Genomic DNA, 230,686 nt, shown 5'->3' on the forward strand with positions numbered 1-230,686 from the left:
ATAGTTTCAAGACTTGTTGCGAGTAAATTACCCGGTAATGTAAAATTTCAAACGGTTTTCATAACGTTTTCTTCTATATATTATCGGTTTTTCTTGGATTTTCTTGAGCTTTCCCATTCATTTTCTATTGGGGTCTGGTATTTACTTCCAAAATCCAGATCTTGCCTGAATAATCCAGTCCATAATCAAATCCAAGCTGACCTACACCAGGGAACTGACTTTCCATAATGTACGTACATGTCAGTGTAAGTGAACGCATCTCCCGGCGTTTGTGCCGACCGGATATATGTGGCAGGGATAAACCAAGAGCTCGCCTTCCTGATAACATGGTGCCACCCTTGCTCAGATTCGTCACACAGAGCCCGGGACGAGCGAGTCGTCCTACTAAAGAACGGAATACCCAGCCTCGTTCGGTTTTGACTACTTTGACTCTGTAATCAACAGGTCTCCCTTGAATCGTTGCCAGATGAATGCCTTGCTGGATCAAGTACCTGCGTCTAGCCTTTACACGCACCAGAGAGCGATACATCTGACTGAAACTGGCGAAAGAACGGGTCGTTTTCATATGGGTGTATCGATAAGCCCCACCGCTCGCCGATACCCGGATGACACCGTAACCTCCACCACCGACAATAGGTTTGACATACACCATTCCATAACGACTGAGCATTTGCAGCAGATTACCCGGGTTGAATGCCTTGGTCTGTGGGATATGGACAGCAGCTATCGGGTATTTCATCAGAGCCGCTGTCTTCCGCCATTTGCTTGCAAGTTGTCTCGACATGGGTTGATCTCCTTCCTTGAAACCATAGTCCTTCCTTATACATACTCAACAGAAGCCTTGCTTTCTTGGATGTCTGTCCACGGCAAAGGCCCCTTTTCCATGTAACCTGTCCCAGGGGTGATGGCGGAAACGGGAACAAGCGCCCGGTTTGCTTTTCAAACAAGTCAATCTGTCGTATGCTACTAAGGAATGGCTTGGAAGGGCTTAAATATGAGGATCTAAGGAGCGTTAAGAACAAATGGAAGCATTTTTCAAATCACTTTATGGCGTAGCCTATTTTGCAATGTCGATCGTTCTGGTAGCTGTTACGGTACTTCTCTTTGTCACAGGTATTCGACTGTTTATGCAAAAGCGTAATCGCGGCTTTGCCGTGAGTTGTCTTATATTTGCCTGTTTCATCGTCTTTATCATTGTTGTTATGTTAACTACGCCCTTCTCTGCCACACCGCCGGGTTCACCGGAAGCCATGGCTGCCCTTCTTCACTTTGGGTAGTTGAACTCTGTAGAAGGAGATGCTTATGACACGTACTAATGAAACCTTAGGAATTATTGATATCGGCTCGAACTCCATTCGTCTAGTTATATATGAACTGGATCAGGACGCAGCCTATCGCATCATTCATGAAGACAAATATGCCGCTCGTCTGAGCAGCGTTGTTGAGTCCGATGGAACCATTCTGCGCCATTCTCTGGATAAAGCCATTACCATCTTGCGTCAATTCAAAGCGACCTGTGAAGCGTATCAGACCAAACTGATTCGCGCAGCAGCTACCGCTGCCATTCGTAATGCAAGCAATGTTCTGGAGATTATTGAATGGCTGGAGACAGAGACGGGACTTACCATTGAATGTGTATCGGGAGATCGGGAGGCCTATTATGGGTTCCTTGGTGTCACTCAATCCATTGATCTGGCAGACGGTTACGTCGTGGATATTGGAGGTGGCAGCACAGAGATCACGGTCTTTCGGGATCGGAAAAGGTTACATAGCATCTCCCTCCCCATTGGTGCAGTGAATTCACATGCCCGTTACGGGGGCGAAGATCAGTGGACCGAGGTTAATGCACATGCATTATGCAACGAAGTCATTGAGGCTCTCCGTGGACAGGATTGGATTCGTGAGCATCCTGGTCTGCCACTCATCGGACTTGGCGGCACAATGCGTACACTCGCCAAAGTGGAACAAAAGCGTACCCAGTATTCTTTGCCTGTCAGCCATCATTATGAGATCAGTGAGGAAGCGATGGAGAACATCGCTCGCTCCTTGCCACATCTCACCTCAGCACAACGCAAAAAGGTACCTGGGCTCGCCAAAGATCGCGCAGACATCATTGTGCCTGGCGTACTGATCCTGCGAACAATCTTCCAGTTAATACAGGGAGATCGTTATGTGGTTAGTGGCGCGGGTCTACGAGACGGGTTATTGCGAGATTACATGGCTGGAGGTCAGCCGGTCGTTCCAGACGCGCTGAAGGACAGTATCCGCAACTTTATCCATTTTGGTCCGCCTATTCCAGAGAAACGTCTGCAACGGATTCATCAGGATATGGTCACCCTGTATACGGCATTACAAGGTACCCCTCCTGATCAAGCAGATGCCCGAATCCTGTATGCATCCTCCATGCTGCACATGGCAGGTAAGCAAATTAACTATTTCCGTTATACACAGCATTCGGCCTATTGGATTATGAATGCAAGCATCTATGGACTTTCTCATCGGGAGACCATTCTAAGTGCCAGTGCAGCTGATTATCATCCCAAAAAAAGAACGCCCCAGCTGCTGAATAAGCACCGGGACATTCTGAAAAACTCGGATGAGCGGCATGCTCATCGAATTGGCTCTCTGCTGCGCGTAGTCGAAGCCATTAATCGATCTGAGAGCATCGCTGCGATCAAAGCAACAAAAGAAAACGACTCGCTGCAGGTGCAATTCACCTGTACAGCTGAGCCGTTACTGGAACTTGATGGCCTGGAAGAGGCCGTCAAGGATCTGAAGGAAGCCTGGGGAGTTACGTTAACGCACTCCATTCAGCAGGCTTCCAAGGGATAATACCCATGGCCTCCGTCTGACTTCTCAGCGGGGGCTTTTCATTTTTTACAAATACATAATTGCCACCAGGCATAAGTTCTCTGGCTTTGACATTATCCATAAGCGACAGATTAAGAATATCCACCAGCATCTTTTTCAACTCTGGATCGAATACGGGACACATCAGTTCAATTCTTCGATTCAGGTTACGTGTCATCCAGTCTGCACTGGAGATGAATACATCGGGATTGCCGCTGTTTTCAAAATAAAACAACCGGGAATGCTCCAGGAAGCGATCCACAATGCTAATGACCCGAATGTTCTCACTGAGTCCCTCCACCCCTGGACGCAGACAACATACACCACGCACAATCAGATCGATCTGAACGCCGGCTTGAGAAGCCTCGTACAATTCATCAATCATTTCCTGATGGGATAAGGAGTTGATCTTGGCAATGATTCTGGAAGGTTTGCCTTTCAGCGCATGCTCTGTTTCTCTTCGAATCAGTGCAAACAGCTCATCCTTCATCCCATCTGGAGCTACGCGGAACGCCTGCAATGCCTTCGGACCGGAGTATCCGGTAATCTCATTGAACAATTCGGATGCATCTTCCCCAATAATCGGATTAGAGGTGAACAGTCCCACGTCCGTATACACTTTGGCTGTACTCTCATTATAGTTACCGGTTCCTACATGAACATAACGTCTTAAACCCTGCTGTTCCCTGCGTACGACAAGAATGATTTTGGCATGGGTCTTGAGTCCAACTAGTCCATAAACCACGTGACAACCGGCCTTCTCCAGCTTCCGAGCCCAAGCAATATTGCGCTCTTCATCAAACCGGGCTTTCAGTTCCACCACCACCGTGACCTGCTTACCACTTTCAGCGGCAAGTGCAAGTGCCGGAATAAGACGTGAGTCGCCATTGACCCGATATAATGTCATCTTGATGGCCAGAACTCTTGGATCTTCCGAAGCCTCCAATATAAAATCAGTGACTGGTTCAAACGATTCGTACGGATGATGCACCAGTACATCGCGTTTGCGCAACAGCTCAAAATGACTTTCTCTAGGCAGAAACTCAAGGGGGTAGACTGGCTTCACCGGACTGTATTTCAGATGTGAGAAACTTTCCAGACTATCCACGAATCCCGCCAGAAAACTCAGATCAAGTGGTCCATCAATTTCATATACCGGGTCCTGAATATCAAATTCATCCTGCAATTCTAATAAAGCATCCGGACGAAAATCCTTGCAGACTTCCAGTCGTACAGGAGCCCCGCGGCGTCTGCGGCGCAATTCTTTTTCAATAGCCTCAAGCAGATCTTCCGCTTCTTCTTCATTAATGAACAGATCCGCATTACGGGTGACTCGGAATTCCTGTGCAGCAAGTGAGATATATCCGCTGAAGAGCGTATGGATATGATGTTTGATAAGATCTTCAATCAGTATGAATGTTTTCTTTTTGCTATTCGCCCGAATGGGAGCCTGAACTACCCGCGGCAGATTGGAAGGTACCTGAACAATAGCCATAAACGGCTCGCCCTCTTGCTCCCCTTCCTTCTGTAACATCACGGACAGATAGACAGACTTGTTGTGTACCAGCGGGAACGGACGACTCTGGTCAATCGCCATCGGTGTGAGTACCGGAAAAATAATTTCATGAAAGTACTGGTCCATTGCGCGCTGCTGTGTCACATTAAGATCTGTATATTCCTGAATGTTCACGCCTTTCTTGGCGAGTATACGAATGAGTTCACGATACGTTTTATACTGTTCGGCGACCATGGTCCCGGTTCGTTTGATCAATCTGCGGTACAATCCCGAAGGCGTGTATCCTGTAAAATCTTTTTGCGTGAATCCGGCCTTGATCTTCTCTTTTGTCTCCGCCACCCTTACACTGACGAACTCGTCCAGATTACTAGCGACAATGCCGAGAAATCTCATGCGTTCCAGCAGAGGCGTTGTTGGATCCTGGGCCTCCTGAAGTACGCGCCGATTAAATTCAACCCAACTCAAATCACGATTAACGTAGTTACCTGTTTTGACGTCTCTATGCATGTATGGCCTCCGAATGTGTTGCATATCTATTCTTGGTTAGAAGTTCTCATATAATTGTACTATTCGTAATCAACATCAAGCGTCAGCGCAGTGTAAACGCTACGTAAAATTTATGTAAATGATACCTCATGGCCGCAACTTTTTCCATCCCTTTACAAAGGTCAATAGACAGAGTAAAGTGAAGTACAGTGTGATTTGGTCCGGTTGCTTGTTCTCATTCCAAATATAGTTGATTAAAGGAGTATATAATGAAATCCAACAAACCTAGAACATTACAAAAAAATATAGAGTTTTTCACGGCTGCACTATCCCAATGTATGGTAAGCGCGTGGCAGGAAGACCCGGCTGGTGTCTATTGCGAGGTCGGTTGTGGCATTGTGGAGCGGATCAGTGAAGACAGTGTGCGCATCCGAAACAATGACGGAACAAAGAGCCATTATGCACGAGATATCACGATGTTCCAAACTGAAAAATAATTTTGCTTAAATACGTAAAAAAGACTAGCTTTCCGAAACAAGGTGTTGTATACTCTTGCCACAAGGAAAGGAGGTGCGTCAACATTTCTAATGTCATGTTGAACGTGTCCCTTACCCGATCCACTAGCTCAAATTAAAAGAGTCTGGTGGAGGCGCGGGATACGGATCAATGTTTCAAAAAGCGCCACGGGTAGAAAAGCCGTCTTCGGACGGCTTTTTGTTTTCTCTTTTTCTGTAGAGAGGTTGAGAAAACACCCAAAATATTGGAAATGGACCCTTTAGTAGAGCAAACCAGGATGGCTATAATTAGGATGCAACTCAACCTAAATCCGAGGAGGCATCTTGTAATGTTCAAAAATGTAAGGGGTTTCAAGACATCCATCATGTTGGCTTTTGTTTTGTTATTCACCTCCATCATGTTGCCCGCAGGTCAGCATGCCAGCGCAGCACCAAGTTTCGCCAAAGGAGCCGACATCAGTTGGGTTCCCGGAATGGAAGCCCAGGGTTACAAATGGAAAGATAAAAACGGCGTACAGCGCGACATCATTGATATTTTGAAAAAAGACTATCAAATCAATTCCGTTCGCATTCGGGTATTCGTTAATCCTTCGAATGATTATGGGAACGGTTACATGAATAAGGATCGCGCGGCTGCACTCGCACAACGTGCCAAGAATGCTGGCATGAGTGTAATGCTTACCCTGCACTATAGCGATTCATGGGCAGACCCTGGTCAACAAACCAAACCAGCTGCCTGGAAAAACTACACGTTTCAACAGCTCATGGATGCGGTGTGGAACCACACACGTGATGTCATGACGGCGATGCAAAGCAAAGGCGTTACCCCGGACTGGGTACAGATCGGGAATGAAACAAGCAATGGTATGTTATGGGAAGATGGCAAAGCATCCACCAACATGAAAAACTATGCGTGGCTGGTGAACACAGGCCATAACGCAGTGAAGTCCCTGAGCAGCGGCACCAAAACCATTGTGCATCTGGCAGGTGGAGATGATAACGCCCTCTATGTATGGAATATTGGTGGTCTGATTAATAACGGAGCTAACTTTGACATGATTGCCATGTCCCTCTATCCTTCAGCTTCCGGCTGGAACACTGCTGTGACAAATACGGTAAACAACGCCAAGGATATGATTAACCGTTATGGTAAAGAGATCATCATCTCCGAAATTGGCATGGACAATAACCAGGCTGCAGCTGGTAAAAGTTTTGTTGCTGCGATGAAAAACCAAATCCGTAATCTGCCCAATGGCAAAGGTAAAGGTGTATTCTACTGGGAGCCTCAGGCTACACCAGGATACAACGGCGGCTACGGCAAAGGCGCATGGCAGTCCAATATGATGCCGACTGTTGTCATGGAAGGATTTATTGACTAGGTACGGTGGGTAGAAGTGAATTGGTGGGCAGCGTGGTGGGCGTTCCAGTGGCGGATCGTTCTTATGATCGCTGTTATCCCCAGATTTTTATGAATTCCCCTGATAAGGGGAAAATCCGGGGATAAAGGCGAACGCTCCGCTTCTTCAGAATCGATTCCGCCCCCTCCACTACCTTGCTGCTCCTGATCGGGCACTCCTAAAGCGTGTCGCAATCAATCGAGGAGGGGGGCATCACTCGGGCTGGAGACTGATGTTCTTTTGGCTTACATATGAATATAATAAGTTTATTGAGATAACACATAGGATCAACTTCTAATTGGAGAGGAGGCATATGGATGAGCTTTTTAAAAGGGTTCGGTCAGTTAGCTGGGGAAGTTACCGGAAAAGTGTTGGGCGGCAGTGTGAGGGTTGTTGGTGAAATCGCGGGTAGCCCCTTTATCAAAGAAATCGGGAACGGCGTAGAAAAAGCTACGATTAATACAGGCAAAACCGTTGGACAACTGGCTAGCGGGACATATGATCTTGCCAGTGGTGCAATTCGAAAAGATGATACCGCCATAGACGCGGGGCTTGCCGATATTGGAGGTGCCGTAACCAATACTGCAAAAGGTGTAGCGATATCAGCCAAGTATGTATATAACAGCGGTAAAGATGTTGTTGTGGGCATGAAAGAGGAAGATAAGGACCGAGTGAAGCTTGGTGCCAAGAATCTTTTAGCTGCTGCTGCGGTAACAACACTTGCTGTCGGCGTCATTGATGCAGTTGATGGGGCTGAAGGTGTAGATACGTAGGATTTAGATTAGATCACTAATAACACAACAACTGAACAAATACAGCCTAGCAGGGCAACCAAAATATGAAGACAACTAAATGAGATTTTTTCAAGTAAAATCCGTTGTCTCTTTTGAATTAAACACGAGTAGATAAACACTGTAACCACAACGGGCAGATATAAATGAAGATCCGGACCATCCGTGCTTGGTAATAGTTTATTAATATATCTACCTATCGTTTCGTTGACCATCATGAACCCATATATAATACCGATTATCGCTGAAACTGCAAACTGAAATAGTATCTGAACTACAGCATTCTTTACAAAGAATGGATCATGTTTGCGGTAACGGTCATTAACGATCATATATCTGTCGCCTCCTCGTTTTTCGATTACTCTTTTTGGTTACTATTTTTAGTTACTATTTTTGATTACTACTCCTGTATTTTACCATAACGTTGATCAGCCTTCCTTTTTAGTTTTTATCGACCTATCGCTCCCCAACAAACAAAAAATTGCCCTCTCCACCTCATTGGCAGAAAGGGCATTTATAACGATTCAGATACCTCTGTTCAGCTTACCTTAGCGAGTCTCGTAGCACGTATCGATGCGGCAGCGTATACGATAAGCGCTGTCCAGATGAGTGCGAAACCAACAAGCAGAACTGGCGAGACCGTTTCCTTGAACACAAACACACTCAGGATCAGCATGATTGTCGGCCCAATATACTGTACGAAGCCTAGTGTGGACAACGACATCCGAGCAGCCGCCCTTGCAAAGAACAGCAGCGGCAGCGCCGTCACCACACCGGAAAGCAGCAGTTCGAAGAACATCGGCGCAGGTAACGTCCATGCCGTTGCTTTTCCTACTATGGCTAAGTAGATCCAGTAGCCCAGTGCGACGGGTAGAACTACAGCTGTCTCCGAAAATAAACCCACAGAAGCGTCTTGCTTAATCTTTTTCTTAGCCAGACCGTACAAGCCAAATGACACGGCCAGCGAGATCGCTACCCATGGGAAACGTCCGTAGTCGATGGCGATGATAAGCACCGCGACACCAGCGATGGCAATCGCGAGCCACTGTCCACGGTTTGGCTTTTCATGAAGAAAGACAACCGCCAGTAACACGTTCAGCAACGGGTTCAAATAATAGCCCAGACTTGTCTCAACGACATGACCGTTGTTAACCGCCCAAATGAAGATAAGCCAGTTAATAGCAATTAGCAGCCCACTCGCGGTAAGGGACAGCAGGGTCGAACGACTGGCCAGAATGCGCTTCATGTCACTCCAACGACGTTGGACGGCAACGAAAATCCCCATAAAGACAAATGACCAGACAACCCGGTGCGATAAAATCTCACCTGCTGGTACATTTTCAAACAACTTCCAATACAGCGGGAGAACTCCCCACATGATATACGCAATGATCGCGTTGATTAATCCACTATTCATAACTGTATCCCCTCTTATTGCTCTGATATCTCAACGGATTATACGCCTCGATCCTCGTTTAAGTAAAGGGGGTAATAGGTCATACAGGAATCCATGCCTAGTTCAAATGACTTTTTCTTTGAGCAAAATTCCCCGTTTAGCGCTACCAAATTATACTTTGCGTTTTTTCTTTCTTACTCTCATGAAGAAGATAAAGATCGCCGCAAATACGACTACACCTACGATAAACAAATCAATATCTTGCTCAAACATAAACCACATTTTGTGTTCTACGTTTACTTGTTGTTTTGGTGGAAAGCCTTCCCCGAATAGTTCAGTTGCTTGATTAATATTGTTCATTTCGATGGTTGAACTGCACGGACTACTACTTAATTCACCATCCACTTCGCTAAAGTATATTAAGTATTTGTTACCTTCCTTGAAATCAAATCCCCATGTGAAGTTAGTTGCAATAATTAGTTGAGAGTCAACTTCAGTATTCCAACTCCTCTCAACTTCCACTAAAATATATCTAATTTTCTCTTTGGTCCCCGTAAATCCCTCTTGCTTCAAGTCGACCTTTACTTGCTTTACTTCACCATAAACAGCTCCATCATATATTTCTAACTGTTCTTGGGGACCTCCCGATTCGGCACATGACAAGGCTTTAACATCTTGTACATCAGAAATAAAAAACACGGTAGAGATAAAAAAAATCAACATGATTATACGAAGCTTCAGTTTATCCACCTTCTTCTCATAACATTAATTCGTACATCTTTATTGACCTCTTTAACAGGAAAAATGTTGCATTTCCCCTGGCCGTTAGGTGAATGAACAACGAAGCAACCAATCGGACACAGTTGGTTGCTCCATTTGTCTTTATTAAGTTACCATTCAAGACTAATCTAAAAGAAATAAAACTAAGATATTTTTCTTACAGCAAACCATAGCTCAACAAAATTCAGTCCATCTTTACCACCAGTAATTTCAAATTCCATTCCGTCGACCTGTTCATATCCTGTAGTAGGAAGCCATTCAGAAAAGAATCGTCTATGTATGGTAGCATCACATTTGATCCTATTTTGGTTACTTTCACTTTCCTCCAACATGAAACACGCCAATTACGGTTTCACCATCTTTGTCATACAGTGGAATATCCCATCCGTCTGGTGATCTGCTGTTCTGTATCGCAATAGCTTCTTCAGGTGTTTTTGGTTGCTCGCCATCCATGTCTTTTTTCAGCAGATATCCTTCTGTACCATCCACACCAGTAGCCAAGATTAAATCAGGTTCCGTTTCTGGAGAAGTCGCATATGCGGCAGAACCATATGTCTGTCCATTCTTATTTTTCGGATAAAGAGAAGTAATGTGAAATTGATTCATCGTATTTTTAACGTTTGTATATTGGGATAACCCTGAACCACTCGATACACTAATCATTAAAACCACAAATATCAATAGTATGACTCCTTTAGAATACATCTTCACAACTGTTCACTCCCTTATACTTTTGAACTCGCAGAAATTCCAATGAAGAGAAGATGGTTTTCACCCAATCACATTTCCTTCCCATCTTTAGAATAATATAACATAGATTCAAAGGAGTAGTTGGAAGTTGAACGATACTCATCTAACCTGTCTAACGTTATTGCAGAGCATCCCTCTTCGATAACATAAAAAAAACGGACACTGATCTGTTGAGATCGGCGTCCGTTTGTATGTTCCATATTATAATCTAAAAGTGTTACTTCACTTCGCCAACAACGGTAAAGCGCTCGTTTTTGTGTTGTGGATTTTCGATCTCATCAACCAAAGCAATCGCATAGTCTGCATAGCTGATGTAGCTGTTGCCTTCGCTATTCACGAGAATAACGTCGTTGCCTGCTTGATATTGGCCGGTGCGTACGCCTTCTGGATTAAAGAATCCAGCCGGGCTCAAGAATGTCCATTGAATACCTGAAGATGCTTGCAGATCCTGCAAGTTTTGGCCTTGGTTCGTTGCAGTTGCTTTATAAGCATCAGGGAATCCTGGGGATTCAAAGACACGCAATGTTTTGGACTCGTCTGTGAACAAGCTTCCTGCTCCACCCACAACGATCAGACGAGTGTTTGGTGCATCCTTCAGGATGTTGATCAACGCTTGTCCTACTTCCACATGAAGGTTTTCTTTACCCGCTGGTGCACCAAATGCATTTACAACCACATCGAATGCTTTAACATCTTCTGCTGTAAGATCGAATACATCTTTCTCCAGCGTATTCAGGCTTTTATCTTCCAATTTGGATGCATTACGAACGATTGCCGTTACTTTATGCCCTCTGTCTGCTGCTTCTTTCAAAATTACACTTCCTGCTTTGCCTGTTGCACCAATGATTGCAATGTTCATCATGATCTCTCCTTTAAATTATCGATATTGTTTATGTTTGAACTTTATATTGTAACTATAGTTGTTACAACTAGGTTTGTCAACTCTTCTCGCTCAGACAGTATTCTTATTAAAGGATACCCACAAACTGAACTCAATCTTCTAATTTATAAAGATATGAATAAAATCACTTCGATATTTTTCCTGTTTTATCCATTTACAGACTATGAAAAAGAGCGTAGTTATAGAGTTTTCCACATACAACTATAAAAATGACATTTTAATCTGGAATAGATAACCTTAGATTATATGAAAAAAATGACACATATTTTACAATATTTTTCCATCATATATATGTTACATTATATATGTGGGATGGGATATAAAAGAAAAAAAAGTAAATATAAGGAGGTTTAATTGATTTTATAATTTAAGTTTACTCTTTTGCATTTGTTTGTAATCAGAGATAACTCTATTTCATCTCACTCGGTGATTTTACTCATTTTAGCGAATTATAATCTATTCAAAAAAAAGGAGAGTTTAGCCATGTTAAAAAAATTCATCGCAACATCCGTAGTTGCATCGATGTTAATCCCTGTTTCTGGAGTCTTTGCTTCTGAAGATGTTAGTAATACAGTAATCCAACCTACACAGGCAACATCTATCACTCAAGAATTACCTAATTCAGATGTATCCATACTGGCTCTATCTTCATACTATAGAGTGAATGACTATTCTAATTTTAGAAAAACACCTTCACCAACTGGAGTAAATATTGGTTCGCATGTTTACGGAGATGTAGTTTATGGCGGAACGGAAAGTGTTGTTGCAGAAGGGATGACATACCTCTATGTCTATAGTTACAAATATCAAGCCTGGGGATGGATTCAGAATTATTATCTCGACAAAATCGTGCAGCCATAATTCAAATGAAGTTAATTAGCTAAAGAATATTTTGGAGAACAACATATTAACTAATGTAAAGTACTGATTGCAACTTACAACTTCAATCAGTACTTTTTTTGTTTCAGCGATACTTACATATTGTTATAGAAAACAGGACTGAAATTAGAAAAACCTTGAGTGGTTGTTTTAATCTATATCATTCGAATTTCTATGTACATTAGAAAAATAGTGGTGATTTCCGCCTGAGAGTGGAACCCTTCCTTTTTTCGGACCATAAAAGAAAGACCTCCACAACGTAATTAGTACGAGACTAATACGTCATAGAGGTCGTGATTCACAACCCTGAAATGGCATTTCAAGGATTGATAACGTTCATCTTCCCGGGTTGTTAACCTACCGAAATATCTGCGCAATTCACAATCTGCACTGGTAAGGCTACCGTTACATGCTTGCGTCCGTTATCCGTTACCGAATGCGCTCAAACCCGCGCCAGTTTAACAATCTTTATCAGGTACGCCCGCGTCTTCCTTCGTACGGAAAGAAGATCCACAACCACAAGTGGCTACCGCGTTCGGATTATGGATAGTGAAACCACCCGTCATACCGGACTCTTCAAAATCAATTTCAAGTCCATCCAGGTATTTCAGGTTTTCCTTCTCGACTACAACCTTCATGCTCTGAATATCCATATACAAGTCCTCATCGGACTCTTTATCGTCAAAGCCCATGGCGTACGAAAATCCGGTGCAACCGCCCGGTGCTACGCCAAGACGCAGGAACATACCAGGTGTCTCTTGCTGTGCAAGCATCTCTTTCAATCTGTCAGCAGCCGTTTCGCTGATGTTAATCATGCCAGGTCACTCTCCTTTTTCATATAAAATCATGTTCAAAAGGGCGCTTTTCAGTACCAAGAAGATGGGATGAAGATAGAAATGGAGTAGCGGAGCGTAGGCAAAACTACGTAGCAACGGACATTTCGGCTGAATCCCATATTCGACGCTGAGATGCCTCTAGGCATCCTTCGTAATCAAAAGCGTACTTTTTGAACAACCTTTCATTAACTCTTCTTTAAATTATACTCCACCCCGTCAAGGGTCTCAAGTCATGTTTGCCTCTTTCCGCGTTCCCCCTCTACTCCTTTTTCTTCCCAGTGTATTGAACCCCCGCGACACGAGGTTTATAATGAATAGGTGGTCGCACTGAAATGTCGATATTTTGTCATGACTTATTCAGGTGACGATCATATATAGAGTTGTAATTTTTTTCACATTTCGAGACTGTCCGCAGTCCCCAATGCATATAGAGTCACAGGACTCACTTTAATGAAAAAATTAGCTTTACGTACGCAGCACACGCTGCACCGGGTAAATAAGAGTTAGTCCATATAAGAAGGCGGCAGTTGACCGCATCTTTGCTATGTAGTTCTGTATACAGATCCTACACACAACTCAAATCCGGTTAAGAACAGGAGGAAACAGTATGTCTACATTGGTAACACCGTTCACAGACAAAAGAATGGCTGAAATCGTTGAGAAAGTGCAGAACGGCGTAAGGCTGAACGTAGAAGACGGCGTATATCTGTATGAAACAGATGATCTGCTGACTTTGGGCCAGCTGGCCAATGAGGCCAACTTGCGGAAAAATGGTAAGAAAGTATATTTCATCGAAAACATGAGTCTTTATTTTACGAACGTATGCGAAGCCCACTGCGCTTTTTGTAATTTCCGTAAAGACCAGGGTGAAGAAGGCTCCTATACATTATCTGGTCAGGAAATGATCGATTATGTAGAACAGCATATTCATCCGGGCGTGCGTGAGTTCCATATTGTAGGCGGACATAATAACCATGTTCCTTTTCAGTATTATGTCGATTCCCTGCGTGCTTTAAACGAGAAATATCCGGATGTTACACTGAAAGCTTACACGGCAGCCGAGATTGATTTCTTCACCCGCATCAGCGGACTCAGTATTAAGGAAGTTCTGCAAGAGCTGCAAAAAGCAGGTCTGAAAACATTGACTGGTGGCGGCGCTGAGATTCTGTCGGATGAATATCGCAAAAAAATGCGTGTAGACAAAGCGAACGTGGATCGTTATCTTGAGGTGCACCGTACTGCTCATAACCTGGGCATGCGTACACATACTACGATGTTGTATGGATCGATTGAATCCTATGAGGACCGGGTCAACCATATGGTGCAGATCCGTGAATTGCAAGACGAGACCAACGGATTCATGGTCTTTATCCCGCTTTCCATGCAGCCAAAAAGTAAAAACGCGAGCATTATGCGTCGTAACTCGGCTTATGAGGATCTCAAAACGATTGCGATCAGCCGTCTGATGCTGGATAACATCGATCATATCAAAGCATACTTCATTAATATCGGTCCACAGCTAGCTCAAGTTGCCCTTGGATTCGGTGCTTCGGATGCACACGGCACAATCGTTCGCGAACGGATTAGTCATGCGGCAGGTGCACTCACTCCTGAAGGCCTTACACGTAAAGAGCTCATATGGCTCATTAAGGGTGCAGGACGTATTCCGGTAGAACGTGATACGTTCTACAATGAAATTCAAGTGTACGAATAGGATATAACTCCATCACAACCAATATTGTACCAGCACCACTCCAGAACGCAGCTTTCATTATAGGGAGACGTTTGAATTCGAGTGGTGCGAACTGCTGAATAATATCTTCAATTTTTAACGTCTACTTTTTAATTATTCAAAACCAAACAAAAGGAGCAGCTATGTTATTGCATAGCTGCTCCACAGTTTACAGCCCCATTTCAGTGGGACTGATGCAGAAAGGAAGCCGAGTCATGAAAAATTTCGTCATTCTTGGAGGCGGTTATGGCGGCCTCACCATCATCAAGGAACTTCTGGAGGGTAAAATTCCATCCGATACACAAATTATTTTGGTGGACCGCAGCCCCTTTCAGGGATTAAAGACCGAATATTACGCACTCGCAGCAGGAACCGTATCTGATTATGACCTGCGTATCCAATTTCCAGTGAGCGATAAAGTCACTTACCGTTATGGAGAAGTTACTTCGATTGACCTGGAACAGCGTCAGATTGAATTTGAAGGCCAAGACCCGCTCGTGTATGACAAACTTGTCATTGGACTTGGTTGTACGGACCGTTTCCACAATACACCAGGTGCCGAAGACTATAGCTGTACCATTCAGAGCTTTAGCAAAACACGCGAGACCTACCTTCGCCTTAATGAAGTCAAAGCCTATGGTAATGTGCATATCGTAGGCGGTGGATTAAGTGGGGTCGAGATGGCAGCCGAACTTCGTGAGAGCAGACCGGATCTAAACATCAGCATTTTGGATCGTGGTGAACGTGTATTATCCGCTTTCCCGCAACGTCTATCCGTGTATGTGCATGAATGGTTCAACGAACATCAGGTAGAGACACGCGGGCATATCGCCATTTCACGTGTTGAACCTAATGCTATCTATAACCGGGATGAACAGATTCTAACGGATGCTGTCGTGTGGACTGCAGGCATTCAGCCCGTAAAAGTGGTACAGGATCTGGACGTGACCAAAGACCCTCAAGGACGTGTCGTCCTGAATGAATACTACCAAATCCCGGAATATACCGATGTGTATGTCGTTGGTGACTGTGCCAGTGTACCTTATGCACCTAGCGGTCAAGCTGCGGAAGTACAGGGTGAGCAGATCGCCCATATTCAGCATGCCCTCTGGAAAGGCGAAAAGCCCAATCCACATCCACTCAAGCTTCGTGGCACACTGGGTGCACTCGGCAAGAAGTCTGGGTTTGGGCTGATGGGCAAAACGTCCATGATGGGACGTGTACCTCGTATTTTGAAAAGTGGTGTGCTCTGGATGTCCAAGCGCCATCTCGGTTAGTCGAGATCGAGCTCGTCCCAGACATCGGCTTCGGCAATTTTGGCCAGAATGGCGTTATATAGATCTTCCACTTTGTCCGTGATGACAACTTCACCATTCACCAGTGCAAATGGAGTCATGGAACATTGGCCGCAGTTGGTGAGGCAGCCGTATTCAATCACGTCATAGTCTGGATTTTCTTCCAGTTGATCCATGACTTCATCTGTGCCAAAATGCATATTATTGGCACAAAATTCAATAATCGGTCTCATTTAGGTTCACCTGCTTTGTTTGACCATTTTAATTTGTGGCCATTTGTAATATAATATAGGAAGGAAAGGAGTTGAACAATATGAGCGAAAACGCACAAAGCACCATGTATGATGAGGTATCTGATGTGCTTGATAAACTTCGTCCGTTCCTGCAGCGCGATGGCGGTGACGTGGAACTGGTCGACGTGGAGGACGGCATCATTAAGCTGAAACTGGTCGGTGCCTGCGGCAGTTGCCCAAGCTCCACCATTACCTTAAAAGCCGGGATTGAACGTGCCCTTCTCGAAGAAGTAGAGGGTGTACAAGAAGTCGTACAAGTATTCTAATCAATCCTTCACGAAATAAACCTCAAGAGCCTTTCGCTTCGCATGAAGCGGAGGGCTCTTTTTTTGTGTGCATATGCAGAGAGTCCATTTCATCTGTCCCTTTGACGGGTTTCCACGTACAATCCTTCAATTCACCTTTTAAGTATCATCGCGCTGTATGGTTGGACGAATCGGATCAAGTCCTCCAGATACATCCATAATGTTGCCTGTTATAAAATCGGAATGATCCAGGCACAGATACGTAATCACTCGTGCAATATCTTCACCGCTGCCTGGTCGCCCTCTTGGCGTTTCGACATCGGTGATGCCTGCCATTTCATCAATCGTTTTCTCTTTGTTCGCACCACGAATGTCACCTGGACATACCATGTTAACCGTAATTCCATACGGGGCTTCTTCAACCGCGAGTGTCTTTGTAAAAGATACCAGACCCACCTTGGCAGCCGCATATACGGCGCGATGAGGCCAAGATCTTGCTTCTCCAGCATGACTGAAGCCAAAATGGATAATGCGTCCCCATTGCTTGCGTCTCATCTCTGGCAATACACGCTGATCCAGTACCATCGGTCCCAACAGATTTCCCTGCACAAGCATCTGGACCTCAGCTTCAGAATAATCCGCAAATAATCGTCGTTCACGGACAAATGGACCCGCGTTATTCACCAAAATATCAATGCTGCCCAGGTTGCCTTCCACCTGCTCAACCAATGAAGAGATATCTTCCACCTTGGATATATCAGCCTGGATGGCAATGCACCGCACACCCTTGGCTATAATCTGAGCCTTTAAAGCCTCAGCTTCTGTTCTACTGTGTACATAGTTAAGGGCAATATGACACCCTTGATCTGCCAGACTGAGGGCCGTCATTTTACCAAGACCTTTGGCACTTCCCGTTATGAGGGCAATCTTTCCCTTCACGTTCATCCCCCTCTTCAAAGAGCAGTCACTATCCAGTATAAAAGATTTATCGTCCTCCTACAACTCACTTATCCACAAGGGATTATCCACCTTTAATTCCAAATATATCTTGATCGAAATCAAACACCTATGGTACTGTCGAGGATATAACCCGAAAGGACCTCTACATGAATGAATAACAAAAGATGGATATCATTTCTTACACTTTTAATGTTGAGTTTGTTCACAGTCTCTAGTGCCTTACAGGTATCAGCCGCATATGAGACTGAACAAGCACCTGATGAGTATGATTGGATTACTGGACCAGCATCTGTCTCTCTGGACGGTAAGGCCACCCTGGAAGTCCCTGAGAGCCATTCCTATCTGGATAAGGCCAATACCCAACGCTCGATACTTAACAGCGATGGGAAGCCTAATGGGAATGAAATCGGAAGCCTAACCAGCAATAGTGAATTCGGCTCGTGGTATGTTGTGTTTGAGTACGTGAAAACAGGTCATATCCATGATGACGATCAGAATTTGAGTGCCGAAGAACTATTAAGCAGTTATATCCGAGGCACAGAAGAAGATAACAGAGAACTTGATCCTGAATATAGAACGTACATAACGGGGTGGGAAATCGAACCGGCATATGACAGTACCAAACATCAGTTGGTTTACTCCCTTGGTTTCAAGAACGCTGATCAGCAAGCCATGGTCAATTACAATGTAAAGCTCCTGACGCGTGAAGGGTACATTACAGCCATTCTGGTTACAGATACGGCTAACTTTCAACAGAGCCGCCAGGCATTCGAGGAAACTGTCCTTAATCAAATTAGTATCAATGCAGGATATACCTACGAGGAGTACAATGCTTCGACTGACAAAACATCCACCATAGGGCTCAACAGTCTTCTGATGGGCGGGATCGGGTACACGGCTTCCCAGAAATTCAGTGCTCTTCTTTTGCTCAAAAAAGGATGGGCTTTGATCCTGGTTGTCCTTCTTGGGCTAATCGGTTGGATCAGATACAAGATCAAAAGCTCACACGCAGAAGAAGAAACACTCTCTCCCTCCGAGAGGACGTACCTGCAAGAAGCAGATGAGCAGCAGTATGCTGATCAGAATGAATTATCCTATTACCGCCAATCTGGACATCACTCTAGCGCTGATAAACCGGAAAAACTCTGACTTAAGTTGATCCCCACGTCAGCACCCACTTAGGAAACATAAAATAAGCCGTATATCTCTTCTGGAGAGATATACGGCTTATTGTTAATAGCTTCACATCATATCATACATATTGTGAATTATTCAGTTGCAGGTTCAACTGCACCTTTATAACGTTCTTTGATGAATGTTTTCACTTCTTCGGAGTGCAAAGCAGCAGCCAGTTTTTGGATTGCATCTGCATCCTTGTTGTCCTCACGGGAAACGAGGATGTTTGCGTATGGGTTACCTTGCAGATCTTCGATCAGCAAAGCATCATTAGCCGGATTCAGGTTCGCTTCAAGCGCATAGTTAGCGTTGATGAATACCAGATCCGCTTCATCCAATTGACGAGGCATCATGGCTGCATCCAGCTCGATGATATCCAGGTTCTTCGGATTGGCTGTGATATCTTGAATCGTAGATGAAATATTTGTGTTGTCTTTCAGCGTAATAATACCTTCCTTCGCGAGCAGCAACAGTGCACGTCCACCATTGGATGGGTCATTTGGAATTGCTACTTTTGCGCCGTCAGCCAATTCATCCAAAGACTTAATCTTCTTGGAGTATCCACCAAAAGGTTCAACATGAACAGGTGTTACAGAAACGAGGTTGAATCCACGTTCTTTATTCTCTGTGTCCAGGTAAGGCTGATGCTGGAAGAAGTTTGCATCCAATTTTTTGTCAGCAAGTTGCTGGTTAGGTTGTACATAGTCATTAAATGTAACGACTTGCAAACGAATACCTTGTGCTTCCAGTTCAGGCTTGATGCTTTCCAGAATCTCTGCATGTGGTGTAGGTGAAGCTCCAACTTTCAATTCAACCGTGCGTGGTGCACCTGCTGAATTGTCTGCGCCGCTATCCGAGTCCTTGTTGTTTCCGCAAGCTGCGAGAACCGCAATCAACATAAGACTAAGTAAAGCAAAAGACCATTTTTTCATGTGTAAAACCCCTTCTCTAATCATTTTTCATGTGGCATCCGCATAAATGCATATCCATCATGTTATCTATGTGTTATTTCCTGGTGAAAAATGTAACCAAGCGATCTCCAGCCATCTGGAGAATTTGCACTAGAATGATCATCGACACTACGGATATAATCATGATTTCATTTTGATAACGATAATACCCATAGTTGATTGCCAGCGTTCCCAGTCCTCCACCACCAACCATGCCCGCCATCGCCGTGTAAGAGACAAGCGTAACAATGGTAATGGTAATCCCAGCAACCAAACCAGGTAATGCTTCAGGCAGTAATACCCGTCTTACAATCTGTCCGGTCGATGCACCCATCGACTGTGCCGCTTCAATGACACCCCGATCAACTTCTCGCAACGTCGTCTCCACCAATCGAGCAAAGTAAGGAGCTGCTGAAATAACTAATGGTGGTATAACCCCTAACACACCTGTAGCAGTACCGACGAGTGAACGAGTGAATGGAATAAGAGCAACAATTAATATGATAAATGGGACTGAGCGCAAAATATTCACAATCAAGGACAATATAATGTACACCGTCCGTGATTTGATCGAAGCAGATCGGGCTGTCATGAACAGCAGAACTCCGAGCGGCAAACCAAAGATAACGGTAAATAAGCCTGATACACCCAAAATTTGCAGTGTCTCAATGGAGGCTTTACCAACCTCTTCCCAGCGAACTGTTGAAAAATCCATCTAACGAAGCACCTCCACATCAAGTCCCTCAGCGGTTAGTTCTGATATCGTCCGATCAATCGCATTTGAATCACCCTCGAACCGAACGGTCAGCTGTCCATAAGGAACCTGTTTAATCGTAGAGATCGTTCCTTGCAGGATGGCAAAATCCACTCCCGTTTTACGTACCGTTCTGGACAAAATCGCTTCATATGTTTTGTTACCCAGAAAAGATATCTTCACAAGTTTGGAAGCAACACCTGCCTGCAATTCAACGCCTGCATTCGCCAGAGCGGTCTCTTCCAGAGCAAGTCCAGCTTCATGGTCACGCATCATGAAGTCCCGCGTAATCGCATGTTGCGGCTTCAGGAACACATCTGTTACAGGTCCCTGTTCCACAATGCCACCTTGATGAATGACAGCCACCTTGTCACAGATGTTCTGAATGACATGCATCTCATGTGTAATCAGTACAATCGTGAGGTTGTACTTTTCATTAATGTCGAGTAATAACTTCAGGATTGAATTTGTCGTCTGCGGATCAAGTGCTGAAGTAGCCTCATCACAGAGAAGTACATTCGGATCACTTGCAAGTGCTCTCGCAATCCCTACACGTTGTTTCTGGCCACCTGATAATTGAGCCGGATATTTGCTGCTATGGTGCTCCAGACCAACCAGTGCCAGCATTTCCTTCACTTTGCGATCAATGGCTTCCTTGGGTGTATTCACAAGCTTTAATGGAAAAGCTACATTGTCATATACCGTTGCCGAGGATAACAGATTAAAGTGTTGAAAAATCATCCCGATTTTGCGTCTCTGTTGCTGCAATTCGGTTTTGCTCAGTTCAGTCAGGTTGATTCCGTCAACCCATACTTCACCCTCCGTAGGCCGTTCCAGCAAATTAATACAGCGAATCAATGTGCTTTTGCCCGCTCCGGAATGGCCAATCACTCCGTAGATTTCGCCCTTTTGGATGCTTAAATTCAGCTCGGACAACGCTGTTGTAGATTTTGCCCCTTTGCCGTACGTTTTCGTTAAACCTTTTAATTCAATCAATCGCACTTGCCCCTTTCCAACCACCTACATGTATCTTTACCCGATCTAAAGGAAAACTCCCCTTAAAGTACAAAAAAAGAGCCCTTTGCAGATACAAAGAGGGCTCTTTACGTGAAAGAATATACCTTCTCATCTGCCAAAATCGTGTCTCGCACCATTTTGTAGGAATTAGCACCTAACATCTATAACGAATGATACATGTATCATGTCGTTACAAATCGGTTGCCGGGCTTCATCGGGCCTGTCCCTCCGCCGCTCTCGATAAGAAATATGTTGTTGTAGGATTTTATAAGTTCATGTAGTTTATGCTTTATAATGTGAACGTAACTTTTGAAATATCAGTTCAATCTTTGTCACTGTAACATTCTAATTGAAACTCAGTATATTCCAAGTATTCCGATTTGTCAAAGGGAATTATTTCTTTTCCATATTTTGTTGATATAACTATAAGAGGCTGTTAACGTTTCACAGACCATATCCACGCCCTGACGCATTTCCTGCACATGCTGATTCAGATCCTCCAATTTCACTTTACCTTGCAGGGTCTGATGTAACTGCCACAGGTCATCGTGCATTTCTGAGTTCATGTAGTGAATTTCCATATTACGTCGTTTGCGCAGCTTGCTCATCGGTTCACGATAAGAGTCCTTGATCTGTATTAATTGCAACGCAAGATCATGATGCTCCCTCGCATAATCGAACTGCCTTAATACCGTAAAATAAGAAAAATGCGCTTTGGTATTGGAAGTATTCAGCTGGAATATTTCATTTAATACCGTGCCCACTTTATCCAGAATGGCAAAGCAGCGGATAAAGCCATCTTTGTAGAAATACACATATCGGGCATACTCGGCTTTTTCAGTCGGCGTCATATCGTCCGTTGAACCTGCAACGACCTTTTTGCGAAAATGAGCAGCAGCGAAACAGCTTTGCTCCAGTTCATCCAGTGAGGAGATGAGTCCCTGCGTCCACACATACAGCTTCCGATAGTCATGCGTGGGATCATGGTCCACATGCATTTGTCGCTGAAATAACTCAAGCGTAAGTGCCATTGCATCCATCGCTGCCTTCAATTTACCTTCGTTTATACGTGGTTTTTCCCCCAACAACGTTCGCAGCATATCTAACCTCCTCTTTTCCAAATCAACAAGAATTCATCACCGTAAACGTAACACATCATCCATTCCGTGTAATTGCTGCTTGCCATAGGTTGCCCTGATCTCCCTGACATCAAACAAAGTCCACCTGTCCAATGATGTACATCACTGGATGGTGAACTTTCATGTTTAGCCCACAAGAATGGAGAGCTATATCTTAGAATCGATTAACCGGGCGATGCAGCTTGTACACCAGGAAACTCATATACGTTAATACTCCGAACAATAGGGCGATATCCAGCATATGAGCAAGAGCTACGAACATGTATACTTCCGGACGGTTCATTGTCACCATCATGAAAATACCAATGACTACTTGCATTAGAATAAGAACAACGGATATCACACCAAGAGTACGCATTTCCTTATTGTCCGGATGATTACGGTAAGCGAAGTGACCCAGGATTGCGATAACAATCACGAGCGACGCAGCTGCTGCACGGTGAGCAAAAGCAACCGCTACCCCACCTGAAAGCTCAGGAATAATCTGCCCGTTACAGAGCGGAAATCCGGAACATCCGCCGGCAGAATCCGTGTGGCTCACAAATGCACCCGTGTATACCACGAGATATGTGTAAATGGTGGAGAACCAGACCAGATTCCTGAATTTTTTAGTGACCCGAGGGTATTTATTCAGGCGCTCCAATCCACCATCTTTGGCCTCCTGCCTTATGCCCAGCGCCATCATTAGGGAACTGGCAAAAGCAATCAGTGCAAAGCCGAAATGCAGTGCCATGACTGCTGAAGATTGGGAGAAGACGACGGCAAAAGCCCCCATGATTCCCTGGACGATAACAAATACCAGAGTTAAGAAAGAGAACAATTGCAGGTCACGGCGTGACTTGCCAAACCGCAGAAAAGCCACAAACGAGGCAATGGACAACAGTCCAGCCAGTGCACTTACAGCGCGATGGGAATATTCAATGAGTGAAGCCACAGTATGTGCGGGAACGAGTTTTCCGTTACATAAAGGCCATTCCGTTCCGCAGCCAAGGCCCGATTCCGTTTTGGTTACAATGCCTCCACCAAAAGTGGCCAGAAACATGACAAGACAGGTTAATACGGTTAACCATTTAAACAAAGTTAAGTGTTTCAATTTTTTCTCACCCGCTGTTGGTTTAAGATGGCGAAGAATATTCTCCGCTTGTTTCGGTACTTTGACACTTATTTCACAACTAAATTCATTATACCGGATAAAATGTTCATTGACGTCGCGCTTTGTGACAAAATGTTAACGTCTGGTGAAATAATGACCCACAGGTCATTGAGGATATGTACAGAAACTTTTCTTACATAGAACATGTCGAACACACAAACGCCATTTCCCTATTTCAAGAGAAATGGCGTTCTTTGTATTATACCCTTTTACATGAACCTGTCATACTTTTACATAAGTTCAATGAAACATTTTCACAATAACGGAGAGGACAGAAATAACCAGAAGAAGCGAAGCGTTCGCCTTTATCCCCATATTTCCCCCTTTATAAAAGGGATCAAAGAAATCTGGGGATAACAGCGATCGGAAGGTTATTCTGGCATCGTAGTGCCTGTGTGAATATTCATCATTTGAACTTATATAACATTATTTATGGATCGTGTTGTACACCTCAACTGCGCGATCCAGGAACTGCTCAATCTCTTCTCTCGACTTGCGCAGCTTGTTCACATACCGTACCAGTTCGCGGCCATCTGTATACGCCACAAAGCTTGGGATGCCAAGAATATTCTGTTCTTCACTAACGGTTCCAACCTGATCCACGTCGACTTCAATCAAAGTCAGCTCACGTGCATATTTCTCTTCAACCTCAGGCATAAACGGATCAATGTATTTGCAGTCACCACACCAGTCTGCCTTGAATACGGCAATCGTCAAACGTGGGGATTGGATGGCTACATCAAAAGCCGGTTTGGAAGTAATCTGTTCCATTCGGTTCATCTCCCTTTCTGTACCTTGTCTTACCCTAAGTGAAGCAAATTGGCGAGTGGAAGTCAAATAATCAGCGCATACTTAGAATAACCACATGGTCTGTGAAATTAAACCCAGAACATAACGAAAGGATGTCACATCATGACTTCCACCAGAACCGATTCTTCCAGCGAACAACATCACGGGTCCCTCCTGCAGATGGTTCGTTCCATTCCGGGTGCTGCCCGGGAAATATGGCGTGGCAAACAGGCTGCATGGCAAGCTTCAGCACAGCTGCGTCACCCCTTGCGTGACATCGAGTGGGATACCGATACGGCAGCTGCCTTACAGTCTGAGGTGGAGCGCTTTTTGCCTGCCAGCAGCAAATCTTTTGCACGCACGGACCAGGTTCAAAGCGCACTCGTCTGTGAAGAAGATTGCATCATTCTGGAAGAGATTAAGACACTGACCCAGGAGCACAATCGGAGTAATATCACCCGCACGGCAGCCTATCTGGAATGTTATGAGCAATATCCCGAACTGCATTGGGCACTGCTGGCCCATATGGTCTCTCGCAACGGCGGATATCACATGACAGATCTTCAGAGTGACTTGATGCATAATCTACAAAATCAGAGCGATCGCGAGCGTATGTATCGGCTGCTGGAGCGATGCAATGCACTCATTTTTCAGGATGCATATCCCCAGCTTCTGCTGTATATGAACAGCCGTCGCATCGGACGAAGCTGTTTCCATCTCTTGTCGCACTTTCACGTATCGGCGTTTATGACGCCGTTTTGGGAACGCTTTTGGCTGGAACGATGCAGTTCACTGCTAAGTGTGGCATTAATTATTAATGAGCAGAACTATATCGAGAGCCGGGTGGTGCAGCATCCTTATTTTCAAAAAGAAGTACTTTCCAAACCCGCATTCCATCTGCATAATTTGGCAGGTCTGAATCATATAGTCTTCCCTCTTGGACGGGGAGCAGGACTCGCAGGACGCGTCATTGAACATTTTGGCAAGCTGGATGAGCGAATCATGTTTGGCAAAGGGCTATATGCCTTGTTGTTTGGCGTGGAGCAAGTACACACCCAAGTGTTGGAGTTCGCACGTTTGGTTCCCCATCGTGGCTCGCGCGCTGAATATTGGCCTGGCCTGTTTACCAATCGTGAAGACGAGGCAGGTGAACATACATTATACGCTCAGGCATTACTGGATGAGGAATGGCTACCCGAAGGGCAACGATTATATAGTCCGGAACTGCTCGCCGTATGGGGAGACACGCCTTACGAACCGATCACCAGACAGGACTGGCTTCAGACTCGGGATTGTCTCGGTTATCTGACGGCACCACGTCGGCCATGGCTATTCGAGATGAGTCACGAACATCGGTATGGCATGCTGAAAACAGCACTGGCTCATGATGCTAAAGCCATCACACACTAATCTAAAGATCATATAGAGCAGGCAAAGACGGATGATGTGAACCCCGATGTACCGCTAATCCTCGCTTACTGGACTAATGTAAAGTTCAGTCGCTCAGCTCTCCTTATCTATACAAAAAGCCCTGTCCGCTTAACAGCAGACAGAGCTTGTATCCTATTTTCACAAAATAGTAATGCTTGAATGGTGCTCCTTGCATTTTTAAGCTCTTTGCCCAGCTCCACGTTGAAGACGCATAAGTGGACGAAGAATTTTTTGCAGAATACGAGGGTAACTGCCCAGCTCGTCCTTGCGCAGTACACGCAGCACAACCATGAGAACCAGATACACCACAACAACAAGCACACCAACCACAAGGCAGGTAAGCAAGAAGGATACGCGTGCTGGCAGGAAGAGTCCAAAGATCATATTGCCAATCCAGTTTGCTGCAAATCCTACACCTGCTGCAAGCAACACTGTAATGATAAACCCTTTCCAACGCTCTCCCATGATGGAGAAATCAACGATTTTGCGAAGGACCCGCAGATTCAGGTATGTGATAACCAGGAAACAAAGGGCCGTTGCAATGATGATGCCGTAAATGCCAAAGATTGGCGCCAGAATAAGACTTGCGATCAGTTTGATCACAACACCTGCTGCGACACTGATCATCGTAATCCGCGGTTTCCCTACCCCTAGTAAAATGGAGTTGGTGGTCATCATCGTAATCTGGAAAATGGTACCGAATGTCAGCAAGGCAATGATCGGTGTTCCATCCAGATTGGTAAACAGCAATCCGTTGACCGAATATGCTGCCGCACAAAGTGCAATGACAATCGGCATACCAGTCAGAATCGAAATGCGCAAGGCAAGTGTAACCTGACTTTTCAGATGAGCTTCATCCTTGCGGGCAAATGCTGCCGATATGACAGGCACCAATGATTGACTCAAAGCGATAGCCAGAATCGGAGGAATACCCGCAATACTTTGGGCTTTCGCACCCAGGATCGCAAGTACACCAGTCGCTTCTTCGAGTCCGATCTGGCCACTAAGCAGTGGTACCACAAGGGATGAGTCGATGAAGTTAATGGCTGGAACCGCAAGTGAAGACAGCACAATTGGAATAGACAGCTTGAAGATATCACTGTAGATACCTCGCATTGGTAACTGCTCTGCACGCTCGTAATTCAATTGGGCAGCACGGTCGCTACGACGCAGCTTCAAGGTGAAGTACAGCATGACACCGAAGGCACCCACACTTCCCAATACCCCACCAAATGAGGCTCCCGCAGCAATCGTCTGGTCATCATAATTCCATTGCAGCATGACATAAGCCACGATAATGGCTGTACCTACACGGGCGAACTGTTCAACAATCTGTGAAATACCCCCCGCTGTCATGTTGCCGCGTCCCTGGAAATATCCACGCATCATCGCAATGGCCGGGAACAGCAGCAAGGCTGGAGCCAAGGCGCGAATGGCGCTGACCGACTCCGGTACTTTGGAGACATACGTAGCATAATAAGGTGCCGCGAACCACAATAAAGCAGACATGACTACCCCGGCAACAGCTGCAAAGATCAGGGCTGCACGGTAGATCTGTTGAGCTTCACCCGCGCGTCCGAGCGCATAACGTTCCGATACCATTTTACTCAGAGTACTCGGTATGCCCGCCGTTGCTACAGTTAACAGCATTAAATATACCGTATTGGAGATCGTAAACGATGCGTTACCGACATCTCCAAGGATATGCTCAAGCGGCACCCGTTGAACCAATCCGAGTACTCTTGCGATCAGTGCAGCGGCCGCCAGAATGAGCGTACCCCTAATGAATGTTTCTTTCTTAGACAAACGAATTCCCCTTCTTTCCTCCACACCGGACGTGCATCCCGTTGAAGCTAATCCTGAACGTTTAGGCGAATCTTACCACCCAAATAATAAAGAGAACAATCATGACGATTTGCAAAATAATTTTCATCACAGTACTCGTAAATAGCCCCACGACGGAACCAAATCCAACTTTCGACGCTTTGGAAGGTGAAGAACCTCCGATCAGTTCACCGATAAAAGCACCGATAAATGGTCCTAGTACCAGTCCAAATGCCGGAATGACAAATGGACCAATGATAACACCAATGGTACTCAGCGTGGTCGATAACTTGGAGCCACCAAACTTCTTCACACCCCATGCGCTGACGACATAATCAGCCACAAACAACACAACAACAATCAGAATCTGAATGATCCAGAACCACACACCAAACGGATCAAAGCTGAAGAACCAGCCGTAGACCAGAAACGCAAAGAAAATCGCTACAGCACCAGGCAATATGGGATATACCGTTCCAGCCATCCCCACTGCAAACAGCAGCACAATTAAAATCCAGGCAATGGTTGCGAGCAAAGGTTACTCCCCCTTCAAAATATGTTCACGGATCACTTCAACAATGCCGTCTTCATTGTTACTCGCTACGATCAGATCAGCCGCTTCCTTGACCTGCTCCTGCGCATTGCCCATCGCTACACCCAGACCTACGGCCTCAATGACAGCCAGATCATTCAGACTGTCTCCGACAGCAACAACTTCGGACATCTCGATACCCAGCAGTTTGCAAACCTCAGCTACACCACTGGCTTTGGATATTCCAGCAGGGTTGATCTCGATATTAACAGGTGAAGAATTCGTCATCTGCAGACCACCCATTTGTTGCAGTTCCATCATGATCTGGTGACGAGCTTCATCCACTTCGGTATTAAAGCCGAATTTTAGCCATTCCAGACCTTCAATATTGTCCGTCCAGCGATCACGATTGAACAGCTCTTCCACGGAGTATGCCCAGTACCAGCTGTTATATTTCTCACCAATCTCCTGCATTTTACGAATCAATGCCGGATCCATCAGATGACGCATATGCAGATCATGCGGTGCTTTCCAGACTTCACTACCGTTAACGGTTACCATCGGTGTCTCCAGCCCAAGCTGGACCGCATAAGGCATCGCATGGAATACAGCTCTTCCCGTAGAAAGGCACACATGTACACCCCGACGAATGGCAATCTGAATCCACTTGGCGGTCTCCTGTGTAATTTCATGATTATCGTTAAGTAATGTTCCATCCATATCCAATGCAAGCAATTTGTATTTCAATTCACTCATACAGTAGTTCCTCCTAGGTTGTCTCTCTATTTCTCCCTAATTTTAAACTCACAACAAGATCGCCCGGCATCCGCAAAATCGGACGCTCCGGACGTCACAGCTAACGACATTTTACCACAGATCGTCGACCTGCAACAAAATAACCCGCTCAGGATTACACTTCGAAGTTATTACATTTTATGTAATATATAATTTCCTAAATAAAAAACGATCCATCTCCTACAGATGAACCGCTTTTAGCTTAACCTTAGTCAATCTGCCTGTTTTCCCTGCCTAACCCGTAGCCAAGATTAAATCCAATTATCCCCTGTCCGCTCCTCTGTCTTGCTTGGATACTGCAAACAAGGATTGGGACATCAGATTCATGGTTTGTTTATATACGGTATGGGCTGCCTTTACATCACCAAGGAACCCGCCCATATACAGGTGGATTACACCGTGCAGCGATGCCCATATAGTACTAACAAGAGTTTCGGTCTCTTCCTGGTCCGAAATCTGTCCTTGCTTCTGGGCAGTGCTAATTAGAATCAGCAAGCGGTGTATGGCAGTCATCGTTCCCTGCATACTCTCTGCATCCGGCTTGAACTCTGCAAAAGCCCCTCCGAACATCAGCTTATAGTAGCTACTATAATCCTGCGCAAACTGCCAGAAGGCTTCCCCCAAATCCAGTAAATGCTGCAAGAAGTCAGAGGACGGCGGCACTTCTTCCAAACGCTTGGCGAGCAATTTGCAGCCCTCCAGATACAACTGCTGGGCCAGGCCCTCTTTATTGACAAACAAACTGTAAATGATCTTGGTGGAGCAGCCCATCTTTTGCGATACTCTGCGTACAGTAACAGCCTCCGGACCTTCTTCCTGCAAAATGGTTGCAGCCGCATCAACCACAAGCTTACGGAGATTTTCCGTATTTTGCAGGCGAGCTTGCTGATATGTTTTTAATGCCCGCCTCTTGGATGGTGAGGGCTTGTCTTCGTTACTTATAAGGATCACCTTCAATTAGTTATCACGTTTCCGACTTCTAACAGGCATTCTAACCATTAGCAGAAAAGTTGTCAATGAAGTCATCATGATAAAAAAAAGAATTTGACACAATCGTTTTCTTTTGGTTACTATGATTCTTATAGGAAACAATGTTACTGAAAATGGTCTTGAGTTCATTTTATATTTTTTTGGAGTTTCGGTAACGTTGTTCCCCAAAAGAAACAGTGTATTAAGGAGGATTAATATGTCAACAGAACAAAAACAACGCAAACGATCCACTGGTCAACAAATTCGTAAATGGAGCCTGACTCTGCTAGGGGTAATTGTGCTGGGAATCGTTGTATTCCTGCTAATGCCCGCCCCGGTAGAACCCGCTGTTTGGTCTGCACCTGCTGCTCCTTCTTTTGAGAAGGAGGGTCCCTGGAAAGAGAACAACAAACTTAGCTCCGCTGAATTGGTTACCGGCCGCGCGAAGTTCCCGGAATTTATCACTTTTGACAAAGAAGGGCGACTGTATACGGGTGACTCCGACGGCAAAATCTACAGAGTAACCTTTGACGCCGAAGACAAGGCACAGCCAGCAGAGGTATTCGCTGATACCCATGGAACACCTAACGGCCTGAAATTTGATGCTGCCGGAAATTTGATTGTGGCGGATATTCAGAAAGGGCTCCTGTCCATTGACCCGAACGGAAACATCGAAGTACTAACCACTGAAGTAGATGGGGGGCCGATCTACCTGGCGAACGAACTGGACATCGCGCAAGACGGATCTATTTATTTCTCCGATACCTCTAACTATGGCAAAGTCATGTTCAAAGAAATTGCCGAGAATAAACCGCATGGACGATTGTTGAAATATGATCCACTGACCAAACAGACGAACGTTCTGCTTAAGGATTTATATTTTGCCAATGGGGTGGTACTGTCTGCCGAAGAAGACTTCGTGCTAGTCGCAGAATCGTATCATTACCAGTTGACCAGGTACTGGTTGAAGGGTCCCAAACAAGGCACCTCTGATATTTTTGCGGAGAATCTGGCTGGGTTTCCGGACAATATCACCCGTGACGCAGAGGGACACTTCTGGGTAGGGGTATTCACAACCCGTCTGTCTTTTGCCGATTACATGCATAGTCACCCTTGGTTAGCAGCGACGATGTCCAAAGTTCCACAGTCCTTGTTAAATGGAGCCAGTGCCCCGGTGAAACACGGACTTGTTGCAGAATATGGACCAGAAGGAGAGCTTATTCGTAGTTGGCATGATCCAGAAGGAACATTGTATGGCATCACCACGGCCGTAAACCAAGGGAAATATGTGTATCTCGGAACCGCACCGGGAGGAAGCCAAGGGGTTCATCGGGTGCCTTTGAAACCGTAAGGATTGTTATATTCATCTACCTCATTGCCACCTTTAGGCATCCCAATAGCAGCTCACTCCAGCAGGAGGGGCTGCTATTGAATTTTTCTTCGTTCACAGTCCAATCATAAAAAACCGCCTGCAAAGCAGGCGGCTAACAATCTCTATGAATTAACGTGCCGCGAATTTGCGACGAACGTAACGGAATACGATGCCATGTTTCGGTGACAGAAGCAGTGCAAGAACAAACAGAATTCCAGCAACAGCTACCATGCAGCCCGCAATGGAAGCATCCAGGGCGTATGCCATGATGTAACCTCCAACCGAAGATGCTGCTCCGATCAGGACGGCATACAGTATCATTTTGCCCAGACGATCTGTGAGCAGGTAAGCCGTCGCCGCTGGTACGATCAGCATGCCCACCACGAGAATCGAACCAACACTTTCAAATGAAGCTACGGACGTCATCGAAACAAGTCCCATGAGCAGATAGTGGAACAGCACTACTGGAATGCCGCAGGCCGCAGCCAGCGCCGGATCGAAGGCACACAGCTTGAACTGTTTGTAGAACAGCCCAATAACGACGAGGATGACTAGCAAAGTGATACCCAGCATCCAGACTGCCCTCGGACCGACATCGGTACCTCCAAGGGTTAGCGTATCCCACTGTACATAAGCGATCTCTCCGAACAAGACACAGTCCAGATCCAAATCAATATGCTGGGCGTTCAGACTAATCAGAATGACTCCTACTGCGAAGAGTGCTGTGAACACAATTCCGATCGAGGCATCAGACGACAGTCCACCTGCCTGCAAACTCTGTATGAAGAACACCGTCAGTAATCCAAACACTGTTGCACCAAGTAGCATCCATAACGAATCTCTGGAACCGCTCCACAGGAAAGCAATCGCAATACCGGGGAGAACCGCATGGCTGATCGCATCACCGACCAGAGCCATTCGCCGCAGAATCAGAAAACAACCCAGAATGGCGCAAGCAGAAGATACCAAAACGGCCGTCAAGATAATCCAAAACGTTGCCATTACATTTCCCCCCGTTCCTGCTGATTTCGCTGTGCGGCGAGAGTCTGGAGTGTAGCTCGCTCTTCACGCATATATGCGGACTTTGCCTGAATACTACGCAACCGTCGGGCTAACAATCCACGACGTGGGGCGAGCAAGGCTGATCCGGCAAACAGCACCGTAGCCGCAAGAACCGTTACAGGTCCTGTCGGCAGATTGGGCACGAGCGTGCTGAAGATGGTACCCGTCGCTCCGCTCAATGCACCAAATATGCCTGCCAATAATACCATGAGTGCAAGGGAGTCGGTCCAGCAGCGTGCCGCTGCAGCCGGAGTCACCAGCAGGGCCGCGACAAGCACCACACCCACCGCCTGAATCCCGGCAACCACCGCGATCACCGTCAAGAGCAGAATGAGCTGCTCCAGCATGGCAACTGGCAGACCCATGCCTCGTGCAAAACCCTGGTCAAAACTCACCAGCTTAAATTCCTTGAACCAGGCAAGACAGGCAATCAGTAACACGAGACATACCCCCCCCATGACATAGACATCCGTCATGACCATGGATGCCGCCTGTCCAAACAAATATTTATCGAGTCCGCTTTGGCTTCCACTCGCCCCATGCTGAATGCGCGTAAGCATGACTACGCCAACCCCGAAAAATACGGTCAGCACGATCCCCATCGCCGCATCCTGCTTGATCCGGGAGTAACGTGTAATCCACGAAATTCCAAATGTAGCCACAATGCCAGCCACCAGAGCACCGAACAGAAATAAGCCTACGGACTTCGTTTCCGTTAACATAAACGCAATACAGATTCCGGGCAGAGCAGCATGAGCAAGGGTGTCCCCCATCAGGCTCTGTTTACGAAGAAAGGTGAAGGAGCCAATAATTCCGCTACTGAATCCTAACAACAGACAGCCAAGCAATATCCAACGTGTATTGGGGTCAGATAAGATGGCAATGATCCAGTTCCACATGCACTACACCTGGCCTTTCTCCGTCCGGCTTCCGATCATCGCAATCCGGCCTCCGTACGTCTCTTGCAGTGTATCCGGTACAAATACTTCGCTTGTCGGTCCGCCAGCCACGAGTCGTCCATTGAGCAGCAGCACATGGTCGAAGTATTCCTCGACTGTCGCCAGATCATGGTGAACGACCAGTACCGTCTTTCCTTCTTTCTTCAGCTGTTCCAGAAGTAAAATGATAGCTTTCTCCGTTGTAGCATCCACACCTGCAAACGGCTCATCCATGAAATAAAGATCTGCGTCCTGCACCAGTGCCCGTGCCAGAAAGACACGCTGCTGCTGTCCACCGGACAGCTGACTGATCTGGCGGTACATGTAGTCGCCCATGCCTACTTGCTCCAGGCAGTGTGCCGCCAAGTCCCGCTCCTTTTTCCCCGGACGACGGAACCAGCCCAGATGACCATACCGTCCCATCATCACCACATCGAGCGCATGTGTAGGGAAATCCCAGTCCACCGATTCCCGTTGGGGCACATAACCGATGCGGCGACGTTGCTCCCTGTACGATTGTCCGAAGATCCGTACCTCACCATGCATCTTCGGTACCAGTCCCAGAACCGCTTTGATCAGTGTTGATTTCCCTGCACCATTTGGTCCGAGAATTCCGATGAGCTGTCCTTCCGGAATATCGAAGGATACGCTGCTAAGCACCGGCTTTTTGTGATACGCAACGGCCAGATCCCTCACACTGAGAGGAGCCGATGTTGGCTGCGTTCCCTGCAAGTGACTATTGTTCAGTTTCTTAGGAGTTTGTTCCAATAAAGTTGTATCTTCCATAATCCTGTAACTCCTCTCTTCATGTGATTCATTATTTCAGGGCTTCTACAATCGTCTCAACATTGTGGCGAATCATACCGATGTATGTGCCTTCTTCCGTTCCCTCAGCCCCCATGGCATCCGAGAACAGTTCTCCACCAATGCTGACCGTATGGCCTTTTTGAGCTGCTCCGGCAATGATGGCTTCCATCGCTTTTGCAGGTACACTCGATTCAACAAATACTGCTTTGATATGGTTATCCACGAGATAATCCCGCAGTTCGCTAACATCTTTTGCACCATATTCGGCTGCTGTACTGATGCCCTGAAGCCCCATCACTTTCATGCCATAAGCCTGACCGAAATATCCAAATGCATCATGCGCCGTAACCAATACCCGGCTTGCTTCCGGAATCTCCAGAATCTTCTCACGCACCTCGGCATCCAGTGCTTCGAGCTTCGCCAGATACGCCTCTGCCTGAGCCTTGTACTCTTCCGCATGGCCCGGGTCCGCCTCCACGAGCGTATCGCGTACGGCTTCTGCCGCATGCATCCAGTGGCTGACGTTAAACCAGACGTGTGGATCATATTCGGTGCCGCCTGTATCTTTGCCTGAGTGTAACTCCTCGACTGGAATAGTCTCTGTAACAGCAGTAACCAGCTTGCTTGAGGACATTTTCTCCAAAATGTCTGTCATTTTGCCTTCAAGATGCAGTCCATTATAGAAAATGACTTTTGCTTGTTCCAGCTTGCGAATATCACCTTGGGATGCCTTGTACAAGTGGGGATCAACTCCCGGGCCCATTAGCCCGGTAACATCAACATATACCCCGCCTACCTCACGTGCTACATCAGCGATCATTCCCGTTGTAGCGGTTACTTGTAACTTGCCACCACTGCTCGTCTCTGCATCACTGGAACATGCCGTAAGTACAATAACCAGAACCAGAGCCGCTAGCGTAATGACCCCCCTCTGAATACTCCTCATTTTCACCATTAACAATTCAATCGTCCCCTTTCCCTCTCCTAAAATACTTGTCTACATCTAATTTTGTTGTACAAGGTATTAAATTTTAATCAAGACTAATAATGTTTCCCTTGTGCAAATTTTATCCGAAGCCAAAAAAAAAGGCAAGGGATTATTTCCCCTGCCTGTCCAAATATATTTAATTCACTTCATAAACCTTTCGGTCACGATGTTAAAAGAGCTAACTTCCGCGAGGTTCTTTTGCATTACTCTTTGTCTTTTCCTTCGTCTTTCTTACCTTTCGGCGTTCCATCGAGACCATACACTTCATCATATGCATCGAAAATTTTCCGTGCAATCGGTGAAGCACTGACTGACCCGAATCCACCTTCCGGTACAACAACAGCTACAGCAAGCTTCGGATTATCTCGTGGTGCAAAGGCAATAAATACACCATTCTCTTTTTTGTTCGGTCCGGTCCCCTGCTCTGATGTTCCTGTTTTCCGTGCATAATCGTATGGGAAACCGTCAAATGAACTTACTTTGGTAACCATACCTTTGTGCACTTCATTCCAGTGCGCATCGGCAAAATCAACTTCATTGAGCACCTTAGGTTTGATCTCTTTCACCACATTACCGTCCGCGTCACGAATTTCCTTCACCAGATGTGGTTCCATCCGTTTACCCTTATTCGCAAGCATCGTGGTATATTGGGCGAGTTGCATCGTGGTGTACTTGGCTTGTTGTCCAAAGGAGGCAAATGCCAAACGTGTTAGAGCTGATTCATGATCCTTTTTATATTCCAGTGTACCCAGGTATTCACTTGGTAAATCTACTCCCGTAGACACACCCAAGCCAAATTCCTGCATGTGTTTGTGCCAGACATCGATGCCTTTCTCTGAGCCATAATTACGTAACAAACGTTTACCCACCATATCAATCATGAAGGCATTGGAGGATTTCTCAATCGCTCTTCTCGCCGTAATAGAACCATTATACGCAGAATGCGAGTTCTTCACTTGTCGCCCGTCTTTCCCCAAAACCGCATATCCCTGATCATGATAGGTCTCTCCTGCTGTAAATAATCCCTCTTTTAATCCAATAAGCACACTTAGCGGCTTGATTACTGATCCAAGGAGTACAACGGATTCCGCCCGACTAGGCTTGGCATCATTCGGTGGGAACGATTCAGTGGTTCCGTTCCGGAATACATATTTGATTTTGTCATAATCCCAATCGTTCGGATCATAATCTGGCATACTTGCCATAGCTACCACATTCCCCGTATCCACTTCCATGGCTACTGCGTATCCGGTAATTGCCTTGGGAAGTCTGCGCAATTCGTCCGTTATCGCCTCTTGTGCAGCCATCTGAATTTCCTTGTTAATGGTGGAAACCAGACTGTAGCCTTTCTCCGGTGGTGTTTGTAACATCGTCCCATCTGGCAGATTACGTGCGTCAATATCAATGGACTGATATCCGCTTCGTCCACGGAGTTCTTCCTGATATTGAAGCTCCAGCCCATCGAAGCCAACCTTCTCTTCTTCATGGTACACAAGACCAGGATCACGCTGGGTACTTGCCCCCTCGCGGATTGCCTTATATTTGGCAATGGAATCTGGTGCCCGTTTGAACTCTCTTGTGTAACCGACAACCTGAACCGCTACGCCATCCGGGTCATATTTTCTTATGTTTTCTTCCAGCACCATAACACCTGGATATTCTGCTTTTTTCTCCATAAAAAAGGCAATTTCTTTAGTCGATAGATCCGACTTCACCAATCTTGGCACATACCCGAACGTTTTCTGGTAATCCAGATCCAATCGTTTGATGATCTCTTCCGCGTCCGGCTGCTCTTTGTCCCCTGGATTAAACTGCTTAAACACAGCCGCCAAATCATGAGCCAGCTCCTCTGCTTCCTGTCTACGTTCATCATTCCGATAATCCTCGTACAACAACACATACAGGGACTGTACAGGTTCGGAATAAGCCAGCGCGACTTCCCCTGTCGCATCATAGATGGGACCACGAACAGGTGCGAGTGGAATGTCTTTGGTATTACGACTCGTTTCCATATACGTCAGTTCAGGACCCTCCACAAATTGCACAAAGGCCAACCTGAAAATAAGGATACTGAATATGACAAATGCCGCGAAAAAAAACAGATTCAGCCTTGCGGTGGAAGGCTTGTTGACGGGTGTATCTTCCTCAGTCATGGGTTTCTTCCTCAATCGGTTAAACATGTTTTAAGCCTCTCCCGTTCCTCTATAAAAATAAAATATTTAATCCGTCTTGTGAACGTGTTCAATCCATATTTAATCCTTTCTCATACAAGTCTACCAAAGGTTAGCTGTCACGTCTTTCAATATTTGGTTACATTTTCGTAAACAGAACCGTTACACTACCCAATCTACGGATTTCAATGTAAACACTGACATATCAACGTTATCCCGTTCTCCGGATCGCGTTTACCCTTCCCTTATATAAACGTGGTACAGCTCATATGGTTACATATTAATGCAACTAATTAGTTCACTCTTACGATCCATTCTCCGCGTAAAAACAAAAAAGAGGACCCACGAAGGGTCCCCTCTGTAACCAATGCCTCACATCACTGTGTGCCTGATTCCGAATCTGATTCTTTATTTTTGTCCTTTTTCGGTACACCGTCGAGACCGAATTCCTCGTCATAGGCATCGAAGATCGCACGTGCAACCGGAGCCGCACTGCTTGATCCAAAGCCCCCTTCGGGGATAACTACAGCGACAGCAAGCTTTGGATTATTACGTGGGGCATAGGCGATAAACACCCCGTTATCCACCAGTTTACCGCCGACGAGTTGCGTCGATGTTCCTGTTTTTCTGGCGAAATCATAAGGGAAGCCGCTAAATGCCGAAACTTCGGTAGCCATGCCTCGTTGCACTTCGTTCCAGTAGGCGTCGTTAAACTCCACCGTGCTCAGTACCTTCGGTTTTACTTTCTTGACCACGTTGCCTTCCGAATCCCGGAACTCGTTAACCAGTTGTGGTTCCATCCGTTTTCCTTTGTTCGCAAGCATTGTGGTGTACTGTGCTAACTGCATAGTTGTATATTTTCCTTGCTGACCAAAGGAGGCATATACCAACTTGGTCAAGGAACTCTCGGAGCTTTCCATGTATTCTTTGAGACCAGGCCGCTCATTAGGCAAATCTACCTCTGTAGATACACCAAGACCGAATTGCTCCATATATTTATCCCATACGTCAACACCCTCTGCACCATACTTCGAATACAGTTTCTTCCCGATCTCGTCGATCATAAACACGTTTGAGGAATGACGAATCGCATCACGAGGATACATTGCACCATACACATGCCCTGATGAGTTCTGCACTCTGCGATTGTCTCCACCAAAGGTCGTTGAACCTCTATCCGAATATACGGTATTTGTAGTGAAGAAACCTTCTTTCAAACCGATCAATACACTAAGTGGTTTGATCGTTGAACCGAGCAACACAACAGATTCCGCCCGTTTACCAGAGTCATCCGGCGGGAAGCCCCGAATCGTACCATTCTGATAAATATATTTTATTTTTTCATAATCTTCTGTACTTACACCGCCTGTTTTCCACACATTGGTGTCGTAATCAGGCATACTGGCAGCTGCTACAATTTTTCCCGAATCCACTTCCATCGCCACGGCATATCCCGTCTTCGCATTTGGATGCAATTTACCGGATACCGGATTCCGATGGAGCCAGCTCAGCTGGTCTGTAATAGCCTGTTCTGTTTTCACCTGAACGTTCTTGTTAATGCTGGAAATCAGGTCGTAACCTTTCTGCGGCGGGGTAGAACCTGCTACACCTTCAGGCAAATTACGCAAATCAACATCAACGGATGTATATCCGCTTTTGCCGCGGAGTGCATCCTGATATTGCAACTCCAGTCCATCAAAACCTACAAATTCATTCTCCGTATACACCAGGCCCGGATCCGTTTGCGTTTTATTGGCCTCATCCACCTCTTTGTATTTGTTCAAGGACTTCGAACTTCTGAACTTCTTGAGATAACCGATGGTCTGAACCGCTACCGTATCCGGATCGTAGAATCGCACACTCTCCTCGACGATCTGAATACCTTTGAACTCGTCCTTGTGCTGTAGGAAATAAGCAACTTCTTCCTCGGACAGATCACTCTTGATCAGACGCGGCATAAAACCGTTCGCTTTGCGGGAGTTCAAGTCCATCTCTTCAATAATTTTCTCCACCGTAAGTGACTCTGAATCCTTCAGCTTGTACTGTTCAAACACATCATGCAACCGGGTTGCAATATCCTGTACTTCTCCTATGTTAGGACTCGGTTTCCCATCAACATCCCCATAGTTTTTATAAAGCGTCAGGTAGAGAGACTGAATGGGCTTGGAGTAAGCCAACTTCACCTCACCTGTAGAATCATAGATCGTGCCTCTCACAGGAGGAAGTGGTACATCTTTGGTAATGTTACTTGCTTCTTCCTGACTGAGTTCAGGCCCTTCCACAAATTGCAAAAAGGCCAAGCGTACAATAATAACGCTAAAAATAACAAAGGAAGCGAAGAAAAATACGTTCATTCGGTAACTAAAGCGCCGTTTGTCTGTAAGTTCATCCTTCTCATTGGAATGCTTTTTCATCCATCCTACCTCTTTCATGACTTGATGCATACCGCTCAAACTGGTTCTTCGCGGCATGATAACCTGGCAACGTCGTCATATTCCGGACCCATGTCCGTTGTAATGTTAAGCTGACTGATCCTTTAGATGGGTGTCGGCAAAATTCGGAGGATTAAACCAGTCTCCACTGATTGCCCATGTCGGGTCAAGCGGAACCCAGCTCTCGGAATCACTCAAATACACCTCATTCCACGCATGCGGACCATACCCTCCCTGGCCGTTATAACCAAGTCCTGTAACCACTTTGACTTCAAGTCCTTGTGAACGGGCCATCACGGCATAAAGACGGGCATAATCAATACATACGCCTTTGCGTGTGTCAAATGTATTCTGTGGATTCTGTTCATGCCATATGCCCTTTTGCTCATAGTCATCCACTTTACCATAGTCATACTGAATACGTGAACCTACCCAGTCGTATAGCGCTTTTGCTTTGGCTTCATCTGTCGATTGGCCTTTGACAATCTCACTCGCTGCAGATTCAATATCCGTCGGAATATTGTGGTCGATGACTTCATATTTACGTTGCAGGATGCCGCCCAGTTCCTTCTGCACAGCCTGCGTAAAGACGGGTAGCTTGTCCTTGATGAACGTGCCAGACAACGGTTCGATAACCGATTTGGCCCCTTGCATATAGATCGGGGATGCTTCCACATATCGGCTGAACATGCTTCCAGGGTAAAGACTGACAATCATGAACAAAACCGCAATGACAATCATTCCGCGGACGGAGCCTATGATCGTGCCAATGACTGCACCCGTCAACCGACTAAACATACCTTTAGGCGCACTTTCCTCAGCTGACCCCTGCCTGCTGCTAAAAATAAATGATGAGAGAAACCCGAGAATCAGTCGGATGAGTCCATAGCTAAGTACAAATAATACAGCGAACCGCATTAGCGGAAAATCTGCAATCGCCGTAACCAACGTATAATACATCTGTTCCCACCGGTTCAACTCACGGTTAGGCATGGCTGAAGCATACTCAGACAGCCACTGCTGTACATATGGCGCAAGCCACAACGTTAAACCGATCGACAACAGAATACCAATGACCGCCATAATGCCATCCATCAGGAACCCAAAGAGTCTGCCTGCTGAACGCGAAGCCCCTCTGGACCAACCCTGCAATAATGAAGCAGCTACAATCAGCAGCAGCATAATCGTGATGCCATTCAATTCCTTCAGGCTGTCCAGCCAATTCTGCAGCACGTACCGATTCCCCCTTTACTACGATGCTGGTGCTGTTTTGTTGTTCTCCTGTGCCTGTTCGACAAACGTACGTATCGTTTCATTGTCGAGTTTCCATTCGCCAAGTGAAATTCCGCGGAAGGTCACATCGACTTTATCCGATTGAGTTCTGCCTTTAATCTCCACATTGGGACTTGTGATGGTGAACGCTCCATCCTGTCCTTTGACGTATTTCGCTTTGGAAGCCTCCTTAAGCATCATGCTGGTTGCTTCCTTCTTCAATGTATCCATCGTGCTGGATTGTACGTCTGTTACTGTCTGTTTGATCTGATCAATGGAGATGCCGCTGTATATCAGTAGAGCCGCAATAATGATGATGGCAATCGCCCATTTCAATACGGTTTTGACCACATTCAGAACAAAGAACAATATGATCAATGCAACCACGATCACCAGCCAGTTCTGCATCACAAACTCTTTGATTACTTCTATGTTCATGACTACACCTTCCGTATTAGAATTCATTCGTAACACTCCCGAATATTATACATGATTTCCGAAGCTGCTGTCAGCTAAGCCCTCTCCCTTAAAAATAAACGGTCTAAGTTCGTCCCGCCGGGCGTACAAGTAGTACCATGAGGTTCTTCCGGGAGAACGGGGAACACGTTCAAGACCTGTAGTTTGAACATGCATCGCTTAACAAGGAGGGGCTTATGTGAAAACGGCCATCTGGCTATACCTGTTTTTGTTCCTTGCCGTATTTGATTTGCACGCCCAGTATCCCATTCTGACTCCTTTTGCCATCTCGCTGGGAGCCGCCCCTACCTTCATTGGCTGGATGATGGGCATCTATTCCTTAACACATCTTCCTGGCAATCTGATTGCTGGAACACAAATCGATAAACATGGCAGTCGCCGCTACATTGTATTCAGTCTGCTCGGTGCAGGGTTCATCCTGCTCCTGCAAGCCTATGTCCAGACACCATGGCAACTGCTGGCGCTGCGTTCCATCAGCGGGTTTGTACTGGCCTTCCTGTCTCCTGCATGTCTCGCCCTGCTTGCACAGTTATCCAGCGATCCGGTGAAACAGGGGAAGTATATGTCGGGTCACGGGGTAGTGCATACCCTCGCGTCTGTCGTATCACCAGCAGCCGGTGCGATCATTGTAGGTTCCATGGGATTCTCAGCTACATTTTCAGGCTTGGGCTATCTGCTTATTCTCACTGGTGTTATTGCTTTCATGACGATGCCTCGTGGCATCATCAAGCAGCATGAGAGAGTAACGGAACCTGCTAAACCTGCTGTTTCACCAGCAGATGCCACAAGTGCATTCCTGCCGGTGTCTTGGCGATACTTTGCCTTGCCTCTGGTGATTGCCTGTGCCCAAGGGATTCTCTTCTTCGAATTACCCCTGCGGGGCGGAGGACAATCGTCCATCATGTCTACCGGACTGCTGTTCTCTATTATCAGTATTGGGGCACTCTTCACCCTCAGCATGTTATTTCTAAACCGGTATTCCCCCAAGCTGCGTCTGGTTGCGGGCGTGCTGTTAATGTCCTTGTGTTTTTTTGTGATGGCAGCCATTCCGCAAATTCCGTTGTCCACCGTATTGTTTGTACTCGGGATGTCCAAAGGCATCATCTTTCCAGCTATGGCTACCCTATTTATCCGTCTGAGCGGAGGAAGCAAGTTGGGCCGCATTTTCTCGCTGCAATCCATTGCCACCTCCATCGGCTCTTTCATCGGTCCCATCACAGCTGGACAACTTCGTATCGGGTTATCACCCTATTTCATCGCCTTTGTTTTATTAATGATTGGTATGCTGCTGCTTCCATACTATACATCCAGACGCGAAGCTTCCCTCGCCGATCCCAAAAGTATATTAAATTAGGCCTGTTTCAAGCTCTGCTTTCCTACCGTTATAACAGCAATTAGGCCTGTATTTTCATTAGCTTTGCATCATTCCCCCATTTACAGCTAAACTATATAAAATGGACTGACGTTTTACACGTTGATAAAAGCTAACTGGGAAATCTATCTTTTACAATCACCGAAGGTTTTATCTTATTGAAGATCATTAAAGTTGAACAATTAGCCAAAAGTAGTGAAGGGGACGTAATCGATTTTGAAGAAGCGGTAGCGTTCGCCTTTGTCTCCAAATATTAACTTTATAAAAGCAAATCAGAAATATATGGAGACAACAGCGATCGGAAGAACGATCCGTAACCGGAACGGCCACTGCAAGCTATTACTGACCTAATGATGCACATGAGATAAGATTTCAGAGAATTGTCTTGATGGGTTGTTCTCTCCAGTTAGCAATCGTGTAAAGAAAGGAGTCCATTTTATATAATCAGTCGATTTTCGCTGCAACATTTCCCGGGGAATGTCGACATAAGCTCTCGAACAAGAGGTGAATATCATGCCTATTCATGTCATTGTGGAAGGTAAGAATGACCGAAGCAAACTGAAACGTCTGGTTGGACCCGAGATCAACATTCTATGTACGTTTGGAACACTTAATTCACTCAAGCTGGAGACCCTGCGCAAGCAAGTCGGTTACGATGAAGTCTTTTTATTTATGGATAATGACAGTTCCGGCAAAAAAATTAGAGGTGTACTTCGGGATGCTTTCCCGGATGCAGTACAGATGTATACACGACGAGGATATGCGGGTGTGGAAGGAACACCTGATGAGTATATCATTGCCCAGCTGGAGAAAGCAGGGTTAGAGACATACATCCAATACCCTGAACATCCTTCCTTTTAAAATGAAATACCAAAAGGCTGCCTTGGGTTGATATCCAAGGCAGCCTTTACAATATGAGTATCAGATGATTATTCCTTAATCAGATTGCGAATATCCTCAGCAATGACAGCTGGCACAACGTCCTCTGTATTAAATGCGTTATATACCTTGCGCAGCTGGTTATTCTCATCCACCAACCCGATCATGTTCATATGGGCAAAATCGTCCTTATTCTCCCCTTCGATCAAGATCTGGAATGAGTCCCTGGCGAACTGTTTTGTTTTGTCCATATCCCCTCGCAAGAAGTACCATCCGGAATAATCCGCGTGAAAACGGTCTGCAAACGTCTTAATCTTCTCTCTTGTATCGACTTTGGGGTCGAATGAAATGGATACAAATGAGACATCTTTACCAAAGGTGTCGTCCTCTTTCAACAGATCCTGCACCTGAGATAACGTAAAGGTCGTAATCGGGCAGACATCCGGACAACTGGTGAAATAAAAGTAGAACAAGCGGACTTTCCCTTGCGTATCCTCCAGTGATACTGTACTGCCATCTACATTTTCCATAGAAAAGGATTGGATTTCACGAATCTCGGGTAATTTTTCCTTACTGGCAAATACAGTGCCCCACATCAGATACACAGCCATTATCAGTGCGAGCCCGAGCAGCATCCATGTCCATTTGTACTTTTTCAGCATCTTCCTCGTCCCTTCTGTATCTTCTCTTATGAATACGCATACATATGTGAACCCAAAATCACCTTTGTTTCGCTTCATCCATCTACTGTGACATATGTATTCAAAGAAACCTACTTTTTATGAGATTCTATATTATTGTAACGGTTAAAAGGAACAATGCCCATAAATATTTATGTAACATATCCGACCGCGTATTCTCTGATGCAACTTCTCTCAGTATCCGATATAAAGTTTATCATAGGAAACACCAAAATAGTTTGACAAACTACGTACATTTATTGGGTATAATACAGTTTATTGTCATAAATTTGAAATTAGGGATGTTTTGCATCCTGACAGACGGATATTATACACTATATATGGGTATCACCTAGATAGAGAAGTAATATGCCTTAGAACGATACACCACACAAAGGAGACGTTTATGGATACCTCTACACATTTTGTCATGGGGATTGGTCTAGCCGGTCTGGCTTATGTCGATCCTGTCGTCGCAGCGAGTCCCATGCTTGCAGCTGCGGTAATGATTGGCACGATCGCCGGTTCCCAGGCCCCTGACATTGATACTGCTTTACGTCTCAAAAGCAATTCGCTTTACATCCGGAATCATCGGGGCTTGTCACACTCTCTGCCATTTCTCCTGTTATGGGTTTTGCTCATCACCGGCGTCATTGCACTGATATTCCCTGATGTCCCTATTGGACACGTTGCCACCTGGACCGCTGTGGCCGTAGGCTTTCACGTATTCACCGATCTGTTCAACACCTATGGAACCCAAGCCGCCCGGCCTTTTACGGAACGCTGGATCGCCTGGAACATCATTCATATTTTTGATCCGTTTCTATTCACTACACATGTCATAGCTATCCTGTTATGGGCCTTTGATCTGATCGCCCCTGCACCACTCTTCGTTACGTTGTATAGTTTGACCGCTTTATATTATATATGGCGAACGATTGCTCGTGCACAAGCAGTCAGAAAAGTCAGACGTCTCGACAACAGCCCAGAGCAGGCAAGATACATCGTCATTCCAACGATATCCTGGAACCGCTGGCATGTGGTTAAACGAGTTGAGGACGGCAGTTATGTGATCGGTAAAATGGATGGTTCTAATCTGGTATGGAGTCTGCACGCCTCTTCTTCTACTCATGCGGCCGTTGCTGCTTCACGCAAATCACCGGAAGTCAGTGCCTTCCTCTATTTCACCTCCTATGCAGTGGCAGAGGTTGAAGAACTGCCTGCTGGGTACAAGGTCCGCTGGGCAGATGTACGTTATCGACACCGGAAACAATATCCATTTGTCGCTGTGATTGTGATGGATCGGAATTTTGAAACGATTGATACGTATGTAGGCTGGTTAAGCGATGAGAAGATGGATAAAAAACTTTTATCTGCACGCCCTTGACGAAGTGAGCATGGCAAGGCACAATCAAACTTAGGAACTGATACGCGAGAAAGCCCGGTGCGTTTCCGCCCCGGGCTTTCTGTTTATCCTGTTTGTTGCTGTTGGTTAAAATAAATTATTTGCCAGACCCAGCCAGAGACTGCTCAGCGATTTGTACCAGACGTTTGGTGATATATCCACCCAAAGATCCTGTTTCACGGGAAGTGTAGTTACCGTAGTAACCGTCTTGTGGGATAGTTACACCCAGTTCCTGTGCAGCCTCCATTTTCAATTGTTGCAGTGCTGCAGTCGCTTGAGGTACCACCAAGTTGTTTGAAGAACGAGATCCTTGAGCCATAATTTATAATCTCCTTTCAATCTGTGTCTGTAATGTATTGCAAGCTTGCAAGATTATTATGGCTCGTAGGCTTCAGGTTATACGGAATTTCACTAAATTTGTAGATGGAGGTTTTTCCCAATGAGTAAAGGCTTGTCCCTATGGTTCGCATTCTCTTCGATTATCTTGTTAACGGTTTCAGCAATTATGATCTCCTACTCCGGTTGGTTTGCTGCACTACTGTTTGTCCTGTCCATCGCCAACATTGGCTGGGGATTTGTGATTCGTGCCAAAAAAGAACGTCAGGAAGTTCAATCGGCTGTTTCAGAGCCCACTTCTTAAGCGGGTCATATAGTTCAATAAAGTTCAATAATGAACGCACAAATAAAGAGGAGTCCTTCAATAGGGCTCCTCTTTATTCATGTTAACTATTCATTGCGTGAAATATGAAGGTCTTGTTCAGGACTACTGTTTACGTCTTGGAACAAATCCCATACGTTCTTTCACTGCATCCAACGTTTGAGCAGCAACTTCTTCTGCACGACGGGCTGACGTATCCAGAACATCCGACAATTCGCCAGATTCACGAATCTCATTATATCGTTGTTGTAGCGGTTCAATTACAGATACAACCACTTCAGCCAGTTCCTTTTTGAACGGACCGTACATCTTGCCTTCATAACGCTCAGCCACTTCTTTAAGCGTCATACCTGCACATTCAGCATAGATACTCATCAGATTGCTGACCTCCGGTTTGTTTGCCGGATCATATACGACTTCACGCCCGGAATCCGTTGTGGCACGACTGATTTTTTTGCGAATCACATCCGGCGGATCCAGTAGGGCAATATAGCTGCCAGCGTTAGGGTTACTTTTGCTCATCTTTGAAGAGGCATCATCAAGTGACATGACCCGAGCACCCACCTGCGGAATATACGGATCTGGAATGGTGAAGTACTCTCCATAACGGTGATTAAAACGGCCTGCCAGATCACGTGTCAGTTCCAGATGCTGCTTCTGGTCCTCACCTACTGGCACAAGGTCAGCATTGTATAACAAAATATCAGCCGCCATTAATGATGGATACACGAACAGTCCCGCACCAACGGAATCTTTACCGGATGATTTATCCTTAAACTGAGTCATCCGTTCAAGCTCACCCATGGAGGTCAGCGTTGTCATCAACCAGCCCAATTCTGCGTGCTGCGGTACATGGGATTGCAAAAATACGTTAGATTTCGACGGATCAATACCTGCTGCAATAAACAGTGCAGCTACTGCTTCCGACTGTTCACGCAATGCTGCTGGCTCTTGAGCCACGGTGATGGCATGAAGATCAACTACCATGAAATGACATTGATAGTCATGCTGAAGTTTTACAAAATTTTTGATTGCACCAATATAGTTGCCCAATGTGAGCTTACCGCTTGGCTGAATACCTGAAAGTACTGTTTTCATTACCCATAACGCCTCCCTGATTATATATATAAACTCCTGCTATTCTCTGCGAACGCAAAAAGGCCCCACATCCGCAAGGGACGTGAGACCGTGGTGCCACCCTTATTCGCATTTCTTCGATTGCTCCTGACTCTGAATCAAGTCAAGCCGATGAAATGCCTTCATTGTTCCGTAACGTGGATTATACGGCAGACTCTAGTGGGGCAAGCCCATCTCTGGCTTAACCTGTTCAAACCTACACTCAAGGGTCCATTCGGTAAAGAGCTCACACCGGTTCACATCAACCACCGGCTTTCTGAAGAGGATTCTCTTGGCCTACTTATCCCTGTCATCGATTTCAAGTCATTCAATTCTAATAAATGCTTTCAGAGTTCCATCTTAATGCGCACAGGCGCGAATGTCAAAATGAGTTGAACTTTTTTACCCGAGACATCAAAATCTGTTATGATGGAATTGCTTATCCTGTTGCCTGCTTCACACGAAATAGCGCAGGAAATAGCTGGCATGTACACAACGACACGCCTGCAGCAGTAGCTTCATCACGACTGCTTGCAGACAGATTTCAAGTGGGAAAAGGAGCATCGATATGAAACAAGTGACCAAAGGCCAATGGAATGGTTACGACACGTATATCCTACATAGCCGTGAATTGGAAATCACCCTGCTGCCGCGTCTTGGAAATAATATTATTTCTATTCGCGATTTAGTGCAGGACAGAGATGTCGTCCGCCGTCCGGATGAAGACGATCTTGCCTTTTATCTGCAGAAGCCGTACCATTTTGGCGTTCCTCTTCTGATTCCACCAGGGCGCATTCATCGTGGACAATTCGAATATGAAGGTGTTCGTTACCAGTTCGATCAGAACACGGCGAATGACAACCATATTCACGGTCTCCACCGTACCCAATCCTGGTGTGTCAGTGACATTGAGGAAGATGAAGACGGCTGTGCAATTACGACTGAATTACTGACCGAAAATGAAGAGCATTGGATGGCTCAATTCCCGATTCCCCTGAAACTTGAGATGACGTTCAGTCTGCAAAACGCTGTGTTTAGCCAGCGTCTGCGAGTCACCAATCTGAGCTCAACACCTGCTCCATTCGGGATGGGATATCATACATGGTTTTTGTTAGACGGCAAACCTGCCGACTGGACACTGCAACTGCCTGTTTCCGGAATATACGGACAGAATGAAGAACAACTACCGACAGGTGAACTGGAATCCCTGGGTGAATGGTCTGCTCTGAACGAAGGCATCAATTTGCAGGGACGTAACTGGGATACCCTGTTGAAAGCTACCGAAGGTGAACCGGCTACGGCTTACTTACGCAGGCAAGATGGATATACATTGAAATATTCAGCAGATGAAGCATTTTTCAAACATTGGGTTCTCTTTACCAAAGGTGAATCCGATCAGTTCTTGTGCATTGAACCGTACACTTGGCTCCCGGATGCACCTAATTTGGCTTTATCGGATGAACAAACCGGGTTGATTCGTTTGGAACCGGAACAGCCTGTTGAGTTATTTACACGTATTGAGGTTATACCTCCTACAGACTAAGCGAGCTGATCATCTTTTACGCATATCACCCTATATTTTGATATCCAAATACAACTTGTCGACCCGCATTGGGTCGGCTTTTTTATGTGCCCTGCGCTCTGTAGTTATCCATATTTTCCCTTACGCCATATCATGTATATTTCCTTATTCTCTAACCATACTAACATCACCAAGCCATAAGGAGGTGACACATATGTACGGAAGTCAAAACCAAGGTAGCGGTAGCCGCTCCAACAACCTGGTCGTTCCCCAAGCAAATGCTGCATTGCAACAATTGAAAATGGAAGCAGCACAAGAGCTGGGTGTAACGATTCCACAAGATGGTTACTACGGTAACTATACTTCCCGTGAGACAGGTTCTCTGGGTGGATACATCACTAAACGTCTGGTACAAATCGCTGAGCAGCAATTATCGGGTCGTTCGTAAGCTCGTAATTAATGCTTAAGTAGCGTTAAAAAACAAAAGCGGCCTTCTTCGGAAGTGCCGCTTTCTCTTGTGTAACTAATTATGAGGTCGACTCCATATCTGAATCCTTGTATGTATTGGTTCTAGGGTAACGAATCATCAAGCTTGCCATATTGTAATTAGACTCCATCGTTGCATCTACCAAAATCATACCTTGTCTTACTGTGAAATCGTACGATATTTCGCCATGTGTCCAATTGCGTTTGAATTTCAACGTCTCCAATGCCATTGCCCGGAAAGAATTTCTCTGGGTTTCGTTTAGCCCCCCTTCCTCCACATCCATCTGCCCATCTCGTCCAGCTATCGGATTATGTCGAATACCGAATTTCCCAATTACGTTATTTCGTATTTGCACAAAAACTCCCCCTGAATCTAACCCTGATAACTCATGATCAAGTTCTTTGAATACCAGATCCAACTGTCTCGCTAATGAAAGCTCATTAATTTTCATATTAACACTCTCCTTATATGCTTATAGTCCTATACATCAAGGACTTACGACTCATTATATGACATCATATGTGCTCATTCAACAAAGAACGGCAAAGTTGGGTATTTCTAACTATGATTTGCACAATTAATTGCCATTTCACTTCCTTAAACTGAGCTTTTTCACTTAATTACGACAAAATCTTCGAGAATCGAAAATGAGGATTCTGTACAAAAAAAGGCTGGAATCCAGTGTCTGTTAACACGGGATTTCAGCCTTTTTATATATGTTCAACCTATTTTTGGGTTGCTGTCATCTGTAGAAACTGCTCAATATCGGCAATAACCAAGTCCGCAGCATTTTGCCAGAATTCCGGTTGTGTCAGGTCGGTACCCAGATGTTTCTGAGCAAGTTCTTCGACCGTCATACGCCCTGTATCCCGCAACAAATCATCATATTTATCTGCAAATGCTGTACCTTCCTGCTGCGCTCTTGCATAGATTCCCGCACTGAACATATAACCGAACGTGTATGGGAAATTATAGAACGGTACACCAGTTAGATAGAAGTGCAGTTTGGATGCCCAGAAATGAGGGTGATCTGATGCAAGTGCACCGCAGAACGCTTCCTGCTGCGCCTCCACCATTAATTTGGATAATTCATCCGCGCTGACCAAGCCTTTTTTGCGTTGTTCATAGAAACGATTCTCAAACAGGAACCGGGCATGGATGTTCATAAAGAAAGCCACACTTCGCTGTATCTTGTCTTCCAGCAAAGCCAGCTTCTCTTGCTCATCTGTTGCCGCCTGCACCAGGGCATCTGCTACAATCAGTTCAGCAAACGTGGAAGCTGTCTCAGCCACATTCATCGCATAACGTTGATTCAATGCAGGCAACTCTTCCATAATGTGTTGATGATATCCATGACCAAGTTCATGCGCAAGGGTCGACACATTAGACGGTGTCCCAGAGAAGGTCATAAAAATTCGAGTTGCTTTGCTAAGTGGCAAAGACGTACAGAATCCACCTGGACGCTTGCCAGGACGGTCTTCTGCTTCGATCCAGCGTTTCTCAAAAGCCATCTCTGCAAACGAGGAAAGTTTAGGACTGAACTTGGCAAACTGCTCAACAATATTGATGGCTGCCTCATCGTAAGTGATTTTGCCACTCGATTTACCTACAGGTGCATCTACGTCGCTCCAGCTGAGCTTGTCTACCCCCAGCAGTTCTGCCTTGCGCTCCAGATATTGAACAAGCGCAGGTTTGGCACCGTTAATCACATCCCACATCGTATCCAGTGTCTGACGTGACATCCGGTTGATGGCCAGAGGTTCTTTGAGGATATCATCCCAGCCACGTTTCTCATATAACTTCAGACGGAATCCCGCGAGGTGATTCAGCGTGTCAGCGCAGAAATCTTCGACATCGGTCCAAGCCTGCTCCCAGTTTGCGAATACCGTCTCGCGTACATTCCGATCACTATCGCTCAGCTTGTTGGCAGCCTGTCCTGCGGAGAGCATCACCGTTTCCCCATCTTGCTCAAATGGAATGTTCACCTTGCTGACAATCGTGTTGTAGAATTTGCCCCAACCATGGTAACCATCTACACCCAGATCCAGAGCAAGACCTTCCAGTTCAGGCGACAGCTTCTCACGAGCCAGCGTGCGACTCTCGTTCAGTACAAATGCCAGCGGCTTAATATCTTCCCGAGCAATCCAGGCATCCCACACCGAATCCGATGTCTGACTGAGTGTATTATCGAACTTCGATTTGCTGCCGTTCAGCATCGCTGCAATAGAACTGATAGCGCCCTGAAGCTGGGTTGCCTTTTTGTCCTTCTGGTTTTGCGATGAGAGGCAGGATACAAACGCAGAACCTTCCGATATGCGGATATAACAGCTTTGCAGCAGTTCCAAAATCGGATCAAATGCAGCCGTCTCTTCTAATGAAGTCGGTGCAGGTGTTTCGTTCAACAGATGTTGCAGTTTACGTACATCCTCTTCCAGTTCAATCAGATACGCAGCGAATGTCTCGGAGGAAGAACCTCCACTAAAAATGGACTCCAGATCCCATACGGGGTGTAATGGCGTTTTCATTTAATAAGGCACCTCTCTCTATAAATTGGATGGTTAGGATTGAATTAAAAACTGGTTTTCTGTGTGCCATATCTCTATACTAGAGAAATACTTATAGTAACTTTCAGGAGGTAAACGTATGAAACCTTTACAAGTATCGGCTGATACAGCCGTCAAATTAGCAGAATCCCTGGGCGTACCTTTGGAGCACCTGATGCACATGCCCCAACATATCCTGATGCAGAAGATTGCGGAACTCGCCAAACAAGAAACCTCCAAACCTTCCGCACCAGAAGGCGAACAAGAATGATTCCGTTTGAGAACAGCTGGCCTTACGATATTGTGATGGGAGACATCTATGTACAGCAATGTCCCTACTGTCATGCAAGCAACGTGCTGCTCCCCCTCAAACCAAAAGAGCTTGTGCTCATTCGCGAAGGCAAAAAGAAATTACTGGTATTTCCCTGCTGTAATACAAGCATGACCGTGATCGACAACGACAGTGACTATTTGTTATCCAGCCGTCCTGTCCGTAACTAATGTAAGATCAACTTAGAGGGGGCTGCGCTTCGCAGCCTCTTTGTCTGTTTCCAGCATCTCTTCAGGGAGTTCCAACTTACTTGAAATCATCTGCTCACGCAGCACGGCCCACTGTTCCCTTGAAGCACGAATCATGGCCGCATCTGTGATCCGCTTGTCATGAATGACCTTGCTGAACCATTGCACTGCTTCATTAAACCGTCCTACCCTGCGGTTCAATTCCCCGAGCAAATACAACAGTTTGGCTTCATTGCCACCCGTTCCTTCACGTTCGAACACCTTCACATAGGCTTCCAGGCTAAATTCAAGAAAACGATGTTCCTGTGCATGGTCCTCCATATAACGATACAACCAAGCTATATGATGCAACAGACCAGCGACGACACGATCTTTCTCCTGGATAACCTGTGCGCACAGCAAGGCAAGCTTGTACGTTGCCAACGCCTGTTCCAGTGTTCGTGCTCCGCTATAATCACGTTTAACCCAGCGGTTACCGATCTGTTCCTTAAAAGCCTTGCGCTGAGCATCATTTAAATGCTCCGTTGCGTTCTCCGTCGTGGCAAACCCGCACTGAGGACAGATGCGAACCACATAAAAATCTGGATTCTCCAGCTTGTAGTAAGCACAAAAATCCGAATCCGTCCGGTATGGCCTTTTCAAACTCGGTCTTACCCGTGAGGTTTCATACTCGGTTTCGCAATAATGGCAGGTGACTTTCACCTTATACAGCGGCTCTAATTCCAATCTTTTCCATCCCTCTCCCGTACGCTCGTAATCATATTCGGAACTATGGTGTATTCACAAAATGATGTGCAGGCCCGGATAAACGCTGCAGGATAAACGAATGCAAGGGCTCCTCCACACCAATCTGTGTTAAGGCTTGATCCATACATGCAAGCCAAGCCTCAGCCCGTTCAACCGTCACTTCAAAATGCATATGACGGGCACGCATCATCGGATGTCCAAACGCCTCGGAAAACAGCCCTGGGCCCCCAAAAAACTGAGACAAAAACATATACTGCTTGTCGATGACCGGCTGAATATCTTCCGGGAAAAGCGGAGCCAGCTGCTCATTCTGCTGAACGATCGGATAAAAGGCCTCGACCAGTGCGCGAACACCTTTCTCACCGCCAAGATTGTCATAAATACTCAAACTGGGATTCATTCGTCTGATTCCCCTTTCTGATGTCGAATTTTGCCATATATTACACGTTCCGTGAACATTGTGAAAACAGTAACAATATCCAGGCCACAAAAGCCTTTATCTCCATTCTATCAAAAAAAACCAAAAAGTCCTATATAACATGAAATCATCAGGACATGTAACCTGCCATCTGTATATAGGACCCTTTTCAAAAATAGCACAAAAAAACGCCAACCGCTTGGGTTGGCGCACTAGATATTTCATTAATAACTCCGCCAGTCCTCTTCCTCAGAGCGTACAAGCGAGGCACGTATCACATATACAAAAGCACAGACCAGGATTCCGGTGACAAGACTCATGATCATCACTCCATCCGAATTGAATTCCACCTTGGAGACAATTAGGTGACGTTCAGGCGTTTTTCTCATTTTAGCACACATCACTCAAAAACACAGCCACTTTTGCAAGCGCTTTCTACGTATAATTTTGTACTGTTTGTCCACTTTTTTTCATATATTGATGGCAATAACATCACAGACTTCCGCACATCGACCATTCCAAAAATAAAGGAGAAGAATTCATGGCTGCTTCACAACGACTCACCCATGTCCTGGTCACACTCGCTCTCCTGATCCTTTGTGTGTTAATGGTCTTGTATCCAGCGGAAACCTGGCATGCGGGTGTACGCGGACTGTCCATCTGGTGGGACGTATTGTTTCCCTCCCTTTTTCCTTTTTTGGTGCTGTCCGAGCTGCTGCTCGGCTTTGGCATTGTTCATTTTCTAGGTACCTTGCTGAATCCACTGATGCGTCCATTGTTTCGTGTTCCCGGAAGCGGTGGTTTTGTATTTGCCGTGAGCTGTGCATCCGGTTATCCTACAGGGGCGAAACTGACCGCTCAGTTATGGGAACAAAAGCTGGTTACCCGGGAAGAAGGAGAACGGCTCGTTGCCTTCACTACATCATCCGATCCGATCTTCATGATTGGAGCGGTATCGGTTGGGTTCTTCCATAATGTCGCCATTGCTCCAGTATTGGTTGCGAGCCATTACGCTGCAGCTTTTCTGGTGGGTATGCTCATGCGTTTTTACGGGGGTACAGCAAAAGGCTCACAGCCAGACATCTCTTCTGGATCTCCATCGGAGGAGATACCTAGAAACAGACTGGTCCGGGCCATCTATGCGATGCATGAAGCAAGAAAGGCTGACGGACGGGCATTCGGTGAACTGCTGCGCCAGGCAGTCTCCTCATCCCTTCGCCTTATTATTATCGTAGGAGGGCTGGTTGTATTCTTCTCGGTCATGATGGAGCTGCTTGTACAGACCGGTTGGCTTGGCGGATTATACGGGATAACCGAGCAATTGTTACGACATAGCGGACTGCCTCCATCCCTATCTCCTAGCTTGGTCGGTGGGCTGTTTGAAGTAACGCTGGGGAACAAAGAGGCTGGGAGTGCCGGGGCATCCATCCCACTCGTCTATAAAGTAGCAGCTGCAGCCTTTGTTCTCTCCTGGGGCGGATTATCCGTCCATGCACAGATCATGAGTGTTCTTAGCAACACACCCATGAGATACGGTCCATTTCTATTTGCCAGAGCAATTCATGCCCTAATCGCACCTGTGCTGGTCCTGCTGTTGTGGACACCCATGATGGGGCGTTCCTCTTCACCCGTTCTTATGGAGCCCGGTTTCATCCCATCGTTATCAACGTATACACCGGACTGGGGACTGATTTTCTTATCCGGAATGATTGTTTTTGTAAGCCTCATCGTGTTGTTGTTATTCCTTGCGATATTAAGTTCCATTCTCAAGCCTAGACGACATGCCAAAAAATAAGTCAACGATTCATCTATATTTAACGGAATATGCGCCCAAACGTTGTGTTCTTCCGCGGAATTGATTATCATCGGTAGTATAATGACCACAAAGGAGCTTTCATCTTGAGATACTATGTTCAAGACCGCGGAGACCAGTTATCGATTGATCTCAGTCAGCAGTTTCATGCGCTGGCGAAGGAAGAAGGGTTCAAGCTGGATGCAGAATCGCCGGAGATTGTTATCTCCATCGGGGGCGATGGTACGATGCTACAGGCATTTCACAATTTCATCGACCGTATTCCGGATATTGCTTTTGTTGGGGTTCATACAGGCCATCTCGGCTTTTACGCCGATTGGAAGAAGGAAGAATTACGGGAATTAGTCAGGCTGATGAGTGGCAAGGGAGATCCGGAGCGTCTCAAACCACGCATTGTACAATACCCGCTATTGGAGCTTGAGATCCGGAAAAAGTCAGGGAATTCCTCTTACATCGCCCTTAATGAATTTACGTTAAAAGGTGTAGACGGTACCGTCGTGGCCCAGGTCGATATTAACGATGTGACATTTGAGATGTTCCGTGGGGATGGCATCTGTGTATCCACACCATCAGGCAGTACGGCATACAACAAGGCCCTTGGGGGTGCCATGGTTCATCCAACCATCGAGGCCATTCAGATTGCGGAGATTGCATCGATTAATAACCGGGTCTATCGGACACTTGGTTCACCGGTTATTTTGCCCAAGCATCATCATTGTGATATTTTCTCCCGCAAGGATCAGCGGTTACTGATGACCATTGATCATGTGAATGTGATGGTGGAGGATCTGATCTCCGTCCGTTGTCAGGTATCCAGTCACAAGGTCAGTTTCGCACGTTTCCGCCCTTATCCATTCTGGAACCGGGTTCGCACGGCATTTCTTGACTAAAATAAACACACCAAAAAAGCGGTCCTTCTCAGGAACCGCTTTTTGCTTTGGCTTGAGGTTGATCTTTGCTCTTCTGAAGCACAAAGTACGCACAGCCAAAGTTACAATATTCATTGATATAATCCACCATACTGGCGATTGTGGAATCCTTTGTCGCTTTTGGATGGTTATCACGGTAAAACCCTTTTAACCTCAACTGGCTATAACCCCAGTCCCCGATAATATAATCATAACGCTCCAGCACTTCACTGTAACGATCACGGAAAACCTCTGGATTCCAGCCTTCTTTGTGGTTCTGGACGATTTCATAATTTTTGCCGCCGATCTGTACAATGACCGGTTCTTTGGGCTTTTCTTCAACTGACTCAACAACCGATTCCTGAGCCGGCTCCTGGATCTGTTCCTGAAGTTGGTCCTGAATCTGTTCTGTGTTTTTTTCTTCTTCCAATCCGGTATCCTCCATCACGCGTGTGTTGCCGCCTGTTCAGCATGTTTGGTAGCCGATTTCACCTGTTCATGCGCATGGTAGGAGCTGCGTACCATAGGGCCAGATTCGACGTGGCTGAATCCACGTTTTAATCCTTCCTGTTTTAATGCAGCAAACTCCTCTGGCGGATAATACTTTTCAACATACAGATGTTTCTCCGATGGCTGCAAATATTGACCAATCGTCATAATATCACAGTTCACCGCACGAAGATCATCCATTGTTGATAAAATTTCATTATATTCCTCACCTACACCAAGCATAATACTTGATTTCGTAGGGATGTTAGGTTGCATTTCTTTGGCACGAGCAAGCAATTCCAGTGAACGTTTATATTTTGCCTTGGCACGCACTTTGTCTGACAACCGCTCAACCGTCTCAATATTGTGATTCAGAATGTCCGGTTTGGCATCCATTACAATCTGCAAAGATTCCCGATCGCCCAGAAAATCTGGAATGAGTACTTCAACGCTGCACAATGGCAACCGTCGCCGTACGGCCTTCACCGTCTCTGCAAAAATCGTAGCTCCACCATCTTTCAGATCGTCACGGGCTACACTTGTAATTACGCAGTGTTGCAGATTCATCTGCTCTGCTGCTTCCGCCACACGTTCTGGTTCCTGCAAATCAAGCTCCGTTGGCAAGCCTGTATTCACCGCGCAAAAACGGCATGCCCTTGTGCAAATATCGCCCAAAATCATAAAAGTGGCCGTTCGATTGGCCCAGCATTCATAAATATTCGGACACCGCGCTTCCTCACATACCGTATGCAGCGTTTTGGAACGCATCATCGTTTTCATTTCCTGATAGTTATCGCCGGTTGTCAATTTGATCCGAATCCAATCCGGCTTCGGTTCTTTAACACGTTTAGCCAATGCATAAACCTTCTTTCTACTGAAGTTAGGCTGTTGCTCGGAACATATTATACCATGAAAGCGCTGGAAAAACCCCCATTTGTCACATCTTGTGCATTCATGCCCGATATGGACAATTTGTATAATTCGATTCCCCCCAAGAGCTTACATGGATAAAATGAGAACTTTTGAAGAACGCTAACCTTTAGCTTGGTTCATCGGGTACCTTGTATCATTCTAATGGAAAGGGGCTGCTTCCCAGTGCAACAACGCTTGACCTTCAGGCACACATACCGCTTTTGGATCAAAACATTACTTGCAGGTACTCTGCTTCTCCCATTCTTGCCTGTTGAAGTTTACAGTGAACCCGCCGAGGCCGCTCCCAAACCACAGGCTGCCGAGTTAAAACCCGCAGAAATTTTTGCTGCACGTCGCCATTTATATGAAACCATTGGTCAGATGACACAGATTCCCTGGTACAGGCTTGCCGCAATTGATCAGTATGAACGAACGATTACTCGTGCACACCCAAAGGATCGCAAGCATCCAGAACGGCTTACAGGTATCTTCATGACCCCTCCGGCCTGGAGAGGATGGTTAAATCCCGATGAGACGGATCAACATCCGGAATCCATTCTTTTTTTCAAAGGATATGGACGTGATGGTTCAGGAGACGGTAAAGCAGATGCCAACAATGATCAGGATGTGCTGTACAGCATGGCTTCTGTTATTCAAGGTTACGGAAACAAGCAAGAGGACTTCAACATTGCCTTGTGGGAATATTATCACAACTCCCGTGCTGTGCAACGGATACAGCAATTCGCGAAGTTATATGAGCATTTTGACAATCTGGATCTATTCGGACATGCCTTTCCGGTCCCGCTCGGAACCAACTACTCCTATCGCAGTACCTGGGGAACGAAAAGAAGCTGGGGCGGTTATCGCATTCATGAGGGAACAGATATTTTCGCTCCGCATGGCCTGCCTGTGCGCAGTACCTGTTACGGAGTCGTGGAGATCAAAGGCTGGAACCCGTTTGGCGGCTGGCGCATCGGAATTCGGGATTTGAACAACCATTATCATTACTACGCCCACCTATCGGGTTTTGACAAAAGTGCACGCATCGGTGAAGTGGTTATCCCCGGTCAGGTCGTAGGTTGGGTTGGCAGTTCGGGTTACGGGAAACCTGGGACACAGGGCAAATTCCCTCCTCATCTGCACTATGGGATCTACCGGGACAGCGGACTGCACGAATGGTCGTTCGATCCTTATCCACAGCTGAAACATTGGGAACAGGATGAACGCAAACAAAAGAGCAAGAAAAGTAAGTGAAACGAGGATATGCTCCGTACGTGGAAGCATTCTGGAGTACAACTCATGTCTTGACCCAAACCTGTAAATTGGCGGGATTAAGTCGATTCTCTTCTGCTCAGAGTACGATAAGCATTCGAAAAAGGGACCTCTTTAATAGAGGCCCCTTTCTTTGTTTTACAATTCAAATTGTGTGTATCATGGGTGCGCGTCCTTATTGAGCTGCAATCCCCCATTCACATCAGGCAGATCATCCGGTTCAATTTCAAGTTCATTCCCTTGCAAAGGGTCTGACGGCGTCTGTTGCTGGTTCTGGCTAGGCGGATTCGTAGTTACTCCATTACCGCTTGATACACCCGTATGACCTGATGGCAGCGCAATAGCTGGGGCGTTACTGCCGTTAGTGCCCACTGGCTTGCCCTGATTATCGTAATAATACATTGGCACATCCCCGACAACCAGAAGGTAGGAAATCGGAATTTCCGTATCAACCGTTTCGGGCTCCATGTCGAATGGCACCACGACCGCGACCTCAGCAATAATGTGAATGTACACTTCCACCAAGATCATGTTAATCCCCGCATTTTGCTGACGGGTGTTCAGGTCCACTTTGACAGCGCCTTGGGGCTCAATACGAACCGGTATACTCGGGCCAAATGAAGCCAACACCGGACTGCCCAGCGCCTGCCCCAGCGGGATTTTTTCTTTTAACATGTGTACATTCTGCAGCGTGGATTGCACAATATTCATCGTACTTGCAGTAATTTGCATATGCTCATTGTAGTTCAGCATGAAACCGGACACTTTCCCGGCGGTATCCGTCTTCCAGTCAATCAGTCCTTCGTTGGTTTTGCCATCTGCAACCTGTGCTGTAATCGCCTTGTTGATCGCTTCAGTCGCAATCTGCTTCACTCTGATCTTGGCCAAGTGCATGATGGGGGGCTTCATCTTTTTATCCACATAAGCAAAGCCCTGCATCAAACAAAACGCGGTGACCAATAGAATGATCAACCACATTTTGCGTTTGCCGCTTGGCGGCTTACGGCGTCTCCGGCTTCGCCATTTTCTTCTCATCATCGAAGTGTCCCTCCCCTACGGGATGAGCTATAGGCTATATGTTAACCTTATGCACCGTTGTCCCGAAAAAGAAGGACAGTACGTGGACACTGGATAGAAAGTAACAACAACATGAAAGGGACAAGTACTCCTCATTGTTTAAACTAACCTCAAATCGGAAACTACATAAACAGAGACTAAAAAAGCCTTTCGCCTGCAGTTTACTCTGCAAGGCAAAAGGCTTTACGTTTAGACCACCCAAAGATTCAGGCCATGTCTATCCTTTTATTTCGGAACAGATTCCCAGTCTTTCAGGAAACGTTCAATCCCGCTGTCCGTCAGTGGGTGTTTCCAAAGTGTCGGCAGAAGCGAACCCGGAATGGTGGCAATATGCGCACCGGAAAGGGCTGCCTCCTCTACATGTTTGATATTGCGAATGCTTGCTGCGATAATCTCGGAAGGCAGATCATACATGTCCAGAATCAGACGCAGATCACGAATCAATTTCATACCATCCACCGCAATATCATCCAGACGACCAACGAATGGACTGATGTAGGTTGCACCGGCTTTCGCCGCCATCAGACCCTGTGCTGCGGAGAAAATCAGCGTTACATTGGTTTTAATCCCTTTTTGCGTCAACTCATGACAAGCGTACAGCCCATCTTCGGTCATCGGCAATTTAATGACTACATTCGGTGCCCATTCTGCAATTTCATAAGCTTCCTTCAACATATCCTCGGCTTTGAGACCGATGACTTCAGCACTGACCGGCCCTTTAACAACGTTACAGATCTCCTGAATGACTTCTTTAAATACGCGACCTTCTTTGGCAATCAAAGACGGGTTAGTCGTGACTCCATCCACCAGACCCAGACGTTCGATCCGTTTGATTTCTTCCACATTCCCTGTATCCAAGAAAAATTTCATGATATGTTCCCTCCACTTGATGAATTCGTAAACACGATATAAGTCATTACCCGATGTTCATCATATGTTAACAGTTATATATAAAATTAATTTTTCTCTACTGCGTGACCGCCAAATTCATTACGCAATGCTGCTACCACTTTACCTGTGAATGTATCTGTTTCCAGTGAACGATAACGCATCAGCAAGGACAACGCGATAACCGGTGTAGCGGTTTGAAGGTCAAATGCCGTTTCTACCGTCCAACGTCCTTCACCGGAAGAGTGCATTACGCCTTTAATTTCATCGAGGTTTGCATCTTTGGAGAAGGCACGTTCTGTCAGCTCCATCAACCAAGAGCGAATAACGGAACCGTTGTTCCATACGCGAGCCACTTGTTCGAAGTCGAAATCAAATCCACTTTTCTCCAATACGTCAAAACCTTCACCGATGGATGCCATCATACCGTACTCGATACCATTGTGAACCATTTTGAGGAAGTGACCGCTGCCCGCTTTACCCGCATACAGGTAGCCGTTCTCTACGGAAGTATCTTTAAATGCCGGTTCAACGATTGCCCAAGCTTCCGGGTCTCCACCGATCATATAACATGCTCCATTACGCGCGCCTTCCATACCGCCAGATGTACCTGCATCCATGTAGTGAATGCCTTTAGTTTTCATCTCTTCGTAGCGACGGATGGATTCTTTGTAGTGGGAGTTACCCGCTTCAATAATGATGTCCCCTTTGGACAACAATGGGCTAACTTCAGCCAGCACAGCGTCTACTACGTTGTGGGGAACCATGATCCACAATACACGTGGGGATTCGAGCGAAGCCACCATCTCTGCGTAAGAAGATACGCCTTCAGCGCCATATTCTTTCATTTCATTTACTGCATCAGCGTTCAGGTCAAAAGCAACCACTTCGTGTTTGTGATCAATCAAGTTTCTACCCAGGTTCAATCCCATTTTTCCTAATCCGACAAGTCCAAGTTTCATTTCAAAATCCTCCTGTTATGAACAATGTTTAAATTTCATTTGCGTTCAAAATTTAAAATAAGTGCTTAACGTTTGGTGAAGTAACCGTTCCGGTCACGAATCGTTCTTTTGATCGCTGTTATCCCCAGATTTTTTGAATCTCCTATATAGGAGAAAATCCGGGGATACAGGCGAACGCTTTGCTTCTACAGAATCGATTTCGTCCCCCTACACTACATTCTCAGCGTTCAAGCCAACCCATTTTCAAAACTGAACCGCTAATCTATATTCAAAAATTTTCACGGCCTTCTGGCAAACATAACCAGAAGGACTTATGCAAAATTGGAACGGTATGATTCGTAATTAATACTGTTTTTATATCAGAATTGAATTGCAACATACGACCCAACTCGCTCTGGAGTACAGGCTCTAGACGAATAGGAGCATTTCGTTTTCTATATCCCGCTGAGCGGAAGGTGGTCTTTTGAAAAGGCAAAATGTTCATTGGTGAGCACAATGGAATGTACTGTTTTTTTACTATTGTGTTCTCTTATGCTCACTCTTTCGTTTCACTTACCACCAACGGTAACCGTCTGCTGCCGTCAGGCGATCTGCTGACTCAGGTCCATGCGAACCTGCACTGTACGTATCCAGTGGCACGCTGCCCGCTTCGAATGCTTCCTGAATCGGTTGTACCCATTGCCATGCCAGCTCCACTTCGTTCCAGTGTGCAAAGAAGGTGGAATCTCCACGCATCGCATCAAAGATCAGATTCTCGTAAGCTTCAGGGATGTTACGTTTACCTGAGTTGAATGTCATATGCATTGGTTCCACTTCACCATGGTTCAATGGATTCTTCGCATTTAATTGAAGCGAGATGCTTTCTCCAGGACCAATTTCAATCGTCAGCAGGTTCGGTTCCGTTGTATTTTCGGATTCATGACCTGTCTTCAGTGGTGCCTTGAATTCAACAACGATTCTGGTGGATTTCTCAGCCAGGCGTTTACCTGTACGGATATAAAATGGAACTTCGCTCCAGAATGGATCATCGATCCAAAGTCTCGCGGCAACATACGTCTCATTCTGAGATCCGGCTGGAATGCCAGGCTCGTCCAGATATCCAACAACCGAGGAACCTTGCAGCTCACCTGCTGCATATTGCGCACGAACAACTTCAGAAGCGATATTTTCTTTTGTCAACGGACGAAGTGCTTCAGCAATTTTTTGCTTTTTAAATTGAATTTCTTCCGGCGTGCAACGTTTTGGTAAATGCAAACCAATCATCATCAGCAACTGAAGCATATGGTTTTGGAACATGTCACGAAGAGCACCACTTTGGTCGTAATACGCGGCACGTTCTTCAACACCCACCGTCTCACTTGCCGTAATCTGTACATTGGCAATATAACGGTTAGACCACAACGCTTGAATCACCGGATTTGCATAGGTGAGCGTCTCAATATTTTGAACCATCGGTTTACCGAGGAAATGGTCAATGCGATAGATTTCTTCTTCCGCGAAGGTATTGCTCAGTTTTTCGTTCAAATCACGAGCTGATTGCAGGTCGTGTCCGAATGGTTTTTCGATAATCAGTTTCTTCCAGCCTTTGGTGTTACCCAGGCCACTTTCTTGAATGTTCAATGCGATTGGCTCAAAGAATTCCGGTGCCACCGACATGTAGAACATGCGGTTTTCGGGAATGTTAAGCTCTTGTTCACGCTGTTGAACCAGTTCCAACAATTTGGTGTAATCTTCAAGCTTCGTATTATTTAAAGAACAATAACGGAAAGCGCCAATGAAATCACGAACCTGAGATGCTTCTTCCGGCGTCTGACGTGAGAATTCATGCAGTGACTTTTCAACATTCGCCTGGAAGTCCGTATCCGACAATTCACGTCGTCCCAATCCGATAACGGAGAAAGATTTCGGCATTTTCTGATCCATGTACAAGTTATATAATGCAGGGTAAATCTTGCGTTTGGCTAAATCGCCTGTTGCCCCGAACAGGACAAATGTCATTGCATCCATTGGAGTGCCTCCTGTGATCTGTGCAGTATAGTATATGATGTTGCAAAATGTTCAAATCCAAGCATGACAATAGACGGAATAAGTGGGTGTATTCCCCGCCTTGCCTCCGTTTATATAACACGCCTGAATTCAACCATGGAACATTCCTTCTCTCCACAACCTGTGTTTAGGTTATAAATTGTAACCATTTGAATTAACGTTACCCATATTACACCTGTCGTCACAATTCGTCAATAATCGTGTCGAACCTGTGAACTCCAGTGTTTATAGGGTTTTTATTTGATGATAACGCTTTATGTGGTAAGATTAAGAACAATTGGCATGTGACATTTTACACATATGGCCTGTGGACAAGTAGGTTACAATAAGTATACTAATGATATTACAAGCAATACTAAACCAAAGGAGTACAATCATGAGCGATGATGAGAATGCCAAGCAAATATGTACAAAAGTGGAACAATCTTATCAGATCATTGGCCGAAAATGGGTAGCCCTCATTATCCATGCGTTGATGGAGGAACCCAAACGCTTCAGTGAGATTCACGCTTATATCCCTGACTTGAGCAAACGTGTGTTAAATGAACGAATGAAGGAATTGGAGGAAGAGGGACTTGTGGTTCGCCATGTGGTCACGGAACGTCCAGTTCGAACTGAATATATGTTGTCACGAAAAGGCACGGAACTGGGGAGAGCGCTAAGCGCCGTGGAACGTTGGGCTGATAAGTGGTTGTAGCATCCCTTAATTTAAAGGCGAAATAGGGATTACCAACGGGAAATGCAAAACACACGTATAAACGTCATATTATTCATGTCTTTAATATTGTCTCTAATAGATGATTAACTCACTCCGAAATAGAATATTTTGGGACGGGGTGTTATTCTTAATCATTTAAAAGTAAAAGATGCCAAAATCACTAGACGTGAGTTGGCATCTTTTTCTGCGATTTTTATTCGAATATCACGAATCCAACTTGCTACCCAGCGTAATACTCGAATCCTCGAAGTTGTCCACCGTCGTCTTTTTTTCATAAAAGTGTACGGCATGTTTCATAATTCCTTCTCTTGTGTAAAATGCGTCTTCCGCTCCTAGTGGGAAAACAACCTTTTCCCCCGTGCTTGCAGATTTGTAAATACCCACAATCAATTCAAGCGTATTTCGGCCACTTTTCCCATCCACTAGAAGGGGTGATCCTGTTTCAATAGCGTTTAACACATTCTCAACTTGCCCAGCGTGACCGACATGAGTAACATCCGGTAATTCGTCAGCGAGTTTCTGAATCTGGTGTTCCAACTCTCGATTCGGTTCCGGAAATCCGTTATTCCTCGCGGTAGAAGCAACCACTTTCCAAGGTGCAGATACCCGGGCTTCCTTGCCCTGAAAAATTAACTGTTGCTCCTCTCCGTGATGTACGACGGAACTGGTAATTATGCCAAGCGCCCCTTCCTGGAAGCGAAGCATGGCCATGGATATATCCTCGACTTCGGCATTATCATGTGCCGTATTTGCCATCATCGCCTGTAATTCCACTGGAGGTCCCATCATCCACAGCATGGCATCAATATGATGCACCGCATGATTAAGCGTACAGCCTCCGCCTTCTTTTTCCCATGTCCCGCGCCACCACAGATCATAATAATTGTGGCCCCTCCACCAGAACGAATCAACCTGCACATGTACAATCGGTCCCATCCGTTTACTGTCCAGCACACCTTTTAGCTTCATCATTGGTGTCGTAAACCTATTCTGTGCTACTACAGATAGCAACTTGCCACTTTCTTGCGCTGCTCTCAACATCAGATCCGCTTCCTCCAGGGAAGATGCCATCGGTTTTTCGACCAACACATGTGCACCTGCTTGCATGAAATCACACGCAATGGGAGCATGCGTGTACGGTGGTGTACAGACTGATACCAGATCAATGTTTTGGGCAAGTAACTCTGTGTAATCCGTGACTGCTTGTGCACCTTCCAGACCATATTCATTAATTCGCTTCTGTGCTTTTTCCACGTAGATATCGACGACAGCAACAATCTGACATCGCTCAGGGAACGCCAAATATGCTGAGATATGTGCTCCACTAATTGCACCTGCTCCGATAATTGCCACTGTTAACATCGTTGCATACCTCCCTTATTCCCTTCACAATACACAATAATAAAGCACTTTTATGCGTTCATCTTGTGCTAAAATAAAACTATCTTGCGCATGTTGAGGGAGGAGTTCATGATGTCTTTCATTCCAGAAAAATATTTTAATTTGGCATATCGTCGCACTTCCAACACATCGTTTCGCGAGGTGTTCCATGCTCATTCACAAATGGAAATTACGTACATACATAAGGGATACGGTCAGTTGATAACAGAAGGCCAGGTGTTCTCCCTTGAACCCGGTATGCTCATGATTTTTCGACCTTTTCAATTGCACCACGTCCAGATTCAAGTATCCCGACAACAGCCTTTCATTCGAAATGTACTCATGGTTGAACTTGATCTGTTGAAGGCACACTGGTCGCATTTTATCGCGACTCACCGTTTCATACAGGATCTGTTGAGAGAGCAATCTCCCATTCAGCCCATCCGACTTGCTACCACTTCCCCACTCATTCAACGAATGGAACAATTCGATAAGACTTATCCAGATCTGCTACCTCATGAAGCTGAGGAGGATACGTGTCTCTTTGTGCTCGATACACTTACGCAACTTCGCTACTTATGGAAAGATGTTACAAATCGTCCTTCACATACGGGCGCAACATTCAATTCAGGTATTCTTCACCCTCATGCCGAAGCCATCATGCAATGGATTGAGCAGCATTATTCACAGCCTTTCCGTTTGGAGCATATCGCAGATACACTTCACCTATCTCCCTATCATCTGTCTCATTTGTTCAAAAAAGCGACCGGCACCACGATTGTCGCTTATGCTCAAGCTACCCGCATTCGTCATGCGTGCGTGCTGCTCACCCGTTCCTCGCTTACGGTTCCCGAAATCGGTCACCGTGTCGGTATGACGAGTCCCTCCTACTTTTGCAAGGTATTCCGTACTGCCACAGGCACAACACCGCATCAATATCGGCTGAATGTGCAGGGGAGGAAATAATGGTTCACAACATAAAGAAAGAAGCGAAAGAATCTCTTCTCCGCTTCTGCTCCTCTTTCACAGTTCACTCAACTCAACGCACATTGAGCTCCAACCGTTTCAAATAGGGAATTAGGCGTCTCTCTAGCTGCCTTAAATCATCCTTCTGCTCCGCTGACAAGCGTTCCTCATGGATACTTCCATCCTTGTCCATCACCATAACTTGGTATTTTTTCATTTGTTCATAGACAGACTTGAACTCACGATATTGTTCCTTGGTAAATGTCTTTTCTGCCTGTTCCAATTGTTCCGTCCAGAATTGTTGGTCGTCCATCCGTTTTTTGGAGGACCCTACACTCACAGCTTCCAGCTTCTCAAAAAACGGTTCCAACTCAGCTACAAGAATGTTATATCGTTCCTGCTCCACTGTACTCCACTGCTCTGGATGCATACTGCCCTGAGAATCGGCATACTTCACGGCCATTTGCCCCATTTGCTTCAGCAGGTCCATATATTGAACAAATTCTTCTTCGCTGAAATGGGCCTTGGCCGTCTGCAGCTTTGTTTCCAACCTCAGGTAATCCTCAGCTGTTCCCCCCATAGCAGCGATATTCTCCTGTGAACCATATATTCCGTCTGCGAGATAGGTGTACCCTGCATAGGCTCCGGTGGGAACAATGAGTACAACAGCCAATAGCCCAGTGACCAGCCATTTTTTTCGATTTCTTCTGATGTGTGAATCATTTCGAATACCATCCATCATTTTATGTTTAATTCTAGCAGGAACGGACCAGTCTTTGGTCTCTTCCTGGTAGGCTTTTCGCAACTGTTCATCGAGTTTCATGCAGATCCTCCACCTTTCCCCGCAATCTTGGATTCATCTTCTCTTTCTGTCTCAACTTCGCCAGCGCCGCATGTATACGCGATTTTACGGTTCCAAGCGGAATCTCCAATATGTCAGCAATCTCCTCTTGCGTATATTCATTCAAATAATGAAGTGTGACCACCTGCTGCAGCTTGTACGGCAAACGGCGCACCTGTTCCAGCAGAGGACGATTGGCCAGTTTGTTGATCAAATCAGTGGAAAAATCATATTCCATACCAACGTCAGATTTTTCGATCCGCTTGTTAAACCGAAACTGCATCAACCTTTTGCGCCGATAACTCTGAACCTGTCGCATCGTCACCCCCATCAACCAGGGACGAAAAGCACGCTCCGCATCATATCGCTCTAATGACCGATACGCCTGAATGTAAATCTCCTGTACCACGTCCTCCGCGTCAGACTCGTCCTTGATGAGAAAACGCACAGTTCGATATATCCCCGTCACTGTTTTCTCATATAATTCTCCATATGCTTCTTCACGCCCAGTACGTATTAACGTTACAAGTTCTATGTACTCATCCTGCTCACTCATTAGCCATCCCCTTCCTCCTTACACTATATATTGGCACGCCAGCATCATATCGTTCGATTTATTTATTGAATGAGTAGGTATAGCTGAATCTGATACAAAAAAGACCTCTGGTGTTTATCATGATATAATATACCTAATTTTGATATAACTGGAGGTTTTGAACCTGAGTTATAAGATTACCTTTGCTCTTTTGCTATTATCTATTTCGATCATCGGATTAGTAATCGCCAGAACCCACCTTGAGGCCTACGCCACGGTATATAGACTTATTGGAGTTTTGGTTATCATATCGACTTACTTCTTTTTCTTTCGAAAGCGGATATAGGGAGTAACTTAACAGGGGTGGTCACTACTGTAATGAAACTTTTCAGCAAATTGTACTCAGAATATTTACTGATTCCACGACCTCTACGTTTGTTGTTTTTATGGGGATGGATTGTTTTGTTTTTGGTTGCTGGTACCAAATTCAGATGGTTCTACTTCCTACAATAAACTGATTTCATAGAAGTCTGATCCCCTTGGGCATAAAAAAAGAGCTGAGTCGTCATTATGACGTCTCGGCTCTTCTTTGATGCTCATCCTCATCCTTGCAGATAAAGATATAGGTAATCAACTCGAGCTCGCTTATACGTTCCTTTTTGAGACAAACTTTATTTGATACTCAGAAATTCGTCCCACTTGATCACCGTTCCTGAATAGTTCCATCTATTCAAGTCTTGCCATTAAGTTGGCAAGGCTTTTTTTTCTTAAACGTAAGTTGTTTGGCTTTGCTTATGTATTCTTTAGATTTTCTTCAGAATTTTGCTCATTAATTCCTTAGTTTTTTTCATTAAGATTGCTATATCAACAAGAGAGGAGGCAAAACAATGATCAGTAATACGATCTTAGAGCTACTTCATCAGTATGGTTATCTGATTTTTTATTTTGCCTTCTCATTAGGACCTTTCGGTATTCCAATTCCAAATGATAAATCACAAATCTCAACATCATAAACACTTCGTTAAAGCTGAAATGATTCTGAATAAGAGTGGCAATTGGGCAATGTGCATCGGTTTGTTCATTCCAATCGTGCGCTATGTTCTCCCTTTGGTGATGGGACTCAATGGCGTACAGTATAGAAAATTTGCTCTTATCTCCTATTCCAGTGCTTTGTTATGGACCATAACGTATTTTACAGCGGGAATCTACTTCGGCGGTCCCATCCTATCTACGCTTCAATTATTCCATTTCTAACTGGGTCTGATAACATACCATCACATTATGGAGGAACCCCTATGAATTCCAATGAACCTGTACTATTTTTGAAAAGTTTTCTGCAAAGCCCTAAACATGTCGGCAGTATCATACCAAGTTCCCGGTTTCTCGCCAGCAAAATGGTGAAGCAAGCCTCTTGGTTAGAGGCAAAAGCAGTCGCCGAGCTTGGATCGGGTACAGGTCCGATCACTCGCTATATTCATCAACAAGTACAGAATTCCACCAAAGTCCTATTGTTTGAGATGAACGAAACGATGAGGAATACTCTTCAGACGGCATACCCGGAGTTCTCCTGTTATCCAGACGCCGCTCGATTGGTAGAATCCATGAATCAAGAGGGCGTTCAGCAACTGGATTACATTTTTAGCGGATTGCCGTTTTTCAACTTTGAGCCTGAATTAAGAAATACGTTGGTAGACCAGATCCATAAGGCACTCAAACCTGGAGGGTTATTCATCGCCTTTCAATATTCACTCCAAATGAAAAAAACATTATCCGAACACTTTATCATCGAAAAAATAGAATTCGTGCCTTTGAACATACCTTCTGCGTTCGTTTATGTCTGTCGCAAAAAGGAAACAATTTAAACATTCCGGACTATCGTTTACACTGATGTTATTCTAATTTTTAAGGAGTGTTGAATCATGAGTACCGTTCTCGTTGTTGATGATGAACCCGATATCCGGGATGTCATTCATGTCTATTTACGTAACGAAGGATATCAGGTCATTGAAGCAACCAATGGTGAGGAAGCGCTAAATATTATCAAAACAACATCGGTCCAACTCGTTATTCTGGATGTCATGATGCCCATTATGGACGGAATCAAAGCCTGCTTCAAAATAAGAGAAGTATCAGCCACTCCGATTATAATGCTATCCGCCAAGGAAGAAGACATTGATAAAATCACGGGCCTGACTACCGGGGCTGATGATTACATGGTCAAACCGTTTAATCCGCTAGAGTTACTTGCTCGCGTTAAGGCTCAGCTGCGACGTCAAACACTGATTGGCAAAGCAGAATTCAATTCACTTATTCTGATCAAGGACCTTGTCATTGATACAAGTAAACATTCCGTGAAGCTCAAAGAAAATGACATTTCGCTTACGCCTCTGGAGTTTTCTATTCTGGTGTTGCTTGCCAGCCAACCTGGACAAGTATTTAGCTCCGAGAAGATATACGAAACTGTATGGAAAGAACCTTTCGGGTATTCGGATAATACGGTGATGGTTCATATTCGTAACCTGCGTGAGAAATTGGAAATGAATCCACGGGAACCTCAGTATATTAAAACGGTATGGGGAGTGGGCTATAAAATTGATTAAACGATTACCACATTTTAAAAAAAAGATACAGATTAACATCCTATATCAAATGTTGATCAGTTTATTGATTTCGTTTGTTGGCTCTGTGGGTGTAAATAATATGTTGATCATAGCTGCCGCAAAAATTAGTGAAAGATTTAATTGGCCTTCGCTTCTCTACATTTTCCCTTATGTTTTAACACCAATCTTCATCGTAATTTTCACGTTAATTTTTTTGTTTTCCACACGAAAAATTGTGAGAGATCTCATTACATTAGAGCAAGGGCTTCAATTCATTTCGGAGGGCAATCTGGACTACCGTGTACCCGTCAATCGACAAGATGAACTTGGACGAGTCGCTTCCAACATCAATCACATGACTGAGCAGTTGCGGCTACAGATGATCAAGGAGCGCGAGTTGGAAAAATCCAAGATGGACATGATTACGGGCATCTCACATGACCTGCGCACACCACTTACCAGCATAATCGGGTATATCGAGCTTCTTAGAACAGAATCTTTTCAAGACAAAGCAGAGTATGACCGCTTCATACAGAACACCTATAACAAAGCAACGCATTTAAAGAAGCTGCTCGATGATTTATTTGAATACACACGCTTAACCTCAGTAGATACCCAACTGGATATGAAAAAGGTTGACCTACATCAACTCTTGGATCAGTTACTGTTTGAATTTGAACCATTGGCTCAGGAAAATAGTATTCATATTGTAAAAGAGATTGGCGATGCTCCAATCATGGCCATCGTAGATAGTGATAAGATTGCTCGCGCCATCGATAATCTTCTCATGAATGCCCTAAAGTATTCCTTCAAACCGGGTACGATCCACATTCGAATGAGTATGCGTCATGAACACATTACCATTGAAGTCGAAAATAAAGGTATGCCACTCACAATAGAGCAAAAAGATAAACTGTTTGATCGTTTTTATAAGGTAGATTATTCAAGAAGCAGTGAAGGCATTCAAACGGGGTCTGGTCTGGGTCTTTCGATTGCAAGAAACATTGCAGAGTTACATCAGGGTACCTTGAAACTTCAGCATACGCATAACATATTTACGTTCCAGATAAGCCTGCCTTCCAACAACATCCAGTAAACCATCAGCGAATTCAGTCATGGAGGATACAGCAATGAAAACATCCGAACCACTTCTTTTCCTGCAAGGATTTCTGAAGAACCCCAAACGAGTAGGTAGTCTCCTGCCCAGTTCCAAATTTCTAGCCCGAAAAATAGTCCAGTCTGTACGATGGGATGAAATTCGAACCATTGCTGAGCTGGGGCCTGGAACAGGTGCCATCACACGTCTTATGAGAGCTGAATTACCCCAATCTGCTACCGTTTTTTTATTTGAAAGAGACCCGAAAATGAGGAATATTCTGAAGAAAACATATCCTGAATTCATGTACCATTCGAATGCATCCTATTTAGTGAAAAAGATGCATCAAGAACATATCCATCAATTGGATAATATCATTTGTGGACTGCCATTTTTTAATTTCTCCAGAGAAATGAGACGTAACATCCTTTCACAGATCCATACAGCGCTCCGACCTGAAGGCACGTTAGTGTTATACCAGTACTCCCTTCATATGAAGAAACGATTAGCTGAACTATTCGAGATTGAGAAAATTCAATTTGTGCCCTTCAGTTTCCCTCCTGTTTTTGTGTATGTTTGTCGTAAAAGGGACGATGAAGGACAACGTGAAACGATCGAATTGGGTAAGATCTGATTTATCCTCTATAAATGTTTAATGTCCTGTCTTGTCCTGTGAGGATCTAATCATGCGAGTCATCATCTTACGCGGTAACAAGCGCGGCATAAATGCAATGAAGCGGTTACGAGTCCCTGGCATAATTAATGTCTTGCCACGCAAGAAGCCTTGATATCCTTCTTCCGCTACCTGTCCTGCTTCCATGATCGGGCCCTGCAACATCTTCGAGACACCCATACCCGAACGATCCACAAATCCGGTAGATGTCAGCCCTGGGCACAGTGCTGTCACCGTAACACCAGTTCCGCTTACTTCATTCTCCAAAGCCTCAGTGAACGATAGCACATACGCTTTCGTCGCATAATATACCGACATCATCGGTCCAGGGAAAAAACCTACCAATGAAGCCACATTCATCACTCCGCCTTGCCTACGTTGGATCATATCCGGCAAGAATAGCTTGGTCATGACGGTTAAAGCCTTGATATTCACGTCAATCATATTAACTTCTTGTTCCATATCCGTTTCCATAAACGTCCCGAACAGACCGAAGCCTGCATTGTTGACAAGATAGTCAACAACAATGCCCTTTTCCTTCAGCTCATGATAAATCTCCTGTGGTACCCCAGGTGCCGCTACATCTTTGGCAATAACCGTCGCCTGAATGCCATACTTTTTCCGATACTCCTGAGCTAGATCCTGTATTTTACCCTCACTTCGTGCTACCAGCACAATATGATGTCCACCTTTGGCAAACCGATCTGCTAACTCTTTACCGATCCCACCTGATACCCCTGTGATTAGAACTGTCTTTCTCATGTTGTTGCCTGCCTCTCTTTTCTATAAAATGTGTTTCATCTGGAACATCAATATTTGAACGAACGTTCTATAATAGTGAAAAAAATAGACTACCTCCGTATGAGATCCATGGATAGCGTCGCTATACGAAGAAGTTTTTCTTTGGTTATCGAAGTTTTGGCCATCACCCTTAACCCAATGCTTACATTATGCAGATATTCCGCCAATACTTCGCCGTTGTACTCCGTTGTGAATTCACCTTCTTGCTGTCCCCACACAATAATGTCCTTGATTAGTTTCTCCGTATTTGCAAACATCTCCGTTGATCGGTTGTTCATCTCGTCGTCGCGTGCCGCCAATTCGACCGTCGAATTAACAATGAAGCAGCCTGATGCTGGATGCTCATCTCCATGAATTAAAGAAAGAAATATAAACTGAAGTGCTTCCGTTGCCGTTTTAGAACGCTTTACGCCTGTTGCAAGAGCGGAGCTGATTTTGTGATCATACAGATCTACTGACTTTAGGAACAAGGTGTGTTTGTCGCCAAATGTGTCATACAAGCTTTTACGATGAATTCCCATATGATTGACCAGATCTGTCATAGACGTCTTCTCATAGCCTTGTTCCCAAAAAAGTCTCATCGCTTTATCCAGTACAACAGACTCTTCGAACTCTTTGCTTCTCGCCATTGGCTTCCCTCCTGTTCAGAAAACGAACATTAAATAACATGAGTATGATCTTAACGAGCCTTTAAAAGGTAACAATGACTTTGCCCTGCGAGTGACCCGTTGATACTTTGATCAATGCCTTTTCAATGTCATCAAACGTATACGTAGAATCGATCGAAGGTTTAATGTCTTCTTTTTCTACAAGAGCTGTGATTTCTTGCAACTGAATCCCACTGGAATGCACAAATAAAAAACGGTATTCAGCTTGAGTCTTACGTGCCATGGAATCCAGGCGTGCACCTACGAGACCAAACAATGCTCTTTTCCACAACGGGAATTGACTGTCCACTGCAAAACGATAATTGGGTCCTGCCTTCAAAGAGACTAATTTCCCCTGTGGTTTCAAAATACTCAGTTCAGCTTTGATCTCATCCGCACCCAAGGTGTCGATCACATAATCGATATCGGACAGAATGTCAGCATACTGCTCAGTCTTATAATCAATGAATTGATCTGCTCCAATGGATAGAGTACGTGCTCTGCCCCTCTCACTGCCACTTGTGATAACCGTTAATCCCATGGACTTGGCAATCGGGATAGCCATTGCACCGAATCCACCCGTTCCACCAGGAATAAACAACTTTTTATTCGGTTCAGCTCGGAGTACATCATGCAATGCTTGATACGCGGTCAAGGCTGTAAGAGGTATCGCAGCAGCTTCGATAAAAGATAGATTTTCAGGCATCATGGATAAGGCATCCTCATGTACAGCTGCATATTCAGCAAAAGCACCAATTTTATTCAGAGGCAACCTGGTATAAACCTTATCACCTACTTTAAAATTCAAAACATCATCACCAACGGCTTCAATGACACCCGATAATTCATTCCCTAAAGTTAAAGGTAACGTATAGTCGGCAATCATCCGAACACTGCCATTCATATTCAAGATATCCAGCGGATTTACACCCGCAGCTTTCACTTTGACAAGGACCTCACGGCTATGAATCTGAGGTATCTCAATATTATTGATTCCCACTTGGATTTTTTTGGAATATTTCTGTATTTGAGCTGCTCTCATCATTTTTCCTCTTCCTTTACTTATAGACTATAAAAGTTGAACTAAAGATTATTTACACTGACACTACGATGACAGAACAACCTTCCAATCGCTGTTATCGTGTAAATGAGTAGTTCAACTTATGTTAGGAACATGGCGCGCAGTATTCAGTTGTACGCCATGCTCCATACTTGTGCTAGTGTAGCCCCTCTTGCGACTTTAATTCTTCCAACGTAGGATAATCCGTGTAGCCCTTACTTCCCAAACCAAAGAATGTTGTCGGATCTGCTTCATTCAGTGGCGCACCTTGTTGAAGTCGTTCTACCAAATCTGGATTAGCTAAGGACCATACACCAACCGGTACCAGATCAGCGAGACCACGATCTAGATCTACACTAAGATCATCCAACGTTCTTCCAGCCCGATTGACCAACAATGGATTTTGCCAGATCGAACGAATGTCTTGAAGTAGGTTCTCATCTCCAAGATGCATAACATGAAGGTAAGCCAAATCCAATTGAGCCAATTCTTTTACAAGATAGCGATAGAGTTCAGGGCCTTGTTCGCCATCTTGAATTCCACCCAGCGGTGTCCCTGGTGAGATACGGAAGCCTGTTCGTTCTGACCCTATTTCCTCCACGATGGCTTTGGTTACTTCCATCGCAAAGCGAGCACGTTTTTCTATAGATCCGCCATACTCATCTGTGCGTGTATTCGAATTCTCTCCCAAAAATTGATTGATCAAGTAACCATTGGCTCCATGAATTTCAACGCCATCTGCCCCTGCTTCGATCGCTGCGGCTGCTGCTTTTCGGAAATCGGCGATGGTCGTTTGAATATCCTCCCGACTCAATTCCCGGGGTACAGGGATATCCTGCATTCCTTTAGCTGTGAACATTTCTACACCCGGTGCGATTGCTGACGGAGCAACCGGTTGACGATGATGCGGGGTATTGTCCGGATGGGACATGCGACCCGCATGCATTAATTGGATATATACATATCCGCCAGCTTCATGCACCGCATCGGTTACCTTTTTCCATCCTTCAATATGCTTATCGGTGTAAATGCCAGGTGACCACAAGTAACCCTGTCCATCATCTGAAGGCTGTGTTCCTTCTGTAATCAGAAGTCCCATCGTTGCACGCTGAGCATAATAAAGTGCCGCTAACTCTCCAGGTGTACCATCTTCTTGTGCTCTACTGCGTGTCATAGGTGCCATCGCTAGTCGATGAGACAATTCCATGTTACCAATCTTCGTTTTACTCCATATCTTTTCCATTTGGATGTACTCCTCTTCTTATTTGAGATTTTGTAGATGTATCCTCTAGATTCTGCTGTATTAATTCAATTCTGAAATGACCGGGTAGATTGCGCCTGTCAGCTGAAAATCATAGTTCTGGTCTACAATGCCTACAACCACTTCGTGGTGATCATACAGATCGATCATGAAGCCTGCCATTTCTTTAGCTGTGTGATATTTGGACATATTCGCTTTGTAATCAAATCCTTCAGCATCAATTGATTTTTGTACAAACTCTGTTTCCGTGATCGCTGGTGCAAGCACCTTCGCTTTTAGTTTTGCACCCTTCAGTTCCAGTTCTTTGGCAAGACCTTCTGTAAAGGCGCTAACGTAGTATTTCGATGCAGAATAAGCAACACTACCTACAGCAATGGCATATCCGAGTGCGGAGGAGACGTTAATCAACTGAGTACCTTCGACATTTGCATAATCTCGCACATACAATGTAGAGAGAATGGTCAAAGATTCGATGTTAACACGTAGCATGGTCTCCACTTTATCCAAATTCTGTTCAGCAATGAACGAACCTTCTCCCAGCCCCGCATTATTGATCCAAGTCTCAATTTCATATTCCTTCAAATCGTTATATAGCGTGTACGCCTCTGCGGTAACAGACAGGTCGCTTGTGTGTACGATAACATTCACTTTAGGATCGATACCCTGGATAGTCGATTTAAGCTCTTCAAGCTTATCCAATCTTCTAGCTACCAAAATCAAATTTTTGCCCCGTGCTGCAAATGCCAATGCTGTTTCATATCCAATTCCTGAACTTGCTCCCGTAATCACTGTGTATTTCATCATATTCTCTCCCTCATATTCTTTAGATTAGTGTAAATTCACTTTTGAGAACGATCGTTCTTTATTGTGCAAAAAAAAGCAGTTAGAACTAACTTGCTGTTAGCATATCATTTCTAGAACGAACAGTAAAGAATTATTTTATATGTAGAACATATGCTTGGAACATACTTAAATGAGAATAAAATCACGCTATATAAACCATTTATATCATAAATCAAGAATTCCTATATCGTTTCACTCCTTCAAATTAAGTAGAATTAACTTTTCTTTCGTTGAATAATCTAATGTCAGGCTTGCTGGCCACAAGTATAACCATCAACCTTTCCTAGTTACGCTAATCTGAATTCGACATGATCCATGCCAGAAATTCTCCAAACGAATCGGATACCTTTTCAACCTCTTCAAATTCAGGCTCACATCCACGGACAATAGCTCCTCTGTCGGTTGTTAAGTCAATGGCATAGAAGGCATATCCATCCTTCACAGACATTACGATCGGCAAGTGATGATCCCACCAGGCCGTTATCTCTGACTGCCAAATAGCATCCCCCTCTGCTGCCTCCAAACTAAGCATTTCAAATTCATTCCATTGGAATGCGGTCTCCGTGCTATTGTTGAACTCAGCCTCACAAATAAACCAGGTTTGTTCATCCGGTGCAACGCATTTTTCAACTACATTTAGAAATTCTAAATATTCATCTGGAAGTCCTTTATATCTTGAAGTAACGTTGCTGTTTAAATGTGACTGCGAACCGGATTTACTCATTATGTCCCAGCCCTTTTCCCCGGCCCAAGTCATAAATTCCCTAAAGTGAGTGTTTCCTTTTCCATTATTCATTTCCAATTTATACACCTGCCCATCAGCTTAAGAAATAGAAACTATATCACCTATTCGGGATTTGAATGGAAAATCCCTGCTATGGTGCTTCAAAGACAAAGACAAAGACAAAAAGACTGGGGAAATGGTTGGGAAAAGCGGCAACCAGCTTCCAGCCTTTGGTGGTTGGGGGACAGTTAATTTGAAATTGGATGTGAGTTATATCATCAATTGAGACTAAAATCACGTGAAATAACGTGTTTCTATATCATAATTTTATATTTTTTATATCTTATTATAAGATAAACATATCTCTTCTATACTATAAAATGAGATTATTCCACTGACTGAATAATATTCATATCATATCCTTGATTTTATCACGTGCACGGCTATACAAAATTACATCTGGAGAAGTTACGTGCTATTTTAGATTCAATTCTCCTTAACACTGAATCCACTTCGCCATTCTTTGATCCAATGATTAAATTTACAACATAAAAAGAGCTGCTTTTAAAAGCAGCCTTAGTTTACTCAAAGAAAATTGTAAAAAAGCTATGAGGAAGAATCAAATAATTTGATTAGATTTCCATTTTTTTCGTCTATATCATTCAAAATTGGTTTTTCTAAGTCAACAAAGTGATAGTTATTTTGTCCAAGAATGTATTACTGCTTAATTATGTAGAGTTATCTCCACACAACAATCTCCTCTATACTTTGTCTTGTTTTTTGACGGTGTGGTTCTTCAGAACGATAGCCAAAAGCAACCAGACACGCTACGCCAAATTCTTGTTTGTTCATAATTCCTTCATCATGGAATATGGAAGCCACTTTCTCACGATCAATACCTTCTACTGGACAGGAATCGATTCCGATTTGAGCTGCTGCTGTCATCATATTCCCCATTGCAATATAGCTTTGCTTGCATGCCCATTCATAAATAAGTTGTTCGTTATTTCCAAGCTCTATTTCAGTAAACATTCTGTACATGTTGGAAACAAATTTAACAACTTCTTCGGGCATCTTCTGAACTTCTTTCATTAACTTAGTTACATATTCGGAATCAAATTTCAACTCGCTTTCTCTTCTAGCCAAAATAAATAGCAAGTGGCTTGATGTAGGTAGCTGTCTTTGAGCACCTCCAGCAACCGGTTTTAACTTCTCACGCAATTCTTGTTCTTGAACCACAACAAATCTCCACGGCTCTAGACCGAATGAACTGGGCGACAATCTACCCGTCTCCAGAATGAAGTGAAAGTTTTCATCCGAAATCTTTTGATTAGTATCAAAAACTTTGCAGGCATGTCTAAATTGGTACGCGCTTAAAATCTCATTTTTCTTATCTTCAATAATGCTCACTATATAAACCTCCCCAAACTGTGTTATATTTGTTGATGAATCAACGTTGATATATCAACAAATATATAACAAGATAGGATCAGTTGCAAGAGAAATAAATTTATGTGTAATACATAAAAAATACACCCCATAGAATCATGGATTAACCCGAGAAGGTTCCAAGAACTATTCCAAGAGTGTATCTTGATCTTGATCTTGATCTAGATCCAATCATCATGATTTAAGAATAATAATACTATCTTTACACCACTGGATTAAACTGGTGAAATGATTCTTTCCATATTGATTTGTAATCATCCAATATTTGTAGTTATTATCCTTATGCTCCATATTAAGAAGCCATTTTTCTAGTTCTTCAAATACTTTTAAATTTTCTTCAAGTTTACGTTGATATGCCTCTATATGCATGATGATCTTCTCAGATGAACCATTACTACCAAAAAAAACTCGTAATAATAACTCGTTTTTTTTGAGATCCACCACATAATCTTTTGGCTGGGATAGCCATTGAGACAATGTCTCTCTTCCCTGATCCGTTATTCTGTAAAGTTTTTTATCAGGTTTTCCGTCTTGACGAATAACTTCCAAATTAATATCAGAATTGTCCAATAGTTCTGCCAAACTGGGATATATCTGCCCATAATTCTCATTCCAAAAATAACTCGTGCTTTGATCCATATGCTGTTTAATATCGTAACCGGTATGTGGTCCAAGGGCGAGTATGCCTAACACAGCAAACTTGGTGTTGGCTCTCCCCGATCGATTTGCCATTTCAGTTCCTCCTAAATCCAGTTGCTGCACTTATTCTTAATCAAATTGTATTATATCGTATTCCAGGTGATTTAGCATTATTGAGTTATATATTATTATAATATATATTAATTTAATAACTTTAATTGACAAGGTTTTTAAAAGTGTTTATAGTTGATTTGCCGGCAAATGTAAACAAGTCTGACTTATTTATATTCTGTAACACATTGAAGGAGTGTATTTTTATGACTATTATTAATGTTAATTTCCCTACTGGACGGATTTCCGAGAAACAACGTGTTCTTCTGGCTGAAGCTCTAACTGATGCCGTATTAGTCCCAGAAGTTGGACAATTTTGTCCCCCTGCAAGAGAAGGCTTTCAAGTCCATTTCACAGAGCGTGCAAAAGATTACATGGCTATTGGAGGTAAGCTTTTGTCGGATCAGCCTGAGCGTGATGTCATTACGATCAATGTGTTGGTAATGGATGGAGACTGGTCAAACGAGGTGCGTAAAGAAGTAATTGAAAATATTCTACGTAGTCTCACCACCATTCTTGAGGTTCCGGAACCTTCTCCTAGCTGGTGGGTAAGTTTTCAAGTCATTGAAGATGGAAGCTGGGGTTCTAGTGGCGGTGTTCTTTCTATTTTAGATCTACTTAAATCAGGTGTGTTTACTGACGAGAAGATAAAAGCGATCAAAAAAAACATTTTAAAGTAGTAATTTTTGATGAATCATCTTTTAAATATGATGCGGTTATTGGGAAGGGTCAAATATTGAACCACTATATATAATAAAAACACAGCCCATCTTATCATCAAGATGGCAGTGTTTTTATTAATAAATATGAAAATTACTTTTCCTTCATTTGTTCAACATTCTTATTTAATTGAACTAATATTTTTCTTAGCAAAGTAAGCTCAGTATCACTAATATCAGTTAACAGTTCCTGTGCAAAATGTTCTTTTTCCTTTTGTGAAGTTTCAATTAATTCTCTTCCGTAATCAGTTAATTGAACTAAAATAATTCGGTTATCCTCATCTTTTTTTCTTCTAGACACAATTTTATGGTCTTCAAGCTGTTTGAGATGTCTAGCAACAGCAGCCTTATCAAGTGTCACTTTTTTTTGTAAGTCACCTTGACTGATTTCGATTTCTTTATATATCAATGCGAGTATTTCAAAGCGAGATTGGCTGATGCTGATATAGGTATCAAATGTAGTATTTATGGCGTTATTCACACGATACATCTCGTATAATAACGTGGACTCCTGTGACCAATCTTTACTCAAAACCATCACATCTTTCTTAATCATATTTATTGCTAACGGCTTGCAATGTATTGTCAATATACAACTTAAATTCTCATTTTACAAGCAATTCGGCTCGTAGACACAACGTTTTTGTAAGTGAGAGGTTTCTCGATATTCTATTAGTTATAGTTCTTCCCATCGTATCATCCATACCTAAAAGCCCTCTCTCCAGTGGAGAAGGGCTTTTAAGTTTGGAATTAGATTAATATAGATAAGTAAACTCAGTATACTGATAAAGTACCGTCGTAATTAATAACCTGTCCATTGTGATTCTCTTCATCCAGAACAAAGTTAACGATTAATTCCGCAGCTTGAACAGGTGTTTTCACATAATCCCCTGTCATACGCCCATTCAAATCTGTTGAAACCGCCCCTGGCATCACTGTAAAAATCTCTACAGGTATATTCTCCTTCTCAAAACTCATTCCCCAAGACTTTGTCATGACATTCAAAGGAGCCTTGGATGTTGTATAGGCAAATGCATTGAAGTAAGGCAACGGCTCAATTGGTATACTGATATTTTGAATCGTGCCTTTATTGGCAATCAATAGGGGAAGCAAGCCTTTTGAAAGTGCAAAAGGACCAATAAAGTTAACCTGATGGGTTGCTTGCAGATCCTCTACCGAAAATTCCCATCCCACTTTATGCATATCTCCTGGAATACCAGCATTGTTTACCAAGAGTGACAACTCGGGATGATTCTCAGTAATCGTTTTCACAGCATTACCAACACTGTGTAAGTCAGCAACGTCTAACAATATCAAATGTGCATCCCCAAGTGCTTGGAGCGAAGCTACTGCCGTTTCTCCTCGCTCCTGATCGCGTGCCCCAACTAAAACACGATACCCCGATTCTAACAACAGTTTTGCAATCTCATATCCAATACCTTTATTCGCACCAGTTACTAATGCTGTCTTTGTCATTTGTTATTCTCCTTTTATTACGAGCAATCTTAAATTCACTGCTCCGTAACTTTTGATTTTATTGTTGATGTATCAACGTTGATATATCAACAGTTTATGACAAATCATTTATTATCGCAAGCTTTTTATAAAGGAATTCTAAGGAATAAATTAGCCATCAGGTAAAATCCTTTTTAGATTGACTGAGATGCTAAACTGTCATTAAACAAAGTTGCCCATTATTTTGATAAATTTAAAGGTTTAATAAAGATTAGATTTATGACTAATTCGTAATCGGTACAAGTTCTTGTCCTTGGCTCGGGAAACTAACTTGTAAAGATAAAAAAAAGCCGCTAAACGAGTTGTAGCAATTGCTACGTTTCTTTTCATCAGCAGCTTTGAGAGCACTTCAATGGGTTCATCCCAATCATGGATCGCCAATGTAAAGACCCCCAGTGATAGGGAGTATTAGGTTACCCCGGATTTCAATATAAGCTTGTACCGTTTCTTCAGGAAACATATGCCATGGCCACCAGCCTTTGTTGTCATATAGTCCGGCTTAAATATCCAATTGAATCGCGTCTAACAATAATAATTTGCCATCCAGTTGGATTAATGAGGTAGAGTGTCCGAACCATGTAACTGATGCATTATTGACGCTTCTTGAGAAAAAAGATTTTGTTATCCTTTGAACCTTAAGCGGTTCTTTAGGTCGCGCATTAGGATTTCCTTTCACGTATTCACGAAGTACTGGCAGTAACACCTTCAGTCTGTAGTCAACTGATTTACAACGCCACGCGGCTGGCAAGTGATCGACTGAAAGCCGCCAAACAAGCCATTTTAGTAGCCGCCTAAATTTTAAAAAAAACAGGAAAAACCGGATGGAAAGCAGTCTATACTTCTTTAGACGGGCGATTTATAAAAATGATTCATTTAATAATAATCTTGAACATTAAAAGAATCCAAGGGACGCTCCGATAAAATCTATATAGAGGAGTGATTTAATGAATAGACATTCTGTAGCTGATCAAAAATTAAAACATCAAATCTATAAAATCTGTTTCGAGGAATTAACTCTACGGAATAAACTTTTTAATATGCGCGCCCGTAGATTTGAGGTAGTATTTGTATTATCTTGTTCGTTACTCATGGCACAACTTCTACTTTGTATTGTTTTATTGTTAGTATGGGATTACTCACCTGGTTACTTTTACGGAATCTTCTTAGTATGCCTAGGCACGATTACTCTTTTATCTCACTTAGCCACAATTCAATCTTCACGAAAATACATCCGAACAGAATATAAGGAACTAGCATACCTCGTTGGAAAATCAAAACTTACATATGATAAAGAAATTCTTTTTGCATTACGGTGTGATGAAGTTTATTACTTTTTGAGAAACAATAGGTTTAACCACACTAACATCGATAGTCTGATCCAATATTTCTCATCTTATTTGCTATTTTCCTCCCAACTGCTGTTTGGGTATGGAGAAAAAATATTGAAATGATATTTCTATCCAGATCTAATAACTATAATGAACTTACGATTATTCTACGCACTGTTAAGTCATTTCCAAAGTTTTAGTATCATTTCTAATGGCCTCTAGTTTTCTTCAATTATATGGAAATAGTAAGATCATGTTCAACTTATGAATTCAATTGAAAAGAGTTCAATTGAAAATAAAAGACTGGAGAAATGGTTGGGGAAAAAGCGGCAACCAAGCTCCAGTCTTTGGTGGTTTGGGACAGTTAATTTTTGTTAGGGACGGTAAAAATACAATTAGACAGGAATTATTTATTTGTTAAATATCCGCTGTCTCATCGCCTCAAACAGTAAAATCGTCGCCGCCATTGCCGCATTAAGTGACTCAGCCTGTCCCTGCATCGGAATCGTAATCGCATCATCTACCAAACGCGCCGTAGCGTCTGAAATACCTTTACCTTCGTTACCAATGACAAGCCATACCGACTGCGTAAAATCATAACTATAACATGAATGCTCTGCCTGCAAAGAAGTACTAACCAGCTTCACGCCCGCAGCCTTCGCTTCGGGAAGCAAGGATTCCAACTGGCCCTCCACAATGGGCAGATGGAACAGCGAGCCCATCGTCGAACGAATCGTCTTCGGATTATATACATCAGCACAGCCCGCGCCAAGTACGACCCCAGCGGCTCCAGCTGCATCCGCACTACGGATGATTGTCCCTACATTACCTGGGTCCTGTACCCCATCAAGCACCACAACAAGCCCTCGCGCTCCTGCGATCAGGCTTTCCAGTGGCTCACTGCCTTTACGCACAATCGCGAATACAGGCTGTGGAGTCATTGTATCCGTACATTTGGCGATAACCGCAGGAGATACACTGACCCACTCCACACGCTGAAGCGGGTTTTCAAGCCCGGCAAGCTCATTCGGTACGCCTTGCTCTCCATCGTACACAATACACTCAAGATCTGCTCCGGCACGTAATGCTTCCTGTACCAGATGAATGCCCTCAATGATATATTTATGTTGACGGGTACGATGCTTTTTCTCCAGCAACTGTGCCCATTCTTTTACACGTGTATTTTGCGGTGATACAATATCCATCTTTCCATCCTTCCCATCTGCATCCATCACTTCGGATACGCAAGCTCCATTTTCGTCAAATGATCCTTGTGACCCACAATGATCAGCACATCTCCAGCCTCGATCCGGTCCTCCGCGTACGGGGAGATGTTCATCGAATTCCCACTGCGAATCGCCATCACGTTACAACCGAAACGTGCACGGATATTTAATTCCATCAGGTTCTTACCGATCATTTGCTCGGAGGCTCTCATCTCCAAAATGCTGTAATCCTCAGATAACTCGATGTAATCCAGTATATTAGGCGAGGTCAGATGATGGGCTACGCGCAGTCCCATATCCCGCTCAGGATAGATGACTTTATCTGCACCAATCTTCTGCAATACCTTACCATGAAGCTCATTTTGAGCTTTTACGATCAGCACTGGTACTCCCATATCTTTTAATATCAGGGTTGTCAGAATGCTCGCCTGAATATCTTCACCAATCGCCACAACGACAACGTCGAAATTTCGTATGCCCAGCGCACGCAGCGCTTCTTCATCTGTTGAATCTGCCGATACCGCATGGGTCACCACATTGGACATTTCCTGAGTCCGCTGCTCGTCCGCATCAATTGCCAGCACATCGAATCCCATGCCACTCAGTGCATTGGCAACACTTGATCCGAACCGTCCCATCCCAATTACGGCATACTGTTTCTTGGCCATTAGGGTCTTAACCTCCCGCTGCACTTCAGCATGACGCATCATTACGGATACCCATGCTAACGTAAATAATCCTTCGTAGTATACCACAAAGCCCGATAAACTTGAATGCGCTCGCGCTTCCCAGGGAACAGTATTAGAGCAGCCGAATATACGAGGAGGGAATTGCGATGCCCATTACATTAAGCCTGCGTGAAGCGATTGTTCATAAAGTTCATGACAAGAGTGATGATCAGCTCCGGGAGATGATTGAAGGTTCAGTAGATGGACCGGAAGCTGCATTACCTGGACTTGGCGCCATTTTCGAGATGATCTGGAAGAACACAGAACCTGCCAAGCAGGAAGAACTCATTCAAATCGCGCAGGAGCATCTGCACACCATTCCCGTTCAACCGCTTCGTTAATCGAAGCATTGGAGGGTAAGGTAACCATCATTACGTTTGTTCTGTCTGCAAAAGAAAGCTTTCCCTTATTCGGCTGGATCATACCCGCCTCCAGGTAAGGTGTATAGCAATAGATCCCTCCGCCAATCGGCGGAGGGATCTTATTTTTAACAAGCTCTATCTCATCACATGAGCTTGTCACGTTTAACTAACCTTTTAACAATCCCACGAAATACTTTTGTCTTTACTTAAGGCGCAGTCTCCAGGAATTCAGCTGTAGGATTTTTATCCATAGCCGTTCTCATTGCGTACTCATTTTCGAAGAGCACCACATAATTCCCTTTTTTATCTTTTACAAGTGCAGAGTTAATCCGGAATTTGCTTGGGTCCAGATTCTCGTCCACAATCCAGCGAGCGAACTGATAAGGCATGCGCTGCAATTGCACGTCTACCCCGTACTCGCCTTTCATCCGGTATTCAAATACCTCGAATTGAAGTTGACCAATTACGCCGAGGATTGTCTCGTCGAAACTTGCCGTCTGGAACACCTGAATGGTTCCTTCCTCCGTCAACTGATCAATTCCTTTTTGGTACTGTTTATGTTTTAACGCATTTTTCACAGTAACTTTGGCGAAAATCTCTGGTGAGAACGTTGGCAACTCCTCAAAGACCACCTCGCTGCCTTGACTCAGTGAATCACCAATCCGGAAGATACCCGGATCGAACAAACCGATAATATCGCCAGCATACGCTTCTTCCACAATATCCCTGTCTTGTGCCAGGAATTGCTGTGGCTGTGACAGCTTGATCTCTTTGCCCACACGAGTATGCTTCACACTCATTCCACGTTGGAACTTGCCTGATACAATTCGCAGGAACGCAATACGATCCCGGTGTGCCGGGTTCATATTCGCTTGAATCTTGAACACATAACCGCTGAATTTCTCATTCGTTGGCTGAATCTCTCCTGCCGTACTGCGACGTGGTTCAGGCTTCGGTGCCAGTTCAAGGAAATTCTCCAAGAAGGTCTGTACGCCGAAATTGTTGATCGCACTACCGAAGAAAATAGGGGTCAGTTCGCCGCGTTGAACTTTCTCCATGTCGAATTGGTCGCCCGCGATATCCAGCAACTCCAGATCCTGACACAATTGATCATGCAGGTATTCTCCTGCCATCTCACGGATAATTGGATCTTTGTAGCCGTCTACCTTTTGTACTTTAATCGTCGAGTGATCGTCCCCTTGGAACAATTCCACCTGATTTTTCATCCGGTCATAGACACCGCACAGCTCGCGACCTGTACCAATAGGCCAGTTCATCGGAACCGAACGAATACCCAGTACATTTTCAAGTTCTTCCATCAGGTCAAATGGGCTTTTACCCTCACGGTCGAGTTTGTTGATAAACGTAAAGATTGGAATGCCACGCTTCGCACACACCTGGAACAACTTGATTGTTTGGGCCTCGACACCTTTTGCCACGTCAATCAACATCACCGCGCTATCGGCAGCCGTCAGTGTACGATACGTATCTTCACTGAAATCCTGGTGACCCGGTGTATCCAGAATGTTAACGCGATGATCCAGATAATCAAATTGCATTACGGAAGAAGTAACCGAGATCCCCCGTTGTTTCTCAATTTCCATCCAGTCACTTGTTGCGTGTTTGCTGGCTTTCCGAGCCTTTACCGTTCCCGCAAGGCGAATCGCGCCCCCGAACAGCAACAGTTTCTCGGTCAATGTAGTTTTACCCGCATCCGGGTGAGAGATAATGGCAAACGTCCGGCGTTTGTCCACTTCCTGTTGAAGAATTTCATTTGCAGCTTTGCTCATAGGTTTAATCCCTTTCGTCCGTTCATTCACGTTAATCCGGCATGGCCGGTCCATCATTCAATCTTTATGCAATCCGGCGAGGCCGGTTGATTGTACACGAGTTTTTACGTACTAGGTATTTACTCACTAGATTAATTTTACACATTTACAATGGAGTTCATCCTCCTCAAATCTGTGCTTTCATGCATACCGTGAACTGCTTCTTAACCCAACTCTCCTATTGTACCATAATCTGTACTGAAAATAACCGATTACTACCGCAGATTCTTCTCTTTTCACTTGCAAAAAAAAGCACCCTTCAGCCATTTTCCATGGCATCCAGGCACTCCTCATTCATTTTTATTTTTCGGGTTTAGAAAATCAATGCATCCAGCGCGTATTGTCCGCCACCCGTCAGGGCCAGCGCTACACCAATCACCAGAATCGCGAGATTATATTCGAATCCGTTCTGTGTGGACCAGTAACCGTTCGCACCATGGACTTTCACAATCGCAATGACCATCGTCAATGCAATCAGAATGCCACCTACTGGTGTAAGCAGACCCAGAGCCAACAGCAATCCGCCACCGAATTCCGCAAGTCCAGCCAGTAACGCCACCAATGCACCAGGCTTCATGCCCATCGACTCAAACCAGCCGCCTGTACCCTTGATCCCGTAACCTCCGAACCAACCAAACAGCTTTTGAGCCCCATGCGCCATGAACGACAATCCAATCACCAAACGAATCAACAACAACCCTACATCCAACATCATTTTCTTTTTCCTCCATTCGATATATACAAAATAGTATTCTTAGATTAAAGATATTATGCATATTTTTTTCATGATTCTCTTTGTCGCAAACCCCTTCAACTGGTTTACATTTTATCTCATGAATGATAACTTATCCGAAACGTTTGCCCGAATGAAGTTTGTCATTTGCGTAACTCTTTAACTCATGTGTTGAGTATAAGTTACATACTTACTTTTTGTCAACAACTTAATTTAAATTACTTGTTTCCTTATGATGGATACCTACCTTTCCCCCGCTAAAAAGCCTGGGTACACCGCAAAATTTGCGATTTCCCCAGGCTCAGTCATCTTGTGTATATTGTTAATGCCCTTACCCTAACCATTCACTTGCCAGATCACGCTGTCCTCGTCCTGACCATTCACCGGCCACCAGTGGAATCCGTCCTGCTCCAGTAGCTTATCTGTCGCTTCTGGCCCCCATGTTCCAGCAGGGTACGTATGAAGCTCTCCCTGATTCTGTCCCCAGGCTGCTGCAATCCGATCCACAAAGGACCAGGCTGTTGCCACTTCATCCCAACGGGTAAAGTACGTAGAATCCCCCTCTGCAGCATCGTGCAGCAGACGTTCATATGCTTCAGGCGAGTTAATTCCAATCATGCAGCTCTGACAGAAATCCATTGCGAGTGGCTGAATCTCGGAATCTGAGCCTGGTTTCTTGGCATTGATTTTGATATATATGCCTTCCATCGGATTCACCCGAATAACCAGCAGGTTCGGTTCGAGCTTATACTTTTTCCCAAGGTACACGTTGTTTGGCATCGACTTGAACTCAACTACGATCTCGGTTGTTTTCACCGGAAGACGCTTGCCTGTCCGAATGTAGAATGGAACACCCGCCCAGCGGAAATTATCCACGAATACACGTGCTGCAAAATAAGTCTCCGTATTCGACTGTGGATCAACCTTGTCTTCCTGGCGATACCCCGGAAGCTGCTTGCCACGGTACTCCCCTTCGGAATACTGTCCCCGCACAACGTTGTTGCTCACTTCATCATCCGAAGTAAAGGCTCGCAATGAGCGCAATACCTTCACCTTCTCATCCCGAATATCCTCCGGGAACAGGCGACTTGGTGGCTCCATCGCAATCATCGTCAGCATCTGAAGCATATGATTCTGCCCCATATCACGCAGTGCACCGGAGTGATCATAATAACCGCCACGTTCTTCCACGCCTACTGTTTCACCGAGCGTAATCTGAACGTTGGCAATATGTTTGTTATTCCAGAGCGGTTCAAAAAAAGCATTCCCGAAGCGGATCACTTCGATATTTTGCACCATCTCCTTGCCCAGATAATGATCAATCCGATAGATTTCCTCTTCACGGAATACCTCACGAATCTGCTCATTCAGATGTTCAGCGGATTGCAGATCATAACCAAATGGTTTTTCGATCACCAAACGGTTCCACCCCTGACTGTCCAGCATACCGCCGTCCCGCAAACTGTACGAGACACTGCCAAACAGCTCAGGCGCCAGTGCCAGATAGAACAGCCGGTTCCCCGGCGTGTTAAACTTTGATTCCAGATGCTCCGTCTGCGCACGCAGCTCTTTGAACCCTTCCACATTATTGATATCCAGTGCTTTGTATTCAAAATGCTCGACAAAAGCGTTCCACTCATCAGGTTCCCCCGCTGGATAACGGCAGAATTCCTTAATGGATTCATAGATGTCTTCCCGGAATTCTTCTGGGGACCTCGGACGACGTGCTACGCCAATAACCGCAAAGTCTTCTGCAAGCTTGCCTTCGCGGTAAAGACTGTAGATAGCCGGAAACAGCTTCCGGCGGGCCAAATCACCCGTTGCTCCAAAAATGAAAAATACTGCGCCTGGTGTCTGTACTTCATCTTGCAATTGTTTTTCAACCATGGGCTCCTCTTTCTTCCGGGAAGATAACCTTCATGCTCTCCCCGAGCTATGTAATGGTGTTATATATGCACGACATACAACTGTCAATTACCAGCAAGTTCCTTCTTGGATGTGATGCCATTTTAGCATATCAACTGAATGGATGCACTATTTCAAACTCATTTTTCTGATAAAGATTCTCAATATTGGGTCCCAATTCATGAAAAATTCATCCCTTAATATTCAATCGTAATCACCGGAAACCCCACTGTAATTCGATTATCGACCTCTTCCCCAACTTGGTGAACTGCCAGTTGCATATTCAACATATGCGAGCCACTCTTGATCGACAATGGCAGCTCAGCCGCCTTATAAGAGACACTTGCAGTGCCTGCATCTGTATAACGTTCGACGGAGGTGATATCCACCTTTATGGACAGCTGTTCTTCGATCAGTTCCAATTGCTGACTCGCATCATGTTCAGTAGCAGTACCTGCTGTACCTTGCACAGACATATTCCAGGTTGCCTTCATGCCTGAATCTACAAGCAGTTGGCCGATCTGTTCATGTACTGTCATTAATGCCTTCCGATCCGTGTGGGCATCCCCTGAAAGTTGTACGATGGCGTAGTAGCCGTTATCTCCTGTCTCGACGACATTAACCAACATCCCTGTTGCTCCAGTAGCCTCATTGACAACCATCTCACTGCGATACACATCATGGCCCGTCTGGCGTACCCGCACAGGTGGTTCAAGCCCCAAGTGACTTGCCAGTAACACGGCCTGCGCTTGTGCATCTCCCTTGCCTTCTCCTTGCCATTTAATAACCAGACGATCAACATTATCAATCATGCTGTCAGCAGTATCGATTAACTGTTCCAGTTGGGCTGCTTTGGGTTCGTTTTTCTCTGCGTATACCTGTGTCACACCGATAAGAATAATGATTGCTATTGCCAATATACCTGCTGTTATCCAACGATTTAACATTCGAATCCCCCGCTCTTTCTTGCATTCTATGAATCTATCAACAGCATGCCCCTTTCCCACATTACCTATACTTCTTCTGAACACAACAAAAAAGCCCCACCCGCCACATGCATGGCAGATCGGAGCTTTCCATTCTCTATAACTTCCGCACATTAATGCACGGTTCTTTGGCTTAATGATGTTATAGCATATAGTTCTTGTTATTACTCTGCAAGTCCGTTTTTATAAGCATAGATCGCAGCCTGTGTACGGTCGTCTACGCCCAATTTTGCCAGTAGGTTGGTAACATGGAATTTGACCGTCTTGATACCAATGATCAGATCATCAGCGATGTCCTGATTCGATTTACCTTTGGCGAGCAACCGGAGCACATCCATTTCACGGTCTGTCAACTCATCATGCAAAGGAGCTGCTGCCTGTGGCTGCCGGAACCGATTCATCATTTTCGAAGCCACCTGTGACTCCAGAACGGATTGTCCGCGAGCGGCTGCGCGAATCGCATCTGCCACTTCATTGGCTCTTGATGTTTTCAACAGATAACTGAATGCGCCTGCTTCAATGACAGGATACATTTTTTCATCATCCAGGTAACTGGTCAATACAATGACTTTGCACTCCGGATACATTTTAAGTACCTGACGAGTAGCCTCAATGCCATCCATTCCTTCCATAACCAGGTCCATCAGAACAACATCAGGCTTATATTCCTGTGCGAGCCGAATGCCTTCTTCTCCACTACCTGCTTCACCAACAACTTCAATTCCATCTTCGGTATCCAGTACCGCTGCAAGACCAATACGTACCATCTCATGATCATCCACGAGCAATACTTTGATCGACGTTTCCGTCTCCGTTTCGACTTCCGGTTCCATTGACATGTTCTTCCTCGCTTTCATCGTTCATCAAAGGTATCGTAATCTCAATCCGCGTTCCCTTACCAGGCGCTGTTACAAATTGTATGGCTCCGCCAATCTCCGTAACACGTTCACGCATGTTAGCCAGACCGTAGGAAGCTTGTTTATTCTCATCCAGATCAAAGCCTTGCCCATCATCACGAATCAATACCCGGATCGCATCAGTACGGCGCTGGATCCGTATCTCCATTTTTTCCGCTTTTGCATGTCGTAATGTATTGGACATAGCCTCCTGGACGATTCGAAACAGATGATTTTCGATGCCTTTGATCAGATCAATGTCTTCGTCCATTTCGAACACAATGTCCATGGGTACTTTGGTTTTCAGTTCCATCACCAGATCACGCAGACCTTGTTCGAGATGTTTACCCTCCAGATAGACTGGCCGCAGATGTAACAGTAGCGCACGCATCTCGGACTGAGCTACCGAAGCCATCTCCTCAATCAAAGCCACCTGCCGCTGAGCACGTTCAAAATCCTTCTCCATCTTCCGTCCAACGGCCGTTGCTGTCATGGATATCGCGAACAATTGCTGCGATACCGCATCATGCAGTTCCCGTGCCAAACGCTGCCGCTCTTCCACAATAGCCGTAATTCTGGCTTGTTCAGCAAGCTGTGCATTATGAGTAGACAATCGCTGGAGCGAAGATACCTGATCTTCCCACTTTTTGCCGATTCGTCCGAGTTGGTCACTTAGACGACCCACATCATCATCGCCCAGATCAGGTACAGTGCGTGATAGAGAGCCCTTCTCCCACAGTAGAAGTGTTTCCCGCAGCAGTTCAAGCCGGCGTTTAACCCGGTAACTCTGATAGAACCCAAAGACCGCACCGATTCCAATCAGAAGCAGCAATAAGGCCAGACCCGATTGAATCAGATGGCGCCAGCCTGTAAACGGAGCAAGATAACCATATGTATACAATACATACAAAATAACAGCGAGCACAATGAAAACCAGGAGGATCCCTTCACCCATACTTCGGGTTACCATGTCGGTATGTCGTTTTGTCTTCATCGGGGTCTCCTCCTTCTCTTCATCTATATTACTACGGATTACTGATGCTTAGGTCGCCAACTATATAAGAAATGACAAATTTTGCTTTATGTTCACTGGATTCATATCCAGGTGTTCTCCATACTAATTTGTTCATCATACCGCTATCTTGTTCTCCAAGAAGATTAATCCGGCCGAAAAGAACCGATGCTTCAATCTCCACACCATAATCTTCTGGTAGCGTAAGGCGAACATTACCCATAACTCCTTGCAGCAGCACAATTGTTTGTTTCTCCTCCGGAATCGAAAGAGATAGATCGGCGTTAACCTCACCTATGGCATGCCACAGACTCATACTACGTAACGTCCAGGATGATTGATCCCAGTAGTACCGAGCCATGAAATTCTGTTTCTTCATAACGCCTTCGTCCAGATGAATCTTTTTGTTTTTTGAATAAAAGTAAGCTAACGATGCCAGTACAATCAAAAATACAATCATTAAATTATCCAGCAATAACAGTGCCGCACCAATGCCAAGATACCGATGACCTTTGCGGGTATCCCCATTGCGGACTTGAAGCATTCCAACCGTTAACAGAATCAGTGCGGCAGCGGTCAGGAAATTAATATTGTCATTCAATAACATCATTGTGCCAATAATCATAATGACAACTGCAAGCCATTTACTCTTTTGATTCATCCCCGCCGCACCTCCTCTGTAAGTTAATCTCTCTTTATTCAACGGAAAAGCCATACCAGGCAATGAAGTCCTGTATGGCTTAACTTTTGTTCTACCAACCGTACATTATACACGATTTATAGAATATCATATTGTCCACTAAGCGAACAGTTATTCTTTTGAAGTTCCGTTCGCTTCATTCTTGGAACCATTGCCCATTTTGTTCTTGAGGGCTTGTAATTGCTGGTCCACTTTGAACTGTTTTTCCACATCTACAGGATTTGTGTACGTGGATGATGTGTTGCGATAAGGTGCACGAGCTACGTCAGCTTCAGCTTCCAGCTGCATGATTTTCTCTTCCATGCGGTGGAATCCAAGTGATGCGCCGCCACTTTCGATCGAATGCAAGCTGTTGATGGAAGACATTTGTTTTTTGGCTTTTGCCATTTGTGCACGGGATACAAGTTCATTACGTTTGTTACGCATTTTGTAGAACTCATCTTTCATATCATGCAACTGTTGCAACAGATCTTTTGCTTGTGCTTCGGACTGTGCATGCAGTTCGCTGTACTCCGTAATTTTTTGATCAAAGTAGATTTTCTCTTCCAACAACTTGCGTGCCACTTCTTCCTGACCGTTAGACAGAGCAGCTTCTGCTTGGGACTCACGTTGTACCGAAGTACGCTCTGCTTCATCCAAACGTTGTTTCATGCGACGCTCATTTGCCATTTGTTTGGCAACAGTTACCTCTGCCTCATGAATCTCTGCCTCCATATCACGCAAGTACTGGTTCAACATTACAATCGGGTCCTCTACTTTATCCAACATATCATTTACCGATGCTTTCGTCATATCCTTAATCCGTTTAAATACTCCCATTTTACTTTTCTCCCTTCTCGTAACGAGATAATTTTTGGCGAAGCTCTTCAACTTCTTTTTTCAGTGCTTTTTTCTCGATATCTTTCATCATGGAATCAAGTTCACTTTCTTGCGGTGCACCTGCTCCGTAGGCGTTGTTGTCATAAGAACGCGGACCAGATTGGGGTCTGCTGTTGTATCCAGGGCCGGGACCGAAGTTACCAGGACCTTGTTGGTTGTGATTATTTTGAAAAGGACCTCTTGGTGGCTGGTGATCATAGTTGTTGTATCCTCTGCCAGGACCAGGGCCTGGGCCCGGACCGTAGCCATATGGATCATAAGGCGGATACGGTTCTTTTGGTACCACCAGTGCTGCAATAAAGTATATTAACAACGACGTGCCGCCAGTTACGAAGATACTGATAACAAAGATGATACGCAGCAGGGTGGAATCCATTCCGATGGTTTCGGAAATTCCGCCGCACAAGCCGGTTAACATCCGGTCACGCGTTGAGCGGTATAATTTGCTCATGTGCTTGCTCCTTTCGTTTACTTATATCCTCTTACGTTGGAATCATAAGCATATGGATCAACGTGATTGGATTCCTTTGGTACGACCAATGCAGCGATGAAGTAGATCAACAATGATGTACCTCCCGTAGCGAAAATACTGATGAAGAAGATGATACGTAGCAGCGTGGTACTCAATCCGAGATTTTCAGAAATGCCGCCGATCAAACCTGTTAGCATTCGATTACGCGCCGAGCGGTATAATTTACTCATGTGACTACTCCTTTCTGTCATTGTTCAATTTCTGTCTTAAGCGCTCCAGTTCCTTATCCAGCGTAGAGGATGACATGCTGCCAGTCACTCCTGAACCATCTTGATTCATCCGCCGGATATCGCGGAGACTTTGTGCTTCATATTCGAGATCAGAGACTTGATCATCCAGTCGGTTAAACATACGGGGTACATTCTGACCGTTGTGGTTGCCTCTCTGGTTCATACGTTGTTGTAACTGAATCGTCTGCATACGAGCGTAGTAATATTGGCGTTTGCTGTATACATTCTGATATTCAACCTTCAGCTGGTCGATCTGTTCATCCAGCTCCTGTAATGCCGCATAACTTTGTGCATACAATTCATTGTACTGTTCCATTTTTTCCTCGTGGAGGATTTTCTCCTGCAAGGCCAGCTTAGCGAGATGTTCTTCCCCTGCTTTCAGAGCCATGGAAGCCTGCTCTTCCCGTTTGTTCACCATACCTGCTGCCTGATCGGCTTGTTGTTTCATTTGTCTGGTATGGCTTGCATATTGATGACGAAGTTTCTCGGCTTCACCGATGTCTTGGCGGGTCGAGACCAGGAACTGATCAATCAGTTTGACTGGATCCTGACTTTGCTCCAAATGTTCGTTCAGATTGGCTACGGTAATATCCCGCATTCGACGAAATACACTCATTATGTTCTGTCCCTCCTTTTCATAATCGTGAAAGCTTAGTACCGACCACGACGACTGCGGTTATTGCTTAGCATTGAGATACCAAAGATGATTAACCCGATCGCGATGATCGGTCCGATCAACCATGCCAGTTTACCCATCAGTGAGATGATACCGATGATGAGAACAATCCAGCCAAGCATCACATTCCCTCGTTTAACTCCGTAATATCCCAGTGCAATCATCAGGACCGGAATCAGATAACCCATTAAGTGTCCAAGAAGTGGAGTTAACTTTCCGAAGAGGAGTAGTGCTCCCAGCGCAATCAATACAATCGCCCAGCCATTTCCCTTATTCAATCTCATAATTGTTGTTCACCGCCCTTCCATTCGTTCGTTTTAATGTGTTGAGTCATTTGTTCGTTTGTTTCTTGTTTTTTGCTTCTGTGTTTCTTGTTTAACCTTATGTCCTTATTCTAGGGGATTCCGCGACTTTTCAAAACAGACCGTGGACGGTTTTTCATCCTAGACTCAGGTCGGGGATCTAGTTGGACCTTTGACTGTCCCTATATAAGACCAACGTTCCACCTAAGCTGAATAGCACTCCAGATAGCTTCTATTCCCCGTATTCAGGCTCTACTTCACCCGATATCACCAGGTAGAGAGAATGATGTCCATGTCTCTATTTACGTTCACACTGCAATTTCGTTTCTCATGATTCCGTATTGGATAGTCAGTCCAAGCCGTTTCTCTAACCTTTTCTGCAAAATCATCTATCAGCAATCCCTTATCTCCACTTCTATACCCTCTCATAAAATTACTTATTTATCCAAATAAACAAAATTTAGATTGTTCTATATGTAAGCGTTTACTAAAATAGAAAGTGTTACTATTTCTAATGTCAGGGGTGGAACTGAAACTGTGCGACCAATCAGCTATCTCCATAAAATGATCATCTTCGGAATCCTGTTAAGCACCCTGCCCATTTTGTTAACGGGAATTGCCGCATTTATCTATTCATCAAACCAAACTGAGCTGCATCGTATGCAGGCCAACAGACAGTTGCTGGAACAAATGCAATCCAACGTAGAACACAAACTCGCTACAGTCAGTTATATGCTTGATCAGGCCGTTCGCTCTCCAGTAACCCTTCGTTCCCTGTCTGCTTCTTCTTCACTAGAAGGGAAAGGACCTTTGCTTGCCGACAAGCTGCAGAGCGAATTTCAGAATATGAGGTCATGGGAACCTTTGCTGGATATTACTCTGGTGAATCAATCTCAGAATTGGCTTATTGATCATGCCGGATTATATCGTAATACGGATTTTCCACTGGCTCTTCCCATGAAGGAATTGATTTCGGATACGTTAACTTCTGGATGGCAGCTCTCCCCTTCATCGGTATTCAGTAATGATGAGCGTTCACCCGGTACAGGCTGTATCTATCATATTGCCCTTGCGAGATCTATTCCGAATCTGAATACGTCTTCCGATGCTGCCCTGATTGCGGGAATTCCTGCATGTTCTTTGCAAAATACACTAGGCGAAGCCTCCTTAGGCAATGCTGCCTCAGGACTGATCATTTTGAATCGGGAACAACGTATCTTGGTGCATCCCGATCCTGTATACATTGGACAACCGTTGTCTGCCATTGGATTACAGGATCGGGATACGGAAGCCAACATAACCAAGCTATCACCCATCACATTTTCAACGGGTTTTGAAAAACGGGAAGTTAAGATCGCCGATACACATTATTCTCTGACGTATAGCCCTTCTACCTTAAAAGGATGGACTTATATTCTAATCTCACCTACCAATATTCTGACACAAGAATATATCGATATCGGATTACACACCTTGTATATCAGTATCTTCTTACTTTTACTTTCATTATTACTCGCCTGGCTCGGCTCCAAGCGAATGCATGTCCCGATTCGTATACTTTTAACCCAACTTGGTGACAACCACCTGTCCAAAGAAGGAAACACGGTAGCTCAGCAATCACCACCATTTTCTGATGAGTTCGAACAGATCAGAGCAGGGGTCTCACAATTATCTGCTTCTCGCTCCCAATTAGAGAACACACTTAATGTGCATCTATTGCAGATTCGCAATCATTTTATGATGAATCTGTTCCAGGGTAAGATCCCTGTTCATACTCTTCATGGCACCCTGAATGAATATGGCTACACGCATCAGGTTCGGGAATGGCAACAAATTGCTGTTATTACACTACAGGCCGATCTTGTTAATCATACAAAATATAGAGCTAGTGATCGTGACCTCTTATTATTCGCTATTCAAAATATATTGGAGGAAACGGTTGTGCATAACCAACAATTGCTTCCCATTGTGCTGGAACATACGGTAGTCACGGTGATTGGGACCGTTGAACAGGATCAGTTTATTTTTTCACAGCAGCTATATGTATTAACAGAGCAGTTACAACAACAGATGGATAAGATTCTGGCTCTTCAAGTCAGTATAGGTTTCAGCCAGCCGCACAGCTCTCTACATCACATCCCTCAAGCTTACACAGAAGCCATGGAAGCACTGAGGCATCGGATGAAGCTGGGAACAGGCATTATTTTTCAATATGAGAACATAGATCATTACGCTCCCACTTGGTCCATGACCTACCCGGAATCATTGGAATATTCGTTGATCCAAGCTATTCAAAATGCGGACGAAGTCCAGGCCTCTGCTCTTTTGCAACAACTGCTTGAAGTGATCTTTGGTATGGAGGTTACACCCGAGGAGTATGAGGTGGCTCTTACGAGGCTACTCACACATATTTTGCAAATGACTCAGGAATCCGGCATACGACTCGGACAGATCTCCCAAGGTCGTGGCTCGATGTTTCATGAACTTCATAGTTTGCAGTACGCTGCTGAAGTTGAGGATTGGTTTAAACATCAAGTCATCTTGCCCATCATCCAGGTTTTTAAAGCAAGACAGTATGCCCAGTATCAGCATATATCTGAGAAGATGATTGCCATGATTCATCAAGATTATGATAAGGATCTGACGCTTGAGGAATGTGCCTTGAAGCTTCACTACAATGCCAACTACTTAAGTAGTGTCTTCCGCAAAGAGACAGGCTGTGCATTTAGTGAATATCTGACCAAGTACCGATTTAATATCGCTAAAAAATGGCTGGACGAAAGTGATCTAACCGTTAAAGATATCGCAGCACGACTTCGGTACAACAATCCGCAAAACTTTATCCGATCATTCCGTAAATGGGAAGGAATCACCCCCGGTCAGTATCGGGAGCGTAAGCAAAAAGCAGAAGTGTCGAACAGAAATTAGAAAAAGGAGCACGATTGTAAGTCGTACTCCTTCGGCCAGCTTGGACACCTCTCCATATGGTTCCCCGAACAAGGCTCGGACCTGTGACAACTCGATTAACCGTCGAGTGCTCTACCAACTGAAATATCATGGAATATGCTTCAGAGATCATTCTCTGAAAACTAGGTCTGTGTTTTGCTTTTCGTTGTCTCGATGTTTGAATAAAGATTGGCTTTAGCCATGTGCAGTCTCATGAAGCAGCTTAACATCTTCAAGTAACCGAAGATGTTGTTTAGTATAGTCAATTAATTATTCGCTTCAAAAAAAGAGGGAGCACATATCTGCTCCCTTCACTTACAATTTCATTTCTATAATCTTAACTTCATATGTTTCACACGTGCATCTTCTTGTGGTGGCGGTGCAATGCTTGCTAGCGTTACCTCAGACGTAAGACTAAGTTGCCACGTCTCTATTCCTGATCCTCAGACCGTACGCAGCTTATACGATTTATCGTTTATCCTTAGTGCAAACTGTTTTCATATTGGGCTGCTCAAGTTGAATTAGAATTTTACCAAACCTTGCTCCGTGTGAGAAGGTCACCGTACTATCCTTGTATGTATCTCGGATATACTTCTCAGCCAATCTGAGAGAATCTTCATCCGATGGTAACTCATACGTATTAAGCCATTCTGGCAGCTTCTCTACAACATCTTCCACCGGTACTTCAAATGAGTTAACTTCTCTCGTAATGATCATGGTGTATGAATACCCCTTCAAATACAACAATTGTTGAATATAACCCATATCACCGGCCTTATATGAAGAAGTTACCCCCAGTATATCCTTAAGTTCATCCATTAGTGTGTGTTCCTTCTGTCCCGCCATAGTACTTATATACACATACTTCCGGGCACAATTGATCGCCTGCTCGATCGTTTCCCAATCCGACATCGCCGGACACATGGATGCAAATGCAAAGTCATATTTCTTCTCCCAGCCTTTATCCTGAATAGAGATTTCCTCATATCGTTCGTTTACGATTTCGATTTTGGATTCCAGAGCTGAAGGTATCGTCTCTTTCATAAGGGAGACAAGCAACTCAGAAGGCTCAACTGCGGTCACACTTGCACCCTTCTCCGCAAAAGGAATGGTAAATATGCCTGAAGCGGCTCCAATGTCCAAAATGGATAACCCTGCGAATTCCACACCCTGATTCTCAATCCAGCCCATAATGCGCTCAGAACGCTGCTTTCCTTCTTCAGTGAACGACTGTGCATGATAATCCCTGGCCCAGCGCTCAAAAACTTCTTCTGTATTAACGGGGGTACTATTCTTCTTATATTTTGAATTTCTCGGACGATTCTTCCATGCCTCTTCCCATACAGAAAGATCAAATAAGAGATCGGTATCCGATACATTTTTTCCATTAGTCACTCTACTTCACTCCTTTATATTAAAGACTTTACTTATCTACAATATACTGAATATAATCATACGTCAATCTTTATTAACGTCCAACTATCCTTACAATACAAAAAAGCAATTTATATAAAATAAAAATAGCCCTACACATTGCATAAGCAACATGTAGGGCTATTCAATATACCGGCGAGAGGACTCGAACCTCCACGGTTTCCCACTCGATTTTGAGTCGAGCGCGTCTGCCATTCCGCCACGCCGGCATATGCTGGAGGCGCCACCCAGATTCGAACTGGGGATAAAGCTTTTGCAGAGCTGTGCCTTACCACTTGGCTATGGCGCCATATTTTGGAGCGGACGACGGGAATCGAACCCGCGACCCTCGCCTTGGCAAGGCGATGCTCTACCGCTGAGCCACGTCCGCATAATGGCTGGGGATATAGGATTTGAACCTATGCATGACGGAGTCAAAGTCCGTTGCCTTACCGCTTGGCTAATCCCCAATAAAAAATAAAAAAACAAAGGGGCGATCGAGGGGAATTGAACCCCCGAATGCCGGATCCACAAACCGGTGCGTTAACCACTTCGCCACGATCGCCACAAAAGGTTATTTTCTAAAAAGTTAATTGGCAGGGGCAGCAGGAATTGAACCCACACCAACGGTTTTGGAGACCGTTGTTCTACCTTTAAACTATGCCCCTAAAAACTGGTGGAGGATGATGGATTCGAACCACCGAACCCGTACGGGAGCAGATTTACAGTCTGATGCGTTTGGCCACTTCGCTAATCCTCCAGGATTACATGGTGCCGGCGAGAGGACTTGAACCCCCAACCTACTGATTACAAGTCAGTTGCTCTACCAGTTGAGCTACACCGGCGTATTACATAGTGTTATAAATGGTGGCTCGGGACGGAATCGAACCGCCGACACGAGGATTTTCAGTCCTCTGCTCTACCGACTGAGCTACCGAGCCTTACTAAAATAAAAAATGGCGGAACCGACGGGATTCGAACCCGCGATCTCCTGCGTGACAGGCAGGCATGTTAGGCCAACTACACCACGGTTCCAGATCACTTTCTCAAAGGAAAGTATAATTGCGGGGGCAGGATTTGAACCTGCGGCCTTCGGGTTATGAGCCCGACGAGCTACCGGGCTGCTCCACCCCGCGTCGTTATAAAGTTTATATGGTGGAGGCTGAGGGGATCGAACCCCCGACCCTCTGCTTGTAAGGCAGATGCTCTCCCAGCTGAGCTAAGCCTCCGAACAACACATTTATGATCATATCATAATCTTGTTGTAAAAATCAACTTCTTTTTTTGAAGTTATTATGACCCGTAGGGGATTCGAACCCCTGTTACCTCCGTGAAAGGGAGGTGTCTTAACCCCTTGACCAACGGGCCTTAATATTATGGCGGAGAGAGAGGGATTCGAACCCTCGAGACGCTTGTGACGCCTACACGATTTCCAATCGTGCTCCTTCGGCCAGCTCGGACACCTCTCCATATGGCTCCCCGAACAGGGCTCGAACCTGTGACAACTCGATTAACAGTCGAGTGCTCTACCAACTGAGCTATCAGGGAATATGCTTCAGAGATCGTTCTCTGAAAACTAGATTCGAAACGAAACATGCGAATTACAACTTGCTATTGGATAAGCCCTCGACCGATTAGTACTGGTCAGCTCCATGCATTGCTGCACTTCCACCCCCAGCCTATCTACCTCGTCGTCTTCAAGGGGTCTTACATACTGGGAAATCTCATCTTGAGGGGGGCTTCACGCTTAGATGCTTTCAGCGTTTATCCCGTCCGTACATAGCTACCCAGCGGTGCTCCTGGCGGAACAACTGGTACACCAGCGGTACGTCCATCCCGGTCCTCTCGTACTAAGGACAGCTCCTCTCAAATTTCCTACGCCCACGACAGATAGGGACCGAACTGTCTCACGACGTTCTGAACCCAGCTCGCGTACCGCTTTAATGGGCGAACAGCCCAACCCTTGGGACCTACTTCAGCCCCAGGATGCGATGAGCCGACATCGAGGTGCCAAACCTCCCCGTCGATGTGGACTCTTGGGGGAGATAAGCCTGTTATCCCCAGGGTAGCTTTTATCCGTTGAGCGATGGCCCTTCCATGCGGTACCACCGGATCACTAAGCCCGACTTTCGTCCCTGCTCGACTTGTAGGTCTCGCAGTCAAGCTCCCTTATGCCTTTGCACTCTTCGAATGATTTCCAACCATTCTGAGGGAACCTTTGGGCGCCTCCGTTACTCTTTAGGAGGCGACCGCCCCAGTCAAACTGCCCACCTGACACTGTCCCCGCACCGGATTACGGTACCAGGTTAGAACCTAGATACGATCAGGGTGGTATCCCAACGTTGCCTCCACACAAGCTGGCGCTCATGCTTCAAAGGCTCCCACCTATCCTGTACAGATCGTACCCAAATTCAATATCAAGCTGCAGTAAAGCTCCATGGGGTCTTTCCGTCTTGTCGCGGGTAACCTGCATCTTCACAGGTATTAAAATTTCACCGGATCTCTCGTTGAGACAGCGCCCAAGTCGTTACGCCATTCGTGCGGGTCAGAATTTACCTGACAAGGAATTTCGCTACCTTAGGACCGTTATAGTTACGGCCGCCGTTTACTGGGGCTTCGGTTCACAGCTTCGGGATTACTCCCTAACCACTCCCCTTAACCTTCCAGCACCGGGCAGGCGTCAGCCCGTATACTTCGCCTTACGGCTTCGCACAGACCTGTGTTTTTGCTAAACAGTCGCTTGGGCCTTTTCACTGCGGCCCCCTCGTGCTATTCACACTACCGGGGCACCCCTTCTCCCGAAGTTACGGGGTCATTTTGCCGAGTTCCTTAACGAGAGTTCTTCCGCGCGCCTTAGAATACTCTTCTCGCCTACCTGTGTCGGTTTGCGGTACGGGCACCATCACCTGGCTAGAGGCTTTTCTTGGCAGTGTGAGATCATGACCTTCGCTACTGTAATTTTCGCTCCCCATCACAGCTCAGCCTTACAATGTGCGGATTTGCCTACACATCAGCCTCACTGCTTAGACGGACATCCATCAGTCCGCGTCACTACCCTACTGCGTCCCCCCATTGCTCATAACGGCTTACGGTGGTACAGGAATTTCGACCTGTTGTCCTTCGACTACGCCTTTCGGCCTCGCCTTAGGTCCCGACTTACCCTGAGCGGACGAGCCTTCCTCAGGAACCCTTAGGCTTTCGGCGGATCAGATTCTCACTGATCTTTTCGTTACTCATACCGGCATTCTCACTTGTATAATGTCCAGCGCTCCTTACGGTACACCTTCAACCCTTATACAACGCTCCCCTACCCCTGATGCAAAGCATCAAGCCATAGCTTCGGTGGTGTGTTTAGCCCCGTTACATTTTCGGCGCAGAGTCACTCGACCAGTGAGCTATTACGCACTCTTTCAATGGTGGCTGCTTCTAAGCCAACATCCTGGTTGTCTGTGCAACTCCACATCCTTTCCCACTTAACACACACTTGGGGACCTTAGCTGATGGTCTGGGCTGTTTCCCTTTTGACAATGGATCTTAGCACTCACTGTCTGACTCCCGGAAGTAAGTCTATGGCATTCGGAGTTTGACTGAGCTTGGTAACCCTTGCGGGCCCCGCACCCAATCAGTGCTCTACCTCCACGACTCTGTTTTCCGAGGCTAGCCCTAAAGCTATTTCGGGGAGAACCAGCTATCTCCGAGTTCGATTGGAATTTCTCCGCTACCCCCACCTCATCCCCGCATTTTTCAACATGCGTGGGTTCGGGCCTCCAGTGCGTGTTACCGCACCTTCACCCTGGACAGGGGTAGATCACCCGGTTTCGGGTCTACGTCCACGTACTAAGTCGCCCTATTCAGACTCGCTTTCGCTGCGGCTCCGGCTCTTCACCTTAACCTTGCACGGGAACGTAACTCGCCGGTTCATTCTACAAAAGGCACGCCATCACCCCTAAAACGGGCTCTGACTTTTTGTAAGCACACGGTTTCAGGTTCTATTTCACTCCCCTTCCGGGGTGCTTTTCACCTTTCCCTCACGGTACTGCTTCACTATCGGTCGCTAGGAAGTATTTAGCCTTGGCAGATGGTCCTGCCGGATTCATACGGGGTTTCACGTGCCCCGCACTACTCGGGATCCGTCTCGGAGGGAACCAACTTTCAACTACAGGGCTTTTACCTTCTTTGGCGGGCCTTTCCAGACCTCTTCGCTTAACCGGTTCCTTTGTAACTCCATGTGAGACGTCCCACAACCCCAAAGAGCAAGCTCTCTGGTTTGGGCTTCTCCGCGTTCGCTCGCCGCTACTGACGGAATCACTATTGTTTTCTCTTCCTCAGGGTACTTAGATGTTTCAGTTCCCCTGGTATGCCTCTACATAACCTATGTATTCAGTTATGAGTAACTGGAAATTACCCCAGCTGGGTTTCCCCATTCGGACACCCCCGGATCAAAGCTTGCTTACAGCTCCCCGAGGCAGTTTCGTTGTTCGCCACGTCCTTCATCGGCTCCTAGCGCCTAGGCATCCTCCGTGTGCTCTTAGTAGCTTAACCATTTTGTTCCGGTTTTGACTGCTCGCTTCCCTTGTTTTGCTTGCGCAAAGCCAAAAGTCGCTCTCACCCGATACCATCACAAAAGCAATTTGACTACCGTTTTTATTGAAACTTGTTTAACACAAGTTCAGCTAAAAAGGAATGTTCTAATTCGCGTTTGTTTCGTTTCGATATCTAGTTTTCAAAGAACAAGCTCCATGCAAAAGCAAGCTGTTTGAGAGTTTGAGCTCTCAAAACCGAACAACGAGTGAGTGTTTTTGCAGCTAAGCTGCGTATTTGAATGTTTCCGTTGCAGGAAACGATTCTCCATAGAAAGGAGGTGATCCAGCCGCACCTTCCGATACGGCTACCTTGTTACGACTTCACCCCAATCATCTATCCCACCTTCGGCGGCTGGCTCCTTGCGGTTACCCCACCGACTTCGGGTGTTATAAACTCTCGTGGTGTGACGGGCGGTGTGTACAAGACCCGGGAACGTATTCACCGCGGCATGCTGATCCGCGATTACTAGCAATTCCGACTTCATGCAGGCGAGTTGCAGCCTGCAATCCGAACTGAGACCGGCTTTGTTGGGATTGGCTCCATCTCGCGATTTCGCAGCCCGTTGTACCGGCCATTGTAGTACGTGTGTAGCCCAGGTCATAAGGGGCATGATGATTTGACGTCATCCCCACCTTCCTCCGGTTTGTCACCGGCAGTCTATCTAGAGTGCCCACCCGAAGTGCTGGCAACTAAATATAAGGGTTGCGCTCGTTGCGGGACTTAACCCAACATCTCACGACACGAGCTGACGACAACCATGCACCACCTGTCTCCTCTGTCCCGAAGGAAAGGTACATCTCTGTACCGGTCAGAGGGATGTCAAGACCTGGTAAGGTTCTTCGCGTTGCTTCGAATTAAACCACATACTCCACTGCTTGTGCGGGTCCCCGTCAATTCCTTTGAGTTTCAGTCTTGCGACCGTACTCCCCAGGCGGAGTGCTTAATGTGTTAACTTCGGCACCAAGGGTATCGAAACCCCTAACACCTAGCACTCATCGTTTACGGCGTGGACTACCAGGGTATCTAATCCTGTTTGCTCCCCACGCTTTCGCGCCTCAGCGTCAGTTACAGCCCAGAGAGTCGCCTTCGCCACTGGTGTTCCTCCACATATCTACGCATTTCACCGCTACACGTGGAATTCCACTCTCCTCTTCTGCACTCAAGTCACCCAGTTTCCAGTGCGATCCGGGGTTGAGCCCCGGGATTAAACACCAGACTTAAATGACCGCCTGCGCGCGCTTTACGCCCAATAATTCCGGACAACGCTTGCCCCCTACGTATTACCGCGGCTGCTGGCACGTAGTTAGCCGGGGCTTTCTTCTCAGGTACCGTCACCTTGAGAGCAGTTACTCTCCCAAGCGTTCTTCCCTGGCAACAGAGCTTTACGATCCGAAAACCTTCATCACTCACGCGGCATTGCTCCGTCAGGCTTTCGCCCATTGCGGAAGATTCCCTACTGCTGCCTCCCGTAGGAGTCTGGGCCGTGTCTCAGTCCCAGTGTGGCCGATCACCCTCTCAGGTCGGCTACGCATCGTCGCCTTGGTGAGCCGTTACCCCACCAACTAGCTAATGCGCCGCAGGCCCATCCCCAAGTGACAGATTGCTCCGTCTTTCCAGTTTCCTTCAGGCGAAGAAAACAATTATTCGGTATTAGCTACCGTTTCCGGTAGTTGTCCCAAACTTGAGGGCAGGTTGCCTACGTGTTACTCACCCGTCCGCCGCTAAGTATCAAGGAAGCAAGCTTCCTATCAACTCCGCTCGACTTGCATGTATTAGGCATGCCGCCAGCGTTCGTCCTGAGCCAGGATCAAACTCTCCAATAAAGTATTGAAAAGAGCGATAAGCTCATTTTGAATCTGACGAGATTAAAAATCTCATTTGTGCTCCAGTCGATCCAAGCCAAGGCCTTCTCAACTTTCGCGTTCATTCTGCAAGCAGAATGTTCACTCACTCGTTGTTCAGTTTTCAAAGATCAAACACGATTTGTTTTACTTCTTTTTCGTCTCAACCAAGTTTCGGCGGCGACTTAAATAATGTAACACATTTCGTTTGTTTTCGTCAAGAACTTTTTTTAATTTCTTTTTTGAAGCTTTAGTTCTTCACTTTTCCTCTGAAGAAATTATCATTTGTTGGCGATAATCTCGTTTGGGGAACGAAATATAATGTATCATATATCGTGAATGAGAGTCAACATCTTTTTATAAATTATTAAACAAACAAAAAAGGAAGGTTTCCCCTCCCTTATGTGATCAATATAATGTCAGGCTTCTGGAGAAGGTTATGCCTCAATCCAATACCGAATCTCCCGGCCCTCTCCTCCGATCGATGGCCATCCTGCCGATTCTTTTACAATAGAACGAAAGACCAGCTTACGTATCACCAAAGGCAGATCTTCTCGAACAAATCTTAACTGCGGATGATGAACAAGCTCATTCATGCTCCACGGCTCCTTGCGACTTCTTAACACACGCAGCAGCAATTCTGAGCATTCACTCATTTTGGACATTACGGAAAACTCACAGGCAAGCAGGACAAGCTCTACTCGCTGCTCCAGCGTCTCCGAGCTTACGGTAAGCTCTTGATATAGTTTCCATAAAGCGCGATCCAGATTCTGCACATGTGTCCAGACGGCATGATCCGGGTATATCCCCTGTTCAATCAATACAATTCTTGCCCAGTTCCCCAGAGCCTCTAATACATTGTAATAGGCGTCTACAACATGACCTTCCTGAATATGACGTTTGGCCTCCACGTACATTCTCAAGAAACTGGTGAATTCATGAAGCAACTTCTGCTCACGCAATTCTGCCCCAAAGGTAGACAGTTCTTCTCGCAAATCACTTAAGGCGCTGTCCGCTTCCCAGATAATCTCACCTTCAATCAGACACTGGGTGAGATTATTATGATTCCCGGTAACTACACTACTCTTTAATTCATGACGGCTCGCATAGATCATCTGATAACGAAGATCACCATATCTGTAATGTCCCACTGCCGACTTCAATTGATCATCATTATGAACAACAAGTACTAATAATTCGAAATCTTGAATTAGGGAGCCGTGGAATCGCTCTCCCGGGTGGGAATAAGCGATAGCCCCAACTGCCCCTGTCTCTTCCGACTGTTCGGACAAAAAAGCAAGGTTCTTTAATTCCACGATTCCCTCCATACATTTCATGGCAGATAAGCGCCAAGTCAGTTATAATGTAATTCTACATCCAGACTGAAGTTTCCTTCTTTTCCAGGTCCGATACTACTCATACGATAGGAGCATTTTTCATGATTTTTAAATCAGCAAAAATTAATGCTTTTCGCACTTGGGGATTACTACTGACCATGCTAGGTATGGGCCTAATGATACTGGGAACAGCCGGGATTGTTTTCTGGGGACATGCAGGCAAAGTTTTCGCAGCTGTAGGGCTCGTCATCGGACTGATTGCCATGATGGCCAGTCTAGCCATTTATTTCTGGGCGGGTATGCTCTCCACCAGTGCAGTACAAGTCGACTGTCCGGAATGCGGGAAGTTAACCAAAATGCTTGGCAAAACAGATCGTTGTATGTTCTGTCATACCATCCTCACCCTGGACCCTAATAAGGCCAACATGACCAGTCAACAACTGAAAGCGCCTTCTACACAAGTTCCCCCCACCGATGGTTAGCATGAAATGATCTCCAACCGCTAAATTTCTTTTCCCTTAATTTCATTGAAGAACAAAAAAAAGGCCCGGTATGTTTACCGGACCTTTTTGGACTTGGCTTATAAGTGAGTCCTTATTGCTGTTATCAATAGCTAAAATATGAAGTTAAATTATAAGTTCTACGACCAATAAAACGGTAGACTGCACGTATGATGGTACCCAAGGAGAAACTTTGAGCTTAGCGAAAATAAATTAAAGCAATCAGACACTCTGAGTTCGAGTAAATTATTTCTGGTAACCGGCCTGCTTTAATACCTCCCATGCAGAGGCATTAGCAAAACTCCGATTCCACGCAGCTACTCCGCCCAGCTTCAACGAAGCAATCAAATCCACCCGCGCCTGAAGGGACACGGCATCTTCGATCCATATTTTCTTGGTAGCTCCGTCTTCCTTATATTCCACATAGTTCTGTCCACTTGCCTGATCCAGTTCAGATTTGAGTTTCTTCTCTTGGATCAGCTCCACAATGGCATTCATGCCCACCGCTTTGGAAGACACTTTAACCTCACCCTGATCATTCGTCTCTTCCGTCCATATCCGGGTATAGAGTGGAACCGCCATGATTAACTTGTTAGAAGGGACTTCATCCTCCTCAAGTATGCGTCTCATGGAAGCCTCGGTCCAAGGCAGAGACGCTACCGAACCTGCCTTGGGACTGGCCGCCCAATGTTCATCATAAGCCATCACAATAACATAGTCTGCAAAAGAACCTAATGCACGGCGGTCCAGAAAGGCAGACCACATCTCACTGTTTGATTTTGGTGTTACATCGATCGATAACATCAATCCATGTATACGTGCCATCGCCTTGATCTCGCGCACAAATTGCGTAATGTTCGGCCCGTCATCTGTATACACATTCTCAAAGTCGATGTTGATACCGTCCAGTTGATACGTCTGTGCATACTCTAACATCTGCTCAATAATATGAGTGCGTGTCTCGTAAGAAGCTACAGCTTCTTTTGTAATGTCCGGATCAAAGCTGTTATCCATGAGTCCCCATACTTCCATACCCGAACGGTGAGCCCAGTTCACATAAGCTTGGTTTCCCTTGCTTTTCACAGTGCCCTGTCCATCCGTAATATGAAACCATGTGGGGCTGACCACATTCACACCAGGCATCTTACCGATAGAACTCACATCAGGCTGACGATTGTACACAGCCTCCCAAACCAGATTTACCGGTTTATTCTGCCACTTCTTCTCTGCTGCTGTCAGCGTATACTTGGGCAAGTCCACCTTCTTTTTCTCGGTGAGGACAATATAATCATTATCTACATATCCGGCATACCCATTATCGAGTTGAACAAAGCTCTGTTCATCCCCCGTCTGCCATACACGTACCCGTGCAGCCTTCTCTATGTCGGCAATGATTGGTGAGGATTCTCCCCCACGTTTATATAACGGCACGGTCTTGTCCGCTTTGGATGATAACGTATCAATCTCTGCATACTGAATCATGTCCCCTCCACGCATCAGCAGCACAGCACCTGTTACTGGATCTTCCTGTACGGTTATGCCATATACTTCTTTCAAAGGTTTGAGCGGAATATAGGCTTCTCCGTCCTTAACCTCAGGCTTAACTGTCATGGGATAATCTTTGTGATTAAGTTCTGCTTGTGTGCTTCCATCTTTCATATGAAGGACTCGCTGAGGAGAGGCAATAATGATATCTCCCGTTTCTGATTCATAACGTATGCCTGCATCAATCGCTTCTTGCAGCACATCTACAGGTAACTTGAGTTGATCTCCTGTACCCAGAGCGTCTCCATCCATCAGTTGCCCATCTACAAAAATAGGTTGGCTTCTTCCTACCCAGTCGGGGTCTTCATGGGTCTGGTTCAACCATACATTTGTTATAAGCCAGTAAGCCCCCCCGGCGATCAGACAAGCCCCGAGAAAACCGGGCCAAAATGAACGTCGCTTCTGACGTGTATATCTGCTTTTTCTACCCAAACGTCTACCTCCGTTAATTATGCTGATCATAAGGATGTGCGCATAAGTTGTTATAAAGATGAGCATTTTGCATAAATGCTAAAAAAAAACGTGAAGAATCCATACTGAATTCTGCACGTTAATATTGTAATTCAACTCTCTTAATCCCTGCAACTTTTGCAAACGCCATATACTTCCAATCGGTGACCGTGTACTTCGAATCCTGTACTAGACTCCGCCTGAAGCTCTACACTTTTGAGTGAAGGATAGCTGAAGTCTTCAATCTTGCCGCATTGATCACAGATAACATGATAATGATCCGTCACATTGGCATCGAAGCGACTTGAATTATCTCCGTATGTCAATTCCCGGACCATGCCAGCTTCCAGAAACATCTTCAAATTATTATATACCGTTGCCACGCTCATACTGGGAAATTGGGGTTCAAGGGCTCGGTAAATTTCATCGGCTGTCGGATGCCCCATGGATTCCATCAGATAGTTCAATATGGCATGACGCTGGGGTGTAATACGGACACCGGTCGTTTTCAGATGCTCCAACGCATGTTGGACACGTGTTGCCATAAAACCCACCGCCTTACCTTTCATTCTCTGGTGAAGAGTAAGTTACTGTCTCCTCGCTCAGAGTTGATTCCCGGCCATTAAAAACGACAATCCATCTTTCATGCCGTGTAATCTTGCCAGTGTATATTTATTGTACGGCGATTACAAGTTTATTGTCAACGCGGCAGTCAAGGAACCTCTGTAGAATCCAGCTGGGAATTTGGTCCGTCCTCGGTAGTCTGTTCCAGATTCTCAGCCGTATGTTCAGAATCAGGTGTAACTGTTTCAGGCGTAGATACAGCCGGGTTGCTCTGAATGGTGAGATCACTGTTCCCTTCAATTTTCACCCTGTACTCGCCCTCACCGAGCTGGCCTTCTATGGTTTTATTCTGTACTTTGAAAGGCAGATCCGTACTTAGATCTCCATAACTGCTGGAACCCGCAAGACTGTAGTCTCCACGATCAGGAAGTAATATGTTAATGGCTCCCACCGCACTGTACACATCCCAGTCCCCTCCGACTTTGGTAGATACGATGTTAATACTGCCATTAAGCGATTGGGCTTTGATTCCCAGATTGGCTCCATCCAGCGTAATATTGCCGTTGCGTGTCTCTGCGATGAATTGACCAACGGAGTCGGCAATACTGATACTTCCCACTTGTGTAGCAAGATCTACATCGCCGGAAATACCGCGAGCCTTCATGTCTCCACGGTTACTGTCCAGATCGACATTACCAATGGCATTGGCTACAATGACATCCCCATTCAACGTTTTCCCGGAGATATCTCCAACAGCATTGGTAATCCGGATACGTCCATTACCCGTTTCGGCCAGTATGGTACTAATGGCTTCCGGACGGTTTAATAATATGGCTCCATTGGAAGTTCGAATATCCAGATTAAAACGACGATCATCCGGGATCGTAATGGTAAGATTCATCCGTGGCTGCGTTTTTTCATTGTCTCCATACGTCTTGCCTGTAGCTTTGATATAAATTACTTTTGTACCATCGGTCTCTACAAAAGAGGCTGCTGCAACGGCCTTTGCCTGTACTTCCGTCGTCTGATCTACCCAGATCACCGTTCGTACTTCAATCTCATCCGTATCTCCGCGTTGTACCGAGATATCTCCGTTGACACCTTCGACCACAAGATCCGACGTATCCATGCGAACAGGTACACGAATCGTGCCCTTATCCTCCATATATCCTGCCGCTTGACTGTAGTCCATGGATGCCGCTCCGAGATTTAGACTCACTCTATTCCATAAGTGCATGTAGTGATCCTGCTCGGTGACGATAAATACGGAAGCCGCCAAAATCAGTGAGGTTAGAATGCCTTTGGCATCGGGTCTGAAACGTACTTTGATTTGCTCATCAGGATTGCTCGGGTTATCCGATTGCACCTTGTTTCTTCTGCGTGTCCACAGGAACAGCGCAATATATTCAACACCCAAAACAACGAGCAAAAATGGCCACCAGTCCACCATCTCATATACATAGTCAGTTCCCCACCGTTTATCCAAAATCAACAGCACACCGACCGCTATGATTAAGGCGGCAGCCGTATAGCGGCCAACCCGGACTTTACGGTTCATCACGTTCCCTCCTCGTATCATTTCCACTACATTTTTTTCTTGTTCAACATCACCCAGAACTCACGACCAAACAATAGCAAACCGCCTACGATCATGAGAACCGCAAATGAATATCCACCGTACATGGCGAGAATCTCTTGAAACCAACGTGGTTTGCGGAAAAACAGCACCATCAAAGACCCTCCCACAATCAGAAGTAATCCAAACGATATGCCTCTCTCCCAGACCATCATTGCATCTCTTGTAGAACGTTCATTGGTTATCGGCTTGTCCGAAGTTGCCTGGGTCACTGCTCTACGTCTGCGCATCATGACCCAATCTGCAGATTGCAACACATCATATACATTGTAAAAGTAAATAACCGGGATACACAAAGCCAGCAAGATGAGCAATGGCACATTGATCTGTATTCCAATGGATGAGAAGTACAACACTGCTGACAGATCAAGCAAAACAAGCAGCATAAAGGTCAAACCCCTCATGTACAATCTCAGATAAATATGACCCAGCCCAGGGATAATGGCACTCAGTAATCCCGCAATAAACTTGTGAGCCCGATTTCTGACCGGTTTGGTCTGAACTGTACGGGTCTTTTTGTTCAATTGACGTCTCCGTTTCATAACATACTCCTCTCTTCTGATCTGACCTTCCGCTCTTCATGCATTTGGTTAGATAGTACCCTAAAGAGCAAGGAGAGTAACTGGAAGAAATATGGATATGATCAAAAACCCTCCGGCACTACTGGCCTGTGGAGGGTTGTAATTCATTTATTCGATCGACACCTTGGTAACGTGTTCCCATTGTCTTAACTTGGATACCAAGCCTACTGTTTCGAAATCATGCGGTACCTGGACATGCAGCACAATCTCAATTTTGCGTTCAACCGATATCATCTCTGCATATGCCAGGTCTTGTTCATTCACAGTAATTTTACGGATCTTGATCTTCTCCTGCTCCATACATGAAGACAGTTGTTCCAGAAAACCGGGTTCTGACAACGTATGAAGTGTAACGACATGCATCTTATTCCCTCGTAAATACCTCAGCTCCAGTTTGTTAAATACCCAGAGATTAAGCAATACCAGGACGGTAGATACGATCGATGCAAAAAAGAATCCCGCACCTGCTGCGAGCCCAATGGCTGCAACAACCCAAATTGAAGCAGCTGTAGTCAGTCCGGTAATGGATTTTCCCGTAAAGAGAATTGTCCCTGCTCCCAGGAATCCGACACCAGTAATTACAGCAGTAGCCAGACGCGCTGGATCGATCCTTACATTTAATTCATTAGCAAAATCTTTAAAGCCATAAACAGACAACATCATAATCAGTGCAGAGCCAAGACATACCAGGATATGGGTACGCAAACCGGCAGCATGATTGGACCGTTCCCGCTCCAGGCCTACGAGCCCTCCAAGCAGCATAGCCAGCAATAATCGTAATAAAATGTGCCACTCATCAATGAACCAGGGATCGCCCAAAGTCGGTATTCCTCCTCAAGTTGTTAATATTATTAAAGTTTATTCTTGTGAAAAGTAGTTAATTCCACTCCGGGTGCAATCTGTGTGACTTCCACGGGATTAAAACCAAATTTGGTGTACAGATTCACTGCGGGCTGATTCAACGTTCCTGTGGAGACGATATAACGCGGAAGATCCGCATGCTGTTCCAACACATACGTCATCAAAGATGCCGCAATTCCCTTGCGAAAGTGATCCGGGTGCACCATCATTCGTGTAATGGTCAGTGTATTCTCCTCTTCCTCTGCTACAGCGACAGCTCCGATAAGCTCTCCGTCACCATGGATACAACCATAAAAACGCTCTCCACAATCCCGAAGTGTCTCCATCGTATCCATCAAAGGAGGAATCTCCTGAAATCCGATGATTTCAGCTTCCAATCGATAAGCTACATGTTGAAGTCTCCATAACTGTCCCAACGTCTCCAGATCACGTAATGACAATGATTGAATGTTCATATCCGTTCCCCCGTCTGAATTACTTCGTCTCTTTCATAACAAAAAGAGGCTGTCACAGGGACGAGCCTCTTTCTGTCCGGCCTCACCGGAAGGATTAGCGGTTCAGTACATCTGCAAGCAGTTGGTTGGCGAGGGCGGGATTCGCCTTGCCTTTACTTTCTTTCATAACTTGACCAACGAGGAAACCAATGGCTTTCTGTTTACCAGCCTTATAATCTTCCACAGATTGAGGATTGTTCGCCACAACCTGCTCAACGATGGCAAGAATGGCACCTTCATCACTAATCTGCACAAGACCCTTCTCTTCAACGATCTGCTGTGGAAGCTTGCCGCTCTCCAGCATCTCCTTGAATACCGTTTTGGCGATTTTGCTGTTAATGGTGCCCTTCTCCAGCAGTCCGATCATCTCACCCAAGCCTTGACCTGTCAGTGGGACCTGAGTCACCTCAAGATTGCTCGTATTCAGGTAACCCAGCAAGTCGCCCATGATCCAGTTGGATACGGATTTGGCATCCTGAGTGAATTTCAAGCTATCTTCGAAAAGATCAGCTATAGCCTTGGATGAAGTAATAACCTCTGCATCATAGCTAGGCAATCCGTAATCAGCCGTATAACGAGCTTTACGTTCGTCTGGGAGCTCAGGTATGGTAGCCTTGATGCGCTCTTTCCAGGCTTCATCAATATGCAGCTTCACGAGATCCGGGTCCGGGAAATAACGATAGTCATGCGCCTGTTCCTTACCACGCATCGACAGTGTTTTCCCTTGAGCTTCGTCCCAGCGACGCGTCTCCTGAACCACTTCACCGCCATCATCCAGAATTTCAGCTTGGCGATATTGTTCATATTCGAGACCACGTTGAACACCACGGAAGGAGTTCATGTTTTTCAGTTCGGCTCTTGTTCCCAGCTTCTCCTGTCCATGTGGACGCAAACTGATGTTGGCGTCACAACGCAGTGAACCTTCTTCCATCTTCACGTCCGATACATCACAGTACTGCATGATGGCACGCAATTTTTCAAGATACGCACGTGCTTCTTCCGGAGAAGAAATCTCAGGTTCGGATACAATCTCCACCAGTGGTGTACCGACACGGTTGAAGTCCACCAAAGACGCGTATCCGCCATCGATATGTGTAAGCTTCCCTGCATCTTCTTCCAAGTGAAGACGTGTGATGCCAATTCGTTTCGTTTCACCATTCACTTCGATATCAATCCAGCCGTTCTCACCGATTGGTTGATCAAATTGCGAGATCTGATAAGCTTTGGGTGAATCGGGGTAAAAGTAGTTTTTACGGTCAAACTTGCTGACATCAGCAATCGTACAATTCAGGGCCATCGCTGCCTTCATGGCGTAGTCTACCGCCTGACGATTCAGGACAGGCAGTACGCCCGGATGTCCGAGACAGACCGGGCAGGTATGTGTATTCGGCGGAGCTCCAAAAGCTGTGGAGCAGCCGCAGAAAATTTTGGAGTTGGTATGCAACTCCACATGGACTTCAAGTCCAACGACCGTTTCATATTTAGATGCGGACATTTCTATATTCCTCCGTTCCGGGCAGTCTACAGCTGCGGACGCTGCTTGTGGAATTCTGTATTTTGTTCAAACGCATGCGCTACACGCAATACGGTTGTTTCATCAAAGGCTTTACCGATAATCTGCAGGCCAACAGGCAATCCATCCGAGAATCCACATGGAATGCTAACGGCAGGTACACCAGCCAGGTTGACTGGAATCGTCAAAATATCGTTCAGATACATCGTAAGTGGATCATCCACCTGTGAACCCAGTTTGAACGCCGTAGTTGGCGCAGTTGGTCCGATAATGACATCATATTTGGCAAATACATTGTCGAAATCCTGTTTGATCAATGTACGAACTTTCTGTGCTTTCAGATAATAGGCATCATAGTAACCCGAGCTGAGTGCATATGTTCCAAGCATAATGCGTCGTTTCACTTCCGGACCAAACCCTTGACTGCGGGACTGATGATACAGATCCAGCAAGTTATCCGGATTGTCAGCACGTACGCCATAACGCACGCCATCAAATCGTGCCAAGTTGGAAGAAGCCTCTGAAGAAGCCAGCAGGTAATACGTAGCCACCGCATATTCGGTATGCGGAAGGGATACTTCTTCCCATGTTGCCCCGAGCCCTTCAAGAACTTTCAATGCAGACAAAACTGTCTCTTTCACTTGTGGATCTACGCCTTCACCGATGTATTCTTTTGGAACGGCAATGCGAAGCCCTTTAACATCACCTGTCAGTCCACTCAAATAATCCGGGATCTCTACTTTTGCAGATGTCGAATCTTTGGCGTCATAACCAGCAATGGCCTGCAATACATAAGCAGAATCTTCAACATTTTTCGTCAAAGGACCAATCTGATCCAGGGATGATGCAAATGCAACCAATCCAAAGCGGGAAACAAGTCCGTACGTCGGCTTCAATCCAACAACACCGCAATACGAAGCAGGCTGTCTGATGGAGCCACCTGTATCTGATCCAAGCGTGAAGTATGCTTCTCCCGCAGCTACAGCTGCTGCAGAACCACCGCTGGAACCTCCTGGAACACGATCAAGTGCCCATGGATTACGTACAGGGGAGAAACTTGAATTCTCATTGGAGCCGCCCATGGCGAATTCGTCCATGTTAAGTTTACCAATAGTTACGGTGTCCGCAGCTTTCAATTTCTCGACAACTGTCGCGTCATACACCGGGTCGAAATTACGAAGGAATTGGCTGCCACACGTCGTGCGCAGTCCGTTCGTAACGATGTTATCCTTAATACCTACAGGCAGACCAAAAAGCAAACCTTTCTCCTCGCCGCTAACCAGACGGTCGTCCAGTTGACGTGCACGAGCGCGTGCTTGTTCTTCATCCAGAGCCAAATATGCCTTAACTTTATCATCATGCGCGCCAATGTTCTGATACGCCTGATCCACCAGATCGCTGACCGACAGTTCTTTGGCATGCAGCTTGTTATGTAACTCAGGCAACGATTGTTCAAATAAACTCACAGTTTTTGTCCTCCTTCCGGTTATCCGTTATTCCATTACAGCAGGCACTTTAAACTGCCCATCTTCTTCTTCCGGTGCATTGCGCATCACCTGTTCAATCGACAGGCTTTCTTTGGTCTCATCTTCACGCATAACATTGCTTACGTGCAGAACGTGAGTGGTGGGCTCGATGTCTTCCGTATCCAGCTCATTCAGCTTTTCTGCATATTTTAAAATCGCGTTCAGCTGACCTGTCAGGGTCTGTTCTTCTTCAGCAGTCAAGTTGAGCCGGGCCAGCTTGGCCACATGCTGAACGTCATTATTCGAAATACTCATTAGCGGATGCCTCCTTCATTCATTCTGATTCCCGAAACGACCTGAAACGAATCGCTCGTTTAACGGGCTAAAGTCTCAAGATAACTTTTTTCATTATAGGTGAGATAGTTCGACAATTCAATGCAAATGACCTGACAGGCTTCCTGGAAGCTGAAATCAAACTTATAAAATAAAAAAGAGCCGGCATCAGCCGACTCTTAAAATTCTAAATCCATGCACGCAGATTAACCTGCTTTATAAAATCCGCCTGTGACATAACATCGTTCGCGGTTTCCTCTTCCTCTTCCACAGCTTGAAAATCTCCGTTCATCAGATGATGAAACAGCTTCTCATTGTGTGTCGCAAGGGCGTAATCTATCAACGCTTCTCGCTCGACCCGCTCAGCTTCCTGCTTCAGCAGAACCTCTTCCAGATCGACGTCGCCGGATGGAACAAAAAAGTTCCGGTTTACCTGCGGCACTCGAAGCACGTAATCGAACGCATTGTCCGGATTCCGGTCATAAGCGATGATGAAACCATATTCCCCCACAGGAAGATTCTGCTCAAACGCATCCGCGACGATGACAACCTTCTCTCCTAATCGCAGCATCGTCTAACCTCCTGGTAGTCTATCATTAATATTTATTTGTATAGTCTACTAGAAAAGAATAACGATGTCTAGGAATACTAGAATTAAACAACATATTTGTGCAAAATCTTTTTTCCATTTTTAAAATGATGTTATTTCGGATTCCGTGCACCTGGCTTGCGCTGTGATCGAATTACGACAAACCAGTATATAATGAGCGGCGTGGGAAATCCGGTGATTCCCCATAATCCCCATAACCAAGGGAAACGTCCACGTCTGCGTGCGTCCTGAAAAATCCATGTGCCCTGAACCAGGAGAAAAATGCCAAGCAATGTGAGCCATAGTGGAGAAATCTCATCCAATGAATAATGCATTTTATTCATGACGAACCTCCTTCCGGCGCCGTCCAGCCCAAATCACAACCAAAATCACCGCAACAGCTGTACCAAGAGCCTGGATTCCCAGGTATAGAGCTGGAGCAGATGCAAAAAATAATGCCCCGAAGGTAATGGCAAGCAATCCAACCAACCAGAAACATATCATCTCAATCCAATTGGCTCGACGTCTAATCTGTCTCCGTTCCCTGACTTGGGCTTCAAGTGCACCCAAAGAAGGAATACTTGTCGGCTCAAATGCATCATCCAGCACTTTCATGTGTTGCTGCAATCGTTCTACAACTTCTTGTTCTTGTGCATCATCTGATCTGCTCATCCTTATTCCAGCTCCTTTCTTAACTGACGGAGACCATAAGCTGTGCGTGACTTCACGGTTCCCGCAGGAATACCCAGCATTTCCCCGATCTCGTCATATCCGTATCCATAATAATGCTTCAGTAGCACTGCAACACGATGTTCGGGTGTCAGTCTTGTCATCGCATCCATGACATCTGTCCATTCTTCATTCCGAGTCTCAAGCTGCCAACGGAATCGACGTACGGCCTGATCCCGGATGAGAGCAAGCCAGTTCTGTTCTCTCTTCTTACGTCTTGTCTTATCGATATAGATGCGGGTCGCAATGGTGATCATCCATGATGAAAAGGCAGACGTGCCATCATATCGATGGATATTTTCCATACAACGAATCATTGTATCCTGCACCGTCTCTTCTGCGAGGTTAGCGTCCATTGTCACTTTCACAAGATACTTATACACAAACGTGTAGTGACGTTGCAACAACGCTGCGAGTGCGCTATCATCTCCCGATACTGCTCTGCGTACCTCTTCCAGCTCAGCTGCCTTTATCATGAAATCACCTTCTTCCCGTTCAATCTGGAGTTAATACGACAGGCTCTGCAAAAACGTTCAATGAAATTCAAAAAAATTAAACCCGACAATTTCCCGGGCAATCAGACTTGATTCCGGTAATCCTGCAGCTTGTCGAACCACGGTTGGTTGCGGGCTCCGTTTTTTAAAACACGGCTTGTCCATATATTCTGCTGAGACTTTATCACTTCATTGGCCAAGCCAGGGTTATGTATTAAAGCTTGCTCAGTACCCGTTTCTCTTTTCCCACTTTCCAATATACGACGGTTTTCTTCAATGATCGAATACTCGACACGCTGATTCAACGGAATAACTCTTGGTTTCTCCACTTTGATATTCCCCACTCTCATGATCTACTATTTCTTAAATTTATTATTTCTAAATCAATCTCTATTTGCTGCTAACTTGCTATTGGTCTCAAACTGGCTTGTGATGAAGCGCATCTTACATCTCTGTGTAGCGTAAAAAAGGCTAATTCTGCGATAAAAAGGGGCTGAAAACAAAAAAAGAACGCAAACCGGGTATAGACCACAGTCTGCGTGCTTCGCGAGGTTGGGTGTTTCTTGGTAATGCTTCAGTTAGATGATGCCTTAACGCTTGTAACAACTAATTGCTATTCTAATGAAAAAGTTGTCACTTGTCCAGACTTTCTTCACATATCATGTCGGATTATCTTGCGGACACGTAAGGATTGTTCTGTTTCTCATAACCAATGGTCGTTTTGGGACCATGACCTGGATATACTTTAACCTCATCAGCAAAGGTGTAAAGCTTGTTCTGGATTGAATCAATCAGATCCCGTTCACGCCCTCCTGTCAGGTCCGTTCTGCCCACACCCATGCGGAACAGCACATCACCCGCAAACAAGTCGTTATCACAAAGCAAACTTACACTGCCTGGGGAATGTCCAGGTGTATGGAACACTTTAAACGTATGACCAATCAGATTCAGCTTCTGCCCTTCGTCCATGGCATATTCAGCAGGATCTGTCGAAAGCGGTGGTGTCGCCTGCGGCCAATTCAAAGATCCATTTAATTTCGGGGTGGTGAGCCAGTCACTCTCCAAGTCATGAAGATAAACGGGACATCCCTTCAATTTGCGGATCTCATCTACCCCGCCCATATGATCAAAGTGAGCATGAGTGAGGAGAATGGCTTCGATCTCCAAGTCTTGGATCGCCTTAAGCAGCGGCCCTGGATTCATGCCCGGATCAATAATGACGGCTTTGCCCGGATCATCTCCTTGTAGGAGATACGCATTGGTCTGAAGCGGGCCTAGTGTAAACGTACGAATGTTAAGCATATCGGCTTAGTAACCCGAAATCAGTTCACGCAGCTCACGGATAATGGCCGCATGTGACTCCGTTCCTTCCCCATAACGTTTACCAATCTCTTGACGCGCTACAGCCAAATTTTCTTGATAATCTGCTGCTTCACGATCCGGATTAAGGCGTTTGAATTCAATCATGACTTCCTGTACATGCTGCGGACGAGGTCCCCACTGACCTAACACATGACCACCTGTATCTGCAAAAATAACGACTGGCACGGAACGGCCACCCATCGTCAGGAACTCATCCATCACTTCCGGATGGTTCTCCATAATCAGAACTTCTGTTGGGATTCCTGAAATTTCAAGCGCCTGGAACACAACCGGAATATTACGGACAACATCCCCGCACCAGTCAGCAGCCAGAATTAACACACGCAGATCATCGCGATGGTTCAGACTCTCAAAAAACTCACGATCCTCTTCGTTCGACCAAGTAAAGCTATCATAATTGGCCTGGAATTCACTTTGGTTCTTGGTCATACTCTCGATAAAATCTTTCGGTGGCAGACCTTTACCGAATTTGTGAGACAAGTTGGGTTTACCCATGACTAGACACTTCCTTTCTTTTTACGAACATTCATCCATTTAATAAGTACATAAACGATCATAAGGGCGAGAGCGACAAGCAAAATAGGCATAACATATGGTGCCGCTTTCTCATCAATATGCTTCCATTGATCTCCAAGAATCATCCCTAAATATATAAACAATGCAGTCCAAGGTATAACAGCGAGTGTAGTAAGCAAGATGAATTTGCCTGTGTGCATTTTCGTGATGCCAGCCGGGATGGAGATTGCATGTCTTACCACCGGAACAAAACGCGCTGTGAAAATGACACCTGTACCATACTTGCGAAACCACTCCTCGGAATGGTCGATGTGTTTTTTCTGGATGAGTATGTATTTACCGTAGCGTTCAAGTACAGGTCTGCCGCCATAACGGCCAATCCAGTAAATAAATAACTGGGCAATCACACCGCCCACCGTACCAAAAATCATAGCACCGAAGAAGTTGATATTACCTTGTGAAACGAGAAAACCTCCATACGCCAGCACAATTTCGCTTGGGATAACTTCCAACATTAATCCAAGCATGATTCCAAAGTACCCAAGACTTTGAATCCAATCGAACAATTGGACAACAAGGTTATGAATAAAGTCCATCTCAACCCTCTTTCTCCATCCTGATTGGCGGTGCCCCTCCGCACCATGGATGTTCGTCCCTATTTTATCACAGGGCTGTGGACGTTGCTACTTCAAGAGGTTGGGATAGTGTCCCGTTCGCAGCAGTGCGCATATGGTATGGGGAGAGGAGCGTGAGAAGATGTCGCACAAATCAATACCCGGTTCTCCGCCGGTCAAACATACGCAATCCGGTCAAAACCTTCCTTCCGCCAGAGGAATTCGCAGAGCATGCAGCAAGGAATTGTACCGGACAGTCAAAAGGCTAAAAGTATATGTCTCTCCCGAACGGATGAAGCAGGCGGAAGAATATTATTACGGTAAGGTGATCACAAATCTGCTCTGGATTGGTGAGAATCGCGACAACCGCAAGAAATTATGTGAGTGGTGGAACACGGATGTCAGTGCGGAGATCGCCGCGATGTGGGAAGTAGAAGTTGAACCATTAAAAGATGCGTTTCAGCATGCATTTGGCGGTTATCGTCTTTAGATATGGAGGAATGAGGCGGGTAGCTATGTCTTCAAACCTACTGAACGACGCAGCCGAGCTGAAGCGAATCTGAACATGTTAGGAATAGCCAAGGAGGGCACTGTGTCCTTAACGTGTGATGTTAATGCCTTCTTCACGTACGAGCAAGCGATAGAGACAACATAAAATGCGAATTTCTCCCTTCCGATGTAAAGCTTCGCTCCAGGTGGAATTCAGGGTCGTCCTCTGGCTTGCGGATCGAGCAGAGCATGGAGCCGACCACCACAGGGGCATGAACATAAGCTGTGAGTATGAATATGAGCTGGAAAGTATGAACATAAACACCGAGTGATTTTTCATACTCAAGCCCACGAGCGGTAACGAATCTGAGGCGTCTTAATCAAGGATTTGAAGCAATTTTAGAAATCTAAGGAATCTGAGACACGTTATCTCGGGATTTTTGGCCTTTTTAACTTTTTTGTTAAGGAGTTTCGGGAAATAACGTGTCTGATGTTCCTTAGAATTTAAAAGGAGAGTGGAAAGCCAAATAAGACGTTCTGTGTTCCTTAGAAAATCGTATATCCATCCGCCAGAAGCAGCCAGCTTGGACTTCCAGACTTTTGGACGCTGACATCCATCATCATATAACTTGGGTAAACGTCAAGACCCAGCAGTGATTCAAGGGCTTCGCTTGGTCAACTCTGGAGTAAAAGGAGGAGAAGAACCCGAAGCAAGCCTACGCAGGTTCTCTCCATAGCCTGGAGCATGTTTTTCCATTACAAAACGACGATCATTACGAACGTCCCCTGCTCCCACTTCCTCAGCCAGCAGTTGATACCGTTCATACATCTGGACACCAGCGGCGGCAGTCTGTCGGGCTCGATCTCTATATCCTGCCTTCCATTCCCGCCGCGCTGCCTGCTCCATCCAATACAAAGCCGTGGATTGGCCAAGGCCATCATACCGATTCAATGCGATCGCTTGTTCAAAATATCCTCCTGCCTGCTGTCCTTCGCCGAATTGGGCTGCCAATCGTCCCAGTTCAATGTAAATCTGAGGGTGCATCGGGGAATGGGACAAGCTGTTTAAAAGGAGTGATTCTGCTTCTCGTCCCGGAAGAGATCGTGCAAAGGATATCACGATATCCGGTCGATTCGGGTTAGACTGAAGGGCAGCCATAAAATGCACCTTCTGTGCTGGAGTGCCATCCGGTTCAGACATCGCCTGACGGTACTGCACTTCTGCTACAGCGTATCGGGAGGTCAGCCAGACTGTTCCAACAAGGCAGAAAAGGATGATCATCACTGTGGATACCCTTATTAGCCGAGCAGTTACTCGCTGAAGATTATGAAAGAAGGAACGCATCGGGACAGCTGATGGGTGGGATTGGGTTGGTAAATATCGCAAGAAAAGAGATCTGGATCTCGATTTAGATCTCGATTTAGATCCCGATTTGGATCTGATGGGAGTATATTTCACAGTTACGCTGGATCGCTGGACCCCCTCTGTTTCCGTCTTCAATGCGACTGCCCAAGCACCGAGCCAGATGAAGAGCATCCAAAATAATGTGAAGCTCCAGTCAAAGTCCATCGCCCCATGCAGGCCAAAAACAAGCACGGATGGCATGAGCTGCGGTGCAAAATGAAAGATGCTTCGCAGGGTGAGGAGAAACCACCCTGTGACAAGCAGGATGCCGATCATGCCCGTGTCCAGGGCGAGATCGAGCAGGCCGTTGTGAACCTCGCCTCCGACATAAGGCGAGGATTGAATGGCGCGAAACATGTTGCGCCATGTATCTCCCCCGTGGCCAAGCCATGCGGCCTCGGCCCACAGCTGGAGGGCGTCCCGCCACATCTGTAGGCGGGACACCCCAGTGCCGACACCCGCCGCGAGGCGATCGGCGGTGGAGGCCACGGCCATCAGTGCGGCGGCGGCTCCCGCCAGCACGATGGCCGTCAGGGCAGCGGCGCGCGGAGCCTTGGCGGCGCCGCTGTGCCATAGACGGCACAGCAGCAGCGTGCCGAGCAGCGCAGCTGCCCATGCCCCGGCCAGTGCCAGCAGGCCGGGCACGGGTGCAGGCGCCAGCTGGGCAGCAGCCAGCTGGCGGTACAGCCAGGCCGCGCACGCCAGTGGCGCGGCCGTGGCCAGCAGCAGCGGCAAGCGGGCACCGCGCCGCTGCAAAGCAAAGGCGGCGACCGCGGCGCAGCCGGTCGCCAGCCAAGCGCCGCGCGACTCGCTCAGCAGGAGCGCGGCTTGCGCGGGCATGAGCGGCAGCACTGCCGCGATGAGTCGCCCGGCCGGCACAGGCCGGGCTATGACTCGCGCGGCGGCTATCAGCCGCTCCAATGCGTACATGCCAACAACGGCACCGTACGCATTTGGGTACTGCAATAATCCGCCGAGCCTTGCTCCGGCGGAGCTGATCTCGGGGTCAGCAGTCCGCATCACCCCGAAGGGCAGTGGCAATATCCCGCACACGGCAAGGATGCCGCTTAGCACAAGCAAGCCGCCTGCCATCTGCCAACCGCAGGCTAACCAACGCGCACCATCCGTGCGCGCAGCCAGTAATGCGGTGAGCAGAGTAAATAGCGCAAGCAGGCTCCACCGCAGCATCTCATCCATGCTGCCCTGTTTACTCACCGAGCCTGCCCACGCATGTACCCCAAAACATGTCATCATCCCCAGCGGCCACAATACCCACCACATCCCCGGGATTCGAATCATTCGCCAAACCATTCGTTCATTGTTCCCTAGCCAATGTACCGGTGACAGAGGTACTTGTTTTCTTCCTTGCTCCTGCTCTTGCTCTTTCTCTAGACGAATACCGACAAGAAATAGCACAATCATGATCAATATGCTTCCTGCTGCGATCAAAAGGACAGGATACAGATCAGCCGAATAGTACAGTCCCCGACTCAGACATCCTGCAAGCAGCAAGACAATGGAGAGTATGCCTAACCCAACAGTCCACCCCGATCCTGAATAACGTTTACACCTCAAACTTTGAGAAAAACTCCCTGACGCATCGGTCTGGATAGCTCCACTTGAATTATTTTTATCATCCTTTTTATACGTATCATCTTTTTTATACATATGATCTTTGTTGTATGTATCTTCCCTATTATATGTACTGTCTCTACTGCCCCTACTGTCCCCATTACATAAGTCCCTGTTATCTACATATTCTGTATTCCTTACAACTCCCTTATCCATTGTCCTATTCTTCATCTCCACCCTCCTTCCTTCCACCGCTCCATATGCATAACAAAAAGACAGAAGATCCCGATAACGGGTCCTTCTGCTGATATACATCTGACAGTTATGGTGTGGCTTGCTAAGAAGTATGTGCATTGAATATCATTTTACATTCAGAGACCCTAGTTGCAGTATGTCCCTGGATTGTCATTGGCACACTCAGCAAAGGTCTCAATTTGCGGAATCTTGAACGGTTTCTTTGCTCGATTTTGATTTCCCGCCGGCCTGCTTGCCATCGCCAGGAAGCAAATCGGCACAAGCCCGCTCCAAATATGGATCGGCATGAATGAAATCACGGAAAGCCGTATATTCATTCCACATCTCCGTCACTTCGCCGGCCTGACCGCGAACAGCACGAATCAATATGTTTTTAGGCGTATTCTCCATATCGATGAATTCAAGCAATTGTGTCTTGTATCCCATCAGATCAAGCAACTTGGCACGAATCCCATCCGTAGCCAGTGCGGAAAAACGTTCCTTGAGGATGCCATGGGACAACAATGGATTCATCACGGAGGCCTCTACTTGATCAAACAGTTCATGCTGACAGCAAGGAACAGACAGAATAACAGAAGCCCCCCAACGAACTGCCTTCTCCAAAGCAGCATCGGTGGCTGTATCACAGGCATGCAGCGTGACAACCATATCCACTTCGTTCAATTCATCGTAGTCCGCGATGTCTCCAACCAAAAACTTCAGATCGCCATAATGCAATCGATTAGCCAGATCATTACAGTGTTCAATGACATCTGCCTTCAAGTCCAACCCAATAATCTTGAGTGAACGACGTTGTTGTACAGACAGATAATGATATAACGCAAATGTCAGATAAGACTTGCCGCAACCAAAGTCAACGATGGTCAGTGGACGTCCTTCCGGCAGATGTGGAATGACATCCTGCACCATTTCGAGGAAACGGTTGATCTGTCTGAACTTGTCATACTTGCGGGCCAGCACACGACCTTCTTCGTTCATAATGCCAAGTTCAACGAGGAACGATACAGGTACGCCTTCTTCTAATACATATTGCTTCTTGCGATTATGCGACAGATCCACCGCAGTTTTGGAAGCAGATTTGGTCAGAATGGATACTTTATATTTTTTGCTGATCAAAATTTGATAGTCTGCCTCGGTCGTACAGAGCAGCCCTTGACGAAACGTCTCTTCGCATAACAAAGTCATGCGCTCAGCCGCTTCAGCCGGAGTCAAATTCTCGTGCAGCACTTTGTTGTTATAATGAAATGCAAATTGATAATGCAGCTGATTCTTCAGTGTCACCGGCTTGACTTGCACTTTGGTATACGAGACATTGTCCCGTCTGCGCAGCTGGCTCCAGGTCGCTGTAATCAGCGAATTCTGTTCAAAGATGTCTTGTATAAGCTTTCGCAATGAATCCACGGGGTACATCTCACTTTCGGTTTGGTTTGGTCAACCGTTACCATACCACAATTCCGTTCCCTCTCCAAGTAAAGGCATGTAACAGACCTTGATCCTATCCATATTTAGGAGTTCATCTCTTGACGACTTAGTTCAGCTAACCCCTCTTCAACTTCGGTAAGCGGCAAACCACCGTGCTCCAGCTGTTCATCTGTGAGTTGGCTCAACCTTTCATAGAATGCCTGTACATCATCTCGGTAGCTCACCGGGAATTCATCACCAAGCTGGAGCAATCTGTACCAACTGTTCTCTGCTTGGTCGTAACGTCCTTGTTGTTCACGATAGAGGGCAAGCTGTCTTTCAGTCCGGGCAGGAAGTACATATTCTTTCGTGAGCCCCAATACACCCTCCACCCGTTCCGGTGCATTCAATAACTGGGGATTGGCGCCATGATTCAATGCATACAGGTAAAAATGAAGTGATCTCATCAATCGAATGACAGCCTCATCCTCTGCGTCCATTCTCTCCTGATCATCTATGCCTTCCACTTTGGCCTTCTCTTGATAAATGTAAGCCTCTTCTTCAATCAGCCTCGCGGCCTGCTGCAGATTGTCTACCTCAATCATTCCGCGAAAACGGAACATTTCAATAACATCCTCCGCTGGCAATGAATTCAGTAGAGATAAGTTCAACCCAAACTGCCTGCGCATCAGCTCATCCAACTCAGACAATGCCTCGGTATGCTTACGCTGCTGTTTGAGCGTGAACACTTTGCCAATTGCTTCAGTCATTTCCTCCATCATGCGGAGCAGATAATCTTTTCTGAACATGCTGTATGCCCCCTCATCCTTCGACCCTATACATCCAATCGTTCTCATATCGTTCCTTTATATTTATTCTAATTCATGCCATGACAAAAAGCCAAAAACAAGACACGCGTGTCTTTGCTCTGGCCATGAACACACTAAACCCCTGCCTATCCCAAAGGGACGTGGCAGGGGCTCGGTTGAAATGGAACTGGTTACTCCTCCTCCACAAGAGGTAGAATCATCCAGAAACCAAACTATATTCTAGGACGTGTCTCAAAACTCGCTGAAGTGCATCTTTTACCGCCTTTTCGCCCCATGCTACGTCACTTCCCCTTGACGTGCCCCGGCACGCCTGCGGAAAACTTCCTTGCTTGGAACGAAAAATTCAGTAAAATCTACTTCCTTCGGAGTTTTCAGACATGCCCTAATGATATCAACATAAATCACTTCATCAATTATTTTGATAATCCAGCCATAAATTGTTTAATGACCTGAATTAACTCTTCAGGAGCTTCATACATGCTCATATGACCCGCACCCGCAATCACGGCTTGTACGATATGTGGCTTGTCACTTGTAAATGTACGTTCTGGCGGGATAACAGCATCCTTCTCTCCTGCAACCAGCAATACAGGTAAAGGTGTAGCCGATAACACATCGCGGCGATCCGGGCGTTCCCGCATAGCAAGTGCAGCACCAACAGCACCTTGAGGAGCAGTCTGGTAACCGATTTCCTTCACACGTGTTACATGCTTAGATAGCGATTCCACATGTTCGGGTGCAAACAGTCCGGGAACCAGTCCATCTACAAAATTCACGATACCTTCGGTCTGAATGGTGGATACAGCACGAAGGCGTTTTTCCTTGGCTTCTTCACTGTCTGGATAGGCTGTCGAATGAATCAGACCAAATGCATTCAAACGCTCCGGGTGACGTTGTGCAATCGAGAGCGCAATATATCCCCCCATCGAGTGTCCCAGAAGGACCGCTTTTTCCACATTCAACTCGTCCATCAACTGTAATACATCGTTGCCCATCTGTTCGATGGTATAACTTCCTACAGGTGCATCTGTTTTTCCGTGTCCACGCAGATCAGGTACGATACAGCGATAGCTGCGTGCCAGTTCAGGTACGACCTCATCCCAATACGATGAACTGCCACAGTAACCGTGGAGCAAAATGAGTGCTTCTCCCTTACCTTGTTCGGCATAACAAATCGTCGTTCCATCACACATCACTTTTTCCATATAAATCCCTCTCTCTGCGCGAATAATATAATTCAGGTTGTATATTATTAAGCCTACATATCATGAATGAAACGTTTGTCTCCATTTCCATGCTTCAATTGCGGCGTCTGCAATCGTTCGGGACATCCCCATGACCAAGTGAAGCGAGGTCATCTGCAAAATGGAATAGGGCCTTGGTCCATTTGCATTAACCACAGCTGCTACACTGTATTGTCCAACAGGGGGTAGCTTGCCTCCGACCGATTGGGCGGGAATGAGTGGGTTATTCGAGAGATAGTATGTACCTACCGCATGCTTTGGACCCAGACATGCATCAATCGCTATGATGGCATGGTGTGCAGGAATTAGTGCCAATTTCTTTTCCAGCGTATCTGCATCACAAGGGGAAGACAGCGTGCCAATCACGTTCTCCATTTCGCTCTCCTGCAGTAAACTTCCTGTCAGTGGACCTAGAGCATCCCCGGTGGAACGATCCGTACCAATGCAGACAAACGTGATTTCAGCTGGAGAATGAAGTTGAACGATGTTTTTGAAAAATAAGACCAGATTCTCTGCGGGCACGCCTTTGCGGACTTCCCTTCCTTGATGGCGAACCATTTCTCGCTTATACGCTGCCAAGCTGTATTCCCTCCAGTACACTCAGGTTTCCATGAAATCCTGTTGTTGTATCCATCATTGTAACCGATGCTTGGTTTCCCCGCAAAAGCATTAGCCTGAGCGCTTCCAATCATGATACAATAACAAGAGTTTCCGATACGGAAGGGATGAACTTAACGATGGATTTAACACAAGCAACAGCAGCCAATATGGAATATATGATTGAAGCGATCAAAACCAAACTTCGTATGGCAAGCGGTGCCGCCATGCAAGCTTCTTCATTCCCACTTGAGAAATATGAAGATCTGTTTGACCTGTATGAAATGATTCTGAGCAAGGAACATCTCAGTATCTCTGAAGTGGAAGCTGTCGCTTCAGAACTGGGTAACCTTCGTAAATCTTAGCAAAGTGTTGCTTTTGATCATTTGCGACTTCTATGAAGTCCTTTCAAAAGCAAGCCTAAAAAGGACCTGTTTTCCACATTACCGTGGGAACAGGTCCTTTTTCACATATTCATATTTTAAGGCTATCTTCTACGGAATATATCCCATCCTTAGGGCAGGTCAACCAAAACAAATTCGGCAGGTTCACTGTCTGTGCTCGTGATTTGCAGATCACAGCTTTTGCGAATTCGTGCGGCATCCCCCGGCTTGAGGTTGAAGTTACCATCCGAACAATGAATCTCTACATGTCCACTGATCAGAAAAAGATGTGTCCGTCGATCTTCGTGTTGCGGGTACATCAACTTTTTCCCGGACTCCAAATGGGACAGGTAACAGGTTACATCCTGAGAAATAGGCAATGCGCCTTCACTTCCCTCGCCCCCTTGCCCGGATACAATCGGACATAGACGATTCAAATGCTCCTGCGGCTCTACTCTCCGATTCGTATAGGAAGGTTTCAGCATACGCTCCGATGGCAAAAACCACATCTGGAGGAAACGTACCGGTTCATCCGCTGACGGATTGGTCTCGGAGTGTTCCACTCCCGTACCCGCACTCATCACCTGGACCGTACCCGGTTCAAGCAATTGTTCTGTTCCCATACTATCCGTATGTTTGAGTGTACCCGAAATGACATAACTGACAAGTTCAAGATCATGATGTGGATGTTTCTTAAAGCCTTCTTGCGGCATCAGCGTGTTTTCATTATGAGCCAACAGACAGCCAAAATGGGCGTTGCTTGGATCATCATAATCCGCAAAGGAAAAGCTGAATTCACTGTGTATCCAACCTCGATCCGACGTGTGCCTTTCTTCCGATGTCACCACTTTAATCATGTTCATCCACCTCCAAGGGTTTAGAGCTGCCACATTACCGCGGCAGTCCATGCGTGTATATGAATTGTATAGATGAATACCAGTTGGTATGTCATCTTTACCCGGGGTCCGGCAACTCTAATCACGCCCCTTCTTAAGGTTATACGCTATCTTCAAGTGAGTGGAGAATGAACTCACTATCTGCATGACCTACAAGGGTACCCGCATCATTTCGGATGTCCGAAGGGAACACTTCAGCCAATCGTGCAATGGTTCTCTCATTGGAATAACCAATCTGTTTCAGGATGGATTGGGTAATGAAAGCCCACTCTTCCTCGGAACCATCAAGCACCTTGAAGGTGATTCCCAGTCTTTCTTTTTTCAGACCAAATCCGAATACCCCCTTGAACCCACCCTTCGCTACAATGTTATTGTCTTCCAGCAACACTGAATCTACACGCTCCGTGCCACCTACCATCAACGGATGTTCATTCATAGCTGATGTTATGGTCTCTACAGCTGTTCTTGTGGAAGGATCAGCAATAAGATCCGGACAAGCGAGCTTCAGATAAGCGTTCGACAATGCCGACAACGGCAAAGAAAATACCGGAAAGCCGCAGCCATCCGTCCCAAGCTCAATCTCTTTTTCCTCAATACCTGCCAGGTCGGCAAAGGTTTCAAGAATTTCACGTTGTACCGGATGATCCGGTTCAGCGTAACTGCCCAGATCAACCTGCTTCATCTGACTGTACCCCAGAATTCCCAGATGTTTTCCGGAGCAGTTGTGCAAGATGCGCCGTTTCTCTCCTTGTGCACGTAACCATTGATTACGGCTTTCTTCATTAAGCGGATAGCTTGGTGCACAGATCAGGCATTCTTCTCCCAATCCGATCTTACCGGATAACTGCTCCAGCACCCGAATGTGTTCCGGTTCCGAACGATGCGAGGAGGACATAATGGCAATCTCCTGTGCTGATAGGCCATAGTGACTGGCAATTCCTGCCCGAATACCTGGAATGGCTTGAAAAGGTTTCGCAGATGAGCGAGTGAACGCTCTAAAATGAGGGTCACCAGCCGAGTATACGATTCGGCCATACTCATCCGTAATACTTATGTGTCCGTAATGGGCGCATTCCATAACGCCTGCACGGTATTCTTTAATTAACAAGGCACTCTCCATGCGAGTTCTCTCCTTTGTGCTCCCGATTTCATCTCTGCTTTGCGTCACGACGCCGCATGGGATATCTTAAATAGTATAGTACAAAAGCGACGTTTTTACAGTTTTTTCGACAGGCATTTCGGGTATAGCTTTATCATCTATGTTCATCTACTACCATAACTGAAGGAGAAACTCATTATGCCGCGCAAAACGTATTCATCAGCCTCATTCAGTTCAACTTCCGGTACGTTATTACGTCCACTCCTCAACTGGGGTCTGGCTGGTCTGGCCCTCAGCGCATCGGTCGTATTCATTCTGGCAGGTCTGGGTGCCTGGTTGGGTGCTGATGTTATTATTCGTCTGGATGATCAAATTCAGCAATTATTTTATCTGAATTCAAATTCACGTCTTCATCTGTTCCCTTACACTGCATTCATAACCGCACTGGGCTCATTCAAAATCTCTGCTGTGGCTGCAGGAGGTTTTGCTCTTCTTTTCTTCATACAACGCAGTCCAAGGTTTGTTATATATGGATATGCGCTCACAGGGAGTTTTGCCATGATGTGGGTTCTGAACACGTTATTGAAGGAATTTTTCAGACGAAGCAGACCGGAACTGGATCATCTGCTGGTCGTTCACGGGTACAGCTTTCCCAGCGGACATGCCATGATCTCCATGGGCTTCTACGGCATGCTCTTTGTAATCTGGGCCATTGAACGACAGCGACATAACTCTTCTAGTGTGTGGCTTCCTGTTCTATGTGGTATCAGTTTTATTTTCTTGATTGGTCTCAGCCGGATCATGTTGGGCGTTCATTATCCTACCGATGTATTTACTGGATTTACTGCTGGATTGGCATGGATCTTCTGCATGGTTAAAGGCATTAAACAAAGCCGCTAAAGAATGAATTCCTCTGATTTCCAGTTCATTCATCCTGATCTTTATTGTTTCACAGGGTTGCACGGGGTTTATATACGAAGTAAGCAAACGCGAACAGACAACATCCTACATCAAGTTTAAAGGAGGCGGTTGTTATGTGGGGCATCATTATCAGCATTGTGATGGCCGTCATCATCGGTTTGATCGGAGATGCACTTGCCGGTCACAACATGCCTGGAGGCATAATCGGTGCAATGATTGCCGGATTTGCCGGAGCTTGGCTGGGAGCACTTTTGCTTGGTAACTGGGGACCAGTTATCGGTAACTTTGCCATCATCCCTGCCATCATTGGTACAGCGCTCTTTGTTTTCTTGCTGGGGCTTGTGTCCAGACTGCTAAGACAGGCTGCCTGATTCGGGCAACAAGGTGTTCGTTGTTTCGTATTTGTTTCTTAAATTGAAGAAGGAGTGATTAGACATGAATAAAGCAGAAGAGCAATATCCTGTACAGACGGGTTCAACTTTCGCAAAAGGTATTTTCATCGGGGGTTTGCTGGGAGCTGCAGCAGCACTACTCTTTGCGCCTAAACCGGGACGTGAATTGCGTGGTGACCTTTCCGAGAAAGTGGGCATCGTTACTGACCGCACCAAAGAAGTGGCAACTGTTGTAAGTGACAAAGCAACTGAACTGGCTAAAACGGTCTCTTCCAAAACTTCCGACATTGCAAAAACGGTAAATCAAGGCCGCAATGATGTAATGGACTCTGTGAGAAAAGCGTCCGCTGATGTGGCTAACGAAGCATCCCGTGCATCTGATGAAGTGGCTGCCGCTTCCGTTGAAGCGAAGGAAGATGCACGTAAAGAACTTAACTCGACCAGCCTGTAAGGCGATACAGATCGAGAGACCAATAGCCAGCTGCACTTCAGCTGGCTATTTTTTATCCAATGCGAGTTGAGGAGGACGAATAATATGAGTAAAGTTACAATCAATGGTAATACTCCAATTACGGGAGGAACACCGACACAGCAGTATGATACAAGCGAGCATCCTTTTGAATTGCGTCATGAGGTAAAACGATTGAACACCCGTCTGGACCAGATTGCGGACAGTCTGGAGAGAGCACAGATCAAGGATATTATTGAGAATTACAGCAGTCCCAAGAAGCGGATCATTACTAACTTTACAGCAGGAATGGCAAGAGGACTCGGCCTAACTGTAGGTACCTTTGTTGTTCTGGGTTTGCTGGCGTTCATTCTAAGTCAATTCGTCAATATGCCGATTGTTGGACAATACATTGCTGATTTACTGGGTTACATTGAAGATTACAAAAACTAAGAGGACTAGCCAATAGGCTATCCCCTACGCGTTTCAGTTGCTTTTTTCTCGATCTCTTCAGCCGAAGGCTGTGAAGACTTCACTTTGAGCAGGTCTCCTGTCCATCCTTTCATCATCAGCCATACATACATGCTGATCATGCTTAAGATAATAACGACAAGGACCAGTACAACTCCCCATGATTTGTCGATAAAGGGCAGGTTCTCAAAGTTCATCCCCCATATCGCGCCAGCTGCCGTGGCAGGTATGAACACAGCGGTAACTATGGTTAGCGTCTTCATAATCTCATTCCCACGAACTCCTGAGATCGCATTATCAATGGAAATCAACGTATCGATCTCTTTCTCGTAATGATTGAACAGACGCTCCATACGTTCCACACGATATTGAAGCTGTAGAAAGAAGCGATTGTCTTTCATCTCACTCAGGTAGGCTTCATGGGCAGCGGCCATGAGTTCCGAGTACGGGATAAACAGATTGCTCCAGTATAACAATTCAAATCTGGCAGCGAGAATCTGGTCCATCAAGGTACGTGCATTACGAGACTCCATCTTCCGTTCCAGATCACGCAGGTTCACCTCAAAGTGATCCATACCCACATGATAGTAATGCAGTATTGCTCGAAAAAGTACGAACATGCCATCCCTCGCCACTGTACATTGTTGCAACATATTTGCACGTTCATCTGTCTTCATAATACCTCTTGTATTTTCATCCATATTCAAGGTAACCAGGTTGGTGCGATCGACATAAAAGAACATCTGATTATCTTTTCTTTTGTCATCTCTCTCATTCTTAATCGCGTACAACAAGGAGCCAAATATGACGGGCTCAGTACCATTCACGAAACGGACGGATAGATAATTCGATTCCACTTCCGGAATTTTATCGAGCCAATACTGCATATCGGGAAATGACTCTGTCAGCTCCTCCAAGGCATTTTTCATGCTATCCGTATCAGGTGCAACCCAATCCCACCATTGCCAATGGTCTGAGCAAGATAACTTGTCGCGACGAGCTTCCAGCTTGATTTGGTTCACAATCACAATATCCACTCCTGCACATATGTTTATTGCATACAACCTTTTTAATCCCAAAAAGGACACGTATGTATTCCAATGGAATTACGTGTCCTTCTCTATGCCGTACTCAAAAACATTTGGGTTCCATTTTTCATAACATTGAAGCATTAGACATGATCTGTTTCAATTTCTCTGTAGCTCGCTTCTGAATCCGAGATACACTCATCTGTGAAACGCCAAGCTTCTGGGCAATTGCCCGCTGAGATTGCCCATCCTGGAATGCTAGAATAAGTACCTGCTGCTCTTGTTCCTTCAATTGTCCCAATGCCTGTTGCAAGTCCATCCGTTTTTCGACCGAATCATAGTCATTAACATCTGCACTGATCAGTTCTCCCAATGTTGCTGCACTGTCATCCTGAGATAAAGGAGAATCCAGTGATACATAATGGTAACATTCCCGACCAGCCAGAACTTCAATCGTCTCTTCTGCAGTCAAATCAAGGTATTCAGCAATTTCGTTCACACCGGGTGAGCGCTCCAACTTGACGGTTAACTCATCAATGGCATGTTGCACAAGGGCTCCCTTTTCCTTAATCCTCCGGGGCACCTGAATATACCAGGATTTGTCACGCAAGTAGTTCTTCATATGACCGATCATACTCTTCATGGCATAAGGTTCAAACGGAATACCTAGGTTGATATCGTATTGCTTAAGCAATCGAATCAAGGCCATCTGCCCGGTCTGATACAAATCTTCGTATAGATCGGGGCGATTCCGAGCGATTTTACCTGCTGCCATCTTAACCATTGGTTCATATTTACGGATGAGAACTGTTGCAATTTCATTATCTTGGGTCTGCTGGTATTCCCAGATCAAACCTATAGCTTCAGACATGGACTCTGGGGGAGTCACTTTTTCATTCATACTTTCTCCTCACTTCTTGCAAGACGTTTTACGAGTACTACTTTCGTACCTTTGCCCGTCTCACTTTCCACACTGACATCGTCCATCAAGGCTTGCATCAGGTAGAACCCAAGTCCGCCAATCTGTGCTTCTGTCAGTTCTTTGTCGTGAAGACCAGCACGTGACACAGCAGGATTCATGTTCTCGAAGCTGGCACCTTCGTCCTTGACAGTAATGGACAATGTTTCGCCTTCCACTTCGAATACAACTTCAACCATGCCACCTTCGTGTGAGTAGGCATACAGTACAGAGTTATTACAGGCCTCGGATACAGCAACTTTCATATCCTCAATGTCTTCATAAGAAAATCCCATTTTGGATGCTACTCCATAAAGATTAAGTCTTACAATATCAACGTAATCAGCTGTCGCCGGTAAATTAAGGGTGACTCTTTGAACTTCTGCATTCATTCCTTTTTCGATCCTTTCCTATTGGGAATTCTTCTGTGTGACAAAGAATTTGGCGATGCCCGTCATGTCAAAAAGTTTCTGAATCTGCGCAGGAACTTCCTGTACTTCAAAGCGAGCTTCCATTCCATGTCTTGCCTTCAGAACAGATAACAGGATACCAATCCCTGTACTGTCGATATACTTCAATTCTTTCATGTTAATCACAAGATCCTGTTCCTTGTTATCCACGAGCGGCTCCATCACCAAGCGGAAGTCAGGAGCAACCGACAAATCCAGTTCGCCAGTCAGATACACCGTGCACACGCCGTCCTGAGTTTCAGTTCTTGCATTGAATTTTTCATTTTTATTTGTATTCATTAGACATCTCTCTCCTGATCAATGGTTTCCTTACCTAATAACCCAACTTCAGCACAAGTGAAACAGAAAGGAGTTTGGAAAATGTTTCAATTGGCCTGATTCATGGCTGAGGGACCTGGGTCTAACATTTGTCGTTGTTTCTGAAACTGGGCTATTTTTTGTTTTACATTGCCCATTTTCACCGGTTTACTAATATAATCATCCATGCCGGCAGCAATACAGCGTTGCTGAATACCTTCCATCACGTTAGCAGTCATCGCTATAATGATTGGCTGATTGGACTGGGGCAGGCTCTCTCGAATCCGTCGTGTACATTCCAAACCGTCCATAACAGGCATCTGCAGATCCATAAACACATAGTCATAGGGATAACGGCTGCCGTTTACCATATCGAGTGCGCTCTGCCCATCTTCAGCAATGTCTGAGAGCAACCCAAGCTTACCGAGCATAATCGCCATCAACTTCTGGTTAATAGGATGATCATCCACGATTAATACCGTAGGATATTTATTCTCATTTTTCACATCCGTTGGTTTCTCTTCCCCGTTCCTCTGGACCAGTTCAGTTTCTACATAACGTTTCGCCTGAATTGTGAATACAAACGTCGCTCCCCGTTGCTCTGTTGTATCCAGGTAGATCTGTCCACCCATCATTTCAACCAGAGTCTTGCATATTGCCAGTCCTAAGCCAGTTCCACCGTATTTACGTGTCATGGATGTATCCAACTGGGAAAACGGCTGGAACAGGCGATCCACTTTGTCTGAAGCGATACCTATCCCAGTGTCTTTAACGGCAAACTCCAATGCCATTTGTCCATCCTTTTCTTCCTTAACCGACACGATCAGATACACTCCACCCTGATCGGTAAATTTGATCGCATTTGCAATAAGATTCAAGAGAACCTGACGGAGCCTTGCCATGTCTCCATAGATTAATTCAGGGACAGAATCTTCCAGGAAATAATCCAGTTCCAGATTCTTTTTGCCTGCTTCTGCAGCAAACAATCCCAGCACTTCCCGAATACAGGAGACAATTTCAAAAGGATGCTCTTCAAGTTCCATTTTGCCGGATTCCATCTTGGTAAAATCAAGAATGTCGTTGATTACCGTGACAAGTGCATCTGCGCTGCGACGAACGATATCTGCATATTCCTTCTGATCTTCCCTCAGTTCCGTTTCCATCAGCAGATCAACCATGCCGATAACTCCGTTCATCGGTGTACGAATCTCATGACTCATCATTGCCAGGAACTCGGTCTTTGCATTGGCTGCAATTTCTGCTTCTTCCTTGGCCTGAATGAGTTGTTGGTTCATCTTCTCCAGTTCCTGTGTCTTCTGGTGAAGAAGCATGGTCTGTGTCTTCAAACGTTTATTGGTGATAAACATCTCCACAAAGCCCTCGATTTTGGATTTCAAAATCTGAGGAATAAATGGTTTAACCATGTAATCAATGGCCCCGGCTGAATATCCGGCAAACAAGTGCTCCGCTTCTCTGCTATTGGCAGAGATGAATATAATCGGCACATCCTTGGACTTGTCCCGTGCCTTAATTAACTTTGCTGTCTCAATTCCGTCCATTCCAGGCATCTGCACATCGAGAACGATAACCGCAAATTCGTCTTTTAGCAGACAGCGGAGTGCCTCTTCTCCGGAAGTTGCCTTAACGAGTTTATATTGTTCCGATTCCAGAACTGCTTCAAGAGCAAGCAAGTTCTCAGGGCGGTCATCTACCAATAATATGTGGATTGGTTCATTGAGCCCCATGGCTAACCCTAACCCCCTATTTGATCTTCCGGTATATTTTTTCGGTCCGGTCTAACGGCTCATAGGTATCACTGAACTCTGTAAAATGTATCGATTCTTTCGACCCCAGAACCAGAATACCAAAGTGGCTCAAGCTCTCATGAAACAGCCCATGCACATGGTTCCGCAGTTCATCATTAAAATAAATCATGACATTACGGCAAAAGATAACATTGAACTCGTTAAATGACCGATCTGTTGCCAGGTTGTGCTCGGCGAAAATGATGTTCTTCCGTAGAAAAGGATGAAATATCACCGAATTGTATTTCGCTGTATAGTACTCGGAGAAGGCTCTGGTACCCCCTGCCTCCAAATAATTTGTAGTAAATAGTTTCATTTTTTCAATACCGTATACGCCTTCTTTGGCCTGTTGCAAAGAGCGATCATTCATATCCGTTGCGTAGATTCTCGCCTTGTCATACAGTCCTTCCTCATGCAACATGATGGCCATGGAATAAACTTCCTCTCCCGTAGAGCATCCCGCATGCCATATTCGGATATACGGGTAGGTTCTCAGGATAGGAACAATCTGTTCCCGAAACATTCGGAAAAGCGAAGGATCTCGAAACATTTCCGTTACAGGGATGGATAAGTTCTGTACAAAACGGTCAAACGCGGAACGGTCATGAAGAACACGTTCCTGTAAGCCGGATATGCTCTTAACACCTTCAGCATGTGCATGATGCCAGATTCTTCGTTTCAGGGATGGCAGTGCATAGTTTCTAAAATCATATCCATATAAACGGTGCATGCCTTCCAGCAGCAACTCAATCTCGATCAGCTCGCGCTCTTCATCTTGCGGCATACGGACCAAATCTGCCCCCGTCTCGGTAGGTTCCCACGGTGTCATAAGTTCTCTCCACTTCTTCATTTGTTACTTGCGTATTCGTTGTATTGTCTTTCATTACCCAAACAATGAACATACGAATAATGAACTTACGAATACAGCCAAACGCGCATTAAGGATAACAATTGATCTGTCTGGATCGGTTTTTTCACATAATCAGATGCTCCGGCCTCAATACATTTGCCGCGATCCTCTTTCATGGCTTTGGCCGTAAGCGCAATAATCGGCAACTTTTCAAACTGCGGGATCTGTCTGATTCGTGTCATCGCTTCATAACCGTCCATCTCTGGCATCATCATATCCATCAGTACCAGATCAAACTCCGGATTTTTGTCCAAAATCTCCAAAGCCTCTCGTCCGTTCTCAGCAAACGTCACATCCATCCGATAGCCTTCAAGAACACTTGAAAGGGCAAATACGTTACGAATATCGTCATCTACAAGCAATATTTTCTTGCCTTCAAACAACGTTTCCTTGTTGTGTAGTTTCTGCAAGATTCGACGCTTGTCTTCCGGCAAATTGGCTTCTACCCGATGCAGGAACAGTGTGGTTTCATCCAGCAAACGTTCCGGTGACTTCACATCTTTGATAATGATGGATTCCGCATATTTGCGCAGCTTCATTTCTTCCTTGGAATCCAGTTCTTTGCCTGTATAAATTATAATCGGCAGATCGTTCAGATATTCATCATCACGAATCTGGTCAAGCAACTCAAACCCGGTCATATCCGTTAACATCAGATCAAGTACCATACAGTCATAACGCTGGCTGTGTAATTCATTCAAAGCCTCACTACCTGTCGATACAGCGGTGATTGCAACATCATCATGACCAATCAATTCAATAATGGCTTTACGCTGAATTTCATCATCTTCGACGATCAACAGTCGTTTCAATTGATTCTCGGTATATGATTTGATATGCGAGAATGCTTTATCCAGTGAATCCTTGCTCGAAGGTTTTTTCAGATACGCAATGGCGCCCATCATCAGACCTTGCTTCATATCATCAATGACTGAAATCACATGAACCGGAATGTGGCGTGTTGCCGAACTGCTCTTCAGCTCGCCCAGAATGGTCCAACCATCCATCACCGGCAATTGAATATCCAGGATAATGGCATCCGGCAGATATTGACGTCCCATTTCAAGTCCTTTATCACCTTGAAGGGCAACAAGTGCTTTGAAGCCTCTTCCTCTCGCCATATCCATCAAAATATGTGCAAAGTTCACATCATCCTCAATGATGAGGAGGATTTTGTCACTTTCCATGATATTCTCCCGATCATCTTCGATCTGTGTGACATCTGGAGTATGGGTAGGAGACAGATCTGTACCCACGCTACGCTCCGGATCAGGAGAGAGAATGGACTGATGACTTGAAAACATGGTCCGTGCTTCGATGGACTGTTCATAAAGTTCCTCTGAGGAAACAGCCGCTTCTCTTGAAGCACCTTCCTCTGCCAAGGCTTCCTCCTCATGATTATCCGGCAGGTACAAGGTAAAGCAGCTACCTTCCCCTTCGGATGATTCCACCTGGATTGCGCCACCAAGCAAACGTGCCAGTTCCCTGCTAATGGACAATCCCAGGCCAGTTCCACCGTATTTCCGACTTGTGGTCCCGTCTACTTGCTGGAACGCTTCAAAGATCAGATCCGTCTTGTCCGATGGAATGCCAATGCCCGTATCTTTCACACTGAATCCGAGATATTCCTGATTGGTGTTCATATAACCCGGCAGTTCTTCCGGTTTCATCCGTCGTCCAATCAGACTAACCGAACCTCGATTGGTAAACTTAAATGCGTTCGACAACAAATTCCGTAAAATCTGTTTCACGCGATGACTGTCGGTGTACACCCATTCCGGTAGATCGCTGTCGAAATCGATATTCAAGTTCAGTTCCTTTTTATTCGCCATCGGTCCAAAGTTCTGCTGAACAAAGCTGGTCAGTTCTTCCATTCGAACTGTCTCATAATTGATATCCATCTTGCCTGCGTCCACCTTGGACAGATCCAGAATCTCATCAATCATCTTCAGCAGATCCGCGCCCGACATGTAGATGGTTTGCGCATATTCCTGCTGTTTGTCAGTCAGATTTCCACCCTTGTTCTCTGACAATAACTGGGACAAAATGAGCAGACTGTTCAATGGTGTACGGAGTTCATGTGACATATTCGCTAAAAATTCGGACTTGTACTTACTTGTCATCGACAGCTGTGTAGCTTGCTGTTCCAACTGTGTCTTCGTTTTCTCAATTTCGTCATTCTTCTCTTCAACTTCACGTACCTGTTCTTCAAGCGCCCGCGTCTTCGCGATGAGCTCCGTATTGAAATGCTCCAGTTCTTCCTGCTGACGCTGCAGCAATTCCTCGGAACGTTTAAGCGCCTCTGTCTGCTCCTCCAGATTCTCATTGGAACGACGAAGTTCTTCTTGCTGTGTCTGCAATTCTTCCGATTGAACCTGCAGTTCCTCAGTCAGTGCCTGGGATTCACGCAGCAGCTCCTCCACACGCAAACGACGTCGAACGTTGTTCAAAATTACGCCCAGGTTCATAATCAGTTGTGTGAACAACTGCTTGTGAAGTTCATTGAAACCTTCAAAGGAAGCCACTTCAACTACACCAATCAGTTCATCTTCAAACACGACAGGATAGATCATGATACCTGCAGCACGTGTTGAGCCTGAAGCTGAACCAATATGCACGTAATCTTCAGGCGTATTTTCCAGAATAATCGGTGTCATATCCAGCGCGGCTTGACCAATCAGGCCTTCACCGATGCGATACATTTCCTTACCAACATCTTCGTTCTCTTCAAAAGCGTATGCACCGTAGCGTCTCAGTTCGTCGGGATGTTTCTCCTCATCGATCAGATAGACGACACCCAACTGAGCGCCAAGCACAGGTGTGAACTCACTGATAAACATCTGTGAAATTTGGCGAATGGAGCCAATCCCCCGAAGCAGCTCCGGGACTCTTGCGATGTTTGAACTCATCCAGTTTTGATCCTGCTGAGCCTGTACATAAGCCCTCTCGATTTCCAGTTTTTCTTCCAGATCATTGGATACATCTTTGAACACACTGGCAATCTGACCAATCTCATCCTTGGATTTGACCTGAATGCGCCGAATGGTTCGGTAACGCCCTTTACCAAAGCTGGTAATCATCATAGATACAGTGTTCAGACCCCGTGTAATACTCGGCAGTACCCACATAATGATACCCAATGCAAGCAACAACCCTGCAATCATGATACTTATCGTGATCTGTACGGCTCTCGTATACGCTGCATTAGCGTTCTTGATCTCGGCATCAATCTCTTGGTCCTGATAACGGGACAGAGCATTCAAACTATCCACAGCTTCTTTTTGCACCGCAAGTCCTGTTGAATTGCGGTAGTTATTCGCATCTTCTACCCTGCTTTGGGACATCAGGCTAATCTGTCTCGTTGCATAGGAGGTATAAGCGGTCCACGCAGTATTGACACGATCTACCAGTTGATGTTCAGGTGCACTGTCTGCTCGGTCTCTTACTTCAACGAGGTTGCGATCGCCTCGATCCTTCATCTCCTTCAGGTCAGCGTCTGCTGCTGCAGTCGAGTTGTTTGGATTCAATAACAAGTTAGCCAGCACTTTAGCGATATCATTAACCTCTCCGCGTGCAGCAGAAGTGAATCTTACTTTGAGATAACGTTCCTGATACATTTGATCTATCTGTTTATTACTGCTGTTTAACCGTTCATAACTCACAAACGTGAGCACGATCAAAATAGCCATCAGAGCGGTAAAACCAATCAGCAGTTTATTCCTGATCTTCATTCATCCCCCGCCCCTTTATCCAAAGTAATCCAGACCAGACATTTATCATCATCCCGCTCCTGGGGAATTTCGTCATCAAAAAACATGGCCTGCATGGCAGCTTCATTCCACTGATGTGAGCCGGTCAGTTTTTCGATCAGGAATTCATGTTGTTCCTCCTGCCCGCCCTGAACAGCTTCCAATAATCCATCCGTATAGAGTGCAATATGCCCGTCACCCTCGTAATGGATCGTTTGTGGTTCAATATCCATCTTGTCAAATAAACCAACAGGACAGCAGACGCTGTCAAATGTGGTGACACTGCCGTCGTTTCGGAAAAATAAAGCAGGTGGATGCCCTGCATTAACATAATCAATGCGCTTCATCCGTGTATCAACGACCAGATAAATTGCCGTGAAATAATACTGCACCAATTGTTTTTCCAGATGGAGCTGGTTAAAACGACGGTTCAACTCCTGAATGACCTTCTCTGGATCCACATAAGTGGTAACCGTATCTTTCAACACAGAAGCGATAAACATGGTAAACAGGGATGAAGATATCCCGTGTCCCATCATGTCGAGCAGCAGTACTCCGTAGCGACCTTCCCCAAGGGGGTACCAAGAATACAGATCACCCGCAAGCTCAAAGGATGGTTTATAGATGGCATGCACTTGGAACAGCGGGTCCCTAATTGCCGGACTTAAAACAGCATTTTGGACCATCGCTGCCAACTTGAGCTCATCCTGAATACGTTGATCACGCTCTTTATGCCAATCCTTCTCCTGTTTCAGACGAAGTGCGAGTCGAATTCTGGCCATCAGTTCGACTTTATTAATCGGTTTGGTCACATAGTCAGATGCACCTGCATCCAATGCTTCGGCAAGTTTCTTGGAGTCTCCGATGGCAGTCACCATAATAATCGGTATATCCTTCAGATTCTCAAATTTCTGCACAATACTGCAGGCTTCGATGCCGTCCATCTCGGGCATCATCATATCTAGCAAAATCAGGTCAATATCCGACGGTCTTGGACGAAGTTCGTTGCTTTCCTCCCCAATTCCCAACACTTCAAACATTTCCATGGCGGAACTCGCCGTTACAATGTCACGATAGTTTTCTTTTTTCAGAATTTCTCGAATGATAATGACATTCGTCGGATTGTCGTCAACAATAAGTATTCTCATTGATATCTCCTTATCTGTGGCGTCCGGGTTTGTCGATTCTTATTAGTTTAAAACGAACGTTGATTATACAAATTTTGCATACAAAACGGCAGTAGACATAATAATTCCTAGTATAACTATAATCGTAAAAACAAAAAAACTCTATTAATACGTGTTCAAAAAGACCGGTTTTCAGCACCGAGAAGATGGGATAAAGCTAGAAATGGAGTAGCGGAGCGTAGGGAAAACTACGTGAGCAACGGACATTTCGGCTGAATTCCATATTCGATGCTGATGATGCCGATAGGCATCCTTCGTAATCAAAAGCGGACTTTATGAACATCCTTTATCAGTAAATGGCACCATCGCAGGGGAAATCCCCCGCTCGTTACCCTGTTTTTGCAGCGTCCTGATCCCGCTTCCAAACTTGCAAAAACATAGATAAGGAATGGGGAAAGCCCCATTCCTTATCTATGTTTTTGATTAAGCATTTTACATAAATGATTCAGAAGCTTGTCCATGTTCAGCAAACTTCAACTTGCAAGTATATCGGATTAATCTTTCTTTTTAGCAATAACGAGTACTTTACCTTTGTCGAGTTCACTCTCGTAGAAGTCCGCTTCGGCTTCGGTAAAGCCCATCGAAACAATTTTGGCCCGGAGTTCGTCACCACGTGAGCGGAACAGATTCGCCAAGGAATCAAATACGCCTTCTTCCTTTATGCCAATTTCTTTGGCATCTGCTGTATCGGCAATTCGATCTGTACGATCCTTCTCATGGGCGAGAACAAAGATTTGATCAGCAAGGTATCCGGTAATCTGCAATTCTTTCACCGCTTCTACCGCCTGGACTCCGTTTTCTACCACTTTTGCATAAGCTTGCTCATTGGTTGAATTCATCGTTTCCACTCTCCTCTGATTTAATCTTCTGTATCGAGCTACTTAGTATATAACCATACTATATGGGGTTGAAACGACTTAGTAATAACCAATCCTAGGAAACTGTATCATCAAAAAGATCAATGCCTTCAATCTGCTGAGAGCCTGACTGCATATATACTTTCAGAGCCTGGTCTCCACGGAGAAACACTTCTCCGTCCTCTGCCACATAATAAGGTTTCCCGAGAGCATGATGGATCGCTTCAATATTCATCTCAATTCTCTTTCCGTTTAACATGATGTGATTCTCAGATGCATCGATATGCACATATTGAATGACATCCGTATCTTCACACAAGCCAACCTTCACATCATGAAATTGATATTCAGGACACCCCAGATAAGGATCTTCCTGCTTATGCCCCGGCTGGCCCTTCTTGGCCAACAAATCATCCATGGTGTCATCCAGAGAAATGCCATTCAGAGTCCGAAAATGCTGGAAAGTCTCGGATCGATCAACAGCCAGAGTTACCTCCGGCGCCTTCTCTTCCATTGCCGTCCATTGCATATCGTAAGCAGCGGGTACCGCTGCCGGTTGAACGGAAAAGGGAGAAATTACGCTAAACATCACAAGCAGTAGTTTCATCATGATTCTCACCCTTTCATCAGGTTCATCACCGCTCTGAAGGCTTCTTCATGGGTTACAAAGCGGTCATGTTACTTGCGCATCCGTTGCCATACATTCGCTGCAAGATCAATATACTTCATCCAGTTTTTCCCGCCCTTAGCTTCACCATTATATGTAGCTTCATAGGATTGCAGGGTACGATCCGTTGATGTAGCAGGCGGTGCAGTTACATGAACCGATTCAGCATGCTTGGTCTGTTCAGCGTTGTTACGTTTTGTTTGAAATTTCGCCATCAGCGTTGTGGAGACTTGTTTGGCTGCTGCCGTCACTTCATTCAACACTTCACCCAGATTCTCAACAGATTCCATAACAGGATCAATTTTTTTCATTTTGTGCTGTACATCCACCGTAATATCATTGGCATGTCTTACCGTCTGCTTCACTTCATAACTAAGTTCATCAATGGTTTTCTGTACCTCCTGCAATGTCTGTGAGACATTGTCCAAAGAACCCTGAGCGGATTTCAAGGTACGAATTAAAAAGAATACCAGTACTGCAAATGCCACTGCAATTAGGGCCACGCTAATTTGATAGATCATAGAAGAACCTCTCTTTCCATATGTGCATCAGTTTGTTATTGCTATAGTTACCCGGCGATTTCCCGGACGAAACAATATTATATATCCCTTCATATATGCCGTCGCTTGGAAAAAAAACCAATGTTTCAAGCGGTTAGCACTCGGTTAAAGTTAGACTACACAAGGCGGTGAGGTGAACACAACTCACTGCACAATCAAGTAACGAAAGGATGAATACTTATGTTGAAATGGTCTGTATTATTTCTAATTATTGCACTGGTAGCAGGTATTTTTGGATTCTTCGGTATTGTTGAAGCAGCTGCTTCAATCGCGAAAGTACTCTTCTTCATCTTTGTTGTACTGTTCGTAATCTCCCTGATTACGGGACGCAGCCGAATGCGATAACCTCAGGCTCTGATATGACTGAGTGTTACTAAACGAATACATACAAAAGCCGATCGTGCTACCAAGCCGATTGGCTTTTGTGCGTTCAGGCATAGTTTAACTTTTCTATACTATGTATTGCACTCCCTTCTGCTTTATTCCAATCCGCTCTCGTATGAATCCCAAAAAATCAGGACCTTTTTGAGATAGCCAACCCGGTTTTATCCCACCGAAGTATGATATTTACAGGCTTGCTATATACCCACATATAAGCCACTTGACACTGGAGAATGTAAGAAAATATTGTTATAATTTGTGATTCATAAGGGTGCTTGCTTGGTTACTTGTAATCAGGACAACATTTTACATACCTACCGAGGAGGAAAAACAAAATGAAAAAAATCGTAAGTTTTGCCGCTGCTTTAACGTTGATGGGTTCGATGGCTGCTGCTGCGGGTGCTGAGGAAGCGGTTACTGGAACGGTGAATCCGGAAAAAGGAACAGAAGCTACAACAACGACAACGACCACAACAACTCCAGCTGTTGAAGTGAACAAACCTGCTGTAGAAACAGTAGAAGGTACTGCTGAGACTGTAACAGGCACAACAACAGACACTACAGGTGCAGAAGGTACTTCAACTACAACTGAAACGCCAGCTACAACTACAGATGACAAAATGTTTGAAGAGCCACTCGTAAAACCAGGCGATGAAGTACTGGCACCAACGATGTTGCTGAACCTTCTGGAGCGCACTTGGTTCTATGATGCACCTAACGGTAAACCAATCGGTGCATTAGGCTCCCAAGTCATCGATACAACAGGTGAAGTTGTTGATGGATTCGATGGCGGCGAGTGGGTACAAGTATACACGTGGAAAGGCAAAGCGTGGATCCACGTTGCCATTCAATAACATCGTATAATCGTTCTAATGATAAGTAAAGAGGACAGCACGCACAATCGCGGCTGTCCTCTTTTGATTTTCCAAGATGTTCACTCCCTGTTCATGAGTTCCTTGTGACTTCTTCCGTCTTTGGTTCCACATGAACATGTACATGCATGATGTTATGCGATCGCTTCAACCGCTCTTCAACACGGTCACAGATCTGATGGCCTTCAATCAAGCTTAGGCCTCCGTCCACTTCAATGACTACATCCACAAGTACATGACTGCCATGCACACGTGCCTTCACATCCTTGATCATCTCAACACCGGGAACGCGTGCTACGGAGGATCTGAGATCCGTCAGTTCCTTCTGGTCAAATCCATCCGTAAGACGATGTGTAGAATCCCGGAAAATCTCCCAAGCTGTCTTGCAGATCAACAGACCTACAGCAATGGCAGCTACTTTATCCAGCCATGGAAGTCCGAACTGCGCACCTATAATTCCAATTGCAGCGCCTATGCTGACCCAAGCATCCGAACGATTATCTTTCGCCGCAGCCATCAGAGCCTGACTATTAATTTGTTTAGCCAGACGGTGATTGTAACGATATACACCTAACATCACAACGGCACAGACTACAGCCACCGCTGCCGCCCACAGATTTGGAGCAACAAAGGCTCCTTCATACCAGGAGCGAACGGCTTCAACCAATACTTGCAGCCCAACCATAGCCATAATAAACGAAGCCACCAAGGCAGCAACCGTCTCCGCTCTAAAATGACCATAGGCATGATCCGAATCAGGTGGTTTCTGGGAGATCCGAAGCCCGATCAATACAGCAACGGATGCCACAATATCCGTAAGGTTATTAAAACCATCGGCCAGCAAGGCGCTGGAAGCAAATAAATATCCACAGATCAGCTTAAAAGCGGACAAGACGAGATAGGCTGCAATACTAACCCAAGCCCCTCGCTCCCCTTTTCGAATTTCTTCATAAGCGTTCAAACCGGGCGACACCCCTTTAACGTTTCGTATTACGGTTTTTCCATGTTAACAAATGTGGAGCGTGTGGGTCTACAGAAACAGTGTTGCCAAGCTGCATTGCTGTAGGCAAGCCGAAAAAAAGTTGCCAGACGGCAGGGCTGTAGTTAATGAGAAAAAATGTTGGCCCGGGTAAAACCAAAGGTTTTGAGCATTTTATCAGGTTGCCCTTGTAGGGCTTTTGTAAAACGTATAAAATAGGTACATCCCGTCCAATCTGGACGGCTCACTGTAAGACCGGGAGGGAAATAACGATGAGCGAAAATAACGAACCGAAAAAGGTCAGTTTGCAGGATGCTATACGCCAAAAGCTGGCGCAAAAGAAAGAACAAGCAAATTCCGGTAACCAATCCAGCGCCTACTTTGAAGGCGGACCTAAAGCGATGAAGAGTCAAAACAACAAGAAGCCTAACAACCAACGTCGCCGTACTGGTGGATCTTAGGTCTTAAAGCCGAACAGAAACCCATTGAATTACAAAAAGAACCGCAAGCCTTCTTCACAGAGGCTTGCGGTTCTTTGGTGTTCCTATAATAATGTGCCGTAGATGATGCTTGGTTTAAGCTTCTACCGGATACATTTTATTGCGCAGTTCTTTGATTTCATCACTTTCCAGATATTCGTCATAGCTCATTTGGCGATCAATGATGCCATTCGGCGTAATTTCGATAATCCGGTTAGCAATGGTTTGAATGAACTGATGGTCATGGGATGTGAACAGCATGGTGCCGTCAAAATCAATCATACCATTGTTCAGCGCTGTAATGGATTCGAGATCCAAGTGGTTCGTAGGCTCATCCAGAATCAATGCGTTAGCACCAGTCTGCATCATTTTCGCCAACATACAGCGAACTTTCTCGCCCCCGGAGAGTACACTTGCCTTTTTCAAGGATTCCTCACCTGAGAACAACATACGTCCCAAGAATCCACGCAGATACGTTTCATCCTGATCTTTGGAATATTGACGGAGCCAATCCACAAGAGTCATGTCTACACCGTCAAAATATTTGGAGTTGTCTTTTGGGAAATAAGCTTGAGTTGTAGTTACACCCCAAGTGTATTCGCCGCTATCCAATTCCGTTTCACCCATAAGAATATCAAACAGGAGTGACTTGGCATTCCCGTTCGGGCCAACAAATGCAATTTTATCCCCTTTGTTCACGACAAAGCTGATATCATTCAGCATGTTTACACCATCAATGGATTTGCTGATACGATCTACGGTCAACAATTGTTTACCAGCTTCACGCTCAGGTTTGAAGTTGATAAACGGGTATTTACGGTTCGATGGACGAAGGTCATCCAGCGTGATTTTGTCGAGTTGTTTCTTCCGAGAAGTTGCCTGTTTCGATTTCGAGGCGTTCGCAGAGAAACGTTGAATAAAGGCTTGGAGCTCTTTAATCTTCTCTTCTTTTTTCTTGTTGGCATCACGTTGCAACGCAAGTGCCAATTGGCTGGATTCGTACCAGAAGTCATAGTTACCTACGTACAACTGGATTTTACCAAAGTCGATATCCGCAATGTGTGTACATACTTTGTTCAGGAAGTGACGGTCATGGGATACCACAATAACAGTACCTTCATAGTCCATCAGGAAGTTCTCAAGCCATTGAATGGATTCGAGATCCAAGTGGTTGGTAGGCTCATCGAGCAACAGGTTGTTTGGACGACCAAACAATGCTTGTGCAAGCAGGACACGAACTTTTTCGTTACCACTTAGTTCATTCATTTTCTTATCGTGCATGTCACGGTCGATACCCAGACCGATCAGGAGTGCCGCTGCATCCGGCTCAGCATCCCAGCCATTCAACTCGGCAAATTCACCTTCAAGTTCACCTGCACGCAGGCCATCTTCTTCCGTGAAGTCCGCTTTGGCATACAGCGTATCTTTTTCTTTCATAATGGCATAGAGACGACTATGACCCATAATTACCGTTTCGAGAACCGGATACTCATCATATTCAAAGTGGTTTTGCTTCAAAACGGCCATACGTTCGCCCGGGGTGATGTGCACCTCTCCCGAGTTTGATTCAATTTCACCGGACAAAATTTTCAAGAATGTTGATTTACCGGCTCCATTGGCGCCGATGAGGCCGTAACAGTTTCCTGGTGTGAATTTGATATTTACATCTTCAAAAAGTGCACGTTTTCCGTAGCGGAGCGTGATGCCGCTTGTACTGATCATTAAGCATACCATCCTTTATTGGTTAATCTGCATACTGCATGAATAGCAAGTTGCGTAAATCATGGATTCAATATCCCGATGCCTATTCTGGCACCATATTATAACACAAAAAAGCGGCAAATTCGAAAATTGGCCGCTTTTTACTTATTAAAGATTTGGTAAATGTACTGTTCATGCAGGCATACCCCTACATTAACATATTTGGCTCACTTTTGTTAGCCCCGTTTACCTTCCTCGTGGTGAATGCGGAGTGTCTCGCCATGACCAAGCACCCGAATCCGCTCTTTACCAATGCCTAAACGTTCACGTTCGACTTCCAGTCGATCCAGCGCTTCCTTGGGTGTATCATCCGCCAGCTTGAATGTGCCGTAATGCATGGGCACCATGAGCTGTGAACCGGATTCAACGAACCCCTGCAGTGCTTCTTCGGGTGTCACATGCTGAGAAGTCATGAACCACTCCGGATCGTAGGCACCGATGGGCATCAGGGTAACCCCAATGTCAAAGCGTTCTCCAATCGTTTTGAAACCCTGGAAGTAACCCGTGTCACCCACAAAATACAACACAGGCGGACCGCCGGATGTTTTGGATGTTTCGTTCTTCCCTGATTCCGTGGATAATTCATCCTGATTGCTCATTGTTGCAGCACTTTCCGCTGCTGAAGTCGTTGCCGGATGGTTCGATTCCAATACATAACCGCCCCAATGGGACGTATTGGTATCAAACAACGTTCGGCGCGTCCAGTGCTGTGCAGGGACAAAGGTTATTTTGACTCCGCCAAGAGTCATATGATCCCACCATTTCATCTCCTGGCATCGATGGAATCCTTTGCGAATCATCTTGCGCTTCAGACCATCGGGTACGATGAGCAACGTCTTGGCTGTAATCAGCTTACGCAAGGAAGCCAGATGCAGATGATCATAGTGGGAATGGGATATCAGTATGACATCCAACGGTGGAATATCCTGAATCGGAATGCCGGGGGCACCGAGCCTTCGTTGAAATCCCATTTTTTCGGCCCACACCGGGTCAGTCACGATGTTCAATCCATAATATTGAATGAAAAATGTGGAGTGACCAATCCAGGTAATACTTGTGTCATCCCGGTTGGCATGCAGATAATCCAGTTCAGGCGGGTGTTTGGGCACGGTGTAGGAGTAGTCCTTCACTTTGCTCCGCCGCTGCTCCCTCCATTGTTTGAATTCCTTCAGCGTTTTGTCCGTACTTACATTATCGATATTGTTATAACGGATTTTCGGCATGAAAGGGCCCTCCTCCCTTCCTCATTTCTTAACAAGAGATTACCCCAAACGGGAATGGACGTACCAATCAATCCTTTGGGTTCTTATATACGGCCAGATATACAAACAGAAAGACAATAGCAGCCGCTATGATCAGTGGAGGGGCGTACATAATAGTGAATGTCTCAAAAAAGCTCAATCCGGTTATACCGGGTATCCCCGTGACTCCATCAGTAGATAGTGGATCCAGCAAGGGAGTCATGAGTAAGAACATGTTTGGGTGCATAGACAGACTCATCCTTTCTTTTTACCAGAATTACCGCGCACATAATTGGCATCAAACAGGAACAGCTTCATAATCAGCACAAGCGAAGGTATGAGCACGAGTAGCCCCAGACTAAACGCTGTAATGAGTGCAATCCCCATCGTCCGATTCGTAAAGCTGTCGTAAATATTGATGTAAGGATACAGAATGTACGGAAGGTGGGATCGCCCGTAACCATACCAGGCAAAGGCAAACTGAAGCATGACAGCGACAAAACACCAACCCAGATATTTACTTTTCCACACCAGCGACACGGCAATGACAAAACAAATAAACGAAGCGATAAACATCCACGAAATATTCACCATCTGCTCAAAGTGTGCGGGATTCTGTTTGTTAATCTGCAGAAAAGCCAGAAAACTTGCAAAAATGGTAGGCAAACTCCAGAGCAGCGCGTACTCTCGAAGCACCTCATATGCCGGCTCATCCCCTGCCCGCTTCGCATAATAAGATAGAAACATCGCCGAGATGTACAGCACACTGACCAGTGCAAGCAAAACAACCGACCAGGTATAGGGATTCGTCAAAAATTCACGCCAGCGAAAAAACACCTGATCGCCCACCTGCTCAATGATCCCGCCTTCGGATATCGCCAAAATGGTGGAAAATACCGCCGGAATCAGCAATCCCGTCGCCCCGTACAATGCCATGTAGATCCGGCTGTTCTGCCCATGGTTACCATAGGTATTGTAGGCGTAATATACACCCCGGATTGCAAGTAGTACAATGGCCAAGGAACCCGGCACCAGCAGAGCTGTCCCGTAATAAAAGGCGCTATCCGGATAAAATCCGACCAGTCCAACCACAAAAAAGATCAAAAACACATTCGTCACTTCCCACACGGGAGACAGATAGCGCTGAATGATGTTATGAATTTTGTTCTCGTGTCCGGTCAATATGCTGTAAAAGCTGAAAAACCCGGCGCCAAAATCAATTGAAGCAACGATCAGGTAACCGAACAAAAACGTCCACAATATTGCGATGCCTGCAATTTCGAAACTCAATGCACGATCCCTCCTTCAAGCCCCAGAGACTCCAGTTCCTTCTCTGCTTCCTTGTTGCGGAACAGCTTGCTGAGTACCCGAATGCACGAGAAACACAGGATCAGATACAGCAAGATGAACATCACTAACATCCATCCAACCGAAGTTGACGTCGTGGCTGCTTCCGCCACCTTCATATACCCGCGTAAGATCCAAGGCTGCCTGCCAACTTCGGCGAACATCCACCCCAGCTCGATGGCAATCATGGCCAGAGGCCCCAGCAAGACAATGCCGAGCAGCAGCCATTTGGGATATGGCTTGCGCCCTGGTAACCACCGACGCAGTACATATAACACAGGAATCATCAGGATGATCACTCCGGTTGTGACCTTCAGGTCGAACATATAGTGAATAGACAATGGTGGCCTCAGATCCGCAGGATACTCTTCGAGACCTTTCACTTCCGTATCGGGACGATTACCTGCCAAAATGCTAAGCGCATAGGGAATCTCAATCGCGTATTTCACCTCATTGTTCTCATCCAAAATCCCCCCATAGACGAGCGGTGCCTCTTTCATCGTCTTGAAATGCCATTCTGCGGCAGCCAGCTTCTCCGGCTGATATTTCGCCAGAAATTTACCGGAGGAATCGCCAATCATGACGGTACTGATGGCAAATACAAGCGCAGATACCGTCGTGAGTTTCAGTGCTTTTTTGTAATACACATGATCCCGTCCCCGAAGCAAACTGAAGGCGGCTATCCCCGCCAGGATACCTGCACTCAAGGTGTAGGATGAGGCGAGTACATGGGACACTTTGGTTGGCGTTGCCGGATTCAACATGGCAGCAATCGGATGAATGTCCTTCATGATGCCATTAATCAGGGTGAATCCCTGAGGCTGGTTCATGAAGGAGTTCACCGTTGTAATGAAGATCGCAGATGCAGATGAGCCGAGAGCTACCGGAATCAACAGCAGCATATGCGTATATTTCTTTTTGAAACGATCCCACGTATAGAGGTAAATTCCAAGAAAGATCGCCTCTATAAAAAAGGCAAACGTCTCCATGAACAGCGGCAGGGCGATTGCCTGACCCGCTACCCGCATAAACATCGGCCACAGCAGACTGAGCTGTAATCCGATTGAGGTGCCTGTAACGACGCCCACGGCAACGGTGATGACAAAACCTCGCGCCCACCGGCGTGCCAGCAAGGTGTAATGCATATCATTGGTTCGGAGTCCTCGCCACTCGGCCAAGGCAATCATAAGTGGAACACCTACACCAATAGAGGCAAAAATTATGTGTACAAACAGGGTAAGGCCGGTTAGTATCCGGCTGAGCAAAACAGGATCCAGGGATGACATGGTTACACTCCTCTTTCACATAATCGTTATGTACGACAGCAGTTACTCTGCTTGAACATGTATCTCAATAACTCATGATTCGGATGATGCTCTTCACAACGGCATACAGCACAACCACAGCTGCAACCAGACAGACGATGATGAGTGTTTTCTCTTGTTTACGGAACATATACCTGCCGTCCTCCTTTTGCATGGGATGCAAATTATGGCTCTATAGACAGTTTGCAAAAGAAGTTGTTTTTTTATCCGGGGAATTGAAAAACAAAAAAAGCCTTTCCCCTTATCACGCTCATGCGCTGAAGGGCAAAGGCTCTATCCGTAGGTCTCGTACATAAACATTATTTATAAAAAAGTGAAATGCATTGCTTCATCCATCATTAAATTTACACCAATACGTCCTGCTTGGGCAGTCGAACCTTGAACGTACTTCCTTTGTCCGGTGCAGATATAAAAGTCAGCGTACCCTTGTGATCCTCTACAATTTTACGGGAAATGTACAACCCGATTCCTGTTCCACCAATCTGCCGATGATCCGAATTATCGACCCGATAGAATTTGTTGAACAGCATGTCCTTCTCTTGCTCCGCAATACCTATTCCGTAATCACGCACATCAAGACATAACCACTCCTCTTCTTCCCATAACGTAACATCAATACGATCGGCTCCCGGAGAATACTTGACTGCATTGCCCACCAGATTATGTAGAACCTGAACCATCCTGTTCTGGTCAGCATAAGCAAAAAAGTCTCCATTAAACGTATGCACGTAGATCCGTTGGGCAGACTTCATATTCCACTGTTCGGCAACCCCTTCTACCAACTCCACCAGCGGTACATACGTCATGTGGTAAGTCATACCTTCGTTGTCGAGACGCTGAATATCGAGTACATCATCGAGCAAACTGCTCAGCCGTTTGCCCTCCGAAGAGATGGTCTGCATGAATTCCCGCTGCTGAGCTGCTGGAAGGTCATACATCATCATTAATTCCACATATCCCATAATGGTGGCTACAGGCGTTCGAAGCTCATGAGATACCACACTGATCAGCTCATTTTTCATCCGATCCAGCCGTTCTTCTCCTGTCCGGTCACGGAACACCAGCAGAAACCCATGGTTTTTACCCGGGACATCCATCTGCTTCATGTATAAGGAAAATACACTTTTATCCACATTATTGAATATAAATTCGGTCTCGATAAACGCCGTTTCTCCATTCAGGAATGCTCTCGTCTGTTCCATCAGATTGAAGTTGTCCGTTAATACCATCGTATCAATCGCCTGCGCCAAATCTTCAATGGATCTGCCCATAAAATCACCCAAACCAAACATCTCTTCTATCCTTCGGTTGACGATGGTTATGGTCCCTGATCGATCAGACATCACGAGCCCTTCCCGTACGGATTCAATAAATTGCTCACTGATATCTCGCTGTTCTTGAATGGCAATCTTCTCATTGAACAACTCCGAGTTCAGCTTCTCCAGCGCAAGGGCATGACGTACACGATCTTCTTCTGCTCTGGTCCGCTCCGTAATATCCTTAATGAACAGGTTATATAATGTCTCATTTTTGCCCAACTGGATCTCAACAATTTTGTACTCAATCGGAAATACGGAACCATCCCGTCGGATACCTGAAATTTCTTCAACGATGGTGTATCTTTTACCTTCAACATATTCAAATCGCTCCAGCAAACTCTTGATCTCCTTGCAGCTGGCCCCTTGAAAAAGAGTCGGCGCTTCCTTGTGTAGAATCACTTCTTCCCGACGCAATCCAAACATTCTTTCCGCCTCCGGATTAAACTCAACGATCAGCCCACTGGAGTCCACAGCGATAATCGCATCAATAGAGGATTCAATAATGGCACGTTTGACCTCTTCACTATTCTTGAGTTCCTTGGTACGCTCAATAACCCTGTCCTCCAGCGTTAACTTGTCGTGACGAATCTGCTCGAATTGTTCCAGCAGCACATCGGCCATTTTGCGCAAATTGCCAATCAGGATCTGTACTTCGGTTACATGGCTGGTTGGCCACTCCATCTTCCCATTTCGAAACAGCAGTCTCGGAAGAGAACCTGTCATTCTGGTTAGTCTTAAGAGTGGACTAACGACCTTACTGCTCAGAGGAGCCGCTACAATCATGGAAGCCACGATGATGAGGAACAGGTATTGCAATGTGGTAAGATAGATCGATTCTATTCGAGGATAATACTTGGTTGAGCTGGTCTCAATGAATACCCGATAAGGTGTTACAGCTGTCATCTCCGCTTCATAGATGAAAGATGCCTGTTTCCAGTGATTCAATACAGCACTGTAATGAATATTCTCAGAGCTTAATAGCATAAGGTTATCTTTCGACTTAAGGAGACTGTATCTATCCATGTCCAGATACTCACCAGCCTGTAGTGTATTCAAACCAGAAGTAACGACTGTATCATTCCGATTCAGCAGAATCACATTCACACCCAATAAATGATGATACCGTGCCATGTTCTGATCCATATTCTCCGAGGTAACATACTGTTCGTCCAGATCCTGAACAACAGCACTTGCTGCATGTTTCATATCAAGTATAATGGCATCATTCATTTGACTTAATTGTCTGCGGCTATCTGCGGATAACAATAGGAGAGAAACAAACACCACAAAGGCGACTACGTATTTAAATGCGATTCTGGTGATAGGAATAGTTCCTGTACGTTTTGATTTGTGCTCACCCGTAGTAATCCAGAAGTCCACCACAATACCCGCGATCAACGCATTCACCATACCAATCACGGCAATATACATATACTCATACTTCAAATCTTCTATATTCAGTCCCAATAAATAATGTCCGCAATAGATGACGGGAAGCAGCATCACTACCCAAAAGACAGCATTAGCCTTGATTAGGCTGCCATTCTTCCAACGCAATTGCCAACCGATCATCCAGATCAGCTCAATGAAATGCGCAATCATTACCGTTAAGTTCCGCGGCTCGAAGCCGACAACGGTGGTATTTAACAGATAGATGAATGTAATGGTGACAAATCCATAGATAGTCCCATGCAAACGAAGAGCGATGAGTGCTGCTGCGCTGCCAACCATAAACTGTACACCATAGAATAAGGTAAGTGGAAATATAGTACTTAGTGAGCCAAGAACGATAAGAATGCTGGTTCCAAACCAGGGTATCCTTAGCTTCAGCACGACCCACTCCAGCAGTTGGCTTGCCTTTATACGATCCATAAGCAACTGCCCTCGCGGCTGACTTTTTGTTCTGTATTTAACAACAACGTTGGTTCCCCCTATAAACTTAAGCGGATACAATCTACTTTTTTTCCCCTCAAATCGTTCTGATCCATTATACTGTAATTATCACTTGATGTAGCTTTGGGAAATTCTGATCGCTCGGCAAACAAACTGCATTCATGCTAAAATATTGAAGTTCATCTAAAAAGCCTGCTTCCTGTCTACATATACATCCTATATTCTGGGATAGAAACATTAAAAATTTTGCAGTATTTTTTAGCAAATCACAGCTTTTTTTTAGTATTTTCTTAACACATTATTTTCACCAGGAGTGTGACCCTATGACGATCAAAGTACTTCTTATAGAAGACGAGAAAAATCTGGCTGACATGATTGCTTTCTTTCTTGAGGAGGAAGGATACATCACGGAACGGGTTCATCATGCCCACGAGGCACTTCAACTGTTCCCACAATTCCAGCCAGACATTGTTGTAACGGATCTGATGCTTCCTGAAACGGATGGGAATGCTCTTGTAGAAGCCTTTCGCCAGCACTCCACTGTGCCGATTCTAATGATCTCAGCAAGCACGATGCTGAATGATCGACTTCGTGCTTTACATAATGGTGCGGATGACTTTCTGTGCAAACCATTTAGTTTGAAAGAGTTGGATGCCCGGATTAAAGCACTGCTGCGAAGATCAATCATTTCCTATAAGGATAAACCGGTAAAAGAAGATAAGCAGGCAGAGGTTACTGGACATGTGAATGTGAATGAGTACAGAAGAACCCTGTTTGTGGATGGCGTTGAGATCGAGGTCACTCATATTGAGTTTGAGATTATGAAGGAATTGTACCGAAATCCGGGTAAAGTGTTCACCCGCAATGAGCTGATGGATCGGATCAAAGGCTCTGAACGCGCCTATCTGGATCGTACCATTGATGTTCATATCTCAAGTCTGCGTAAAAAAATAGAGCCTGACCCCAAGAACCCACGTTATATTAAGACGGTTTGGGGAACAGGCTATAAATATGTGATCTAATAGGACCGTAACGCTTGAAGTTAACACCCTCTGCCATATCCCTCTTTTATCTCATGGATAAGATGGGCGGTATGGCTATTTCTGATTTATGGACAGACGACAAATGTAACCAATTTTCCATATCCTTGATTAGTTGATTCGGCTCTTGCTCATTCCAGAGAATCATCTTCATCTCACCTGTACCTGTAATCTGTTGAAGATGACGCTTCCGAATAAGGGATTTGAAATCCGTAATGACCAGTAACGGAAGTTGTGGCATAAAAGCCCGAATGGCGTTTGCTGCTGACACCGCTTCTTCGGCAACCTGATAATCAACAATACAGTAACGGGCGTTTTCCCAACTTCCACGATGTGTTTCTATCGCAGAACCAGATGCTGAGTCCTCAAACCAGTTCCTGAACAATTGAATAATATTCTCATATGCAATACGACGTTTTCCATCCGAGAGCACGGTAATGGGTTCCATAGGTATAACCTCCAGTTGATTCTTATCTTTATTGTGCCAATTTTCGTTTAAAAATGTTTGTGCGTGAACATGAAAGAAGTGTTAACAAATTTCGTACTTCTTCACATTAAGTGTTAGACAATTCCCCTTCACTTCTTCTGAATGATTTCGCAGATTCCTCACATTGATGTAAAATAGAGAAATACCCGTGTGATTTAATTTACGGGAAGTTATAGATGAATCTGGTACTATAGGAGGTTACATTGATGAATATTGTTTCCATTGAACCAACACCGAGTCCAAATACGATGATGTTACATCTCGATGAACGTCTGGAGGACGGAATTCGCAAAACATATACACTGGACAACGAACGATCTGCTCCGGCGTTCATTCGCCAGATGCTTCATATTCCTGGTGTAAAGAGTGTGTTCCACACGACAGACTTTGTCGCACTTGATCGTAAAGGGAATGCCGACTGGTCCGTTATCTTGGGCGAAGTCCAAAATCGCCTTGGACAACAAGGCATTGATCTGGACTGGATTGAATCCGAAGATGGTTCAGGCGAGCACTTCGGAGAAGCACAGGTATTTGTACAATTCTTCCGAGGCGTACCGATGCAAATTAGGGTCAAGGCCGGGGTCAAGGAAGAACGAATCTCGTTGTCAGACCGTTTTGTCAAAGCCGTAACAGAAGTCGCCAGTGCAACGATGATCAAAGAACGCAAACTGAGTGATTACGGTGTTCGATATGGTGAATTGCCTGATATTGCACGTGAAGTCGAGCAAGAATTGGAAGCCGCTTACCCGCCGGAACGATTGGAGCAGGTCATCAAACAGGCCATTGAACATGGTACCAAATCCGAAGAGTTCGTCGAGCGCCGCCGTGAATTGGATGGAGCCGAACTTGAAGAGGCTCTGCGAAACGAGGACTGGAATGTTCGCTATGCGGCATTTGACGGCATGGAGCCTACGGCAGAAAGACTGCCCCTCGTAGCCCATGCCTTGCATGACAACAAAATGCAGATTCGCCGCTTGGCTGTCGTATACCTGGGTGACATTCGTACACCGGAAGCGATGGAATTACTGTATGAAGCGCTTCAGGACAGTTCTCCTGCGGTACGCCGGACTGCCGGGGATACCTTGTCTGATATTGGGGACCCTGCCGCAACCCCAGCTATGACAGCCACGTTATCTGATAAAAGTAAACTTGTACGCTGGCGTGCAGCACGTTTCCTCTATGAGGTCGGAACTGAAGAAGCAGAGCAAGCGTTGCGAGTTGCAGCCGATGATCCCGAATTTGAAGTCAGCCTGCAGGCCAAGATGGCTCTGGAGCGGATCGAATCGGGCGAACAGGCCGCTGGAACAGTATGGCAGCAAATGGCTGGTCGTAACAAAAAAGAGGAATAGTCGTCTCTCAGACCTCACATCCAACAATTGTTATTGCACTGGAAAACCATGCGCGTTATACTGATTGTCTGTTTACTAAACAGGACACACGGTGTTAAGTTGTGTTGTTCATAATTTCATAGACAATAGATACACCTCATCCATTGATGGTGAGGTAGAGGTCGCGGGTGCGATCAGTACGCTGATGGAGGCGCTAAGGAGCCGCTTATGAGATCAGCCGAAAGGTGTACCCGCCGAAGCTCGCTGGACGTTCCTTATACGGTCCGGTGAGCTGGGGCTGCTGTCGAAAGGCGCAGAACTGTCACGGAAGTACATTTCCTTTATATAAAGGTATGAATTCTTCTGTGTTGAGCTATCTTAATCATCTGGGACATGGTGCGGACATTGAAATATTAAAGACCGCAGGCTGATGCCTGTGGTCTTTTTGTTTATGAATTCAAGTATCGCAAACATCAGTATATCGAATGAAGGAGTGTTTCCATGCAAGACTGCAGTAACCCAACAACAACTGGACCTTCCCTGAAAAAAGGATTACGCGCACGCCATATGACGATGATCGCCCTCGGTGGCTCGATTGGTACCGGGCTGTTTCTCGCAAGTGGTACCGCCATCTCAACCGCAGGCCCTGGTGGAGCATTAATTGCCTATGCAGCCGTTGGAATCATGGTTTATTTCCTAATGACCAGCCTTGGTGAGCTTGCTACCTTTATGCCGGACTCCGGTTCATTTAATACGTATGCCGCACGTTTTGTCGATCCTGCTCTCGGGTTCGCCATGGGCTGGAACTTCTGGTACAACTGGGCGGTAACCATTGCAGCAGAGCTTGCTGCCGCTACAGTACTCATTAAATACTGGTTCCCTGACAGTTCGTCCATGTTATGGAGCTTATTGTTCCTCGTGCTGATCTTTGCCTTGAACGTATTGTCCGTTAAGGGTTATGGAGAGTCCGAGTACTGGTTCGCCATTATCAAAGTCGCTACTGTCATCATCTTCCTCGCCGTTGGTGTGCTCATGATCTTTGGTATTATGGGCGGAGAAGCGGTTGGTTTCAGCAACTTCACCATCGGTGATGCGCCCATCCATGGCGGATTCTTCGCTGTGTTAGGTGTGTTCATGGCTGCTGGATTCTCATTCCAAGGTACCGAGCTTATCGGGGTAGCCGCCGGTGAAAGTGAAAACCCGCGCGAAAATGTCCCTCGTGCAATTCGTCAGGTATTTTGGCGCATTCTGATTTTTTACATTTTGGCAATTACCGTGATCAGTCTGATCATCCCGTATACGCATCCGAATCTGCTCAAAGGTGATCTGGAAAATATCGGTGTCAGCCCGTTCACACTGGTATTTGAGAAAGCTGGCCTCGCCATTGCAGCTTCCGTGATGAATGCTGTTATTCTGACTTCTGTACTTTCTGCCGGTAACTCAGGTATGTATGCTTCAAGCCGGGTTCTCTATGCCCTTGCCCGAGATGGTAAAGCCCCTCGTTTCCTCGGCAAGTTGAACAAAAAGGGTATTCCAATGAATGCCTTGCTGCTCACAACAGCCGTTGGTATGTTAGCATTCCTTGCCTCCCTGTTCGGCGATGGGATTGTGTACACCTGGTTGTTGAATGCATCCGGTATGTGTGGTTTTATCACTTGGCTGGGTATCGCTATCAGTCATTATCGCTTCCGTCGTGCATACGTTGCACAAGGCAGGGATCTGAGCGATCTGCCTTACCGTGCACGCTGGTTCCCGTTTGGGCCGATCTTTGCTTTTGTCCTGTGTATTATCGTGATCATCGGACAGAACTATCAGGCATTCACGGGTGATCAGATCGACTGGAGTGGAGCCATCGTTGCCTACCTGAGCGTACCCCTGTTCCTGGTGTTGTGGCTCGGTTACAAATGGATCAAAAAGACCAAAGTGGTGCCACTGCAGGAATGTGATTTCACACCTACCGATTCACCAGCTGATAAGCACTAACGAAGAATCAGGTTGTTTCTGTCCTCTACGTTCTCATGTAAATGGTTAGTTTAACTTATACAGCTGATACAATTGACACTATATAATAATATCTCCCCGGGGCGTTGCAGTCTTCCTACTGTAGCGAAACGGGGAGGTTTTGTGTTGGATCGGCTCCCCCTTCGAACATTTCTGTACGTCCTTTCGTCCCTGTCCATATTTTGTATAGATCCGTAAGTAGAATAGAGAAGGGTATACTATTTTTCTTGGACAACGGGAGTTGATGTATAATGAAAAAATTCTCTATTCTGCTCGTTCTACTGGGCATCCTGATCATCAGCTTTCCTTTCCTGCGAGAAACGTATTATGACTGGCAGCAAACCCGTGTCATGAACGATCTGGAGCAATTGCAAAACGGCTTGTCTAAGCTTAATCACTCCTTCGAACAAGGCAGGCAGGATGCAGCTTCCGCCGAGCCGACTACGGATAGTACAGATACAGTGCAAGACGCCTCTTCGGATACGTTGGGGGTACTCTCGATTGACAAGATTGATGTCCGCTTACCGATTCTGGAAGGTGCAACGGAGGACAACATGAAGGTAGCTGCAACCCATCTTGTCGAAACCACTAGTATCGGTAAAAAAGGTAATGCCGCCATAGCCGCTCATCGCGCCCACAAAAAAGGTCGACTGTTCAATCGTCTGGGAGAACTCCAGATTGGTGATTCAATGGAAGTCACCTTGGCAGATCGAACGATTATCCAATATAAGGTAGATCAGATATCCGTTGTGGAGCCAAATGACTTATCTGTGTTGGAGGATCCCGGACTTGGACAGGTCCTTACCTTGATTACCTGTGATCCACTCGTCAATCCAACACATCGCCTAATTGTAAGAGCTATTGAAGTGAAACCGAATGTTGCGGGGACCTGATTCTCCCTAAATATCACCAAAAAATACCCTCTAGCATATTCACACGTCGACGCTAAGTCTTCGTAGTGAATGCTAGAGGGTATTTCTATCTACACACGATAAATTTTAGATACTGCGTGTTTTGATCTAGCGATGAAGCTGTTGTCTGCGGCGGAAGTACATGAATCCCGCGCTACCTAGCGCCATCAGCATCATGCCCACAGCAGTGTAAGCCATTGTGCTCTCTTCACCTGTTTGTGGCAGCATTCCCTGAGATCCAGAATTTCCGTTTGGCTGTGATGCAGAATTTCCATTGCCCTGGGATCCATCTGTATCCGTTCCAGCAGGAGGTGCAAGTGCACCATCCCCATCCGGTGCGTCTGTATCCCCTACTGGAGATGCAATGTCGTCACCGTTGGAAACGCCTGGTGAAGGAGGAGCTACTCCGTTATCTTCATCTGTTGGAATTTCGGTTCCGCCTCCAGGTTCTGTAGGTTCAGTAGGTTCAGTAGGTTCAGTAACAACAGTGCCTGGGATAGACGTTCCTGGTGTTTCCGGTTCCGGTGTTGTTGGTTTATCCGGATCTGGCGGCGTTACCCCCGTATTAGGTGTTCCCGGATTATAAGGTCCACTAGACCCACCACCCGATACCGGGATAGCCTGATTTGTTTTTTCCACAACTACGGCTTCGGTTTGTATGTTCGTAATTTCAAATAGTACCGGTGTTGTTTCCAACATGTATCCGTTGGGCGCTTTTATTTCAACCAACTGATATTTATTGATATCCAAGCCTTCAAGTACAATTTCACCTTGTTGATTGGTTGTCAGTGTAGCTTCATCTAGACCTGTTACCTTGTGGAACTCCCAATTTCCATTTGCATCCATTAATGCAGTTTGGGCCCGTAATTCAAACACAGCTCCTTGCAGGTGCTGAGTTCTACCCGCATTGGTTTTAATCAATTTCACGGAACGATCATTTTTTTTATTTTCAATGGTCAATTGAGTTTCCGGTTTGATAATAGATACAAGCGTCTCCGGCTGTTCAATAACATAGCCCTCTGCCTTGGTCTCTATCAATGTATATGGACCATATTCCAAACCGCCGAATTCAATGACCCCATTTAGGTCGGTTACTTTTGTATCGATGACACTGTTGGAACGATCACGCAATTCGAATTCAATTCCGCTTAATACGGACTGATCCTTGGCATTTACTTTGGTAACGACAAGTTTACCACCTGAACCCATTACATTAGACTTCGTCAATGTAATACTCTCCGTCTGATTTTCTACAATCGTGAACGGAATTGGTGTAGCATCTAACTGATAAAACTCAGGTGCGACGACTTCTACCAGCTCATAATCCCCTGGCAAAAGTCCACCTTTGGCGATCTTCCCATCTTCCCCTGTCGTTAACTCATCGATTTTCTCTCGCGTTGCACCGTCCTTGGAGTACAATTCGAAAGTTGCACCCTTAAGTGTCTTGGAGGAGTCCACCGCATCTACCTTGGTTAATTCGAAGCCTTGACGAATCTTTTTGTTTTCAATTTCAAAAGCGATATCCGCATCCTTGAATTCAATTGTTTTACCTGAGGCAGAGCCATATTCAGGATCAACCAAGTATCCTGCCGGTGCAGATAATTCTTTTAACTTATAAGGTATACCGTTGGTTAGATTGTTTAATCGATAGTTTCTGGAGCTTTCAACCACACCATTCTCGTCCGTTGGTTTCAATGTTTCCAGAAGCGTAGTTCCAGACGCATTATAGATTGCAAATATTGCACCCTCCAGCGGAACTCCTGTATCACTGACTTTGTGAATTCTGATTTTGCCCAGACCTGTAGAGGCTCCTCCACCTGCTCCAGCCAAGGAAACTTTGATTCCCGACTGATTACCTTCTCCGATTACCGAGGAAGATTGGCCTGCAAATTCAACCTTATTCTCAATTCGAGCGCCATGATCGGCATTAATATAAGACTGATATTCCAAAATGAATGCAGTATGAATATCTTTCTTGAAGGTGAAGGTAAATGTATTGCCCTCCACGTCCAATTCATAATCAGCCGGATCAACAAGTCCAGCTTTGGTGGATACATTGCCTGAATTGCTGGCAGGTAAATTGGTTGCATATAATTTCAATGAATCAGCCAATAAAATCTGGTTCTCTGACAAGGTATCTGTTAATTGATTACCCGCAGGAATGAAAGATTGACTTGGATTGATATTTACCGTCCATGATGCTTTATCCGTTGTACCTTCTTGCTTCCCTGTTTTGCGCACGTACACACCACCGTTGGCAGGTGTAACACTGGCTGATCTATTAAATCGTATTACACCCCCCTCACCATCCGTCAGAACAGCCTGGTTGGCATATGCACCTACGACAGAATATGGTCCATCCAGACTTGTTTGGTACTGAATGCGATAAGCCATTTTGCCCATGTTACCCAGATCCAAAACAAAACCTTTACCGTCCGTGTTCAGCTGGAATTGACCAGGTGTGAGTGGAACCTCGCTACCTACAGCAGTAACATTATTGGCTCCCTGTAACTCTAACTCATGAACCTTCAATGAGCCGTCTACAAAAGATTGGTCTCCAGTGTAAGCATCCTTAAGGATTGCATCCTGAATATCAAACAAATTGTAGTTTACATCGATTGTCCAGGTAATCTTTTTATCTTTGGCGCTATATTCACCCTTTTTGTTACCATTTTGAATCGTGTAGTCTTGCGGTTTGACCGCAGCAGATTTTGTAATCGCAGTCTGTTTTACATCAGACTCTTCCCAATCGATCTTGGCCGAGTTGCGATATTCATCATTCGTTGGCATACCTGCTGTCGGATCAAAGCTTGTCTTGTAAGTAATAACATGCTCCGTACTGAGCGTTACCCCGTCCTTCAAGCGAAGTGAGAATCCTTTTTCATACGTTGGATCAGCCGGGTCTGGAGTCAGTTCAAAGTCGTCTTTGTTAACACCGCTCACTTGAAGACTACCCGGAATCAGTTTCATATGTCTACCTTCGTAATTGTCGGTGATGACGATATCCGTCATGTCCTGCAAATCATGATTCAAAACCATCTGCCATTCAATTTCTTTTGTGTTGAAGTTTTCACTTTTTACACTCTTTGCAAAAATGACTTCCTGAATGTCTCTCCGGCCTGTTTTGGAAGTACCATCATACATGTTCACTGTGTTCGTAATAGTGTCGTTTGTATAAACACGATGAATGGATTGTGTATCATATTCGATCTCATAGGCCTTTGTAATATCGTTCTTAAAATGTAATCTGAAGCCATCATCGAACCCTGTACCGATCGCTTCGAGTGTGTATTCATTTGGATTGATCAGTGTTCTGTTCGAAGCCGCTCCACTTGCATTAATGTCCACTTGATACACTTTGACGGAATTGTTGATCAGTTGCTGTTTTGCCGTATCAAAGCGGTCTTCAATCCATGCATTCGTTTGCATGATTTCTTGCTGATTGTAGTTATATTGCACTTTCCATGTGATCGTCTGTGTTACCGGATCATACGCACTATCTTGCCCTGACTTGTTCAAAGGCTCATTAAAACTTACACGAACTCGGCCAATATCTGTTTCGTTGTGCTCGCTCTGATCTGTTGTAAGCGCAACCTGATTTTGATACTCCACGTTGGTGAACGGAGCAGTGGTTGGTGCTTTAACACTTGTCGTGTAAGTCACACGGTAGGCCTTATCCGTGTCTCCCAATTGAATTGGAAACTGTGATTCTGTGCGAACCCCTGGACCTTCTTTAACAGATCCATTCAATTGCACTTCCAATTCGCGAATTTCGATATTGCCCTTGAGCTCTAGCTCTGCTGGGAACGTGTCTGCAAGAACAGCATTTTTTATAGCCTTCTCGCCTTGGTTAAAATCTACGGTCCATTTAATTTCATCCGAGTTGAAGTTGTTTTTGTTTGCGGTTCCCGATTTCTTTAACTTATCTATGGCTGTGTTGGCAAAGTGCACATCAATGATGCCCTGCCCTACGGAACTAAAGTCTATCTGTTGTTTCAAACCATCTTCCATCTTGCTCTCATCGAACTTAATCCACACGTAGAAGTTGCCTTCCAGCTTCGCATGCTCGATCAGTTCATTAAAGGTAAAGATGATTGTGCCATCTGGATTCACCACATACTCCCCTACACCGCCATCCAGATTACCCTTAAGCTGTGATCCGATGATGAATTTATCGGGCAAGTTAAAGGTGAACGTAGAGCCATCGCTGTAGTTGTGGTTGTCGTCTGCAAGTCCCCATGCAAAGACTACAGCCACCTCATCCTGAATGCTTGGTCGAATATCCTCGATTTTATCTCCTTTAACTTCAATCGTGCCATTCCCATTGTCTTCTGGCTCCTGATTGTACATCTGCACACTGGTAATCAATTGATCTGTAATTACCGGACCTGCAGCTGCCACTGCTAAACTGCTCTGGTTGAGGTTTCCCTCCCCCTCTTCTTCCGGAGTGGCAGCAACATCAACGTTGTTGACCTCTTCCGAACCTGCCAAACCTTCTTCTGATGCTGTATCGCTGATTGCACTGGCTGGCAAATTAGTTAATTCATCCTGAGCATGCATTGTTGGTGTAAATATCCAACCCTGCATCATTTGCGTGACCAGTAACAGAGCAATGATCACTATGCTCACTTTTTTCCTCATTGTTTGCATATCCTCCTCGTACGTAGTGTTGGCATACGCCGAAGATTAGAATAGCAAAGCGACATATACAAAAAATAGACAACACTAAAATCCTCGCTATTGAACACAAAATTGAACACAAAAAAGGATACTCCTCAATCGGAGCATCCTGTTCAAACGGCTGTTATATTGTCCAGTTAATTTTGACGCGCAGATCCGTAGTACCTTCCATTTTGGACACATAATAAGATATCGATTTCATGCCAAGCTGGTACAAATCCTGCAAATCTTCAATCAGTCCAGCCTCCGTACCCTTGTACCTGAATGTCAGCGAGGTTCCGCCTTCCTTCAGCTTGCTCTGAACTTTGGTCTTCAGCGCAGCATGGCCTTTAACAGCATCCTGTTCATCATACAGGGAATAGTCCAGAGCATGGTACAGCTTCTGATAGGCAGCCTTTTTGCTATCTCCGGCCTTCACCAGCTTCAGTAAAGCTTCCCGATACGGGGCAGGCGCAGCGGGGTACTTGCTTTTGTCTGTCCAGATATGGTCACGTGCCATCTCATCATCACTCAGCAAATAATAGCTGTGGCTCACCTTACCTTTGCGGTCAGGAGTAGGATCATCCCAGGTGGTGTCCATGTGATACCACTTGCCGTCTAGCTTCACGATATTCCAGGCATGAAGCTGCCCGCCCGCTGTACCTTCCACAATCCGGTTATCGATACCTACTCGCTCCAGCATCCGATATGCCAACAGTGAATATCCCTGACAGACGGTACTGCCTGTAACAAGCCCGTCATAGGCCGTATATTTCTTCAGAGAGGTATCGTAGGAAAGGTTAAGCACAATCCAGTCATGAATGACCTTGACCTTCTCATGATCCGTCATGCCGGGTTTGATGATTTCTTTCAACACGTTTGTGACTTTACGATTCACATAATCGGTCTGCTCCTTGGTCTCCCGATAGGAGAGAGTCACATGCACCTCGGCCGACACATTGGAGCCTTTATAATTGAATGCATAACTTTTAACGGTATATTGGATATAAGGGTCACTCTTCATTGCCTCATCGATGGAGGTTTGTAATTGTTTTTTGAGGCCTTTCACATTGCCTTTGTATGTAAAAACAAGTTCCTCCGTTCGCTGTGACATTGCGGTAAGCAAGGTCTGGCGCAAATCTGTTGCTGTGGATATATCTGATGTCCCTGATGCAGCATACAGTTGATCCAGATCAACCGTACGTGGTAACGCTACAGCAATCAGACAGCCTGCCAGCAGTATGGTGATAATTCGTTTCCCGTTCTTACCCATGAAAGGAACCCACCCTTCTTTGCAAAGTTCTCACGCCCTATTGTATCACAAAAGGCTCTGTCGTCATTCTTCTAGTTTTGTCAAAGCAAATCAAAAGAGACCTTCTATGGAAGGTCCCTTTGATCTTCAGTTCAATCAATCACGATTACCCGTTATTTTCATCCTATGATCCGCTTGGGCACGATATGAGTAATTCCTCGTCTAATACAGGCGATTACCACTCATAAACGTATCTGTTTTACCTTGAAGCTTCGCCAGCCGTTCCAATACCTGTGACGCTTCAGCTACCGTCACTTTTCGTGCAGGCATGAATCGTCCTTCAATCGAAGGAAGCAATCCCAGCTTCAGACTCAGGGAAACCGCTCCCTTACTTTTAATGGCACTGGCATCCGCAATGTTGGGAAGATCTGATGGCAACGTATAGAATCCGGCCAGCTTCTCATAGCGTAAAATACGTACAAGCAGCACTGCCAATTCTTCACGTGTCATCTCTTCCTGCGGATTCAAATTCTGTTCAGGGTCCGCTCCGGCAAGCCAGCGCTGATCGATTAATGCCCGAACTGCCTTATAATACGGGCTGTCAGGTGTCACATCAGCGTATAACTTGTCATCTCCGTCCCCACTGTAGTACAGATCCATATTTGGATTAATCGCTCTTGCCAGATAGTTAAACCAATCTCCTCGGGTGATCACACGATCCGGGAATACGCGTCCCTGCTCATCCGCAAGCAATACGCCATGCTGTGTCATATTGCGTAGAGCTGCTTCGGCGACATGACCGGAAATATCCGTAGGATCCGCCTTGGTTGCAGAGCTTGTATCCCCGTATAACAACATCCATTTTCCTGTGTTAGCATCCAGCACTTCATAGTTGCCATAGATCGAATTTTCATCTCGTGTAGGCATATAAGCTAGGTTAACTCCCACCGGGATGACTTCACCGCTGTTCATACCCCATCCACCGTAACGAGAGTACGCCAGAACCAGCTTGAACTCTTTCAGATAGATTGCCCTTGCCTCTTCGTAACTAATGGCTGGCTCTTTCTCTGCTGGCAGTTGTTCAGGCGTTGCGGCAATACGCGTATAGAATTCGTTAATCGTTCCGTTGTTCAGCACCTGTACTTGTGCCGTATCATCCTTAACCGGAATTCCGTTCAGATAACGCTGGAACATAAAGGTACGCGCATCATCTACCTCAATAACGTTAGATAGGTGGAACTGTTCCGTTGCATCTGGAACTAACGCAATGACCGTGTCCATCGCCAGTTTCTCAGCCTGCTTTCGGGTTACCCCTTTACCTGCCTTCTCTTCAGTTGTCTTCTCCTGCTCCATCTGTGGTCCCATTCGTTGCATCATCGTATAACTGTAGATCTGTCCAGTAACTGCATCTACCTGTGCTGAGATATCCCGCATGAACATATAGGACATATTGGCACTTCGATCGCTCCAGCTCAGACTCCATACCTGATTGTTCGGGCTTGCATATAATCCCTTGCTTAACTGGCTGTGCTCCAGCTTGTAACCCTTGGGAATATCAAAGTTCGTAGCCACCCGATTGGCGGCCTGCTGTACATTTAACCTCGTACCATTGGCCGGGACAAACGGAGTTACATCGCCTTTCAGCTTCGTATCCTGCTGCAAAGAATCTTCATCTACAGCTTTACCGGTTAATGTATTAATCCGTTCCAACGTATTGGCTTCAATCGGAACGATACTGATAGGCTTTGGTGTGTAGCCAAGATAATACTGCTGACCTTGTTTGGAAGACAGACGATCTTTGGAGATATAGGCCAGCTCCACATCGAACTGTTCTTCAAACTGCTGTCTCGCCTTCTCTTCCGAAGCTGCCGGTTTCGATGAAGGATACTTCGCTGAGGTAGTACCTCGTGAGTAACCTGTCACCAAACCACTTTCATCCACATTTATGTAGACTGTCTCTGCGTCAGATAATAACCCGTCATGCTTCAACTGGTAACCGTATCGATACTCTGTTCTGCCGAATAATGACTGTTGTTCAATAGAAGAATACAGATCTCCAAGCGGAGCATACTCTGTATCTTTCAGACCTGGAATCGCTTGGTACAACAGGTTCACGGCCTTCTCTTCGGCTTCAGCTTTGGTTAGCTTAACATCCGATGCCGTGACATATTTATCCATGACATCCGACGGCAAATGTACACTTAACACTTCCCCTGTGCCTGCATGTACGGTTGCATTGAATCCTGACGTATGATTGCCTTGCGTAATCTGGAACCCGATCTCCCATGCCTTGTAGTCTGGCGGTGGATAAGAATTAGGTGAATCGAATCGTGCAGATGAGATCGTTGCTTTCTTTAACAAAGGAAATAGCTTCAGTATATTTTCACTGGCTTGCCTGGATGAGATTTTCGCTCCCTCGGGCACGTCATTGCTCGTTGCGTCTAGTTGTTCATTATCCCCCGTTGTCGCTTCAGTCAACTGTTCTGCTTGCGCGGCTGATGCACTGCCTGCAAAACCTGGTGTTTGCGAAGCAAGTAACAGTGTTGCCATCGCTGCCGTTGCAGCTTTCGCAGTGAACATTTTGAAACGTACATTAAACTTCCAATTCAAACTCAAATCTGGACCTCTCCCTTCAATTTCATACAAAGATGCATAACAAATAACCTCGCATGAATATTGCCAGTCTATCCTATGATACCATAAGCTTCCTTTTTAATGGTCGTTTTCGGGGCAATTTTACAAATGTGAATTTCTGCATATTGCTCATAACAGCAAAAAAAACGCCAACCACGTTGGCGTTTTCTCTGTTAGCCTGCACTCTTATGTAGGCCTGATTCTACCTGGTTTAACTGCTCGCAATAGTGGAATCGTTCGACTTCGACCGACCTTGGACATGGGTTTGCAAGAATGGAATAACGGTATCCCAGAAGGCGGGGTCTTCCTCGGAACAACTGTGTCCTCCGCTGTTGACCCATAGATGTTCTACAGGTGGATCGGCTTTGGACATAAAATATTCAAGCTCACTCGGGGGAATGAAGTTGTCGCCCTTGGAGTGCACCATAAGCATCGGCAGTTGCATTCCCCTGCGCCGTTCATTGAGCATCATCACCGGTTCACGCTGACGATAGGATTTCAGAGATTCACCAAGCCGCCAGAACCAGATTCTCGGAATTAACTGGGCCAGTGGAAACAAGGGCAGACGCCGACGTCTCAGCTCCGAACTGACAATAACCTCAAATTGCGATGGCATGGAGTCGGTAATCACCGCTGATACAGGAATGCCTTCCGTCACCGCAAGAATCGTGCCCAGTCCGCCCAAAGAATGTCCAAGCACACCGATGGCATCCGGATCGATCTCCGGTCGTGCGGTCGTATACTGCAATGCCGCCAGCAGATCATCCCGGAACAAATAGGCAGATGCAGCACGAACCGGATCACTGGCTCCGTGGCTGCGGACATCATACATAAACAGGGCATATCCTGCTTCCCAGATCGGCCGTGCATAACGAAGAACACGGGAGCGATTGGAGCCCCAGCCATGTGCAATAATAACGAGCGGCCATGGCTTCGGAATGTCCGCTCTGGCCGGAATGAACCAGCCATGCACGCGACCACCCCCACTGTCAAAGGTCACATCCTCAAATGGCATTGGGGGTGTTAGTGTGATTGGAATCTTCTTAGGTGTCTGGCTCTTTACCGCTGCCTTCCATAATCCACCTGCCGTTACTGCGGCCACGGCGAGCATGCCGCCTATCATTGTTTTAGCTTTCACAGGGCATCTCTCCTCTCCGAATTCTGGCATACATCCATCATAAAACAATAGAGTGAACGGCACGTTAAACGACATGGGTTTTTATGATAAAGATTGATCCAACAACTAATTTAAAGGAACCATCATATATATACCCAAATATACATATCCTTCATCTGACGCTGGAATCCTAGACTTCAGCTGCTTCCACAAATCTCCGTGCACATGCTGCAATCTGCTCATGATCTCCTGCTACAAGAGCTTCTCGTGGTAAAAGTGCACTTCCCAGACCCACTGCAGCAGCGCCTGCTGCATAGTAGTCAGCAATATTCTCCAGTGTGGCACCACCTGTTGCCAGCAGTGGAATATGATTCAGTGGAGCTTTGATCTCCCGCAGATACGGTATGCCCAGACTCGCCATCGGAAACAGCTTCACAACTCGTGCTCCCGCTTCATGGGCAGCGACAATTTCCGTGGGTGTCATGGCTCCAGGCCAGATGTCGACACCATGTTCTACAGCATATTCAATGACAGACAGATCGACATTGGGAGACACCAGAAATTGTGCTCCTGCAGCAACTGCTTCCTTCGCCATCTGCACATTTAGTACCGTACCCGCTCCAACAAAAGCTTTTCCTTCATGCCGCCCACGCCAGTCTGCAATAATATCATGTGCTCCAGATGTATTCAGTGTGACTTCCATCAGTCGGATTCCACCACCTGTCATACCTTGTCCAGCTGTTACTGCCGCTTCACGGCTTATACCGCGTACAATCGCGACCAGCCTCGACTCCAATAGAACTTCTGTCAGATTCATATCCAGTTCCCCTTGCTTCATCAATTCGTCAGCCGAAGACATATAATCATGTTTACCGCTTTTCCGTTATTCATTATTGTAAAGCATATCCTCTCCTAGATGAAATACATTAATCCATTTTTCAATGTGAATGCGTCTGTCACCAACTCTATGATGTACTTTTATCACAATGCAAAAAACCTCTCCATGGAACATGGGCTGATTCACCCATTCAATTCCACGAAAGAGGCCGCATTTCGACTGAAAATACTAAGCGTTTTCCAATACGTTATCCTTCTCCAAATCTTTAAAGTATCGATCGTTATATAACATGCTCGGATGTGTTGGATGATAGGCGAGTGCGATATCATTATGTTCCCGGGCCTTGGCACGGTTCCCCATCCGGTCATAACACACACATAGTTGCAGATGCGGCATCCAGGTCCAGGCTGCTTCATTCAGCACTACCATTGGATCATCGGGACGTACAGCACGAGTGGCCTGTTCGTACCAGAACAGCGCTTTGCGATAATCTTCACGGTCGGCAAAATAACCACCCAATCGGCAGCAAATCTCGGCTCTTGGCAAATCATAGGCAAATGATCGGAACAACGCCGTGACTTCCTGTTCCGGACGTTCAAGTGCAGCTTCACAATCCGCAATTTTCTGGCAAGCAGCGATCTGATCTTCCACCCAGCCCAGCCCGGTATCCAGAAACTTCTCATAGTACTTCACCGCATCCTCATGCTGTCCATGGTCTTTCAGCTCATTACCGAAATAGTACAAGTCACGCGGCCCGAATTCCTCTCCGGCCTGTTCCCTTTTGCGATAGATCCGCAGATTCCGATCGGTATACTCCTTATCTTTCTTGTGAGTAACCGCGATATCACTATGAAGCATATTGCCCGCTACAGCCAAATATTCATGCACCGCACCAATCCAGCGAAATTGCCGATCCCGACGGACCAGACGATTCCGGCGCAGGCTGTAGGCTACCTTGCCATCTGCTGTGAATGACAGGTTGTAATCCATCGTGACACTATCAACATCTGGGTCCAGCGAACGTTTCAAGGCGATCAGTTTCGCCCGATCTTCCGGTTCGAACACATCGTCGGCATCCAGCCAAAGAATATATTCACTCTTTGCCTGATCGAAGGCATAGTTCCGTGCTGCTGCAAAGTCATCCACCCATTCAAAATCAACGATACGATCCGTATATCTGGAAGCAATCTGACGGGTACGATCCGTCGAACCGGTATCCACGATTACAATCTCATCGGCAATACCGTTGACCGAGTCCAGACATCTGGCGAGGGAAGCTTCTTCATTTTTCACAATCATACACAGGGTAATACTGATCGTCTCCTCACCTCGTCTCGCCCTGCGGTTAAAGGCGGAAACCCCCGGCAGTTCGGACAATCGATAGATGTGGTACGCAGGGAGATGAGTATCCACGAACAAACGAAAACCCAGTGCCTGAGCACGAATACAGAAATGACGATCTTCGCCCCAGAAGGATACATTGGGAATCTGGTCATATGAAGCTCCTGCTGCCAGAACATTTTTGCGAATAAGGGTACAAGCCCCTAGCCCTCCAACTTCATAACAACCCGGGATCCGCAGTTGATTCAGAAATGCAGTCGTTTGCGTGCCCTCGTCCTCCACCTCGGTTCCGTCTAATGTTTTGCCACCGCGGCGATACAAGGCATACTCATCTTGCAGCCATACCTGTGGCATTTCCCTGGCATCCGGCTGCCAGCGGGTCCAAAAGATATTGGATACAATGTCTTTGCCACTCGATATAAGTTGCTCCAGCGTCCGCGGATGCAGCACCAAGTCAGAATCAATCAGGAAAACCGCATCGTAGTGGTTGTCACGTGCATATTGCAATATGCGATTTTTCAAGCCGGCTACACGCCAAATCTGCTCATCCTGCCAATAGTGTCCTCCCTCATCTTTGCTGTACACCCCTTTGTTATCAGAACTACCACTGCCCTGTTCATCTGCTTGAATAACCGTCCCTTCATGCTGGAGCACAAATTCACGCAATATATTCGATGCGGCTTCTTCCACGTTATCGTCAACAAACAGATACTCCGTCTTCACTGTGGTTCGTTCCAGTGCATGCAGAGAATCCAGAAATTCACGGAGCACCGGAGTGGTCTGTCGAACCGGGCTGGCGATCAGTATTTTTTCCAAGCTAAGCTCTTCAAGCTTTTCCGATTGGCGGGTTTCCAGCGATTGATCAGAACGTCTGGGCGGTCGATGATTACTCTGGCTCTCTTTCTGGCTCTCAGGTTGCTCCTCTTTCTGATTCTCTTTCTTATGTGAATTCGGCTCTATTTGAGGTTGGGATTCTTCTTGCGATTTGCGTAACGGGTCTTTCTTCAACGTGCTCACTCCCCCTCTCCTTATTCGAACCATGCCAACAGTCGTGGCTCTTGATCCAATATCGATTCGTACTGTTCCTTCCAACCGTATCTTGCTTCAGGGTCCAGTGCTTGATAGCGTTCATATTTGCGGATGCGGTCTTCTTCCCGCGCCCAACCATAGTGCTTCACCCGGGGAGCATGACATCCATAGGACCAATGCTGGATCGTTAACGGAAAACGACCACAATGCTGGGGTGTCTCCTTCCATTCATAGTTCATCCCCGGGTGATAACGAATCAGAAATGGCCGATAATAGGCATGGGCCTGCCAGAACTCATCTTCCCGGTAATGCGTCTCACTCCACATATCAAACAATCTGAAATAGATCGCATCTTCATTGCCAGTGAGCAGCAGATCCCGTACCAATCCAAAGTCACTGGTTAGAATCTCATCCGCATCCAGATTCAAAATCCACTCCGGATTGGTCGCCACCGTCTCTTCCCATTGTTGTTTTCTCAGGCTTACCTCGTCTGCAAAACGTGAAGCAGCGTTCTCCACTAATACGAGTGAAATACCGTCCAGAAGTTCCCTGCACAGTGCGACCGTTCCATCCGTGCTTCCGTCATCAATGATTACTGCGCGATCAATCCAGGGACGATGTCTCTCCAGTGCCTGCCTGAGATAACGATTCTCTTCATTACGAACGATCATCGACAAGGTAATATGTGGTCTTTCATGTTCCTCATATCCATCCAAAGCTTCACCCCCATACTCAAGCTTCTACCTATTAAAATGTCGGATACACAATGCCTGGACGAATCACAATCCTCTATTTCCAATCTATGCAGAGCCGGAATGCGGATATGCAGGCCAAGTAAACCTTTCATGGGGTTAATCTTGATGAACGACAAAAAAGCACCCGCCTTCGCGGATGCTTTCAAATGTAATCACCAAGATTAATGTAGTGAAATAAATGAATTAACGGTATTCAGCCAAACGATCATTGAGACTACGTGTCTGTCCATAGACTTCCTGGTACAGTGCAAACAGTCCATCATAGACGGCAACCGTTTCCGGGTTCGGCTCATAGGACTTCGCTGGACGAATAAACGCTGTTGCACATTCTTGCATAGTCGGGAACCAGCCGCAACCATAGGCAGCCAGCATCGCTGCACCCATCGCAGGACCCTGTTCGCTCTCCAGCTTCACAATCGTAGCGTTAAAGACATCAGCCTGCATTTGCAACCAGGCTTCGTTCTTGGCACCGCCACCAATGGAGATGACTTCATTGACGGTTTTGCCTGCACCTCGCAGAATATCAATGGACTCACGCAGCGAGAAGGTAATACCCTCCATCACCGCACGTCCAAAGTGCTCCAGCTTGTGGCCTGCATCCATACCGATGAAGCTGCCACGGATATTCGCATCCGGATGAGGTGTACGCTCCCCAACGATATATGGTGTAAACAACAATCCGTTGCTGCCCGCCGGAACCTGATCAATGCCCTGCAAGAGCACATCAAACGATTTGTCCGCTGCAAACGTATCCTTGAACCAGGACAGGCTATATCCTGCGGCAAGTGTTACACCCATAATATAGAAGGCATCTTTCTCCCCGTGATTAAAAAAGTGCACTTTGCCTTCGAAATCGAGATCTTTACGCTCTTCGTAGGAAAGCACAACCCCGGACGTTCCGATGCTGCACATCGTCTGTCCTTCACTCAGAATACCTGCGCCAATCGCACCGCAAGCATTATCCGCACCACCTGCGTATACTTTCGTCGCAGCCGCCAGACCCGTTTGATCCGCAATCTCAGGCAGCAACGTGCCCACTTCATCAAACGATTCCACAAGACGTGGACATAGGGAGATTGGCAGGTCGAATGCATCTGCAATCTCGTTGCTCCACTGCTTGCCTGCAACGTCCAGCAGCAAAGTTCCCGCTGCATCGGAATAATCCATAGCATAATCACCCGTCAGGCGATAACGCACATAGTCTTTTGGCAGCAGGAACAAGGATGCTTGCTGTAACAATTCAGGCTCGTTCTCCTGAACCCACAGAATTTTCGGCAAGGTGAAGCCTTCCAGTGCACGGTTCCGGGCAATGCTTAACAGCTTGCCGTCCAGTACTTTTTCGATCCGGCGGCACTGCGCCGTAGTACGTGTATCGTTCCACAAGATTGCATTTCGCAGCGGTTTACCTTCTGCATCCACCAACACCAGTCCGTGCATCTGACCGGAGAAGCTCAATCCCTCGATTTCCGAAGGCTGCACGCCAGACACTTCCAGCAACTTACGCAAGGAAACAATCGTCTGCTCTACCCAATCTTCAGGGTTTTGTTCGCTGTATCCAGCCTTGGGCTGATACAACGGATATGCCTCAGATGCTTCAAATGCCACTTTACCTTCACGATTGACCAACACGGTTTTGACCGCGCTGGTTCCAAGATCGACACCGATTACGTAACTCATAGGTTAACTCCTCTCGTTTGTAACAGGATTGTATAAATGAAACCTTGATGCTTATGTGGTCACTTCGTGATCAGAAAACCCTTGGATCGCCGTTACCCCCGGATTTCCTTTATACCCTTTAGCAAGGGTGAAATCCGGGGATAAATGCGACCGCTTTGCTTCCTCGGGTCCTTTCTGCTCACTTCGTTCTGCATTTACCATCTCAGAGAAACATTTATATCAAAACAGTAAAAACGTACTCGTTTTTGTAGCGAAAAGATTGATCCAATGACCTTGATTCGTCATTGGTTATAAATGAAATCCTTGATGCTCATATGGTCACTTCGTGATCAGAAAACCCTCAGATCGCCGTTACCCCCGGATTTCCTTTATACCCTTTAGCAAGGGAGAAATCCGGTGATAAATGCGCACGCTCCGCTTCCTCGGGTCCTTTCTGCTCACTTCGTTCTGCATGCACCATCTTAAAGAAACATTTATATCAAAAATCTTAAAAATCGTGTTGTTTGTTTAACCAAAAAACCGCCCCCGTCTTCCCAAGGGAAAGTCGGGGACGGTCCGAATGTCATGCTTGTTCAGGCGTTCCATGGTACAAGCTAATCTTGTGCATAGGCAAGCTTGGATACTAATGTCCAACACATATGAGTTGAATAACCATCGGTGGCCGACGTGCACCAACCCTGCCTTATGCGCTATTAGTCAGCCAGGATGTACTGGTTAAGTTGTGCTCTCAGCAATTCCTGACGTCCGGATTGATTTTTGCGTGGGCTTTCGTTGTTGAGTGCATACTCAGCAAGGGAAGCCAGTGTCGCTTTACCTGCAACCACATCTGCGCCAATACCTTCGCTGAAGCTGCTGTAACGTTTTTCGATGAAGTCATCGAATACACGATCTTCAATCAACTTCGCTGCTACTTTCAGACCTTTTGCATACGTGTCCATACCTGCGATGTGTGCCAGGAACAGATCGTCTGCTTCGAAGGAACCACGACGTACTTTCGCGTCAAAGTTCACACCACCACGGCCGATACCGCCGTTTTTCAATACTTCATACATTGTCAACGTAGCATCGTACATATCAACCGGGAACTCATCCGTATCCCAACCGATCAACATGTCGCCTTGGTTCGCATCGAGGGAACCGAGCATGCCGTTTGTACGAGCAACGCGGATTTCGTGATCGAATGTATGACCAGCCAGTGTAGCATGGTTCGCTTCCAGGTTAAGTTTGAAGTGTTTGTCCAAACCGTATTTTTGCAAGAAAGCAATGGAAGTTGCTGCATCATAATCATATTGGTGTTTTGTTGGCTCTTTTGGTTTAGGCTCGATCAGGAATTGTGCGTCAAAGCCAATTTCCTTCGCGTAGTCTACAGCCATGTGGAACATGCGAGCAATGTTGTCTTGCTCCAGTTGCATGTCTGTGTTCAGCAATGTGTCGTAACCTTCACGACCGCCCCAGAATACATAGTTTTCAGCGCCCAGGCGTTTACCCACTTCCAGACCTTTTTTGATCTGTGCTGCAGCGTGAGCATACACGTCTGCGTTGCAAGTGGATGCTGCACCAAACATGAAGCGTGGGTTCGAGAACATGTTTGCCGTGTTCCAGAGCAGTTTTTTGCCGCTGGATTTCATATGATCTTCAATCAGATCAACGATTGTATCAATGTTGCTGTAGAACTCACGCAGGTTGTTACCTTCTGGTGCAATGTCCACATCGTGGAAACAGAAGAACGGGAGATTCATTTTTTCCAAAAATTCAAATGCCGCTTCCACGCGTACTTTCGCGAGGTCCAGACCCGAGTATTTATCCCACGAACGAACAGCTGTCTCCGCACCGAACGGGTCACTGCCGCCTGCAGTTAATGTATGCCAGTAAGCCATGCCAAAACGGAAATGTTCTTCCATCGATTTGCCGGCTACCACTTCTTCCGGATTATAATGTTTAAAAGCAAAAGGATTCTTGGAATCTTTACCTTCAAATGCAATTTTATTAACGGATTCAAAATAGGCCATGTGTAAAATGCCTCCTCAATAGTTTTAAGAAATCGTTTACACCGTTATCCTATCACATCGAATTTACTTTGTCTATTGGTTAAACAAAGTAAAATAAAATTGTTTTTTACATGTTTGTTTACGCTATAATAGTCGAATAACTTGTTTCGGATGTGGGTCAGAACCCTTTTATCAGAAGAATAGGAGTGCCTTAACCATATGAAAATTACCGGAGACCAGATGCTGGTCAAAAAAATAAACAAGTCGATCGTTCTGGATACGATCCGGCGCCATGCCCCTCTTTCTCGTGCGCGAGTGTCCGAGGTTACGGGGCTGAACAAAGCAACGGTATCCAATCTGGTTGCTGATCTGATCAGTGATGACCTGGTGCAAGAGATTGGCCCTGGTGAATCCAGCGGCGGACGTAAACCACTCATGCTGCTGTTTCGAGGGACATCAGGCTATGCAGTCGGTCTGGAACTCAGTGTGACTCATTTGAAAGGCGTGCTTACAGATCTGGAAGGACACATCATGACAGAGTACGCAGTGACCTTGGAACATCATGATGTGTCCTCTGTACTGGAGCAATTGAAATTGGCAGCAAAGCAGCTCATTGAAGCAGCTCCTCCTTCCCCTCACGGCGTCATTGGTATTGGTATCGGCGTGCCCGGCATGGTGGATGAGGCAGGAACGGTCCTGTTTGCACCCAACCTGGGGTGGGAGAAGGTAACTCTGCGCTCAATGCTTGAAGAAGAATTTGAACTGCCTGTAACGATCGATAATGAAGCCAATGCGGGTGCTCATGGAGAGCTGAATTTTGGGGCAGGTATCGATGTCCGTCACATGATCTACATCAGTGCAGGCATGGGGATTGGTTCAGGCATCATGGTAGATGGTGAATTATACAAAGGCGCATGGGGCTACGCAGGGGAAACAGGCCATATGTCCATTGAAGCGGAAGGTCTGCCCTGCTCCTGTGGTAATCGTGGTTGCTGGGAGTTATACGCATCGGAAAAAGCTTACGAGCACCCGGATCATCAGCTAAAATTACCTGCTCATACTACACGCGAGCTTATTCATTATGCCGAGCAAGGCCACGAGGCTGTTCAGGAATTATACAACACGATTGGGCGCAAACTGGGGATTGGCATTACCAATATCGTTAACAGTTTCAACCCGGAACGTATTATCATTGGCGGTCCGCTCTCTGAAGCAGGTCCCTGGATTGAAACAGCGTTAAAACAAGTTGTCGAGGAACGTACATTACCTTATCACCGCCGCAGTTTGCAGATTGAATGGGCAGCTCTGGGCAGCCGTTCCACCCGCGTTGGTGCCGCTTACTCTGCGATATCCCAGTTTTTAGGAAAAATTAGGGTGTCTGTCTAATAACAGATGAAAATTGACATCATTTCGCCCCATTTCCTCCCTTTTTGTTAAAGAAATCCAGATGTATAATGGGGTTATGTGATTTTTGTCATGGCTGTGTGGATGAAGCTGTGTTAATTCCGATAACGAAACGGAGTGAAAAAAAGCGTGACCTACGTGGATACTTCAGATATCTCGGCGCAAATGTTTGTCACCGTACTCCTGTTCCTGATTGTGCTTGCGCCCTTGTTCAGCCTTGGCATACTCCGATTGTTCCAGAGCAAAAAGAAGGCTGGTTTCATGTACATGCTGTCAGGATTGCTGGTGTATGTTGTATTTCAGACTTTCATGAGTATTTTTTTCTAGATCATATTCTGCGTTTGCACAAAAAACCGTACCCTTCCGGGTACGGTTCTTTCTATATCCTAACGGCTCGCGAAAACCGGAATTGCATATGAATCGAAAATTTCTTTCAACACATGATGATTCAGATAATCAGCCTGATTTAAGCGTCCAATGCTTTGGCAAATTGAGTTTTGTTCATACCCAGAATGCGGTGTTCACCGATGACAGTCAATGGCACGGCACGTACGCCCATGTCCCATACTTGTTGTGCATATTCATCGCTAGTTTCGATGTTGCGCTCTTCATAAGAGATACCTTTGTCAGCCAGGAACGTTTTTACGGATTTGCAGTTCGGGCAGTTCGTTGATGTATATACAATTACGTTTTCCATGTTTAATTCACCTCATATGGTTTTATATTAATCTATAGTTTGGTTGGAATCAGCTCATTCTATTACAGAACAACTGCGCTGTGCTCCAAGCTCTCAATGTATTTCTCTGTGTCCATGGCAGCCATACATCCGCTACCTGCAGCTGTAATCGCTTGTTTGTAACGTGTATCCTGTACGTCACCACATGCGAATACGCCTGGAATGTTTGTCTCGGATGTACCTGGTGTAGTCAGGATATAACCATGTTCGTCCGTCGTGATCTGTCCGCCAAGGAAACCAGTGTTTGGTGTGTGACCGATCGCTACGAATACGCCGCTTGCCGGAATCACTTCTTCTTCACCTGTTTCGTTGTTCAACACTTTCAGTCCGGTTACGCCGTTGTCGCCAGCGAGTACTTCAAGTGGTGTACGGTTCAAAGCCATTTCTACTTTTTCGTTGCTGCGTGCACGATCCTGCATGATTTTGGAGCCACGCAGTTCTTCACGACGGTGTACCAGCGTTACTTTGGAACCGAAACGGGACAAGAAGCTTGCTTCCTCAAGAGCAGAGTCGCCACCGCCGATGACGATGATTTCTTTGTTACGGAAGAAGAATCCATCACATGTTGCACATGTGCTGACACCACGACCTACATTTGTTTCTTCGCCAGGGATACCGAGGTATTTAGCAGATGCGCCTGTAGACAGGATCAATGTTTCCGATACGAGTTCACCCATACCTTCAACTTGAATCTTGAATGGACGCTCGCTCATGTCGATGTTGTTCACCCAGCCTGTGCGGAATTCAGCACCGAAGCGCTCAGCTTGTTTACGCATGTTGTCCATCAGTTCAGGACCCATAATCCCATCAGGGAAACCTGGGAAGTTCTCCACTTCAGTCGTTGTTGTCAGTTGGCCACCAGGTTGTGGTCCTTCAATAACGAGTGGGTTCAAGTTGGCACGTGCCAGATAGATTGCTGCTGTCAGCCCTGCAGGGCCTGTTCCAATAATAATTGATTTATACATGTATAGTTCCTCCCCCGGGTTCTGCAAAAAGGTTAGGCCCTCGAGCATCAAAAGCTTAGGCTTTTGCATACACTAGAACGAAAAGCCCATATCATGTCCACAAGTCCTGCCTGCGAAATGAGAATTATCCTATGCAGAAACGGAATTCTAATTTATAATCATTCTAATCTGTTGTTCATTATGATCTCTTTTATGTACGGTGTCAATGCTCGGCAGCGATTATGAAGAAGTCTTCATCAGGAGGGAAAATGGAAGCATGAACGATGCACTCATTGGCAGTTTTATATCAGCCATGTCTACCGGCCTAGGGGCCGTACCGATTTTATTTATGCGCAAAATATCACACCGTCTGCGTGATATCTTGCTGGCCTACGCTGCAGGTATTATGACCTCGGCTTCAGTGTATAACCTCATTCCGGAAGCACTTGGCCAATCAAATCTTTTTGTACTCGCATTTGGTATTTTGCTTGGTAGCCTGGTTCTACTGGTGCTGGAGATGAAGATTCCACACGTCGATCTGGAGAATCCCGAGAAAATGCCTTTTAAAATTGAAACCAAAGCCTTCATGATTATTGCAGCCATCACCATGCATAACCTGCCGGAAGGGTTATCCGTTGGTGTCAGCTATGCAAGCTCAGATGAGAGCCTGGGCAATCTCATTGCCTTTTCCATCGGATTGCAGAATGCACCGGAAGGATTCTTGGTGGCCCTCTTTCTCGTGAACCAGAACATTGGCCGCTTCAAAGCGCTGGGTATTGCCACCCTGACCGGAGCGGTAGAGATTATTACAGCTATGATTGGTTACACCTTGAGCAGTCTCGTAGCTGGTCTTGTGCCTTATGGTCTGGCCTTTGCAGCCGGTGCGATGATGTTCATTGTTTATAAGGAACTTATCCCTGAGAGTCACGGTGATGGTAATGCACGTGTGGCGACGATGTCCTTTTTGCTCGGGCTCATCACGATGATTGGTCTGACCGAACTGTTTTAATTGAAGACTAAAGAACCCGAGCGAACAGTCCAAGACTGTCGACCGGGTTCTTTGTTTAGCCACAAATGAAGATTCCATGAAATTACTGGGATCGTCTGTCAGAGATATTGCGCCCACTCCTGATCAGGATTGGATGAAACGAATCAGTTCCGAATTGAATTTTTCCAATTCATCATAGAATGCACCATGACCGCTCTCTTCAAAAGCAATCAGTTGAGACGAAGCGATGCCTTGGTGCATCTGCTCGGCGAACTCAAACGGACAGATCTCATCTTTTTTCCCGTCACCTCGCAAGTCCTCATCCCGTAACGCAATTGCACTGCGAATGGTACCATAAGATGAAGCTTCCATGCCGAGGGCGTGGAACCAATCCATGAATGGCTGGCTGTGTTTCTTCGCGAAGAACATGCCGCCAAACGTCTCCAGTAACTTCGGACGATCTTCAAAGATCGGCTCAATGATCTGCTCGTTCAGCTGCTCTGGAGTCAATCCATACGGATAACCTTCACGCTGTGTGAACACAGGTGCTGCCGCAGATAACAAGGCCAGCTTGGAGACACCATGTCCCTTATGGCGAGCCATGTAATGTACTGCGATCGCTCCACCCATAGATAATCCTGCGAGTACCGCGTCTTTCAGCTCCAGATCATCAATAACGGCACGAACATCGTCTGCCATGCGATCATAATCTTATCCTGTTGAAGGCTTATCCGATAAGCCATATCCTCTAAAATCTATCGCGATGGCACGAATGCCATGGTTCGGCAGTACGTTCAATTGGTATTCAAACATTTTATAATTAACAGGCCAGCCACGCAAAAAGACAACCGGGGTGCCTTCGCCAATATCTTCAACATATACTTTTACATTTGGTTCCACTTGTACATAACGTCCCATATTTCACAGCTCCCTTTATCCTCGAATCGTCTCTTCGAATCATTGCCCACTGACCCAAGGTTCAAACGTAAGCTGTTAAACCAGCCGCATACTACCAGCGAAACAAATTACTCATTTTCCTCTTCAAATCTCATTACCGTAGCAGCCTAAGCCCATTCAGAATAACCAGAATTGTACTGCCTTCATGACCTACCACACCCAAAGGCAGTGCGACGTCTTGGAGGAAGTTCCCAGCAATTAAGGCCAGAATAACGGTGATGGCAAAACACATATTCTGTTTCACCGTACGCTGAGCTCGACGAGCCTGCCCAATCACCCAAGCGATCTCTTCAATGTTATCGTTCATGAGTACCGCATCAGCGACCTCCAGTGCAGTTCCGCTGCCGGACAATCCCATCCCCATACCCACAGTAGCTGCTGCAAGTGCCGGTGCATCATTGACACCATCCCCTACCATTAACACAGGACCATACTGTTTGCGGAGCGCTTGGACCTGCTTCACTTTATCTCCAGGCAGCAAGTCTGCATAGACCATGCTTACTCCAGTTTCACGCGCAATTACAGAAGCTGATCTGGCTCGATCTCCTGTTAACATGGCAACTTTTACACCCATCGCTTCAAGCTTTTTCACTGCAGCTGCTGCCTGTGGCCGTACCGTGTCCCGCATCGCGATCAGCCCGACTAATTCACCATCAGCCATAACAGCGGATACGGTTTTCCCCTCCCCTTCAAGACGGGAGCATACATCGTCCCACTTAGAAGATACCTTCATATGGTTAGCACCATGTCCATCTGGATCATCAACGTTGCTATCTTTCATCTCCTCTGACTGCATTAATCCCAGTACATCTGTTTTACCAATGCTCCAGACCACATCGTTCACAGTTCCTTCGATGCCCCAGCCTGTTAGAGCCTGTACGTGTTCCGCTTCCTGAAGTGTAATATTCTCCTTGTTCGCCTGATCTACGATGGCACGAGCCAAAGGATGCATGGAGAGGTTCTCAATCGCCGCTACCGCAGCTAAGAGCTGAGCACGATCTACATGTTCAGCCGTAATAATATCGGTCACTTGTGGGGTGCCCATGGTCAATGTACCTGTTTTGTCAAAAGCCACGACCCGCGTGCGAGCCATATTCTCCATATGGGCACCACCCTTGAAGAGAATGCCACGACGGGCGCTACTGGACATCGCGGACAGCATGACAGGCATGATCGAAGACACCAATGCACAAGGCGAAGCAACAACCAGAAACACCATCGCTTTATAAAATGCCTCATTCCATGTCCAGCCAAGCAGTAGTGGAGTTCCTGCAATCACAAGTAAAGTCACCCCTACAACAATGCGTGCGTATATTCCTTCAAACCGCTCCATGAAACGCTGGGAATCCGGCACTTCTGCCTGTGCTTCTTCCACCATTTTAATGATTTTGCCAAACAGTGACCCTTCAGCCGATTTTGTGACCTCTACATATAAGGCACCCTCCCCGTTTACCGTACCTGCGTAGACCTCATCCCCCACAACTTTGTCCACAGGCAGGGATTCTCCCGTGATGGACGACTGATTGATAAAAGAACTCCCCCGGTACACGACACCATCTGCTGGGATAAGTTCTCCCGGTTTGACCAACAGCAGATCACCCGGCTGCAGATCATCAATAGCCACAAGGTTCATCTGTCCGTCCTCAATACGCATTGCAGTCTCTGGCTTGAGCGCCAGCAACGATGAGATATCCTTATGACTGCGCTCTGTCGCATAACTTTCCAACGCACCACTGAGTGCAAAAATAAAGATCAGCATCGCTCCTTCATTCCAGTAACCGATGGCTGCTGCCCCAAGGGATGCGGCAATCATCAGCAGGTTTACATCCAGATCACGGTCCTTGACCAGTGTCTCGATGCCTTCCTTCGCTTTGGTCCAACCGCCAACGGCATACGCCACAATGTAGAGCATGATGGATAAGGTAGCAAAATACGGTGCAGTTCCCCAGGCAATCAGCATCAACAGCCCGCTGCCCAATGCTGATTGCATCTCTTTATTCTGTATCATGGCTCGAAAATCAGGCTTCTTGCCCCGATTGGGACCTGGTGTTTGGGATGAGCATTGTTCTGCTTGTTTCTGTCTGTGTAAAGGTTGATGTATCGCTTGCATATGAATCACGTTCCTTTCGATGGTAGGTTTGCGGATAGTGAATGTGCTCAGTTCCGCTTCCAGAGATGAAGTTGTATTGAGAATGAGAGCCATTGTTAATGCCCTAAAAATGACACATGCTGCTGCGGGAGTCCCGCAGCAGCATGGTTTTGTGAATGATTTTGCAATAATCTCGAATGAGAATGATAATCATTTTTGTGCTTATGCAATTATTTTTACCCAATACAACTTTTAATCAGTATATGCCTGTGATCCACATTTGTAAATGGGCTTTTTTCAATGGATAGTCATACATGCGTGTTCAAAAAGATAAAAAGCCGCTGTCCCGGAGGACAACGGCTTTAACCATCTATTGATATTCATATAACCTGTTTATGGCATATCCGCTTAAGTGATTGTTACACATCCACCCAATGCCATTTATGCGCCTACACTTGCTCCCTGACTTGCTTTGATGGCTTGCTCCAGATCATAGATAATGTCTTGAATGTTCTCAGTACCTACAGACAGACGAATCAATTCCGGATTAACCCCTGCTGCGGTCTGTTCATCTTCAGTCAACTGCGCATGAGTTGTGCTTGCCGGGTGAATGATTAGAGACTTGGAGTCACCAACATTCGCAAGGTGAGAGAACAATTTGACACTTTCAATCAATTTGCGACCTGCGTCCGCACCACCTTTAATTCCAAAGGTCAGAATCGCACCTTGCCCTCTTGGCAGATATTTCTTTGCAAGCTCATAAGAACCGTGGCTCGGCAGACCTGCATAACTTACCCAAGACACATCCTCATGTTTCTCAAGGAATTCCGCAACCGCAAGGGCATTGCTACTATGACGCTCTACGCGCAGATGTAATGTCTCCAGTCCTTGCAGCAACAACCATGAGTTGAATGGAGAAATCGTTGCACCCAAGTCACGCAGAAGTTGTACACGAGCTTTGATAATATAAGCAATCGGTCCAACCGCTTCCGTATATACAACACCGTTATAACTGGAGTCCGGCTCCGTCAATCCCGGGAACTTGCCACTTGCTTTCCAGTCAAATTTTCCGCTATCCACGATAACGCCACCAATGGATGTACCATGACCCCCAATAAATTTCGTTGCAGAGTGAACGACAATATCTGCGCCATGTTCGATTGGACGAAGCAGGTACGGACTCGGGAACGTATTATCCACGATCAAAGGAATTCCATGTTCATGAGCGATAGCTGCTACCGCTTCAATATCCAATACATTCCCCTTTGGATTACCGATCGTTTCGGCATACAATGCTTTGGTTTTCTCCGTAATCGCAGCTCTGAAATTCTCTGGATCACTGGAATCCACAAATTTCACGTCCAGACCCAGTTTCGGCAAAGTCGTCGAGAACAGATTGTATGTACCTCCATACAAACTCGCCGAAGATACGATCTCATCTCCTGCACCAGCAATATTCAGAAGTGAAAACGTAATGGCTGCCTGACCAGAAGCTGTAGCCAGCGCTCCAGCTCCGCCTTCCAACGCCGCAATCCGTTGCTCAAACACGTCGGTTGTTGGATTCATCAGACGAGTATAAATGTTGCCAAACTCTTTCAAACCAAACAAGTTAGCTGCATGCTCGGTGTCCTTGAATCCATAGGATGTTGTCTGATACAAGGGTACAGCTCGTGCGTTGGTGGTTGGATCAATCTCCTGGCCTGCATGAATTGCCAATGTTTCAAATGAAAGCTCACGTTCGTTTGACATAAATCTGAATCCTCCCTCGATATATACGTTCTTGAAGTTCCTGATGTCTTCGCATGGTGGCGTATGTTTTCCATATTCTCTCACAAGATGTCGTATTTGAAAAGACTTATTTCCGATTGTTCCGATAAGAAAAATTAAATATGTGCTTTATCGATTTCTGTACCAAAAAAAACCTTTGCCCTCGCAAAGGTTTTTCAGCTACTTTGACTTCGGTATGCAATACCTCATCCTGGGTTTGGTTAGACCCGAACTGCACTCCATACTTCACGCAAATGTTTGGCCGCAGGTACAGCTTCCTCCGCAGTTACGCCTTCAAGTGAAATATCAATATGCGGCTTATACGTTTTTAACAATTCAAAAAATAACGGGTAATCCAGTATACCTGCCCCAGGTACCGGATTGTACTTCTCTCCCTGTGCATCAAAGGCTACATCTTTGGCATGGATCACAATCATGCGCTGATACAGTGATTCCATCACCTCGCGCAAGAAAGCCCCTTGATCTGCAGCATGTGGTTGCTTGATCAGATTACACGGGTCGAACAGCATCCCCAGATTCGATGAAGGAATCTCTTCAAACAAACGTGTCATATGTTCATGGGTATGAAGAGTATGTGTGGACACAGGCTCAATCGCCGCATGCACGCCCCATTTCTCCGCTTCCTCAGCCAACTCCTCAACCGTTTCTTTCAGCACACTCCACGCCTTCTCTTCATATCCATCCGGATGTGTATCCTGATAGGTGTCCAAGCCCCCAGTCTCCGTTGCTACCATGCTGCAACCAAAATCCCGGGCATAACGCAGATGCTCCTTGAATCGATCAATGTCCGCACGTCTTGTTACCGGATCAGGGTCAATCGGATTAATATAACAGCCCAGTACCGCAATCTTCACCCCGCGCTGTGCAAATTGATCTCCAATCTCATTCGCCAGTCCAGGGCTCAGCTTGCCATTCGATGAGTCCACATCTGATAATGCTTTGGCCAGCGCCAGCTGTACGGAATTAAATCCGTTATCCGCAATCGTCTGCGCAAGCTGTGCTGTAGGCTGTTTGCCAAATGTATGCGCCAGAATACCAAGTTTCATCTCACTGCCTCCTTATGCTAATCCGATTATCAAACGATTAACGTGCCATCCAACCGCCATCGACATTCAGCACATGACCATTCAGATAATCCGAAGCGGCAGATGCCAGAAAGACAACCGGGCCTTTCAGATCTTCAGGTGTTCCCCAGCGCCCCGCAGGAATACGGGCTGTAATATCCCGGTAACGATTCTCGTCCGCACGGATCTGGGTAGTATTATCGGTTTCCATATAACCAGGTGCGATACCGTTAATCTGGATTCCCTTTCCTGCCCATTCATTGGCAAGTGCTTTGGTTAAACCGGCAACGCCATGTTTACTGGCTGTATACCCTGGCACATTGATCCCACCTTGATAGGACAACATGGATGCAATATTAATGATTTTGCCACTTCCGCGTTCAATCATATGTCTGCCTGCCAATTGGCTTAGGAAAAATACAGTGTTCAGGTTCAGACCAATTACATCATGCCAGTCCTGCCCTGCATGATCAACCGCAGGTGTGCGACGAATGATTCCGGCATTGTTGACGAGAATGTCGATTCTGCCCTGGAACGCAAGCGCCTGTTCGAACACTGCAGACAACTCATCTTCACGACTTAAATCCGCTTCAATCACATAAGCTTTGCGTCCGAGTGCTTCAATGGCAATTGCCGTTGCCGCAGGCTTGGAATAAGAGACCAGCACCACATCAGCACCTGCTTCTGCCAAACCAATGGCCATCCCTTGTCCAAGTCCTCCCGAGGTACCTGTTACCAGTGCAACTTGTCCGCTTAAATCAAATGGGTTCATGAATGATTCCTCCGCATGGTTTTGATATGCAATCCGTAGAGCCGTCCGTTCTTTAATCCCATGAATAATGAATGAGGTTAACTTTGATAATCCACTGTGACACCGCTCAGCTCGTATAAGGCAACCGTCTCTTCATCCAAACGACTATCGCTGATAATGTAGTCCAGTTCCGAACACTGGGCGAAAGTTCGCAGTGCAAATTGTCCGAATTTATAATGATCCACAACGCCGTATACTTGCTGCGAGGCAGATATCATTGCTTTTTTCAAAGGAACCAGATCTCCCGTGTATATGGATAATCCGAATTCCGGATGAAGGGCTGTCGTGGATATAAAGGCTTTGTGAATGTTAAGACTGGATATAAACGAAGCCGTATCATCCCCAACCAACATATTCCGTACACGAGCCCCGCCAGGCACAACCAGTCGCACTTGCTCCTTCTTGGTCAGCTCCGCAATAATGAACAGGTCATTGGTCACCACCGTCAGCGGTTGATTATCGAGACGTTTGGCCATCTCCAGCGTGGTGCTACCACCATCGAGAGCAACGATATCTCCAGGTCGAATGTAAGCAAGGGCACGTTCAGCAATCTCCGTCTTCTCCGGATGATGTTTCTCGGTAACTCCACGGCTATTCAAGATGCCATACTGGTCATTCTGAGCCAGCATAGCACCACCATGGACACGTACGAGCAGTCCCATACTCTCCAACTTGTCGAGATCCTCTCGCACTGTTTTCCCAGTCACCTGCAACAACTCACTCAGATCACTGACGGTTACTTCCTGGCGTCCCAGCAGAGCCTCCATAATTTTTTCATGTCTTTTCAATGGATTCATCACAATCAACTTCCTATACTATCTGAGTCAAAATGAATGAGTCATAGTGTCTACCCTGTCAATTTAACTCAGAAAACTGTAATTTATTATTTCAGGTCTTTCATTGCTACGCCGTCCATATCTTCGAACGTCTGGTTCTCACCAGCCATCGCCCAACAGAAGGTGTAATTGCTTGTACCCACACCACTGTGAATGGACCAGCTTGGGGAAATGATCGCCTGGCGATCACGTACAACCAGATGACGTGTTTCGTTTGGCTCACCCATCATATGGAATACAACACCGTCTTCAGGCAAGTTCCAGTACAAGTATACTTCGGAACGGCGGTTATGGGTATGTGCAGGCATCGTGTTCCACATGTTACCCTTGTCGAGTTCGGTAATGCCCATCACCAACTGACAACTCTGAATTCCACCTTCTCCTTGGTGAATGTAACGATAGATCGTACGCTCATTGGAAGTTTCGATGCTGCCCAGATGATTCGGCTGAGCTTGTTCTTGTGTTGCTTTTACTGTTGGATAGGTGTGGTGAGCCGGTGTGGATACAAAATAGAATTGGGCAGGTTGAGCCTTGTCACTGCTCGTGAACACAACTTCCTTCACCCCTCTACCGATGTAGAGACATTCCTTCGCTCCAATCTCATAACCTTGTCCATCCGCTGTCACTGTTCCGTGACCACCGACATTAATGATACCGATTTCACGACGCTCCAGGAAAAAGTTCGTTCCGATATCTTTCAGGTTCACTTCAAGGGTAATGTCCTTACTCTCGGGTACAGCCGTTCCCACAATATAACGATCCACATGAGAATACACCGTTACCAATTCATCAGTTGCAAACAGTTGCTCCATCAAAAATTCCTCACGCAGGCGAGATGTATCATACGTTTTCACTTCATTGGGATGTGCAGCATAGCGATTTTCCATTATTCATCCATTCCCTTCGTCATTTAAATTGGTTGAGATTGATATTATTAATGTTCATATAAGTTCATTTTAGTTCATTATGTATCTTTTGTGTACCTTTATTTTCAAAAAAGAATTTTCTGCGATAAAACATTTATGATTCTAACTGTCTATGGATTACCAATCGTGGATCGGAGTATCTACTCCTCCCAAGAAAATGGTAGTGGAACCGGCGGTAACAGTCCAAGTACTGCAATAACGGCTGCCATAATCGCAGTAAACATCATATCTTTAATCTTCACAACAAGGCCCCCAATATGAATTAGTTGTTAATTACGCATTCTTTATGCTGAGTTTTTTCCAAGTCTTATGTACTACTGTAATAAGAGAACCTTCCCCTCGATACCCGATTCAGCCGCTGCAATAGCCTGTTGTACATTCGTTAGGTCATACGTCGCCCCAATGTTTGCCATGACAAGCCTCCCTGCTCTGACCAGCTCCATTACCTCATGAAATACCTGTTCCCAGCGTTCTTGCGAACAGCGTTCCACCCAATGTTTTAACCAGAAAAGTTTCACATGAACTTGTGTTCCCCGAGTTGCTTCATGCCATAACGGTGTGATCCCCGAAAGTAGCCCTACACTGATGACCGTCCCATTTGGTTTAAGGCAACTCACCAGCTGTTCCCCGTCTGTCCCTCCAATACAATCCACGGCTGCATCAGCACCGTATCCCTCTGTTAATTCCGCCATTCTAGCCTGTAGCAACTCTTTTGTTGTATTGATAACAGAAACTGCTCCAAGACGATACAGTTCAGCAGTGTGACGATCATCTCTCGTAAGCACAATCAATTTGAATCCATTGATTTTTGAGATCTGTGCAAAGATTCGTCCGAGCGCAGATCCCCCTGCATTCACAATCAGGGTATCACCATACGTAAGCTTAAGCACCTCTGTACAGATCAACCAAGCCGTAACCGGATTAATATAGAGCTGGCTGGCTGAGTGATCATCGATATCATTTGGCACAATAATTGTATGTCGCTCCAAAGTCTTCACGACATCCTGCCAAGTATTCTCGCCTTTTAGTGGCAAGACACGACGCCCCAACATTTGATTGGATACTCCCAATCCTACTGCTTCTACTATCCCCACACCCTCAAACCCGGGAACAGCTGGTAATTGGGTACGATGCGGGTAAGCTCCTCGAACAGGAATAATATCGGAGGGATTAATAGGCCGAGCATACATCCTCACTGCTAATTCACCGGGGCCAGGGGGTATCACATCTTTTTCTTCCATACATAACACTTCACTTGGTTCGCCAAAACGATAATAACGGATTACCCTTGCTTTCATTGGTACATCTCCTAAAATAATTTTGCTAAAATTGCTCTAACTAAAATATTGAATATATTGACAGAGTGAATAACAATAGTATCACTGGAAAATTATTTCATCAACGACTTATTAAGATATAATACAACTTTTTCCATTAAAATATGCGATAACTTCAGCTTAGAAAAAAAAGAGCCCCACAACCTTGAATACCAAGGTCGTGAAGCTCTTTCATCATATCAATTAATGTGCAACAGCATTGTTAAGCATAATCCAGATCGAACCAATTACGATGGTCATCATAATCAGTAATCCGAAAATAAGGGCCATGACATTCCAGCGTGGTTTCTCTGTTTCACGGATATGCATGAAGAAGAAGAGTTGAACCACAAACTGAAGTGCTGCCGTGCCCAGAACAACAATGAGTGTTCCTGTTCTTTCCATCATATCATTGAGAACCACCACAAGTGGAATGATTGTCAGAACGACGGACAGGATGAAGCCGATGACATAAGACTTCAATGAACCATGTTGCTCATGACCGTGGGAATCATGTGAGTTGTGCTCTGACATCTACATCACCCCCATGAGATAGACGATCGACAGGAGGAAAATCCATACGACGTCCAAGAAGTGCCAGTACAAGCTGATTACGTTGATTTTACCGCGAGTAACATCGGTAATACCACGTTTTTTCAGTTGTAACATAAGTCCAATCATCCAGATCAGACCGAGCGATACGTGAAGTCCGTGAGTTCCCACAAGGGTGAAGAATGCGCCCGAAGCAGCACTCGTTGTAAAGCTGAACCCTTCGTGAATCAACTCAATAAACTCATATACTTCCAGTGCGATAAAGCTTGCACCCAGAACGGCTGTAACCGCCAGCCAACTGATTAATTGTTTTACTTTGCCTTGATTCATCGCCAGTACGGCTAGTCCGCTCGTGAATGAACTTGTGAGCAAGATAAACGTTTCGGCAATAACACCAGGCATTTTGATCAATTCAGACAAAATCGGTCCGCCCGCCGTATTGTCACGCAACACAATGAAGGTTGCGAACAATACGGAGAACAGGATAACGTCGGAAATCAGGAAGAACCAGAATCCGAGAATTTTCATTTCCTGTGGATCATGATGTCCATGGTCGTGACCATGTGCATGATTCTCACCGTGCTTAGCGGCTGCTTGAGCCATCTATACCGACCCCCTTAACGACGCTTCGGTACGCTTAATTTCGTCGACCGGAATATAATAATCCGTATCGTATGAGAATGAACGGGCGATCATACAGATCCCTACGCCAGCGAGTCCGAGAATTGCCATCCACAGCCATCCGAAGACAAAGCCGAAACCGGCGATGAACCAGAAGACAGACATGATGAACGGAATTCCAGAGTTCTTCGGCATATGAATCGGCTCAAGCGGTTGCTCTGGCGGATAGATGCCTTTGGCACGACGTTCCTTCTCTTCCCACCACTCATCAATATCATCTCCGCGCGGTGTAACGGCGAAGTTGTATTCAGGAGCTGGTGAAGGAATTGACCACTCCAGCGTACGGCCATCCCATGGATCGGCAGGAGCTTTGAGTGATTTGTATTTGCGAATACCGTCTGCGATTTGCGCAACTTGGAACAGGAATCCGACACCCATCAGGAATGCCCCGATTGTGGATACGAAGTTCAATTCCCACCAGCCAGTATCCCAGCCGTAAGTGCTCAGACGACGTGTCATACCCATCAAGCCGACAGCGTACTGCGGCATGAAGCAGACATAGAAACCAATATTCCAAGTCCAGAATGCCCATTTGCCCAGTTTCTCTTCGAGTTGGAAACCGAACATTTTAGGCCACCAGTAGTACAGACCTGCGAAGTATCCGAAGACAACACCACCGATCAATACTTGGTGGAAGTGGGCAATCAGGAAGTAACTGTTGTGGAACTGGAAGTCAGCAGGAGCAACGGATAACAGAACGCCTGTCATACCCCCGACAATAAAGCACGGGATAAAGGCAAGTGTCCACATCATCGGAGTCGCCATGCGTATCCTTCCTCGATACATGGTAAACAGCCAGTTGAATATCTTAACCCCTGTTGGAATAGCAATCAACATCGTAGTTACGGCGAAGAATGCATTTACGTCTGCTCCGGAACCCATCGTGAAGAAGTGATGCGCCCATGTGAAGAAGGACAGGAAGCTGATGATCAACATTGCGAATACCATCGACTTGTAACCAAACAGTTTTTTCCGAGAGAAGGTACTTACAATCTCGGAGAATACACCGAATGCCGGCAAGACCACAATGTATACCTCAGGGTGACCCCACATCCAGATCAAGTTGATATACATCATTGGGTTACCACCCAAATCAAGTGTGAAGAAATGCGCCCCGGCAAACCTGTCGAGGAATAACAATGCAAGTGTCACGGTCAAGATTGGGAAAGCGAACAAGATGATAATACAAGTGGAGAATACCGACCATGTGAACATCGGCATTTTCATCCATCTCATGCCTGGCGCACGCATTTTAATGATGGTAACCAGGAAGTTGATACCGGTAGCCAGGGAACCGATACCTGATATCTGTATACCCCATATATAGAAGTTCTGTCCTACCCCTGGACTGTGCGACAGCTCCGATAGAGGCGGATAACTCAGCCATCCTGCATCCGGTGAACCACCGATAACGAAGGACAGGTTAAACAGCATTGCGCCCAAGAAGAACAGCCAGAAGCTGAGTGCATTCAGGAATGGGAACGCAACGTCTCTTGCTCCGATCTGTAGTGGTACAATAACGTTAAATAGACCAAACATAAATGGCATCGCCATGAACAGGATCATGATCGTGCCGTGAGTTGTGAAGACCTGATTATAGTGTTCAGGATTTAGAAATTCATTGTTAGGCATAGCCAGCTGAAGGCGCATCATTAGCGCATCCACACCACCACGGAACAACATGATAATGGAAGCGATGATATACATGATACCGATCTTTTTATGATCGACAGTCGTTAACCAGTTACGCCAGAGCCAGCCCCATTTTTTGAAATAAGTTAGCACCGCTACAATAGTAATCATGGTAATTCCGATAGCTACCATCGCACCATAAATGAGCGGATCACCGGTTACGAAAAACTCCGATGCAAACTCTTTAAGTCCCTCTAACATTGGGGGCCTCCTTTCGAATCTTTAGTTAGCACTCTTGTCCTCGTCTTGATTGGACGTATCAGTTGCATTTTGAATGGCTCCAGAAGCTTCGTTTGAAGTTCCATGTTTGCTATGAGCACTTTGACCATCTACAACATACTTGGTTACGATATTTTGGAACAATCCTTCTGGGAAGGCAGAATAATAAGCAACATTGCTTGTTCCTGGTTCAGCCAGTGCACTGTAACCTTCTGTGGTCAATGGCTGAGAATTCTGTTTCACATCAGCTACCCAATTGTCAAAATCTTCGTCCGATGTAGCATTCACATCAAAACGCATTTCTCCAAAATGCTCGCCTGTGAAGTTAGCACCGGAACCCCAGTACTTACCTTCATGATCTGCCTGCAGGTACAAGGTCATTGCCATACCCGACATTGTATAAATTTGTCCTCCAAGTTGCGGAATCCAGAACGAGTTCATTGGTGAATCCGCAGTGAGTTCAAATTTCACGGGCCGATCTGCCGGAATATTCAACGTGTTAACCGTTGCAATCCCTTGCTCAGGATACATAAACAGCCATTTCCAATCCAGTGAAGACACTTGGATGGTAATTGGTGCTTTCTCGTGAGCCAACGGCTTCGAAGGCTCCAGATCATACGTGTAACGAATCGTAACAATGGCTAGTATTCCAATAATAATAATTGGAACGGTCCACCAGATTGCCTCCGCCTTCGTACTATGAGACCAGTTAGGTTCATAAGCAGCTTTGTTATCCGGCTTGTCGCGGTAACGCCATACGATGACGGCAGACAAAATGAGTACTGGCACAATAATGACAGCACACAAAATTGTCGAGATGACAATCAAATCTCTCTGCGAAGCGCCAATTGGTCCCTTCGGATCCAGAACAACGTACTGCCCGCCTGCCAGCATTGGCCAGACAATCAATGCAATTGTAACCAACGTCAGGACAACCGGAATGATAATCCGGGTTAGCGACCTAGGTTTCTTGTTCATTTTGATCCCCTCTCCTTAAATTCGCTCATACTGAAAAATCAGTATACTACTCTCTTCCTACTAAAGATATCAGAAATGAACAACTTTTTTGTTCTTGTTAACAAATTTGTCGATTTTACACCTTAAATGTGTGAATTTTTTCTCACAAATCGCTTGCATGGTTGATATTTGCTTATTGTAATCTTTACACATCAAGTCACAAAATAAAACCCTTTGCAGTCCCGTTGAACAATGTCAACGAATCCGCAAAGGGCTTTATTGACTGGATTCCGGGAACTTATCCAGTCTTATTATGAACGAATTAACGCAGGATTATAATCAATCGGCGCCTTCGTCTTCCCGGCGTGTATGAACAAGGCCAATCGCTTTGGCAATAACGTAAATAAACACACTACCTACAAGGAATCCAATACCGACCATCAAGCCAAGATTACGATCATTAAATTCATTCAGATTGATCAGACACATGATCACTCCCGTAATGAGTGCGACCCATGCCAGAACTGTCATCGTCAAGACGGCGCGCCGCATATTTTTGTCTTTGCGCTCCAATTGGCTAACCATTGCTGTCTTCGATGCCATAGTAAACACTTCCTTTTCCCTTTTTGTAAGTGCTTTCCTTATACCAATATACCACATCAGTATGATTTTTAGTCAACAAATGTTCAAATTTTCTTCGCAATTTGGACACTTTATTTTGATTTCAACCGTTGACAAAACATTTTTCAATTCATTCATACTTCTTATAACCCAAAAAACGTCTCTTCATAACAGGAACTGCACTTGACCTTATGAAACCTTTATGAACTACTCATTTTCAACGGTAAAAATACAAAAAAAGACGGCACAATGGAATACTCCAAAGTTGCCGTCTTTTTTATCTTTAATAAGGGAACCGTATATAATGAGGACCTGCTCTTCCCTTGTAACCTGCCACCCAAACTATTGGGGATTATGTTCGTTCCGTGTCTCCAACCAATTATTCTTGATGACGTTCTGATACCAGTAATAACTCTCCTTCGGTGTTCTCACGAGTGAACGATAGTCCATATGAACAAGACCAAAACGCATGCGGTAGCCTTCTGCCCACTCGAAATTATCCATCAGTGACCATGCCATGTACCCTTTCAGGTTAATGCCGTCATTAATGATGCGGTGAATTTGAGCCAAATGCTGTTCATAATAGGCAATCCGGCGATCATCATTAATTTTGCCATTCTCCAGATCATCATTGATGCAAGCACCATTCTCTGTGATATATACATCCACATTGCCGTACTTTTGCAAGTAATGCATAAATTCATACAAACCACGTGATTCCACAGGCCAGCCAATATCGGTTTTGGTGAGGCCCATATCAACTTCTTCCGATTGCAGAGCACCCGCCTCCGGATTGAAGCGATTGATCCCCATCGTGTAATAGTTAATGCCGAGCAGATCGATCGGTTGTGAGATGATCTCCATATCACCTTCCTGAATTGGCACAGTAGCCCCCGCTTCTGCAAACCAATCCACCATAAACTGCGGATATGAACCTTTGTAGATTGGATCTAGGAACCAATCGGTATTGAGCGCAATCGATCGGTCACAGGCAGCTTGGTCCTCAGGAGATTTGCTGTACGGCTCAGCCCAGCATACGTTCGGAGCAATTCCAATCTGACCCGTTGTTCCCAAGCGACGGAAGGATTGAACGGCTTTACCATGAGCAACCAGCAATCCATGAGCCACATTAATTGACGTTTGCAGGTCTTTGTTTCCTGGCGCATGAATCCCGAGAAGGTTCGACAGGAACGCGATACACCATGGTTCATTGAATGTCAGCCAAAAGTTGATCTTGCCCGAGAATTCTTTGAAAATCACTTCGGCATATTTCACAAAAGCGTCTACCGTTCTTCGGTTGCCCCAACCCCCGTCATCCTCCAGCGTTTGTGGAAGATCCCAGTGATACAGCGTGAGGAACGGTTCGATGCCAGCCTCTAACAATGCATCCACGAAGCGATGGTAGAAGTCCAGTCCTTCCCGATTGATCTCCCCATCTCCGTCAGGAATAATGCGCGGCCACGCAATGGAGAACCGGTACGTATTAATCCCGAGTTTCTTCATCAGTTCGATGTCTTCCTCGTAACGATGGTAACTGTCACATGCGACATCCCCATTGTCTCCGTTATATACCTTGCCAGGTGTGCGCGCAAACGTATCCCAGATGGATACCCCGCGTCCACCTTCCTGTGCCGCTCCTTCTATTTGATAGGAAGCTGTTGCTGTCCCCCAGCGGAAATCTTGCGGAAATTTAAAAATGGTCATGGTTGGCTCCTCCGTCTCATGATGACACGCGGATCGTCTGTCCTACGGTCATCGTTAAAATAATTACATAATCGCCCTGAGGCGTAAGCTCTGCCTTGGCTTGTTCATGTCCTTCCACGCGTAGCGGATAAGCACTGCGAAGGGTAAGCGACTCACTTCGATCTGCCTTAATAACCGCTGAAGCAAGCTTGTTGTCCGTCCACGTTATGGCTACCGTATAACCACCTCTTGCACGAAGCCCTTCAACTCGACCTTGAGTCCAGAGTTCGGGTAGTGCCGGCAGTAAATGTAACTCGTTCAAGTGGCTCTGCAATAACATCTCCGCGATTCCGGCCGTACCTCCAAAATTACCATCGATCTGGAATGGTGGATGGTCATCAAACAGATTTGGATGTGTGGACCGGGCCAGCAACGTGCGCACAAACTGATGTGCCTGGCTGCTATCCAGCAGTCGTGCATACAGATTGATCAACCATGCACAGCTCCATCCTGTATGCCCGCCACCTTGTGAGATACGACGTTCAAGCGATACCCGTGCTGCTTCTACCAATTCCGGTGTGTGTACTCGATTGATCTGCTCTCCCGGATACAGTCCATACAGATGGGAGACGTGACGATGCCCTGGCTCGGATTCGGCAAAATCCTTAAACCACTCCAGCAATTGTCCTTCGCTTCCAATTCGGAATGGATAGAGTTTGTCCAGAGCCTCCCCCCACTCGCCCGCCAATGACTCATCTAGATTCAATTGCTTCGCGGCCTCAATACAGCGGGTGAACAGTTCACGAATTAACGTCATATCCATCGTTGAAGCCATGGATATACTGCGTGCCTCCCCATTATCTGTGAGAAACTTGTTCTCTGGTGAAGTGGATGGAATCGTGACCAGATAACCGTCAGGTCCTTCCACCAACCAGTCGAGACAGAACAAGGCAGCCTCTTTCATGATGGGATACGCACGTTTCTCAAGAAAACGCTGATCCCCGGTAAATTGGTAATGCTCCCATAGATGCGAGGTCAGCCAAACGCCGCCCATTGGCCAGAATGCCCAGCTCGCGTCTCCGCCTGTAGGTGTGGTGGTTCTCCAGATATCCACGTTATGATGCGCAGTCCATCCACGGGCTCCGTAGAGAATCCGTGCTGTTCTGCGCCCTGTATCACTGAGATCTGTCAGCATATCGAACAGCGGCTCATGACATTCACTGAGATTGCAGACTTCTGCCGGCCAGTAATTCATTTCCGTGTTGATGTTGATTGTGTAGTCACTATGCCATGGCGGCTCTACCTGATGGTTCCAGATTCCCTGCAGATTGGCAGGCTGGCTGCCTGGACGCGAACTAGCCATTAACAGATATCTTCCATATTGAAAATAAAGTGCCTCCAGTCCAGGATCTTGTTGCCCTGCCTGATAAGCCTGCAGCCGCTCATCTGTAGGTAATTCGGCGTTAGCCGATACCCCTAAATCAATAGAGACTCTGTTAAACAGCGCACTATGATCCTGAATATGTCGGTCACGAAGGCCTTCCACGCCATGTGTGATCGCTTTGGAGATCAACTCCTTGCATTCCTCTTCCAATACAGGATGATCCTTCAGAGGTAACACATCGTAACTCTCAAAGGAGGTAGCCGCTGCCAGATAGAAAACAACCTGGTCAGCACCCTGAATATGTAACTTGCCTTCCAGATTGGAGACCTTCACCTGATCGCCAGATGCCGTGAATGCTACACGGACAGCATAAGCCGTTCCCCGATCCTCTTCATAGAGGACGGATTCCGGGTGATCTCTGAAGTAATTGGACTCCACGTGACTTGGGCACCGACTGAACATGGTTAGTGCATCTCCCGAAGTCTCAACGCGATAAGGATGGGGACTGTCTAGCGTAACACTTACACTCACAGCGCCCTTCTGATCAGCAGTTAATGTGCAGACCATCAGATCATCCGAAGCACTGGAATACACTTCACGTACGTAACGAATTCCTTCCCATGAGTACGTCGTGGTTGCAATACCCGATTCCAGATCAAGTTCCCGTTCAAATGCATCATATGAAAGATCATCCAGACCTTCATGGTGCAATAGAAAGTGACCCATTGGCTGATAGGCCTCTACATCACGACCGAGCATTTCACGGTTTAACAAATCCTCAGCTTCACCATATTGTCCGGACAGGATCAACTCACGTGTCTGTTTCAAATACCGCTGGCTGCTGTATTGAATCGTATCCCGTGGAAATCCTGACCATAATGTATCTTCATTGAGCTGAATTCGTTCATCTGCTGCGCCACCGTACACCATGCCTCCAAGACGGCCGTTCCCGATGGGGAGCGCTTCTTCCCAGCGTTTTGCCGGTTGTTGATACCATAGACGATTGATTTTAGTTTGGTTATTGTGTTGGGACATGATTAGCTCCTGTTCCTGAATCAGCTGTATATTCCTTATGTCATAAAACGTTTTCGGTAAGTGCTTACAATAATAAAATTATATGTGATTTCAAAATTTGCGTCAATGCAAATCATCACATCATTACACAAAAAAAAGGCCCCATATAGGGCCCTTTCCTTGTTTAACCATGGATCACAGACAATCCATGTTATTTTACGTCTTTTCCTGTCCACAGAGAGACACGTTCCTTAACCCAAACCGTAAATTGTTTCTCCATTTCAACTGCACCCGCTTTGTCCAAATCAGCCAGTAAAGCATCATAGGTTGCATCAAAGTTTGCTGGTGTAGTCAGAACAGCTTCCGGAATCCGTTTACGGATGATATCCTGTGTTTTCTGGAACGTTACCTCATAGTCTGTACCGGAAGGTACGGACATGTTATACGCTGCGCCCCAATCCTTAACTGGCAGATCTTCTTCAGCCGGATAGAACTCTTTCCAAGTCGTGATACCGTAAGCTTTCAGTGTTTCTTTCTCTGCAGCTGTGTAACCAGCTACAATCTGCTCTGGGAAGTTCGTTGTGTAATAGTTATCCGTTGAATCTTTTACCCCATCACCGTATCTTGCGCTAAATACGTTGTACATCCCAATTCCTGTTTCCTTACTGAAATTGGAGTTGTCATTCGTTTTGCGGTCCTGAACGTCATCTGGAATCACGCGTTTACCATCTTCTACGTTGTAATGTTCACCTTCGATACCCCAGTTTCTCAGAACTTGTCCTTCATCGGAAGCAAGCCAATCCATGAATTTGATGATACGCACTGGATCTTTGGCCGAAGTTGTAATCCCGATGCCATAACCGTCAAATCCGGCTGGTTGGAACGTGTGATCCACAATTTCATCGTTAAGTGATACAGAGAAGTGAGCGTATGTGGCATCATCCTTGCCAGATGATTTAAGTGCGTTCTCCGCTTCTTGATAGTTCCACTCTTGGTCAATCAGACCGAGGACACGACCACTGGCAATTTTGGACTTGTATTGGTCATCCTTTTGAACAAATGCATCTTTGTCCAGTAGGCCTTCATTGTACATTTTATTCAACCAGCGGAAATATTCTCTTTCCTCTGGACGTTTGTAGTGCAATTTTGCTTCATACGTTTCAGGGTCAATGTAATATTCACCATCATCCGGTGCACCTGTTGCCTGGAAAGCTGGATTCGTTACCGTGATCATGATTTTCCAATCATCTGCATTTAATGTTAATGGAATGGTTGGTTGACCATCAATCGTTGGATGTTTTTCATAATAGGCTCTGAGTACATTCTCGTAATCCTCAAGTGTCTTCACTTCAGGGTATCCAAGCTCTTTCAATACTCTTTGTTGAATTTCGAATCCACCTGTAGCGTCAAACGTAACATTATCGACACCCATATTGGTTGGAATGGTATAGATCGCTTGATCTTCGAGACTGTATTTCAAACGGTTCATCTGTTCCCCATAGATTTTTTTCAAATTGGGAGCATGCTCCTCAATCAGATCCGTGAGATCCAGCATCGCGCCTGCATCCACAAGCTTAGATAAGTTACCTTTAGGGTAAATCATATCCGGAAAGTCACCACTGGCAGCCATCAGTGCAATCTTCTGGTTACCACCATCATTTACATCATATTCAGCTTCAATTGTAACGCCTGTTTGCTCCGTGATCTTTTTACCAACAGCATCTTGCATCTTGTTCCAGGTGGGACTAGCATCCGCTCCGAAGAACGTAACTGTAATGGGTTCGGTACCGCTGGACTCCGAAGTCTCTTTGGTTCCCGAATTCCCGCAGCCAGCTGTAACCAACATTGCACTTGCGAGCATCAACATTGCAAACGTCTTGGGTGTATTGCCTTTCATTTTGCCTCTCATTGTCTAGTTCCCCCTATTATTTATGAAGGTTTTATCTGTATAACAGGCTTTATGCCTGAGGATACCACTTTTTTTGAATACGCTTTCGAGTTCATTCATTCCGACGTTTTTAGTGAAGCTGACGTTTCGATTCTGTAAAAAGAAGATTATTCTTCTAACAGACGTAAAACGTTTTCGGAAATGAAATAAACCGCTTACTGAAAGTGCTTACATGATAGATTATACTGCTATCACCACCTTACGTCAACAACAAAAAAAGCCCTTTTTCAAGAGCTTTTTTGCAATGAAAATCCTTAACTTTAATGCTTTGTTTTCAAGCTTATTTCACATCTTTTCCAGTCCACAGGGAGACACGTTCTTTCACCCAAACCGTGTATTGTTTCTCCATTTCTACTGCACCTGCTTTATCAAGTTCAGCCAGGAGACTGTCATACACGCTGTCAAAGTTCTCAGGTTTGGCAAGGATCGCTTCTGGGATCCGTTTGCGGATGATATCCTGTGTCTTCTGGAATGTTACGTTGTAGTCTGTGTCAGAAGGTACAGGCATATTATACGCTGCGCCCCAATCTTTCAGTTTCAATTCATCTTCGGATGGATAGAAATCTTTCCATGTTGTGATACCGTATGCTTTCAACGTTTCCTTCTCAGCCGGTGTGTAGCTTGCTTGGATCTGCTCTGGGAAGTTCGTTGTATAGTAGTTGTCTGTAGAATCTTTTACACCATCACCGTATCTTGCGCTGAAAATATTGTACAACCCAACTCCTGTTTCTTTCGTGAAATTGGAGTTGTCATTTGTTTTGCGTTCCTGAACATCGTCAGGAATCACACGTTTGCCATTTTCTACATTGTAGTGTTCACCTTCAATACCCCAGTTTCTCAACACCTGGCCTTCATCGGAAGCGAGCCAATCCATGAATTTGATAATCCGTACCGGATCTTTGGCCGAAGTTGTAATCCCGATGCCATAACCGTCAAATCCTGTTGGCTGGAATGTATGATCCACAATGTCCTTATTCAGGGACACGGAGAAGTGAGCATATGTGGCTTCGTCCTTGCCTGCTGCTTTGAGAGCGTTCTCAGCTTCGCCATAGTTCCAGTCCTGGTCGATCAGACCAAGTACACGGCCACTGGCGATTTTGGATTTGTATTGATCATCTTTTTGAACAAAAGTATCTTTGTCGAGCAGGCCTTCATTGTACATTTTGTTCAACCAGCGGAAGTATTCTTTCTCCTCTGGACGTTTGTAGTGAAGCATCGCTTCATACGTTTCAGGATTAATGTAATATTCCCCATCATCCGGTGCACCTGTTGCCTGGAAGGCCGGGTTCGTTACCGTGATCATGATCTTCCAGTCATCTGCATTCAATGTCAGTGGAATGGTTGGTTGACCATCAATCGTTGGATGCTTTTCATAATACGTTCTAAGAACGTTTTCGTAATCCTCAAGTGTCTTCACTTCTGGGTACCCCAGTTCTTTCAACACTCTTTGCTGAATTTCGAATCCACCACCTGCATCAAAAGCGACGTTATCTACACCCATGTTGGTTGGAATAGCATAGATCGCTTGATCTTCCAAACTGTATTTCAAACGATTCATCTGATCGCCATATATCTTTTTCAGGTTAGGTGCATGTTCCTCAATCAGGTCAGTCAGGTCCAGCATTGCGCCTGCATCCACCAGCTTCGACAGGTTACCTTTAGGAAAGATAATATCAGGGTAATCACCGCTGGCAGCCATCAAAGGTATCTTTTGGTCGCCACCATTGTTCACATCGTATTCTGCTTCAATTGTAACACCTGTTCTTTTGGTAATCTCTTGGCCCACTGCATCTTTCATGTTGTTCCAGCTTGGACTTGCATCTGCACCAAAGAATGTAAAGGTCACTGGAGTGGTTGTATCTCCGGAATCAACCGGCTTTTCTGAAGCGTTAGTTCCTCCTCCACTGCCGCTGCATCCTGCTGTAATTGCAAGTGCACTGGCTAACAGAAGCATTGCGAATGTTTTTGGTGTTTTGCCCTTCATGTGTAATCCCCCTTATGGATATTAATGAAGCTGTATATTTGTATAACAGGCTGACCTGCACATACCGTGACCAGATGAAACAAATGTAATTTTCTTGTTTTTATAACATTAGAAGCGTTTTCTTTAAAACGGTGAATGGATCTTCACACACCTTAATTTACTCGTCACCCTCTGGAATTCCCCTTGAATAAATGAGAATGATGTATGTTGTTTTTCTCTGATGTACGAGACAATGTAAGTGCTTTCATAATTGAATAATAATCGCTCCTATATCCCTTGTCAATAGTGAATTTATAAAATTGAAAACGTTTTTTAGAAAACGTTTTAGGTATAAAAAAGAACCCGGTTATCCGGGTTCTTTCTCGGTTTGAATCCATTTAATCGATAGCTTATTTAGTCTCTTCACCGCTCCACAATTGAACACGGTTTTGAACGAGTTCTGTGTATTGTTTCTCCATATCCTCTGCTCCTGCATTGTTCACTTCATCAATCATGCCATCATAGATGGCATCGAACTGCTCAGGAGTACTCAGGATGGCTTCCGGGATGCGTTTCCGAATGATATCCTGTGTTTTCTTGAAGATGACGTTGTAGTTGGAGTCACCTGGTGTTGGCAGATTGTATGCTGCTCCCCATGGTTTGATCGGGAACTCGTCTTCACTCGGGAACAGATCTTTCCACGTCGTAGCACCGTAAGCTTTGAGTGTTTCTTTCTCTGCATCGGAATATGCTGCCACGATCTGTTCAGGGAAATTCGTAGTGTAGTAGTTATCCGTTGAATCCTTCACACCGTCTCCATAGTGACCAGACATATTGGTGTACAGTCCAATACCCGTTTCTTTCTGGAATACGGCTGCATTATTGGTTTTCTGATCCAGAATGTCGGCAGGAATGACACGTTTGCCGTCCTTCACTTCGTACTGTTTGCCCTCAATTCCCCAGTTCATCAGCACTTGCCCTTCTTCAGAAGCCAGGTAATCGAAGAATTTGATCGTACGAACCGGATCAGGATTCGATGTGGTAATCCCTACACCCCAACCGGATACAAAACCTGGATCTTGGTAAGCATGATCCTTGATATCCTCGGACAGGGTTACCGGGAAGTGTGAATACGTTGCTTCATCCTTGCCCGCAGATTTCAGTGCATTTTCTGCATCGGAATAACCCCAATCCTGGTCAATGACACCCAGAACACGTCCACTTGCAATTTTGGATTTGTATTGGTCTGTTTTTTGGATGAAGCTGTCCTGATCCAGCAATCCAGTGTTATACATATGGTTCAACCAGCGGAAGTACTCTTTTTCCTCTGGACGTTTGTAATGCAGACTTGCTTCATACGTCTCTGGATCGATATAGTATTCACCGTCATCCGGAGCACCTGTTGCCTGGAAGGCAGGGTTCGTTACGGTAATCATGATTCTCCAATCATCCGCGTCCAATGTTAACGGGATTGTTGGCTGACCATCAATTGTTGGGTGTTTCTCTTTGTACGCCTTCAATACATTCTCGTAATCCTCAAGTGTACGCACTTCCGGGTATCCGAGTTCTTTCAGTACACGGTGTTGAATACCAAATCCACCACCTGCATCAAAGTACTTCTGGTCTACCGCATAATACGTCGGCAGCACATAAATAGCCTGATCTTCATTACTGTATTTCAACCGGTCCATGTAATTACCATACAGCTTCTTCAGATTGGGAGCATATTGGTCGATCAGATCTGTCAGATCGAGCATTGCTCCGGCATCCACCAGTTTGCTGAGTTCTCCTTTGGGGGAGACAATATCCGGATAGTCTCCGCTCGCCGCCATTAAGGATATTTTATCTTGACCACCACTAACGGCAAATTCACCGTTAAGGGTTATCCCTGTTTTTTCCGTAAGGACTTTACCTACTTCATCCTTCATGCCATTCCAGTTCGGACTGGGGTCAACGCTGAAGAAATCAAAAGTAAGTGGAGTTGTCTCTGCGCTTGTATCCTTGAACGACGTATCACTGCCGCTTCCTCCACCGCAACCTGCGAGTAAAGACATTGCAAGCACTGGTGCCAGTGCAATCTTCATTTTGGAACTTGCCATAATGGTAATCCTCCCTGTTTCATATGTCTGTTTGTCCGGGACTTTTTTGTCCCTGTCTATAGCTTCATGAATACCACACCGCAGCCCTATACGGTGAAGCGCAGACCAAATGGCTGCGCTTCGGGTATCCTGATGCTTCATTTGTTTGTAGATGTACGGCCGCTCTATGTGGCAGCCTGTACCCAATTGTTTAACCTTTTACTGCGCCCAGTGTCATACCGCCAACAAAGTACTTCTGAAGGAATGGATATACAATGAGGATTGGAACCGTTACAACGATCGTAATCGCCATTTTGATCGATTCCGGTGAAATCTGTGTCATTTGCTGTGCCATATCATTGGCATTTCGTCCAGCACCTGAGCCTTGCTGCGTACTTTGCAATACTTTCATCAGCTCATATTGGAGCGTGGTCAGATGTGCCTTTGAACCATTATACAGGTACGTATCGAACCACGCATTCCATTGACCTACAGCCAGGAACAATGCGATGGTAGCAAGCACTGGTTTACACAGTGGCAAGATGATTCTGTAATAGATTGTAAAGTCATTCGCTCCGTCCAGCTTCGCGGATTCCTGCAATGAGTATGGCAGGCCATCAATGAAGGAACGGATGATGAAGACGTTAAATGCACTGATCATGCCAGGCAATACATATACCCAAAATGTACCGATCAGGTTCAAGTCACGCATCAGAATGTACACCGGAATCAGACCACCGGAGAAATACATCGTGAGCGCGAGCGTTGTGGAAACAAATTTTCTAAGTCCAAAATCAGGTCTGCTCAGTGTAAAGGCGATCATGGATGAACTGATCAATCCGAGCACAGTACCTACAAGTGTACGCAGAATGGAGATCTGCAAACCTTGTAACAATCCATCATATTGGAAAATCGTTTTGTAGTTCTGTAATGTGAATTCGCGAGGCCACAAGTAAATTCCGCCACGTACTGTATCTGTCGAGTTATTGAGTGAGATGGCTAGTACGTTAAGGAATGGATAAAGTGTTACAACCAGCACCATGGTCATCGCGAGGATGTTGAATATATCGAACAGTTTATCGCCCCGAGTAGCATTGAATGCTTTGTTCGCCATAATGTCGTCCCCTCCCTACATGATGCTTTCTTTAGTGAATTTTTTGAACAAGCCGTTCGCAGTAAACAGAAGGATGATACTGACAACGGAGTTGAATATACCTATGGCTGTACCATATGAGAATCGTCCCATATTCAAACCATAATTGAGCGCGTATAGATCAAGTACTTCCGAGTAGTCTGTGACCAGACTGTTGCCAAGCAAGAACTGCTTCTCGAAACCGATACTGATAAGATGTCCAATTGACATGATGAAAAGTACGGAAATCGTGGTCCGTATGCCAGGCAGCGTGATGTGCCACATCTGTCTCCAGCGGTTGGCTCCATCTACACGGGAAGCTTCATACAGCTCATTGTCGATACCTGTAATCGCCGCCAGATAGATGATGGCATTCCAACCGGTTTCCTTCCACATATCTGAAGCGGTTACAATGTACCAGAACAAGTTCCCCTTGGCCATGAATTGGATTGGCTGATCGATAATGTTCAGTCCTACCAATAGATCATTGATAATCCCGCCATCGGTGGAGAGCATCTTGGTGATAATACCTGCCACAACGACCCAGGATACAAAGTGAGGCAGATATGATACCGTTTGCACGGCACGTTTGAAGAACATGCCTCTCATTTCATTCAGGAGAATAGCGAAGAATATCGGCACGATAAAACCGACAACCAGTCCCATCAAGCTCATTGCAAGCGTATTTCGAAGTACCAGATAGAAACGATCATCACTGAACAGCTCTACAAAGTGTTTAAAACCAACCCACTCTTGATCACCAAACGATCTGGCAGGTTTATAATTTTGGAAAGCCATCGTCCATCCCCATAGTGGCAGATAGTTAAATACGAAAACCCAAGCTACGAATGGCAATGACATGAGATAGAGATATTTCTGCTGTTTCATTCTGTCCCAAATTCCGTTCCGCCGATTCTTTAAAGGCGGTTTGGGGTCACTGCTTCTGTTCGCGGAAGCGGATTTTTTTGTTAGCGTTTCCATCTCCGTTCCCCCTCCTCTGTTTTATAAAATAATCATACCCGATAGAGCGTTTTCAAAATACCATCTGGATTTTAGAGAAAATCATATAAAAATTAGATATAGACATATATAATCAGACATAAATTCGTTAAAATCAGTGATAAATTCTACTTTTAAATGAAACAAAAGTTATATTAAGGTAATATATTATCTAAATTGGTAAATTTCGAAAACGTTTTATAGAAATCGTTTACTTCAAACTGATTGCATACAAAAAGGACCCTTTCGGGTCCCTATAATTACAATGTGAATTGAATCGTTTGCAGTTTAACGATGCCGAGTAATTGCGCTACGGATATGGAGGTTGCTGGACGGAATTGATCTCCATGCAGATACGCAAGTATCTCCTGAAATAAAAAGGCGACTTCTGGACGCTTCATTAAAGCCAGGTTGGCAAACGGAAGTGAGGATATCAAAATCTTACCCTTCCCTACTTTTGCCTCAAAGGCATAAGCGAGTCGTTTGGCCCGATGGAAATGGTCCACCACTTCGATCAGCGGCTCCACCCCGGGCAACGTATCCAAACATATCGCTGGTGTACCGTTCACCAAGTGATACCAATGCCAGTCCGAAGCCCCATCATGCGGGAAGGACCCTAGTAGTGCTAGCTGTTCTCTCAAATACATGCCCATCGTTGCACCAGGCTGTGTAGCAAACATCAGGTAATTCCAGAATACAGGCAGATACTTGGTCTTCACTGAATCATATAACCCTTCTGCGGTTGACTGTAGCCAAACACTCCCCCCGTTGACCACATAATCAACGACATTGGGTGTTAACGACTGAACGATCACCAAGTCAATCTCCCGATTTTTCAACAACTGAAATCCATCGATGCGATCTACGCCATCATGTTGTGCTTCCCCGAGAAGTGGCTGCAGCTCTGCCACGGTATTCCAGAACCGATTCGAACCCGGATGAGACTGATAAAAAGGAAACGACCAGCCATGCCATACATTCGCTACAGTTCTTTCCAAATCGCCTGATATCAACTCCGCCTCAATCCGAAAAGCCGCTGCTGCTTCCCGAGGTGCTGTAGCGACGATGCTTCCCAGTGACATGACGGACCCACATTGGATATCTCCGGTCTTCCATTCTCCTTCAGTGAGTATCACATCATCGCTTATTAACCTCCACTGAATGAGCGCGTCCTCAAGCGGCTCCTTACCGTAGTGAGAGATGCGTACATCGACATGAATGGATTCTCCGGCGTAAAATGTACGCTCCTTGCAGCTTAATAACAGCACCACATCTGCGTTGAAACGCATGAATTCTTCTGGTGTTGTAATGCCTTTGTCATCCCAAAATACATCAAGAATGCCCGTCGTAGCATGTCCCTGCCCTGGAAAATCGCGAATGTCCAGAAGCTGTACCCCCGCAGCGTCCGGTGTTCGCCGAATTCGCTCCATGGCTTCTTTTAAGGAACGTACCAGATGGGTACCACTGACCTGTTGAAAATGCTCGAGGTCCTCCATCATTCCTTTGTTAGTTAACGATTCTTCGATCGGTCGTAACCAGCTAGGACGCAATACGCCAGTATACTTGGCTCGCTCTTGGGGCCGCACATACATGGTGTACTGTGCATGTTCGTGCCCAATGACGGGATGCTCCGCAAGCCGGGTGACTGCATGATAGTCCAGCGTGGTATCCGGCACAGCTGAGTATGCGGATTCCAGGGGGGGATGCCAGTTCAACGACTGGATATAATAATCACCTTCCCGCCCTTGCGCCGGAAGTTGTCCAAAACCTGTATTGTCCGTATATAACCGGGTTGGGTCGATATCCCTTGCCCTCGATACCCATGCATTGAGTTCAGGGTGACCATTCGGGCCAATGAGTTCATTCCCCATGGAGAACATGACGAATGAAGGATGTCTATGCAGCGACTGAAGCAACCCGTCCAGTTCTTGTGTCAGATAGGACAATACTTCAGCTGGCGCAGACTGATCCGATTGCTCAAAGAAACGAGACCAATGGGGAAGTTCTGCCTGTACCAGCATGCCGACTTCATCAGCCGCCTCCCAGAAAGGCTCCGGCGCGCTCCACCCATGCAGTCGGACATGATTGAAACCATACGATCTGGCGATTCGAAACTGCTGAAGATAATGCTCCTTGTCCCAGACGGGATAACCCGTCAGTGGGAAGATACAGCAATCGACGTACCCACGCAGATATACTGGTGTCCCATTCAATTCAAGCTGCTTCCCGTTTGTTGCAAAGGAGCGTACACCAAATGATTGCTCCAGTCGATCCAGTTCCTGTTCACCTTCATGGAGACGGATCACTGCCTTGTATAATTCAGGGGATTCATCCGACCATTTTGCGATAGACTTTTCTGTTCCAAGTTCCAATTGCCACTGTTCTATTACAGCGTTGATTTCAGTTAAACCTGCTGAGCTTATATCCACATGTGATGGATCACTCAGATTCACATTACAACTATATCGATTAAGCCATGTGCCGTCCGGATGCTGGATATCCACATGTAATTGCATTGATCTAGCCGATTCATTTGCGGGAGCGCTTACAGTACAATCAACCAGAATGGTTCCGTTCTCAGCATCTGGTTGAATACGTAACGTCTGTAATCGGCAGGGAGGCATACTGTCCAGATAAACACCACCTGTGATTCCCCCCCAGGCTGTGGCCGTATGCAATGAATGAATATGGCTACCCGCCAGCGGAAGTTTCATCGTATTATCCACGCGGATCTCCACACGATTCACTTCTCCCTGCTTCACCAGAGAAGTGACATCCCACTTCTGTTGATTCACCAGACTATCCTGCTGCCCGGCATACTGTCCATTGATCCAGAGATGCGTTGTCCATCGGACACCTTCCAATCTGAATACATAGTGGCATCCGGGATCCTCTGATGGAACATGGACATCCTGAGCATACCAGGCTGAGCCTTCATACTCGCGTACCTTTGTCCAGGTATCGAGCCTTTCGTATTCAGGCTCATCTCCGTATCCTTGCTCTTCCCATGAACCGGGAATCTGAATGGTCTCCCATGATGTGTTTTCACACTGTGATGGCGGTAATATCTCTTGTTCAACGAGTTTATCGGACCCCAGATCCAAACAAAACTGCCATGTTCCATTTAAGTTCAATGGTTGACGTACAGCGCCTATATCAGATAAATTCATATCGTATAGCCATCCCTTCAACTGGATTCTTGTAAATCCAGTCTAAAATGTGAAACATTCCGTGACCATTGCTTATCATGGGAAGTGCATGGACAATATGATGAATCTGGGAATTTCTCAGCAATATCGAAAACGTTTTACACAATAGGCAAGGGCAAGGCCCCGCACTCCATACTTATTCCTCGTTTATATCCGTAGCCGTTCCTTTAATTGATGATTGGTTTCTGGCCTGTTTGTACGCGGAAGGTGATTCACCTACATACTTCTTGAACTTACCGTGGAAATAGTCCACGTTCGCATATCCCACTCTGGCCGCAACCTGATGGACCTTGAGTCCTTCATCCAGCAATTCCTTGGCCTTTTCCATACGGACCTTGTCCAGAAATACATTAAAGTACTCTCCTGTATGGTTCTTGAACAACTTGCCAAGATAACTACTGTTATAGTTGAATACTTCAGCAAGTACCTCCAGCTTGAGATTTTCGCCAGGGTTACGCTGGATAAATTCAATCATCTGTTTTAATACAGTATCCTTACTTCCTCCACCCATACGTTGAATAAGTCGATTCAAATGTTCCGCTGCCATGACTTTGAGGTCAGACATCGTAAATTGATGATAGACTTCATTAATCAGAACCGAATGTTCCTGCATAATGGAGTGCATATGTTGATTCGTCGCTGCAAGCTTGTTGAACGCCAGGGAAAATACCTGTGAGAACGCCGTCTTGATCGCTTGCTCTGTTCGGTGATATGGAACCAGGCGCTCTTCCATCTCACCCAGTACTCGCATAACGGACTCACTACTTCGGATGTCTAACGCATAATACAGCTTGTCCGCAAGTTCGTCCTCAACTGGCTCATGTGCTCCGTCCACAGCTTCAATTTCTGGCTTAACAACGCTTTCGCTGCCTTCATTCCACAGAATGATGCGTTGCTCCGTGAACAAGAAGCGTTCCCCGAGTAAACGATTCGCCTGTGTGTATGACCGCGCAATTTCAGAAGTGGAATGTACAGGTTCTCCCGCAGCACCGTACATGTGAACCTCCCATTCTCCCAGCAGTCCTTCCAGCTCATTGTACAGATTTCTTGCAGATGACTCGGATGTGATTGTTTCCTTACTTAACAACCCCAGACCTGAATGGAACGAGAATACAATGCCTCGGTCTTTATGGTCAAATGCTTCAATCAGTTTGCGTTTCATAACACTTCCCCGTTGCAGGTCGGGGGCTACATGCAGCTCCAGCAGCACAATCTGATAGTGAGGCCAGTGCAGTCCCAGGCTATCTTCTTCCATGCTACCCGCACCCTCCAGACTGTCAAAGAGCAAAGCCTCGATCTGATGCTCCCGATAGACGGTATCTTCACCAGCATGACGTGCAATTGTCTCCCGTTCACGGGTCAGGATTGTAGCAATACGCTCCAGTTCACCAATAATCTCTTCTTCATCCACCGGTTTGAGCAGATAACCATCCACACCATAACTGATGGCTTTTTTGGCATAATCAAAATCCGCGTAACCACTTAATATCAAAAAGTGCGAATCCGGATGATTCCGGCGGACTTCTTCAATCACATCCAGCCCGGTCATACCGGGCATACGAATGTCAATAATCGTCAGATCAGGCTCCAATTCCTCAAACCGGGAGATGGCCTCACGCCCGCTGGCAGCTGTAGCGATGACCTGGAATCCGTATTTTTCCCACTCGATAATGGTTGTCAGTCCCTCACGTATGCTCGGTTCGTCATCCACCAAAAACACTTTATACATGTTGGTCCCCTCCTGCTGGCAAAGTGAAAGAAACCTCTGTTCCTTCCCCATATACACTCTTAATCTGTAATCCATACGGCTCGCCGTACGTCAATGTTAAGCGTTGATGTACATTACGCATGCCAATCCGACTCTTCTCCTGTTCCTCCGGTCCACAGATAAACTGCATCACCTCAGCCAGTCGTTCTGGCGTTATGCCTGCACCATTGTCATCCACACGGATCTGCACAATGTTCTCTACTAAACGAATACTTATATGAACACGGACTGTCCCCTCTTTGTTCTCCAGACCATGGACAATCGCATTCTCAACCAAAGGTTGAATAATCAAAGGCGGAATGTACATCTTCTCCACCTCGGGATCGATATGAATCTGGAATGCGAGGCGATCGCCGTACCGGAATTTCTGAATTTCCAAATAGGAACGTACCATTTCTAGTTCAGCCCGGAAGGTTGTTTTTCCACTGCCAATCTCCAGACTCTTGCGCATTAGCTTGCCCAACAGCCTGACGATGTTGGCAATCTCTGCTTCCCCTTTGATATGGGCTTTCATGCGAATGGACTCCAATGCATTAAACAAAAAATGGGGATTGATCTGGCTCGCCATCATTTTCAGTTTAATCTCTTTTTGTGCGATCTCCAATTGATTGTTCTGTTCGGTCGCTTCTACCACCTGCGTCATGAGTTCATTGATACTTTTCACCATATAGTTGAACTGTCTTGATAGTTGCCCAATCTCATCATTTCCATCAATCCGTGAAGTCACGTTCAGGTCTCCTAATGCAAGCTTGTTGAGGTGTTTACTCAGCCGGAGCAATCGGTTCGAAGTGAGGAACGAGATGATATATACGAATAGTAGGGCGATCACCAGCACCAGTATAATAAAAATCATGCCAATCAAGCTGACGGTGTTGGCGTCTTTGACGATATTTTTGGTGGCAAAAACCGAGATCACCTTCAGGCTGTTCATGCTCGATCCAGGGCCCAGCTCATCAATAACAATATTAGATGGTTCCCCCCGGAAATCACCCTCTATGGTGCCTTTCGCCTGATTCTGCAGATCAACGCCAAAATCAAGCTCATCCAGCGTTTTACCCACCAGCTCGGTATTCTTGGCTGCAACCACATACCCCTGCTCGTCCGTAATCATCGTCTCGAACTGTTCCTGACGCAACAATCCGTTCAGCTCATCCTGATTGATCACAATCATCAACACGCCCTCTGTCCGATACTCGGCAAAAGGTACTTTGCGCACCAGGCTGAGCTTGTGTACAGGATTATCTTCCTTGTCTGGGATGTAGAACCACCCGATGCTGGTTGTTTTCAATGCCTGTTGGTACCAGTAGCTCTCTTCCGTCTGCTTGTCTACCGGAATGAATTCGAGGTTGTTGATCAATGTTGGGTTAGTTGAGTAAAAGCGAATGCCGGCTATCTCACGGTACAAACGCCTGTATTCCTGAAAGTCTTTGTATGCAAGATACGCTGAGGTTAACTCCACAACGCTCTTGTACCGCTTATTCACGATCTCCTTGAGATCCGCATTAAACATTAAAAGATTGGATATATCGGTTGGTACACGCAGCATGGTTGCCGTCTGGCTCTTGATCTTGTCCACATTGATGATCGTCTGTCCTATCGCATTGTCCAGGGCTTGCTGGCGAAAATAGCTGGTCACAGCAAGACCAACAATCAGGACCGGAATCATGACAACCAGTACATAGGAAATGAGCAATTTATGCTTTAATTTGAGATTATTGGTGGTTCGTATCAGCCTTTTCAACATGTCTGCACCTTCCGTCATTTGTATAAGCGCTTACATATAAACAGCAGGATCAGGATGCCCTGTCCTCAGAATTAATCATACCACATAACCGCCAGAATTCGGATTGTCATTGCAATGGGTAATATATTGTCAGGCTACAAGCCAGCCTACCTCTAATAGAAGAGGCCGCCATTAACATGGCGACCAGGCTTACGGAATTATTTTCTACTGAAAGAAGTTTAGTGACTCCTAGATGGGCGGAATCCATATCCTTTGGCACGCCATGCCACAATCAAAGCCACCAATGTTAAAGCCAAGATGGCCCAGTTAAATGACGAAGCTCCCCATTGATTCAGAAGAACACCTCCCGCCATTCCCCCAAGGGCAATAGCCAGATTCCAAACGGTTGTATTAATCGGCATGACGAGATCCACACCCTGTTCGCCTGTAGCTTGTGCAAGTGCAGTCTGTAACAGGGTAGCCGCACCGCCAAATGTCAGACCCCACAGCGCAACAGAACCAAAGACGATTACAACGTGCTCACTCCAAAGACCTAATACGAGGGAAATCAAAGCAAATCCCGCAAGGCTCATGAGAACCAGCATACGTAACCACCGATCAATGAAAATACCTGTAATCCAGATGCCTACCAATGCCATCAGACCAAATACAAGTAAAATGAGTCCAACCTTGGATTCCATACCGACATCGGCGAGAAAAGGAGCTATATACGTGTATAAAATATTATGAGCCAACATCCAGGCCAAAACGACAGTCAAAATGGGAATGATACCGGGGGTGAACAACACTTGCCTGACTGAGATACGTTTATCAGCTGACTGCCCCGGATAATCGGGTACTTTCCAGAGCACCCAGAAAATCAGTACAAACGCCAGCAACGACATCAGCCAGAACACCGAGCGCCAGCCCATAAATGAACCAAGCAGCGTACCTGCCGGAACACCAAATGATAAGGCAAGCGGCGTTCCAATCATAGCCACAGCCATGCCCCTTCCCTTGAGATGCTCAGGTACCATGCGTAATGCATAACCACCAATTAGGCCCCAGGAGACACCAGCTGCAACACCGGCCAAGAAACGAGCGAATAGTGTCAGTACATAGTTTTGCGAGAGGGCAGTAATGGTGTTGAAAACAAGGAAACCGATAATGGACAGAAGTAAAAGCGGACGCCTCCGCCAGCCCCTGGTTAGCAGCGCCACAGGTATGGCCGCAACCAGTGACCCAACCGCATAAAAGGTGACAAGCTGCCCCGCCCCTGCCTCAGAGATCTGCAGCCCTTCTTTAATTTGCGGCAGTAACCCCGCAGGAAGTGTTTCAGTCATGATGGCTATGAAACCCGCCACAGCCAGGGCAAGCAACCCCAACCACGGAAAACGATGAGAAGATATATTCGACATCTGTGCAGCTCCTTTTAAGTTAATGTAGAACAAGTAATCGAATTATGGATCGATCATTCCTTATATTATTCAGACCGTCTCACCTTGTCAATGACTTTTGGATCGATTAGTATATAATTAAGAAAAAGAGGGGGGAACTCTTATGGCAAGAACGGGACGTCCGCGCATTTTCGATCGGGATGAAGCCCTATTACAAGCGATGATGCTCTTTTGGGAGCAAGGTTTCGAGGCCACTTCATTACTTCAGCTTCGAGCAGCCATGGGGGATATTTCAGCAGCCAGCTTCTATGCAGCCTTTGAATCCAAAGAAGCGCTGTATAAAGAAGCAGTAGAACGATATATGGATACGTTTGGACGTGTGACGGAAAGTTTCTCGGATCTCACACTGTCACCAAGAGAAGCGATCGAAACAACATTAAGAAGTACCGCAAAAATGCAAACAGACAGCACACATCCATCTGGCTGTTTAATTGTGCTGTCAGCCAGCACATGTTCTTCCAAAAACAATCATATCCGTGAAATTGCCGCTGAGAAAAGAAAGCTGACTCGCAACCGCCTACAGGATTGCATCCAGCGTGCTGTGGATGTGGGTGAAATTCCTGCTTCCACGAATGTACACATGCTGACCACCGTATTTGATACCTTTATGCAAGGCATCTCTACCCAAGCCCGTGACGGTGTTCCTCATGCAACGATCGATCAGGCTATCACGAAATTCATGGGCATCTGGAACCTTATTCAACATCCAGCCTGACTTTACTTACGAACTGTTGATAGGTTAGAAAAGCCAAAAAAGGCACTCCCACGATTGGAAGTGCCTGCTTAGTATAGAATCTGTTCGTGTGCTATTAAGGACGAGGTGTACTTACCCCATTGAGGATCAGTTTAGGATGAATATCAGCGTTCAGCGAAGCGGAAACTGCACAATATTTTTCCTCAGCCATCTGGATGGCTTTCCAGATGCGATAATCCGGGATATCCCCATCGACTTTGAAGATCAGATCAATGGATGTGAAGCCTTTGGGCATCTCTTCACTGCGTGTGCCTTGCGCTTCAATCTCAATCGACTCAATTTTGTCCAGGAAAGCATCCAGAATCATCGTAATATCGATTCCCATACAGCCGCCGAGACCCGCCAGTAACAATTCCATTGGGGTAGCTCCCTTGCTGTCACCACCATAAGCAGCAGTGGCATCCATGCCAACGGCGTAGCCAGAGGGTCCTTCGGAAGTAAACGCACGTTTGCCTTTCCATACGGTTGTTACATTCATGATGTTATCCTTCTTTCTCACAATAGTTTACGATTTGCAGAACTCCGTTCCGGGTACAGCTCGTTCTTCCGATCGCTGTTGTCTCCAAATATTTTTGATTTATATTCACAAAGGACAATATTCGGAGACAAAGGCGAGCGCTACGCTTCTTCAGAATCGATTCCGTCCCCTTCACTCAGCAGCTTATCGCTATAATCGATCGTATCAATCAGTATAAATTGTAGTAATGTAATTAGAATTCAGTAATTTGTTGCAAGAAACGGCGAGTGCGTTCTTGCTTCGGCTGTTCAAAGAACGCCTGTGGACTTGCTTCTTCCACAATCGATCCATCCGCCATAAAGACGATTTTGTTCGCCACATTACGGGCAAACTTCAATTCATGCGTCACGACCAGCATCGTCATACCCTCCTCTGCCAACTCCTTCATGACGGAAAGTACCTCTCCGACCAATTCAGGGTCAAGGGCTGAAGTGGGCTCATCAAACAGCATCACTTCCGGCTCCATCGCGAGTGCACGTGCAATGGCAACCCGCTGCTGTTGTCCACCGGATAATCGGGATGGATACGCATCCTGCTTGTCCGACAGGCCCACCCGATCCAGCAGAATCCGGCCGCGTTCAGCCGCTTCGTCACGTTTGATTTTTTTCACCGTAACAAGACCTTCCATCACATTACCCAGCACTGTCTTGTGCGGATACAGATTGAACTGCTGGAATACCATGCCGGTCTGGCGACGAATCTCCAGTACCCGGGCACGCTGGACTCGCAGCGGATCTGCGCTGTTGACCACAATGCCGTTGACTTCGATCTGTCCTCCGGACAGCTCCTCCAGCCCATTCAGACAGCGCAGTAAGGTACTTTTGCCTGAACCACTTGGGCCAAGCAATACAACAATATCTTTGGCATCGACATGCAGATCGATGTTCGTAAGTACTTCATTTTGCTGAAAACGTTTGGTAAGTCCGGTTGTTGTAATCATCGCTTCTCCCCTCCCATCAGTAAGCCCGGGCCAACCGGCGCTCCACTTGTTCCAGAATGGCCGAGAAGCCGATACTCATGATCCAGTAGATCACACCGATGGCCAGATAAAACGGCATGTTCAATGCATATTGTGATACCAGCAGTTGTGCTGACCGTAATAACTCGGTGACACCAATCGCCGCCACAAGTGATGTTTCCTTCAACATGCCAATGAAGGTGTTACCCATCGGCGGGATGGCAATGCGCACAGCCTGCGGGAAGATAATCCGTCTCATCGCTTGAGCCGGGGTCATTCCCGTTGCATATGCAGCTTCGGTCTGTCCTTTTGGTACAGCCTGAATGGCTCCACGGAACGTCTCCGACAGAAACGCTCCTGCATTCAGACTGAGTCCCAGACATGCAGCCGTGAGTGATCCCAAGGTCACTCCATAATCGACCAATCCGTAATAAATGACGAATAATTGCACCAGCAGCGGGGTTCCCCGCATGATGGATACATAAAACCTTGCGATCAACCTAAGCCACATCGGTCCCTTCAGACGAGCAATGGCAACGAGCACTCCAATGATGAACGCAAAAAACATGGAGATCACAGTTACATACAGCGTATAGTAAGCCCCCTTCAGAAAAAAGGGGATATTCTCAAATACCAGTTCCATGGGTCAAATCTTCCCTTCGCCTTGCAGGTTCGTTATTGCGCAGGCTCTTCACCAAACCATTTTTTGAAAATGGTATTGTACGTGCCATCATCTTTCATGCCTTTGAGAGCATCATTCAGTGCTGCTACGAGTTCCGGATTGTCTTTACGAACAGCAATACCTGCCTGGTCACTCTTAATCGGTTCACCTACAGCTTTAATATTCAATCCGTTGGCATCCACAATCGGTTTCAGTGCATACATATTGTTAATTGTTGCGTCAATCCGACCAGCATTCAGATCTTTGAGTGAAGAGATGACATCGTCATAGGTTTTAATCGTGAAGTCTCCCACTTTTGGCAATACTTCATTGCGCAGATATGATTCATCATTTGTACCCAAACCTACGCCAATCGTTTTTCCTTTGAAGTCTTCCAGCTTGGTAATATCGTTATTATCTTCTTTTACAATAATTTTAACTTGGTTCGTAATATACGGATCACTGAAATCCAGTACTTTCTTACGATCATCGGTAATCGTCATCTGGCTGATAATGGCATCCAGCTTTTTGGCTTGCAGACTTGGTGTCAGACCGGAGAACTCCTGAGATACAAATTCAACTTCAACCCCAAGACGCTTCGCAACTTCACGTGCAATATCAGCATCGTAGCCGTCCATTTCTTTCTTATCGTTCAGGAAGTTGTACGGTGCGTATGTGCCCATCATGCCCACTTTGATAACGCCAGCCGACTTGATCTGCTCCAATTCATTACTTGCCTGTGCACCATTTGTGCTTCCATTGTCTGTTGCCTTACTTCCACAAGCACTAAGTACCAGCACGGTCATCAGCAGAATTGCTGTCAAAGACCAGCCTTTACGAGTTTTCGATCCATATGTTTTGTTCATTACGTTAACTTCCTCTCAGTCGTGTATTAATCTGGATGTGCATTGGGTTACTTTATTGTGACTAAACCGCAGTTGTACCCATTATTCCCTGCTATTTGTTTAATCATGTGAATCTTACGAGCCTAATAGTCCGTAAAACTCAAAGCTTGCTGCCTCAGCTGCCAGCGATGAAGCTGTCATGGCTGAGAACTTGCTGTGCAACTCATCGGAACCGAACAACCAGCGTGTTATCATGCCTTCAATCATGCTTACCAATAGCGCTGCTCGAAGCGGTACATCCATGCCCTTAGGCAACATGCCGAGCTCGATGGCACGTTCCATATTGTGACGAAACGCAGTTTCCACAGCATTACGTGTCTCCTCGACCAGGCGTTGTACGGATTCTTCCGTCACGATGCCTTTGAGCAACAGTTCCATAAAATAGCGATTCTGCGCGGCAAACAAAAACAAGTCAGTGAACAGCCTTTCCGATGCTTTCACCATATCTTCTACCGATCCTGCATCCTTGCGGTACCCTTGTCCGATCGCCTCAAGCAACTCCTCCTTGCCCGTTAAGACAATCTCCGAAGCAATGGCTTCTTTACTCTTGAAGTGCCAGTAGAACGTCCCTTGCGCCACACCAGCCTCGCGGACGATATCGGAAATTTTCGTCTGATGGTAGCCTTGGGTTGCAAAACGCTCCATCGCTATGCGTATTATTTGGTCCCGCCGTTCTTCACCGGGTTCCAAACCGTTGATTTTGGTCATTCATGTAACCCTCCCGATTGATCAGTCAGTCAGTTAATTTATATCCTATGGGATAACTAGGTTTTTGTCAATATAGTTTTAAACAAATGGTTACAAGCATAAGTTGAAGTTGAGTGCATTTGTGATCATAATAGGTGATAGCCTTGTTCAAATGAACAGGCATGGTCAAGCAGGACAGCCTATGCTGTCACCTGCATTTCAAGGAGGAAGAGAATTGGATATTATATCATCCATTATTATGGGCATCATCGAAGGTTTGACAGAATTTTTGCCCGTATCCTCCACTGGACACATGATCCTGACTGCCCATTTGCTCGGTTTATCAGAGGACAACGAGTCAGTCAAAACGTTTGAGGTGGTTGTTCAACTCGGAGCTGTACTTGCTGTTGTAGTACTGTACTGGAACAAATTCATTGATATGTTCCGCTTCACTGGAGGGAGCAGACCTTACTCCCGCCGCCTCAATCTGGGACATATCTTCCTGGCGATGGTTCCTGCCGTAGTCATCGGACTTGTATTCCGCGACTGGATCAAAGCACATTTGTTTGGTCCGGAAACAGTGCTGTACAGCCTCGTTATAGGTGGTATATTGATGATCGTGGCCGAACGCTGGAGCCGTAAGAGTGAACGAATTACAACCCATGATGTTGACGATATCTCTTACAAACAGGCATTCACGGTGGGTATATTTCAGATCTTGGCATTGTGGCCAGGCTTCTCCCGTTCCGGGTCAACGATCTCAGGCGGTCTCATTGCAGGGGTAAGCCGTGTAGCCGCTGCGGAGTTCACATTCCTCGTGTCTGTACCAATTATGATTGGTGCTACGGGATATGACCTTTACAAAAGTATCGATCACCTGAACAGCAGTGATTTCCCAATCTTTGCGATTGGATTCATCGCTGCTTTCATCGTCGCCATGCTTGCGATCAAGACGTTCCTGTCCATTTTGAAAAAATTGAGCCTGACCGTCTTTGCTGTATATCGCTTTGTCTTGGCAGCCGTGTTCTTTATTATTTTGATGTAAGCATTACAACTCAAGTAAATAGAACGGCAAAATCAATGGCGGCCTCACTTTCCCTTGGGAAGTGAGGCCGCCATATTTTATATTCTGAGCTACGTTTCTGTTGCTTCACGATTCTGTAACGGCTTCAGAGACAGGAATATCTGTAATTAGAAGAAGTTTGACCCTTCATTACTTCCTTCTCTGCCGGATTGGATCATAGGTGATGCCGACTAGGTTTACTATGTATTATGGACATCCATATTTATGTTCACTTCTGAAATGCAGGCTGGCTAGTACCACTCTTTTACTTGAATGTTCCGGTGTTTCTTTCGACTCTTTAATCTCTCACGCAGATTATATCTATTCTCCTTTTGTTCCTGCAGCAGTTGTTTTACTCCAATCATCAACAATCGATATCTCCGGTCATCATTGTGACTTAATTGGTGCATTTCCTCAAAAATTTCATTCTTCATATGGGTCTTGTTCACTCCAAATATTCAGTTTGTTCTCACAGTATACATGGGAGCACTGAACAAATTCTAAACAAGCGTTGTTTCTCCACTTCGAATGCAGATTTGAATACACATCATGCGTGCTGGAATGAAGCAGAAAAACCCTTCCTGTCGCGTGACAAGAAGAGGTTTCCTTAGCTAAGTTAATTAAACAAACTGCTGAGCCTTCGTACGCTTAAACTTTGGATTCAAGCGTCTCCAGATACTCGGAGATTTGAGCAGGTGTTTTAGCCCATTTGCTATGCAGATGTGCGATTTTCTTGCCGTTCTGGAAGACGAGCAGGCTTGGAATCCCGCGTACACCATTCTCTTCGGCAAAAGGCTGGAACTTCTCTGCATCCAGGGCATAGAAGGTTTTGTCCGTATGTTGGTCGATAACATCCCCGATAAAACGATCCAGGTTTTTGCAATCCGGACACCAGGTTGTATCAAATTTAATGACGGTAAAACCATCAGAGTTGATTGTATCCAAATACTGCTGTTCACTTTGAATTCTTTCCATATGTCTTCTCTCCCTTTTATGTTCCTTTTTTGGCTGATCTTCATTGTACCTTGTATAGTTACAATTGAAAATAGGCTGGACCGAGTTAACGATGCTGCTTGTACAGATTAGCGGGACTAAGCTCTCGTATTTCCTGAATTTCCGCAGCGGTGAGTGCAGGCGAATTCGAAGCAGCCATATTGTGCAGCAACTGTTCTCTTGAACTGGCACCAGGGACAACAGCTGCTACGGCAGGATGGGATAATGCGTAGCGAATAGCCGTCTGAGCCATGCTCCGTTGATCCGTAACAAGACGACTTAGCCCTTGCCGAATGGTATATAGTTGCTCTGGTGTGTAGTCCAGATAACCTTTGTCTGCCTTGGCAGATCCAGAATCGGCTAGCACACCGCTAGCTACGGGCCCACGGGCAATTACGCTGATCCCCTTTTGTTCCAACAAAGGCAGCACTTCTTCTTCCGCTCTGCGGTCAGCAATGCTGTACTGGTTCATCACACTGACGATGGATGCCCTCTTTACATAATCCCGAATCACATTGGGACGAATGGAGGAAATTCCGTAATATCGGATAAGTCCTTCCTTCTTCAGTTCCTCAAACGCTTCAATCGTCTCTTCGATGGGGTCGTCCAAGGTCCCGCCATGCAGCTGATACAGATCGATGTAATCGGTCTGCAGACGCTTCAGACTTTCATGTACAGCCTGCTTAATGTAGGCTTTGGACGGGTCCCATGACCAGCCCTCTTTGCCCGGCATACGACGATTACCTACTTTGGTCGCCACAATGACTTGGTCCCGACGCCCTTTAATAGCTTGTCCTACAATTTCCTCATTACGCCCTGCGTCGTACAGATCAGCAGTATCCAGCAGATTGACTCCATGATCCAGAGCCTCATGAATCAGGCCCATAGCATGCTCCATTTCAGTTCCAAGTGACATACATCCCAGCCCAATCTCAGACACCATCAGTTCGGATGTACCCAGACGATTTTTCTTCATATTGCATCTCCCTTCATACGTTCTGCAAGTATCCATTGTATCATTCTTGCTGACAAAAATCGCTTTACACACAAAAGCAATGGACTGCTTTTGATTGCACAAAAAAACCTGGAACGACTTCATCTCCAGGTTTCTCATGATCATCATTTTAATTCAACGATAAACGAACTATCGCAATCTATTTCACTTCCACGCGTGGTCTAGTTTTACTTGTTCCATTGGACGACGAATTGGAGTTTTTCATCATACCCGAGACAGTGCTAAACAACTTATCTCTTGCTTGTTTGTTCCTCATCAGATAAGTCACACCTGCGCCGATAGCCGTCATGATAATTCCTCTTCTTTTAGACATGTGCTTCTCCTCCTTCAGGATAAATGTACATCGTGTCTTGTTTGACAATTACCCTGTGGGAGCAAAACGAAACGAAGTGCAAGCTTGATCGCAGAAAAAAAGATGACCGCTGAATTAAAATTCAGCGGTCATCTTCACTTGCTCTGTTGAGGCATAAACGTTCACACACCCGTTTAATCAGATGGCGTTGCCACATGGGTCATCTCTTCATGTTTGTAGGTAGAACCATCGGCGGTCAGATAAAAGTGTCCGATGGGATGCAGATCTTCATCCAATTCGTAGACAAGCGGAATGCCTGTCGGGATATTGAGCGCCATCACGTCTGCTTCGGACAATTGGTCCAGATGCATGACGAGTGAACGGAGCGTGTTCCCATGCGCAGAGATCAGCACTCTTTTGCCAGCAGACACCATCGGTTTAATCTCCGCATTCCAGTAGTCCAGTACACGCTTCGAAGTATCCATCAGGTTCTCCGTAAAAGGAATGGTACATCCGAGCCGCTTGTACTTGTCCAGATCCTGCACATAACGGTCATCCGTTTCGTCCAGTGCCGGGGGAGATACGTTCACGGATCGTCTCCATTCCTTTACTTGGTCTTCCCCATACTTCAGAGCCGTCTGCTGTTTGTTCAGTCCTTGCAGCGCACCATAATGGCGTTCATT

Annotated in this window: 210 protein-coding genes, 15 tRNA genes, 2 rRNA genes, 1 pseudogene, 2 riboswitches and 1 other annotated feature (1 of these 231 cut by a window edge); of the genes and pseudogenes, 53 read left to right on the forward strand and 175 right to left on the reverse strand. The window is 45.8% G+C overall.

Features of this window, described 5'->3' with window-relative positions; all coding sequences use genetic code 11:
- Positions 1-124: 124 nt before the first annotated feature.
- Positions 125-784, reverse strand: a complete 660-nt coding sequence (locus NST33_RS25635; RefSeq protein WP_221821022.1) for a YheC/YheD family protein — start codon at positions 782-784, stop codon at positions 125-127.
- A 238-nt stretch (positions 785-1,022) separates the two neighbouring features.
- Here NST33_RS25635 and NST33_RS25640 point away from each other — a divergent pair, with 238 nt between their 5' ends.
- Together NST33_RS25640 and NST33_RS25645 are read left to right on the forward strand one after the other, a co-directional pair.
- On the forward strand, positions 1,023-1,277 hold the full coding sequence (locus NST33_RS25640; protein WP_017692428.1) for a hypothetical protein: 255 nt from the start codon (positions 1,023-1,025) through the stop codon (positions 1,275-1,277).
- A 25-nt stretch (positions 1,278-1,302) separates the two neighbouring features.
- Positions 1,303-2,832 carry a Ppx/GppA phosphatase family protein gene (locus NST33_RS25645; protein ID WP_221821023.1) on the forward strand — a complete coding sequence of 510 codons (1,530 nt, stop codon included), beginning with the start codon at positions 1,303-1,305 and terminating at the stop codon, positions 2,830-2,832.
- Here the strand turns inward: NST33_RS25645 and ppk1 are convergent.
- A complete protein-coding gene (ppk1, locus tag NST33_RS25650; protein ID WP_221821024.1) occupies positions 2,792-4,873 on the reverse strand; it encodes a polyphosphate kinase 1 in 2,082 nt (693 codons plus the stop codon). The genes NST33_RS25645 and ppk1 overlap by 41 nt on opposite strands.
- 248 nt (positions 4,874-5,121) lie before the next feature.
- Between ppk1 and NST33_RS25655 the strand changes: the two genes are divergently transcribed.
- From NST33_RS25655 to NST33_RS25665, 3 genes are all read left to right on the forward strand, one after another.
- Positions 5,122-5,349 carry a hypothetical protein gene (locus NST33_RS25655; RefSeq protein ID WP_017692425.1) on the forward strand — a complete coding sequence of 76 codons (228 nt, stop codon included), beginning with the start codon at positions 5,122-5,124 and terminating at the stop codon, positions 5,347-5,349.
- Between the two features lie 383 nt (positions 5,350-5,732).
- Positions 5,733-6,746 carry an arabinogalactan endo-1,4-beta-galactosidase gene (locus NST33_RS25660; RefSeq protein ID WP_260632744.1) on the forward strand — a complete coding sequence of 338 codons (1,014 nt, stop codon included), beginning with the start codon at positions 5,733-5,735 and terminating at the stop codon, positions 6,744-6,746.
- Positions 6,747-7,081: 335 nt separating this feature from the next.
- The gene (locus NST33_RS25665) at positions 7,082-7,537 is read left to right on the forward strand and encodes a hypothetical protein (protein ID WP_221823564.1); all 456 of its coding nucleotides are present in this window, start codon (positions 7,082-7,084) and stop codon (positions 7,535-7,537) included.
- An 8-nt stretch (positions 7,538-7,545) separates the two neighbouring features.
- On the opposite strand, the gene NST33_RS25670 is transcribed toward NST33_RS25665, so the two are convergent.
- From NST33_RS25670 to NST33_RS25690, 5 genes are all read right to left on the reverse strand, one after another.
- Complete coding sequence (locus tag NST33_RS25670) at positions 7,546-7,887, reverse strand: hypothetical protein (protein ID WP_339305561.1); 342 nt, start codon at positions 7,885-7,887, stop codon at positions 7,546-7,548.
- 206 nt (positions 7,888-8,093) lie between these two features.
- On the reverse strand, positions 8,094-8,972 hold the full coding sequence (gene rarD / locus NST33_RS25675) for an EamA family transporter RarD (RefSeq protein ID WP_339305563.1): 879 nt from the start codon (positions 8,970-8,972) through the stop codon (positions 8,094-8,096).
- Between the two features lie 150 nt (positions 8,973-9,122).
- The gene (locus NST33_RS25680) at positions 9,123-9,701 is read right to left on the reverse strand and encodes a hypothetical protein (protein WP_339305565.1); all 579 of its coding nucleotides are present in this window, start codon (positions 9,699-9,701) and stop codon (positions 9,123-9,125) included.
- Positions 9,702-10,046: 345 nt separating this feature from the next.
- A complete protein-coding gene (locus NST33_RS25685; protein ID WP_221823570.1) occupies positions 10,047-10,412 on the reverse strand; it encodes a hypothetical protein in 366 nt (121 codons plus the stop codon).
- A 286-nt stretch (positions 10,413-10,698) separates the two neighbouring features.
- Positions 10,699-11,340 carry an NAD(P)-dependent oxidoreductase gene (locus NST33_RS25690; RefSeq protein WP_339185451.1) on the reverse strand — a complete coding sequence of 214 codons (642 nt, stop codon included), beginning with the start codon at positions 11,338-11,340 and terminating at the stop codon, positions 10,699-10,701.
- Positions 11,341-11,865: 525 nt separating this feature from the next.
- Between NST33_RS25690 and NST33_RS25695 the strand changes: the two genes are divergently transcribed.
- On the forward strand, positions 11,866-12,243 hold the full coding sequence (locus NST33_RS25695; RefSeq protein ID WP_221823572.1) for a hypothetical protein: 378 nt from the start codon (positions 11,866-11,868) through the stop codon (positions 12,241-12,243).
- A gap of 476 nt (positions 12,244-12,719) precedes the next feature.
- Here the strand turns inward: NST33_RS25695 and NST33_RS25700 are convergent, their stop codons facing one another.
- Positions 12,720-13,076: an iron-sulfur cluster assembly accessory protein gene (locus NST33_RS25700; RefSeq protein ID WP_036605753.1), complete on the reverse strand. Its 357-nt coding sequence runs from the start codon at positions 13,074-13,076 to the stop codon at positions 12,720-12,722.
- A gap of 628 nt (positions 13,077-13,704) precedes the next feature.
- Between NST33_RS25700 and mqnE the strand changes: the two genes are divergently transcribed.
- Together mqnE and NST33_RS25710 are read left to right on the forward strand one after the other, a co-directional pair.
- The gene (mqnE, locus tag NST33_RS25705; RefSeq protein ID WP_047841294.1) at positions 13,705-14,811 is read left to right on the forward strand and encodes an aminofutalosine synthase MqnE; all 1,107 of its coding nucleotides are present in this window, start codon (positions 13,705-13,707) and stop codon (positions 14,809-14,811) included.
- 233 nt (positions 14,812-15,044) lie between these two features.
- Positions 15,045-16,106 (forward strand): NAD(P)/FAD-dependent oxidoreductase, encoded by a 1,062-nt coding sequence (locus NST33_RS25710; protein ID WP_036673332.1) that lies wholly within the window; start codon positions 15,045-15,047, stop codon positions 16,104-16,106.
- On the opposite strand, the gene NST33_RS25715 is transcribed toward NST33_RS25710, so the two are convergent.
- On the reverse strand, positions 16,103-16,357 hold the full coding sequence (locus tag NST33_RS25715) for a YuzB family protein (RefSeq protein ID WP_036605750.1): 255 nt from the start codon (positions 16,355-16,357) through the stop codon (positions 16,103-16,105). The genes NST33_RS25710 and NST33_RS25715 overlap by 4 nt on opposite strands.
- Before the next feature lie 80 nt (positions 16,358-16,437).
- Between NST33_RS25715 and NST33_RS25720 the strand changes: the two genes are divergently transcribed.
- Positions 16,438-16,683, forward strand: coding sequence for a NifU family protein (locus NST33_RS25720; protein ID WP_053783253.1), 246 nt, complete (start codon positions 16,438-16,440; stop codon positions 16,681-16,683).
- Positions 16,684-16,821: 138 nt separating this feature from the next.
- Here the strand turns inward: NST33_RS25720 and NST33_RS25725 are convergent, their stop codons facing one another.
- Positions 16,822-17,601, reverse strand: a complete 780-nt coding sequence (locus NST33_RS25725) for an SDR family oxidoreductase (protein ID WP_339305568.1) — start codon at positions 17,599-17,601, stop codon at positions 16,822-16,824.
- A 210-nt stretch (positions 17,602-17,811) separates the two neighbouring features.
- On the opposite strand from NST33_RS25725, the gene NST33_RS25730 reads away from it, so the two are divergent.
- Positions 17,812-18,771, forward strand: coding sequence for a DUF2167 domain-containing protein (locus NST33_RS25730; RefSeq protein ID WP_339305570.1), 960 nt, complete (start codon positions 17,812-17,814; stop codon positions 18,769-18,771).
- A gap of 119 nt (positions 18,772-18,890) precedes the next feature.
- Here NST33_RS25730 and NST33_RS25735 read toward each other — a convergent pair whose 3' ends face one another.
- The 6 genes from NST33_RS25735 to NST33_RS25760 form a co-directional block, all read right to left on the reverse strand.
- A complete protein-coding gene (locus tag NST33_RS25735) occupies positions 18,891-19,730 on the reverse strand; it encodes a MetQ/NlpA family ABC transporter substrate-binding protein (RefSeq protein WP_339179139.1) in 840 nt (279 codons plus the stop codon).
- A gap of 73 nt (positions 19,731-19,803) precedes the next feature.
- Positions 19,804-20,463 (reverse strand): methionine ABC transporter permease, encoded by a 660-nt coding sequence (locus tag NST33_RS25740; protein ID WP_047841298.1) that lies wholly within the window; start codon positions 20,461-20,463, stop codon positions 19,804-19,806.
- On the reverse strand, positions 20,464-21,498 hold the full coding sequence (locus tag NST33_RS25745) for a methionine ABC transporter ATP-binding protein (RefSeq protein ID WP_339305573.1): 1,035 nt from the start codon (positions 21,496-21,498) through the stop codon (positions 20,464-20,466).
- Positions 21,499-21,624: 126 nt separating this feature from the next.
- A riboswitch (SAM riboswitch) is annotated at positions 21,625-21,766 on the reverse strand.
- 136 nt (positions 21,767-21,902) lie between these two features.
- Positions 21,903-22,619: a Cthe_2314 family HEPN domain-containing protein gene (locus NST33_RS25750; protein ID WP_237178542.1), complete on the reverse strand. Its 717-nt coding sequence runs from the start codon at positions 22,617-22,619 to the stop codon at positions 21,903-21,905.
- A 193-nt stretch (positions 22,620-22,812) separates the two neighbouring features.
- On the reverse strand, positions 22,813-23,751 hold the full coding sequence (locus tag NST33_RS25755; RefSeq protein WP_339305575.1) for a heme A synthase: 939 nt from the start codon (positions 23,749-23,751) through the stop codon (positions 22,813-22,815).
- Between the two features lie 486 nt (positions 23,752-24,237).
- Positions 24,238-24,582, reverse strand: coding sequence for a thioredoxin family protein (locus NST33_RS25760; protein WP_017692403.1), 345 nt, complete (start codon positions 24,580-24,582; stop codon positions 24,238-24,240).
- Between the two features lie 141 nt (positions 24,583-24,723).
- On the opposite strand from NST33_RS25760, the gene NST33_RS25765 reads away from it, so the two are divergent.
- Entirely contained in the window at positions 24,724-26,010 is a 1,287-nt protein-coding gene (locus NST33_RS25765) for a DUF2515 family protein (RefSeq protein WP_339305577.1), read from the forward strand.
- A gap of 198 nt (positions 26,011-26,208) precedes the next feature.
- Here NST33_RS25765 and NST33_RS25770 read toward each other — a convergent pair whose 3' ends face one another.
- The 4 genes from NST33_RS25770 to NST33_RS25785 form a co-directional block, all read right to left on the reverse strand.
- On the reverse strand, positions 26,209-27,837 hold the full coding sequence (locus tag NST33_RS25770) for a polysaccharide biosynthesis protein (RefSeq protein WP_237178539.1): 1,629 nt from the start codon (positions 27,835-27,837) through the stop codon (positions 26,209-26,211).
- 61 nt (positions 27,838-27,898) lie between these two features.
- Positions 27,899-28,339, reverse strand: a complete 441-nt coding sequence (locus NST33_RS25775) for a DUF456 domain-containing protein (protein WP_047841365.1) — start codon at positions 28,337-28,339, stop codon at positions 27,899-27,901.
- Positions 28,340-28,393: 54 nt separating this feature from the next.
- On the reverse strand, positions 28,394-29,143 hold the full coding sequence (locus NST33_RS25780) for a Cof-type HAD-IIB family hydrolase (RefSeq protein ID WP_076211034.1): 750 nt from the start codon (positions 29,141-29,143) through the stop codon (positions 28,394-28,396).
- 300 nt (positions 29,144-29,443) lie between these two features.
- The gene (locus NST33_RS25785) at positions 29,444-30,133 is read right to left on the reverse strand and encodes a TetR/AcrR family transcriptional regulator (protein WP_313771493.1); all 690 of its coding nucleotides are present in this window, start codon (positions 30,131-30,133) and stop codon (positions 29,444-29,446) included.
- A 235-nt stretch (positions 30,134-30,368) separates the two neighbouring features.
- Here NST33_RS25785 and NST33_RS25790 point away from each other — a divergent pair, with 235 nt between their 5' ends.
- The gene (locus tag NST33_RS25790; protein ID WP_221823589.1) at positions 30,369-31,502 is read left to right on the forward strand and encodes an SMP-30/gluconolactonase/LRE family protein; all 1,134 of its coding nucleotides are present in this window, start codon (positions 30,369-30,371) and stop codon (positions 31,500-31,502) included.
- Positions 31,503-31,652: 150 nt separating this feature from the next.
- Here the strand turns inward: NST33_RS25790 and NST33_RS25795 are convergent, their stop codons facing one another.
- The 8 genes from NST33_RS25795 to NST33_RS25830 all read right to left on the reverse strand — a co-directional run bounded on the left by NST33_RS25795 (position 31,653) and on the right by NST33_RS25830 (position 41,658).
- Entirely contained in the window at positions 31,653-32,525 is an 873-nt protein-coding gene (locus NST33_RS25795) for a metal ABC transporter permease (RefSeq protein WP_221823591.1), read from the reverse strand.
- Positions 32,525-33,484 (reverse strand): metal ABC transporter permease, encoded by a 960-nt coding sequence (locus NST33_RS25800; protein ID WP_221823592.1) that lies wholly within the window; start codon positions 33,482-33,484, stop codon positions 32,525-32,527. The genes NST33_RS25795 and NST33_RS25800 overlap by 1 nt, the downstream gene beginning before the upstream one ends.
- Before the next feature lie 3 nt (positions 33,485-33,487).
- Complete coding sequence (locus NST33_RS25805; protein WP_260632921.1) at positions 33,488-34,309, reverse strand: metal ABC transporter ATP-binding protein; 822 nt, start codon at positions 34,307-34,309, stop codon at positions 33,488-33,490.
- A 31-nt stretch (positions 34,310-34,340) separates the two neighbouring features.
- Positions 34,341-35,285 carry a zinc ABC transporter substrate-binding protein gene (locus NST33_RS25810; protein ID WP_076211030.1) on the reverse strand — a complete coding sequence of 315 codons (945 nt, stop codon included), beginning with the start codon at positions 35,283-35,285 and terminating at the stop codon, positions 34,341-34,343.
- A 236-nt stretch (positions 35,286-35,521) separates the two neighbouring features.
- Positions 35,522-37,471 (reverse strand): penicillin-binding protein 2, encoded by a 1,950-nt coding sequence (locus NST33_RS25815; RefSeq protein WP_179088519.1) that lies wholly within the window; start codon positions 37,469-37,471, stop codon positions 35,522-35,524.
- Positions 37,472-37,866: 395 nt separating this feature from the next.
- Positions 37,867-39,903, reverse strand: coding sequence for a penicillin-binding transpeptidase domain-containing protein (locus NST33_RS25820; RefSeq protein WP_221823595.1), 2,037 nt, complete (start codon positions 39,901-39,903; stop codon positions 37,867-37,869).
- A gap of 105 nt (positions 39,904-40,008) precedes the next feature.
- The gene (locus NST33_RS25825; protein WP_221823598.1) at positions 40,009-41,154 is read right to left on the reverse strand and encodes a transglutaminase domain-containing protein; all 1,146 of its coding nucleotides are present in this window, start codon (positions 41,152-41,154) and stop codon (positions 40,009-40,011) included.
- Positions 41,155-41,172: 18 nt separating this feature from the next.
- Positions 41,173-41,658, reverse strand: coding sequence for an ATPase (locus tag NST33_RS25830; protein ID WP_221823600.1), 486 nt, complete (start codon positions 41,656-41,658; stop codon positions 41,173-41,175).
- A gap of 190 nt (positions 41,659-41,848) precedes the next feature.
- Between NST33_RS25830 and NST33_RS25835 the strand changes: the two genes are divergently transcribed.
- Both NST33_RS25835 and NST33_RS25840 read left to right on the forward strand, forming a co-directional pair.
- Positions 41,849-43,024 (forward strand): MFS transporter, encoded by a 1,176-nt coding sequence (locus NST33_RS25835; protein WP_221823603.1) that lies wholly within the window; start codon positions 41,849-41,851, stop codon positions 43,022-43,024.
- A 531-nt stretch (positions 43,025-43,555) separates the two neighbouring features.
- Entirely contained in the window at positions 43,556-43,903 is a 348-nt protein-coding gene (locus NST33_RS25840) for a toprim domain-containing protein (protein ID WP_062837991.1), read from the forward strand.
- A 68-nt stretch (positions 43,904-43,971) separates the two neighbouring features.
- On the opposite strand, the gene NST33_RS25845 is transcribed toward NST33_RS25840, so the two are convergent.
- Positions 43,972-44,583, reverse strand: a complete 612-nt coding sequence (locus tag NST33_RS25845) for an SCO family protein (protein ID WP_076319831.1) — start codon at positions 44,581-44,583, stop codon at positions 43,972-43,974.
- A 424-nt stretch (positions 44,584-45,007) separates the two neighbouring features.
- On the opposite strand from NST33_RS25845, the gene NST33_RS25850 reads away from it, so the two are divergent.
- Positions 45,008-45,988: a metal-dependent hydrolase gene (locus NST33_RS25850; RefSeq protein ID WP_221823605.1), complete on the forward strand. Its 981-nt coding sequence runs from the start codon at positions 45,008-45,010 to the stop codon at positions 45,986-45,988.
- Positions 45,989-46,103: 115 nt separating this feature from the next.
- On the opposite strand, the gene NST33_RS25855 is transcribed toward NST33_RS25850, so the two are convergent.
- The gene (locus NST33_RS25855; RefSeq protein WP_056702318.1) at positions 46,104-46,325 is read right to left on the reverse strand and encodes an alpha/beta-type small acid-soluble spore protein; all 222 of its coding nucleotides are present in this window, start codon (positions 46,323-46,325) and stop codon (positions 46,104-46,106) included.
- Positions 46,326-46,445: 120 nt separating this feature from the next.
- Here NST33_RS25855 and NST33_RS25860 point away from each other — a divergent pair, with 120 nt between their 5' ends.
- On the forward strand, positions 46,446-46,646 hold the full coding sequence (locus NST33_RS25860; RefSeq protein ID WP_221823608.1) for a hypothetical protein: 201 nt from the start codon (positions 46,446-46,448) through the stop codon (positions 46,644-46,646).
- Positions 46,647-46,769: 123 nt separating this feature from the next.
- On the opposite strand, the gene trpS is transcribed toward NST33_RS25860, so the two are convergent.
- Positions 46,770-47,762 carry a tryptophan--tRNA ligase gene (gene trpS, locus NST33_RS25865; protein WP_221823610.1) on the reverse strand — a complete coding sequence of 331 codons (993 nt, stop codon included), beginning with the start codon at positions 47,760-47,762 and terminating at the stop codon, positions 46,770-46,772.
- 73 nt (positions 47,763-47,835) lie between these two features.
- Positions 47,836-48,103 (reverse strand) — a binding site (T-box leader).
- Between the two features lie 245 nt (positions 48,104-48,348).
- Here trpS and NST33_RS25870 point away from each other — a divergent pair.
- Both NST33_RS25870 and NST33_RS25875 read left to right on the forward strand, forming a co-directional pair.
- A complete protein-coding gene (locus NST33_RS25870) occupies positions 48,349-49,323 on the forward strand; it encodes an aldose 1-epimerase (RefSeq protein ID WP_036673298.1) in 975 nt (324 codons plus the stop codon).
- A gap of 193 nt (positions 49,324-49,516) precedes the next feature.
- Complete coding sequence (locus NST33_RS25875) at positions 49,517-49,750, forward strand: alpha/beta-type small acid-soluble spore protein (protein WP_076211017.1); 234 nt, start codon at positions 49,517-49,519, stop codon at positions 49,748-49,750.
- A gap of 79 nt (positions 49,751-49,829) precedes the next feature.
- Here the strand turns inward: NST33_RS25875 and NST33_RS25880 are convergent, their stop codons facing one another.
- Positions 49,830-50,240, reverse strand: a complete 411-nt coding sequence (locus tag NST33_RS25880) for an O-methyltransferase (RefSeq protein ID WP_221823612.1) — start codon at positions 50,238-50,240, stop codon at positions 49,830-49,832.
- Between the two features lie 274 nt (positions 50,241-50,514).
- Complete coding sequence (locus NST33_RS25885; protein ID WP_339305584.1) at positions 50,515-52,314, reverse strand: M3 family oligoendopeptidase; 1,800 nt, start codon at positions 52,312-52,314, stop codon at positions 50,515-50,517.
- Positions 52,315-52,432: 118 nt separating this feature from the next.
- Here NST33_RS25885 and NST33_RS25890 point away from each other — a divergent pair, with 118 nt between their 5' ends.
- On the forward strand, positions 52,433-52,603 hold the full coding sequence (locus NST33_RS25890; protein WP_074096390.1) for a YycC family protein: 171 nt from the start codon (positions 52,433-52,435) through the stop codon (positions 52,601-52,603).
- Complete coding sequence (locus tag NST33_RS25895; RefSeq protein WP_017692378.1) at positions 52,600-52,833, forward strand: hypothetical protein; 234 nt, start codon at positions 52,600-52,602, stop codon at positions 52,831-52,833. The genes NST33_RS25890 and NST33_RS25895 overlap by 4 nt, the downstream gene beginning before the upstream one ends.
- Before the next feature lie 12 nt (positions 52,834-52,845).
- Here the strand turns inward: NST33_RS25895 and NST33_RS25900 are convergent, their stop codons facing one another.
- The 3 genes from NST33_RS25900 to NST33_RS25910 form a co-directional block, all read right to left on the reverse strand.
- A complete protein-coding gene (locus NST33_RS25900; RefSeq protein WP_076254604.1) occupies positions 52,846-53,577 on the reverse strand; it encodes a DUF2225 domain-containing protein in 732 nt (243 codons plus the stop codon).
- Positions 53,578-53,620: 43 nt separating this feature from the next.
- Complete coding sequence (locus tag NST33_RS25905; RefSeq protein WP_036605723.1) at positions 53,621-53,998, reverse strand: globin; 378 nt, start codon at positions 53,996-53,998, stop codon at positions 53,621-53,623.
- 242 nt (positions 53,999-54,240) lie between these two features.
- Entirely contained in the window at positions 54,241-54,405 is a 165-nt protein-coding gene (locus NST33_RS25910) for a hypothetical protein (RefSeq protein ID WP_155984997.1), read from the reverse strand.
- A gap of 152 nt (positions 54,406-54,557) precedes the next feature.
- Between NST33_RS25910 and ylbJ the strand changes: the two genes are divergently transcribed.
- Both ylbJ and NST33_RS25920 read left to right on the forward strand, forming a co-directional pair.
- Positions 54,558-55,811 carry a sporulation integral membrane protein YlbJ gene (gene ylbJ, locus NST33_RS25915; protein ID WP_339305587.1) on the forward strand — a complete coding sequence of 418 codons (1,254 nt, stop codon included), beginning with the start codon at positions 54,558-54,560 and terminating at the stop codon, positions 55,809-55,811.
- A gap of 104 nt (positions 55,812-55,915) precedes the next feature.
- A complete protein-coding gene (locus tag NST33_RS25920) occupies positions 55,916-56,719 on the forward strand; it encodes an NAD kinase (protein WP_036673293.1) in 804 nt (267 codons plus the stop codon).
- Between the two features lie 28 nt (positions 56,720-56,747).
- Here the strand turns inward: NST33_RS25920 and NST33_RS25925 are convergent, their stop codons facing one another.
- The gene (locus tag NST33_RS25925; protein ID WP_244988285.1) at positions 56,748-57,167 is read right to left on the reverse strand and encodes a YutD family protein; all 420 of its coding nucleotides are present in this window, start codon (positions 57,165-57,167) and stop codon (positions 56,748-56,750) included.
- Positions 57,168-57,181: 14 nt separating this feature from the next.
- The gene (gene lipA, locus NST33_RS25930; RefSeq protein WP_017692371.1) at positions 57,182-58,081 is read right to left on the reverse strand and encodes a lipoyl synthase; all 900 of its coding nucleotides are present in this window, start codon (positions 58,079-58,081) and stop codon (positions 57,182-57,184) included.
- Positions 58,082-58,321: 240 nt separating this feature from the next.
- Here lipA and NST33_RS25935 point away from each other — a divergent pair, with 240 nt between their 5' ends.
- On the forward strand, positions 58,322-59,392 hold the full coding sequence (locus NST33_RS25935) for a M23 family metallopeptidase (RefSeq protein ID WP_339305590.1): 1,071 nt from the start codon (positions 58,322-58,324) through the stop codon (positions 59,390-59,392).
- A gap of 177 nt (positions 59,393-59,569) precedes the next feature.
- Here NST33_RS25935 and yunB read toward each other — a convergent pair whose 3' ends face one another.
- The 4 genes from yunB to zwf (NST33_RS25955) form a co-directional block, all read right to left on the reverse strand.
- Entirely contained in the window at positions 59,570-60,448 is an 879-nt protein-coding gene (yunB, locus tag NST33_RS25940; protein ID WP_221823623.1) for a sporulation protein YunB, read from the reverse strand.
- Between the two features lie 264 nt (positions 60,449-60,712).
- Positions 60,713-61,357, reverse strand: coding sequence for a fructose-6-phosphate aldolase (gene fsa, locus NST33_RS25945; RefSeq protein ID WP_221823625.1), 645 nt, complete (start codon positions 61,355-61,357; stop codon positions 60,713-60,715).
- An 86-nt stretch (positions 61,358-61,443) separates the two neighbouring features.
- Positions 61,444-62,337 carry a phosphogluconate dehydrogenase (NAD(+)-dependent, decarboxylating) gene (gnd, locus tag NST33_RS25950; RefSeq protein ID WP_076211001.1) on the reverse strand — a complete coding sequence of 298 codons (894 nt, stop codon included), beginning with the start codon at positions 62,335-62,337 and terminating at the stop codon, positions 61,444-61,446.
- 552 nt (positions 62,338-62,889) lie between these two features.
- The gene (zwf, locus tag NST33_RS25955; RefSeq protein ID WP_036605716.1) at positions 62,890-64,344 is read right to left on the reverse strand and encodes a glucose-6-phosphate dehydrogenase; all 1,455 of its coding nucleotides are present in this window, start codon (positions 64,342-64,344) and stop codon (positions 62,890-62,892) included.
- A gap of 415 nt (positions 64,345-64,759) precedes the next feature.
- Here zwf (NST33_RS25955) and NST33_RS25960 point away from each other — a divergent pair, with 415 nt between their 5' ends.
- Positions 64,760-65,080 carry a helix-turn-helix domain-containing protein gene (locus tag NST33_RS25960; RefSeq protein ID WP_036605715.1) on the forward strand — a complete coding sequence of 107 codons (321 nt, stop codon included), beginning with the start codon at positions 64,760-64,762 and terminating at the stop codon, positions 65,078-65,080.
- Between the two features lie 225 nt (positions 65,081-65,305).
- Here the strand turns inward: NST33_RS25960 and NST33_RS25965 are convergent, their stop codons facing one another.
- Entirely contained in the window at positions 65,306-66,463 is a 1,158-nt protein-coding gene (locus tag NST33_RS25965) for a Gfo/Idh/MocA family oxidoreductase (RefSeq protein ID WP_221823627.1), read from the reverse strand.
- 108 nt (positions 66,464-66,571) lie between these two features.
- On the opposite strand from NST33_RS25965, the gene NST33_RS25970 reads away from it, so the two are divergent.
- Complete coding sequence (locus NST33_RS25970; protein ID WP_221823629.1) at positions 66,572-67,447, forward strand: AraC family transcriptional regulator; 876 nt, start codon at positions 66,572-66,574, stop codon at positions 67,445-67,447.
- A 73-nt stretch (positions 67,448-67,520) separates the two neighbouring features.
- Here NST33_RS25970 and NST33_RS25975 read toward each other — a convergent pair whose 3' ends face one another.
- Positions 67,521-68,270 carry a DUF3600 domain-containing protein gene (locus NST33_RS25975; protein WP_221823631.1) on the reverse strand — a complete coding sequence of 250 codons (750 nt, stop codon included), beginning with the start codon at positions 68,268-68,270 and terminating at the stop codon, positions 67,521-67,523.
- The gene (locus NST33_RS25980) at positions 68,257-68,844 is read right to left on the reverse strand and encodes a sigma-70 family RNA polymerase sigma factor (RefSeq protein WP_221823633.1); all 588 of its coding nucleotides are present in this window, start codon (positions 68,842-68,844) and stop codon (positions 68,257-68,259) included. Before NST33_RS25980 ends, NST33_RS25975 begins: the two co-directional genes overlap by 14 nt.
- A gap of 866 nt (positions 68,845-69,710) precedes the next feature.
- Here NST33_RS25980 and NST33_RS25985 point away from each other — a divergent pair.
- Genes NST33_RS25985 through NST33_RS26010 form a run of 6 tightly spaced genes read left to right on the forward strand, consistent with a single transcriptional unit; the run spans position 69,711 to position 73,153 of the window.
- Positions 69,711-69,836, forward strand: coding sequence for a hypothetical protein (locus tag NST33_RS25985; protein WP_260632923.1), 126 nt, complete (start codon positions 69,711-69,713; stop codon positions 69,834-69,836).
- Between the two features lie 19 nt (positions 69,837-69,855).
- On the forward strand, positions 69,856-70,077 hold the full coding sequence (locus NST33_RS25990) for a VTT domain-containing protein (RefSeq protein ID WP_260632924.1): 222 nt from the start codon (positions 69,856-69,858) through the stop codon (positions 70,075-70,077).
- Positions 70,078-70,118: 41 nt separating this feature from the next.
- Positions 70,119-70,685 carry a methyltransferase domain-containing protein gene (locus tag NST33_RS25995; protein ID WP_221823634.1) on the forward strand — a complete coding sequence of 189 codons (567 nt, stop codon included), beginning with the start codon at positions 70,119-70,121 and terminating at the stop codon, positions 70,683-70,685.
- Positions 70,686-70,742: 57 nt separating this feature from the next.
- A complete protein-coding gene (locus tag NST33_RS26000) occupies positions 70,743-71,423 on the forward strand; it encodes a response regulator transcription factor (RefSeq protein ID WP_221823636.1) in 681 nt (226 codons plus the stop codon).
- A gap of 49 nt (positions 71,424-71,472) precedes the next feature.
- Positions 71,473-72,519 (forward strand): HAMP domain-containing sensor histidine kinase, encoded by a 1,047-nt coding sequence (locus NST33_RS26005; RefSeq protein WP_339305596.1) that lies wholly within the window; start codon positions 71,473-71,475, stop codon positions 72,517-72,519.
- 34 nt (positions 72,520-72,553) lie between these two features.
- Entirely contained in the window at positions 72,554-73,153 is a 600-nt protein-coding gene (locus NST33_RS26010) for a methyltransferase domain-containing protein (RefSeq protein ID WP_221823640.1), read from the forward strand.
- Between the two features lie 18 nt (positions 73,154-73,171).
- Here NST33_RS26010 and NST33_RS26015 read toward each other — a convergent pair whose 3' ends face one another.
- The 8 genes from NST33_RS26015 to NST33_RS26050 form a co-directional block, all read right to left on the reverse strand.
- The gene (locus tag NST33_RS26015) at positions 73,172-73,954 is read right to left on the reverse strand and encodes an SDR family oxidoreductase (RefSeq protein ID WP_221823642.1); all 783 of its coding nucleotides are present in this window, start codon (positions 73,952-73,954) and stop codon (positions 73,172-73,174) included.
- An 89-nt stretch (positions 73,955-74,043) separates the two neighbouring features.
- The gene (locus tag NST33_RS26020; protein ID WP_221823644.1) at positions 74,044-74,622 is read right to left on the reverse strand and encodes a TetR/AcrR family transcriptional regulator; all 579 of its coding nucleotides are present in this window, start codon (positions 74,620-74,622) and stop codon (positions 74,044-74,046) included.
- A 61-nt stretch (positions 74,623-74,683) separates the two neighbouring features.
- Positions 74,684-75,682: an NADP-dependent oxidoreductase gene (locus tag NST33_RS26025; RefSeq protein WP_221823672.1), complete on the reverse strand. Its 999-nt coding sequence runs from the start codon at positions 75,680-75,682 to the stop codon at positions 74,684-74,686.
- A gap of 175 nt (positions 75,683-75,857) precedes the next feature.
- Positions 75,858-76,943 carry an alkene reductase gene (locus tag NST33_RS26030; RefSeq protein ID WP_221823646.1) on the reverse strand — a complete coding sequence of 362 codons (1,086 nt, stop codon included), beginning with the start codon at positions 76,941-76,943 and terminating at the stop codon, positions 75,858-75,860.
- 60 nt (positions 76,944-77,003) lie between these two features.
- Entirely contained in the window at positions 77,004-77,762 is a 759-nt protein-coding gene (locus tag NST33_RS26035; RefSeq protein ID WP_221823674.1) for an SDR family NAD(P)-dependent oxidoreductase, read from the reverse strand.
- 334 nt (positions 77,763-78,096) lie between these two features.
- The gene (locus tag NST33_RS26040; RefSeq protein ID WP_221823648.1) at positions 78,097-78,600 is read right to left on the reverse strand and encodes an SMI1/KNR4 family protein; all 504 of its coding nucleotides are present in this window, start codon (positions 78,598-78,600) and stop codon (positions 78,097-78,099) included.
- A gap of 666 nt (positions 78,601-79,266) precedes the next feature.
- Positions 79,267-79,929, reverse strand: coding sequence for an NAD(P)H-dependent oxidoreductase (locus NST33_RS26045; RefSeq protein ID WP_221823676.1), 663 nt, complete (start codon positions 79,927-79,929; stop codon positions 79,267-79,269).
- A gap of 222 nt (positions 79,930-80,151) precedes the next feature.
- Entirely contained in the window at positions 80,152-80,709 is a 558-nt protein-coding gene (locus tag NST33_RS26050; RefSeq protein WP_221823650.1) for a PadR family transcriptional regulator, read from the reverse strand.
- Between the two features lie 224 nt (positions 80,710-80,933).
- Here NST33_RS26050 and NST33_RS26055 point away from each other — a divergent pair, with 224 nt between their 5' ends.
- Positions 80,934-81,407 carry a tautomerase enzyme gene (locus tag NST33_RS26055; RefSeq protein WP_221823652.1) on the forward strand — a complete coding sequence of 158 codons (474 nt, stop codon included), beginning with the start codon at positions 80,934-80,936 and terminating at the stop codon, positions 81,405-81,407.
- A 133-nt stretch (positions 81,408-81,540) separates the two neighbouring features.
- Here NST33_RS26055 and NST33_RS26060 read toward each other — a convergent pair whose 3' ends face one another.
- The 4 genes from NST33_RS26060 to NST33_RS26075 all read right to left on the reverse strand — a co-directional run bounded on the left by NST33_RS26060 (position 81,541) and on the right by NST33_RS26075 (position 86,222).
- Entirely contained in the window at positions 81,541-82,002 is a 462-nt protein-coding gene (locus tag NST33_RS26060; RefSeq protein WP_339305599.1) for a MarR family transcriptional regulator, read from the reverse strand.
- Between the two features lie 218 nt (positions 82,003-82,220).
- Complete coding sequence (locus NST33_RS26065) at positions 82,221-82,922, reverse strand: SDR family NAD(P)-dependent oxidoreductase (protein ID WP_339305601.1); 702 nt, start codon at positions 82,920-82,922, stop codon at positions 82,221-82,223.
- 1,777 nt (positions 82,923-84,699) lie between these two features.
- Entirely contained in the window at positions 84,700-85,494 is a 795-nt protein-coding gene (locus NST33_RS26070; RefSeq protein WP_221823656.1) for an RNA methyltransferase, read from the reverse strand.
- Positions 85,495-85,520: 26 nt separating this feature from the next.
- Complete coding sequence (locus NST33_RS26075; RefSeq protein ID WP_076211287.1) at positions 85,521-86,222, reverse strand: TrkA family potassium uptake protein; 702 nt, start codon at positions 86,220-86,222, stop codon at positions 85,521-85,523.
- Positions 86,223-86,350: 128 nt separating this feature from the next.
- On the opposite strand from NST33_RS26075, the gene sspI reads away from it, so the two are divergent.
- Positions 86,351-86,584 (forward strand): small acid-soluble spore protein SspI, encoded by a 234-nt coding sequence (gene sspI, locus NST33_RS26080; RefSeq protein ID WP_036673259.1) that lies wholly within the window; start codon positions 86,351-86,353, stop codon positions 86,582-86,584.
- A 227-nt stretch (positions 86,585-86,811) separates the two neighbouring features.
- Here sspI and NST33_RS26085 read toward each other — a convergent pair whose 3' ends face one another.
- The 12 genes from NST33_RS26085 to NST33_RS26140 all read right to left on the reverse strand — a co-directional run bounded on the left by NST33_RS26085 (position 86,812) and on the right by NST33_RS26140 (position 97,267).
- Entirely contained in the window at positions 86,812-88,395 is a 1,584-nt protein-coding gene (locus NST33_RS26085; RefSeq protein WP_221823680.1) for a peptide chain release factor 3, read from the reverse strand.
- A 352-nt stretch (positions 88,396-88,747) separates the two neighbouring features.
- Positions 88,748-89,146, reverse strand: a complete 399-nt coding sequence (locus NST33_RS26090; RefSeq protein WP_024634146.1) for a DoxX family protein — start codon at positions 89,144-89,146, stop codon at positions 88,748-88,750.
- A gap of 357 nt (positions 89,147-89,503) precedes the next feature.
- Entirely contained in the window at positions 89,504-91,054 is a 1,551-nt protein-coding gene (gene zwf, locus NST33_RS26095; protein WP_221823657.1) for a glucose-6-phosphate dehydrogenase, read from the reverse strand.
- Positions 91,055-91,269: 215 nt separating this feature from the next.
- On the reverse strand, positions 91,270-92,019 hold the full coding sequence (locus tag NST33_RS26100) for a YwmB family TATA-box binding protein (protein WP_221823659.1): 750 nt from the start codon (positions 92,017-92,019) through the stop codon (positions 91,270-91,272).
- A gap of 203 nt (positions 92,020-92,222) precedes the next feature.
- Positions 92,223-92,891 (reverse strand): response regulator transcription factor, encoded by a 669-nt coding sequence (locus NST33_RS26105; protein ID WP_091020933.1) that lies wholly within the window; start codon positions 92,889-92,891, stop codon positions 92,223-92,225.
- Positions 92,833-93,948, reverse strand: a complete 1,116-nt coding sequence (locus NST33_RS26110; protein ID WP_221823661.1) for a sensor histidine kinase — start codon at positions 93,946-93,948, stop codon at positions 92,833-92,835. The genes NST33_RS26105 and NST33_RS26110 overlap by 59 nt, the downstream gene beginning before the upstream one ends.
- Positions 93,949-93,979: 31 nt before the next feature.
- Positions 93,980-94,627, reverse strand: coding sequence for a cell wall-active antibiotics response protein LiaF (liaF, locus tag NST33_RS26115; protein ID WP_091020935.1), 648 nt, complete (start codon positions 94,625-94,627; stop codon positions 93,980-93,982).
- Between the two features lie 150 nt (positions 94,628-94,777).
- Complete coding sequence (locus NST33_RS26120; protein WP_017692315.1) at positions 94,778-95,485, reverse strand: PspA/IM30 family protein; 708 nt, start codon at positions 95,483-95,485, stop codon at positions 94,778-94,780.
- 1 nt (position 95,486) lies between these two features.
- On the reverse strand, positions 95,487-95,996 hold the full coding sequence (locus NST33_RS26125) for a PspC domain-containing protein (RefSeq protein WP_091037976.1): 510 nt from the start codon (positions 95,994-95,996) through the stop codon (positions 95,487-95,489).
- A gap of 17 nt (positions 95,997-96,013) precedes the next feature.
- Positions 96,014-96,247: a PspC domain-containing protein gene (locus NST33_RS26130; RefSeq protein ID WP_017692313.1), complete on the reverse strand. Its 234-nt coding sequence runs from the start codon at positions 96,245-96,247 to the stop codon at positions 96,014-96,016.
- A gap of 4 nt (positions 96,248-96,251) precedes the next feature.
- Positions 96,252-96,923 (reverse strand): PspA/IM30 family protein, encoded by a 672-nt coding sequence (locus NST33_RS26135; RefSeq protein ID WP_017692312.1) that lies wholly within the window; start codon positions 96,921-96,923, stop codon positions 96,252-96,254.
- Positions 96,924-96,958: 35 nt separating this feature from the next.
- Positions 96,959-97,267: a hypothetical protein gene (locus NST33_RS26140; protein ID WP_017692311.1), complete on the reverse strand. Its 309-nt coding sequence runs from the start codon at positions 97,265-97,267 to the stop codon at positions 96,959-96,961.
- Positions 97,268-97,822: 555 nt separating this feature from the next.
- Between NST33_RS26140 and NST33_RS26145 the strand changes: the two genes are divergently transcribed.
- On the forward strand, positions 97,823-100,213 hold the full coding sequence (locus NST33_RS26145; protein WP_221823664.1) for a helix-turn-helix domain-containing protein: 2,391 nt from the start codon (positions 97,823-97,825) through the stop codon (positions 100,211-100,213).
- Between the two features lie 486 nt (positions 100,214-100,699).
- Here NST33_RS26145 and NST33_RS26150 read toward each other — a convergent pair whose 3' ends face one another.
- The 19 genes from NST33_RS26150 to NST33_RS26240 all read right to left on the reverse strand — a co-directional run bounded on the left by NST33_RS26150 (position 100,700) and on the right by NST33_RS26240 (position 109,385).
- The gene (locus NST33_RS26150; RefSeq protein WP_221823665.1) at positions 100,700-101,626 is read right to left on the reverse strand and encodes a class I SAM-dependent methyltransferase; all 927 of its coding nucleotides are present in this window, start codon (positions 101,624-101,626) and stop codon (positions 100,700-100,702) included.
- 169 nt (positions 101,627-101,795) lie between these two features.
- Positions 101,796-101,874 (reverse strand) — tRNA-Leu (locus tag NST33_RS26155).
- A gap of 6 nt (positions 101,875-101,880) precedes the next feature.
- Positions 101,881-101,954 (reverse strand) — tRNA-Cys (locus tag NST33_RS26160).
- A 6-nt stretch (positions 101,955-101,960) separates the two neighbouring features.
- Positions 101,961-102,035: transfer RNA gene (locus NST33_RS26165), tRNA-Gly, on the reverse strand.
- A 4-nt stretch (positions 102,036-102,039) separates the two neighbouring features.
- Positions 102,040-102,114 (reverse strand) — tRNA-Gln (locus tag NST33_RS26170).
- 22 nt (positions 102,115-102,136) lie between these two features.
- Positions 102,137-102,209: transfer RNA gene (locus tag NST33_RS26175), tRNA-His, on the reverse strand.
- A 29-nt stretch (positions 102,210-102,238) separates the two neighbouring features.
- A tRNA-Trp gene (locus tag NST33_RS26180) sits at positions 102,239-102,312 on the reverse strand.
- A 6-nt stretch (positions 102,313-102,318) separates the two neighbouring features.
- A tRNA-Tyr gene (locus tag NST33_RS26185) sits at positions 102,319-102,404 on the reverse strand.
- Positions 102,405-102,413: 9 nt separating this feature from the next.
- Positions 102,414-102,489 (reverse strand) — tRNA-Thr (locus NST33_RS26190).
- A 20-nt stretch (positions 102,490-102,509) separates the two neighbouring features.
- Positions 102,510-102,585, reverse strand: a tRNA-Phe gene (locus NST33_RS26195).
- Positions 102,586-102,601: 16 nt separating this feature from the next.
- Positions 102,602-102,679: transfer RNA gene (locus NST33_RS26200), tRNA-Asp, on the reverse strand.
- Positions 102,680-102,706: 27 nt separating this feature from the next.
- Positions 102,707-102,780, reverse strand: a tRNA-Met gene (locus NST33_RS26205).
- A 17-nt stretch (positions 102,781-102,797) separates the two neighbouring features.
- A tRNA-Val gene (locus NST33_RS26210) sits at positions 102,798-102,873 on the reverse strand.
- Between the two features lie 67 nt (positions 102,874-102,940).
- Positions 102,941-103,012: transfer RNA gene (locus NST33_RS26215), tRNA-Glu, on the reverse strand.
- A gap of 9 nt (positions 103,013-103,021) precedes the next feature.
- Positions 103,022-103,113 (reverse strand) — tRNA-Ser (locus NST33_RS26220).
- 3 nt (positions 103,114-103,116) lie between these two features.
- Positions 103,117-103,192 (reverse strand) — tRNA-Asn (locus NST33_RS26225).
- Between the two features lie 66 nt (positions 103,193-103,258).
- Positions 103,259-106,186 (reverse strand): 23S ribosomal RNA (locus NST33_RS26230).
- Positions 106,187-106,498: 312 nt separating this feature from the next.
- Positions 106,499-108,051, reverse strand: a 16S ribosomal RNA gene (locus NST33_RS26235).
- Together the 16S and 23S rRNA genes with 15 tRNA genes alongside form the textbook arrangement of a ribosomal RNA operon.
- A gap of 455 nt (positions 108,052-108,506) precedes the next feature.
- Positions 108,507-109,385 (reverse strand): nucleotidyltransferase-like protein, encoded by an 879-nt coding sequence (locus NST33_RS26240; protein ID WP_036607052.1) that lies wholly within the window; start codon positions 109,383-109,385, stop codon positions 108,507-108,509.
- A 122-nt stretch (positions 109,386-109,507) separates the two neighbouring features.
- Here NST33_RS26240 and NST33_RS26245 point away from each other — a divergent pair, with 122 nt between their 5' ends.
- Entirely contained in the window at positions 109,508-109,888 is a 381-nt protein-coding gene (locus NST33_RS26245) for a DUF2614 family zinc ribbon-containing protein (RefSeq protein ID WP_221820841.1), read from the forward strand.
- A 264-nt stretch (positions 109,889-110,152) separates the two neighbouring features.
- Here NST33_RS26245 and NST33_RS26250 read toward each other — a convergent pair whose 3' ends face one another.
- The 17 genes from NST33_RS26250 to NST33_RS26330 all read right to left on the reverse strand — a co-directional run bounded on the left by NST33_RS26250 (position 110,153) and on the right by NST33_RS26330 (position 123,656).
- Positions 110,153-111,883 carry a glycosyl hydrolase family 18 protein gene (locus NST33_RS26250; protein ID WP_221820840.1) on the reverse strand — a complete coding sequence of 577 codons (1,731 nt, stop codon included), beginning with the start codon at positions 111,881-111,883 and terminating at the stop codon, positions 110,153-110,155.
- A gap of 140 nt (positions 111,884-112,023) precedes the next feature.
- Complete coding sequence (gene perR, locus NST33_RS26255; protein WP_026081471.1) at positions 112,024-112,446, reverse strand: peroxide-responsive transcriptional repressor PerR; 423 nt, start codon at positions 112,444-112,446, stop codon at positions 112,024-112,026.
- 167 nt (positions 112,447-112,613) lie between these two features.
- The gene (locus tag NST33_RS26260) at positions 112,614-114,023 is read right to left on the reverse strand and encodes a DUF4097 family beta strand repeat-containing protein (RefSeq protein ID WP_339305608.1); all 1,410 of its coding nucleotides are present in this window, start codon (positions 114,021-114,023) and stop codon (positions 112,614-112,616) included.
- Between the two features lie 26 nt (positions 114,024-114,049).
- The gene (locus tag NST33_RS26265; protein ID WP_339305610.1) at positions 114,050-114,643 is read right to left on the reverse strand and encodes a hypothetical protein; all 594 of its coding nucleotides are present in this window, start codon (positions 114,641-114,643) and stop codon (positions 114,050-114,052) included.
- Between the two features lie 147 nt (positions 114,644-114,790).
- A complete protein-coding gene (locus NST33_RS26270; protein ID WP_076212609.1) occupies positions 114,791-115,501 on the reverse strand; it encodes an MgtC/SapB family protein in 711 nt (236 codons plus the stop codon).
- Between the two features lie 32 nt (positions 115,502-115,533).
- Positions 115,534-115,998, reverse strand: coding sequence for a GNAT family N-acetyltransferase (locus tag NST33_RS26275; protein WP_339305611.1), 465 nt, complete (start codon positions 115,996-115,998; stop codon positions 115,534-115,536).
- Between the two features lie 94 nt (positions 115,999-116,092).
- Positions 116,093-117,532 carry an Asp-tRNA(Asn)/Glu-tRNA(Gln) amidotransferase subunit GatB gene (gatB, locus tag NST33_RS26280; protein ID WP_221820832.1) on the reverse strand — a complete coding sequence of 480 codons (1,440 nt, stop codon included), beginning with the start codon at positions 117,530-117,532 and terminating at the stop codon, positions 116,093-116,095.
- A gap of 26 nt (positions 117,533-117,558) precedes the next feature.
- A complete protein-coding gene (gatA, locus tag NST33_RS26285) occupies positions 117,559-119,016 on the reverse strand; it encodes an Asp-tRNA(Asn)/Glu-tRNA(Gln) amidotransferase subunit GatA (RefSeq protein ID WP_036667997.1) in 1,458 nt (485 codons plus the stop codon).
- 27 nt (positions 119,017-119,043) lie between these two features.
- Positions 119,044-119,331, reverse strand: a complete 288-nt coding sequence (gene gatC, locus NST33_RS26290) for an Asp-tRNA(Asn)/Glu-tRNA(Gln) amidotransferase subunit GatC (protein ID WP_036607033.1) — start codon at positions 119,329-119,331, stop codon at positions 119,044-119,046.
- Positions 119,332-119,536: 205 nt separating this feature from the next.
- Complete coding sequence (locus tag NST33_RS26295) at positions 119,537-119,920, reverse strand: hypothetical protein (RefSeq protein WP_024631336.1); 384 nt, start codon at positions 119,918-119,920, stop codon at positions 119,537-119,539.
- Between the two features lie 131 nt (positions 119,921-120,051).
- A complete protein-coding gene (locus NST33_RS26300; protein ID WP_207765611.1) occupies positions 120,052-120,282 on the reverse strand; it encodes a sigmaY antisigma factor component in 231 nt (76 codons plus the stop codon).
- Positions 120,275-120,610: a YxlC family protein gene (locus NST33_RS26305; RefSeq protein WP_339305615.1), complete on the reverse strand. Its 336-nt coding sequence runs from the start codon at positions 120,608-120,610 to the stop codon at positions 120,275-120,277. Before NST33_RS26305 ends, NST33_RS26300 begins: the two co-directional genes overlap by 8 nt.
- 2 nt (positions 120,611-120,612) lie before the next feature.
- Positions 120,613-121,143 (reverse strand): RNA polymerase sigma factor SigY, encoded by a 531-nt coding sequence (sigY, locus tag NST33_RS26310; RefSeq protein ID WP_076212623.1) that lies wholly within the window; start codon positions 121,141-121,143, stop codon positions 120,613-120,615.
- A 101-nt stretch (positions 121,144-121,244) separates the two neighbouring features.
- A complete protein-coding gene (locus NST33_RS26315; protein WP_339305616.1) occupies positions 121,245-121,511 on the reverse strand; it encodes a hypothetical protein in 267 nt (88 codons plus the stop codon).
- A gap of 319 nt (positions 121,512-121,830) precedes the next feature.
- Positions 121,831-122,463 (reverse strand): MBL fold metallo-hydrolase, encoded by a 633-nt coding sequence (locus tag NST33_RS26320; RefSeq protein ID WP_036607016.1) that lies wholly within the window; start codon positions 122,461-122,463, stop codon positions 121,831-121,833.
- Between the two features lie 6 nt (positions 122,464-122,469).
- Positions 122,470-123,039 carry a thioredoxin family protein gene (locus NST33_RS26325; RefSeq protein WP_017692292.1) on the reverse strand — a complete coding sequence of 190 codons (570 nt, stop codon included), beginning with the start codon at positions 123,037-123,039 and terminating at the stop codon, positions 122,470-122,472.
- 2 nt (positions 123,040-123,041) lie between these two features.
- Positions 123,042-123,656, reverse strand: coding sequence for a DedA family protein (locus tag NST33_RS26330; RefSeq protein ID WP_339305619.1), 615 nt, complete (start codon positions 123,654-123,656; stop codon positions 123,042-123,044).
- A gap of 160 nt (positions 123,657-123,816) precedes the next feature.
- Here NST33_RS26330 and NST33_RS26335 point away from each other — a divergent pair, with 160 nt between their 5' ends.
- Entirely contained in the window at positions 123,817-124,164 is a 348-nt protein-coding gene (locus tag NST33_RS26335) for a dehydrogenase (protein ID WP_339305621.1), read from the forward strand.
- Positions 124,165-124,821: 657 nt separating this feature from the next.
- Here NST33_RS26335 and NST33_RS26340 read toward each other — a convergent pair.
- The 5 genes from NST33_RS26340 to yyaC form a co-directional block, all read right to left on the reverse strand.
- A complete protein-coding gene (locus NST33_RS26340) occupies positions 124,822-127,371 on the reverse strand; it encodes an O-antigen ligase family protein (RefSeq protein ID WP_339305623.1) in 2,550 nt (849 codons plus the stop codon).
- Positions 127,372-127,569: 198 nt separating this feature from the next.
- The gene (locus tag NST33_RS26345) at positions 127,570-128,805 is read right to left on the reverse strand and encodes an SAM-dependent methyltransferase (protein ID WP_339305625.1); all 1,236 of its coding nucleotides are present in this window, start codon (positions 128,803-128,805) and stop codon (positions 127,570-127,572) included.
- 95 nt (positions 128,806-128,900) lie between these two features.
- Positions 128,901-129,605: a DUF6483 family protein gene (locus NST33_RS26350; protein ID WP_221820816.1), complete on the reverse strand. Its 705-nt coding sequence runs from the start codon at positions 129,603-129,605 to the stop codon at positions 128,901-128,903.
- A 434-nt stretch (positions 129,606-130,039) separates the two neighbouring features.
- Complete coding sequence (locus tag NST33_RS26355; protein ID WP_036607004.1) at positions 130,040-130,831, reverse strand: alpha/beta hydrolase; 792 nt, start codon at positions 130,829-130,831, stop codon at positions 130,040-130,042.
- Positions 130,832-130,891: 60 nt separating this feature from the next.
- Positions 130,892-131,449, reverse strand: a complete 558-nt coding sequence (yyaC, locus tag NST33_RS26360; protein WP_339305628.1) for a spore protease YyaC — start codon at positions 131,447-131,449, stop codon at positions 130,892-130,894.
- A 158-nt stretch (positions 131,450-131,607) separates the two neighbouring features.
- On the opposite strand from yyaC, the gene NST33_RS26365 reads away from it, so the two are divergent.
- Positions 131,608-131,832 carry a DUF1128 domain-containing protein gene (locus tag NST33_RS26365; protein ID WP_017692283.1) on the forward strand — a complete coding sequence of 75 codons (225 nt, stop codon included), beginning with the start codon at positions 131,608-131,610 and terminating at the stop codon, positions 131,830-131,832.
- A gap of 149 nt (positions 131,833-131,981) precedes the next feature.
- Here NST33_RS26365 and NST33_RS26370 read toward each other — a convergent pair whose 3' ends face one another.
- Both NST33_RS26370 and NST33_RS26375 read right to left on the reverse strand, forming a co-directional pair.
- Entirely contained in the window at positions 131,982-132,707 is a 726-nt protein-coding gene (locus NST33_RS26370; RefSeq protein WP_237178250.1) for a pirin family protein, read from the reverse strand.
- 139 nt (positions 132,708-132,846) lie between these two features.
- On the reverse strand, positions 132,847-133,866 hold the full coding sequence (locus NST33_RS26375) for an asparaginase (RefSeq protein ID WP_237178249.1): 1,020 nt from the start codon (positions 133,864-133,866) through the stop codon (positions 132,847-132,849).
- A gap of 177 nt (positions 133,867-134,043) precedes the next feature.
- On the opposite strand from NST33_RS26375, the gene NST33_RS26380 reads away from it, so the two are divergent.
- The 4 genes from NST33_RS26380 to NST33_RS26395 all read left to right on the forward strand — a co-directional run bounded on the left by NST33_RS26380 (position 134,044) and on the right by NST33_RS26395 (position 136,059).
- A complete protein-coding gene (locus NST33_RS26380; RefSeq protein ID WP_237178248.1) occupies positions 134,044-134,745 on the forward strand; it encodes a phosphatase PAP2 family protein in 702 nt (233 codons plus the stop codon).
- A 134-nt stretch (positions 134,746-134,879) separates the two neighbouring features.
- Positions 134,880-135,137: a GlsB/YeaQ/YmgE family stress response membrane protein gene (locus NST33_RS26385; protein ID WP_017692278.1), complete on the forward strand. Its 258-nt coding sequence runs from the start codon at positions 134,880-134,882 to the stop codon at positions 135,135-135,137.
- A gap of 64 nt (positions 135,138-135,201) precedes the next feature.
- Entirely contained in the window at positions 135,202-135,609 is a 408-nt protein-coding gene (locus NST33_RS26390; protein WP_076212649.1) for a YtxH domain-containing protein, read from the forward strand.
- 84 nt (positions 135,610-135,693) lie between these two features.
- Positions 135,694-136,059, forward strand: coding sequence for a DUF5665 domain-containing protein (locus tag NST33_RS26395; RefSeq protein ID WP_237178247.1), 366 nt, complete (start codon positions 135,694-135,696; stop codon positions 136,057-136,059).
- Positions 136,060-136,076: 17 nt separating this feature from the next.
- Here the strand turns inward: NST33_RS26395 and NST33_RS26400 are convergent, their stop codons facing one another.
- The 11 genes from NST33_RS26400 to NST33_RS26450 form a co-directional block, all read right to left on the reverse strand.
- The gene (locus NST33_RS26400) at positions 136,077-137,105 is read right to left on the reverse strand and encodes a magnesium transporter CorA family protein (protein WP_339305630.1); all 1,029 of its coding nucleotides are present in this window, start codon (positions 137,103-137,105) and stop codon (positions 136,077-136,079) included.
- 127 nt (positions 137,106-137,232) lie between these two features.
- Positions 137,233-138,006: a sigma-70 family RNA polymerase sigma factor gene (locus NST33_RS26405; RefSeq protein ID WP_047841571.1), complete on the reverse strand. Its 774-nt coding sequence runs from the start codon at positions 138,004-138,006 to the stop codon at positions 137,233-137,235.
- Positions 138,003-138,455, reverse strand: coding sequence for an anti-sigma B factor RsbW (rsbW, locus tag NST33_RS26410; protein WP_076212654.1), 453 nt, complete (start codon positions 138,453-138,455; stop codon positions 138,003-138,005). Before rsbW ends, NST33_RS26405 begins: the two co-directional genes overlap by 4 nt.
- Positions 138,456-138,473: 18 nt before the next feature.
- Positions 138,474-138,812 (reverse strand): STAS domain-containing protein, encoded by a 339-nt coding sequence (locus NST33_RS26415; RefSeq protein ID WP_036606989.1) that lies wholly within the window; start codon positions 138,810-138,812, stop codon positions 138,474-138,476.
- Positions 138,813-138,898: 86 nt separating this feature from the next.
- Positions 138,899-140,575 carry a response regulator gene (locus NST33_RS26420; protein WP_339305633.1) on the reverse strand — a complete coding sequence of 559 codons (1,677 nt, stop codon included), beginning with the start codon at positions 140,573-140,575 and terminating at the stop codon, positions 138,899-138,901.
- A 16-nt stretch (positions 140,576-140,591) separates the two neighbouring features.
- A complete protein-coding gene (locus tag NST33_RS26425; protein WP_339305635.1) occupies positions 140,592-141,464 on the reverse strand; it encodes a protein-glutamate O-methyltransferase CheR in 873 nt (290 codons plus the stop codon).
- Between the two features lie 86 nt (positions 141,465-141,550).
- The gene (locus NST33_RS26430) at positions 141,551-145,276 is read right to left on the reverse strand and encodes a response regulator (protein ID WP_339305637.1); all 3,726 of its coding nucleotides are present in this window, start codon (positions 145,274-145,276) and stop codon (positions 141,551-141,553) included.
- Positions 145,273-146,442 (reverse strand): fused response regulator/phosphatase, encoded by a 1,170-nt coding sequence (locus tag NST33_RS26435; protein ID WP_047841574.1) that lies wholly within the window; start codon positions 146,440-146,442, stop codon positions 145,273-145,275. The genes NST33_RS26430 and NST33_RS26435 overlap by 4 nt, the downstream gene beginning before the upstream one ends.
- Positions 146,443-146,975: 533 nt before the next feature.
- Positions 146,976-147,320 (reverse strand): general stress protein, encoded by a 345-nt coding sequence (locus NST33_RS26440; protein WP_017692267.1) that lies wholly within the window; start codon positions 147,318-147,320, stop codon positions 146,976-146,978.
- Positions 147,321-147,414: 94 nt separating this feature from the next.
- Complete coding sequence (locus NST33_RS26445; protein WP_339305639.1) at positions 147,415-147,948, reverse strand: hypothetical protein; 534 nt, start codon at positions 147,946-147,948, stop codon at positions 147,415-147,417.
- A gap of 68 nt (positions 147,949-148,016) precedes the next feature.
- Complete coding sequence (locus tag NST33_RS26450) at positions 148,017-148,526, reverse strand: DUF948 domain-containing protein (RefSeq protein ID WP_076212664.1); 510 nt, start codon at positions 148,524-148,526, stop codon at positions 148,017-148,019.
- Between the two features lie 219 nt (positions 148,527-148,745).
- Between NST33_RS26450 and NST33_RS26455 the strand changes: the two genes are divergently transcribed.
- A complete protein-coding gene (locus NST33_RS26455; RefSeq protein ID WP_017692264.1) occupies positions 148,746-148,910 on the forward strand; it encodes a DUF1328 domain-containing protein in 165 nt (54 codons plus the stop codon).
- A 371-nt stretch (positions 148,911-149,281) separates the two neighbouring features.
- Positions 149,282-149,800: a hypothetical protein gene (locus tag NST33_RS26460; RefSeq protein ID WP_339179422.1), complete on the forward strand. Its 519-nt coding sequence runs from the start codon at positions 149,282-149,284 to the stop codon at positions 149,798-149,800.
- Positions 149,801-149,891: 91 nt separating this feature from the next.
- Here the strand turns inward: NST33_RS26460 and NST33_RS26465 are convergent, their stop codons facing one another.
- Positions 149,892-150,779, reverse strand: a complete 888-nt coding sequence (locus NST33_RS26465) for a cation diffusion facilitator family transporter (RefSeq protein ID WP_237178240.1) — start codon at positions 150,777-150,779, stop codon at positions 149,892-149,894.
- 290 nt (positions 150,780-151,069) lie between these two features.
- On the opposite strand from NST33_RS26465, the gene NST33_RS26470 reads away from it, so the two are divergent.
- Entirely contained in the window at positions 151,070-151,258 is a 189-nt protein-coding gene (locus NST33_RS26470) for a hypothetical protein (protein ID WP_017692261.1), read from the forward strand.
- A 114-nt stretch (positions 151,259-151,372) separates the two neighbouring features.
- Here NST33_RS26470 and NST33_RS26475 read toward each other — a convergent pair whose 3' ends face one another.
- The 5 genes from NST33_RS26475 to NST33_RS26495 all read right to left on the reverse strand — a co-directional run bounded on the left by NST33_RS26475 (position 151,373) and on the right by NST33_RS26495 (position 160,141).
- Positions 151,373-152,998 (reverse strand): ATP-binding cassette domain-containing protein, encoded by a 1,626-nt coding sequence (locus NST33_RS26475; protein WP_062836460.1) that lies wholly within the window; start codon positions 152,996-152,998, stop codon positions 151,373-151,375.
- 215 nt (positions 152,999-153,213) lie between these two features.
- Entirely contained in the window at positions 153,214-154,260 is a 1,047-nt protein-coding gene (locus NST33_RS26480; RefSeq protein ID WP_339305642.1) for an MBL fold metallo-hydrolase, read from the reverse strand.
- A gap of 273 nt (positions 154,261-154,533) precedes the next feature.
- Positions 154,534-155,568, reverse strand: coding sequence for a cytochrome d ubiquinol oxidase subunit II (locus NST33_RS26485; protein WP_076212671.1), 1,035 nt, complete (start codon positions 155,566-155,568; stop codon positions 154,534-154,536).
- A complete protein-coding gene (locus NST33_RS26490; RefSeq protein WP_339305644.1) occupies positions 155,565-156,911 on the reverse strand; it encodes a cytochrome ubiquinol oxidase subunit I in 1,347 nt (448 codons plus the stop codon). Before NST33_RS26490 ends, NST33_RS26485 begins: the two co-directional genes overlap by 4 nt.
- 383 nt (positions 156,912-157,294) lie before the next feature.
- Positions 157,295-160,141 carry an ATP-binding protein gene (locus tag NST33_RS26495; protein ID WP_339305646.1) on the reverse strand — a complete coding sequence of 949 codons (2,847 nt, stop codon included), beginning with the start codon at positions 160,139-160,141 and terminating at the stop codon, positions 157,295-157,297.
- A gap of 344 nt (positions 160,142-160,485) precedes the next feature.
- Here NST33_RS26495 and NST33_RS26500 point away from each other — a divergent pair, with 344 nt between their 5' ends.
- Complete coding sequence (locus tag NST33_RS26500) at positions 160,486-161,184, forward strand: response regulator transcription factor (RefSeq protein WP_221820788.1); 699 nt, start codon at positions 160,486-160,488, stop codon at positions 161,182-161,184.
- Positions 161,185-161,230: 46 nt separating this feature from the next.
- Here the strand turns inward: NST33_RS26500 and NST33_RS26505 are convergent, their stop codons facing one another.
- Entirely contained in the window at positions 161,231-161,650 is a 420-nt protein-coding gene (locus NST33_RS26505; RefSeq protein WP_339305648.1) for a hypothetical protein, read from the reverse strand.
- A gap of 245 nt (positions 161,651-161,895) precedes the next feature.
- Between NST33_RS26505 and NST33_RS26510 the strand changes: the two genes are divergently transcribed.
- From NST33_RS26510 to NST33_RS26520, 3 genes are all read left to right on the forward strand, one after another.
- On the forward strand, positions 161,896-163,038 hold the full coding sequence (locus NST33_RS26510; protein WP_047841582.1) for a virulence factor: 1,143 nt from the start codon (positions 161,896-161,898) through the stop codon (positions 163,036-163,038).
- Positions 163,039-163,185: 147 nt separating this feature from the next.
- A riboswitch (Lysine riboswitch) is annotated at positions 163,186-163,401 on the forward strand.
- Between the two features lie 117 nt (positions 163,402-163,518).
- Positions 163,519-165,000: an amino acid permease gene (locus tag NST33_RS26515; protein ID WP_221820784.1), complete on the forward strand. Its 1,482-nt coding sequence runs from the start codon at positions 163,519-163,521 to the stop codon at positions 164,998-165,000.
- A gap of 269 nt (positions 165,001-165,269) precedes the next feature.
- Positions 165,270-165,911: a class D sortase gene (locus NST33_RS26520; RefSeq protein WP_339179439.1), complete on the forward strand. Its 642-nt coding sequence runs from the start codon at positions 165,270-165,272 to the stop codon at positions 165,909-165,911.
- Between the two features lie 126 nt (positions 165,912-166,037).
- On the opposite strand, the gene NST33_RS26525 is transcribed toward NST33_RS26520, so the two are convergent.
- From NST33_RS26525 to xylA, 9 genes are all read right to left on the reverse strand, one after another.
- Positions 166,038-170,570, reverse strand: coding sequence for a collagen binding domain-containing protein (locus NST33_RS26525; RefSeq protein ID WP_339305650.1), 4,533 nt, complete (start codon positions 170,568-170,570; stop codon positions 166,038-166,040).
- 163 nt (positions 170,571-170,733) lie between these two features.
- On the reverse strand, positions 170,734-171,861 hold the full coding sequence (locus NST33_RS26530) for a transglutaminase domain-containing protein (RefSeq protein WP_221820777.1): 1,128 nt from the start codon (positions 171,859-171,861) through the stop codon (positions 170,734-170,736).
- Between the two features lie 201 nt (positions 171,862-172,062).
- A complete protein-coding gene (locus NST33_RS26535) occupies positions 172,063-174,456 on the reverse strand; it encodes an S-layer homology domain-containing protein (RefSeq protein WP_339305652.1) in 2,394 nt (797 codons plus the stop codon).
- A 229-nt stretch (positions 174,457-174,685) separates the two neighbouring features.
- Positions 174,686-175,612, reverse strand: a complete 927-nt coding sequence (locus NST33_RS26540; protein WP_339305654.1) for an alpha/beta fold hydrolase — start codon at positions 175,610-175,612, stop codon at positions 174,686-174,688.
- Positions 175,613-175,781: 169 nt separating this feature from the next.
- Positions 175,782-176,408, reverse strand: a complete 627-nt coding sequence (locus tag NST33_RS26545; protein ID WP_339308773.1) for a bifunctional 4-hydroxy-2-oxoglutarate aldolase/2-dehydro-3-deoxy-phosphogluconate aldolase — start codon at positions 176,406-176,408, stop codon at positions 175,782-175,784.
- Between the two features lie 249 nt (positions 176,409-176,657).
- Positions 176,658-178,787 carry a glycosyltransferase gene (locus tag NST33_RS26550; RefSeq protein WP_339305655.1) on the reverse strand — a complete coding sequence of 710 codons (2,130 nt, stop codon included), beginning with the start codon at positions 178,785-178,787 and terminating at the stop codon, positions 176,658-176,660.
- 11 nt (positions 178,788-178,798) lie between these two features.
- On the reverse strand, positions 178,799-179,515 hold the full coding sequence (locus NST33_RS26555) for a glycosyltransferase family 2 protein (protein ID WP_260632711.1): 717 nt from the start codon (positions 179,513-179,515) through the stop codon (positions 178,799-178,801).
- A gap of 222 nt (positions 179,516-179,737) precedes the next feature.
- The gene (gene xylB / locus NST33_RS26560) at positions 179,738-181,231 is read right to left on the reverse strand and encodes a xylulokinase (RefSeq protein WP_339305658.1); all 1,494 of its coding nucleotides are present in this window, start codon (positions 181,229-181,231) and stop codon (positions 179,738-179,740) included.
- Between the two features lie 692 nt (positions 181,232-181,923).
- Positions 181,924-183,240 carry a xylose isomerase gene (gene xylA, locus NST33_RS26565; protein ID WP_036606941.1) on the reverse strand — a complete coding sequence of 439 codons (1,317 nt, stop codon included), beginning with the start codon at positions 183,238-183,240 and terminating at the stop codon, positions 181,924-181,926.
- A gap of 198 nt (positions 183,241-183,438) precedes the next feature.
- Between xylA and NST33_RS26570 the strand changes: the two genes are divergently transcribed.
- Together NST33_RS26570 and NST33_RS26575 are read left to right on the forward strand one after the other, a co-directional pair.
- Positions 183,439-184,605 carry an ROK family protein gene (locus NST33_RS26570; protein WP_339305660.1) on the forward strand — a complete coding sequence of 389 codons (1,167 nt, stop codon included), beginning with the start codon at positions 183,439-183,441 and terminating at the stop codon, positions 184,603-184,605.
- A gap of 147 nt (positions 184,606-184,752) precedes the next feature.
- Positions 184,753-184,950 (forward strand): hypothetical protein, encoded by a 198-nt coding sequence (locus NST33_RS26575; protein WP_017692236.1) that lies wholly within the window; start codon positions 184,753-184,755, stop codon positions 184,948-184,950.
- 139 nt (positions 184,951-185,089) lie between these two features.
- Here NST33_RS26575 and NST33_RS26580 read toward each other — a convergent pair whose 3' ends face one another.
- Positions 185,090-185,320 (reverse strand): glutaredoxin family protein, encoded by a 231-nt coding sequence (locus NST33_RS26580; RefSeq protein ID WP_076212704.1) that lies wholly within the window; start codon positions 185,318-185,320, stop codon positions 185,090-185,092.
- 62 nt (positions 185,321-185,382) lie between these two features.
- A complete protein-coding gene (trxB, locus tag NST33_RS26585; protein ID WP_036668032.1) occupies positions 185,383-186,324 on the reverse strand; it encodes a thioredoxin-disulfide reductase in 942 nt (313 codons plus the stop codon).
- 256 nt (positions 186,325-186,580) lie between these two features.
- Here trxB and NST33_RS26590 point away from each other — a divergent pair, with 256 nt between their 5' ends.
- Positions 186,581-187,312 carry a ZIP family metal transporter gene (locus NST33_RS26590; RefSeq protein ID WP_221820769.1) on the forward strand — a complete coding sequence of 244 codons (732 nt, stop codon included), beginning with the start codon at positions 186,581-186,583 and terminating at the stop codon, positions 187,310-187,312.
- A gap of 123 nt (positions 187,313-187,435) precedes the next feature.
- Here NST33_RS26590 and NST33_RS26595 read toward each other — a convergent pair.
- The 24 genes and pseudogenes from NST33_RS26595 to NST33_RS26710 all read right to left on the reverse strand — a co-directional run bounded on the left by NST33_RS26595 (position 187,436) and on the right by NST33_RS26710 (position 222,119).
- A pseudogene (locus tag NST33_RS26595) lies at positions 187,436-188,209 on the reverse strand (alpha/beta hydrolase).
- A 133-nt stretch (positions 188,210-188,342) separates the two neighbouring features.
- Positions 188,343-190,358 carry a heavy metal translocating P-type ATPase gene (locus tag NST33_RS26600; RefSeq protein ID WP_339308775.1) on the reverse strand — a complete coding sequence of 672 codons (2,016 nt, stop codon included), beginning with the start codon at positions 190,356-190,358 and terminating at the stop codon, positions 188,343-188,345.
- A gap of 420 nt (positions 190,359-190,778) precedes the next feature.
- A complete protein-coding gene (locus NST33_RS26605) occupies positions 190,779-192,086 on the reverse strand; it encodes a homocysteine synthase (RefSeq protein WP_339179470.1) in 1,308 nt (435 codons plus the stop codon).
- 239 nt (positions 192,087-192,325) lie between these two features.
- Entirely contained in the window at positions 192,326-193,171 is an 846-nt protein-coding gene (locus NST33_RS26610; protein ID WP_221820764.1) for a sugar phosphate isomerase/epimerase, read from the reverse strand.
- Between the two features lie 37 nt (positions 193,172-193,208).
- Entirely contained in the window at positions 193,209-193,961 is a 753-nt protein-coding gene (gene kduD, locus NST33_RS26615) for a 2-dehydro-3-deoxy-D-gluconate 5-dehydrogenase KduD (RefSeq protein ID WP_221820762.1), read from the reverse strand.
- 77 nt (positions 193,962-194,038) lie between these two features.
- Positions 194,039-194,797: a DeoR/GlpR family DNA-binding transcription regulator gene (locus NST33_RS26620; RefSeq protein ID WP_221820760.1), complete on the reverse strand. Its 759-nt coding sequence runs from the start codon at positions 194,795-194,797 to the stop codon at positions 194,039-194,041.
- 86 nt (positions 194,798-194,883) lie between these two features.
- Positions 194,884-195,723, reverse strand: a complete 840-nt coding sequence (kduI, locus tag NST33_RS26625; RefSeq protein ID WP_036606918.1) for a 5-dehydro-4-deoxy-D-glucuronate isomerase — start codon at positions 195,721-195,723, stop codon at positions 194,884-194,886.
- 353 nt (positions 195,724-196,076) lie between these two features.
- A complete protein-coding gene (locus NST33_RS26630; RefSeq protein WP_339305663.1) occupies positions 196,077-197,060 on the reverse strand; it encodes a zinc-dependent alcohol dehydrogenase family protein in 984 nt (327 codons plus the stop codon).
- 222 nt (positions 197,061-197,282) lie between these two features.
- Positions 197,283-197,612 carry a cytochrome o ubiquinol oxidase subunit IV gene (cyoD, locus tag NST33_RS26635; protein ID WP_036606914.1) on the reverse strand — a complete coding sequence of 110 codons (330 nt, stop codon included), beginning with the start codon at positions 197,610-197,612 and terminating at the stop codon, positions 197,283-197,285.
- A complete protein-coding gene (gene cyoC, locus NST33_RS26640; protein ID WP_036606911.1) occupies positions 197,613-198,233 on the reverse strand; it encodes a cytochrome o ubiquinol oxidase subunit III in 621 nt (206 codons plus the stop codon).
- A complete protein-coding gene (locus tag NST33_RS26645; RefSeq protein ID WP_076212762.1) occupies positions 198,234-200,204 on the reverse strand; it encodes a cbb3-type cytochrome c oxidase subunit I in 1,971 nt (656 codons plus the stop codon).
- Positions 200,205-200,225: 21 nt separating this feature from the next.
- A complete protein-coding gene (gene cyoA, locus NST33_RS26650) occupies positions 200,226-201,200 on the reverse strand; it encodes a ubiquinol oxidase subunit II (RefSeq protein ID WP_221820756.1) in 975 nt (324 codons plus the stop codon).
- Between the two features lie 318 nt (positions 201,201-201,518).
- On the reverse strand, positions 201,519-201,782 hold the full coding sequence (locus NST33_RS26655; protein ID WP_036606904.1) for a hypothetical protein: 264 nt from the start codon (positions 201,780-201,782) through the stop codon (positions 201,519-201,521).
- A 360-nt stretch (positions 201,783-202,142) separates the two neighbouring features.
- Complete coding sequence (locus NST33_RS26660) at positions 202,143-203,504, reverse strand: GH1 family beta-glucosidase (RefSeq protein ID WP_221820754.1); 1,362 nt, start codon at positions 203,502-203,504, stop codon at positions 202,143-202,145.
- A gap of 16 nt (positions 203,505-203,520) precedes the next feature.
- On the reverse strand, positions 203,521-205,902 hold the full coding sequence (locus NST33_RS26665; RefSeq protein WP_221820753.1) for a glycoside hydrolase family 95 protein: 2,382 nt from the start codon (positions 205,900-205,902) through the stop codon (positions 203,521-203,523).
- Between the two features lie 190 nt (positions 205,903-206,092).
- Positions 206,093-207,778 carry an ABC transporter substrate-binding protein gene (locus tag NST33_RS26670; protein WP_026081466.1) on the reverse strand — a complete coding sequence of 562 codons (1,686 nt, stop codon included), beginning with the start codon at positions 207,776-207,778 and terminating at the stop codon, positions 206,093-206,095.
- A 331-nt stretch (positions 207,779-208,109) separates the two neighbouring features.
- Complete coding sequence (locus NST33_RS26675; protein ID WP_336764773.1) at positions 208,110-209,813, reverse strand: ABC transporter substrate-binding protein; 1,704 nt, start codon at positions 209,811-209,813, stop codon at positions 208,110-208,112.
- A gap of 389 nt (positions 209,814-210,202) precedes the next feature.
- The gene (locus tag NST33_RS26680) at positions 210,203-211,891 is read right to left on the reverse strand and encodes an ABC transporter substrate-binding protein (RefSeq protein ID WP_339179489.1); all 1,689 of its coding nucleotides are present in this window, start codon (positions 211,889-211,891) and stop codon (positions 210,203-210,205) included.
- Positions 211,892-212,081: 190 nt separating this feature from the next.
- Entirely contained in the window at positions 212,082-212,984 is a 903-nt protein-coding gene (locus NST33_RS26685) for a carbohydrate ABC transporter permease (protein WP_036606894.1), read from the reverse strand.
- Between the two features lie 15 nt (positions 212,985-212,999).
- Entirely contained in the window at positions 213,000-213,983 is a 984-nt protein-coding gene (locus NST33_RS26690; protein ID WP_036606891.1) for a sugar ABC transporter permease, read from the reverse strand.
- A gap of 278 nt (positions 213,984-214,261) precedes the next feature.
- Positions 214,262-217,171 (reverse strand): sugar-binding domain-containing protein, encoded by a 2,910-nt coding sequence (locus tag NST33_RS26695; RefSeq protein ID WP_339305667.1) that lies wholly within the window; start codon positions 217,169-217,171, stop codon positions 214,262-214,264.
- 175 nt (positions 217,172-217,346) lie between these two features.
- Entirely contained in the window at positions 217,347-218,939 is a 1,593-nt protein-coding gene (locus NST33_RS26700; protein WP_339305669.1) for a response regulator transcription factor, read from the reverse strand.
- Positions 218,932-220,722 carry a histidine kinase gene (locus NST33_RS26705; RefSeq protein ID WP_100529851.1) on the reverse strand — a complete coding sequence of 597 codons (1,791 nt, stop codon included), beginning with the start codon at positions 220,720-220,722 and terminating at the stop codon, positions 218,932-218,934. Before NST33_RS26705 ends, NST33_RS26700 begins: the two co-directional genes overlap by 8 nt.
- A 218-nt stretch (positions 220,723-220,940) precedes the next feature.
- Positions 220,941-222,119, reverse strand: a complete 1,179-nt coding sequence (locus NST33_RS26710) for an MFS transporter (protein WP_339305671.1) — start codon at positions 222,117-222,119, stop codon at positions 220,941-220,943.
- Between the two features lie 142 nt (positions 222,120-222,261).
- Between NST33_RS26710 and NST33_RS26715 the strand changes: the two genes are divergently transcribed.
- Complete coding sequence (locus NST33_RS26715; RefSeq protein ID WP_339305673.1) at positions 222,262-222,873, forward strand: TetR/AcrR family transcriptional regulator; 612 nt, start codon at positions 222,262-222,264, stop codon at positions 222,871-222,873.
- Positions 222,874-222,967: 94 nt separating this feature from the next.
- Here NST33_RS26715 and NST33_RS26720 read toward each other — a convergent pair whose 3' ends face one another.
- The 5 genes from NST33_RS26720 to NST33_RS26740 form a co-directional block, all read right to left on the reverse strand.
- Positions 222,968-223,390 carry an OsmC family protein gene (locus NST33_RS26720; RefSeq protein WP_017692209.1) on the reverse strand — a complete coding sequence of 141 codons (423 nt, stop codon included), beginning with the start codon at positions 223,388-223,390 and terminating at the stop codon, positions 222,968-222,970.
- A gap of 232 nt (positions 223,391-223,622) precedes the next feature.
- Positions 223,623-224,369 carry an amino acid ABC transporter ATP-binding protein gene (locus NST33_RS26725; RefSeq protein WP_076319674.1) on the reverse strand — a complete coding sequence of 249 codons (747 nt, stop codon included), beginning with the start codon at positions 224,367-224,369 and terminating at the stop codon, positions 223,623-223,625.
- A 16-nt stretch (positions 224,370-224,385) separates the two neighbouring features.
- A complete protein-coding gene (locus tag NST33_RS26730; protein WP_017692207.1) occupies positions 224,386-225,030 on the reverse strand; it encodes an amino acid ABC transporter permease in 645 nt (214 codons plus the stop codon).
- 32 nt (positions 225,031-225,062) lie between these two features.
- Positions 225,063-225,914: a transporter substrate-binding domain-containing protein gene (locus NST33_RS26735; protein WP_221820733.1), complete on the reverse strand. Its 852-nt coding sequence runs from the start codon at positions 225,912-225,914 to the stop codon at positions 225,063-225,065.
- Between the two features lie 114 nt (positions 225,915-226,028).
- Positions 226,029-226,661, reverse strand: a complete 633-nt coding sequence (locus tag NST33_RS26740) for a TetR/AcrR family transcriptional regulator (RefSeq protein ID WP_221820732.1) — start codon at positions 226,659-226,661, stop codon at positions 226,029-226,031.
- A 181-nt stretch (positions 226,662-226,842) separates the two neighbouring features.
- Here NST33_RS26740 and bacA point away from each other — a divergent pair, with 181 nt between their 5' ends.
- The gene (gene bacA / locus NST33_RS26745; protein ID WP_339185456.1) at positions 226,843-227,685 is read left to right on the forward strand and encodes an undecaprenyl-diphosphate phosphatase; all 843 of its coding nucleotides are present in this window, start codon (positions 226,843-226,845) and stop codon (positions 227,683-227,685) included.
- Positions 227,686-227,954: 269 nt separating this feature from the next.
- Here the strand turns inward: bacA and NST33_RS26750 are convergent, their stop codons facing one another.
- The 5 genes from NST33_RS26750 to gpmA form a co-directional block, all read right to left on the reverse strand.
- Complete coding sequence (locus NST33_RS26750) at positions 227,955-228,137, reverse strand: hypothetical protein (protein WP_074096490.1); 183 nt, start codon at positions 228,135-228,137, stop codon at positions 227,955-227,957.
- A 214-nt stretch (positions 228,138-228,351) separates the two neighbouring features.
- Complete coding sequence (locus tag NST33_RS26755; protein WP_017692202.1) at positions 228,352-228,678, reverse strand: thioredoxin family protein; 327 nt, start codon at positions 228,676-228,678, stop codon at positions 228,352-228,354.
- Between the two features lie 85 nt (positions 228,679-228,763).
- A complete protein-coding gene (locus NST33_RS26760; protein WP_339305675.1) occupies positions 228,764-229,672 on the reverse strand; it encodes an aldo/keto reductase in 909 nt (302 codons plus the stop codon).
- Positions 229,673-229,850: 178 nt separating this feature from the next.
- Positions 229,851-230,024, reverse strand: a complete 174-nt coding sequence (locus tag NST33_RS26765; RefSeq protein WP_179088546.1) for a hypothetical protein — start codon at positions 230,022-230,024, stop codon at positions 229,851-229,853.
- Between the two features lie 173 nt (positions 230,025-230,197).
- Positions 230,198-230,686 carry the 3' portion of a 2,3-diphosphoglycerate-dependent phosphoglycerate mutase gene (gene gpmA, locus NST33_RS26770; protein WP_339179506.1) on the reverse strand. 255 nt of this gene lie beyond the right edge of the window, so only the last 489 of its 744 coding nucleotides appear in the window; its start codon lies off the right edge, out of view — the gene reads right to left on this strand; its stop codon occupies positions 230,198-230,200.

The organism is Paenibacillus sp. FSL L8-0435 (assembly GCF_037965655.1).
Classification (GTDB): Bacteria; Bacillota; Bacilli; order Paenibacillales; family Paenibacillaceae; genus Paenibacillus.

Coding starts and splice junctions, on each gene's coding strand:
- NST33_RS25635 (WP_221821022.1), bottom strand. CDS start 784: ATGTCGAGACAACTTGCAAGCAAATGGCGGAAGACAGCGGCTCTGATG.
- NST33_RS25640 (WP_017692428.1), top strand. CDS start 1,023: ATGGAAGCATTTTTCAAATCACTTTATGGCGTAGCCTATTTTGCAATG.
- NST33_RS25645 (WP_221821023.1), top strand. CDS start 1,303: ATGACACGTACTAATGAAACCTTAGGAATTATTGATATCGGCTCGAAC.
- ppk1 (WP_221821024.1), bottom strand. CDS start 4,873: ATGCATAGAGACGTCAAAACAGGTAACTACGTTAATCGTGATTTGAGT.
- NST33_RS25655 (WP_017692425.1), top strand. CDS start 5,122: ATGAAATCCAACAAACCTAGAACATTACAAAAAAATATAGAGTTTTTC.
- NST33_RS25660 (WP_260632744.1), top strand. CDS start 5,733: ATGTTGGCTTTTGTTTTGTTATTCACCTCCATCATGTTGCCCGCAGGT.
- NST33_RS25665 (WP_221823564.1), top strand. CDS start 7,082: ATGAGCTTTTTAAAAGGGTTCGGTCAGTTAGCTGGGGAAGTTACCGGA.
- NST33_RS25670 (WP_339305561.1), bottom strand. CDS start 7,887: ATGATCGTTAATGACCGTTACCGCAAACATGATCCATTCTTTGTAAAG.
- rarD (WP_339305563.1), bottom strand. CDS start 8,972: ATGAATAGTGGATTAATCAACGCGATCATTGCGTATATCATGTGGGGA.
- NST33_RS25690 (WP_339185451.1), bottom strand. CDS start 11,340: ATGAACATTGCAATCATTGGTGCAACAGGCAAAGCAGGAAGTGTAATT.
- NST33_RS25695 (WP_221823572.1), top strand. CDS start 11,866: ATGTTAAAAAAATTCATCGCAACATCCGTAGTTGCATCGATGTTAATC.
- NST33_RS25700 (WP_036605753.1), bottom strand. CDS start 13,076: ATGATTAACATCAGCGAAACGGCTGCTGACAGATTGAAAGAGATGCTT.
- mqnE (WP_047841294.1), top strand. CDS start 13,705: ATGTCTACATTGGTAACACCGTTCACAGACAAAAGAATGGCTGAAATC.
- NST33_RS25710 (WP_036673332.1), top strand. CDS start 15,045: ATGAAAAATTTCGTCATTCTTGGAGGCGGTTATGGCGGCCTCACCATC.
- NST33_RS25715 (WP_036605750.1), bottom strand. CDS start 16,357: ATGAGACCGATTATTGAATTTTGTGCCAATAATATGCATTTTGGCACA.
- NST33_RS25720 (WP_053783253.1), top strand. CDS start 16,438: ATGAGCGAAAACGCACAAAGCACCATGTATGATGAGGTATCTGATGTG.
- NST33_RS25730 (WP_339305570.1), top strand. CDS start 17,812: ATGTTGAGTTTGTTCACAGTCTCTAGTGCCTTACAGGTATCAGCCGCA.
- NST33_RS25735 (WP_339179139.1), bottom strand. CDS start 19,730: ATGAAAAAATGGTCTTTTGCTTTACTTAGTCTTATGTTGATTGCGGTT.
- NST33_RS25740 (WP_047841298.1), bottom strand. CDS start 20,463: ATGGATTTTTCAACAGTTCGCTGGGAAGAGGTTGGTAAAGCCTCCATT.
- NST33_RS25750 (WP_237178542.1), bottom strand. CDS start 22,619: ATGCTGCGAACGTTGTTGGGGGAAAAACCACGTATAAACGAAGGTAAA.
- NST33_RS25760 (WP_017692403.1), bottom strand. CDS start 24,582: ATGGAACAGATTACTTCCAAACCGGCTTTTGATGTAGCCATCCAATCC.
- NST33_RS25765 (WP_339305577.1), top strand. CDS start 24,724: ATGACTTCCACCAGAACCGATTCTTCCAGCGAACAACATCACGGGTCC.
- NST33_RS25775 (WP_047841365.1), bottom strand. CDS start 28,339: ATGGCTGGAACGGTATATCCCATATTGCCTGGTGCTGTAGCGATTTTC.
- NST33_RS25780 (WP_076211034.1), bottom strand. CDS start 29,143: ATGAGTGAATTGAAATACAAATTGCTTGCATTGGATATGGATGGAACA.
- NST33_RS25790 (WP_221823589.1), top strand. CDS start 30,369: ATGTCAACAGAACAAAAACAACGCAAACGATCCACTGGTCAACAAATT.
- NST33_RS25795 (WP_221823591.1), bottom strand. CDS start 32,525: ATGGCAACGTTTTGGATTATCTTGACGGCCGTTTTGGTATCTTCTGCT.
- NST33_RS25800 (WP_221823592.1), bottom strand. CDS start 33,484: ATGTGGAACTGGATCATTGCCATCTTATCTGACCCCAATACACGTTGG.
- NST33_RS25805 (WP_260632921.1), bottom strand. CDS start 34,309: ATGGAAGATACAACTTTATTGGAACAAACTCCTAAGAAACTGAACAAT.
- NST33_RS25810 (WP_076211030.1), bottom strand. CDS start 35,285: ATGGTGAAAATGAGGAGTATTCAGAGGGGGGTCATTACGCTAGCGGCT.
- NST33_RS25815 (WP_179088519.1), bottom strand. CDS start 37,471: ATGACTGAGGAAGATACACCCGTCAACAAGCCTTCCACCGCAAGGCTG.
- NST33_RS25820 (WP_221823595.1), bottom strand. CDS start 39,903: ATGAAAAAGCATTCCAATGAGAAGGATGAACTTACAGACAAACGGCGC.
- NST33_RS25830 (WP_221823600.1), bottom strand. CDS start 41,658: ATGAATTCTAATACGGAAGGTGTAGTCATGAACATAGAAGTAATCAAA.
- NST33_RS25840 (WP_062837991.1), top strand. CDS start 43,556: ATGCCTATTCATGTCATTGTGGAAGGTAAGAATGACCGAAGCAAACTG.
- NST33_RS25845 (WP_076319831.1), bottom strand. CDS start 44,583: ATGCTGAAAAAGTACAAATGGACATGGATGCTGCTCGGGCTCGCACTG.
- NST33_RS25850 (WP_221823605.1), top strand. CDS start 45,008: ATGGATACCTCTACACATTTTGTCATGGGGATTGGTCTAGCCGGTCTG.
- NST33_RS25855 (WP_056702318.1), bottom strand. CDS start 46,325: ATGGCTCAAGGATCTCGTTCTTCAAACAACTTGGTGGTACCTCAAGCG.
- NST33_RS25860 (WP_221823608.1), top strand. CDS start 46,446: ATGAGTAAAGGCTTGTCCCTATGGTTCGCATTCTCTTCGATTATCTTG.
- trpS (WP_221823610.1), bottom strand. CDS start 47,762: ATGAAAACAGTACTTTCAGGTATTCAGCCAAGCGGTAAGCTCACATTG.
- NST33_RS25870 (WP_036673298.1), top strand. CDS start 48,349: ATGAAACAAGTGACCAAAGGCCAATGGAATGGTTACGACACGTATATC.
- NST33_RS25875 (WP_076211017.1), top strand. CDS start 49,517: ATGTACGGAAGTCAAAACCAAGGTAGCGGTAGCCGCTCCAACAACCTG.
- NST33_RS25880 (WP_221823612.1), bottom strand. CDS start 50,240: ATGAAAATTAATGAGCTTTCATTAGCGAGACAGTTGGATCTGGTATTC.
- NST33_RS25885 (WP_339305584.1), bottom strand. CDS start 52,314: ATGAAAACGCCATTACACCCCGTATGGGATCTGGAGTCCATTTTTAGT.
- NST33_RS25890 (WP_074096390.1), top strand. CDS start 52,433: ATGAAACCTTTACAAGTATCGGCTGATACAGCCGTCAAATTAGCAGAA.
- NST33_RS25895 (WP_017692378.1), top strand. CDS start 52,600: ATGATTCCGTTTGAGAACAGCTGGCCTTACGATATTGTGATGGGAGAC.
- NST33_RS25905 (WP_036605723.1), bottom strand. CDS start 53,998: ATGAATCCCAGTTTGAGTATTTATGACAATCTTGGCGGTGAGAAAGGT.
- NST33_RS25910 (WP_155984997.1), bottom strand. CDS start 54,405: ATGAGAAAAACGCCTGAACGTCACCTAATTGTCTCCAAGGTGGAATTC.
- ylbJ (WP_339305587.1), top strand. CDS start 54,558: ATGGCTGCTTCACAACGACTCACCCATGTCCTGGTCACACTCGCTCTC.
- yunB (WP_221823623.1), bottom strand. CDS start 60,448: ATGATGAGAAGAAAATGGCGAAGCCGGAGACGCCGTAAGCCGCCAAGC.
- fsa (WP_221823625.1), bottom strand. CDS start 61,357: ATGAAATTTTTCTTGGATACAGGGAATGTGGAAGAAATCAAACGGATC.
- gnd (WP_076211001.1), bottom strand. CDS start 62,337: ATGAAACTTGGACTTGTCGGATTAGGAAAAATGGGATTGAACCTGGGT.
- zwf (WP_036605716.1), bottom strand. CDS start 64,344: ATGGATGCAATGACATTTGTCCTGTTCGGGGCAACAGGCGATTTAGCC.
- NST33_RS25960 (WP_036605715.1), top strand. CDS start 64,760: ATGAGCGATGATGAGAATGCCAAGCAAATATGTACAAAAGTGGAACAA.
- NST33_RS25965 (WP_221823627.1), bottom strand. CDS start 66,463: ATGTTAACAGTGGCAATTATCGGAGCAGGTGCAATTAGTGGAGCACAT.
- NST33_RS25970 (WP_221823629.1), top strand. CDS start 66,572: ATGATGTCTTTCATTCCAGAAAAATATTTTAATTTGGCATATCGTCGC.
- NST33_RS25975 (WP_221823631.1), bottom strand. CDS start 68,270: ATGAAACTCGATGAACAGTTGCGAAAAGCCTACCAGGAAGAGACCAAA.
- NST33_RS25980 (WP_221823633.1), bottom strand. CDS start 68,844: ATGAGTGAGCAGGATGAGTACATAGAACTTGTAACGTTAATACGTACT.
- NST33_RS25985 (WP_260632923.1), top strand. CDS start 69,711: ATGATCAGTAATACGATCTTAGAGCTACTTCATCAGTATGGTTATCTG.
- NST33_RS25990 (WP_260632924.1), top strand. CDS start 69,856: ATGATTCTGAATAAGAGTGGCAATTGGGCAATGTGCATCGGTTTGTTC.
- NST33_RS25995 (WP_221823634.1), top strand. CDS start 70,119: ATGAATTCCAATGAACCTGTACTATTTTTGAAAAGTTTTCTGCAAAGC.
- NST33_RS26000 (WP_221823636.1), top strand. CDS start 70,743: ATGAGTACCGTTCTCGTTGTTGATGATGAACCCGATATCCGGGATGTC.
- NST33_RS26005 (WP_339305596.1), top strand. CDS start 71,473: ATGTTGATCAGTTTATTGATTTCGTTTGTTGGCTCTGTGGGTGTAAAT.
- NST33_RS26010 (WP_221823640.1), top strand. CDS start 72,554: ATGAAAACATCCGAACCACTTCTTTTCCTGCAAGGATTTCTGAAGAAC.
- NST33_RS26015 (WP_221823642.1), bottom strand. CDS start 73,954: ATGAGAAAGACAGTTCTAATCACAGGGGTATCAGGTGGGATCGGTAAA.
- NST33_RS26020 (WP_221823644.1), bottom strand. CDS start 74,622: ATGGCGAGAAGCAAAGAGTTCGAAGAGTCTGTTGTACTGGATAAAGCG.
- NST33_RS26025 (WP_221823672.1), bottom strand. CDS start 75,682: ATGAGAGCAGCTCAAATACAGAAATATTCCAAAAAAATCCAAGTGGGA.
- NST33_RS26030 (WP_221823646.1), bottom strand. CDS start 76,943: ATGGAAAAGATATGGAGTAAAACGAAGATTGGTAACATGGAATTGTCT.
- NST33_RS26035 (WP_221823674.1), bottom strand. CDS start 77,762: ATGAAATACACAGTGATTACGGGAGCAAGTTCAGGAATTGGATATGAA.
- NST33_RS26040 (WP_221823648.1), bottom strand. CDS start 78,600: ATGAATAATGGAAAAGGAAACACTCACTTTAGGGAATTTATGACTTGG.
- NST33_RS26050 (WP_221823650.1), bottom strand. CDS start 80,709: ATGGCAAATCGATCGGGGAGAGCCAACACCAAGTTTGCTGTGTTAGGC.
- NST33_RS26055 (WP_221823652.1), top strand. CDS start 80,934: ATGACTATTATTAATGTTAATTTCCCTACTGGACGGATTTCCGAGAAA.
- NST33_RS26060 (WP_339305599.1), bottom strand. CDS start 82,002: ATGATTAAGAAAGATGTGATGGTTTTGAGTAAAGATTGGTCACAGGAG.
- NST33_RS26065 (WP_339305601.1), bottom strand. CDS start 82,922: ATGACAAAGACAGCATTAGTAACTGGTGCGAATAAAGGTATTGGATAT.
- NST33_RS26070 (WP_221823656.1), bottom strand. CDS start 85,494: ATGGATATTGTATCACCGCAAAATACACGTGTAAAAGAATGGGCACAG.
- NST33_RS26075 (WP_076211287.1), bottom strand. CDS start 86,222: ATGCGTCATGCTGAAGTGCAGCGGGAGGTTAAGACCCTAATGGCCAAG.
- sspI (WP_036673259.1), top strand. CDS start 86,351: ATGCCCATTACATTAAGCCTGCGTGAAGCGATTGTTCATAAAGTTCAT.
- NST33_RS26085 (WP_221823680.1), bottom strand. CDS start 88,395: ATGAGCAAAGCTGCAAATGAAATTCTTCAACAGGAAGTGGACAAACGC.
- NST33_RS26090 (WP_024634146.1), bottom strand. CDS start 89,146: ATGTTGGATGTAGGGTTGTTGTTGATTCGTTTGGTGATTGGATTGTCG.
- zwf (WP_221823657.1), bottom strand. CDS start 91,054: ATGGTTGAAAAACAATTGCAAGATGAAGTACAGACACCAGGCGCAGTA.
- NST33_RS26100 (WP_221823659.1), bottom strand. CDS start 92,019: ATGTTAAATCGTTGGATAACAGCAGGTATATTGGCAATAGCAATCATT.
- NST33_RS26105 (WP_091020933.1), bottom strand. CDS start 92,891: ATGGAACCGGAAGTCGAAACGGAGACGGAAACGTCGATCAAAGTATTG.
- NST33_RS26110 (WP_221823661.1), bottom strand. CDS start 93,948: ATGAAGACAAAACGACATACCGACATGGTAACCCGAAGTATGGGTGAA.
- liaF (WP_091020935.1), bottom strand. CDS start 94,627: ATGAATCAAAAGAGTAAATGGCTTGCAGTTGTCATTATGATTATTGGC.
- NST33_RS26120 (WP_017692315.1), bottom strand. CDS start 95,485: ATGGGAGTATTTAAACGGATTAAGGATATGACGAAAGCATCGGTAAAT.
- NST33_RS26125 (WP_091037976.1), bottom strand. CDS start 95,996: ATGAGCAAATTATACCGCTCAACGCGTGACCGGATGTTAACCGGCTTG.
- NST33_RS26130 (WP_017692313.1), bottom strand. CDS start 96,247: ATGAGTAAATTATACCGCTCGGCGCGTAATCGAATGCTAACAGGTTTG.
- NST33_RS26135 (WP_017692312.1), bottom strand. CDS start 96,923: ATGAGTGTATTTCGTCGAATGCGGGATATTACCGTAGCCAATCTGAAC.
- NST33_RS26140 (WP_017692311.1), bottom strand. CDS start 97,267: ATGAGATTGAATAAGGGAAATGGCTGGGCGATTGTATTGATTGCGCTG.
- NST33_RS26245 (WP_221820841.1), top strand. CDS start 109,508: ATGATTTTTAAATCAGCAAAAATTAATGCTTTTCGCACTTGGGGATTA.
- perR (WP_026081471.1), bottom strand. CDS start 112,446: ATGGCAACACGTGTCCAACATGCGTTGGAGCATCTGAAAACGACCGGT.
- NST33_RS26260 (WP_339305608.1), bottom strand. CDS start 114,023: ATGAACCGTAAAGTCCGGGTTGGCCGCTATACGGCTGCCGCCTTAATC.
- NST33_RS26265 (WP_339305610.1), bottom strand. CDS start 114,643: ATGAAACGGAGACGTCAATTGAACAAAAAGACCCGTACAGTTCAGACC.
- NST33_RS26275 (WP_339305611.1), bottom strand. CDS start 115,998: ATGAACATTCAATCATTGTCATTACGTGATCTGGAGACGTTGGGACAG.
- gatB (WP_221820832.1), bottom strand. CDS start 117,532: ATGTCCGCATCTAAATATGAAACGGTCGTTGGACTTGAAGTCCATGTG.
- gatC (WP_036607033.1), bottom strand. CDS start 119,331: ATGAGTATTTCGAATAATGACGTTCAGCATGTGGCCAAGCTGGCCCGG.
- NST33_RS26295 (WP_024631336.1), bottom strand. CDS start 119,920: ATGCTGCGATTAGGAGAGAAGGTTGTCATCGTCGCGGATGCGTTTGAG.
- NST33_RS26300 (WP_207765611.1), bottom strand. CDS start 120,282: ATGAATAAAATGCATTATTCATTGGATGAGATTTCTCCACTATGGCTC.
- NST33_RS26305 (WP_339305615.1), bottom strand. CDS start 120,610: ATGAGCAGATCAGATGATGCACAAGAACAAGAAGTTGTAGAACGATTG.
- sigY (WP_076212623.1), bottom strand. CDS start 121,143: ATGATAAAGGCAGCTGAGCTGGAAGAGGTACGCAGAGCAGTATCGGGA.
- NST33_RS26315 (WP_339305616.1), bottom strand. CDS start 121,511: ATGAGAGTGGGGAATATCAAAGTGGAGAAACCAAGAGTTATTCCGTTG.
- NST33_RS26320 (WP_036607016.1), bottom strand. CDS start 122,463: ATGCTTAACATTCGTACGTTTACACTAGGCCCGCTTCAGACCAATGCG.
- NST33_RS26325 (WP_017692292.1), bottom strand. CDS start 123,039: ATGGGTAAACCCAACTTGTCTCACAAATTCGGTAAAGGTCTGCCACCG.
- NST33_RS26330 (WP_339305619.1), bottom strand. CDS start 123,656: ATGGACTTTATTCATAACCTTGTTGTCCAATTGTTCGATTGGATTCAA.
- NST33_RS26335 (WP_339305621.1), top strand. CDS start 123,817: ATGTCGCACAAATCAATACCCGGTTCTCCGCCGGTCAAACATACGCAA.
- NST33_RS26340 (WP_339305623.1), bottom strand. CDS start 127,371: ATGAAGAATAGGACAATGGATAAGGGAGTTGTAAGGAATACAGAATAT.
- NST33_RS26345 (WP_339305625.1), bottom strand. CDS start 128,805: ATGTACCCCGTGGATTCATTGCGAAAGCTTATACAAGACATCTTTGAA.
- NST33_RS26350 (WP_221820816.1), bottom strand. CDS start 129,605: ATGTTCAGAAAAGATTATCTGCTCCGCATGATGGAGGAAATGACTGAA.
- NST33_RS26355 (WP_036607004.1), bottom strand. CDS start 130,831: ATGGAAAAAGTGATGTGTGATGGAACGACGATTTGTTATGCCGAACAA.
- NST33_RS26365 (WP_017692283.1), top strand. CDS start 131,608: ATGGATTTAACACAAGCAACAGCAGCCAATATGGAATATATGATTGAA.
- NST33_RS26370 (WP_237178250.1), bottom strand. CDS start 132,707: ATGATTAAAGTGGTGACATCGGAAGAAAGGCACACGTCGGATCGAGGT.
- NST33_RS26375 (WP_237178249.1), bottom strand. CDS start 133,866: ATGGAGAGTGCCTTGTTAATTAAAGAATACCGTGCAGGCGTTATGGAA.
- NST33_RS26380 (WP_237178248.1), top strand. CDS start 134,044: ATGCCGCGCAAAACGTATTCATCAGCCTCATTCAGTTCAACTTCCGGT.
- NST33_RS26385 (WP_017692278.1), top strand. CDS start 134,880: ATGTGGGGCATCATTATCAGCATTGTGATGGCCGTCATCATCGGTTTG.
- NST33_RS26390 (WP_076212649.1), top strand. CDS start 135,202: ATGAATAAAGCAGAAGAGCAATATCCTGTACAGACGGGTTCAACTTTC.
- NST33_RS26395 (WP_237178247.1), top strand. CDS start 135,694: ATGAGTAAAGTTACAATCAATGGTAATACTCCAATTACGGGAGGAACA.
- NST33_RS26405 (WP_047841571.1), bottom strand. CDS start 138,006: ATGAATGAAAAAGTGACTCCCCCAGAGTCCATGTCTGAAGCTATAGGT.
- rsbW (WP_076212654.1), bottom strand. CDS start 138,455: ATGAATGCAGAAGTTCAAAGAGTCACCCTTAATTTACCGGCGACAGCT.
- NST33_RS26415 (WP_036606989.1), bottom strand. CDS start 138,812: ATGAATACAAATAAAAATGAAAAATTCAATGCAAGAACTGAAACTCAG.
- NST33_RS26420 (WP_339305633.1), bottom strand. CDS start 140,575: ATGGGGCTCAATGAACCAATCCACATATTATTGGTAGATGACCGCCCT.
- NST33_RS26425 (WP_339305635.1), bottom strand. CDS start 141,464: ATGACACCGTGGGAACCTACCGAGACGGGGGCAGATTTGGTCCGTATG.
- NST33_RS26430 (WP_339305637.1), bottom strand. CDS start 145,276: ATGAAGATCAGGAATAAACTGCTGATTGGTTTTACCGCTCTGATGGCT.
- NST33_RS26435 (WP_047841574.1), bottom strand. CDS start 146,442: ATGAGAATACTTATTGTTGACGACAATCCGACGAATGTCATTATCATT.
- NST33_RS26440 (WP_017692267.1), bottom strand. CDS start 147,320: ATGAATTCAACCAATGAGCAAGCTTATGCAAAAGTGGTAGAAAACGGA.
- NST33_RS26445 (WP_339305639.1), bottom strand. CDS start 147,948: ATGATGAAACTACTGCTTGTGATGTTTAGCGTAATTTCTCCCTTTTCC.
- NST33_RS26450 (WP_076212664.1), bottom strand. CDS start 148,526: ATGATCTATCAAATTAGCGTGGCCCTAATTGCAGTGGCATTTGCAGTA.
- NST33_RS26455 (WP_017692264.1), top strand. CDS start 148,746: ATGTTGAAATGGTCTGTATTATTTCTAATTATTGCACTGGTAGCAGGT.
- NST33_RS26460 (WP_339179422.1), top strand. CDS start 149,282: ATGAAAAAAATCGTAAGTTTTGCCGCTGCTTTAACGTTGATGGGTTCG.
- NST33_RS26470 (WP_017692261.1), top strand. CDS start 151,070: ATGAGCGAAAATAACGAACCGAAAAAGGTCAGTTTGCAGGATGCTATA.
- NST33_RS26475 (WP_062836460.1), bottom strand. CDS start 152,998: ATGATCAGTACAAGCGGCATCACGCTCCGCTACGGAAAACGTGCACTT.
- NST33_RS26480 (WP_339305642.1), bottom strand. CDS start 154,260: ATGCCGAAAATCCGTTATAACAATATCGATAATGTAAGTACGGACAAA.
- NST33_RS26490 (WP_339305644.1), bottom strand. CDS start 156,911: ATGTCATCCCTGGATCCTGTTTTGCTCAGCCGGATACTAACCGGCCTT.
- NST33_RS26495 (WP_339305646.1), bottom strand. CDS start 160,141: ATGGATCGTATAAAGGCAAGCCAACTGCTGGAGTGGGTCGTGCTGAAG.
- NST33_RS26500 (WP_221820788.1), top strand. CDS start 160,486: ATGACGATCAAAGTACTTCTTATAGAAGACGAGAAAAATCTGGCTGAC.
- NST33_RS26505 (WP_339305648.1), bottom strand. CDS start 161,650: ATGGAACCCATTACCGTGCTCTCGGATGGAAAACGTCGTATTGCATAT.
- NST33_RS26510 (WP_047841582.1), top strand. CDS start 161,896: ATGAATATTGTTTCCATTGAACCAACACCGAGTCCAAATACGATGATG.
- NST33_RS26515 (WP_221820784.1), top strand. CDS start 163,519: ATGCAAGACTGCAGTAACCCAACAACAACTGGACCTTCCCTGAAAAAA.
- NST33_RS26520 (WP_339179439.1), top strand. CDS start 165,270: ATGAAAAAATTCTCTATTCTGCTCGTTCTACTGGGCATCCTGATCATC.
- NST33_RS26525 (WP_339305650.1), bottom strand. CDS start 170,570: ATGAGGAAAAAAGTGAGCATAGTGATCATTGCTCTGTTACTGGTCACG.
- NST33_RS26530 (WP_221820777.1), bottom strand. CDS start 171,861: ATGGGTAAGAACGGGAAACGAATTATCACCATACTGCTGGCAGGCTGT.
- NST33_RS26545 (WP_339308773.1), bottom strand. CDS start 176,408: ATGAATCTGACAGAAGTTCTATTGGAGTCGAGGCTGGTCGCGATTGTA.
- xylB (WP_339305658.1), bottom strand. CDS start 181,231: ATGAGTTACGTAATCGGTGTCGATCTTGGAACCAGCGCGGTCAAAACC.
- xylA (WP_036606941.1), bottom strand. CDS start 183,240: ATGGCCTATTTTGAATCCGTTAATAAAATTGCATTTGAAGGTAAAGAT.
- NST33_RS26570 (WP_339305660.1), top strand. CDS start 183,439: ATGAAAATTACCGGAGACCAGATGCTGGTCAAAAAAATAAACAAGTCG.
- NST33_RS26580 (WP_076212704.1), bottom strand. CDS start 185,320: ATGGAAAACGTAATTGTATATACATCAACGAACTGCCCGAACTGCAAA.
- trxB (WP_036668032.1), bottom strand. CDS start 186,324: ATGTATAAATCAATTATTATTGGAACAGGCCCTGCAGGGCTGACAGCA.
- NST33_RS26590 (WP_221820769.1), top strand. CDS start 186,581: ATGAACGATGCACTCATTGGCAGTTTTATATCAGCCATGTCTACCGGC.
- NST33_RS26600 (WP_339308775.1), bottom strand. CDS start 190,358: ATGCAAGCGATACATCAACCTTTACACAGACAGAAACAAGCAGAACAA.
- NST33_RS26605 (WP_339179470.1), bottom strand. CDS start 192,086: ATGTCAAACGAACGTGAGCTTTCATTTGAAACATTGGCAATTCATGCA.
- NST33_RS26610 (WP_221820764.1), bottom strand. CDS start 193,171: ATGAAACTTGGTATTCTGGCGCATACATTTGGCAAACAGCCTACAGCA.
- kduD (WP_221820762.1), bottom strand. CDS start 193,961: ATGAACCCATTTGATTTAAGCGGACAAGTTGCACTGGTAACAGGTACC.
- NST33_RS26620 (WP_221820760.1), bottom strand. CDS start 194,797: ATGAATCCATTGAAAAGACATGAAAAAATTATGGAGGCTCTGCTGGGA.
- kduI (WP_036606918.1), bottom strand. CDS start 195,723: ATGGAAAATCGCTATGCTGCACATCCCAATGAAGTGAAAACGTATGAT.
- NST33_RS26630 (WP_339305663.1), bottom strand. CDS start 197,060: ATGAAAGCAAGGGTAATCCGTTATTATCGTTTTGGCGAACCAAGTGAA.
- cyoD (WP_036606914.1), bottom strand. CDS start 197,612: ATGTCAGAGCACAACTCACATGATTCCCACGGTCATGAGCAACATGGT.
- cyoC (WP_036606911.1), bottom strand. CDS start 198,233: ATGGCTCAAGCAGCCGCTAAGCACGGTGAGAATCATGCACATGGTCAC.
- NST33_RS26645 (WP_076212762.1), bottom strand. CDS start 200,204: ATGTTAGAGGGACTTAAAGAGTTTGCATCGGAGTTTTTCGTAACCGGT.
- cyoA (WP_221820756.1), bottom strand. CDS start 201,200: ATGAACAAGAAACCTAGGTCGCTAACCCGGATTATCATTCCGGTTGTC.
- NST33_RS26655 (WP_036606904.1), bottom strand. CDS start 201,782: ATGGCATCGAAGACAGCAATGGTTAGCCAATTGGAGCGCAAAGACAAA.
- NST33_RS26660 (WP_221820754.1), bottom strand. CDS start 203,504: ATGACCATTTTTAAATTTCCGCAAGATTTCCGCTGGGGGACAGCAACA.
- NST33_RS26665 (WP_221820753.1), bottom strand. CDS start 205,902: ATGTCCCAACACAATAACCAAACTAAAATCAATCGTCTATGGTATCAA.
- NST33_RS26670 (WP_026081466.1), bottom strand. CDS start 207,778: ATGAAAGGCAATACACCCAAGACGTTTGCAATGTTGATGCTCGCAAGT.
- NST33_RS26675 (WP_336764773.1), bottom strand. CDS start 209,813: ATGAAGGGCAAAACACCAAAAACATTCGCAATGCTTCTGTTAGCCAGT.
- NST33_RS26680 (WP_339179489.1), bottom strand. CDS start 211,891: ATGGCAAGTTCCAAAATGAAGATTGCACTGGCACCAGTGCTTGCAATG.
- NST33_RS26685 (WP_036606894.1), bottom strand. CDS start 212,984: ATGGCGAACAAAGCATTCAATGCTACTCGGGGCGATAAACTGTTCGAT.
- NST33_RS26690 (WP_036606891.1), bottom strand. CDS start 213,983: ATGGAAACGCTAACAAAAAAATCCGCTTCCGCGAACAGAAGCAGTGAC.
- NST33_RS26695 (WP_339305667.1), bottom strand. CDS start 217,171: ATGAATTTATCTGATATAGGCGCTGTACGTCAACCATTGAACTTAAAT.
- NST33_RS26700 (WP_339305669.1), bottom strand. CDS start 218,939: ATGTATAAAGTGTTTTTGGTGGATGACGAACCGAGCATACGTGAGGGA.
- NST33_RS26705 (WP_100529851.1), bottom strand. CDS start 220,722: ATGTTGAAAAGGCTGATACGAACCACCAATAATCTCAAATTAAAGCAT.
- NST33_RS26710 (WP_339305671.1), bottom strand. CDS start 222,119: ATGTCGAATATATCTTCTCATCGTTTTCCGTGGTTGGGGTTGCTTGCC.
- NST33_RS26715 (WP_339305673.1), top strand. CDS start 222,262: ATGGCAAGAACGGGACGTCCGCGCATTTTCGATCGGGATGAAGCCCTA.
- NST33_RS26720 (WP_017692209.1), bottom strand. CDS start 223,390: ATGAATGTAACAACCGTATGGAAAGGCAAACGTGCGTTTACTTCCGAA.
- NST33_RS26725 (WP_076319674.1), bottom strand. CDS start 224,369: ATGATTACAACAACCGGACTTACCAAACGTTTTCAGCAAAATGAAGTA.
- NST33_RS26730 (WP_017692207.1), bottom strand. CDS start 225,030: ATGGAACTGGTATTTGAGAATATCCCCTTTTTTCTGAAGGGGGCTTAC.
- NST33_RS26735 (WP_221820733.1), bottom strand. CDS start 225,914: ATGAACAAAACATATGGATCGAAAACTCGTAAAGGCTGGTCTTTGACA.
- NST33_RS26740 (WP_221820732.1), bottom strand. CDS start 226,661: ATGACCAAAATCAACGGTTTGGAACCCGGTGAAGAACGGCGGGACCAA.
- bacA (WP_339185456.1), top strand. CDS start 226,843: ATGCTGTCACCTGCATTTCAAGGAGGAAGAGAATTGGATATTATATCA.
- NST33_RS26750 (WP_074096490.1), bottom strand. CDS start 228,137: ATGAAGAATGAAATTTTTGAGGAAATGCACCAATTAAGTCACAATGAT.
- NST33_RS26755 (WP_017692202.1), bottom strand. CDS start 228,678: ATGGAAAGAATTCAAAGTGAACAGCAGTATTTGGATACAATCAACTCT.
- NST33_RS26760 (WP_339305675.1), bottom strand. CDS start 229,672: ATGAAGAAAAATCGTCTGGGTACATCCGAACTGATGGTGTCTGAGATT.
- NST33_RS26765 (WP_179088546.1), bottom strand. CDS start 230,024: ATGTCTAAAAGAAGAGGAATTATCATGACGGCTATCGGCGCAGGTGTG.